Genomic DNA, 225,457 nt, shown 5'->3' with positions numbered 1-225,457 from the left:
CCGGTATCGCGCTTGGACAGCTCGCGAGACAGCTTCACCCGCTGCGCCTCACCACCGGACAGCGTAGTCGCCGACTGCCCTAGCTTGATATACGACAAGCCCACGTCCATCAGGGTCTGGAGTTTGCGTGCCAGGGCCGGCACTGCGTCAAAGAACACCCGCGCCTCCTCGATGGTCATCTCGAGGGTTTCATGGATGTTCTTGCCCTTGTACTTGATCTCCAGGGTTTCGCGGTTGTAACGCTTGCTCTTGCACACATCGCACGGCACGTAGATGTCCGGGAGGAAGTGCATCTCGACCTTGATCAGGCCATCGCCCTGGCACGCCTCGCAGCGCCCGCCCTTGACGTTGAAGGAGAAGCGCCCTGGCCCATAACCCCGCGAGCGGGACTCCGGCACACCGGCGAACAGTTCGCGAATCGGCGTGAACAGCCCGGTATAGGTTGCAGGGTTGGAGCGGGGCGTGCGACCGATCGGGCTCTGGTCGATATCCACCACTTTATCCAGCAGCTCCAGGCCCTTGATGCTGTCATGGGCGGCAGCTTCCAGGGTGGTGGCACCGTTCAGTGCCGTGGCACTGAGGGGGAACAGCGTGTTGTTGATCAGCGTCGACTTGCCAGAGCCGGATACACCGGTCACGCAGGTCAGCAGGCCCAGGGGGATTTCCAGGTCGACATTGCGCAGGTTGTTGCCGCGCGCGCCCTTGAGGTGCAGCGCCTGTTTTTTGTTGCGTGGCGTACGTTTGGCCGGCACTTCGATTTTTACCCGGCCAGACAGGTATTTCCCTGTCAATGAGTCCGGATGGGCCATGACTTCCGCGGGAGTGCCCTGGGCCACAATATGGCCGCCATGCACGCCGGCACCAGGGCCGATATCGACCACATAGTCCGCCAGGCGAATGGCATCCTCATCGTGTTCGACCACGATCACCGTGTTGCCGATGTCCCGCAGGTGCTTGAGCGTGCCCAGCAGACGATCGTTGTCACGCTGGTGCAGGCCGATGGACGGCTCGTCGAGAATGTACAGCACGCCCACCAGGCCGGCGCCGATCTGGCTGGCCAGGCGTATGCGCTGTGCCTCGCCGCCAGACAGGGTGTCGGCACTGCGATCCAGGGACAGGTAATCCAACCCCACATTGACCAGGAACTGCAGACGCTCGCGGATTTCCTTGAGGATCTTGTCGGCAATTTCGCCGCGTCGCCCGGTCAACTTCAATACGCCGAAGTATTCGCAGGCATCGCCGATGGGCAGGTTGGTCACTGCCGGCAGGGTTTTCTCGCCGACCCAGACGTGGCGGGCCTCGCGACGCAAACGGGTGCCGCGGCAATCCGGGCAGGGCTGGGTGCTGAGGAACTTGGCCAGCTCCTCGCGCACACTGGCTGACTCGGTTTCCCGGTAGCGCCGTTCCAGGTTAGGCACGATGCCTTCGAACGGGTGGGAGCGCTTGACGATGTCGCCACGATCATTCAGGTACTTGAAGTCGACGTTCTGCGAGCCGCTGCCGTGCAGGATGACTTTTTGTTGCTCGGCCGGCAGCTCGTTGAAAGGCACTTCCAGGCTGAATTTATAGTGGGCAGCCAACGACCCGAGCATCTGGAAGTAGTACACATTGCGCCGGTCCCAACCACGTATCGCGCCCTCCGCCAGCGTCAGGTCGCCATTGACCAGGCGCTTGATATCGAAGAACTGCTTGACCCCCAGCCCATCACAGGTCGGGCAGGCGCCAGCCGGGTTGTTGAAGGAGAACAGCTTGGGTTCCAGCTCACTGATGGCGTGGCCGCAGATCGGGCAGGCGAAGCGCGCGGAGAAGATGATTTCTTCGCCCGGCTCGTCGTCCATCGGCGCCACCAGGGCAATACCGTCTGCCAGCTTCAGCGCGGTCTCGAACGACTCCGCCAGGCGTTGCTGCAAATCGGCACGCACCTTGAAACGGTCGACCACCACATCAATGGTGTGCTTCTTCTGTTTATCCAGCTTCGGCGCTTCATCCAGCTCATACAGCTTGCCGTTGATCCGGGCGCGGACAAAGCCCTGGGCGCGCAGCTCTTCGAAGACCGACAGGTGCTCGCCCTTGCGCTCACGAATCACCGGCGCCAGCAGCATCAGCTTGGCGCCTTCCGGCTGGGCCAGCACCAGGTCGACCATCTGGCTGACGGTCTGGGCTTCCAGCGGGATATCGTGATCCGGGCAGCGCGGAATACCGACGCGTGCATACAGCAAGCGCAGGTAATCGTAGATTTCGGTAATGGTGCCCACGGTGGAACGCGGGTTGTGGGAGGTCGACTTCTGTTCGATGGAAATGGCTGGCGACAGGCCTTCGATGGTGTCGACATCAGGCTTTTCCATCATCGACAGGAACTGCCGGGCATAGGCCGACAGCGACTCCACATAACGACGCTGGCCTTCGGCATACAGCGTGTCGAACGCCAGCGATGATTTGCCGGACCCGGACAAGCCGGTGATGACAATCAGTTTGTCCCGGGGCAGGGTCAGGTCGATGTTCTTCAGGTTGTGGGTTCTAGCCCCACGAATCAGGATCTTGTCCAAGATGGCCTCGCACGGCGGGCGTATAAATAATGCAGGAGTATACGGTTAAAGACTGGATGAATATACACTGTCAGTTTGCCCATTTCAGCCTTACATGAAAGCTGCGCGGCAAAGCGCCGCATATACCCTCTCAAACGATGGGACTGGTAGAATCGCCGCCGGTTCACACGAGGTTTTTCCATGCACGATCCCCACAGCGAACGCATGAGTAGCGGCGAGACCCGAGCAGCAAGCGGTCTGGCCCTGGTGTTCGCCTTCCGTATGCTGGGCATGTTTATGGTGTTGCCGGTACTGGCGACCTATGGCATGGACCTCGCAGGCGCGACCCCGGCCCTGATCGGCCTGGCGATTGGCGCCTATGGCCTGACCCAGGCGATTTTCCAGATTCCGTTCGGGATCATTTCCGACCGCATTGGCCGCCGACCGGTGATCTACCTGGGGCTGATCATCTTTGCCCTCGGCAGTGTGCTGGCGGCCAATGCCGATTCGATCTGGGGCGTGATCGCCGGACGTATCCTGCAGGGCGCCGGGGCGATTTCTGCGGCGGTGATGGCGCTGCTGTCGGACCTGACCCGCGAACAACATCGCACCAAGGCCATGGCCATGATCGGCATGACCATCGGCCTGTCGTTTGCCGTTGCCATGGTGGTGGGCCCCTTGCTGACCCGCGCCTTTGGCTTGCACGGCCTGTTCCTGGCCACTGGCGGCATGGCCCTGTTGGGTATCGTGATCGTGGCCTTTATGGTGCCGCGCTCCACCGGGCCGCTGCAGCACCGTGAATCGGGCGTGGCGAAGCAGGCGCTGCTACCGACCCTCAAGCACCCGGATCTGCTGCGCCTGGATTTAGGTATCTTCGTATTGCACGCGATGTTGATGTGCAGCTTCGTCGCCTTGCCCCTGGCGCTGGTGGAAAAGGCCGGGTTGCCCAAGGAGGAGCACTGGTGGGTGTACCTGACCGCATTGCTGATTTCGTTCTTCGCCATGATCCCGTTCATCATCTATGGCGAGAAGAAACGCAAAATGAAACGAGTTTTGCTCGGCGCCGTCGCGACATTGATGCTCACTGAACTATTCTTCTGGCAGTTCGGCGACAGCCTACGGGCACTGGTAATCGGCACGGTGGTGTTTTTCACCGCGTTCAACCTGCTGGAGGCGTCACTGCCTTCGCTGATCAGTAAAGTGTCACCGGCAGGCGGCAAAGGCACGGCAATGGGGGTGTATTCCACCAGCCAGTTCCTCGGTTCGGCGCTGGGCGGCATCATGGGCGGCTGGATGTTCCAGCATGGCGGTTTGTCGGTTGTGTTCCTCGGATGCGCCGGGCTGGCTGCACTTTGGCTGGTCTTTGCTGTTACCATGCGCGAACCTCCCTACGTCACAAGTCTGCGTTTGCCGCTATCGCCCGAGGCGATCCGTGAAAGCGGTCTGGTAGAGCGCCTGAAGGCCGTCGTAGGGGTAACAGATGCAGTCGTGGTCGCGGAAGAAGCGGCCATTTACATCAAATTGGACACCGAACTATTGGATCGCGCGACGCTCGAGCAACTGGTCAACCCAGTGCCGACAGCGCGCCCAGCCTAGGAGAACGTTATGGCCCGTGGGGTTAACAAAGTCATATTGGTCGGTACATGCGGCCAGGATCCCGAAGTTCGCTACTTGCCTAACGGTAACGCCGTGACCAACCTGAGTCTGGCGACCAGCGAACAGTGGACCGACAAGCAGACCGGCCAGAAGGTCGAGAAAACCGAATGGCACCGTGTGTCGATGTTCGGCAAGGTTGCAGAGATCGCCGGTGAATACCTGCGCAAGGGTTCGCAGGTCTACATCGAAGGCAAACTGCAGACCCGCGAGTGGGAAAAAGACGGCATCAAGCGTTACACCACAGAAATCGTGGTCGACATGCAAGGCACCATGCAACTGCTGGGCGGCCGTCCACAGGGCGACCAACAGGGCCAGGGCGGCATGTCCAACTCGGCACCGCGTCCACAGCAGTCCCGTCCGCAGCCAAGCCAGCAGCCACAGCGTGAGTCGCGTCCAGCGCCACAGCAGGCGGCACCACAGCCAGCCGCTGACTTCGACAGTTTTGATGATGATATTCCGTTCTAAGGCCACCTTGGCCCGGACTATCCCGTAACACCAGGAACCCCCGCTGGCATTTGCCTCGGGGGTTTCTTGTTTTTAGGTAGGGAAACTCCCCGGCTCTGGCATTTGTCCCTAGGCGTCACAAGATTTAGGCTGTAGCGCACTCCCTTACCCAAGAAGGAAGCCCCGATGACCTGGTCTGCCCGGCAGTATTCGATGTTTGAACAACAGCGCACCCGTCCCGTCCGGGATCTGGTTGCCGCCATTCCCGCAGGCGACGTACGAACTGCAGTCGACCTGGGGTGTGGCCCCGGCAACTCCACCGAGGTGTTGGCCCAGCGTTTCCCCCAGGCGACGATTACTGGCTTGGACAGCTCGCAGGACATGCTGGTCAGCGCCCGTGAGCGGTTGCCGGCACTCAACTTTGAATTGGCCGATATCGGCGCCTGGAAGCCAGCGCAACAGTTTGATGTGATCCTCGCCAACGCCTCGCTGCAGTGGGTACCGGACCACGCCACCCTCTATCCGCACCTGGTGGCGCAATTGACGCCGGGCGGGACGCTGGCGGTGCAAACCCCGGACAACCTCAACGAGCCCGCCCACCGCCTGGCCCGTGAAGTGGCAGCGCAAGGGCCGTGGGCGGACAAGATCGGTGCGGTCAAGCACAACGAGCGCCACGGGGCACGTGATTACTACGAGATGCTGAACAAGCATTGCAGCACCGTCGATGTATGGCACACCACCTATTACCATCCGCTCAGCGGCCATGAGGCGGTGGTGGAATGGTTCAAGGGCACGGGCCTGCGGCCATTTCTGGCGCCGCTGGATGAGGCCGAGCAAGGTGCTTTTCTCGACGTCTATCTGGCGCGTATCCGCGAGGCTTACCCGGCCCTGGCCGATGGCACGGTGTTGCTGCCATTTCCACGGCTGTTCGTCCTCGCGACACGCTGACAGTCAGCCTTCAGGCCTTCAGGAACTCGTCCGCCGACACCACGCTGGCGTAGGCAAATGCCAGTGACGCCATGTAGGCATCATGCACCTGCGCCGCCGGAACGGTCTTGCCATTGAATTCCTGATCGCGGGTAGCACAGGCGTCGTGGACCACCGTCACGTTGTAGCCATAGTCCGCCGCTGCGCGAACCACGGCGTCGATGCACATGTGGCTCATGCTACCGACGACCACCAGGTCGGTGATGCTGTGTTGTTCGAGCAACTCGCGCAGGTTGGTTTGGCGAAAAGCGTTTACGAAGTGCTTGAGCACCACCGGCTCGTCGTTTTCGTTCTGCACCTTGGCATGTATATGGGCGCCTTCAGAGCCTGGGGTGAAGAAGGGCGCATCTGCCGAGGTGAACTCATGGCGCACGTGGATCACTGCATCGCCGGCCTGACGAAATGCGTGGAGCACCTGTTGCGCCTTGTCGGCCGCCGCTTCCACACCGGCTAATGGCCACTTGCCTTGGGGGAAGTAGTCGTTCTGGATATCAATTAGGATAAGTGCTTGCTTGGCCATGTGTGTTTTCTCGTGAGGGGTTGATGCGCCCAGTATCGTAGCTGGCGCATGGCGCGGGGATTGGCTCTACCGACAATAACAGGGGGAAAACTGACAATGGCTGTGGAACGCGCGATCGTCGAGCTCGGCGTGCTGATCTACCGTGGCGCGCAGATGGCTGCAGTACACGGTTTGACCGACCTGTTCGGCGTCGCCAATCGTATCGCCGCCGAGCATCAGAGCCAGCAGCTACCCTTGCTGCGTGTCAGCCACTGGCAGGTTAATGCAGAGGGTACGCCGGTTCGGGCATTTGACGGCCAGCCGGGCCCCGATCAACCGTTGATGGCCGTGCTGGTGCCGCCGTCGATTGGCGAATTTTGCGAAGAACAAGCGCCGCCCGCGCTGTTGCACTGGCTGCGCCAGCAACATGCGGCAGGCACCGTGCTGGGAGGTGTGTGCATCGGTTCGATCATGCTGGCGCGCAGCGGCTTGCTCGATGGGCGTAGCGCCACTGCCCACTGGTCTTCGGCCAGCGCCTTCGCCAGTCGTTTTCCTGCGGTGCGCCTGGAGGCCGACAAGCCTATCGTCGACGATGGCGACCTGATTACCACTGCCGGGCTGATGGCCTGGTCCGAACTGGGCCTACGCCTGGTCGACCGCCTCATGGGTCCGAGCATCGCCGCCGACACCGCGCGCTTTCTGGTGATTGAGCACAGTGACAGCGCCAGCCAGTGCGGCAGCAATTTTGCGCCGATCCTCGGCCATGGCGACGCGGCCATTCTCAAGGTCCAGCACGCGTTACAGGCCAGTGGCGCGGTGGATGTCTCCCTCGCGGCGATGGCTCAGGCCGCCGGCCTGGAAGAGCGCACTTTCCTGCGCCGGTTTCGCACTGCCACCGGCCTGAAACCCACCGAGTACTGTCAGCACCTGCGGGTGGGCAAGGCGCGACAGATGCTGGAGTTCACCACTACCACCATTGATCAGATTGCCTGGACTGTGGGCTATCAGGACCCCAGCGCCTTTCGCGGGATCTTCAAAAAAATCACCGGCCTTGCGCCCAGTGATTACCGCAACCGATTCGGCGTCAGGGCCCCGACCTGAATCCCGAACACGCCAACCCCCTATGTGTGAGCGGGCTTGCCCTAATGCCGATCAGTTAAGCGAACGCAATGCTCAAAGCAGTGAGGATCAAATGTGGGAGCGGGCTTGTCGGATCGCCGCATCGCCGCGAAGACGTCGGCCCAGCCAACATTGATGTTGACTGACCCACTGCTTTCGCGAGCAAGCCCGCTCCCACAGGGGATCTGCGCTTAGCTGACTGGCATTAGGGCTTGCCCGCGATAGCGGTGGACCAGTCAGAGAGGCACTCACTGATAGACCGCTATCGCGGACAAGCCCATATTTTTAATCGCCCCGCGCCCTGGATCGTGCAGAACGCCGGACCCTCCTCGGCCCGTCGTGCAGAATGATGCAGGCCAAATGCTACTGCTGCCCCCTAACCACTTGATCCGCCAACCCTTTGCCACGACTGCGCCTTGGCCTGATCCCTGCAACCCTTGCACTACACACCTGCAAGCCTTGCCCAAGGGGGACGCATGACCCCGACCAACCGCAAAAAAGCCGTGGTGGCGCACTCGGTCCGGCCCGATGCACCGTTGCACGAAGTGGAAACCAACCGCGCCCTGGCCCGTTGGCTGGCGCAGATCCTCGGGCTCGACTACGGCGCCAGCTACAGCGCCGACCTGCATTCCCCCGCCGATCTTTACCTGCTGCCAACCCAGACCCTGATAGGCGCGGCCCAGGCACTGAGCCTGGGCGTGAAGGGGCCGGAGGACTTGTGGGGCGGTTATGTGGACCACGATTTTATCTGCACCAAAGCCATCACCCATGGCCTGCACGCCCCTGATGCAGTGGCCCCCGAGGGCTGGTCGCCGCTGTTTGCCGAGCGGGTACGCGGGGTGGTCCTCGATGGCTTGAGCGTGTTTGCCATGGAGGATGCCCGCATCGCCGCCACACAGTTGCTGGACAGTGGGACGATTCGCCTGAAGCCGGTGCATGCCTGTGCCGGTCGTGGTCAGGAGGTGATCGAAAGCCTCAAGCAATTGGAGCTGATCCTCGCCCGCCCGGACATGCCAGAGCTGTTCGCTCAAGGCGTAGTACTGGAGCAGGATTTACAGGAGGTCGTCACCCACAGTGTCGGCCAGAGCTTTATTGGCGGTCGTGTATTCAGTTACTGCGGCGAGCAATACCTGACCCAAGACGGGCAGGGCGAAGCGGTCTATGGCGGCTCCAACCTGCTGGTGGTGCCGGGGTATTACGACGCGTTGCTGGCCCTGGCGCTGGACGATGACGTGCGCCTGGCCATCGAGCAGGCACAAGTGTTCGATAACGCCGCTGATGAAGCCTATCCTGGGTTTTATGCCTCGCGGCGCAATTACGATATCGCCCAGGGCCTGGACAGCCAAGGCACGCGCCGCAGCGGGGTGCTGGAGCAGTCCTGGCGCATGGGCGGTGCCAGTAGCGCCGAGGTCGCGGCGCTGCAGAGTTTTATCAATGATCCCGGCCTGCGCGCGATTCGTGTGTCGTCCGTGGAGACCTATATCGACCAGCCACTGCCCGCCCATGCGATCGAGATCTATCGCGGCCCGGCAGAGCAAGGCGACTTTCTTCTCAAGTACGTAACGGTCCAACCTTATGACGGCTAGAAGCGAAACCATCACCATTGATATCGACGACGAACAGATGAGCGGGACCTTCCTCAGCCCCAAATCAAAAGTGCCAGGTGTGTTGTTTGTGCATGGCTGGGGCGGTAGCCAGGAACGGGACCTGGAACGGGCCAAAGGTATCGCCGGCCTGGGCTGCGTGTGCCTGACCTTTGATCTGCGCGGGCACGCGGGCAACGGCATCCCCTTGTCGCGGGTCACCCGCGAAGACAACCTGCGGGACTTGCTGGCGGCCTATGATCGATTGCTGGCGCACCCGGCCATCGACACCTCGGCGGTAGCGGTGGTGGGCACCAGTTATGGCGGCTACCTGGCGGCGATCCTCACGTCATTGCGCCCGGTGCGCTGGCTGGCGCTGCGGGTACCTGCGCTGTACCGCGACCAGGAATGGCACACGCCCAAGCGCGACCTGGATAAAGTCGACTTGATGGATTACCGCAGCACCCTGGTACACGCCCAGAGCAATCGCGCATTGCATGCGTGTGCGGCGTTTACCGGTGATGTGTTGATTGTCGAATCGGAAACCGATGACCACGTGCCCCACGCCACCATCATGAGCTACCGGGCTGCGTGCCAGCAGACCCATTCGCTGACCCACCGGATCATCGACGGTGGCGATCACTCCTTGAGCGACCCGGTGTCCCAGCAGGCCTACACCTCGATCCTGGTGGACTGGATCACCGAGATGGTGGTGGGCGAGCGCTTGAGTATTATCCAATCCTGATGACGGGTTTCACGCGGGTGTTTTCTTCACCCGCAAGGCCTTGGCCTTCGCCTCCACCGTGAGGTACATCAGCAGCGCTACCAGCAGCGGCAAAATAAAATAGATCGCCCGGTAGGCAATCAACCCGGCGAGCAGGCTGCCCCGCGACGCTTCATGTTGCAGCAGCGCGATAAACACCGCTTCCAGCACGCCAAGGCCGGCCGGAATATGCGTCAGCACCCCGGCGATCGCGCTAATCAGCAACACCCCCAGCACCAGCGGGTAGTCCAGCTTCGCCGGCAGCAAGGTGAAAATCACGGCCGCCATCAGCGACCAGTTCAACGCGCCGAGCGCCAGTTGCAGACACGCCATGCGCAGCGACGGCAGGTTGATCTCGATCCCGCGAATCGACCAGGCGCGCTTCTTCGAGAACTGACACGCAGCCAGATAGCCGAGGCTCGCAACGATCAGCAACACGCCAACCCCTTGCAGCGCGCCACTACTGAGCTTCCAGCCCGGCGGCATCGTCACCAGGCCGCTGCTGAACACCACGCCGGCCAGGGCCATATAGCCAAACCAATTGGTGGCCAAGCTCAAGCCGAGGATTTTGGCGATATTGCCGTTGCTCACCCCCAGCCGCGAATACAGCCGATAGCGCATGGCAATCCCGCCGACCCAGGCGCTGAGGTTGAGGTTGAACGCATAGCTGATGATGCCCACCGGCAGGATCTGTTTCCAGCGCAAGGGCTGGCGGATGTAGGTGCGGCCGATCAGGTCAAAGCACGCATACACCAGGAAACTGCACAGGGTCAGCCCGGCGGCGATCCACAAGGTGCGCAGCTTGAAGTCGCCGAGGGTGTCGAACACCTCGCTCCAGTCGATACGCCGGGCGAGCAGGGTGAAGAGCACGATCAGCAGCAGAAAGAACGCGATGGTCAGCGGTTTCTTCCAGCGCTTGAAACCGCGGGGGCTGGCATCAGCCGTGTGGGCTTGGCTCATGGTCCTGGCTCCGGTCATGGACAAAGGGTTTCAAGCGCGGTTTATGGGCAGGCAACCAGCCGGTCCAGGCCGGGAAATGCCGCAGCACATGGAACACCACAAACCCCACGGTCACCCGCCATAACCAGCCGCGTGGGGTACGGTTTTCCGGCATGGTCTTGCAGTGGTTGCGGCTCAAGTCTTCCAGGCGCTCGAACAACTGTTGATTGAACCCCCGGTCATGAATCAGCACGTTGGCTTCCAGGTTCAACGACAGGCTCAACGGGTCGAGGTTGCTCGAGCCCACGGTGCTCCAGGCTTCGTCCACCAGGGCTACCTTGCCGTGCAACGGGCGCTGGCAATATTCGTGGATCACCACGCCTTCCTTGAGCAGGTAGTCGTAGAGCATGCGAGCCGCCAGCTTGGCCAGCAGCACATCGGGCTGGCCCTGCATGATCAGTTGCACCTGCACCCCACGCCGCGCGGCATTGCGCAGTTCGCGCAGCAGACGATAACCGGGGAAGAAATAGGCATTGGCGATCACCACGCGCTGGCGGGCGTGGTGCAGGGCGTGCAGGTAGGCTTCTTCGATATCGGAGCGGTGTTGCAGGTTGTCGCGGTAGATCAGGCGTACCAGGCCATCACCTTCCTCTGTAGCCCAGGCAGGCCGTTGCTGACGTCGCCAGCCACGCCGCGTACGCACCGGGCGCCCGCTTTGTGCCAGGGCAAAGTGATGCAAGTCGGCCACGGCCGGCCCGATCACCTGCACCGCATAATCCTGCTTGGCCTCGGGCCCGAAGTCCGCCAGGTGGTCGGCGGAAAAATTGATCCCGCCGATAAACCCCACCGTGGCATCTACCACCACGATCTTGCGGTGCAAGCGGCGAAACCAGTTGGTGCGAAACCCCAGGGTCTTGGGCGCCGGGTCAAACATCTGCACCGTGACCCCGGCCTGGGCCAGTTCGCCGAGAAACCCCGGGCTCAGTTCGCCACAGCCAAAACCATCAAGGCTGACCACCACCTTCACCCCACGCTGCGCGGCCTCGATCAGAATCCCGTGCAGTTCATGACCGACCTTGTCCTCGAACAGAATAAAGGTCTCCAGGAGGATTTCCTGGCGGGCCTGGCGCAGGGCCTCGAACACCTTGGGGAAGTACGCCTCACCGTTTTCCAGCAACTCCACTTGGTTGCCGGGCTGCCAGGCGTAGTCCAGATCCCTGGCCCTGGTGTCATCTGGTGGCTGATCGGTGGCGATGTGTTCCACGGCGCCGTTCATAACTCAATCTCCACCGACAGCGGCGCGTGATCCGACAGGTGCGACCAGGGGCGAGTTGTCAGCACTTGCGGCTGATGGACCTTGAGGTTGCGCACATAAATGCGGTCCAGTGCCAGCAGTGGCAGGCGCGCCGGAAACGTACGGGCCGGTTTGCCGTGGGCTTGCACGAACACTTCCTGCAGGCCGCTGTGGCTCAGGTCGGCCTGCTGACGCCAGTCATTGAAGTCGCCGGCGACGATCAACGGTGCTTCGCGGGGGATCTCGGCGACCCGCTGCGCCAGCAGTTTCAGCTGCTGTTGGCGGTGAACCTCGCGCAGCCCCAGGTGTACGCAAATGGCATGCACCTCCCGGCCGGTGCCGGGCAGGCGCAACACACAATGCAACAGCCCGCGGCTTTCGTGACCGCTCTGGGAGATGTCGAGGTTGTCATAGCGAATGATCTGGAATTTCGACAGCAATGCATTGCCGTGGTCGCCATGGGGGTACACCGCGTTGCGCCCGTAGGCGAACTGCGGCCAGATACTGTCGGCGAGAAACTCGTACTGCGGCATGCTTGGCCAGTTGCTGTAGCGCCGCGGGTGGTGCTCATGGGTGCCATGCACCTCCTGCAGGAACACCACATCGGCAGCCACGCCGCGCACCGCCTCGCGCAATTCCGGCAGGATGAAGCGTCGATTGAGGGCAGTGAAGCCCTTATGAGTATTGACCGTCAGCACCTTGAAGCGGGTGATGGCAGCGCTGGGCGTGACAGGCACCCATTCTGGAATCACAGCCATGGTGGCTCCCGTGGGTTGGCGAGGCAGTGGCCTCCGTTCGTTAATGGCTGACTGTGGTGTTCGAAGGAAAGTTTCGACGGTCCTACAAACGGCACATCCATGGCGTGAACGGCGCTGCGCAGGATTTTCATGGCCCACTGCGCAGGATTGGTTACAAGCCAAACCGAACTTGCCCGGCATATATCCGTCAGTTCCTTACAGACCCTTCTGAAAGGAGCCCGGAGTTTTGCTGAATTTTAAGACTGCACTGCTACTCGGCGCGCTGCTGATGGGTGGCAATGGCGCGCTATTGGCCGCCGACCCCGCCCCCGAGCCGCAAGCACCGGCCAAGCCGGAACTGCTGGTCGAGGGCGGCCTGTTGGGGGCGATCAGTTCCAGCATTGATGACGTCCAGGAAAAGCTCGACCTCAACCAGAACCTGGTGGCTGCCTGGCGCCTGCGGGCCGATCGGGCCGCCGCTGAGGTAGGGCGTCTGGTCGACCAGACGTCGGAACGCTCGCCGTGGAGCGTGGCCAGGGACTTCCTGATGTTGTCCGGCGTGTGGATCGGCGCCTTCGCCCTTCTGACCCTGGCAGGACGCTGGTTGGTCGCCCGCTTGAGTCGACAGCGCTTTATCCAGCCGCGTCAGCGCCTCCAGGCGTTATTGGGCTATGTGATTCCCTACACGGTTCCGGCGCTGATCTGCCTGCCGCTGACTCTGTACTTTAGTCATTTCCTGCAAGCTTCCGTGGGCCGCGCGCTGGCGCTGTGTTTTGCCTACGCCACCAGTAGCGGTATTTTCTCCACTTCCGTTTTGCTGTGCGTAATCGTCATGTTCAACGTCGGACACAAGCGCCCAGCGGTACGCATAATTCGTCAGTACTGCCCCGCGCCACTGTTTCTGATCGGCTTCCTGGCCGCCCTCAGCGATGCCCTGACCAGCCCGCAGATCGCCCGCCAGTTGGGCGGCAATATCACCAGCAGCATCGCGGTGTTTACCGGCTTGGTGGCGTCGGTGATTTTTGGCCTGATGGTGGTGCGCCTCCGCCGGCCCGTGGCGCACCTGATCCGCAATCGGCCGTTGGCCCAGCGTTTGAAGCAGCCGGCGTTGCAGGAGTCGCTGCGGATTTTTTCCGGGTTGTGGTTCTGGCCGATCCTGCTGATGGTGCTGGTCTCGGCGATCAACCTGATCGGCGCTGGTGAAGACAGCCAGAAAGCCCTGCGTTGCGCACTGTTCACCACTGTTTTGCTGATTGGCACAGTGTTTCTCAGCACCGTGTTGCAGCATTTGTTCAAGTCCCGCAGCTCGGCGACGATCCAGCGCAGCAGTGCCTACAAGGAACGCTTCCTCAGCTTGCTGCACGCACTGTTGCGCATGGTGATGGCCATCGCGTTTATCGAGATCCTCGGGCGCATCTGGGGCGTGTCGCTGTTCGAGTTTGCTCAACGCAACGCCGTGGGCCGGGCGATCAGCGACTCCCTGAGCAGCATCGGCCTGATCCTGTTGATGACCTGGTTGTTCTGGGTGGTGCTCGACACCGCTATCCAGGAAGCACTGAAGCCACCAGCCAGCAAACGCTCCAGCCGCCAACCGAGCACGCGGGTCAAGACCATCCTGCCGCTGTTGCGCAATGCGGTGAAGATCATCCTGGTGGTGATTTGCGCCATCACCACCATGGCCAACCTGGGGATCAACGTCGCGCCCCTGCTGGCCGGTGCCGGAGTGGTCGGGCTGGCCATCGGTTTTGGCTCCCAGCAACTGGTGCAGGATGTGATCACCGGGTTGTTCATCATCATCGAAGACACCTTGTCCATCGGCGACTGGGTAGTGCTCGACTCCGGCCACGCCGGTACGGTGGAGGGCCTGACCATCCGCACCCTGCGCCTGCGCGACGGCAAGGGCTTTGTGCATTCGGTGCCGTTTGGCCAGATCAAGGCGGTCACCAACCAGTCGCGGCAATTTGCCTATGCGTTCTTCTCGGTGCAGTTCACCTATGACACCGACGTGGACGAGGCCGTGGAACTGATCCGCGAAGCCGGGCAGTCGATTCGCGACGATGTGTTCCTCAAGTACAACCTGCAAGGCCCGCTGGAAGTGTTTGGGGTCGATAAGATGGACCTCAATGGCGTGGTCCTGACGGCGCAGTTCCGTACGGTGTCCGGTGGGCAGTACGCGGTCAGTCGCGCTTTCAACCAGCGTCTGAAAAAGCTTGTGGATAACTGCCCCGCGGTACACTTCGCGCAAACTTATCCACAGCCGGTGCTTTTGCCGCAGCGTGTGGCGCAGATTGAGGAGGAGGGCGCGCTGCCCAAAGCCACTTAGTAAGTGACGGTTGCGCTACAAACCCGCAAAATGCAACGATTCTGGCAAACACCTACGGCATGGCGTCACCGCCTGTCGATACTAGCCATCGTTCCAAACAGACCGGGCCTGCTCAATCTATGCGAATGCGCCTTATGTTACTGGGCGGCGGGAATGCTCTCGGGCAAGCGCTGATTCGCCTCGGTGCGGAGGAAGATATCGGTTTCCTCGCCCCGCGCCCGCCCCAAGACGGCTGGGATGCCGCCAGCCTTACCCAGTTGCTCGACGACACCCGTCCCGATGCCTTGATAAACCTCGCCTATTATTTCGACTGGTTCCAGGCCGAGAGCGTGAACGAGGTTCGCCTGGCCGGGCAGGAATCCGCCGTCGAGCGCCTGGCGGAATTGTGCCAGCACCACAGCATCACGCTGCTGCAACCTTCCAGCTATCGGGTGTTTGATGGCTCGCGCGCCACCGCCTACAGCGAAAAAGACGAGCCGGTGCCCCTGGGCCTGCGTGGCCAGGCGCTATGGCGCATTGAACAGAGTGTGCGCGCTACCTGCCCGCAGCATGTGCTGCTGCGTTTTGGCTGGTTGCTCGATGACAGCGTCGACGGCACGCTGGGACGTTTTCTGGCGCGTGCCGAGAAAACCGAGGAGTTGTTGCTGGCCGACGATCGACGGGGCAACCCGACACCGGTGGACGATGCGGCGCGGGTGATTATCTCGGTGCTCAAGCAACTCGATTGTGCGGCACCGTTGTGGGGCACCTACCACTATGCGGGGCAAGAGGCGACCACGCCTGTGGCCCTTGGCCAGGCGATCCTCAGCGAAGCGCGTAACTTCCATGCGCTGGCGGTCGAAGCGCCGACGGCCCAAGCCCATGCCGCGCGGCCGGATGCCGCCGACGAACCGCAACATGCGGTGCTGGCCTGCAAGAAGATCCTGCATACATTCGGCATCAAGCCACGGGCGTGGCGTGCGGGACTGCCGGCGTTGCTCGATCGCTTCTACCGGCATCACTAGCTGACTGAACACAAAAAAATGTGGGAGCCCGGCTTGTGTAGGAGCTGGCTTGCCTGCGATGCAGACACCCCGGTCTATCAAAGACACTGAGGTGATGCTGTCGCAGGCAAGCCAGCTCCCATACAAGCCAGCTCCCACATTGTTGTTTGGCGTTTGTTACGTCGGGTTTAGAACTTGTAGCCGATACCGACCATGTAGACCATCGGATCCACGTCCACATTGACCTTGGCGCGGGTACCCGCTGGCAGAGCACTGTTCTCTACGGTGGCCTTGGTGCTGATGTCGATATAGCGCACCTGACCGTTGATCATCCACTTGTCGTTGATCATGTAGTCCATGCCGACCTGCGCGGCCCAACCCCAGGAGTTCTCGGCCTTGAAGTTGTTGAAACCTTGGCCCTGGGCGCTGCTGCCAACGTGTTCGTCATAGATCCAGGTGTAGTTGATACCGGCACCGACGTAAGGCTGGAACGCCGACTTGCTGTCCAGCGGGTAGTACACCACGCTCAGGGTTGGTGGCAGGTGCTTGAGGGTACCGAGCTTGCCGTTGGCAGCGTCGAGGCCGGTGTTCTTGATCTTCACATCATGCTCGAACGGGGTGGCGGCCAGCAGCTCGATACCGACGTGGTTGGTCAGCATGTAGGCGAAGTTCAGACCCAACTGCGTGTCGCTGCTCATGGTCGCCTTGCCACCCAGGTTGGTGCCGGCCAATGGGCCCTGGTCAACCTTGACGCTGCCGCTGTCGGCCTTTGGGTTAACGGTGATAGCACCGGCGCGAACGAGGATGTCGCCAGCCTCGTGGGCGTGGGCGATAGGGGCGGCGAGTGCAAGCGCGAAGAGGGAAGCGCTGAGCAGTGACTTGTGCATGAGTGGCTCCAAAGGACGTTTTTAGTTGGCTGTGTCCAATGGTAAAGATCGTTGCGGCCGGGCCTTTGACTCAGCTCAATGAAACGGCGATCAGCCAAATACACCGCGCCCACATTGCAATAGCGGTGCTATTGAGGGCGGGGTTTAGTTCGGCAACTCGTAGATGTAGATCTTCTCGGCGTCCATCTGATAGCCAGCATCCGCCAGTTCGCTGGTAGACGGCTTGACCTGCATCTGGCCTTCGATCCAGTACGGCTGGTACAACTCTTCCAGCTTCACGCCGATCTCACTGCGCACATGCACGATCTGGTTCGACGGCGGGGGCGGCACGTGGATGCAGGCGCCGAAGTACGGCACCAGCAGAAACTCAGTGGTGCGGCCTTCCTCGCTGACCTCCAGCGGCACGATGTAGCCCGGCAGGCGGATATGCTGGCCGTTGAGGGTGGCTACCACCGGCGCGTTGGGCAAATCCTGTTTGGCCGCTGGCGCAGCTTCCGCCGCCAGGGCGTCGGCCATGTTCGACAGGTTGTGCAGCGGTGTCATGTTCGGCACTTCCACCGGGGCATCCGGCGGAATCATTTCTTGCCATGACAAGTCTCGGGGCGCCTCGGCCCAGGCGGGCAGGGCCACCATCAGTAACAGCGCAAGCAGGGCACGGCGCATCAAAGCCTTCCTTATAAACGGATCGACAGACCATCGGCCAACGATTGGCGATAGGCGCGCCAGGCCGGCACGCTGCCCATCAGCAGGGCGGCGACCAGAATACCGGCGAGCAGCGTCCATTCATACGGGCTGGGCAGCGCGAGCGGCAGATCCAGGCCGTAATTGGCCTGCAAATAGCCACGGGACGCGGCGATGCACACATACAGCAGGCCAACCCCCGCGACCACCCCGGCCAGTGCCAGGGCGAAGGCCTCGAAAATCAGCAGGCTCGCAATGTGCCACGGCCGTGCGCCCACCGAGCGCAGGATCGCCATTTCCCGGCGGCGCTCATTGAGGCTGGTGAGGATCGCGGTGAGCATGCCGATCAATCCGGTCAGCACCACAAACAGCGAGATCACGAACAGCGCCTTTTCTGCGGTGCCCATCATGCTCCACAACTCTTGCAAGGCCACGCCGGGGAGGATCGCCAGCATCGGCTCGCCGCGAAATTCGTTGATCTGCCGTTGCAGGGCAAAGGTCGAGATCTTGTTATTCAAACCCAGCATAAACGCGGTAATGGCTTGCGGCGTGAGGTCCATATTGCGCGCCTGGTCGGCACTGATCCGGCCTTTGCCCTGGGCGGGCACGCCGTTGTGCCAGTCGATATGGATCGCTTCCATGCCGCCCAGGCTAATGTGCAGCGTGCGGTCCACCGGGGTGCCGGTGCGTTGCAGGATACCGACCACGGTGAAGGGTTTGTCATCGTGCTTGACCAGGCTGACCACTGCCACGCCGTGGGCCAGTACCAGCTTGTCGCCGAGCTTGTAATGCAGGGCGTCGGCCACTTCGGCGCCGAGCACCACTTCAAACGGGTCGGTATCAAACGCGCGGCCACTGGCCAGTTGCAGGTTTTGTTTGCGGCCGTACTGGTAGTGTTCGAAGTAGGCTTGGGTGGTGCCCATCACCCGGTAACCGCGATGGGAGTCGCCCAGGGACATGGGGATCGCCCATTTCACCTGCGGGCTGGCGGCAAAGTGCTCGAAGCTGTCCCAGCGGATGTTGTTAGTCGCGTTGCCAATGCGAAACACCGAATACAGCAGCAGGTTGACCGAGCCGGAGCGGGCGCCGACGATCAGGTCGGTACCGCTGATGGTGCTGGCAAAGCTGGCGCGGGCCTCGGTACGCACACGCTCTACCGCCAACAGCAGGCACACCGACAGGGCGATGGCGAATGCCGTCAGGATCGCGGTAAAGCGGCGGTTTGCCAGGCTGGCCATGGCTAGACGGAACAAATACATCTCAAACCTCGAGCGGCGTGGCGGCGCGATTAAGCTCGGCCAACGACAGGTTGCGGTCAAACAGCGAAGCCAGGCTCTGGTCATGGCTGACGAACAACAGGCTGGCGCCCGCTTCGCGGCATTCGGCGAACAACAATTGAAGAAAGGCTTCCCGGGCGTCGTGGTCCAGGGCCGAGGTCGGTTCGTCGGCGATCACCAGTTCCGGCTGGCCGATCAATGCCCGGGCGGCGGCCACCCGTTGTTGCTGGCCGATCGACAGCGCATCGGCGCGTCGCCCAAGCAAATCAGGGTCCTTGAGGCCCAGGTGTGCGAGCAAGGTAGCGGCGGCCTGGTCGACACTGCCGTGGCGCTGGATCGCCCGCTGTGCGCGTAGCTTGGAGAAATGGCAGGGCAGTTCGACGTTCTCGCGGACCGAGAGAAACGGCAGCAGGTTGAACTGCTGGAAGATATAGCCGGTGTGGTCGACCCGAAACCGATCGCGGGCGCCGGCCGACAAGTCGGTCAACTCCTGGCCCAGCAGGCGAATGCTGCCGCGATTGGGGATCTGCACTCCACCCAGCAGGCCGAGCAAGGTGGTTTTGCCACTGCCGCTGGGGCCTTTCAGAAACAGGGTTTCCCCTGGCTCCAGGCGAAATGCCGGGATGTCCAGCAACTGGGGGTGACCGGGCCAGTTAAAGCCCAGGTCGGACAGTTCGATCAGTGCTTGGGTCATGGGAACTCAGTATCACCTGCAGAGCGCGGTCAACTGTGGAGGCAGGCAAGCCCGCTCCTACATCAACCGTGTGGAGTCAGAATTTCAGGGTCGCGGCCTGAGGCGTCGCTTCAACACCCTGCTGGCCGCTCGGGCCGATCAGTTGTACCTGAATTTTCTGGGTGGCGGGGAAGGTCTTGAAGATGTTCGTCAGGTCGAGGTTTTTCAGCGCCGCGGGGCTGGCGCAGGTGAACTGGTAGTGGGCGTGGATTTCGCTGTGATCATGATCATGGGCGGCCGCGCCTTTGCCATCAGTGGCGTGGTCATGATCATCTTCTGGCTTGTCGCCAAACAGCGGGCTTTCCAGCTCCTGGCTACTGACCACGCAACCGGCGGCCTTGGGCAGGCTGAACAGCACCAGTGGTTGTTCCAACTGCTTGCGGGCGGCGGCGAGCTTGGCTTTGTCGGCGTCGGTGGTGGCCAGGTGCTCGAAGCCCACCAGATTCATCGCCGGGCTTTCCAGCTCCAGTTCCAGCGCCTTGCCGTCCAGCACCGCGTTCAGGCGGCCAACACCGTGCTCGTGGGCGTCCAGGCTGCCATGTTCATGGTCATGATCGTGGTTATGTTCGTCAGCGGCCTGGGCGGCCAGTGGCAACAGGGCAAACGGCAAAGCGAGCAACAGGCGGCGCATAGCGAGACTCCAGGGCGTGAATGAAGATTTTGTTATGTGATCTTATAACAAAAGAGTCGAGAGTTTGACCGCCTGCTTGGCGTTGCGCAAGGCACATGGGAGCATGCTCGTCAGAAAAGTGCTGGAGGACGAGCAATGATGCGAATTCGTGGAACCATCGGCGAGCTGCCTGTGGATTTGACCCTGGAACTGGACGACAGCGATTGGGCGCGGCTGGGCATGCACCTGCAGACGGCCACGCCGGTGACGGGCGAAGTACCGGCTGCCCCGGCGCCGGTCAACCAGGACGAGAGCCTGTGGCAGGCCGCCCAGGACCTGCTGCGTGAGGCCGGGCAACTCAGCGGGTTGGAGTTGTCGGATCGCCTCGAAGGGCTGGCCGGCAGCGCCCCGGCGGGCAAGCGCCTGTTGGTGCGCCTGCGCCATAGCGCCAAGGTGAAGGTGTCCAGCGGCGGGGATACGCCGCAGTACAGTTGGATCGCTGATTAGTACAGCGCGGCGAACAACTTGCGGCGATACACCGTGACCAGCGGGTGGTCGTTGCCCAGCAACTCGAACACTTGCAGCAGCGTCTTGTGCGGCAGGCCTTCGTTGTAGCTGCGGTTGCGGATAAACAACTTGAGCAAGCCTTCCAGCGCCGCGTCGTATTGCTGGCGAGCCAATTGCTGCACGGCCAGTTGATACGCCGCTTCATCGTCCTGCGGGTTTTGCGCCAGGCGGGCCTTGAGGTCAGCGGTATCCGGCAGGTCGGCAGCCTGGCGCAGGAACGTGATCTGCGCCTTGGCGCCGGCGAGGGCGGCCTTGTGAGCATCGCTCTTGACCGCATCCAGCACGGCCTGCGCCTCGCCCAGTTCACCGCGTTCGGCCAGGCAGCGGGCGTAGAGGATCAGCGCGGCGGCGTTGGTGTTGTCTTCACCGAGCAAGGCCACCAGCACCGCCTCGGCCTCACTGATGCGGCCTTCGGCAAACAGCGCCTGGGCCTGTTCCAGCGGGTCCGCCTCAGCCGGTGGCGGCATCTGCACATGGGGCTCCAGCAGCGCGCGAATCTCAGACTCCGGCTTCGCCCCGGCAAACCCATCCACCGGCTGGCCGTCCTTGAACAGCACCACGGTCGGCAGGCTGCGAATGCCAAAGCGCGCGACAACATCCTGCTCGGCTTCGCAATCGACCTTGGCCAGCAGCAACTCGCCCTGATAACTCTCGGCAATCTGCGCCAGCAGCGGCATCAACGCCTTGCACGGCGCACACCACTCGGCCCAGAAATCCACCAGCACGGGTTTGTGGAACGAATTTTCGATGACAGCCTGGTCGAAGGTGGCGGTGGTGACATCGAAAATGTACGGCGTGGGCTCACTCATGGAGGTTCTCAATGACGCGTGGGATGGGGCAACTATAAAGACTGGCGGGCTCTATCGGAAGCAGCGCAAGGATCAAGCACGAGATACGTGCCAAAAAGGGTCCTGATACCAGTCACGAGGGAACCCCATCGCTTTTAGGTTGAGGTGGGGGAAGTCGCTGATCAGGTGATAAAGGTGCTGGTCCCAGTGAGTGTGGGGGCTTATCTGATGCATCAAATGGTTAAGCATGCAAAGTGTCGAAAAAATGCGGGTATGGGGCCCTGGCTGGAGCAGATGGTTTGGCCACGGGAAGTTGGCTTTCCTGGGTAATTCAGGACGAATACCCAGTTGCCGATTCCACATTCTTGAGTGATGGGCGCACATGTTTCGCACAGTGGTCAAGGTGTGAAGCCAGGACTGCAGCAGTGGCGCGGGGAGCCCCAGTCGCCTGGCAACGGCTTTTTTATCCGCGTCCTTGGCCAGGCCCTTGTAGAGATGGGAGAGGTCGCCCAGCGTCAACTCTTCCAGCATGGCCCAACCCGGCATGAGAGAGGGGTGGTCATAGGTATTTGGATAGTGGCGCGCGTAGCTTTCTTTGGCTCTTTGACGCTTGAGATGGTCTTTTCGATTGTCGTCTGTGTGTAGTCGGTCGACGCGCAAACATTCGCGTTCATAGTCACGGGTCGCCACAGACTGTCTGGTGTGTAGCGTTGCAAGCAGGCGCTGGTGGTCAAATGTCGGGTGAAAAGCCTGGCTGTCGATGTACCAATGGCTGCCGTAGGTGGGGCCCATGTGATTACTGATGACTGCACGGGAGGCGATCTCGACCCGCTCAATGGCATCCATGGTCAATAGGCGCAGGCGACGGTCAAAATCGTAGAGTCGTGCCAACTGGTGAAAATGGGTGCCGGCATGGAAGTGGTGGTCGATATCTTCCGACTGTTGGAAAGGCCGCATATAGGGGCTTAATCGAAAGAAACTGACCGATTGCAGGAAGCGCCGGGCGCCTGTTTCATCTTCAATGATCAAGCCCCGAGACTTGAGCAGCTCCAACTGGGCCGGGACATCAAGGGCTGGTTTGTCGAACGCCCTCATGCTGGAAAACCAGCAGGCATAAAAAACCCGCACAATTTGTGCTTGGTTGCTGGCGCAACCAGAGGCATGGCGGGTGTATTGCCAAGCAGATTATGCAACTGCCCAGGTTTTTGCAACGCCCTTGGAGGGGCGCTGAGCGGCGAAAAAACGGGGAAATGCATGCAGGTCGATCGTCCAGGCCGCGTGCGGGAGAACGCTATTTTCCATGTCCTGCCGGGCGCTGTCTTAGCCACTCTATTGCTGAAAATTTGTAACTGAGAGGCCTAGCGTCGTGAATGGTACAGACTCACCCTGCGAAACTCCCAAGGCTCCGCCAGGTCCGGCAGGGTCAGCGCCTCGAGGATGCCCAGCCGCTGATAATCCGCATGCTGGAAATCCCGTACCCGCGAGTCGGCGACCAGCGCTTCGCGCCCGCGGGTGAGGAATTGATCCAGCAGCGGCAGGTTCGCCCGGTCGTACAGCACGTCGGCCACCAGGATCAGGTCGAAACGATCGGCTTCGGCAAAGAAGTCCGCCGAATAGCCCAAGGTCACGCCATTGAGTTCAGCATTCGCACGGCAGGCGCCGAGCGCCAGTGGGTCCAGGTCACAGGCCACCACTTCCAGGGCACCGGCTTTCACTGCGGCAATTCCCGCCACGCCGGAGCCGGCGCCAAAATCCAGGACGCGCTTGCCCGCCACCCACTCGGGGTTGGCGGCCAGGTAGCGGGCCAATGCCAGGCCGCTGGCCCAGCAGAAGCTCCAGTAGGGCGGCTCATGCAGGATGCGCCGGGTTTCCTCGGGGCTGAAGGCGCGGTCCATGTTGTCGGCGTCCAGCAGCCACAACGACAGGTCGGTGCCGGGCAACGGGCAGGGCAGCAGTTGCGCGTCGCCGATCAGTTCGCTCAAGGCCCGTTGCAGGTGCAGCGGTGGCGTCATGGGGCGCGCACGAGTTGCAGGGGCCCGGTGGTCTGGGTGATGGCTTGCTCGATACGCACCGCCGGCAGGTGCAGGATCAACTGCCCGGACTGGCTGGCGCGGCCACGCAGTTCAACGCGGGCGCCGGCGGGAAACGCTTGCGGGTTGAAGCGCAGGCGGAAGGCCAATGGTTTGTTGTTGCCAATCAGCACGCTGCTGGCCAGCAGTTGTTGCGGGCGGCTGCGCTCGTCGATCACCAGCAGTGCCAGCTCCACTTCAGCGCCGGCGGGCACACCCGTGAGGGTGCCGCTCACTTCACGCTGGTAGGCCGGCAATGGCCCCAGCGGTTCCTGGCCGGGGATTTTTTTCTCTTGCTGCGGCGTGGGTTGCGGGGCGGCTGGTTTTGGCGCTTCGCTGCTGCAGGCGACCAGAAAACTGAACATTGTGAGTAAAACCAGCGGTCGTAACGGCATGTACGGCTCCAAAAAGGGCAAAAATCCGTGAACTGAACATAAGAAACATAATAGTCAGCCTATATACCGTAAAGGCTATGGCTTGTCTTGCCACGGGGATGCGCTACCATGGCCCTCCCTTTTTTTGTTGCCTGCCACCATGCACTGTCCCTTCTGCGGTGCCAACGACACCAAGGTCATCGACTCGCGTCTGGTCGCCGAGGGCGACCAAGTGCGTCGCCGGCGCGAATGCCTGGCCTGCGGTGAGCGTTTCACCACCTTTGAAACCGCCGAACTGGTACTGCCCCGTCTGATCAAGTCTGACGGCAGCCGCCAGCCCTTCGACGAAGATAAACTGCGCGCCGGTATGCAGCGCGCCCTGGAAAAACGCCCGGTCAGTGTCGAGCGGCTGGAAGCGGCGCTGGCGCATATCAAGCACAAGCTGCGGGCGACCGGTGAGCGCGAGGTCAAGAGCCTGGTGGTTGGAGAACTGGTAATGGGCGAGCTGCAAAAGCTCGACGAAGTTGCCTACATTCGTTTCGCCTCGGTGTATCGACGCTTCCAGGATCTCAATGAGTTCCGTGAAGAGATCGACCGCCTGGCCCGTGAGCCGGTCAAAGAATGAACCCTCCTTCTGCAGAACAGGCCGTGCTCGACGCCCATTACATGGCCCGTGCCCTCGAACTGGCGCGCAAGGGCCTGTACACCACCCATCCCAACCCTCGGGTCGGCTGCGTGATTGTGCGCGACGGGCAGATTGTCGGTGAAGGCTGGCATGAACGCACCGGCGAACCCCATGCCGAGCCCAACGCCTTGCGCGCCGCAGGCGATAAAGCCCGTGGCGCCACGGTATATGTGACGCTCGAGCCGTGCAGCCATTATGGCCACACGCCGCCCTGCGCCGATGCGCTGGTGACCGCTGGCGTGGCGCGGGTGGTCGCGGGTATGCAGGATCCGAATCCGGAAGTGGCTGGGCGTGGCATGCAGCGTCTGGCCCAGGCCGGCATCGAGGTGCTCAGCGGCGTACTGGAAAGCCAGGCACGCGCCCTGAACCCCGGCTTCCTCAAGCGCATGGAGCATGGCCTGCCGTTTGTGCGGGTCAAGCTGGCGATGAGCCTGGACGGGCGCACCGCGATGGCCAGTGGCGAGAGCCAGTGGATCACCGGCCCCGCCGCCCGCGCCGCCGTGCAGCGCCTGCGGGCCGAGGCCAGTGTGGTGCTGACCGGCGCCGATACTGTGCTGGCCGATGGCGCGCGCCTGACCGTGCGTGCCGCCGAACTGGGCCTGGATCCGCAAACCACCGCCCTGGCCATGTCGCGCCCACCGTTGCGCGTGCTGATCGACGGCCGCCTGCGGGTGCCGCTCAACGCGCCGTTCTTCAAGGCCGGGCCGGCCCTGGTCATCACCTGTGTGACTGCGGAAAACCAGTTTCCCCGTGGCCCCGAATGCCTGGTGGTGCCGGGTGTCGACGGCCAGGTCGACCTGCGCTCGGCGCTGGTGGCACTGGCGGCCCGTGGCGTCAACGAGGTGCTGGTGGAAGCCGGGCCAAGCCTGGCCGGCGCGTTTGCCCAGCAAGGCCTGGTGGACGAGTACGTGATTTTCGTCGCCGGTAAATTCCTCGGTTCCGCCGCCCGCCCCTTGCTGGACTGGCCGCTTGAGAAACTGGCCGACGCTCCCCAACTCAAGATCATTGAAATGCGCGCTGTAGGCGACGACTGGCGAGTCACTGCCATTCCGCTCCCCCCAGCGAGCGTATAATTGCGACCGGTCGCCCCGGCGCCCGCACTGTTTTCCAGGAGAAGGCCATGTTCACCGGCATTATCGAATCCATCGGCAGCATCCGCGCCATGACCCCCAAAGGTGGCGACGTGCGCCTGCTGGTTGAAACCGGCAAGCTGGACCTCGGCGACGTCAAGCTGGGCGACAGCATCGCCGTCAGCGGCGTATGCCTGACGGTCGTCGAACTGCCGGGCAATGGCTTTGCCGCCGATGTCAGCCGGGAAACCCTGGACTGCACCGCGATGAATGACCTCAAGGCCGGCAGCCCGGTCAACCTGGAGAAAGCCCTGACCCCGACCACCCGTCTGGGCGGCCACCTGGTCAGCGGCCATGTCGACGGCGTCGGCGAAGTGGTGGCACGCAGCGAAAACGCGCGGGCCGTGGAATTCCGCATCCGTGCGCCGAAAGAACTGGCCAAGTACATCGCCCACAAAGGCTCGATCACCGTCGATGGCACCAGCCTGACCGTGAACGCCGTAAATGGCGCCGAATTCGAACTGACCATCATTCCCCACACCCTTAGCGAAACCATCATGGCCTCGTACCAGCCGGGTCGCCGGGTGAACCTGGAAGTGGACTTGCTTGCCCGTTACCTGGAGCGCCTGCTGCTGGGCGAAAAGGCCGCAGAGCCTGCAGCCGGTAACATCACCGAAAGTTTTCTGGCCGCTAACGGCTACCTGAAATCCTGACCAAGGGGGTGCCGCGTGGCGCTCAATAGCATCGAAGAACTGGTTGACGATATCCGCCAAGGCAAGATGGTCATCCTGATGGATGACGAAGACCGCGAGAACGAAGGCGACCTGATCATGGCCGCCGAGTTGTGCCAACCTGAGCACATCAACTTCATGGCCAAGCACGCCCGTGGCCTGATCTGCATGCCCATGAGCCGCGAGCGCTGCGAACTGCTCAAGCTGCCGCTGATGTCGCCGCGCAATGGCTCGGGGTTTGGCACCAAGTTCACCGTCTCGATTGAAGCGACCACCGGCGTGACCACCGGCATCTCTGCCGCTGACCGCGCCCGCACCGTGCAGGCCGCTGCCGCGAAAGATGCCAAGGCCGAAGACATTGTCAGCCCCGGCCATATCTTCCCGCTGATGGCCCAGCCGGGTGGCACCCTGGCCCGTGCCGGCCACACCGAAGCCGCCTGCGATCTGGCGCGCATGGCCGGGTTCGAGCCGAGCGGGGTGATCTGCGAAGTGATGAACGACGACGGCACCATGGCCCGTCGCGCTGAACTGGAAGCCTTTGCCGCCGAACACAACATCAAGATCGGCACCATCGCCGACCTGATTCACTACCGGATGATCCACGAACGTACCGTTCAGCGGATTGCCGAGCAGCCGCTGGACAGCGAACTGGGGCATTTCAACCTGGTGACCTATCGTGATTCGGTGGAAGGCGACGTGCATATGGCCCTGACCCTGGGCAACATCTGCGCTGAAGAGCCGACCCTGGTGCGGGTGCACAACATGGACCCGTTGCGCGACCTGTTGATGGTCAAGCAGCCGGGCCGGTGGAGCCTGCGAGCCGCCATGGCTGCGGTTTCCGCGGCGGGCAGCGGTGTCGTGCTGTTGCTGGGCAATCCGGTGGATGGTGATGTGCTGCTGGCGCATATCCGCGAAAGCGCTGACCAGGTGCCGGTGAAAAAACCGACCACCTACAGCATCGTCGGCGCCGGCTCGCAGATCCTGCGTGACCTGGGCGTGCGTAAAATGCGCCTGATGAGCGCGCCCATGAAATTTAATGCGATATCCGGTTTCGACCTGGAAGTAGTAGAATACGTGCCCTCCGAATAAAGGCCGGCGATTATCGCTCCTTGTTCGCGGTTCAAATATCACTAAGGGGCGCGTCATATACGCGTCCCGGCTCTTTAAGAGATTTGTCGAATGACCCTGAAGACCATCGAAGGTACCTTCATCGCCCCCAAAGGCCGCTACGCCCTGGTGGTTGGCCGCTTCAACAGCTTCGTGGTTGAAAGCCTGGTAAGCGGTGCCGTGGACGCCCTGGTTCGCCACGGTGTGAGCGAAAGCGATATCACGATTATCCGTGCCCCTGGCGCCTTCGAAATTCCACTGGTTGCGCAGAAAGTTGCCCAACAAGGCGAATACGCAGCAATCATCGCCCTGGGCGCGGTCATTCGTGGCGGCACCCCGCACTTCGAATACGTGGCTGGCGAGTGCACCAAGGGCCTGGCCCAGGTGTCCATGGAGTTCGGCGTGCCAGTGGCCTTCGGCGTACTGACTGTTGATTCCATCGAGCAAGCCATCGAGCGTTCCGGTACCAAGGCCGGTAACAAAGGCGCTGAAGCTGCCCTGTCTGCCCTGGAAATGGTCAGCCTGCTGTCGCAGTTGGAGGCCAAGTGATTTCCGACGAGAGCGATCGTTTCAACCCGCGCGACCCCCGTCCTGCAGACGCTGGCAAGCCATCGAAGAACGAAAAGCGCCGTGCTGCCCGTCAGTTGGCGACCCAGGCGCTGTATCAGCGTCAGATGGCGGGTACGTCGTTGAACGAAATCGAAGCACAGTTTCGCGTCGACAACGATTTTACCTTCGCCGACCTGCCGTACTTCCACGACATCCTGCACGGCGTGCATGCCAACCTGACCGAGATCGACACGGCCCTGGCACCTTGCCTGGACCTGACCCTCGAAGAGCTGGACCCGGTTGAACTGTGCGTGATGCGCCTGTCCACCTGGGAACTGCTCAAGCGCGTTGACGTGCCGTACCGCGTAGTGATCAACGAAGGTATCGAACTGGCGAAAGTCTACGGTTCGACCGACGGTCACAAGTTCGTCAACGGCGTGCTCGACAAGCTGGCCCCGCGCCTGCGTGAAGCCGAAGTGAAGGCGTACAAGCGCTAACCTGCGCTTGACTCCCTGATGGGCGAGTTCGAGCTGATCCGCACCTACTTCGCCGCCGCGCCCTGTGCGCAAGGCGGCGAGGGCATTGCCCTGGGGATCGGCGACGACTGCGCCTTGCTGGCAGTTCCCCCCGGGGAACAGCTGGCGATTTCAACCGATACCCTGGTGGCCGGCGTGCACTTTGCCGACCCCTGCGACCCGTTTTTGCTCGGCCAGCGTTCGCTGGCGGTGGCAGTCAGCGATTTGGCGGCCATGGGCGCCCATCCCCTCGCATTTACCCTTGCGCTCACTACACCGACGGTCGCGGCCGATTGGTTGCAGCGCTATGCCCAGGGTTTGAATGCCATGGCCCAGCGCTGTGGTGTGGGCCTGGTGGGCGGCGATACCACCCGTGGGCCGCTGAGCCTGACCGTCACCGTGTTCGGCCGTGTCCCGGCGGGGCTGGCGTTGACCCGCAGTGGCGCGCAGCCCGGCGACCTGCTGTGTGTCGGCGGCGAGCTGGGCAATGCGGCCGGGGCCTTGCCGTTGGTGTTGGGGCAGCGTAGCGCTGCTGCGCAGATCGCCGAGCCGCTGCTGGGCCATTACTGGTCGCCGCAGCCGCAACTGGCCCTGGGCATGGCGTTGCGTGGCAAGGCTACGTCTGCGTTGGATATTTCCGACGGTCTGCTGGCAGATTGTGGGCATATCGCCAAGGCTTCAGCCGTAAGCCTGGTGATCGAGCGGCACCGTTTGCCGCTGTCGGCGGCGTTGCTGGCCTTTCTGGGGGATGATCAAGCACGCTCCGCAGCCTTGAGCGGTGGCGACGATTACGTCCTGGCGTTCACCTTGCCGCCCGCTGAGCTGGCGCCATTGCTGGCCGACGGTTGGCCGGTGCATATTGTCGGGCGCGTAGAGGCGGGGGCCGGCGTGCGACTGCTGGATGCCGGTGGCCATGACATCACCCCGGCCGTGCGCGGTTATCAACATTTTCGCGAGACGCCGTGACCCGCCGGGCTGCGCTACCCTTTACCGCGTTGTAGAAACGATCGCTTTACCATGGAGGGCGTCATCATGGGGCTACGACGCTGGTTGCTGATTCTGCTGTGTGTGGTCGCGTCTCCCGTGTGGGCCGATGACACCCCCGAAGTGCCCGGCCAGATCCGTCTGGCCAGTGAAACCTGGAATGACTACACCAACGCCGATGGCAGCGGCCTGGCCTGGGATGTGTTGCGAGAAGTCTTCGAGCCGGCCGGGGTCAAGGTCAAGATCCGCAGCGTGCCCTACACCCGTTCGGTCGGTCTGGCCCGGCGGGGCGAAGTGGATGCCTGGGTCGGCTCCTATCATGATGAGACCGAGGGCGTGCTGTACGCCCGCTGGCACTACGACTCCGACCACATCTACGCCCTGGGCCTGGCGGGTAGCCCGGCGCCGACCCTGGTGACCCTGGGCTCTTACCGCCTGACCTGGGTACGTGGCTACAAGTACGAGGAATACCTGCCCAATATTCATCGTTTCAACCAGATCGAACGACGTAGCGGGATTTTGCCGATGCTCCAGCATGGGCGGGCCGACTTCTACATTGATGCCCTGGCCGAACTGCAGTACATCCTCGGCCAGGCTGACGACCCATCGGCGTTCAAACTCACGCACATTGCCGAATTGCCGTTGTTCCTGGGGTTTACCGACAGTGAGCGAGGGCGGTCATTGCGGGGGGTATTTGACCGGCGCATGGAGTTGTTGGTGAAAAGCGGCGAGTTGAAACCGATTTTCCAGCGCTGGAACCAACCGTATCCGTTTTGACGCCCATAGAACCAAGGCAAAGGCCAATCGAACCTATTGATCTTTATCAGCGATAATTCAGCTTAAGCGTCTGTAGGAACGTGCTGTTACAATGCCCGCCTCTGTGAAATCTGAAATCAGGAGCACACGGTGCCCGTCGTTTTCGTCGCTGCTTCCAAGCTGCCTACCCCTTTTGCCACGTTCACCATGCATGGCTTTCTTGAAAAAGCCTCCGGGCGCGAGCACGTCGTGCTCAGCCTGGGCGATGTGGCCGATGGCGCCCCGGTCCTGGGCCGCTTGCACTCTGAGTGCCTGACCGGTGACGCACTGTTCAGCCAGCGCTGCGACTGCGGCTCGCAACTGGAAGCCGCCATGCAAGCCATTGCCCGTGAAGGCCGTGGCGTGCTGCTGTATCTGCGTCAGGAAGGCCGTGGCATTGGCCTGCTGAACAAGATCCGCGCCTACGAACTGCAAGACGGTGGCGCCGATACCGTCGAGGCCAACGAGCGCCTGGGTTTCGCCGCCGATCAGCGCGACTACGCCATCTGCCTGCCGATGCTTGAGCATTTGGGCATCCAGTCCCTGCGCCTGATGACCAACAACCCGCGCAAGGTCAAGGCCTTGACCGAGATGGGCATTACCGTCGCCGAGCGTGTGCCGCTGCACACCGGGCATAACCCGCACAACAAACTCTACCTGGCGACCAAGGCCAGCAAGCTCGACCATATGATGGGCAACGAGCATCAGGGCGAGGCAGACCGGGCGTGACGCGCGGTCAGGTCAAGCGGCGCCTGTCCTTCAGTTGGTGGCAGTACCTGGCGCTGGCGTTGTTGCCGTTGTTCGTGATCAATCTGGTATTTGGCCAGGGCGAGCCGTTGTTGCCGGTGCTGGCAATGCCATTCTTTATCGCCGGCGTTGCCTCGATGTTTGCCAGCCTGCGTTACTTCCATGCCTATAAACATGCACTGATCGCCACCTCCAAGGCCCTCGATACGCCTGAAGAGCCGGCCGCGTGGATCACCCTCGCGGCCCGTCGGCGTACGGCGCTGCTGGTCGCGGCGTTTCCCGCCTGGATCGGTGCACTGGCAGTGTTCGTCGGCCTGGAAGCGGTGCCGCTGTTCCTGCTGGCATTGTCGACCCTGGTGCTGTTCTACCTCTATCGCATCCCGCGTCAACTCGGCTGATGCGCCTCTGGCTGGCGGGTCTGCTGCTGGCCGCCAGTGCGTCGGCGATGGCGGTCGAGCGGGTGGTCAGCCTTGCACCTTCCTTATCTGAAATCGTCGTTGAACTGGGCGCCAGCGATCTGCTGGTGGGCGTACTCGACGGCGGTGAACGGCCTGACGCGCTGCGTAGCCTGCCCTCGGTGGGGCGTTATGGGCAGTTGGATCTGGAACGACTGCTCAGCCTGCAGCCTGACTTGCTGCTGCTCTGGCCCGGCAGCGTCGGCCCGGCCCAGCGCGAGCAGCTCAAGCGTTTGAACATCCCTGTTTACGTCGCCGAACCCCATAGCCTTGAACAACTGAGCAGCCAGGTCGAAGCCATCGCCCGACAGCTAGGCCGCGCTGATGAAGGTCGCCAATTGGCTGCCCGCTTGCGTCAACGCTTGGCCGAGTTGCGCCAGCGCTATCAGCGCAGCCAACCGTTGCGGGTGTTCTACCAGGTGTGGAACCAGCCGCTGTACACCGTGGGCGGTGGGCAGATCATCAGCGATGCGCTTAGCGTGTGTGGTGCGCGCAATGTGTTTGATGACCTCAAGCTGCCAGCCCCGCAGGTCAGTATCGAATCGGTGTTGCAGCGTGATCCCGAAGTGATCCTCGCGGCGGATCAAGCGCAACTGGACGATTGGAAGGCCTGGCCCCAGGTGGCGGCGGTGGCTCAGGGGCGTTTGCTGATCGTGCCGGACAAAGGCCTGGAACGGCCCAGTGGGCAGATGGTGGAGGCGGTGGGCCGGCTGTGTCAGGTGATTGCGCCGAACCGTTGAGGGCGCTATCGCAGGCAAGCCAGCTCCCACATTTGACTGTATTCACACATCAAAAGGTGGGCGCTCGGCAGTGCAGAATATTTTGGCCACACCACAGAACACATGTGGGAGCTGGCTTGCCTGCGATGGCGTCGGCCCGGACAACCTCAGAGCTGCGGCGTCCACGTCACCCCAAGCATCCACGTCCGGCCTTCTTCGCGGTACGGCTGGTTGTTCTCGAAGTTTGGATCGTCATAGCTGTACCAGGCCCGCGTATAGCGGCGATCCAGCAGGTTATCGACCTTCAGCGACAGCGCCACTTCCCGATTCAGCGCCCAACCGCTGCGCAACCCCAGCAGGTAATAGCCCGAGAGGCGGTGCTTGTTGTCTTCGGCATCGTAGCTGCTGCTGATGGCCTGCCAACTGGCGCCCAGGCTCAATTGTTCGAACTGCCGATCCAGGTCCAGGTTCAGGGTGCGCCGGGCACGGCGTGCCAGGGTGTGGCCGCTGTTGCGGTCGCGTGGGTCGATGATCGACAGGCCGAGGTTGCCTTGCCAGCCGAACAGTTCTTGCTTGAGTGCGGCTTCGAAGCCGTTGATGCGGGCGGTGGCGACATTGTGCGGACCCGAATTGTCGTAGATGATCGCGTTCTTGATATCAGTCCGATATAGCGAGGCTTCTAACCGGCTGACGTCGCTGAGTTGGCTACGCCACTGCACCTCGTAGCTTTTTGAGGTTTCAGGTTTAAGGTCTGGATTGCTGCTTATAAACCCGTTTTCGTTCGGGTAGTACAGATCATTAAACGTCGGCGCACGAAAGCCTTCGCTGTAACTTAGCAACACGTCGTTTTCACTGTTAACTGGCAAGGTCAGCGTACCGCTCCAACTGTTCTGCCCGCCAAATTGCTGGTTTTGGTCGCGGCGCAGCCCCAGTTCGGTGGAAAACCACTCGCCCTTGAAACGATGCTGGATAAACGCGGCGCGGTTCCAGCGGCTGTTTTCGCTGAGCGTGGTGCTGCCGTGAAAACGGTCTTCATACCAATCACCGCCCAGGATCAGGCTGTTTTGCTGATCGAGCGTCAGGTCGTTCTGCCAGTTGATCGAGTCGCGATAGGTGTTGAACACACTGAAGTCAGTGCTGAGCTTGTCGCGTTTGGTGTCGCGGTTTTCGCTGTGGCCCAGCTCCACGCGGGTCTGCCAGGCCTCGTTGAGTTGGGCGTCGATGTACGCGCTGGCGCTGCTGACGGTGTAGTCGGTATAGGGCTTCTGGCCGACACTTTGCCCGGTAGCGAAATCATAGCGACCAAAGCTGTTGTCATATTCCGACTTGCCCCGGCTATCCAGCAGGTTGAAACCCACCTCCAGCTCATCGCTGAACTCATGGCTCAGGTTCAAGTTCAGCGACTTATTGCGATAGGCATCATGGTCGCGGTCGCTGGGGAAGGAGGTGTGGCTCCAGTCGATACCGGCGGTGTCATCCAGGCTCGCGCCCAGGTTAAAGCGCGTGCGTTCATCGCCGCCCGACAGGCCCAGGCTGCGTTCCCAGGTGTTGTGGCTGCCAAAGCCCAGCTTCAAGCGCGGCTGCAGGCCTGGCCCGGCATTGCGGCGGGTAAATACCTGGATCACCCCGCCAATCGCATCGCTGCCGTAAATCACCGAGCGCGACCCGCGCAGCACTTCCACCCGCTCAATCTGATCAATATTCAGGTATTGCAGGCCGCTGTCGCCGGAAGTGCTATTGGCAATCCGCTGGCCATCCACCAGTACCAGGCTTTGCGCGGACTTGGTGCCGCGTATGAAAATCCCTGGCAAGCTGCCCCGGCCACCGGTGCGCGCCACTTGCACGCCGGGCACGCGGCTGAGCAGGTCGGTCAGGCTGGAGGGTTGCAGGCGGTCGATATCGTCCCGGGTGAACACGGTGTTGGCAGCACTGCTGTCATTGCGTGCCTGCACCTGGCGGTTGGCGCTGATCACCACATCGGGGAGCTTCAGGGCAGCGTCGCGGGTGTCGGCGAGCAGGTCCACAGTGGGCAAGAGCAGGAGTGGCAGGGCAAGTCGAAGGTGTTTCATGGGCCGTCCATGGATTCCAAGGCAATACAAAACAAATGTGGGAGCTGGCTGGCCTGCGATTGCGTCGCCCCGGTCTCTCTGAAAGACCGAGGTGTTTGCATCGCAGGCCAGCCAGCTCCCACAGTTTGGTCCGGTTTACAGGCCGAGCAAAGCCATGCGATGGCGAACCGCAGCCTCGATCCCCGCTTCATCCAGCCCACACTCAGCCAGCATCTGCGCGGGTTTGGCGTGCTCCACATAAATGTCCGGCAAGCCCAGGTGCAGCACCGACTTGAGGATGTTCTCCCGCGCCAGGAATTCGCTGACGGCCGCACCGGCGCCGCCCATGATGGCGTTTTCTTCAACGGTCACCAGCAATTCATGGCTGCCGGCGATCTCGCGCACCAGGGTTTCGTCGAGGGGTTTGACAAAGCGCATGTCGATCACGGTGGCGTCGATTTTCTCCGCCACTTTCAGGGCTTCGGCCAGTTGCACGCCAAACACCAGGAACGCGGTCTTGCTACCCTGGCGCCGCACGATGCCCTTGCCGATCTCGATCGGTTCCAGGTCTTTCTCGATCACCGCATTCGGGCCGTTGCCACGGGGGTAACGTACCGCTGCCGGGCCGTTGTACAGGTGGCCGGTGCTGAGCATCTTGCGCAGCTCGTTCTCGTCGCTCGGGGTCATCACCAGCATGCCGGGGATGCAGCGCAAGTACGACAGATCGTAGCTGCCGGCGTGGGTCGGGCCGTCTTCGCCCACCAAGCCGGCGCGGTCGATGGCGAACAGCACGTCGAGGTTCTGCACCGCTACATCGTGAATAAGCTGGTCATAACCGCGTTGCAGGAAGGTCGAGTAGATCGCCACCACCGGTTTGGCGCCTTCGCAGGCCATGCCGGCGGCAAAGGTCACCGCATGTTGCTCGGCAATCGCCACATCGAAGTAACGCAGCGGGAAACGCTCGCTGAACGCCACCAGGTCCGAGCCTTCCTTCATCGCTGGGGTAATGCCCACCAGGCGCGGGTCGGCGGCGGCCATGTCGCACAGCCATTCGCCAAATACACCGGAGTACTTCGGCCCGCTGGCCTTTTTTGGCGCCGCCACGGGCGCGTCCAGCGGTTCGAGCTTGGTGATGGCGTGGTAACCAATCGGGTCGACTTCCGCCGGGGCGAAGCCTTTGCCTTTCTTGGTGACGATATGCAGGAACTGCGGGCCCTTGAGGTCGCGCATATTGCGCAGGGTGGCGATCAGGGTCGGCAGGTCGTGGCCGTCGATCGGGCCGATATAGTTCCAGCCCAGCTCTTCGAACAGGGTGCCGGGGACCAGCATGCCCTTGGCGTATTCTTCGGTGCGGCGGGCAATTTCCCACGCGCCGGGCAGGCGTGACAGCACTTTTTTGCTGCCTTCGCGCATGCTGGCATAGGTGCGGCTGGACAGAATTTTTGCCAGGTAATTGGACAAGCCACCGACATTGCGCGAGATCGACATGTCGTTGTCGTTGAGGATCACCAGCATATTGGCGTCCACTTCCGGCGCATGGTTCAACGCTTCAAACGCCATGCCGGCTGTCAGCGCGCCATCACCGATCACGGCAATCGCCTTGCGATCACTGTTTTGCAGACGGGCGGCAATCGCCATGCCCAGGGCTGCACTGATCGAGGTGCTGGAGTGGCCGACGCCAAAGGTGTCGTATTCGCTCTCGGAGCGGCGCGGGAAGGCGGCGATGCCGTCCTTCTGGCGCAAGGTAGCCATGCGCTCGCGGCGTCCGGTGAGGATTTTGTGCGGATACGCCTGGTGACCCACGTCCCACACCAGCCGGTCGTCCGGGGTGTCGAATACGTAATGCAGCGCGATGGTCAGCTCGATGACGCCCAGGCCTGCACCAAAATGCCCACCGGTCTGGCCGACCGTGTAGAGCAATTCCAGGCGCAACTCATCGGCCAGGGTTTCCAGCTCGGCTTCACCCAGACGGCGCAAGCCGGCCGGCGTGTTGGCACGGTCCAGCAGCGGCGTGGTCGGGCGCTTGCGGGGAATCTCTTGAAACGTCGTGGGCATCAGGCGAATCGTTATAGGTATAGAAGAGGCGGCAGTTTACCTCAAGCATCGCAAACTGCCCACGCAGAGCACCGAACTTGGCCGATATGCGGCGGTAATCGCCGCCGTAATCAGTGGCGGCGTTCGACGATATACCGCGCCAGGTCACGCAGCGGCTCGGCTGCCGCGTCGAATGGTCGCAGGGCGGCCAGGGCCTGGTCGCGCAGCTCCAGGGCATAGGCCTTGGCGGCATCCAGCCCTAACAGCGACGGATAAGTCGGCTTGTCACGGGCAATATCGGCGCCCTGGCGCTTGCCGAGGGTCGCGGTATCGCTTTCCACGTCGAGAATATCGTCCTGCACCTGGAACGCCAGGCCGATGGCCCGGGCATAGATCTGCAAAGCGGCCAACTGCGCCGCTTCGGCGCGACCACTGGCCAGGGCGCCGAGGTGCACGGCAGCCTCGATCAGCGCCCCGGTCTTGTGCCGGTGCATATATTCCAGGGCTTGCTGGTCCAGCTTGAGGCCGACCGAGCCGAGGTCAATTGCCTGGCCCCCGACCATACCGGCCGGGCCTGCGGCGGCGGCCAACGCAGTGACCATGCGCAGGCGGATCTCGGCATTCACGCCGCTCAAACGCGGGTCGAGCAGGGCGCTGAACGCCAGGCTTTGCAGGCCGTCACCGGCGAGGATCGCACAGGCTTCGTCAAAAGCCTTATGGGTAGTGGGCTGGCCGCGACGCAGATCGTCATCGTCCATGGCTGGCAAATCGTCATGCACCAGCGAATAGGCATGAATCAATTCCACCGCACACGCCGCGCCATTGGCTTGCGCGGCGTCCACGCCCAGCGCTTCACAGGCCGCATAGGCGAGCAAAGGCCGTACGCGCTTGCCGCCGTTCATCACGCTATAACGCATGGCCTCATACAGCCTGGCCAACTCCGGGCTTGGCGCCACAAACAGCGGTTCCAGCGCAGCATTGACCCGGGCCTGACTGCTGGCCTGATAAACGTCGATCATTGCGCTTGTTCCGCGTCGAAAGGTTCTTCGGCCAACTCCCCATCCCGTTCCAGCAACACCTGGACCTTCTGCTCCGCCTGCGCCAGAGCGCTCTGGCAATCGCGGGTCAGGCCAATACCTTGCTCAAACGCCGTCAACGAGTCTTCCAGCGACAACTCGCCGTTCTCCAGACGCTCGACCAGGGTTTGCAGATCGGCGAGGGATTGTTCGAAATCGAGTGCAACTTTTTTGCGGGCCATGGCGGCTATTCCGGTTGACGGTAAACGGGCGCGACACTAGCAGATAGGGGGGGGAGGGGCAAATGAGGGGCGCTTGAGCGCACCGGGGTTTTTCAGTCATACAGCCAAGGCTTCAGCTCCTAAGCAGCTCAATGAAATGGTCAGGAAGATGCTGGATGAGCATAAGGACGTGGCCAAACCCGGCGACTTCGAGCTCGATGACATCATGCTGCTGCTGCGTGAAGCCAATGGGTTTGCCCAGCAATGGGTTGACAGCATGACGCGGGAAATCGTGGCAGAAGAGCGCGCCCTGCAAAACAAATGGGGCGATCTGCTGAACTAGCCGTTGCGCGCAGTGCCGGTTTCCACCAGACGTGCAAACTGGCATTGACCCTGGGCCTGCTCCAGGCTGCCCTCAAACGCCACCAGCCCTGCATGCACCTGTTGCAGGGCTTGGATCTGCGTCATCAACTCGAGCTTCTTTTGCGCGATCGCCTGGTTGGCGCGCTGCCACGGCAGCTCATCGCCACGGTGCCCGTGGAGAATTCCCTGCAACTCCTTGAGCTTGAAGCCCAACTGCTGCGCGCACTTGATAAACGTCAGCAGCTCAACGCTCTGCGCCGAGTAAACCCGATACCGCCCCTCGCGTTGCGGCGGTGGCAGCAAGCCGATGTCCTCATAGTGACGAATCGCCTTGATCGTCGTGCCTGACAACTGCGCGGCTTTACCGATGTACATGCAGATCCTTTCCTAAAAGAGTGTGCCAGCCTTTTTCAGCCACTTGTCGCGCTGCGCCGCAGTACAGCCCAGCAGTGGGCCGAACATCAACGTCTTGATCGGCTTGATGCCACAAAACTCAAGGGTGGTCTTGCGCATTTGGTGCAGGCCGGGCATGCGGTAGAACCAGCGGTAATACCACGGTGGCGTATCCATGGTCACCAGCAGGTGGGCGGTGCGGCCCTTCAAGAGCTTGTCGGGGAATGCTTTGCCCTTGCGGTATTTGAAGGCGAAGCCGGCAAGGAAGATCCTATCGATAAACCCCTTCAACAATGCCGGAACACCGCCCCACCAGATGGGGAACACGAACGTCAGATGAGTGGCCCAGAGAATGTCGGATTGGGCGCCGAGCAAGTCGGGCTCCAGGGGTTGGGCCTGGTGATAGGCATGGTGCAGGATCGGGTCGAACGTCAGCTCGCCCAGGCGCAGGAGACGTACCTCATGACCGGCGTTTCTGGCCGATTGCAGGTAGGTCTCGGCGAGGGCCGAACAGAAGCTGGTGCTGGAGGAGTGGCCGAGGATGACCAGGATGCGCTGAACCACGGGAAAGCCCTTGGAGAAATGATGCTCAGCGTAGGGTCTGCCGTATAGGGGAGAGTCAAGGGACGTGACAAAAAAGCCTGCCGTTCAAGGCAGGCTTGGCGCTGTTGCTCACATCAGTCCGGGAGGCTGGAAAGTGGCGACAGAATATCGCTCCACACCTTGTCTCGCAGATCGGGCAGTTGGCTCTTCTCCAACTCGGTCAGCCCGTAGCCATCCGGGTTCTCCAGCACATCGAAGAATTTGACGATGCGGCAGTTGAAACGCTTGTCATCCAATCTTTCGTTAACGATGTAGATAGGCAGTGCCTTGACGTTGAACAGGCGAGTAACACCCAGGAATTTCCCGATGCTGAATTTGAGGGTGTAGGCCAGTTTTGAGTTACGGCTTTCGGGGTGATAACTGACGAAGTCGCCGAACGCGTAGATCACCAGCGCATCCTGCTTGTCAGGGCGCGGGATAAGTTCTGCGGGCTGGCTGACATGCGCATGGTTGCCAAGGATCGTGTCTACACCGCAGGCAATCACCTTGCGTGCGGCTTCCACGATATTGAGGTGGGGGTACATCTCGAACTCCCAGCCCCAGTGGCAGTAGGCGATGATCCAGTCCGCGCCCTTGGCTTTGGCGCGGGCGACCTGTTTTTCGATCAGTGAGTAGTCGGGCGCCGGGTTTACATCGTTGAAGCGCACCACGTTGGCCAGGTACGTCTTGTCAGGCGATGGGTCGCGGCCATTGAGGTCAAAGGTGTAGGCCAGCAAGGCAACCTTGATGCCGTTTTTCTCCACCACTACCACGTCATCCTGCTCGGCCTGGCTGGCGGCAGTGCCGGCATAGTAGGCGCCGGAGCGCTTCAGTACATCGAGGGTGGCGAGTACGCCTTGTTCATCCCAGTCCATGGCGTGGTTGGTCGCGGTACTGAAGAAGTTGATTTTCGCCTCGTCACGGAACTTGCGGAACATCGCCTCGGATGTATTCATCTGGGCCGGTTGCCCTTTGGCCTGATAGCGTCCCGGTTTTCTGTGACAGTCAACGGTCGATTCCAGATTGGCGCTGACGATGTCTGCGCTGCTGTAGAAATCCGCGATGTCGTCGAACAGGTGCGGGGTGTTTTCCGGGGTCAGGACATCGACCGCCAGCAGGTCTCCGGCACATGAAACCGAGACCGAACGCAAAGGCGGGTAGCCGAAGCCTGGGTCTATCGGCGATTGATTCAGGTTGAAGAAGTTGAACGCCTGCGACTCAAACAGCTCCTCCAGCCCGGAGCCTTTCTCGGCCACTTCAAGTTGATTGAACCAGTAGCGGTAAAGCCATTTGAGTTTTTGGAAGGGCTTGCCCGAGATGTCGTACACCCCGGTTTCTGGCTGTGGGTAGTGGAATTGCTCATAAAAGATGTAGCTGGCCAGAAGTACCGCGAGTCGGGTCAGGGCGCGCAGATCAATGTGCTTGAGAGCCGGCGGGATGATCCCGAACGGCGGGCCTTCGATGATTTCATCGAAGGTGATGCCCGCGCTCAACTTGGCAGGATCGGCCAACACGGGCTGGATCGCGGCAAACACCTTTTGCGGGCCTTCCTGTGCCACCCAGCCGAACAGCAGCCGGGCGCACTCCTGCTCCTCGGGGCTGAGCGTCTCGGTCATCTTCAGTTCGCCAGTGGCTACGCGGCTGAGTGTGGTGACGACCTCATCCTGATGCCGGTCGAGACGGGCCTGGACCTTTTGCATGACCTCTTTTAACGCTTGCACCAAATATGCACTCATCATGAACATCCTCTGTGGTTTGAGTGGGTACCCCACCGATAGTGGGCATTTTTGTCATTCAAGGCGCGTGGCAAGACCGCGCAGGGTCAGCGCGGTCACTTCTCGGGCTTGTTCCAGGACCTGGCGCTTCCAGAGTTCGGTATCGATGTAGAAGGCATCGCGCAACTGGCGCTTGATCTGCACTCGTCGGGCTTGTGCCGTATCCGGATGGGCGTGCAGCCAGTGATCGGCACGTAGCGCTTCAAGCACTCGTGGCCCTGGCTGGGTGCCGTATTCCAGGGTCAAGCCGTTGTATTGCGCGTGCGGGCATTCCTCCATCACGGCCAGATCCAGGGTGCCATTGAGCATGGCTGACGAGGAGGTTCCGTCTGCGCTGGCCGTGACCTGCGCGCCCCACCAGCTGCGTGCCCGCGCAATATCGTTGGGGTGGTTGAGCCCTTTATAGATCCGCTCCCCCACGCCACACGGGCCTAGCCCGGTGTGCACATCGATCCAGCCGATGCGCCGGCAGTGGTTGCCCAGGCGACGGATAATCTGGCGTAGTTGCAGGTTGCTCCAGGCGGGGGCCGCGCCTGCGTAAAACAGGCCTTCAGGGTGGCTGTGTTGGCCCCGAGTAATGGCTGACTGCAGGGCTTTGGTGCCATGCCGCAGCGCATATCCGGCCAGGCTCAACGTGCTGAGCAGGGTGGGTGGTTGCCGGCGGGGAACCAGCAGCGGGGCGAGGGCGCGGTAGTCCGGGTTGTCGGGCAGCGGTTGGTTGAAGTCAATGAAGTTACGATTGAGGTCGATATTATCTTCGTTGACCCGGCGCAGCCAGGAGAAGCCGTAGGGGTTGACCGCATGCAGGTACAGCACCGCCAGGTCCTGGCGCTGGCAGTGCTCACCCCACTCGCGGTTGCGCAGGTGATCAACCTGTACGGCCGAGCCGCAGAAGCCCTCCACACCATGTACGCCGCTGCTCAGGACCAGCAGGTTGGTGGCCTTTGGTGAGCCGGCAAATACCACATCCAGGGCCAGTTCCTCGCCATCAATACCCGGTAGTGGGTGAGGATGAGATTGAGCCTCCAGACCTGCATTTGCAGAGGCCTGGAGGAATTTTTGCCGAGCTTCGGCGTAGCTTTGTGAAAAGCAGGATAAGTCCATCAGGTGTTCCCTATTGGCAGTCGTGCTGGGCGCCGCGCGTAGCGCTCAAGGTGGTGGGCAATCACTGCGCGGTTTATGCCGGGCTGGTGGCCTCAAAAGCTGCGCTGGGAGTGCTGGCAAGGAGCTCACGACGACTGCGCTCCGGGTCGATCAGTACCAGGCCCAGCAGGCTGAACACCAGCAGGGCAATGCCGAACAGGCCGATAGCCAGCTCGAAGCCGGTCACCAGGTCGCCGTTCTGCCAGCCAATGGCCTGGCCGACCAGCACTGGCGCGAGCATGCCGGCAGTGGTCAGCAGCGCAATATGGATCGCCAGCATGCTCCCGCGCTGGCGGGCCGGGGCGATGTGGGCAACGATGCTGAAGCCGAAGGCCGACAGCAGGTTGAGGAGGATGCTGCCGAGCAGGAAAAACCCCAGGGTCACAGTCAGGCTGGTGCTGGTAAAACCCATCAGGATGTAGGTGACGGCGGCGACCAGGCACGCCAGCAGCGGCGGCACAACCATCGCCTTGCGGAGGCTGGCGCCGCGTTTCATCGCGCGTTGCGCCAGGCTGGAAACCAGCAAGTTGATAAAGATCACCCCCAGCGTGGTGGTCAGCACCAGGTACCCCGATTGCATCGGGGTCATGCCCAGGCCCCTTTGCAGGTAGGTGGGCAGCCAGCTGTAGAGCAAGGCATTGGGCAGGTAGCTGCAGAACGCGACCAGGGTAATGCAGACAAACGTGCGGTTGAGCAGCAGGCGCTTGTAGGGCAGCGTGGGCAGCAGGTCGCCCTGGGTGTCCCGTGTATCATCATGCTGGCCTTCACGGCCATAACGTTGCCACAGCAGCAGCCACACCAGGCCGACACCGGCCAGCAGCACATAGCCCGTGCGCCAGCCGTACTGCTCGATCAGCTTGGGCAGGGCGACCGCACCGGCAATCGCGCCGAGCATGATTGCGACCTGGATCAGCGCTGCTGGCAGCACCCGCTCGCGGCTGGTGTACCACTTGAAGCAGGCGTGCTGGGTCACCGCCGTGCCCGGGCCGCAACCGGCACCGAGCAGGATGCGGCTGGCCAGCAGGGTGAAGAAACTGGTGGACAGGGCCGCGAGCAATTGGGCAGTCATCCATACCAGGGCCATGCCGGAGAGAATCCAGCGACTCGGCATACGGTTGGCGAGAAAACCCACCAGTACCCCAGAGATCGAATAGAGAAAAAAGAACGCGCTGCTGATAAAACCGAACTGTGCTGGCGTGAGCTTTAACTCATCAATGATCTGCGGGCCGGCGAAGGCAAAAATGGTCTTGTCCAGCACGCTGATAATCACCACTGTCATCAGTAGGGCAACGACGAGCGGGCGTCGGCTATCGGTAAATGAACTCATGGTTATGGCCTTGTTTTAAGGGGGGTTGCTAGAAGCGAATACCGACACTGGCCTCTAACAGGCTTCGATCTGCCACCAGGTTGTAATCGCCGCCACCGGTGTTCAGGTAGCTGAGATCGAAGGTGTAAGTGTTTTTGTAATCACCGTTCACACTGAGTATTTGCGCGTAGCGGCCTTCGGAAAATACCCCGTCATAAGCGTGCCCCTCGATGTCATAGACGAGTGTCAGCGAAGGCGTCAGGTCCAGCCCGGGCAACACATTCCTGTAGTTGATTTCCCCTTTGATACGGGTACCCCAGGCAAACGGCGTGATAAATCCGTCATCCGCACATCTGGCCGCCGGACCTGTGCACTTCGCCGCTTTGCCGTAGGGCGCGCTGCCAAAACCGGGGCGTCCGTACCGGATCTGGTCGGTGTCGGGCAGGTCATGTACATATTTCAACCCGGCTTCTGCCGATAGCTTCATCGCGCCGCCCAGCACTTGGCCAAAAGGGTGGCTGGCGCCGAGATTCAATTGGCTGACGTGGAAGCGGTCGTAGCCGCTTGCCAGGTAGCCCGTCGGGGTTTTGGACAGGTAGCCCATCGGCCCGCTGCCGGCGAGCAGCCCGGCAATAAAGTCAGCGCCGTTCCAGGCAATCGGTTGATTGGGACGGTAACTGTATTCGGCATAAATCCCGGTGCCGCCCGGTAGCCGTGTCTTGAAGTTGAGGGCGTACAGGCGAATGCGGGTTGGGTAGGCGCGTTGATAATAAGCCGCCACTCCAGTGGGTGTTGCCAGCCCCATGTTCGCGGCCGGTGGTGTCAGTACGCCGGGGCCGGTACGCATTACTTGTGTCAGCGCTTCCCGGCTGCTGTAGTCGGCGAAATACAAGCCGAACAACCCGACGTCCTTCCATAAATACTGCAGGCTGGCGCCGTATTGATTGTTGCCTGGGCGATGGTCCGGGCCGCGGGCAACGTGATCTAAGGGGTTGTTGAGGGCCTGGCCGTCAGTGGTAGAGATCGGTCGGCCTGCTATCGCGCTCATCACGCTGCCGTTAAGGATAAATTGGTTGCAGCCGGGTTGGGCGTAGTCGCTGGTCGACAGAAATGTGCCACAGCCAGAGTACGCACTGGGGCGCAATTCAAACTGATTGAACGCATCCACCGACAGGTTCTCGGTCAGGGCCAGCTTGGCGTACAGGGTCGGCATCGGCACGGTGCGGGCTTCGGCAATCGAGGTGGCGCGGCGTGCGGCGGCCCAGTCAAACGCGTTCACTGCCTGCAAGCCACCGCTGATGGTGGTGGGCGTGACCCAAGGGATCGCCTGGTCGCCCAGGCGCACGAGCAAGTCATGCCCGGCGGGCTGGAAATTGCCGTAGACATAGGCGTCGTTGAACACCGCATTGGAGAAGCGCGCCAGGGAATCGAACCCCGAATCACTGAGTGGTTCTCCCGAGCGATAGCCGTTGGGGACGCTACCATGCCCGACGTCCTGGTGTTTCTGGGTGTAGTCGTACCAACCCTTTGCGCTGACGAAAACCCCGAGGTTACGGTGGCTGAGGTCCGCTTGCAGGTAGGCTTCGGCCGACGTGGAAACCGCGTCGCCGCGCTTGTAGTTGAGGTTGCCGTCGTTGAACAGGTTCATACCGTATTCGGCACTGGTCAGGCGGGGGCTCGGGTCGTCCATGCGTCGCACTGTGCCCAGGGCCAAGGCGCCTTTTACCAGCAGGCGGGTGTCTTCATGTTGCCATTGCATGCCATTCCCCAGCCCTGAATTGAGGTCACTGAACACCAGTTCTCCTGCGGTGACGGGAGTGCCGATGCCAGCACTGAGCAAGGCCGTGGCCAACCCTGCCACCACAGGCTTGCCGGTGTTTCTTATTGTTGTTTTCACTGACTGATACCCTTGTTTTTTTGTTACGCAGCTCAGGTGTTTTTCAGTCTATCGTCGAAGCGGTCTCGGTAATACGGCGAATACCGACAGTGATAAAGCCAATGTCGCCATTAGAAATCCCGGGCAATTGACTGTTAAAAGCCAAGTGATAAGGCGGTTCAACCCTGTTTTTAAAGGAGCATGATGTAGGCCGGGCGACCGGTCGGGAGACAGCGTGAAAAGGCAGGGCTAATATCGCCAACAATAAATCCAATATCGCCAGGTAAGCCCATGAATGTCCGCGTCGATTTACTGCATGGCCCGCACAGTCTCACTGGCACGCTATTTAGCGTGATCGACATGCTGCGCACCTTTAACAGCCTCTGGCAGTTGCGCAACCCGGATAAGCGCGGCGCGTTTTTTCACTGGCGCCTGATCGATGCGGCGGGCAATGAGCTGCCGCTTCCTGACTGGCTGTCGGAAATGCGCCCGCCCAACGCAGGCCGCAAAACCCTGCGGCCCTCGCAGACAGCCCTGTTTGTTCCCGGCGTGCATATGAAAAGCGTGCCGGACCTGAACCATGTTCTCGATCAATGCACCGCCGAGCTGAACTGCATCGCGCGCTACCACGCCCAAGGGCGCGTGGTTGCTGCCAGTTTCAATGGCGCGGTTATGCTCGCGCGTGCAGGTGTCCTGGATGGCCGGCGCGCGACGGTCACCTGGATGATTGCCAATTGGTTCGCGTGCGCTTTTACGAAGGTGCAATTGGCGATGGAAGGCCCGGTGGTGGTCGACGGCCCGGTGTTCACCGCTGGAGCCCCAGCGGCGGTCTGCGACCTGATGGTGGAGTTGATCCGGCACTTCGCCGGCGAAGAAATGGCCCAGGTCGCGACCAATGGCCTGCTTTATCACCCGATGCGCTTTGAACACTCAAGCCTGAATTTCCCCGGCATCTCGGTAAAAACCCGCGACAGTGTGGTGTTCCGCGCCAAGCAGTGGCTGCAACAGCATATTCAGACGCCCTACAGCCTGGACGAGGTTGCCCAGGCCGCGACCGCCAGCCCGCGGACCTTGCTGCGTCACTTCAAAGAGGTGGAGGGCATGACCCCCCTGGATTATCTGCATCGCCTGCGGGTTGAGCGCGCCAAGCAGTTACTGGAAGTGACCCTGATCGACCTGACGGAGGTCATGGAGTACTGCGGTTATCAAGACGCCAGTGCATTTCGGCGCCTGTTTTTGCGCAGTACGGGGATGACGCCTTCGGAGTATCGGCGGCGCTACACCATGCGCATCTCCAGTCGGCGCTGGCGGGCGGATGAGGCAGGGGAGGATTTGATTGAGGGGTTGGGGCTGGAGCGCCTGTGATGTTCGGCCTCAACTGCCCCGATGGGTCTGCCGATACTCGCCCGGCGGCACACCGGTGCGGCTCTTGAAGGTGCGGTGGAACGAGCGGGGTTCGGTGAAGCCCAGGTATTGGGCGATGTCCTGGATCGGCAGGTCGCTGTGCAGCAGGTAGTGCTCGGCCAGTTCCTGGCGCAGGTCGTCGAGGATCTGCTGGTAGGACGTGCCGGCCTGCTGCAGTTGGCGTTGCAGGGTGCGCACCGACATGGCGAACTGTTCGGCCACCTGTTCTTTGCGCGGCAGGCCTTCCTTGAGCAACTGGCGCAGGGCGTTTTTCACCCGCAGCGCCAGGCTTGAATCGTCCAGCGAGGCCATCAGGGCCAGGGCATGTTCTTCCAGGGTGCGCAGCAACTGCGCATCGGCCTGGCGCAGGGGCGTTTGCAGGTAGCTCAAGGGCGCCACCAGGGCCGAGCAGGGTTGCTCGAACAGCACCGGGCAACCGAAGAAGTCCTCGTATTGGCTGAGCTGCGCGCCGTCCGGCAACGGGTGTTCGAGCAACACCTGGCTTGGCGACAGTTCGGTGTCGGCGATCCAGCGGGCATACACCAGCCAGGACGCCAGCACGTTCTCCACCATATGCCGGCGGATGCGCGGCTGCTGGTGGCGGCAGTTCCAGATCAGGCGGACTTGGTCATGGACCATTTCGGCGCGGCTGGTGCCCATGTCGCCCACCAGTTTTTCGAACGGCATGATGCGGTTCATTGCCTCGCCCAGGGTCGCGCAGTTCATGGTGATGTAGCCGAGCACGCTCCACGAGTTGGGCAACACGAAGCGCGCTGAATTGAGCCCGAACAGCAGGTCCCCGGAATGTTCGCAGAAATACTCCAGCAGGCGTTCGTGGGCTTCCACAGGCAGGCGCAGGCTGTTGTCGTCCAGTTGGCCGGCAGTGATCCCGGCCGCCTCCAGTGCGGGGGCGGTTGCCACGCCGAGCTGTTCGGCATGGCGCAGGTACTTCAGCAGAGGAGGGACGGAGGTAGAGCCGAGTGTCTGCATGATCGGGTTCCTGGCGGGGTGTTGCCGGCGGCAGTGCCTTGCGCGCGTCGATGGCACGCAAGGTAATTTGAAATCGTGACTAAAGTAAATGCTCCCGTGGATACATCCGGTAATACAGCGAGTGACCCAATTGGCTACTCCATCTGTCCCGATGCGACCGTGACAGCCAGCGCCGGCTGTTTAGTATGGGAGCACTGAAAATCACAAGATCTGCTGGGAGAAACAGGCATGCGACGCTGGAACGGCTGGGGCGAAGAAACCACGCAGATGGAGATGCCCGCCCATGGCGCAGCGTTTCTGCGCGAGCGATTGGGCGACGGGCACACCCTGCCTGACGCCAGCCTGGACAGTGCCCTGGCCGCAGTGCCCGCGTCGCGGCTGGCGCCCCACGCGCTTTACAGCATCGAGCCCCGGGACCGCCTGATGCATGCCCGCGGTCAGAGCCTGCCGGACTGGCTGGCCCTGCGTGAAGGTGCCCTGGGTCGGTACCCGGATGCTGTGGCCCTGCCGGAAACTGTCGAGCAGATCCGCCAGCTGCTGGCCCTGGCCGACAGTGCCGACCTGTGCCTGATTCCCTATGGCGGTGGCACGTCCGTGGCCGGACATATCAACCCGCCGGCCTCCACGCGCCCGGTGCTGACGGTGTCCCTGGCCCACATGAACCGCCTGCTCGACCTCGACGAACAAAGCCTGATCGCCACGTTCGGCCCCGGTGCCAGTGGCCCCCAGGTGGAGAGCCAGTTGCGTGCCAAAGGCTACACCTTGGGGCACTTCCCGCAGTCCTGGGAGTTGTCGACCCTGGGCGGCTGGGTGGCCAGCCGCTCGAGCGGCCAGCAATCGCTGCGCTACGGGCGGATCGAGCAACTGTTCGCCGGCGGCACCCTGGAAACGTTCGCCGGGCCCCTGGAAATCCCGAGCTTCCCGGCCTCGGCCGCCGGCCCTGACCTGCGGGAAGTGGTGTTGGGCAGCGAAGGGCGCTTCGGCATCATTTCCACGGTCAAGGTCCGGGTCAGCGCGCTGCCCGAGGACGAGCGCTTCTATGGCGTGTTCCTGCCCGACTGGCCCCAGGCCCTGCAGGCGATCCGCCGACTGGTGCAGGCACGGGTGCCGCTGTCGATGCTGCGTCTGTCGAATGCCATGGAAACCCAGACCCAACTGGCGCTGGCTGGCCATCCCCATCAAATCGCCTGGCTGGAGCGCTACCTGGCACTGCGCGGGGCTGGCGAGGGCAAATGCCTGCTGACTTTCGGCGTCACCGGCAATCGTCGGCAGAATGCGCTGTCGTTGCGCCAGGCGCGCCAGCACCTCAAGGCTTTTGGCGGGGTGTTCACCGGCACCCTGCTGGGCAAGAAATGGCAACAGAACCGCTTTCGCTTCCCCTACCTGCGGGAGAATCTCTGGAATGCCGGCTACGTGGTCGACACCCTGGAGACTGCGACCGACTGGTGCCATGTCGACGCCTTGTTGCACGCGATCGAGGCCAGCCTGCGTGACTGCCTGGCGGCCGAGGGCGAGCGGGTCCATGTGTTTACCCACCTGTCCCATGTCTATGGCGAAGGTTCGAGCATTTACACCAGCTACGTGTTCCGCCCGGCGGCGGACTACCCGGCCACCCTGGAGCGCTGGAAGGCCCTGAAGCAGGCGGCCAGCCGCACCATCGTCGACAACCACGGCACCATCAGCCACCAGCATGGCGTGGGCAAGGACCACGCGCCCTACCTGCCGAGGGAGAAGGGCGAACTGGCGATGGCTGCGCTGCACAGCCTGAGCCGGCATTTCGATCCGGCCGGGCGTCTGAACCCCGGCACCCTGCTGGAAGACTAGGCCCATGAGCGATGAGTGGAATGCCCAGTGGCGCGCGGCCGTGCTGCCGCAACTGGCGAATGAAACCTGGGACTTGATCGTGATTGGCGGCGGTATCAGCGGCGCCGGGATCCTGCGCGAGGCGGCTCGGCGCGGTTGGCGCTGCCTGCTGTTGGAGCAACGGGATTTTGCCTGGGGCACCTCCAGCCGCTCGTCGAAAATGGTCCATGGCGGCCTGCGCTACATCGCCAAGGGCCAGTGGCGCCTGGCCCGTGATTCGGTACGCGAGCGCCAGCGCCTGATGGGCGAAGCACCGGGGTTGGTGGAGCCAATGAGTTTCCTGATGCCGCACTATCGCGGCGGGTTCCCCGGACCGCGGGTCTTCGGCGGCTTGCTGCGCCTGTATGACGCCCTGGCCGGTTGTCGCAGCCGCCAGTTTCATAAACCTGCGCAACTGCGCTACCTGGCGCCGGGGTTGATGGAGCCGGGGCTGCTGGGGGCTTCGCAGTTTCGCGATGCGCTGACCGACGATGCGCGCCTGGTCATGCGTGTGTTGGCCGAGGCCCGCGCCGATGGCGCCTGGGCGCTGAACGGCCTGCGGGTGCGCCAGTTGCTGCGCGAGGGCGGGCGGGTGTGTGGGGTCGAGGTCGAGGACACGCAAGGCGCTGCCGTTATGCAAGTGCGTTGCGCGGTGCTGGCAGTGGCCACCGGCGCCTGGGCTGAACGCCTGCAACCGGATGGTGGGCAGCGGCAGTTGCGGCCCTTGCGAGGCAGCCACTTGTTGTTGCCGGGCTGGCGCTTGCCGGTGGCCCACGCCTTCAGTTTCATGCATCGGCGCGACGGTCGCCCGGTATTCGTCTTTCCCTGGGAAGGGGCCACTGTGGTGGGCACCACCGACCTGGATCATCGCGAGGACCTGGACCTCGGGGCGAGCATTACCCGCGAAGAACTCGACTACCTGCTGGAGGCCTGCGCCCAGCCATTTCCCCAGGCCGAGGTAACGGCGGCGGACGTGCTGTGCACCTGGTCCGGGGTGCGTCCGGTAGTGGGCGCCGCTGACTCCCAGGCCAAGCCCTCCAATGAAACCCGCGAGCATGTGCTGTGGCAGGAGCCGGGCTGCGTGACGTTGGCGGGGGGCAAGCTGACCACCTTCAGGCCCCAGGCCATCGAGGTGTTGCGGGCCTGTGCCGGGATGCTCGGGAAGACCCTGGAGGATGACGGCGCGCCAGTGTTCCAGGCCGTGCCACTGCAGGCGATTCCTGGGCTGAGCGCCGCCGGCCTGAGGCGTCTGGCCGGGCGCCATGGCCGTGACCTGCCACGTTTGGCCCGGCTGATACGCAGCCTGGGCAGCGAGTGTGTCGGCGCCAGCGATACCTTGTGGGCGGAGCTGGCGTTTGCCGCCGAGGCCGAGATGGTCCTGCACCTGGACGACCTGTTGTTGCGGCGCACCCGTCTGGGGTTGTTACTGCCCGACGGCGCCGCTCACTACCTGCCAGACATCCGCCGGCTATGTCAGCCGCGCCTGGGCTGGGACGACACGCGCTGGGAACAGGAACAGCCGCGCTACCTGCAACTCTGGCAACGCCATCACAGCGTCCCGTCCGCCTCGATCTGAAGAGCGCGTCATGAATAAAGAGAGCTTCGTGGATAACAATTCCCCCGACAAACACTATGTGCTGGCGATCGACAACGGCACCCAGAGTGTCCGCGCGCTGTTGTTCGACTTGCAGGGCAATCTGCTGGGCAAAGGCAAGGTCGAGTTGCAGGCCTACTACTCCACGCAGCCCGGCTGGGCCGAGCAGGATCCGGATTACTACTGGCGCAAACTGGGCGAAGCCTGCCAGCAGTTGTGGGCGCAGACCGGCATCGACCGCAGCCTGATCCGTGGCGTGTCCCTGACCACCCAGCGCGGCACCTTGATCAATGTCGATGCCCAGGGCCAGGCCTTGCGCCCGGCGATCCTCTGGCTCGACCAGCGTCAGTGCGAGCCCGAGGGCGGGATCAAGGGCCCGTGGGGCTGGCTGTTCAAGTTGATCGGCGCCGAGGCCACGGTGGACTATTTTCGCGCCCAGGCCGAGGCCAACTGGATCGCCCAGCATCAGCCGGATATCTGGGCAGCCACCGACAAGTTCCTGCTGCTCTCGGGCTTTCTCAGCCATCGCCTGACCGGGCGTTTTGTCGACTCGGTGGGGTGCTGCGTGGGCTACTTGCCCTTCGACTTCAAGCACCTGCGCTGGGCCGCGCCCCGGGACTGGAAATGGCAGGCCCTGGCGGTGCGTGCGCAGCAGTTGCCGCGCCTGTATAAGCCAGGAGAAGAACTGGGCCGCATCACCGCCGAGGCCAGCCGCCACACCGGGATCCCCGAGGGCCTGCCACTGATTGCCGCCGGCTCCGACAAGGCCTGCGAGGTGCTCGGTTCCGGCGTGGTGGAGGCGACGACCGCGTGCCTGTCCTACGGCACCACGGCGACCATCACCACTACCCGCTCGCGCTACCTGGAGATAGTGCCGCTGATCCCGCCGTATCCGGCGGCGATCCCCGATCACTACAACTGCGAAGTGATGATCTATCGCGGCTACTGGATGGTCAGCTGGTTCAAGAACGAGTTCGGCCTGCGGGAAATGCAGCAGGCCCGGGAGCAGGGCCTGGAACCGGAGCAACTGTTCGATGCGCTGGTCAACGCGGTGCCGCCCGGCTCCATGGGCCTGACCCTGCAACCCTACTGGTCGCCGGGCATCCGCGAGCCGGGTGTAGAGGCCAAGGGCGCGATGATCGGCTTTGGCGACGTGCACACCCGTGCCCATATCTACCGGGCGATCCTCGAGGGGCTGGCCTATGCCTTGCGCCAGGGCAAGGAGCGTATCGAGCGCCGGTCGAAACTGTCGATCAAGCGCTTGCGCGTGGCCGGTGGCGGTTCCCAGAGCGACGCGGCGATGCAACTGACCGCCGATATCTTCGGCCTGCCCGCCGAGCGTCCGCATGTCTACGAGGCGTCCGGGCTGGGGGCGGCGATTGCCTGTGCGGTGGGGCTTGGGCTGTACCCGGACTTCGATACCGCCATCGCCGCCATGACCCGCACCGCCGAGGTGTTCATGCCCCAGCCCGAGGCGCAACAGATGTACGACCGCTTGTACCGCGAGGTCTACCTGCACATGTATCGCCAGCTCAAGCCGCTGTACCAGAGCATCCGCGAGATTACCGGCTACCCGGCGTAGGCCCAGGCTGTATGGCGCTATTGGAGAGTCGTTTTGGCAAGATCGGACAGTGTCGGGGGATACCCGGATTGTTAGGCTGAACGCATCTACAAAAAGAGCGTAAAGCCATGAAGTTGCCGTCGTTGCTGCTGTGCCTGGGGCTGTGCAGTCTGTCGCCTGGGGCCGGTGCATGGTCCAATCACAGCGTGGGCAGCTACCTGGCCCTGCGGGATTTGCCCGCGTTGCGCGAGGCGCCCGAGATGGCGGTCGAGTCCCTTGAGCAGTTTGTGTCCGAGCAGTACCCAGGGCTGGTGGCCTTGCTGGACGAGCAGGAAAACTTCGCCCGCAAGCACTTTCCCGACTACCCGCCGCGCCCCGACAACCTGCGTCTGGCGCCGCAGCCTGGGGCCGATCTGCGCCGGGACTTGCTCATGGCCCTGCGGGTCAACCCACAGATCCACCTGGCCCAGGTGATCCAGCCCATGCCCGGCGAGGACCTGGCTGGGCGCCCGCAGCTCAAGGCCACCGAAGTGATGGTCGAACAGACCCTCTCGCCGTGGAATCGCCAGCGCTTTATCCAACTGCAGCCGGGGCAGACGGTCGCGCCGCTGGCCGTGCTGGCAACCGCCGCGGACGAGCCGGACTACGGCCACGATATCAACCTGTTCAGCGATAACCCAGGGGCGGTCGGCGCACTCTATGGCTTCGGTGTGCAGTCGTTTGGCGACGCGCGCTTCCAGTACAGCTCCCAGGCGCCGTTTCATATGGGCTTCTTTCACGAGAGCGCGGTGGTCTATGTCGCCGCGCCTTTCCTGTTGCGCAACTGGCCGGACTGGCGGGCCTACCAGTACTTCGGTCTGGCGCGTTTTGCCTTCGCCAATGGCCATCCCTACTGGGGCTATCGCTTCCTCGGATGGGGCATGCACTACCTGCAGGACCTGACCCAGCCGTATCACGCCACCACTCTGCCGGGCGATGACTTGACCAGCATGCTGCTGATGGAAGGCAAGGCCCTGGCCGGCTACGACAGCGACAAGCGGGCGGCGATCGAACGTGTCGCCACGCGCCACAACGAGGTGGAGCGCTACCAGTTCGCCTGGCTGCGCCACCTGCTGCTGACGGGGGCGGATAACCCGATGCTGACGGCCTATGCCGACGCCACTCAGGACGCCGATTACCCGGCTTACTCGACGGACTACCTGCGCCAAGTGGTCAGTGCCCAGGCGGATGCCCAGGCCGTGGCGTTCGACGAGGCCATCGGCCAGTGGCTGACCACGCCCGGGGCGACCCAGAGCTTCAGTGCCGGCAACCAGTTGCCCGCCGAACGCTACGACCATGCCCGGCTCAACGAACAGTTGGTGCAGTTGCTACGCCACTTTGGCGCCCACAGTCGCAACTACGTCAGGGCTGGTCTCGACCGCCCGGCGCCGGCGCAGTAACAACAGACAACGCAGTGCAATAACAACAAAAAAGGTTGCAGGGGAGAGACGGTAATGAGCACCACAGTGCGCGCGCAAGGCTCGGGATCCGAGGGTAAATGGTCCATCACATCCACTGGGGCGGGCGTCGGCCTGGTAGGTCTGTTGCAACTGTGCAGCGGCGGGACCGTGCAGGCCATGGAGTTCAGCGTGCTGGACAACCAGGTCACCGGCTCGTTCGACAGCACCCTGTCTTATGGGCGTCTGTGGCGGGTGCAGGGGCGTGACAAGGGCAACGACGACGTCAACACCAACGACGGCAATCGCAACTTCGATACCGGGCTGGTTTCCGAGGTGTACAAGATCACTTCGGAGCTGGAAGCCAACTATCAGAACTACGGGCTGTTCGTGCGTGGCACGGGGTTCTATGACACCCAGATCATGGACAAGCGCAACGACTACTACCGCAACAACAGCCCGTCGCAACCCAGCCAGAGCCATCCCCAGGATGACCACTTCACCGACCAGACCCGCGACATTGCCGGTAGCCGTGTGGAGATTCTCGACTCCTACATCTATGGCAACTGGGACGTTGGCCAGATGCCTCTGACCGCGCGCCTGGGGCGCCAGGTGTTCAACTGGGGCGAGGGCATTTTCTATCGCGGCGGGGTCAATACCACCAACCCGGTGGACGCGGCCAAGTACCGCCTGCCGGGCGCCGAGGTCAAGGAAGTGCTGATGCCGGTGGAAGCCATCAGCTTCAATATTGGCTTGAGCGACAACCTGTCGATGGAGAGCTTCTATCAGTGGAACTGGAAGGAGACCCGCATCGACCCGGTCGGCACCTTCTATTCCCAGAGCGACCTGTTCGCCGATGGCGGCCGCACGGGGTACAACAACTTCACCGGCAGCGCCCTCGACACCCCGACGCCCATCGGCGGCAACGTCATCGGGTTATACGACGCCCTGGGCAACAACCCGATGTTCGGCGGCATGCTGCGCAGTACCGGGCTGTATGCCAACGGCATGACCCCGGCCTACGGCAACACCCTCAAGGTGGCGTCCATCGGCAAGGACTACAACGCGCGCAACGATGGCCAGTACGGCTTTGCCTTCCGCTACATCGCCGAGGAACTCAACAGCACCGAGTTCGGCCTGTACCTGGTCAACTACCACGCCAAGGAGCCGACCATCGCCGCAGACCTGGCGGGTTACAAGGGCATCGACATGGCGGCGCTGACCAGCATGCTGTCGTCGGTGGCCGGCAGCCAGGCCGCGGCCTTGGCCAATGGCCTGGCGACGGTGGATGTAATGGGCAATATCCAGGCGCACCGGCGTTATGCCGAAGACATCCGCATGTATGGCTTCAGCTTCAACACCACCCTGGGCAAGGCCTCGGTGTTTGGCGAGCTGGCCTACCGGCCGAACCTGCCGATTGGTATCGCCGCGACCAACGACCTGATCGGCGACCTGGCCAATGGCGCCGGCGCGGCGGCGGGCGGGCAGTTCATCAATGTCGGCGGGCAGATGGTCAACCTCAACAGCCAGATCGACAACTCCGAGCGCGTCGAGGCCTTCAACACCTCGCTGGGCAGCATCTACAACTTCGGCCCGGGCCTGAGCTTCGACTCGCTGTTCGGCGTGTTCGAACTGGCCTCCGAGCACCTGCGCGGCAGCAGCCTGAAGTACCAGGCCTACGATGGCAGCACCCGCTACTACGCGGGCAGCGGCAACACCTCTTATGTGTCTGGTGGTGAGCGTGATGACCAGGTCAGCCGTGATTCCTACAGCTATACGGTGATGTTCAACGGCACCTGGAACGACGTGTTCGCCGGGGTCAACCTGTCGCCCTACGCGGTCTACAAGGACGACTTCAAGGGCAACTCCTATCAGGCCGGCAACTACATCGAGGGACGCAAGGCTTACACCCTGGGGCTCAAGGCCAACTACCAGAACAAGCTGGAAGCCGAGCTGCAATACACCGAGTTCTTTGGTGGCGGCCAGAACAACGTGATCCGCGACCGCGACAACATCGGTTTCAACCTCAAGTACTTCCTGTAAGCCGCTGCCGTGCTGCGGCGCGAGGGCGGCTGCCCGCCCTCGTTTTTTTGGAGATTCGCCATGTTCCACACACCTCGAATACTCACCGCCAGCCTGGCCCTGGCCCTCGGCCTGGCCGCCGGCAACGCGCTTGCTGCGCTCTCGCCCCAGGATGCACAACAGCTCAAGGCCCAGCTCACACCGCTCGGCGCCGAGCGCGCGGGCAATGCCGCCGGCACCATCCCGACCTGGGAAGGTGGGATCACCCAGGCCCCCAAGGGCTATGAAAAGGGTAAACACCATGTCGACCCTTTTGCCGGCGACAAGCCGCTGTTCACCATCACCAAGGCTAACCTGGAACAGTACAAGGCCAACCTGACGGCGGGCGAGATCGCCTTGTTCAACAGCTACCCCGACACCTTCCAGATGCCCATCTACCCAAGCCGGCGTTCTGGCTCGGCGCCCCAGTGGGTGTATGACAACACCTTCAAGAACGCCACCAGCGCCAAGCTGCTGGACGGCGGCACCGGCTTCGCCGACGCCTTTGGCGGCGTGCCATTCCCCATTCCGCAAAACGGTGTGGAAGCACTGTGGAACCACATCACCCGCTATCGCGGCACCTACGTGGTCCGCCGTGCTTCGGAAGCGCCCGTGCAGCGCAATGGCAGCTTCGCCCTGGTCACGTCGCAGCAGGAAGGGTTGTTTAACTATTACCGGCAGGGCGGGCAGTACGCCGACCTGAAGAACATCCTGTTCTACTACCTGACCTTCGTAAAAAGCCCGGCCCGCCTGGCCGGTGGCGCGACCCTGGTGCACGAGACCCTCGACCAGATCAAAGACGCGCGCCAAGCCTGGATCTACGACGCCGGCCAACGCCGCGTACGCCGCGCGCCGAACCTGGCCTACGACACACCGATCTCATCCTCCGATGGCCTGCGCACGGCGGACGACACCGACATGTTCAACGGCTCGCCGGATCGTTATGACTGGAAACTGCTGGGCAAGAAGGAAATCTACATCCCCTACAACAACTACAAAGTCGCCAGCGCCGACGTGAAATACGCCGACCTGCTCAAGGTCGGACACCTCAACCCGCAATACACGCGCTACGAGCTGCACCGTGTGTGGGTTGTCGAAGGCACCCTGAAACCGACGGCGCGTCACCTGTACTCCAAACGCGTGCTGTACCTCGATGAAGACAGCTGGGGCGCAGCGGTGGTTGATCAGTACGACGGCCGCGGTGAACTGTGGCGGGTGTCGATGGCCTACCTGAAGAACTTCTACGACCTGCCCACGACCTGGAGCGCATTGGATGTGTTCCATGACCTGCAGGCACGGCGTTATTACGTGCAGAACCTGGATAACGAAGAACCGCAGACGGTGGATTTTGGCCAGGCGATTCCTGAGGATTCTTACTTTATGCCGTCGGCGTTGCGCTTGCGGGGCACGCGGTAGGTCTATCGGGATTTGAGAGAGCTGCGCAGGCGAGCGCAGCTCTGTGAGGGACCGTCCAGGCCGGGGCTATTCGAACAGCGCTGGATCTACTTTCTTGCACCGAGCCTGTTCCAGGTGTTTGCGCATTTGGTCGGCTGCTGCAAGGCGGTCTCCTCGTTCGAGGCAATCGAGAATGGCCAGATGCTCCTGGGCCTGGCCTTTGCGTGGCGCTCGCGTGCTGGCTTGGCGGTATTCCACAAGCCTACGCAATTGGTTTAAACGGCGGACCGTTTGTTGCAGGAAGCGATTGCCGGAACACCCCGCCAGCGTCTCGTGAAACTGGGCGTTCGCTTCGAACAACTCCTGAGGCGTCATGCTCAAGTACCCACCGCCGGCAATGAACTCTTGCTGCTTGCGACAGGCCGCCAGCGTTTCACCATCGATCAGGAATGCGGGGGAGAGCAGGCCGGATGGCTCGATGGTCGCGCGCAAGGCATAGCTTTCTTCATACGCCTCCACTGAGTCGATCATGGGGAGAAAACGCCATCCTTGGCCGGCACGCTGTTCAATCCATCCTTCCTGTTGGATGCGTGATAGAACGGCCCTCAGCGCCGCCCGTGACACATCGAACTGACGCATGAATTCAATCTCGGTGAACAGCTCTGGGAGCTGCCTGCCCAGACGCAATTCGGCAAATTTCAGGTACAGCGGATCGTCACTGCCTTCCATGACTTGCGAGGCCAGATCGACGAGATCCTCGCTGGACCTGGCCAGGAAAAAGCCGCGATTGCGGTCGTAAGTGAGCATGCCTTTTTCGACCAAATGGCCCATCGCAAACTTTACCGGCGTGCGCGAGACGTTCAGCGCCGCCGCCAACTGCGACTCAACCAGGTGATGTCCGATAGCAAAGCGTTCACGACGCACGAGAGAAACAATGTCACGCGCAATGCGTGCTTGCAGCGGGCTTAGGGGCATCGGATCGAGACCAAGTAGAGCTGACCATGGAAGCCCCATTCTAGCGTGCCGGTAAGCTTAACCACACCGTAGAAATCGTGGGCGTGGGTGGGCGCCCGATTTGACCGGTACGATGAAGCGGATAAAGCCTGGATTGATCTATATCGCGATAAAGTTCAATATGCGCCTCACAAAAACATTGCCCGTGCAGCCTGTGAGGATTAGCCAATGCCTATGTCAAAGCGTCGAACCGTTAGCGCCAACGGAGTCGAGTACCGTGTCAGCGATATCCGTGGGGTTGTAACTGATCTGGGGGGTGATTACGCAACGCTGCCCTACAGCTTGCGAATCCTGGCCGAGAACGTTTTGCGTGGCGAGACTGATCCTGAAGCCGCACTGAAAGTGATTTGTGCACGCTCCAAAGAATTCGACATTCCGTTTCGACCGGCCAGGGTTGTGCTGCAGGATTTGTTGGGCACGCCGGCACTGGTCGACCTTGCCGGGTTGAGAGATGCCGTCGCCGAGAAAGGTGGCAACCCGCGCCTGGTGAACCCTGTCACCCCCACTCACCTTGTTGTGGATCACTCACTCAATGTCGAGCGTTGGGGCGATGCCAGCGCGCAGGCCGATAACGAGGCCATCGAGCGCGTACGCAATGCCGAGCGTTTCCAGTTCCTGGACTGGTGCAACAAGGCGTTCAGCAATCTTTCGATCATTCCCTCGGGCAAAGGCATCCTGCACCAGATCAACCTTGAGCGCCTGACCACCGTCGTGGGTACTCAGCGCCGTGGCAATGAGCTGTGGGCTTTCCCGGATACGCTGGTAGGTACCGACAGCCATACAACGATGATTAACGCCATTGGCGTATTGGGCTGGGGGGTTGGGGGGATCGAAGCCGAAGCTGCGATGCTGGGCAAATCGCTGATGCTGCGATTGCCGGACATTGTCGGGGTACGCCTGGAGGGCAACTTGCCTGGGGGCTATCTTGCGACGGACATCGCGCTGGCGTTGACTGAGCAACTTCGTAAAGCGGGGGTTATCGGTGCTTTCCTGGAGTTCTTCGGCCCGGGTGTCGCGCAACTGTCGCTGGCAGACCGGGGAACCTTATCGAACATGGCGCCGGAATTCGGTGCGACAGCGGCAATGTTCGCAATTGATGATCGCACGCTTCACTACCTTCGTATGACCGGGCGTGGCGGTGAGATTTCCGGCCTCACCGAGGCGTATGCGCGTGCACAGGGTCTGTGGCATGACAGTCTCGCGGGCGTTGAATACAACCGGGTCGTGACCCTTGATCTCAGCACCGTCGCGCGCTCGATTGCCGGGCCGAAGCAGCCTCACCAGCGTATTGTGCTGGGGCAAAAGGCGCCTGCTACCCAACTGCCTGGCGGCCTGGATAATGGCTCTGTGGTGCTCGCCGCCATCACCAGTTGCACCAATACGTCCAACCCCCGTGGAGTGATTGCTGCTGGGCTGGTTGCACGTAACGCCCGCAAGCGTGGATTGAAAAGAGCGCCTTGGGTTAAGACGTCCTTCGCCCCGGGTTCGAGGGTGGTGTCGGACTATCTTGAGCGGTCTGGCTTGAATGAGGACCTGGATGCGTTAGGTTTCAACCTGGTCGGCTATGGCTGCACGACCTGCAACGGTATGTCCGGCCCGTTGCTCAGTACCGAAATCGAAGACGAAATTCGGGCTCGCAAGCTGGAAACCGTGGCCGCTACTTCCGGCAATCGTAACTTTGAAGGGCGTGTTCACCCGTTGGCCCGCGAAGTCTTCATCATGTCTGCGCCGCTGATCGTTGCGTACGCGATTGCAGGTACCTACCTGATCGACCCGGAAAAAGATGCATTGGGTCTCGACGACGATGGCGTGCCGGTCTATCTCCACGAACTGTGGCCGAGCGATGAGGAACTGACGCAAATCGAAGCCGATAATCTGACTGCCGATTTGTTCGACAAGGCCTATGAAGATGTTCCCCGTGAAGCGGGCTTGATTGCCAGCGATCTGCGCGCCGGCGTTAGCGATCAGTATCCCTGGCAGGCCAACAGCACCTACATCCGCAAACCTCCCTACTGGAGTGATGCGGTGAGTGCGACAGACACCACCCAGGACCTCAGCAACATGCGTGTGCTGGCCATGCTCTCGGACAACATCACCACCGATCACATCTCGCCCTCTGGCGCGATTCTTCCAGAAAGCGATGCGGGTCAATACTTGCAGTCCCACGGCATCGCGGTACAGGACTTCAACTCATATGGCACTCGCCGTGGCAACCATGAGGCCGCGCAGCGTGCGACCTTCGCAAGCCCCCGCCTGAAAAACGAACTGCTTGAAGATGGCCGTGAAGGCCCGTGGACATTGCTTCTGCCCGAGAAAAAAGTCACCACGATTTTCCAGGCCGCGCAGATTTACGCACAGCGCAAGCAGCCGCTGATCGTTGTGGCCGGCAAAGAGTACGGCAGCGGTTCTTCCCGTGACTGGGCGGCAAAGGGCCCGCGCCTGTTAGGCGTGCGGGTGGTCGTGGCCGAAAGCTTCGAACGCATTCACCGCACCAACCTGGCGGGTCTCGGCATTTTGCCTTTGCAGTTTGAAGACGGTGTTTCTCGCCAGAGCCTGGGCTTGAACGGACGCGAATTATTCAGCGTTGAAGGCATCACCCAAGACTTCCAGCCGGGCGCAAAAATCACTCTCCTGATCGAGCGTGAGAATGGCGAGAAAGAGCGGGTGTCGGTCTTGAGCCGCCTGGACACCTTCGAAGACGTTCGCTACTTGCGCTGCGGTGGTTTGCTGCCGCAGCTGCTGATCGAAAGTATGCAGAGCGCCTCCCTCAACTGATGCAACGCTGATTCGCTGGAGTAAAACTAGAATGACCCAAAGACGTATTCCTGCCGTTTACATGCGTGGTGGCTCGAGCAAGGGCGTTTTCTTTCTTGAGGAGCACCTGCCGCCCGCAGGTGCTGAGCGGGATGCCATCCTTCTGCGGGTGATCGGCAGCCCCGATGTGTATGGCAAGCAGATAGATGGCATGGGCGGCGCCACTTCCAGTACCAGTAAGGTGGTGATCATCGGTCAATCCAGGCGTGACGACTGTGATGTCGACTATCTGTTTGGTGCACCCGCCATCGAGACGGCGGTCATCGACTGGTCTGGTAACTGTGGAAATCTGAGTGCGGCGGTTGGCCCCTACGCGATATCCCAAGGTCTCGTCGAGGCACCGCTTGATGGCATGGCCGTTGTTCGTATCTGGCAGGCCAACATCCAGAAAAGAATCATTGCTTATGTTCCGATGCGCGACGGCGAAGTCCAGGAAGAGGGCGACTTCATGCTCGACGGCGTGGCATTTCCGGCAGCGGAAGTCGTTCTGGAGTTTCTCAACCCCGGTGGTGCAGACGGCAGCCTTCTTCCAACGGGGAATGCCGTCGACGAACTGCAAGTACCTGGCCTCGGTAAACTTGCAGTGACATTGCTGAATGCCGGCAATCCGACAATCTTTATAGACGCGCAGCAGGTGGGCTTGAAGGGAACCGAGACACAAGACCAGGTCAACGGTGATACGCAGTTACTTGCCCGGCTGGAGACCATTCGCGCGCATTGCACTGTAGCCATGGGCTTGGCCGCGAGTGCTGACGAAGCAACACGGTGGCGTCCTCATACGCCGAAGCTTTGCCTGGTTGCCAGGCCGCAACCCTACAAAGCCGCCGGGGGTAAGCAGGTTGAGCCTGAGGACATCGATGTGATTGCGCGAATACTTTCAATGGGCAAGCTTCACCATGCGATCACTGGCACAGGAGCGGTTGCCGTGGCAGTTGCCGCAGCGCTTGATGGCACCTTGGTCAATCGCATCGTCGGCAATACCGGCGATCGCCAGGTGCGCATGGGGCATACCGCCGGCAGCGTCGCGGTCGGCGCGAAAACCGTCCTGGAAGATGGCGCCTGGCTGGTTGAAAAAGCAGTGATGAGCCGGAGTGCACGCCGACTGATGGAAGGCTGGGTATGCCTCCCCGAACTCCTTGTTGACCCTATGCATCGACGTGCTCAGCCATGTTCCATGGCGGCTAAGGCGAGCAACCATGAACGTTGATATGGCTGCAGTACGAAATGATTTAGCGCCAAGTGGTGAACTGCAAGTGGCGATCAACTTGGGTAATCCCGTTTTGGCCCAGCGCGATGCGGTCACTGGCCGATTGGGAGGCGTCTCGGTTGCACTCGCGAACGAGTTGGCGAAGGAGTTGGGGATTGCAGTCAACCTGATGCCATACGACGCGGCTGGGAAAGTGTTCGCGGTCTTGGAGGAGGGGATTTGGGATTTGGCGTTTCTGGCTATCGAGCCTGTACGAGCGCAAAAGATCTGCTTCTCCAGTCCCTATGTGAGCATCGATGGCACCTACCTCGTTCATGCAGCAAGCCCTTTCGAACGTGCATCTGATTTGGATATGCAAGGCCACAGAATTTCTGTCGGCCGAGGTGCTGCGTATGACCTGTACCTGTCACGCACCCTGCAACATGCTGAGCTTGTTCGAGCGGACACCTCTGCAAGTGCCGTCGACCTCTTTTTACAGCGGGGGCTGGAAGCAGCGGCCGGGGTCAGACAGCCTTTGGAGCGGTTTGCAAACTCAACCACAGGGGTCAGGGTACTGAAAGACAACTTCACGGAAATTCGCCAGGCGATGGCTGTTCCGAAGGCACGCAGAATTGCGGCTGAATACATCGAAGACTTCATCTGCCGTCTCGTGAGGCGTGGTTTTGTGGCCAAGTTGTTAGCTGATAGTGGGCAAGGCGATGTACGTGTTGTGGTGCCGACTATTTGAACTGTGGCTAGTTAGCGAGTGCATCTTTGTTGGCGCCAAGGGGGTGGGCAAATCGAGGTTTGGGGGGGAGGCTGAATGTCTCGGAGGAGGGGATAGGTTTATTTTGGGCAATTAAAAAGCCGGCTTGTGGCCGGCTTCTCGGGGACTGGTTAAGTCTATTTTTGGTAAACCTCACCAGCCTTCAATCGTTCACTCAAGCGCTCGCCCAAGTGATAGAGGGGGGGCATCAGCGGGAACTCCTCCGCATCGCCGGGCAGGGTGTGCTGGCTTCACGCCAACCCCTGCCAAATGTGCCGCGCATGATACTCACATTCCCCGCAGTTTCCCAGCGTCTAGTCTGATTTAGAGCCGTCGTAGCCTATCAAGTGTTCGTCCAGCGGGACCGGTGGGCGGCGGTTGTTGAGGGTGGACCACCAGAATACCCAGCCCAGGATGTGTACGTTTTGCTCGAAGCGCTGGTCGTAGGTCAGGAATTCGTCGGGGTGTTCGCTGTTGTTGTGGCTGCGCATGCGCAGGCCGCCGCCGGGGCGGTTGTAGAGGTATTTGATGCGCAGCATGCCGTGGTGTTCGAGGGCGTAGATTTCGCCGTCGATGATTTGGGTGCGGCCGCGGTCGATGGCGAGGATGGCGCCATCTTGGATGATGTCGATCATGCTGTTGCCGACCATGTAGGCCCCCAGGGCGCGGTCGGCGGTGACGTTGAGTTGTTCCAGGGTGCGCAGGGAGAGGCGCAGGCTTTCCTGGGAGTTGAATGAGGCGTGGAGGGGGATCTCCACGTCGATCTTTTCCGGGCCGCTGTTGGGGCCGCAGAGGTAATGGCCGCAGTCTTCACGGGCGGCAGCGCTGTTTCCGTGGTTGGGGCCTTCCAGCTGGAGGTTGGTCGGCGGGTGTTTAGGGCCTTCGCCGGTACGTAGCCAGCGGCTGGTGACACACAGCAGTTCTGCTATTTCGTCGAGCCGGGCCAAGGGCACGCCGCGCTTGAACCAGTTGTTCACATGCTGGGGCGTGACGTCGCGATTCTTGGCGAAGTCGGATGCGGAAAGATGAACTTCCCGAAGTAACATTCTTAAGCGATCACCTGATGTATTCATAAACGCAGAGTTTACTGTCCGGAAAACAAGATCAAATAAACCATGCGTTGAGTTGGTGTATGTAGGTGTTTCCTTATTGCAAGTAAAATCTTGGCCAGATTCTGTCTAGTTAAACGTTAGTTGTTGTTTTGTTTATTTAATTGAACTTGTTGTTTATTTTTTCCCACAAAAAAGCCCCGAGTGATCGGGGCTTTTTTAGATTGCCGTGGCAATGAGTAGCGGTATCAGCCTTTGTAGGCAGCTACCGACTTCATGATCTCGGCACGGGCGGCGTCTGCGTTGCCCCAACCGTCGATCTTCACCCATTTGCCTTTTTCGAGGTCTTTGTAGTTCTCGAAGAAGTGCTTGATCTGCTCCAGCAACAGCGGCGGCAGGTCGGTGTATTCCTTCACATCGACGTACAGTTGGGACAGCTTGTCGTGTGGCACTGCGATGACTTTGGCATCGCCGCCGCCGTCGTCGGTCATGTTCAGGATGCCAACCGGGCGGGCGCGGATGACCGAGCCTGGGGTGACCGGGTAAGGGGTCACGACCAGCACGTCGAGGGGGTCGCCGTCGTCAGCCAGGGTGTTGGGGATAAAACCGTAGTTGGCCGGGTAGAACATCGGGGTGGCCATGAAACGGTCAACGAACAGGCAGTCGCTGTCTTTGTCGATTTCGTACTTGATCGGCGCATGGTTGGCCGGAATCTCGATGGCGACGTAGATGTCGTTCGGCAGGTCTTTGCCAGCCGGAATCTTGCTGTAGCTCATTGGGCGTTGCCCCCGTAGTTGGCCAAGTAAATTGGCCGGATTGGCCTAAAAGTGGCGGCGATTATAGGCATATTCCTGCGCCGATGCCACGCGCCAGACGTCGTACGGTACTTAGCCTTCAGTCTGATAGCGCGGGTCGCTGGCTTGCAGATGTTTCAGGCGTGCCAGTGGATCCTGGCGGTAAAACTGGCTCAGTTGCCCGTAGACCTGTGGATAACTGTCCACCAGCAAATCCGGGGCGCTGAAAAAATATTCGCTGGTGACCGCAAAAAACTCTGCCGGGTTTTCCGCGGCGTACGGGTCGATGGCAGTTTCGGCGTCGGGGTTGTGGTCGAGCTGGCGGTTGAGGTCATCAAACGCGCTCTGCATCACGCTGGCCCACTCCTGGACGCGCATGTCGCTGTGCAGCGGCGGCAGGCCGTTGGCGTCGCCATTGAGCATGTCGAGCTTATGCGCCAGTTCGTGGATCACCAGGTTGTAGCCTTCCCAGTTGCCGCTGGCCAGTACGCCCGGCCAGGCGAGGATCACCGGGCCTTGCTGCCAGGCTTCGCCGCTGTGCTCGCCATCCCATTCATGTTCCACGCCGCTGGCGTCGCGATGGCGCTGGGGGCTGCGAAAGTCATCGGGGTAGAGAATGATTTCATGGAAGCCCTGGTACCACTCCAACTCGCCCAGGTTCATCAGCGGCAGTTGGGCCTGGGCGGCGAGCAGCAGGCGTTGTTCCTGGTGCAGATCGACGCCGGGCAGGGCAGTCAGGTGTTTTTCGGCGAGGAACAGCACGCTGGCCTCACGTAACCATTGGTCCTGTTCGGCGCTGATGCCGTCGAGGAAGGTCAGGTGATGGCGCACCCGTTGCCACGTTTCATCGGCAACCGGGTGCTTGGCCAGGAGGCGCCGGCGACGCCAGGCGCTGAGGGACCACATGGCCGATCAGTGCGGCTTGGCTTCGGAGGAGGTGCGGCCAAAGCGGCTGCGGGCCACGCCAATGATCATCGGCACCAGCGACAGCAGAATGATGAACACCACCAGCAGCGACAGGTTTTTCTTGATGAACGGTACGTTACCGAAGAAGTAGCCGAGGGTGACCAGGCCACCGACCCAGAGGATGGTGCCCAGCACGCTGAAGCCGAAAAAGCGCGGATACGGCATTTTGGCGACACCGGCGACGAACGGCGCGAAGGTGCGCAGGATCGGCAGGAAGCGCGCCAGGGTCACGGTTTTGCCGCCGTGCTTGTCGTAGAAGTCGTGGGTCTTTTGCAGGTAGTCGCGGCGGAAGATTTTCGAATTGGGGTTGCTGAACAAGCGTTCCCCGGCGGTGCGGCCGATCACATAGTTGGTGCTGTCACCGAGGATCGCCGCCAGCATCAGCAGGCCGCCCAGCAGGACCGGGTCCATGCCGCCACCGGCAGCGACGGCGCCGGCAATAAACAGCAGGGAATCGCCGGGCAGGAACGGCATGACCACCAGGCCGGTTTCGCAAAAAATCACCAGGAACAGGATGGCGTAGATCCACGGACCGTAATTGGTTACCAGCAAGTCGAGGTACACGTCGAGATGCAGGATAAGGTCGAGCGGGTTGAAATCCATGGATGGCACCTGTGTGAATGGCCCGACTCAGCGGGCCCGTGCGGAGGCTTCGGGCAATAAGGCTACGTGTGTATGCCGTTTTTCCTACAACCCTAAAACGTCGGCATTATACGGACTGAGTGATGAAAAGCGTGCTGGTTTTGTAGCGGGGGATGTCGCGGCTATTCTGGCTAGCACTGATCCAAATGTGGGAGCGGGCTTGCTCGCGATAACGGTGGGTCAGTTAAAAATACATCAACTGAACCACCGCTATCGCGAGCAAGCCCGCACACATTTTTTGGGTGTTTGGGTGAATGGCTTCAGTCTTCGCTGATCGGCAATGTGTAGTTCTTGAACTCGGTATCTTCGCGAAAGCCCATGGATTCATAGGTCTTCTGCGCCACCGCGTTATTACTGCTGGTGGACACGCGCAAACGCACGGCATTGGTTTCCTTGGCCATTTTTTTCGCGGCGCGCATCAGGTTGTCGGCCACCAGTTGGCGGCGGGCGTCCTCGGCGACGTAGATGTCATTGAGGATCCACACCCGTTTCAACGACAGCGAAGAAAAGCTCGGATACAGCTGGCAGAAGCCCAGCAGCTTGCTGTCGTCGTCATCCGGCAGCGCCAGGTAGATTACCGACTCCTTGCGCCGCAGACGCTTCTCCAGAAACGCCCGGGAGGAGTCCGGAAAGGGCAGCGCGCCATAGAACTCGCGGTATTTGACGAATAATGGGGTCAACAGGTCCAGGTGTTCCAGAGTCGCTTGAGTAATCCGCATGCTAGGCCTCAACTTCTATAGGAATACAACGGCAAACGGTCCATTACTCGGGCGCCCGCTGCTTGATGCTGCCTAAAGCGGTGAAAAATCGCAATCGTGCCGGCATCAGTCCTTGGTTGGGCTGAGCAGGAAATTGCCTTTCATCAGGTCCGGATCATCCGATTCCAGGGTCTGAACCTGCGCCTCATCCTTGAGATTGACCCCCGACAACTGCCGCCGACAGGCCTCGCGCATCAGGTACAGCAGGCGGTGCGCGGCCATGCCGTAGCTCAGACCCTCCAGGCGCACATTGGAAATACAGTTGCGGTAGGCGTCGGTCAGGCCGACCTTGGGGTTATAGGTGAAGTACAGCCCCAGGCTGTCCGGCGAGCTGAGCCCTGGCCGCTCGCCGATCAGGATCACCACCATTTTTGCCCCAAGTAACTGGCCGATCTCATCGGCCACCGCCACCCGGCCTTGTTCCACCAGGATCACCGGCGACAAGGACCAGCCTTCGGCGTGGGTCTGTTCTTCCATGCGTGTGAGAAACGGCACGGTGTGTTTATGCACCGCCAGCGCCGATAAACCATCGGCCACTACCACCGCCAGGTCCACACCGCCCGGGTTGGCCTGGGCGTAGTCGCGCAGGGTCTGGGCCGACTCATCGCTCAGGCGCCGCCCCAGGTCCGGGCGTTGCAGGTAGCTGTGGCGGTCGGGCGCGGCGCTGTGCAGCAACAGGCTATCGCGGCCGCGCTCGGCCATCTGGCTGCTCAGGCCGGTATGGTCAAACGGTAGGTGTACCGCGTCGCGGGCCTGGGCATGGGCGAACTGGAAGTCCAGTTGCGCGCCGGTGGGAATACTGGTGCCGGTGCGGCCCAGGGCGATTCGCGCCGGGGTCAGGCGCCGCAGCTCCAGCCAGGGGTTATCGCTTTCAGGTGTGTCGATTTGCACTGGAGGCTCCTTCATCCCAATTGCGCCAAGGCGTGGCGGAAGGCTGGTGGCAGGTTGTTACCAAACCGCACCTTGCCATCGGCTTGCGTGAAGATGCCCATTTTCGCCAGCCACTGCTCAAACTCCGGCGCGGGCTTTAAACCCAGGGTTTGCCTGGCGTACAGCGCGTCGTGGAAGGATGTGGTCTGGTAGTTGAGCATGATGTCGTCGGAACCCGGGATGCCCATGATGAAGTTGATCCCGGCTACGCCCAGCAAGGTCAGCAGGGTGTCCATATCGTCCTGGTCGGCTTCGGCATGGTTGGTGTAGCAGATGTCGCAACCCATGGGCACGCCGAGCAGCTTGCCGCAGAAATGGTCTTCGAGGCCGGCGCGGATGATTTGCTTGCCGTTGTACAGGTACTCGGGGCCGATAAAACCGACCACTGTGTTGACCAAAAATGGCTTGAAGTGCCGCGCCACTGCATAGGCACGGGTTTCGCAGGTTTGTTGATCAATCCCGAAATGCGCGTTGGCCGACAGGGCGCTGCCCTGGCCCGTCTCGAAATACATCAGGTTTTGCCCCAGGGTCCCGCGATTCAGGCTCAGGCCTGCGTCGTAGCCTTCCTGCAGCACATTCAGGTTGATCCCGAAGCTGGCGTTGGCCGCCTCGGTGCCGGCGATCGACTGGAACACCAGGTCCAGCGGCACGCCGCGGTTGATCGCTTCGATGGAGGTGGTGACGTGGGTCAGCACACAGGCCTGGGTCGGGATCTCGTAGCGCTGGATGATCGCGTCGAGCATTTCCAGCATGGCGCAAATCGAGGCGATGCTGTCGGTGGCCGGGTTGATGCCGATCATGGCGTCGCCGTTGCCGTACAGCAGCCCATCGAGGATGCTCGCGGCGATGCCCGCCGGCTCATCCGTCGGATGGTTAGGTTGCAGGCGCGTGGACAAGCGCCCGCGCAGGCCCATGGTGCCGCGAAACTGGGTGACGACGCGGATCTTCTGCGCTACCAGCACCAGGTCCTGCACACGCATGATCTTCGACACGGCGGCGGCCATTTCCGGGGTCAACCCCGGCGCCAGTGCACGCAGGCTGTGTTCGTCGGCCGCGTCACTGAGTAGCCAGTCCCGCAGGCCGCCGACGGTCAGGTGGCTGACCACGGCAAAGGCCTGCTGGTCGTGGGTGTCGATGATCAGCCGGGTGACTTCGTCGCTTTCGTAGGGGATCAGCGCCTCTTCCAGGAAGTGCTTCAACGGGATATTGGCCAGGGCCATTTGCGCCGCCACACGTTCGCCGTCGTTCTGTGCGGCGACGCCGGCGAGAAAATCCCCGGAGCGGGCGGGACTGGCCTTGGCCATCACGTCCTTGAGGCTGTCGAAACGGTAGGTCAATGCACCGACCGAGTGGGAAAAACTTGCCATACAGACTCTCCATGACGACGCGGGCGGTGGCCCGCGCCGTGGTTTACGGCGTTAGTGCAAGGCGGCCTCTGCGGCCTGGATCGCCGCGAACTCTTCTTCCGGCGTGCCTGCTACCAAGTGATGCCGACTGTAGAAAGCGAAGTAAGCAATTAATACTCCATAGATGATCGCCGCGCCAATCACCACGCGCGGATCCACCAGGAAGCCCGCCACCACGGCGATGCAGGCCAGTATCAGGGCCAGGCCCGAGGTGAAGATGCCGCCCGGCGTGCGGTATGGGCGCTCCATTTTGGGGCGACGGATGCGCAGGGTGATGTGCGCGGCCATCATCAGCACGTAGGAAATGGTCGCGCCAAACACCGCCACTAGGATCAGCAGGTCGCCCTGGCCGGTCAGTGACAGGCCAAAACCGATGATCCCGGGAATGACCAGGGCCAGCACCGGTGCCTTGCTTTTATTGGTTTGCGACAGTTTGCGCGGCAGGTAGCCAGCGCGGGACAGGGCGAAAATCTGCCGGGAGTAGGCATAGATGATCGAGAAGAAGCTCGCGATCAGTCCGGCCAGGCCCACCAGGTTGACGAAGCTGCCCATCCAGGTCGAGCCACCGTAGGCCAGGGCCAGGGATTCCACCAACGGGTTGCCGGACTTGATCAGCGCCAGGGTGCCGGCGCCGCCGGGGGCAATCACCAGGATCAGCAGGGCAAAGCTGGTGAGCACCACAATCGCGCCGATCAGGCCGCGGGGCAGGTCGCGCTTGGGGTTCTTGGTTTCTTCGGCGGCCAGGGGCACGCCTTCGACGGCGAGGAAGAACCAGATCGCATAAGGAATCGCGGCCCACACGCCGACATAGCCGAACGGCAGGAAACTGCTGGCGCCCTTGGCTTCGGTCACGGGAATGTCCAGCAGATTGGCGACGTTGAAGTGCGGCACCATCGCCACCAGGAACACGCCCAGGGCAATTGCGGCGACGGCGGTAATCACAAACATCAACTTCAGCGCTTCACCGACGCCAAAGATATGGATGCCGATAAAGATGATGTAGAACGCCAGGTAGATCATCCAGCCGCCAATGCCGAACAGTGATTCGCAATAGGCACCGATAAACACCGCGATGGCGGCGGGGGCGATGGCGTATTCGATCAGGATCGCCGTGCCGGTGAGAAATCCTCCCCAGGGGCCGAAGGCGCTGCGGGCAAAACCATAGCCGCCACCGGCGGTAGGGATCATGGAGGACAGTTCGGCCAGGGAGAAACACATGCACAAGTACATGGTGGCCATCAGGAGTGTGGCGAGGAACATCCCGCCCCAGCCGCCTTGGGCCAGGCCGAAGTTCCAGCCGGCGTAGTCGCCGGAAATGACATAGGCAACGCCGAGGCCGACTAATAGCACCCAGCCGGCGGCGCCTTTTTTCAATTCTCGTTGTTGGAAGTATTCGGAGCCGACTTTTTCGAAGTCGACGGAGGATCCTGTCGGTTCGCTAGGCATGGGAAAGTACCTTGTTTTTATTGTTTTAACTCGGCGGATGTCTGCCGAATGCACGTCGCAACTATTGATGAAGATCCAAGTGTGGGAGCGAGCAAGCCCGCTCCCACATTTAATTGCATTTCAAGTGTGGGAGCGGGGGAGGGTTAGAAGAAACCCAGTGGGTTGATGTCGTAGCTCACCAGCAGGTTCTTGGTCTGCTGATAGTGATCCAACATCATCTTGTGCGTCTCACGGCCCACACCGGACTTCTTGTAACCACCAAACGCGGCATGCGCCGGGTACAGGTGGTAGCAGTTGGTCCACACACGCCCGGCCTTGATCGCCCGGCCCATGCGGTAGGCGCGGTTGATGTCGCGGGTCCACAAGCCGGCACCCAGGCCAAACTCGGTGTCGTTGGCGATCGCCAGGGCTTCGGCTTCGTCCTTGAAGGTGGTGATGCTCACCACCGGGCCAAAGATTTCTTCCTGGAACACACGCATCTTGTTGGTGCCCTTGAGCAGGGTCGGCTGGATGTAATAGCCGGTTGCCAGGTCGCCGGTCAGTTTCTCCACTTTGCCGCCCGTCAGCAGCTCGGCGCCTTCGCCCTTGGCGATTTCCAGGTACGACAGGATCTTGTCGAACTGTTGCTCGGACGCCTGGGCACCCACCATGGTGTCGGTGTCCAGTGGGTCGCCACGCTTGATCGACTCGACCTTCTTCATCACCACCTTCATGAAGTCGTCGTAGATCGACTCTTCCACCAGCGCGCGGGATGGGCAGGTGCACACTTCGCCCTGGTTGAAGAACGCCAGCACCAGGCCTTCGGCGGCCTTTTCGATAAATTGCGGTTCGGCTTTCATGATGTCGGCGAAGAAGATGTTCGGCGACTTGCCGCCCAGCTCAACGGTGGACGGAATAATGTTTTCGGCCGCGCAATGCATGATGTGCGAACCCACCGGCGTGGAGCCGGTAAAGGCGATCTTGGCGATGCGCTTGCTGGTCGCCAGGGCTTCGCCCGCTTCCTTGCCGAAACCGTGCACCACGTTCAGCACGCCCGGTGGCAGCAGGTCGCCGATCACTTCCATCAGCACGTTGATGCCCAGCGGGGTCTGCTCGGCAGGCTTGAGTACCACGCAGTTACCGGCGGCCAGGGCGGGTGCGAGTTTCCAGGCGGCCATCAGCAGTGGGAAGTTCCACGGGATAATCTGCCCGACCACACCCAGGGGTTCGTGGAAGTGATAGGCGGCGGTGTGTTCGTTGATCTCGGCGCTGCTGCCTTCCTGGGCGCGGATGCAGCCGGCGAAGTAGCGGAAGTGGTCAGCGGCCAGGGGGATATCGGCGTTGAGGGTTTCGCGTACGGCCTTGCCGTTGTCCCAGGTTTCGGTGATGGCCAGCAGTTCGAGGTTCTGTTCGATGCGGTCGGCGATTTTCAGCAGCACCAGCGAGCGGTCCTGGGCCGAGGTCTTGCCCCAGGCATCAGCGGCGGCGTGGGCGGCGTCCAGTGCCTTGTCGATATCTTTGGCAGTGGAGCGTGGGAATTCGGCGATGGGCTTGCCGTTTACCGGCGAAGTATTGGTGAAGTAGTTGCCATCTATCGGGGCCACAAATTCGCCGCCGATGTAGTTACCGTACCTGGCCTTGAACGAAACGATAGCGCCTTCAGTACCGGGGTGTGCATAACGCATGGTGGGTATCTCCTGACTTCTTATGTTTATTGGAGTGCAGCGTGGCTGCGCTTGATAAAGCGTAGAGCAAAGGTCGGGCCAGTGCCTTCCAGGCCAGGTAAATCAAGGCTTTAGGGTTTGTTGCAAGGCGTTGCTGTGACAGCTTTGGGACAGTCGGGGTGACAGTTTGTACCGCCGGCGATACAACCTGTGACCCATGGGTCGCCCCGGGATTGCAATGCGCCAAGGCGTGGAGGATGCTGGGCGTCCCGGTCCGCGGTGTGTCCCACGCAACAGGAGAACAATAAGAAGATGCAAAACGATCATTTCAGCCGCCATGCCCGGCAAGTCCTGACGGTCACCCGTGGGCAAGACCCGCTGCACGGTCCCGGCAGCGATCCCTCGATTGCCCGTTCCTGGCTGCGCTGCCTGGAGGACTATCACCTCGACCCGGCACTGACCATTGCCCCCACGGTGCTGGAGCATGATCGCCTGCTGGAAAGCCGCGAGCGCCTGCAGCAGGTGCTGCACATCGCCGGCACTGAAATGAACAATTTGCATCAACAGCTTTCCGGCGCCGGGCACGCGGTGCTGTTGACCGATGCGCGTGGGGTGATCCTCAACTGCGTCACCGCGCCTAGCGAGCGCAAGGTGTTCGAGCATGCCGGCCTATGGCTCGGCGCTGACTGGAGCGAGGCCTGCGAAGGCACCAACGGCATCGGCACCTGCCTGGTGGAGCGCCAGGCCCTGACTATTCATCGCGACGAACACTTTCGTGGGCGCCACACCGGCCTGACCTGTTCCGCCAGCCCGGTATTCGACCCCCATGGCGACCTGCTGGCAGTGTTGGACGTGTCCTCGGCCCGTGAGGCGGTATCGCGTCAGAGCCAGTTCCATACCATGGCGCTGGTCAATCTGTCGGCGAAGATGATCGAGAGCTGCTACTTCCTGCGCCACTTTGAAAACCACTGGTTGCTGCGTTTCCACCTGCAGGCCGAATCCGTGGGCCTGTTCAGCGAAGGGCTGCTGGCGTTCGACGGTGAAGGGCGGATCTGTGCGCTCAACCAAAGCGCGCAGAACCTGCTGGGGCTGCCACGCGGGCGTTTGCTGGGCCTGCCGGTGGAGATGTTTTTCGACTGCCGCCTGGATGACTTGCTCGGCCGCGCCAGTGCCAACGCCAGCGCCAGTTGGCCCCTGCGCACCCGCGATGGGCGCAGCCTGTTCGCGGTGTTGCGCGGCGAGGCCCGGCGGGCGCCCGGCCCACGGGTTCCGGCGCCGGCCAAGGTCGAGCGGCCGCGCGTGCCGGGCATCTGCCTGGGCGATGAGGCGCTGCAGAATGACTTTCGCAAGGCCCTGCGGGTCTTTGAGCGCGACGTGCCGCTGCTGATCAATGGCGAAACCGGCTCCGGCAAGGAGGCATTCGCCAAAGCCGTGCACCATGCCAGCCAGCGTGCCGACAAACCCTTCGTCGCCCTGAACTGCGCGGCCATCCCAGAGAGCCTGATCGAGAGCGAATTGTTCGGTTATCGCGGTGGCAGTTTCACCGGCTCCCGCAAGGAAGGCATGCGCGGCAAGCTGCAACAGGCCGATGGCGGCACCTTGTTCCTCGATGAAATCGGCGACATGCCGCTGGCGTTGCAGACCCGGTTGCTAAGAGTGTTGGAAGACCGGCTGGTGGTGCCCATTGGGGGGGAGCCGCAAGCGGTGGACGTGCGGGTGATCAGCGCGACGCACCGCAACTTGCAGGAACGTGTGTGTGACGCCAGTTTCCGCGAGGACTTGTATTACCGGCTCAATGGCCTGGAAATCGCCTTGCCGCCGTTGCGCGAGCGCAGTGACAAGTCGCAGTTGCTGGACTTTCTCCTGGCGCAGGAAGCGCAGGGGCAGACAATCGTACTTGATGACGATGCGCGTCAGGCACTGTTGGACTTCTCGTGGCCGGGTAACGTGCGACAGATGCGCACGGTGTTGCGTACGTTGGCTGCACTCTGCGAGGGCGCACGGGTCGGATTGAGCGATTTGCCTGCGATAATTGGCCGGGTGCCTGTCCAGGCGCGAACTGTCGTCAAGCAGCCGTTGGAAGATGCCGAGCGGCTGGCATTGCTGAACATGCTGGAGCAGCAGCGCTGGCATATGACCCTTGCTGCAGAGCAGTTGGGCATTAGCCGCAATACGCTGTACCGCAAGCTGCGCAAGCATGGAATTGCGTTGCGTTCTGCGGGCTGAGCGAGGGTAAAGACCGCTCCTGTGCTTTGACGCCTGTGCTGATCAACTCGCCCTCATGATCTCTGTTCAATGGGCATGGGTGTAATAGGGGTTAATATATTTGTTGTGAAGTTGTGTGTGTTTGCTAGCGTGCTGGTTGCGACTTGGTGGGGTGATTATTTAATGCATTTATTGTTTTTAGGTGTTTGCATGATTCGTCGGTGTGAAAAGTGTTGCGGTTGAAGTGTGATGCTATTGGTTGTAATGGTTCATTTAATTTGTGTGTTGTGTGGAACTGAAGTCTGCCTATCTCATACTCAAGTGGAAAGGATGGTTCATCGTTTATGATGCTTTGACACTAGGGATGAATAAAATTGATAGTAATCACGTCGTTGACGTGTTTTTTACTATATAGGTGGCAATATGAATATTTCAGGTTTTCCTGTTTCGGTTCCGTTGCACGTGAATGATCCCGTGGATGGCTTGCCCCGGCAACAGGCATCAGCCGTTACGAAAAGTGCGTCCTACTTTGATGAAACGGCGCAAACTCCGGACACCCAGGCGTCCAGCGAGGCGAACAGTACGGGTGAAAATTCGGGTGAAGGCGCTGTGCGAGTCAGACGCGGGTTTGGATCCCCTCGCCTTCCTCGACCGTTTTCCAGCGCAGGATCAAAGGCCCTTAAAGTCCCCTCTAACGGGATCGCCGGTAAATTTGTACAGACAGCGTCAGTAAAGCCCAATGTGGCTCCCCGTCCGACTGCAGGGGCCTCGAACAGCAAGGGGATAGCTAACTTCAGGGACATTGTGTTCAAAACGCAGCACCCTGGCGCCTCACTGCCCGTTGGGCCCAAGCCCGTGGTTGCGCAACCCAAGACATTTGGCGATGTTGCCACCAATCTGATTGCGGCTGATCGCCTGGTCAAGGCCGGTGTGTTTAAAACCGATACACCTTTGAAAACTGTAGCTCGCGATGCTTTTGTGAATGCGTCTGTAAATGGCCTGGTTAGTACTCCGTTGAGTATTGGTACTTATGCCGGATCGGTTTGGAGCGGTGAAACCATCAAGGGTAGCTTTAGCGCCACTACCCCATTATTGCCCCCGGCCCACCAGCCGGCTCCGAGTCAGCAATCCAATGGCGTTACGCCAGCGGCAGGCGGTACAGGAGAGCAAGACGCCACAATGATTAAGTTGCGGTTGGATAATGCCGAGACAAAGTTGCTGTACGCGGTTAACACTATTCAACTGCTGGCTGAGGGAGGGGATGGTGAGGCTCTTACGAAAGATCCGAACTGGCCAACCGAGACAAATGCGCGTATCAAAAAACTTGAGGAGCTGTACAGCGCAGCAGAGAAAAATATGGAGCTGACGGCTGCGGAAAACGGTTTTATTTTCAAGCCTTATAAAGAAGAATCAGTGGTCGAGCCTAAAACTGTTACCAGTCGCCTGGATGTACTTGATAAAAGGAACGAGACAATCAATAACTTCATTGCAAGGATGGTTGCCATTCGGGAAGTGGAAACAAAAGGCAAGAAAGAGATAGTTTGATAGTAGTCTGTCTGCTTTTGGTTCGGTGGTTTGAGTTCGGTTGTATGTTTTACTAAGTAGCAGCTGTCAGGCCCGGTATTTTGCGGGAGTTCTTAAATGCCGGGCTTGATTCCAGTGTACTGAATTGCAAAAAAGAGTAGAAAATTCCCTGGGCTGTTTATCAGTGAGCGCCACGCTCAGTGGCGGAAAAGATCGCACGCTAATCGCTAAAAGAGTGCGAATTTTCCCACCCTACGCTAACCTGCCTCGATGTTTTACGAGGTCGACTATGCACATTCATATTCTCGGTATTTGCGGCACCTTCATGGGCTCAATGGCGGTCCTGGCCAAAGAGCTGGGGCATCACGTCACCGGCTCCGATGCCAACGTCTATCCGCCCATGAGCACGCAGTTGCAGGCCCAGGGCATTGAGCTGACCCAGGGTTACGACCCGGCGCAATTCGATCCGGTCCCGGACCTGGTGGTGATCGGCAATGCCATGTCCCGTGGCAACCCTGCCGTGGAGTACGTGCTGAACAAAGGCCTGCCCTATGTGTCCGGCCCGCAATGGCTGGCCGATCACGTGCTGCAGGGTCGTTGGGTGCTGGCGGTAGCCGGTACCCATGGCAAGACCACCACCAGCAGCATGCTGGCCTGGGTGTTGGAACATGCAGGCATGAGCCCCGGCTTCCTGATCGGCGGCGTGCCACAGAATTTCTCGGTGTCGGCGCGTTTGGGCGATACACCGTTTTTTGTGATCGAGGCCGATGAATACGACAGCGCCTTCTTCGACAAGCGCTCCAAGTTCGTTCACTACCGCCCGCGCACGGCGATTTTGAACAACCTGGAGTTCGATCATGCGGACATCTTCCCTGATCTGCCGGCCATCGAGCGGCAATTCCACCATCTGGTACGCACCATTCCCAGCGAAGGCCTGGTGATTCACCCCACCACCGAGCCGGCTTTGCAGCGCGTGATCGAGATGGGCTGCTGGACGCCGGTACAAACCACTGGCGCCGGCGGGCAATGGCAGGTCAAGTTGTTGAGCGAGGATGGCAGCCAATTCGAAGTGCTGTTTGAGGGCGAGGCCCAAGGCATCGTCGATTGGGACATGACCGGCCAGCATAACGTCGCCAACGCCCTGGTGACCCTGGCTGCAGCCCGGCATGTCGGCGTGGTACCGGCCATGGGCATTGCCGCGCTGAGCGCGTTCAAGAGCGTCAAGCGGCGTATGGAAAAGGTCGCCGAAGTGAACGGGATTACCATCTACGACGACTTCGCCCACCACCCCACGGCGATCGCCACCACCCTCGACGGCCTGCGCAAGCGCGTTGGCGATGCGCCGGTGATTGCGATTATCGAGCCGCGGTCCAACTCCATGAAGCTGGGCGCGCACCGTGATGGCCTGCCGGAAAGCGTCAACGATGCCGACCAGGTGGTGTGGTACGCGCCGGCCAACCTGGGTTGGGACCTGGCCGCCGTGGCCAGGCTTTGCACGGTGCCGTCGATTGTCAGCGACTCCCTGGAAGGCATCATCGAACGGGTCAAAAGCCAGGCCAAGCCCGGTACCCACGTGGTGATCATGAGCAATGGCGGCTTTGGCGGCCTGCACGGCAAACTCGCCGAGGCGCTGCAATGAGCGGGCCGGAGCGCATCACGCTGGCGATGACCGGCGCGTCCGGCGCGCCCTATGGCTTGCGTTTGCTCGATTGCCTGGTGCGCGAAGACCGCGAGGTGCATTTCCTGATTTCCAAGGCTGCGCAATTGGTGATGGCCACCGAGACTGACGTCTCGCTGCCGCCCAAGGTGCAGATGATGCAGGCCTTCCTGACCGAATACACCGGTGCGGCGGCGGGGCAGATCAAGGTCTATGGCAAGGAAGACTGGATGTCGCCCGTGGCCTCCGGCTCCGGTGCGCCGGCGGCAATGGTGGTGGTGCCGTGTTCCACCGGCACCCTGTCGGCGATCGCCACCGGTGCCTGCAACAATCTGATCGAGCGCGCGGCGGACGTGACCTTGAAGGAGCGCCGCCAGTTGATCCTGGTGCCGCGCGAGGCGCCGTATTCGAGCATTCACCTGGAGCACATGCTCAAACTGTCGAATATGGGCGTGACCATCCTGCCGGCGTCGCCGGGCTTTTATCACCAGCCGCAGACCATTGATGACCTGGTGGATTTCGTGGTGGCACGGATTCTCAACTTGCTGAACATCCCCCAGGACATGTTGCCGCGCTGGGGTGAGCATCATTTGAGCAGCGATGAATAAAGCCCTGCTGATCGTGCTGGCCCTGCAACTGGCAGGCTGCGCCACCGTACGCACCCTGGATGCGGCGAAACCCGGTGCGCCGGTGGTGTATGCGGGCACGCGCCTGGATCTGTATGCGCTGCAGGGTGGCTGCTGTGCCATGGACCGTTTTGGCGCCGAAGCGCCGAGCTACCCGGGCCTCGACCTGCCGGCCAGCGCGCTGCTCGACACGCTGCTGTTGCCGCTGTCGGCGTTGACGGTATTGGGGGTTGGGTTTAATGCGACGGGTGGGTTGTAGCCTGTAGCGATGGTTGTGGTCTGGGCGGGCCCCATCGCAGCCAAGCCAGCTCCCCCATTTGATCGGTGAGTGCATTCATGTGGGAGCCGGGCTTGCCCGCGATGAGGCCCGCCCGGTCACCGCAGATTCACTTGCCGAGCTTACGCAACTCATCCGACTCGACAATCCGCACCCCGTCCTGCTCCTCCAGTGCCAGGCGCCACATGGCCCGGGCCAGCTCACACACTTCGATGCCACGATACTTGCCGGGAATCAGCCGCGACAACGGCCCTGCGAGTTTCTCCGCCAGGCGTGTCTCCAGGCGCTCGCCCAGTAGCAGCGAGGGCCGCACGATGGTCAGTTGCGGCCAACCCTGAGCCTGCAAGGCCTGCTCCATCTCACCCTTGACCCGGTTATAGAACACCGAGGATTTGGGGTCGGCGCCTATCGCGCTGATCACGATCAGGTGTCGTGCGCCCATCTCCCGGGCGCGCTTGCCGAACGCCACCACCAGGTCCAGGTCTACGGCGCGGAACGCCTGCTCGGAACCTGCCTGCTTAAGCGTGGTGCCCAGGCAGCAGAAGGCCAGGTCGACCCGGCCGCTCAGTTGTGGCAGCAATGTGCTGGGGTCGCCGACCGGGTTTTCCAGGTGCGGATGTTCGGCCAGTGGCCGGCGGCTGGGCGCCAATACGCGGGTGACGGTAGGCTCGTTGAGCAGGCGGTCCAGCAGATGTTCCCCGGTCAAGCCCGAGGCTCCGGCAAGCAATATATGCTGAGGCGTCAAGTACATAGTGTTTCCCCCCTTGATACAGTTTCAGCTTAGTTGCTCTTTGCTTCCTTGCTATTGATAGAGACGCTTTCCAGCGCCTTTCGTGCCTGCTGTTTACGTAATTGTTGCCAACGGGCGATCACGCTCTTGGGGGCCCAGATCTGTGGTTCGGAGGCTTCGAAGTTGTCCGCTATTTCCCGTTCGGTCACATGCCGTTGGGCCAGCTTGAAGGCGTGCTGCAAATCGTCGGTCTGGGTCAGGGCCTGGGCGAACAGGGCGTCGCCAAAGTAGGTGAAGTCGGCTTCTTCCGAGCAGCCAAACGACACGCGGTCGGCGCGGGAGGCGGTCATGATCAGGGTGTGTTCATCCTTGAGCGCCGGGATGAAACCGCCGGAGTAGCAGGCGGAAATCACGATGACCTTGTCGCGGTTTTTCAGCGGCGCCATCACCGCCGCCAGTTCGTCGCTCGGCAGGTCGGCCAGCTCCATGCGCGGTTGGTCGAGCACCAGTTGGTGTTCGTGGGTGCCGTGGCTGGTCAGGTAGATAAACACCAGGTCTTCAGGTCCGGTGCGCTCGGCCAGGGTCTGCACGGCGCGGCGCAGGCTTTCGCGGGTCGCCATCGGGCGGTCGGCGATATGGTCGCGGTGGTTGACCAGGCGGATCTGCCCGCGGGCGCCGAAGCGGCTGCTCAGTAGGTTGCTGACGTAGTCGGCCTCGCGCAGGAATACGCTTTGCTTGCCGTCACCGGCCACCACCAGGCTGTACAGCTCGACAGCTGGGGTGGATGCCGGCACGGCGGCGAGGGCGTCGTCGAGCAAGCGGCCCTGGGCCAGTACCCCGACTTCCAGGGTGTCGGGCAACAGCTTGCCGTCGGCATCGCGTACGCGCAGGCCGTTGGCCCAAGTCCCGGCTTGCACCGTGCCATCGGTGAGTACCAGGGTGCCTTGGCCGTGATAGCTGTCGTTGTCGAAGCCGCCGATGTAGAAGCTGCCATCGCTGAGGTTCAGGCGCCCCTCACCGGTAAAGCGCCAGTCGCTGAAGTACCCGATGTAATGGCTGCCGTCCACGCCGGTCAGCTCACCCTTGCCGCTCAGGGCGCCTTCGCGGAACTCACCGGTCCACACGTCGCCGTCGGCGTTTTCGTAACGACCCTTGCCGTTGAGTTGGTTCTGCTTGAAGTGGCCGACGTACATGTCGCCTTCGGCGCTGTTGAAGGTACCGTTGCCTTCCAGTTGGCCATTGACGAAACGGCCGCTGAACTGGTTGCCGCTGTCGTCGTTGCGCTGGCCTTCGCCGTTGGGCTTGCCGTGGGCAAATTGGCCCTGGTACTGGCTGCCGTCGGGCAGTTCCAGGCGGCCGAGGCCGGAGTATTGGTCGTCTTTGAATTCGCCGCGATAGGTCATTTGCCCCTCTTTGAGGGTGCCTTCGCCGTTGCGCCGGCCTTGCTTGAAGCCGCCAACGTAGGTGTTGGCCGCCGTGGTCAGGGTGCCCTGGCCATCGAACAGGCCCTGCTGGAACTGGCCTTTATAGACCTCGCCATTGCTGCCATGCCATTCGCCCTGGCCGTGCCATTGGCCTTTGTCGAATTGCCCGGCGTACCAACTGCCGTTGGGGTAGTCCACCCGGCCCTGGCCTTGCAGCAGCCCATCGACTACATCCCCGCGATAACGCCCACCGTCCGGCAGCCGGGCATCGGGCGGCAACAGGGATTCGCCGTCGCCGCAAGCGGTGAGCAACAAGGCGAGAGCAAGGGGGACGAGTGGGCGCATAGCGGGATCCGGGTAATTGAGCGCCGAGTATGCCGCAGCGGGGGAAGCTATACCTAGTGGTCTGTGTGCGAATAAGGACTTGTCGGCGATGGCGCGGCTGCTGGCGCTATCGCCGGCAGGCCGGCTCCTACAGGTGTGTCAGACGAAGCACAGTGACAGCGACTCGGCGATGTAGGCCGGTTTTTCCTGGCCGTCGATTTCCAGGGTGCAGCTGGCCTTGAGCAGCCACTGGCCAGGCTTTTTCTCGGTGGCGTCGGTGAGGGTCACCGCCAGGCGTACCTTGGAGTTGACTTTCACCGGCTGGATAAAGCGCACGCTGTCCAGGCCGTAGTTGACCGCCATCTTCAAACCCTCGGGCATGATCAGGATGTCTTCGATCAATTTGGGGATCAGCGACAGCGACAGAAAGCCATGGGCGATGGTGCTGCCAAACGGAGTCTGGGCGGCTTTTACCGGGTCGACGTGGATGAACTGAAAATCGCCGGTCGCTTCCGCGAACAGGTTGATACGCTCCTGGTCGATGGTGAGCCATGCGGAACGTCCCAGTTCCTTGCCGACATATTCATTGAGTTGCGCTACGGGTACAAAGGGCATTGCGACTCTCCTTGGTTCATCTATCTCTCCCTGGCGGCACGGGCACGCTGGCGCCGGCAGGGGGTTGTTGTTTTAGGTGGTTTGCAGAGAACCAATGTAGATCATCATGGGCAAATGGCCCGGTCAACCCACCATGCTTTTGGCGAATGCCTGTTCATAGGAGCGGCGTGCTTATAATGCCCACGGGCTTTTGGGGGAGAAAAACCCATGTTGTTACGCGGTTTGACATGGCTGGTGTTGTTTCAATTGCTGGGCACGGCAATCAATCACTTGTTCCTGCCGGTTTTGCCGGGGCCGATTGTCGGCCTGCTGTTGCTGCTGGCGTATCTGGTGTGGCGCGGCGAGGTCGGTGAGCCACTGAGCCTGGCGGCCGGCAGCCTGTTGCGTTACCTGCCGTTGCTGCTGGTGCCGCCGGCAGTGGGAGTGATGGTGTATGCCAAGGACATTGCCGCCGACTTCTGGGCCATCGTCGGGGCGCTGGTGTTGTCGCTGGTGATCGCCATGGCCTTTGTCGGCGTGCTCATGCAAAAGCTGGTCAAGCGCCAGGCACAGCGGGAGGAGGGGCAATGACCTTCGATTGGCAGGGCGCGTGGGCTGCGGTGATCCACCATCCCTTGTTTGGCATCGGCATTACCCTGGGCGCCTATCAACTGGTGCTGGCGGGGTTCGAGAAAACCCGCTGGATCTTCCTGCAACCGGTGCTGGTCTCGATGTTGCTGGTGATCGGCGTGCTCCTGGGGTGCGGCCTGACCTATGTCGAATACCGCAAAAGTACCGAGATCATGAGCATCCTGCTGGGCCCGGCCACCGTGGCACTGGCGGTGCCGCTGTACCTGAACCTGCGACGGATTCGCCAGTTGTTTTGGCCGATTTTTACTACGCTGGTGGTGGGGGGCGTGTTTGCCACTGGCCTGTGCGTTTGGCTGGGTTGGTGGTTTGGCGCCGAACACATGGTGCTGATGACCATGGCGCCCAAGTCGGTGACCTCGCCCATCGCCATGCTGGTGGCCGAGCAGATCGGCGGCGTCGCGGCACTGGCGGCGGTGTTCGTGCTGATCACCGGGGTGATCGGGGCGATGATCGGGCCGGCCTTTCTGTCGTACCTGGGCGTGCACACCCCGGAGGCGCGGGGCATGGCCCTGGGCATGACCGCCCACGCGGTCGGCACCTCGGTGGCCTTGCAGGAAAGCGAGGAGTGCGGCGCCTTTGCGGCATTGGCGATGAGTTTGATGGGCGTGGCCACGGCAGTATTCCTGCCATTGGCCGTGTCTTTGGCGATTTAAGTCGGGTTTAAGGAACGCTTTATGAGTCTGGCGCTGTTCCCTCTCAATACTGTGCTGTTTCCAGGCTGCACCCTCGACCTGCAGCTGTTCGAGGCGCGCTACCTGGACATGATCAGTCGCTGTATGAAAAAGGGCGAAGGCTTTGGTGTGGTGTGCATCCTCGATGGCCAGGAAGTCGGCCTCGCGCCGGACGGCTATGCATTGATGGGGTGCGAAGCGCTGATTCGGGATTTCAAGCAGCAGGACAATGGCCTGCTGGGGATCCGTGTCGAGGGTGGGCGCAGGTTTCGGGTGCGGGAGGCGCAGGTCCAGCGCGATCAACTACTGGTCGCCGATGTCGAGTGGCTGCAAGAGCAGCCCGAGCGCCCGTTGGATGAGGAAGACGCCGACCTGTTGGCCCTGCTGCAGGCATTGGCCGAGCATCCGATGGTCGCCTCACTGGATATGGGGGCCGACGTGCACGGGCAGCAGGAACTGGGTAACCGCCTGGCCTACCTGTTGCCGTTTACCGACGCCGACAAGATCGAGCTGCTGCAGCTCGACGATCCGGTGCTGCGCCTGGATGCGATTCAGGTGCTGCTGGATGAATTGCAAGGCGAGCTGTTCGCTTGAGTGCCGTTATCTCGGAATAATCCGTGACCGCTTCGGATTTTTCATCGTTGCCGCGTGCCCATCGCCTGAAATAGTGGAGGCTCCGCCACCACTATCAGGGAATGAACATGATTCGATTATCGCCATCGGAGCAACTGGTCTGGGACGCATTTTTTGTCAGCGTAACCGCGCAAGTGATTCAGCAGGCCCGCGATCGCGGCCCCGAATACATTGCCGAGCGGGCTGCCGAAATTGCCGATGAAATGTTGCTGGAGCGCCGGGAGCGCTGCGCCGAACGGCGTCACGCTCCCGTGGACTGGGTCGGCCCGGCCTAGCTCAGTAAGCGTAGCGCAGCAGGGCATGGGAGGTGCCGGTCAGGGCAAAGAACCCCAGGACCGCCACGCAACCCGGCACGATCAACCACCACACCTTCGGCGCCATGGGCGGCAGCAGGCTGTGGCGCTGGCTCAAGGTCAGGCTGAAGGCGCAGACCGTCATGGCCAGCAAGGTGCCGGCGAGGATATCGCTCGGCCAGTGGGCCCCCAGATATACCCGCGACAACGCAATGGCAGCGGCCGGAATGGCGCCCAATAGCAGCCATGCCAGGCGCATGCGGGTCGGTTGGCCGCGACCGGCCAGCACCGCCAGCGCGAGGAAGAACGCAAACGAGCCAGAGGCGTGACCGCTGGGCATGCTGAAGCTGGTCAGCGGGTCGACGAGGATTTCTGGCCGGCCGCGGGCAAAGAACAGCTTGCTCCCGGTGTTGATCAGCGCGGCCCCGAGCAGGGTGGCACCGACGAAAATCGCCTGGCGCCATTGTCGCGCCAGCAGCAGCAGGCCGGTCAGCACCGCGCTGGCGACGAACATCTTCTTGAACTCGCCCAACTGGGTGGTCATCACCATGATCCGGTCCATCGCCGGGCCTCGGTGTTCCTGGACCAGGGCCATCAAACCCTGGTCAAAATGGTTCAGGTACGGATAACCGATAAACATCGCGATCAACAACGCCAGGCTGGCGCAGCCCATCCACAACGTGGCCCGGCGATGGCTGCGCAGGGTGCTGTTGAGGGCGATGCCGAACAACACGGCCAGGCACGCGGCAACCACCCCGGCCTCGGGCCAGAACCCTTCGGGCAGCGGCAACCGAAACGCCGCGCCGGCGGCCCAGCCCGGCAACAGATAGGCGATTGACCAGCCGGTGGCGGCCAGCACGCTAACGGCGGCGAAGCGCGGGAACGGCATATCACACATCCCGGCGACCATGGGCAGCATGGGGCGCAATGGGCCGATGAAGCGTCCTACCAGCAGGCTGACGATGCCGTACTTCTGGAAGTAGGCCTCGGCCCCGTCCATCCACTCGGGATGATGGCGCAAGCCGGGCAGGCGCCGGATGTTCTGGTGGAAATGCCGGCCCAGGTAGTAGGAAATCCCGTCGCCCAAGAGCCCGCCGAGCAAGCCCAGCAGCAGGGTTTCACTCAGGGACAGCGCGCCGCTGCCGGCCAGTGCGGCAATTGCAAACAGCAGCACCGTGCCTGGCACGATAATCCCGGCGATGGCCAGGCACTCCACAAAGGCGACGATAAACACCGCCGCGGCCAGCCATTGCGGGTTAAGGGTCAGCCAGCCAGTAATGCCATCGAGCCATGGGCCCATACAATCCTCTCCATCAGTGGTGATGTCCCTCTGTAGGAGCGAGCTTGTGTGGGAGCGGGCTTGCTCGCGATGCAGGCGACTCGGTATGACTGACAGACCGAGGTGATGCTATCGCGAGCAAGCCCGCTCCCCCATAAGCCCATTCCTGCAGGGCATATTTCAAATCAAAACGTAATCGCGGCCTTCGACCTGGCCGCGTCGCAACGGGTTCCGTGTGCAATAGGGCGCATAGCCGCCATCGACAAAGCGATACATCAGGTGTTCATCGCGCCCGCCGGGAATGCCCAGGCGGGTGGTCTGGATAATCTGCGTGGGGGCCAGGCCCACATCCTCGACGTACAGCCGCTCCTGGTCGAAGCGCTTGGCGTCCCACATTGGCACCTTTAAATCCAGGGCCTTGCACAGCAGGGTTTGCCCGGCGCAAAGCTTCTGGGCCGGGCGCGGACGGCCGCTGGCGTCGGGGTTGTTGAGGAGCATTTGCGCCAGGCTGGCAGGCCCTGATACCTCATCCACCCAGGGGTAGGCTGACTTGATCAGCACGGCATTGCCTGGCCCCTGGGCACTGAAGTTCAGGGAGTCACCGCCACGGGCGTAGTACATATAGATGTGGCCGCCATCCAGAAACAAAGCCTTACGCTTTTCTGTGTAACCGAGGGACGCATGGCTGCCTTTTTCGGCCAAATAATAGGCTTCGGTTTCAATAATTCGCGCCGACAGCCACAACTCGCCGACCCGATGGCGGATGACTTTGCCCAGCAAATCTTTCGCGAGCGTTTGCGCGTCGCGGTCGAAAAAGCCATCAGGCAGGGGGGTGGCGGGGAGCTTTGGGTGAGAACTGGACATGACGATGGACGGTTGCGCAGGCCAAATGTGACAGGATGATATCAACTTCAGCCTTAATCACCGCTGAACGTCGAGTTTTTACAGTTCATTTCGACCATCCGCCCCTCACCGCTGTCCGTAGGACGGCGCGACAGCTATAATCTGCCGCTTTCCTCTTTGCCAAGATCCCACCAGACCATGACTGAGTCCGTTCTTGACTACATGACCCGCCTGGGTCGCGCTGCCCGTCAGGCCTCGCGGTTGATCGCCCGTGCGAGCACCGCGCAGAAGAACCGTGCCCTGCTGGCAGCCGCCGATGCTCTGGATGCCTCGCGCTCCGAGTTGACCGCTGCCAACGAGCTGGACCTGGCCAATGGCCGGGCCAATGGTCTGGAGCCGGCATTGCTGGATCGCCTGGCGCTGACGCCGGCCCGTATCGACGACATGATCGAAGGCTTGCGCCAGGTGGCCAAGCTGCCGGACCCCATCGGTGAGATCCGCGACATGCGCTACCTGCCGTCAGGTATCCAGGTCGGCAAGATGCGCGTGCCCCTGGGCGTGATCGGCATCATCTATGAGTCGCGGCCCAACGTGACCATCGACGCCGCGAGCCTGTGCCTGAAGTCCGGCAACGCCACCATCCTGCGCGGCGGCTCCGAAGCGATCCATTCCAACCGCGCCATCGCCGCCTGCATCCAGCAAGGCCTGGCCGTGGCCGAGTTGCCGGCTGAAGTGGTGCAAGTGGTGGAAACCACCGACCGCGCCGCCGTCGGGGCGCTGATCACCATGCCGGAGTTTGTCGACGTAATTGTTCCACGCGGCGGCAAGGGCCTGATCGAACGTGTCAGCCGCGATGCCAAGGTGCCAGTTATCAAGCACCTGGATGGTGTCTGCCATGTGTTTATCGACGTGGCGGCCGATCTCGACAAGGCGATCCGCATTGCCGATAACGCCAAGACCCACCGCTACGCGCCGTGCAACACCATGGAAACCCTGTTGGTCCACGCCGGCATTGCCGAGCGCGTGTTGCCGCCGCTGGCTGCAATCTACCGTGACAAAGGAGTGGAGTTGCGGGGTTGCGAGCGTACCCGGGCATTGCTGGGCAGCGACGTGATCGAAGCCACCGAGCAGGACTGGTACACCGAATACACGGCGCCGATCCTGTCGATTCGTATCGTCGATGACCTGGACCAGGCCATCGAGCACATCAATACCTACGGCTCCAAGCATACCGATGCCATTGTTTCCGAGCATTTCAGCGATGCCCGGCGTTTCCTCACCGAAGTAGACTCTGCTTCGGTGATGATCAACGCCTCGACGCGTTTTGCCGACGGCTTCGAGTACGGCCTGGGGGCGGAGATCGGGATTTCCACGGACAAGCTGCATGCCCGTGGCCCGGTGGGCCTGGAAGGCCTGACCAGCGAGAAGTACGTGGTCTTTGGCGATGGTCATGTGCGCACTTGATGGGTAAACGCATCGGGCTGCTCGGCGGTACCTTCGACCCCGTGCACATCGGCCATTTGCGCAGCGCCCTGGAAGTGGCGGATACCCTCGGGCTGCAAGAGCTGCGGCTGATCCCCAATGCCAGGCCGCCGCACCGGGACACACCGCAGGTCAGCGCGCAGGAGCGCCTGGCGATGGTGCAGTGTGCGGTGGCCGGGATTGCCCCGTTGGTGGTGGACGACCGCGAGCTCAAACGCGATAAACCGTCCTACACTATCGACACCCTGGAACAGACGCGGGCCGAGTTGGCCGCCGATGACCAGTTGTTTCTGCTTTTGGGCTGGGACGCATTTTGCGGACTGCCCACTTGGCATCGCTGGGAAGAGTTGCTCCAGCATTGCCACATCCTGGTTTTGCAACGCCCGGATGCCGACAGCGAACCGCCGGATGCCTTGCGCAACCTGCTGGCAGCGCGGTCGGTAAGTGACCCACAGGCCCTGACCGGGCCGAGCGGGAATATTGCATTCGTCTGGCAGACCCCGCTTGCGGTGTCCGCCACCCAGATCCGTCAACTGCTGGCCAGCGGTAAGTCGGTACGTTTCCTGGTGCCTGACGCGGTCCTGGCCTACATCGATGCGCACGGGCTTTACCGTGCGTCGAACTGAAAAGGCGCGCTTGAAGGCACGAATAGTCGTGTATTGAAGCGCCCGAACTAATGAGCAAAACGAGTTTTATATGACGAACAAAGACGTAAGCAAAGTTAAGCGCAAAGGCACGTTCAAGAGCGCACCGTTGCCAGTGGAAGCCCTGCTGGTCCCGGCCCCTGAAGGCGAAGCGCTGGTCGCGCTGGCCGTAGCCGCCCTGGAAGACGTGAAGGCCCAGGACATCCAGGTCCTGGACGTGCGCGACAAGCAAAGCATCACCGACTTCATGATCATCGCCACCGGTACCTCCAACCGCCAGATCGGCGCGATGCTGGACAAGGTTCGCGAAGCCGTCAAAGCCCAGGGCGTCAAGCCACTGGGTGAAGAAGGCAAGGGCGATAGCGACTGGGTGCTGGCTGACCTGGACACCGTGATCGTACACATGATGACCAGCAACGCTCGCCAGTTCTACGACCTGGAGCGTCTGTGGAAAGGCGCCGAGCAGAGCCGTGCTGCCGATGGCAAGCACCACAGCCCTGAAGTCGGTCACGCGCACTTCGACAAGCTCAACAAAGACCAGGAATAAGGAACGGCTGTGCGCCTGCGTCTGATCGCTGTCGGTTCACGCATGCCCAAGTGGGTGGAAGAAGGCTGGCATGAATATGCCAAGCGTCTGCCATCCGAATTGGCGCTGGAACTGGTGGAAATACCCCTCAACACCCGGGGCAAGAACGCCGATGTGGCGCGCTTTATCCGTCAGGAAGGCGAGGCGATGCTGGCCAAGGTCGGTGCCAACGAGCGCATCGTCACCCTTGAGGTGCACGGCAAACCCTGGAGCACCGAGCAGTTGGCGGTGGAACTGGATCGCTGGCGCCTGGATTCGCGCACGGTCAACTTCATGGTCGGCGGCCCCGAGGGGCTGGCGCCGGAAGTCTGTGCACGGGCCGATCAGCGCTGGTCGCTGTCGCCCCTGACGTTGCCCCATCCGCTGGTGCGGATTCTGATTGGTGAACAGCTGTATCGCGCCTGGACAGTCCTGTCCGGGCACCCTTACCACAAATAGTCTGCGCCCTGCCTGATGACCCAGCCGATCCGCATCAAGGACCACGAGAAAGACGCACGTCTTGTACGCGCGCGCGTGATCTTTGGCGCGATCGCGGTGGTGGCGTTGATGTGCGTGTTGATCGCCCGCCTGTATTACCTGCAGGTGATCCAGTACGAGTATCACTCCACGTTGTCGGAAAACAACCGGGTGCATGTGCAGCCGATCCCGCCAACCCGTGGCCTGATTTTCGACCGCAATGGCGTGGTGATTGCCGATAACCGGCCCAGTTTCAGCCTGAGCATGACCCGCGAACGGTCCGGTGACTGGCAGCAGATCCTTGATGTGATTGTCGAGGTGCTGCAACTGACGCCGGAAGACCGGGCGATCTTCGAGAAGCGCATGAAGCAGGGGCGGCGCCCGTTTGAACCGGTGCCGATCCTGTTTGAGCTGACTGAAGAGCAGATCGCCAGGATCGCCGTGAACCAGTTCCGCCTGCCGGGGGTGGAGGTGGTGGCGCAACTGGTGCGGCATTACCCGCAGGGGGCGCACTTTGCCCACTCGGTCGGTTATATGGGGCGGATCAACGAAAAAGAGCTGAAAACCCTCGATCCGGTCAATTACAGCGGCACCCACCATATCGGCAAGACCGGTATCGAGCGCTTCTACGAGCCGGAGCTGCACGGCCAGGTGGGTTACGAGGAAGTCGAGACCAACGCACGTGGCCGGGTGCTGCGGGTGCTCAAGCGCACCGACCCGATTCCCGGCAAGGACATTGTCCTGAGCCTGGATATCAAGCTGCAGGAGGCCGCGGAAATGGCCCTCGGCGGGCGTCGTGGTGCGGTGGTCGCGCTGGACCCGAACACCGGCGAGGTCCTGGCCATGGTCAGCCAGCCGAGTTTCGACCCCAACCTGTTTGTCACCGGGATCAGCTTCAAGGCCTATGCCGAGTTGCGTGATTCCATCGACCGGCCGTTGTTCAACCGGGTGCTGCGCGGTCTGTATCCACCGGGTTCGACCATCAAGCCGGCGGTGGCGATTGCCGGCCTGGATGCCGGTGTCGTGACTGCTTCCAGCCGGGTCTACGATCCGGGTTACTACATGTTGCCCAACTACGATCACAAATACCGTAACTGGAACCGTACCGGCGACGGCTATGTGGACCTGGATACGGCGATCATGCGTTCCAACGACACCTACTTCTATGACCTGGCCCACAAGCTGGGGATTGATCGTTTATCGACCTACATGGGCAAGTTCGGCCTCGGTCAGAAAGTGTCCCTGGATATGTTTGAAGAATCCCCAGGCCTGATGCCGTCCCGCGAGTGGAAGCGCGCCACCCGGCGCCAGGCCTGGTTCCCCGGTGAGACGCTGATCCTGGGGATCGGCCAGGGCTATATGCAGGCCACGCCCTTGCAACTGGCCCAGGCCACGGCGCTGGTGGCCAGCAAAGGCAAGTGGGTTCGTCCGCACCTGGCCAAGACCATCGAGGGTGAACAGCCGGTGGATGAAAACCCGATCCCGGACATCGTCCTGCGCGACCCGTCCGACTGGGCCAAGGTCAACCACGGCATGCAACAAGTGATGCACGGCGCGCGAGGCACGGCGCGCAAGGCGGCCATTGGCGCGCAGTATCGGATTGCCGGCAAGAGCGGGACCGCCCAGGTGGTCGCAATCAAGCAGGGCGAGAAATACGACCGCTCCAAAGTCCAGGAACGCCATCGCGACCACGCCTTGTTCGTCGGTTTCGCCCCGGCCGACAACCCGAAAATCACCGTGGCGGTGATGGTCGAGAACGGCGAGTCCGGTTCCGGCGTGGCCGCCCCGGTGGTGCGCCAGATCATGGACGCCTGGTTGCTGGACCAGGACGGCAAGCTCAAGCCTGAGTTTGCCAACCCTTCAAGCGCGGAGGCTACGGCCCGTGAAGAGTAATTTCGACCGCATTCTCTCCAGTGAGGATGTGATGCGCCGCCGCGCCACCTTGTTGCAGCGCATGCACATTGATGGCCCGTTGCTGATCCTGCTGCTGACCCTGGCAGCCGGTAGCCTGTTCGTGCTGTATTCGGCCAGTGGCAAGAACTGGGACCTGCTGATCAAGCAGGCGTCCTCGTTTGGCCTGGGCCTGTTGTCGATGGTGGTTATCGCCCAGCTGGAGCCGCGCTTCATGGCGCGCTGGGTGCCGCTGGGGTATGTCGCCGGGGTGCTGCTGCTGGTGGTGGTGGACGTCATGGGTCACAACGCCATGGGCGCCACCCGTTGGATCAATATCCCGGGGGTGATTCGCTTCCAACCGTCGGAATTCATGAAGATCCTCATGCCGGCCACCATCGCCTGGTACCTGGCCAAGCGCACCTTGCCGCCGCAGCTCAAGCATGTGGGGATCAGCCTGATCCTGATCGGCATTCCATTCATTCTGATCGTGCGCCAGCCGGACCTCGGCACCGGCCTGCTGATTCTTGCTGGCGGTGCATTCGTGTTGTTCATGGGCGGTCTGCGCTGGCGCTGGATCGTCAGTGTGCTGGTGGCGGCTGTGCCGGTGGCTGTCGCCATGTGGTTCTTCTTCATGCACGACTATCAGAAGCAGCGAGTCCTGACCTTCCTCGACCCCGAGAGCGATCCGCTGGGCACCGGCTGGAACATCATCCAGTCCAAGGCGGCCATCGGTTCCGGCGGCGTGTTTGGCAAGGGTTGGTTGCTGGGCACCCAGTCGCACCTGGACTTCCTGCCGGAAAGCCACACTGACTTTATTATCGCGGTGATGGGCGAGGAGTTCGGCCTGGTGGGCATCTGCGCACTGTTGCTGATCTACTTGCTGTTGATCGGGCGTGGCCTGGTGATTACCGCGCAAGCGCAGACGTTGTTCGGCAAATTGCTTGCCGGTGCGCTGACAATGACTTTTTTTGTTTACGTTTTCGTCAACATCGGTATGGTCAGTGGCCTGCTGCCGGTGGTTGGGGTGCCGTTGCCGTTCATTAGCTACGGCGGAACTTCGTTGGTGACATTACTGTCAGCGTTTGGGGTCTTGATGTCGATCCATACCCATCGCAAGTGGATCGCACAGGTTTGAATAAGGTGAAGATGTCAATGCAAGCAATGCGCGGCTGGGCTGCTCGGTATGCGTCCTGTCTGGGCTTGGTGGGCGCCTTTGGCGCTGCACAGCCAGCCCTGGCCGGCGATTACGACGGCTCGCCCCAGGTCGCCGAGTTTGTCGGTGAGATGACGCGTGACTATGGTTTCGCCGGCGAACAACTGATGGGCGTGTTCCGCGAGGCCCAGCGCAAGCAGTCGATCCTCGACGCGATCTCTCGCCCCGCCGAGCGCGTCAAACAGTGGAAGGACTATCGCCCGATGTTCCTCACCGACGCCCGGGTGGCGCGGGGTGTGGACTTCTGGCGCCAGCACGAGGCCGTATTGGCCCGTGCCGAGCAGGAATATGGCGTGCCGGCCCAGGTGATCGTGTCGATCATCGGCGTTGAAACCTTTTACGGGCGCAATACCGGCAGCTACCGGGTGATCGACGCCTTGTCGACCCTGGGCTTCGATTACCCGCCCCGTGCCGAATTCTTCCGCAAGGAACTGCGCGAGTTCCTGCTGCTGGCCCGTGAAGAGCAGGTCGACCCATTGACCCTCAAAGGCTCCTACGCCGGGGCCATGGGCCTGCCACAGTTCATGCCGAGCAGCTTTCGCGCCTACGCCGTGGATTTTGACGGTGATGGCCATATCAACATCTGGAGCAACCCCGATGATGCCATCGGCAGCGTTGCCAGCTACTTCAAACGTCACGGCTGGGTGGCTGGCGAGCCGGTGGTGATTCGCGCCGATGTCACGGGCGATCGCGCCGATGAAGGCCTGACCCAGGGCATCGAGCCGGTGAAAACCGTCGGGGAGTTGCGGGCGTTGGGCTGGTCAAGTCATGATGCGCTGCGCGATGATATGCCGGTTACCGCCTTCCGCCTGGAGGGCGCAGACGGCCCGGAATACTGGATGGGCCTGAAGAATTTTTACGCAATCACGCGTTATAACCGCAGTGTGATGTACGCCATGGCCGTACATCAGCTGTCAGACATGCTGGTTCAAGCACGGGGCGTCAAGTAATGCGGGTATCGCCGATCAATAAACCGCTCAAGCTGGTGGCGCTTGCCGCATTGTCCTTGCTGGTTGTCAGTTGCTCCACCAGCCGTGCGCCGGTGCAGAAGGCCGGTGGCCCGGTAGTCCGCGCGCAGCCGGGGCTGGATATCAACCGGGCTCACAAGGACGGCGCGCCGTGGTGGGACGTCGACGTCTCGCGCATCCCGGATGCCACGCCGACCCTGCATACCGGCAACTATAAAGCCAACCCCTACACGGTACTGGGCAAGACCTACTTCCCGCTGCAGGAATCCAAGAACTATGTGCAGTCGGGCACCGCGTCCTGGTACGGCACCAAGTTCCACGGGCAGAACACCGCCAACGGCGAAGTGTATGACCTGTACGGCATGAGCGCGGCCCACAAGACCTTGCCGCTGCCGGCCTATGTACGGGTGACCAACCTGGACAACAACCGCGTGGTAATTCTGCGGGTCAACGACCGTGGGCCGTTCTACTCCGACCGAATCATCGACTTGTCCTACGCAGCCGCGAAAAAACTCGGCTATGCCGAATCCGGCACGGCGCGGGTCAAGGTCGAAGGCATCGATCCGGCCCAGTACTGGGCCCAGCGCGGCAAGCCAGCGCCATTGATGCTCAATGAACCACAAAGCGCCCAACCGCAGATCACCGCTTCGGCGGGCAAGGTCGAGCAGTGGACGCCGCCGCCCCAGCAGCACGCCGCGCCAGTCGTGGCCGTGCCACAGGCGGCGCCGGGCAATGCAGCGGGCGGGCAGTACCTGCAAGTCGGTGCTTTCGCCAACCCGGATGCGGCAGAACTGTTAAGGTCCAAGCTCAGCGGGATGGTCAGCGCGCCAGTCTTTATCAGCTCTATCGTGCGTAACCAGCAGACCCTGCACCGGGTACGCCTGGGCCCCATCGGCTCGGCGGGCGAGATTGCCCAGGTACAGAACAGCGTGCGATTGGCCAACCTGGGTCAGCCCAGCGTGGTCGGCGCCGAATAAGCAGTAGCGGATCGAGGGTGCTGGCACGCTTGCGCGCCGGGGCCCTGGTTGCAGGCTCTTCGAATAATAAAAACCCGAAGGCAAGGGTTGAGCTGGCAACTGAATACGCGACAGCCTGGTGACGGGCTGTCTGAATGTTTTGCCCGCGAGGGCAAGTTTCCATAAGCAATTTCGAGAGACGGATGAACATCACCACCTTAGCCAAACGCCTGTGCCTGCTTGTCCCGCTGATCATTGCGCCCGCTGCCTGGGCCGTCGAAATGATGCCAGCGCCACCGCAACTGGCTGCCAAGTCCTACGTGCTCATGGATGCCGCCAGCGGCAACGTGCTGGTCGAAAACAACGGTGACCAGCGCCTGCCGCCGGCCAGCCTGACCAAGCTGATGACCGCCTATATCGCGACCCTGGAAATCCGTCGCGGCCAGATCGGTGAAAACGATCCGGTGACCGTCAGCGAAAACGCCTGGCGCACCGGCGGTTCGCGGATGTTCATCAAGGTCGGCTCCCAGGTCACTGTCAGCGACCTGCTGCACGGCATCATCATCCAGTCCGGTAACGACGCCAGCGTCGCCCTGGCCGAACACATTGCCGGCAGCGAAGATGCATTTGCCGACATGATGAACAAAACCGTGACTGACCTGGGCATGACCAACAGTCACTTCATGAACCCGACCGGCCTGCCAAACCCAGACCACTACTCGTCGGCCCATGACATGGCGATCCTGGCGCGCGCGATCATTCGTGTCGACCCGGTGCACTACGCCATCTACTCCCAGAAAGAATTCTTCTGGAACAACATCAAGCAGCCTAACCGCAACCTGTTGCTGTGGCGCGACAAGACCGTCGACGGCCTGAAAACCGGGCATACCGACGAAGCCGGCTACTGCATGGTGTCCTCGGCTGTGCGTGACGGCCAACGTCTGATCGCCGTGGTGTTCGGCACCAACAGCGAACAGGCCCGTGCGGCGGAAACCCAGAAGCTGCTGACCTATGGCTTCCGTTTCTTCGAAACCCAGACCTTCTACCAGAAGGGTGCCGAACTGGCCCAGGCTCCTGTGTGGAAAGGCACCGAGCGTCAAGTCAAGGCCGGCCTGGCTGATGACCTGACCCTGACCATGCCTAAAGGCCAGCTGAAGAAGCTGGCTGCCAGCATGACCATGAACCCACAACTGACCGCGCCAATCGCCAAGGGCGATGTGATCGGTAAAGTCGAAGTGAAGCTGGACGACAAAGTCGTACACAGCGCCGATCTGATCGCACTCGACGCCGTTGAGGAAGGTGGTATCTTCCGCCGCGTGTGGGATAGCATCCGTCTATTCTTCTACGGCTTGTTCAACTGATTGTGTGCACCCGCAAGGCCCCGCGTTGATCCGACGCGGGGCTTTGCCCGTCGCCACGGCTTACCGCTTACGAGGCCGTTTCGCCATGACCGATAAAGAAGTAAAGGCGCCAAAGATCGAATTCCCGGTGACGGACTATCCCGTCAAGGTGATCAGCGATACCGGTGTGGGCAACAAAGATAAGATCCTCGAGATCATGCGTAAACACGCAACGATCAACGACAACCGTGTGGATGAGCGCTTGAGCACCAACGGTAAGTACACCACGATTCAGTTGCACATCGTTGCGACCGGTCAAGACCAGCTTTACGACATCAACAGCGAACTGCGAGCCACCGGTTTCGTACATATGGTGTTGTGATGTCGCAGGTCCTGGGCTTTCGCGAGCTCGGCCAGATGGCGTACGAGCCGGTCTGGCACGCCATGCAGCGCTTTACCAATGAGCGCGGCAGCTCGGCTCCCGACGAAATCTGGCTGGTGGAACACCCGCCGGTATTCACCCAGGGCCAGGCTGGCAAGGCTGAGCATCTACTACTTCCGGGTGATATTCCGGTGGTGCAGGTCGACCGAGGTGGTCAAGTGACTTACCATGGGCCCGGACAACTGGTGGCTTATTTGCTGCTGGATGTGCGCAAGCTGGGTTACGGCGTGCGTGAGCTGGTCAGTCGCATGGAAAACTGCCTGATCGAGCTGCTGGCCAGTTATGGCGTGACAGCCGTGGCCAAGCCCGATGCTCCAGGTGTGTATGTCGACGGCGCGAAAATCGCCTCCCTGGGCCTGCGCATCCGCCATGGCTGTTCCTTTCATGGCCTGGCCCTGAACGTGGACATGGACCTGGCGCCGTTTCGCCGGATCAATCCCTGTGGTTACGCCGGTTTGGCCATGACCCAGTTGAGCGATCACGCAACACCCCTAGAATTTGCCGAGGTAAGTGCCCGGCTGCGCGCGCAGCTCGTCAAACACCTCGACTATGCTGAGCAGACGACCCTGACGGGCGGAATCGACTGATATGACTACTGATGTTGTGCAAACCATGATCCCGACGCTGGACATTACCGAGCGTCCGGCCCCGGCTCCGCGTGCCAAGGTGGAAGCCGGCGTCAAGCTGCGCGGCGCCGAGAAGGTTGCACGCATCCCGGTGAAGATCATTCCGACCACCGAACTGCCGAAAAAGCCCGACTGGATCCGCGTGCGCATCCCGGTCTCGCCGGAAGTCGACCGTATCAAGGCGCTGCTGCGTAAGCACAAGCTGCACAGTGTGTGCGAAGAAGCCTCGTGCCCGAACCTGGGCGAGTGCTTCTCCGGCGGCACCGCGACCTTCATGATCATGGGTGACATCTGCACCCGTCGTTGCCCGTTCTGCGACGTTGGCCATGGCCGGCCGAAGCCACTGGACGTCAACGAGCCGGAAAGCCTGGCCATCGCCATCGCCGACTTGAAACTCAAGTACGTGGTGATCACCTCGGTAGACCGCGATGACCTGCGCGACGGCGGTGCCCAGCACTTTGCCGACTGCATCCGCGAAATCCGCAAACTGTCGCCGAACGTGATGCTCGAGACCCTGGTCCCGGACTACCGTGGCCGTATGGACGTCGCCCTGGAAATTACCGCCGCCGAGCCGCCAGATGTGTTCAACCACAACCTGGAAACCGTGCCGCGCCTGTACAAGGCTGCGCGTCCGGGTTCGGACTACCAGTGGTCGCTGACCCTGCTGCAGAAATTCAAGCAGATGATGCCGCACATCCCGACCAAGTCCGGGCTGATGCTGGGCTTGGGCGAAACCGACGAAGAAGTCATCGAAGTCATGAAGCGCATGCGCGAACACGACATCGACATGCTGACCCTCGGCCAGTACCTGCAACCATCGCGCAGCCACTTGCCGGTGCAGCGTTTCGTGCACCCGGACACCTTTGCCTGGTTTGCCGAAGAAGGCTACAAGATGGGCTTCAAGAACGTCGCGTCGGGCCCGCTGGTACGTTCGTCGTACCACGCCGACGAACAGGCCAAGCTGGTCAAGGCTAGCCTGGTTTCCTAAACCTTGGCGCCGATCCATTTGTGTGGATGGGCGTGTAGGGGGGGCTGGCTTGTGTGGGAGCGGGCTTGCCCGCGATAGCATCGCCTCGGTGCAACTGATACACCGAGGCGTGTGCATCGCGGGCAAGCCCGCTCCCACAGTTCGTTGTGCTGTACAGAATAGGGAGAACCAAGGATGACTAACCCGCTTGCCACCGCCGTACCCGCCCTGCGCGCCGAAGGTGTGATCGGCCTCATTGCCCCCGCTGGCCCCGCCGCGCTGGATGTTGAAAAGGCCGGGCAATGGATGCGCGCCCGTGGCTACGAGCTGCGGATTTTTTCGGGGGTGTATGAGCGCGATGGTTATCTGGCCGGCAGCGATAAAGTACGCCTGCGCGACCTGCACGCGGCCTTCGCCGATCCCGAGATCGACGCCGTCTTCTGCCTGCGCGGGGGCTACGGTACCCCACGCTTGCTCGATAGCGTGGATTTCGAGCTGCTGGCAGCCAATCCCAAGCCCTTCGTCGGCTACAGCGATATCACCGCGCTGCACTTGGCGATCAGCCGCTACGCCGGCTTCGTGACCTTCCACGGCCCGATGCTCAATGCCGACCTGCTCGGTGACAAGCAACAGCCCACGGAGTCATCACTGTTCAGCCTGCTGCGCGGCCAGCTGGGCGCTGGCAGTGTGCTGGCGCACCCAGTGGCGTACCCGCTGACCACCATTGAGCCTGGCATCGCCTGTGGGCGCTTGCTGGGGGGCAACCTGTCGATGATCGCGGCGGTGATGGGCACGCCCTTCGAGCTTGATGCCGAGGGCATCATCCTGTTTATCGAGGACGTCAACGAGCCAATCTATCGCATCGACCGCCTGCTGACGCACTTGCGCCTGGCGGGTAAGCTGGCGCAGGTGCGCGGTGTGCTGGTGGGGGATGTGGCGGGAGTGGATAACGTCGCGCTGGAGCGGCTGTTGAAACAGACCTTCCAACCGTTCTGTATTCCGGTCCTGTCCGGCTGGCGCAGCGGCCATTGCGACCCCAATCTGACCTTGCCGATGGGCGCCTTGGTGCGCCTGGATGCGGGGGAACAGCGGCTGGTGCTGGAGCAGGATGTGGTGTCTAGGCTCTGAGTGTTTTGCCGCCTGTCGGCACGCTATCGCGAGCAAGCTGGCTCCCACAGGGAATTGCATTCCAAATGTGGGAGCGGCAGTCGCCCTACACCGATCTAGCGGCTACGCAACGACTCCAACAACTTCACCGTCGGATACCCATCCGCCGGCCAGCCCAACGACTGCTGCGCCGCACGAATCGCCTTGCGCGTATTGGCGCCGATAATCCCGTCCGGGTTGCCGGCCTCATAGCCATTGGCGCTCAACACCGTCTGCAACTCGATGCGCTGGGAGCGGGTCAGTGGTAGTTCATCCGTTGGCCAATCGCCGCGAATCACCCCACCGCCGCCAAAACGCTCGGACAACAGGCCGACCGCCAGGGCGTAGGACGACGAGTTGTTGTACTTGAGGATTGCGCGGAAGTTATCCAGCACCAGGAACGCCGGGCCACGATGGCCGGCCGGCAGCAGCAGGGCGGCCGACAGCGTTTCTACGTTGGGCGGCACGCTGGCGCCGGCCGGCACCTGCAGGCCCAGCTTCAACCATTCGCCGACCGGCTTGCGCACCACGCCATCAGCCAGGGCGTAATCGAAGTTTGTCGGCAATTGCTGCACCTCAAAGCCCCACGGCTGGCCTTTCTGCCAGCCCGAGCTTTGCAGGTAGTGCGCAGTGGAGGCGAGGGCGTCGGCCGAGCTGTTCCAGATGTCGCGGCGACCGTCGCCGTCGAAGTCCACGGCGTGGGTGTTGTAGGTGGTCGGTATGAACTGGGTCTGGCCCATGGCGCCGGCCCACGAACCGCGCATCTGTTCGGCTGGAATGTCACCGTGCTGGATGATTTGCAGCGCGGCCAGCAACTGCGCCTGGGCGAATGCCGGCCGGCGGCCTTCATAGGCCAGGGTCGCCAGGGAGCGGATCACCGAGTTATTGCCCTGGAACGAACCGAAGTTACTTTCCATGCCCCACACCGAGACCAGCACCTGGCGATCAACGCCGTAGCGCTGTTCGATGCTTTGCAGGATATCGGCGTGCTTGATCAGCAAGGCCTGGCCATTGCGTACGCGCAGCGCCGACAAGGCACCGTTGAGGTATTCCCACACCGGGCGGGAAAACTCCGGCTGGCTGCGGTCGGCGCGGATGACCGCCATGTCGGGGGTGACGTTGGCGAAGGCGGTGTCGAATACCGTCGGGGTGATACCGGCCTTCAGGGCCTCGACGCGAAAACCTGCCTGCCATTCGGCGAAGGTCTGGGTCGGTTGGATATCGAGATTGGTCACGGCCAGGGGCGCAACTACGGCGGGGGCGGCAACCGGTGCGGTCTGGAGCGTGGGCAGGGGCTGAGCGTCGGCGGCGGTGGGTTTTTCGGCGCAGGCGACTAACAGGATCAGGCTGGAGGCAGCAATCAATTGGCGAAGGTGCCAACGACGGGAAAGACTAGAGGGCATGCACAGGTCCAGGAAATACGAATCAGGTGCAGACCTTATCATGCCGGAGGGGCGCTTGCCTTCAGGCAGCCAGAAAGTAAGAAGCCTCCCAGCTATTAGACTGGAAGGCTTCGCGGCGGTAGCTGCCTTTGCCTTTGCCGGCGCGTTCCTGGCGACTGCGGAACAACGGCTGGGCGATGATGGATTTGGCCTTGTTGGGGCCATGCTTGGATGGCTTTTTGCTCATGATCGGGACTCTCCGATGGGGTGGGGGATGCGGTGCAAATCATCTGCCGAAGTTTGCCGGCTGTCCAGCCCGGCGCGATGTAGGAAATATCAAAAACCTGAATACGGCGACGATCAAAATTGTAGGAGCTGGCTTGCCTGCGATGGCATCACCACCGCGTGACTGACACACCGAGGCGCCTGCATCGCAGGCAAGCCAGCTCCTACATTGGTTTTGTGGTGGTTGGGCGAGCGTGCTATTCGGCGGGCAGTGCCAGGCGCTGGCCGGACATCAGCAGCGACAAACGGCTCAAGCTCATCCACGGCGACCCTGCGGCCTGGCCCTTGATCTGCGCGTCGATGCGTTGGGCTTCGAGCAACAATTGCGCCCAGCGTTGCGCCGAGTGCCGTTGCAGGGCCTTGCTCATCAGGGGCTTGCGCTTGTCCCACACCGGCGGGCGGGCCTGGCTGAAGGCCTTGTCCAGAGGGGTGCCCTGGCTGTACTGCAGGGCGATATTGGCCAGCAAGCGCAGTTCCCGGGCCAGGGCCCAGAGAATCACCGGCGGCTCGACCCCTTCACCGCGCAGCCCTTCGAGCATGCGCAAGGCGTGAGCCGCATCCCCATTGAGGATTGCGTCCACCAGCCCGAATACGTCAAAGCGTGCGCTGTCGGCCACCGCGCCCTGCACGGTCTCGACGGTGATCTGGCCACCTTCGGCCATCAGCTTGAGCTTTTCGATTTCCTGGGCCGCCGCCAATAGGTTGCCTTCAACCCGGGCCGCGATCAGCTCGACCGCGTCCTGGCTGGCAGACAATCCGGCTTGCGACAGGCGTTGGCGAATCCATTGCGGCAACTGACTGCTGTCCACCGGCCAGATCTGGATGAACTGGGTCTGTGCCCCTTCCACCAGCGCCTTGCCCCATTTGGTTTTCTGCGCGCTGCCATCGAGCTTGGGCAGGCTGATCAGCAACAGCGTGTCCTCAGCGGGGCGGGCGCAGTATTCCATCAGGGCCGCCGCGCCTTTGTCGCCGGGCTTGCCCGAGGGCAGGCGCAGTTCCAGCAGGCGTTTTTCGGCAAACAGCGACATGCTGGCCCCGGCCTGGAGCAGGGTGCCCCAGTCGAAGCTGGCGTCGGCGCTGAACACCTGGCGTTCATCAAAGCCTTGCTGGCGCGCAGCCTGGCGAATGGTGTCGGCGGCTTCCTGGCACAACAGCGGATCATCGCCACTGACGATGTACACAGGCGCGAGGTTGCCTTGCAGGTGTTTGGCGAGTTGGGCGGGGGCGAGTTTCATAGGCTGGATGGACGGGGCGCATGACGCGCCCCGTCTGGTTTACTCGGCAGGCACTTCAACAGGCGATTGCTTGGGAATGCTGTTTTCATAGTCCTGCGCGGCTTTCAGCGCCTCGGCATCCGCCTTGGCCTTGGCGTCGGCAGTCTGCTGCAGGGCATCGAGCTGGGCCGGGCTGATCATCTGCAGGCGCAGGACCATACGCTGGACCAGGTCACGGCGCATTTCATTGCGCACCTGATTGACCTCAGTGTCGGAACCGACCAGGTTGTTGCCGTCGTGCGTCACGACCTTCTGCACTTGCAGTTTGTCGCTGATCAGCGGCAACTGGTCGTGGCCCTGGATCTGGAACATGAGCACGCTGCTCAACTCGATGTCCGAAGACCGGCCGGCACTGGCGTAGCTGAGGTTACGCTGGGTCTCTTTCTCGTCGATCAGCACCAGCTTGTAAGCCGCGCCGTTATAGACTTTGACGCCGCTGTTTTCCAGAGTTTGGCGCAGCTGGGTCACGGTTTCGCCATAGGCGTTGCGCGCGCTGACATCCAATTCCTTGATCGCCAGTTCCGTGGTGCCGGTGCCGCGCAGCTGGAAGCCGCATGCGCTCAGCAGTACGGCAAGGCCCATAACCAGCAAGTTGCGTTTGATCATTTTATTGCTCCCCTTGAAACCATGTGGGCCTTATCGAGGCCCTGGAGGTTTTGTTCGGCGCCAGGGCTCTTGCCCTGGCGCCCGATCCGATTAGCTAGCGACGATATTGACCAGTTTACCGGGCACTACGATCACTTTGCGGATCGTCAGGCCTTCGGTGAAGCGCAGCACGTTCTCATTGCAGCGCGCGGCGGCTTCGACTTCTTCGCGGCTGGCGCTGGCAGGCATGTCGATCTGGCCGCGCAGTTTACCGTTGACCTGAATCACCAGTTGCAGCGTGTCCTGGACCAGGGCGCTGTCATCCGCGACCGGCCATGCAGCATCGATCACCGCGCCGCTGTGGCCCAACTGGCTCCACAGGTCGTGGCTGATGTGCGGGGTGATCGGCGCCAGCAGCAGGACGACTGCTTCCAGGCCTTCCTGCACCAGTGCACGGTCCTGTTCGGTAGCCTGCGGGGCTTTTTCCAGCACGTTCATCAGCGTCATCACCTGGGCGATGGCGGTGTTGAATTTATGGTGCTGGCCCACGTCCTGGCTGGCTTGCTTGATGGCCAGGTGGGTGCTGCGGCGAATGAGTTTCTGCTCGTCGCTCAACGACGCCACGTCCAGTTTGCCCGGCAAGCCCTGGCTGATATGGCCATGGGCCAGGCGCCAGACGCGCTTGAGGAAGCGGTGCGAACCTTCGACGCCAGAGTCCGACCATTCGGCGCTCATATCGGGCGGCGAGGCGAACATCATGAACAGGCGGCAGGTGTCGGCGCCGAACTGGTCGATCATCGACTGCGGGTCGACGCCGTTGTTCTTCGACTTGGCCATCTTCTCGGTACCGCCGATTTCTACCGGCAGGCCGTCGGATTTCAACTTGGCACTGATCACCTTGGCTTTGCTGTCACGCTCCAACTCGACGTCCGCCGGGTTGAACCAGGTGTAGGCGCCATTGGCTTCGCGGCGATAGTAAGTCTCGGCGATCACCATGCCCTGGGTCAGCAGGTTCTTGAACGGCTCGTCAGAGCTGACCAGGCCTTCGTCACGCATCAGCTTGTGGAAGAAGCGCGCGTACAGCAGGTGCAGGATCGCGTGTTCGATACCACCGATGTACTGATCCACCGGCAACCAGTGGTCGGCTGCGGATTTTTCCACCAGGCCGCCTTCATAGTGCGGCGAGGCGTAGCGGGCGTAGTACCACGAGGACTCGACGAAGGTGTCCATGGTGTCGGTTTCACGCTTGGCAGGCTGGCCGCATTTCGGGCAGCTGCACTCGTAGAACTCGGGCATGCGCGCCAGTGGCGAACCGGCGCCGTCCGGCACCACGTCTTCGGGCAGGACGACCGGCAGTTGGTCTTCCGGTACCGGCACGTCACCGCAGGTTTCGCAGTGGATGATCGGGATCGGGCAGCCCCAGTAGCGCTGGCGGCTGATGCCCCAGTCGCGCAGGCGGAACTGGGTACGCGAGGCGCCGAGGTTTTTCTTGATCAGGGCGACTTCAATGGCGTCGAAAGCGCCTACGAAGTCCAGGCCGTCGAACTCGCCGGAGTTGATCAGGGTACCGTGTTCGCCGTAGGCGTCTTGCCATGGGGCCGGGTTGGTATCACCGGAACTGGTACGCACCACAGACTTGATCGGCAGGTTGTACTTGGTGGCGAATTCGAAATCGCGCTCGTCGTGAGCGGGCACTGCCATTACTGCACCATCGCCGTAGTGCATCAGCACATAGTTGGCGACCCAAACCGGCAGTTTTTCACCGGTCAGTGGGTGCTCGACGAACAGCCCGGTCGGCAGGCCTTTTTTCTCCTGGGTGGCGACGTCGGCTTCAGCCACGCTGCCGCCTTTGCATTCGGCGATAAAGGCCTGCAGCTCAGGGTTGTTCTGTGCAGCTTGGGTGGCCAGCGGGTGTTCGGCGGCCACGGCGACGTAGGTCGCGCCCATCAGGGTGTCCGGACGGGTGGTGAAAACTTTCAGAGCGCCCGTTTCACCGATGGAATCGACGTTGTACGGGAACTGCACTTCCATGCCCTTGGACTTGCCGATCCAGTTGCGCTGCATGGTCTTGACCTGTTCAGGCCAGCCCGGCAGGTCGTCGAGGCTCGACAAGAGTTCATCGGCGTAGGCGGTGATCTTGAAGTAGTACATCGGGATTTCGCGCTTTTCGATCAGCGCGCCGGAACGCCAGCCACGGCCGTCGATCACTTGCTCGTTGGCGAGGACGGTCTGGTCGATCGGGTCCCAGTTCACGGTGCCGCTTTTTTTGTAGATCACGCCTTTTTCGAACAGGCGGGTGAACAGCCATTGTTCCCAGCGGTAGTAGTCCGGCTTGCAGGTGGTCACTTCGCGGGACCAGTCCACGGCCAGGCCCAGGCTGCGCAGCTGGGTCTTCATGTAGGCGATGTTCTCGTAGGTCCACTTGGCGGGCGCTACGTTGTTTTTCATCGCGGCGTTTTCTGCAGGCATGCCGAAGGCGTCCCAACCCATAGGTTGCAGGACGTTTTTGCCGAGCATGCGCTGGTAGCGGGAAATCACGTCGCCGATGGTGTAGTTACGCACGTGCCCCATGTGTAGTTTGCCGCTGGGGTAAGGGAACATGGATAGGCAGTAGTAAGTCTCCTTGCCTGGCTGTTCACTGACTTCAAAGGACTTTTGCTCGTCCCAGAAAGTTTGGGCGGCATTTTCTATTTCACGGGGCTGATATTGTTCGTGCATGGCTACTTTTGAACTGAATAGGGGTGGCCTAATCCTCTTCGGTGCATTGTCCGGGTTGAGCGACACCAAAAAGCGGCGCGTCCGTGCCCAAACCCTGCGGGAAGTGGAGTTACAGGAAGCGCCGTAGCATACATGACCCCACTCTATCGAGGGAAACCCTGATTGCGCCGCGCAGGCCGTTGGTCGCGGCGCGCGGTTGGTTGCGTCAGCGCAGCTACGCTGTTTATTGGGGAGTGAGACTTATCTTTAATGAGGTGAGGGGATGGTTGATTCGCAGCGAATGAGAACGAAACCGGAAGTGTATGAAGGACTGATCGACCGCTTGGGTCGAGCACTGGACGCAGCAAGAACCGCAGGCCGATTGCGTGACGAACGGCCTGATGAGCTGGAACTGCGAGGCTTGAGCCCTGCAGAGTTTGAAGTGATCAAGGCCTACCTGGACTTGAACGCGCGCCCTATCCCGCAATGGGTGGCTCCTGTGCCAGCCAGGGAAGCGGTGCGATCGTCCAAGGTGGTATGGCTCAAGGACTTGTCCGCCGGCCGCAGCCCGGAAAAGCTGCGGTCTGTGCGATTCAAGTAACCTGATCAGCGTTATCCACCGCTGGTAAAGATTGTCGCTAAACCCCGTTACACCTTAGGCTTCGGGCATCTTTGGAGATGCTCGATGCCTATTCGTTATTTCATCAAACAATTATTGCTGCCGCCCGGCATTCTCTTGCTGCTGCTGGCCCTTGCCTGGTGGTTTCGCCGCACCCGTCCACGCTTGGCCGGCGTGTGCTTTGCCCTCGGGTTTGGCGGGATGTGGCTGATCAGCTTGCCGGTGATGGTGGAGTGGGGCGCACGCGCCTTGGAAACCGAGCCGCCATTGGCCGTGGAAGACTGGGCCAGCCTGGCAGAACGGGCCGATGCCATTGTGGTGCTGGGCTCGGGCCGCGAGCGCGGTGATCCGGCCTGGGGCGCCGATCAGCCGACCGGTATCGGCCTGGAGCGCCAGCGCTACGCGGCGCGATTGGCCAAGGCGTCCGGGCTGCCGGTGCTGACCAGCGGTGGCCTGCACTACGGCACGCCGCCCAGCGAGGCGCAGTTGATGGCAGTGTCGATGCAGCAAGACTTTGGCGTGGCCGTGCGCTGGAAGGAAGAGCGCAGCCGCACCACCTGGGAAAATGCGCAGATGAGTGCCGAGATCCTGTTGCCCCAGGGCGTCAAGCGCGTGGTAGTCGTGACCCAGGCCTGGCATATGCCGCGTTCGGTGTGGAGCTTCGAGAAGGCCGGCTTTACCGTGGTGCCGGCGCCGGTCGGCTTCCTGGGGGTGGACAATGCCCGGCCGCTGGGTGGCTGGATGCCGGAATTCAAGTCGATCTGGCAGAGCGGGCAGTTGATCAATGAGGCGGTGGGGCAGGTAGGTTACCGCCTGTTCTATCGTTAACGCCGCAAATCAACATGTGGGGCTTGTGTGGGAGCGGGCTTGCCCGCGATGGCGGTGGGTCAGTCACTAAAAATGCTGACTGATACACCTCCATCGCGGGCAAGCCCGCTCCCACAAAAGCCCGCTGCCACATTGGGTCTTGGGTGTCTGTCAGACGGTCTTGGCCATGCGCCCGGCCAGCAGGGCCCAGCCAAACAGCCCCAGGCACAGGATGATCAGCGGCCACGAACGCCATTGCAGGTACGGCGTCAGGTTGTGCATCGGTACGACCTCGCCGTAGAGAATGCCGCGCTCGAACTGCGGGATCTGCTCGGTAATCTGCCCGAATGGATTGATCAGGCCGGTCACGCCGTTGTTGGTGGCACGGATCATCCAGCGGCCGGCTTCCAGGGCGCGCATCTGGGCCATTTGCAGGTGCTGCAAGGGGCCGATGGAGGTGCCGAACCAGGTGTCATTGCTGATGGTCAGCAGTAAGTCGCTGCGGGCGGCGAGGCCGGCGGCGAACTCCGGATAGACCACTTCGTAGCAGATATACGGCGCGATCTGATAACCCTTGGCTTGCAGCATGGCCTGGTCCTCAGGCCCGCGGGCGAAGTCCGACATCGGCAGGTCGAAGAACGCGATCAGCCCGCGCAATACATCCTGCAGCGGCACGTACTCGCCAAAGGGCACCAGCTTCTGCTTCAAATAGGTGCCATCGCCTTGACCGACCACGGTGATACCATTGAAGTAGCGCTTCTCATGGCGTACTTCCTGGCGGATCGGCACGCCGGTGATCATCGCCGCGTTCCGGTCGGCAGCGAATTTGCCCATCATCCCCAGGTAGCCCTCGACGGACTCCTTGAGCACCGGCACGGCGGTTTCCGGCCAGATCAGCAGGTCCACGCGCTTGGAGGCAAAACTCATGTCGCGGTACAGCGCCAGTTGCGCGTTGAGCTGCGCCGGGTCCCACTTCATGCTCTGCTCGACATTGCCCTGGATCGCCGCGACGGTCAGCGGTTCACCGGCGGGGCTGGTCCAGGCGTAGTGCTTGAGCCCCAGGCCAATGGCCCAGGGCGCAACCAGCAGCACCAGGCCTGCGCCGATAAACGCGTTGCGCCTGGCTGCCAGCAAACGCGGCAGGTTGACGAGCAGTGCCGCGCTCAAGGCCAGGGCAAACGAAATCAGCCACACCCCGCCCAGCGGTGCAAGCCCGGCCAGCGGGCCGTCGAGTTGACTGTAACCGGAGTACAACCAAGGGAAACCGGTGAGGAACCAGCCGCGAAACGCTTCCTGGCCCACCCATAGCGCGGCAAACGCCAGGGCATCGGCCAGCGGCGCTTCGTTACGGCGCAGCCAGCGCGCCCAGAGCCAGGCGGGCAGGGCAAAGAACAGCGCAATCGCGGCGGTGAACGCGAGCATCAACAGCCCGGCCAGTAGCACCGACGCGCCGCCAAAGTGATGGATGCTGTAGTAGATCCAACTGGTGCCCGCGCCAAACAGGCCAAAGCCGAAACACCAGCCACGCCCGAAGGCCTGGCGGGGTGTCAGTTGGCGCATCCCGGCATAGAACACCCCGACCGCCACCAGCGCCAGCGGCCAGATATCGAACGGCGCCAGCGCCAGGGTGGTGATAGCACCGGCCACCACGGCCAGCAGGTTACCGGGCCAGCCGGGTGCGGTGAGACGGCGCATATCAGTCCTTAGCGGGCAATAGGTGTCAGGCGGATCAGGTGGATGCGACGGCTATCGGCATTCAGGATGCGGAAGCGATAGGCGCCGATCTCGGTGGTTTCGTTACGCTTGGGCAAGTGACCAAACGCACTCATCACCAGGCCACCGACAGTGTCGAACTCATCGTCGGAGAATTCGCTGTCGAAGAACTCGTTGAAGTTCTCGATCGGCGTCAGCGCCTTGACCAGGAAGTCACCGCTGGGCAGCGGCTTGATGTAGCTGTCTTCTTCAACGTCGTGTTCGTCTTCGATATCGCCGACGATCTGTTCCAGCACGTCTTCGATGGTCACCAGGCCGGCGACACCGCCGTATTCGTCAATGACGATGGCCATGTGATTGTGGTTGGCGCGGAACTCGCGCAGCAGCACATTCAGGCGCTTGGACTCAGGCACAAAGGTCGCAGGACGCAGCAGGTCCTTGATGTTGAAGCTGTCGCCGTTCTCCTTGAGGATCAGCGGCAGCAGGTCCTTGGCCAGCAGGACACCCATGACGTCGTCATGGCTCTCGCCGATCACCGGGTAGCGCGAGTGCGCCGAGTCGATCACGGCCGGGAGGAATTCCCGTGGGGTCTGGGTCGCCTTGATGCTGATCATCTGCGAGCGCGGGACCATGATGTCCCGAACCTGCAGGTCAGCCACCTGGATGGCGCCTTCGACGATGGCCAGCGCTTCGCTGTCCAGCAACTTGTTCTGATGGGCCTCGCGCAGCAGCTCCAGCAGCTCCTGGCGGTTTTTCGGCTCGTGGGCAAAAGCCTGGGTCAGTTTACCCAGCCATGACTTTTGCCCGTTGCTCGATCGGTCTTCGCTCATAGCGATTACTCTAAATCCTTGATTGTTTCAGTTGAGTGTCGATTAGTGTTCGTCGTCTGCATAGGGGTCAGGATGACCCAACTCTGCAAGCAACGTTCGTTCCAGTGCTTCCATTTCTTCGGCTTCTTCATCATCTATATGGTCGTAACCCAACAGATGCAAGCAGCCGTGCATGACCAAGTGGGCCCAGTGGGCCTCCAGGGCCTTGCCTTGTTCCTTTGCCTCGCGCTCCACCACTGCGACGCAGATCACCAGGTCACCCAGCAGCGGGATATCCAGCAGTTCATCCGGCACATCGGCGGGGAACGACAGCACATTGGTCGCGTAGTCTTTCTGGCGCCAGGTGTGATTCAGCTCGCGGCCTTCAGGTTCGTCCACCAGACGGATGGTCAGTTCCGAGTCGGCGCTGCGCTGGCGCAGGGCCAGTGTGCACCATTGGCGGAACTGTTCTTCGCTGGGGGCTGGCGCTTCAGTGGCCAGTTGCAGATCAAGCTCAAGCATCGCGGCGGTTGTCCTTCGACAGCCCGTCGTCGCGGTGTTCGAAGCGCTCGTAGGCCTCGACAATGCGCTGCACCAGCGGGTGACGCACCACATCCTTGGGCATGAAGTGGGTAAAGCTGATCCCCGGCACGTCCTTGAGCACCTCGATCACCTGGCCCAGGCCCGACTTGGTGCCCTTGGGCAGGTCGACCTGGGTGATATCGCCGGTGATCACGGCGGTGGAGCCGAAACCGATACGGGTCAGGAACATCTTCATCTGCTCGACCGTGGTGTTCTGGCTTTCGTCGAGGATGATGAAGCTGTTGTTCAACGTGCGACCGCGCATATAGGCCAGCGGGGCGATCTCGATCACCTGGCGCTCGATCAGCTTGGCCACGTATTCGAAGCCGAGCATTTCATACAGTGCGTCGTACAGCGGGCGCAGGTACGGGTCGATCTTCTGGGCCAGGTCGCCGGGCAGAAAGCCCAGTTTCTCGCCAGCTTCCACCGCCGGGCGCACCAACAAGATGCGTCGCACCTGTTCGCGCTCCAGGGCGTCTACCGCACAGGCCACGGCCAGGTAGGTCTTGCCGGTACCGGCCGGGCCGATGCCGAAGTTGATGTCGTTGCCGAGGATTTCTTTGACATAGCGCTGCTGATTCAAGCCGCGCGGGCGAATCATGCCTTTTTTGGTACGCAGCGCCACGCTGGCTTCGGCCACCGGGTTATTGGCCAGGTCTTCCACGGCGGATTCCTGCAGGTACAGGTGCACGGTTTCCGGCGACAGCTCGCTACCCTTGGTTTCGCGGTAGAGGCGACGCAGCAGGTTTTCTGCAGACGTGGTGTGCTGGGGTTCGCCAATCAGCTCGAATTGATTGCCGCGGTTGCGGATCTCGATGCTCAGGCGTTGTTCGATCAGGCGCAGGTGCTCGTCGAACTGTCCGCACAGATTGGCGAAACGACGAGCCTCAAACGGCTCGAGGAGGAAACGATGGGGTTCTGCTATGGGTGCGTTCAAGGTTGCTTTTAGCCGCCCTTTGGCTGTTTAGGTGAAATAGAGGATAACGCCAGCCGCCGGTGTGCGAAAGCACTTAAGTTATCGGAATGCTGCGCGGTTCCCATGTGGGAGCGGGCTTGCTCGCGAAGGCGGTGTGTCAGTCAATGCATCTGTCACTGATCCACTGCCTTCGCGAGCAAGCCCGCTCCCACATTTTGATCTCCACCAGTCAGGAGTATTGATGGGTTACTGGATCAGTGAGCCGCGCAGCGAGTGCGGTTGCGCCGCGTCGATGTGCACGTCGGCGAACTGGCCGATCAGCGTCGGGTTGTCGCAACGGAAATTGACGATCCGGTTGTTCTCGGTACGTCCCTGCAACTCGCCCGGGTCTTTCTTCGAGTAATCGGTGACCAGGATGCGCTGGGTCGAGCCGACCATTTGTCGGCTGATCTCGAAACCTTGCTGGTTGAGGCGATGCTGCAAGGCGTTGAGGCGCTCCTTTTTCAGCTCCTCCGGGGTTTCGTCGACCAGGTCGGCAGCCGGTGTGCCGGGGCGCTGGCTGTAGACGAAGGAGTAGGAGAAGTCGAAACCGACGTCTTCAATCAGCTTCATGGTCTGCTGGAAGTCCTTCTCGGTCTCGCCAGGGAAACCAACGATAAAGTCCGAACTGATGCAGATGCCCGGCACGGCGGCGCGCAGTTTGCGCAGCTTGGACTTGTACTCCAGGGCCGTGTGGTTGCGCTTCATCGCCGAGAGGATGCGGTCCGAGCCCGATTGCACCGGCAAATGCAGGTGCTTGACCAGCTCCGGCACTTCGGCGTGGGCCTGGATCAGGCTGTCGGAGAACTCCAGCGGGTGCGAGGTGGTGTAGCGAATCCGCTCGATACCGTCTACCGCCGCGACCACGCGAATCAGCTCGGCCAGGTCCGCCAGGCGCCCATCGTGGGTCTGGCCGCGATAGCCGTTGACGTTCTGCCCCAGCAGGGTCACTTCACGCACGCCGTTTTCGGCCAGGTGGATGATTTCCGCCAGCACATCGTCGAACGGTCGGCTGACTTCTTCGCCCCGGGTATAAGGCACCACGCAGAAGGTGCAGTACTTGCTGCAACCTTCCATCACCGACACATAGGCGCTCGGGCCGTCGATGCGTGGCTCGGGCAGGTGGTCGAACTTTTCGATTTCCGGAAACGAGACGTCCACCTGCGGCAACTTGGTGATACGCGCAGCGTCGATCATTTCCGGCAGGCGGTGCAGGGTCTGCGGGCCGAAGACCACGTCGACATAGGGTGCGCGGTCGCGAATGGCCGCGCCTTCCTGGCTGGCCACGCAACCGCCGACGGCGATCACCATGTCCGGGTTGGCCAGTTTCAGTTCACGCCAGCGGCCCAGCTGCGAGTAGACCCGGTCCTGGGCCCGTTCGCGGATCGAGCAGGTATTGAGCAGGATCACGTCGGCATCTTCGGCGCGAGCCGTGACTTCCAGGGCCTGATGTTCACCCAGCAGATCGACCATGCGCGAGCTGTCGTACTCGTTCATCTGGCAACCGTGGGTTTCGATGTAAAGCTTCTTGGCCATGGGAATCGTCAACTGGTGGTAAAGAACCGCGCATTATAGGGGGCATGCCCATTGGTTCCTAGCACTGTGCATCGGGTGCCATGCTATAGTTCGCGCCCTCATTTATATCCGCCGATGTGCTGCCCGCCCCCCATGACCAAACGTGAAGCTCCAATCTACAAGGTGATTTTCCTTAACCAGGGCCAGGTGTTCGAAATGTACGCCAAACAGATCTATCAAAGTGATCTGTGGGGCTTCCTGGAAGTGGAAGAGTTCGTCTTTGGCGAGCGCACGCAGCTGGTCGTCGATCCGGGCGAGGAAAAGCTCAAGGCCCAGTTCGAAGGCGTGGTGCGCAGTTTTGTGCCGATGCATTCGATTGTACGCATCGACGAAGTCGAGCGCCTGGGCACGCCCAAGATCAGCGAGGCGCGGGGTGTGAGCAATGTCATGCCGTTTCCGATGCCGATGCCTGAGAAGTAGGCTTTTAGACCGCGTCGCGCCCATCGCAGGCAAGCCAGCTCCCACATTTGAATGTGTTCACAAATCAAAATGTGGGAGCTGGCTTGCCTGCGATGACGTCAGAAGGGTTTAGATAACCTCAAGGCAGCGGCGAAAAGGGCGAACGCCCATCCGCACTCTGCAATTCCTGCAGGTAATTGCGGAAAATCTGCCCCAGCACCTGGGTCGCCACTTCCAGCTCATCGCGCTGCATGTGCTCGGCCACTTCGTCAGCGGTGTCGAGCGCATCTTCGGCGCCGTTGACCGCCGCCATCTTCAGCACGATATACGCCTGCACGTTGTTGGCCGGCACGCCTTCGCCATGGAAGAACATGCTGCCCAGCTTGAATTGCGCCTGGGCATGACCCTGCAGCGAGGCTTTTTCGAAGAAGCTCAAGGCTTTGTTCAGGTCGCGGGCAGAGTTTTTTTCGTCGTAGAAGAATTCGCCCAACTCGTATTGCGCCTGCGCATCCCCGCCATCGGCCAGGGTTTGGCAGGCGCTCAGCGCCTCGGCCTGGCTGTCGGACTGAGTATTGAGGGTGCAACGACCCATCGCTGGGATCAACAACGAGTTGCCGCCCGCTTGTGCATGTGCAAGCAGCGGTTGAAGGAGCAACAGGCAGCCCAGAACCAGGGTGCGGCCGGTGCGTTTCATGGGAATCGACTTACCTCTGACGGGGCGCGTGGAGCCACGTGGGGATCCAATAAGCGCGCATTATGAAATAAGCAGGCCTCTGCTTACAAAGTCTTTACTCGTTTTTCTGCTGCGTGGGCAAGTTATCTGCCGGATTGCAGGTGTTTTCTCGAAAAAACGAGGAAATTTCTGTAAGCAAGGTAACAAATCTGACGCCGCCAGGGGCGACGTCAGGTTATGGCTGTCTTACTTCAGTGCGGCGAAGGCGCGCTCGGCAGCATCCAGGGTCAGTTTCAGCTCGGCGTCGCCATGGGCGATGGAGGTGAAGCCGGCTTCAAAGGCACTTGGTGCCAGGTACACGCCACCTTCGAGCATCAGGTGGAAGAAACGCTTGAATAGGTTGGCATCGCTGCCCATCACATCGTCAAAGGTCACGATGTCGTCGGCACCGCTGAAATACAGGCCGAACATGCCACCGGCCTGGGTCGTGACGAACGGGATACCCGCTGCATCGGCGCGTTGTTGCAGGCCGTCCAGCAAACGCGTGGTGTAGGCGCTCAGCTCGGCATGGAAGCCAGGGCGGCTGATCAGGCGCAGGGTGGTCAGGCCGGCGGCCATGGCCAGCGGGTTACCGGAGAGGGTGCCGGCCTGGTAGACCGGGCCCAGCGGCGCGATGTGCTGCATGATCTCGCGCTTGCCGCCGAAGCAGCCTACCGGCATGCCGCCGCCGATGATTTTGCCGAAGGTGCTCAGGTCCGGCGTTACGCCGTAGTGAGCCTGGGCGCCGCCGAGGGCAACGCGAAAGCCGGTCATCACTTCGTCGAAGATCAATACCACACCGTGTTTATCGCACTGCTCACGCAAGCCTTCGAGGAAACCCGGGGCCGGCGGTACACAGTTCATGTTGCCCGCCACCGGCTCGACGATGATGCACGCCACCTCCTGGCCGACTTCGCTGAGCATTTGCTCGACGGCGCCGATGTCGTTGAACGGCAAGGTCAGGGTGTGCTTGGCAAACGCAGCTGGCACGCCAGCCGAACTCGGAACGCCCTGGGTCAGCAGGCCGGAGCCGGCCTTGACCAGCAGGCTGTCGGAGTGGCCGTGGTAGCAGCCTTCGAACTTGATGATGCTGTCGCGGCCGGTGAACCCACGGGCCAGGCGAATCGCGCTCATGGTCGCTTCGGTGCCGGAGCTGACCATGCGCACCATCTCCATCGACGGTACGATCGAGCACACCAGGTCGGCCATTTCGGTTTCCATGGCGGTGGGCGCGCCGTAGGACAGGCCGTGTTCCAACTGCTTGCGTACTGCGTCCAGCACGTCGGGGTGGCTGTGGCCGAGGATCATCGGGCCCCACGAACCCACGTAGTCCACATAGCGCTTGTCATCTTCGTCGGTGACGTAGGCGCCTTCGGCGTGCTTGAAGAACAACGGCGTGCCGCCGACGCTCTTGAACGCACGCACGGGGGAGTTCACACCGCCGGGGATGTGTTTCTGGGCATTGGCAAACAACGTTTCGGAACGAGACATGGGCAGGCTCTCTGAATTCAGGATTTGAGGAGTTCGTTGAAGGCGCGGGCGCGGCGCGTCACGTCCTGGGGGCTGTCGGCACCGAACAGGCCGTGGACCACTGCCAGCAGGTCGGCACCGTGCTCCACCAGGGGCGCGGCGTTTTCCAGGGTGATGCCGCCGATCACGCAGATCGGCACCTGCAGGCGCGCGCGGGCCTGGGCCAGCATTTCAACGGTGGCTGCGGGTGCACCGGGTTTGGTCGTGGAGTTGAAGAAGCGGCCAAAGGCAACATAGCTGGCACCTTCGCGCGCAGCCTGTTCGGCCAGTTCGATCTGGCTGTGGCAGGTGGAGCCGATAATGGCATTGCGCCCGAGTAACGCTCGGGCCGGGGTCAGCGGGCCGTCGGTCTGCCCCAGGTGAACGCCGACGCCCAGGCGCGCGGCCAGTTCGGCATCGTCATTGATGATCAGGTGGGTCTTGTAGCGCGAGCACAGTTCACGCAGAGCCTCGGCTTCGCGCAGGCGACGGGCCTCGTCGCTGCTCTTGTCGCGGTATTGCAGCAAGGTCACGCCGCCTTCCAGCGCGGCCTCGACGTAGGACAGGAACTTACCGGCCAATAGTTGGCTGTCGGTAATGGCGTACAGGCCACGTAGTTTCATCGAGTAGGCCCCTTGATATTACGAACAGAAATCCAATGGCAGGCGACGCGGCACAAATTGCCCCTGGCCCAGTTGTTCGGCGTCCCGCAGGGTGCGCCAGGTGTAATTGAGTGCCGACTCCACGGCGCTGGCCAGGCCTTGACCCTGGGCCAGGCGGCCGGCCAGGGCGCTGGCCAGAGTGCAACCGGAGCCGTGATAGCTGCCGGGCAGGCGCTGACAGGTAAACGTGTGGCGTGTGCCGTCGCGGCTGTAGAGGCGATTGTGCACCTCATGCTCGTCGCCATGGCCGCCGGTGATTAACAGGTGCTTGATAAACGGCAGCAGTTTCTCGGCGCATTCATCCGCCGTGCCGTTGGGCAGTTCGGCGAGGATGCGCGCCTCAGGCAGGTTGGGCGTGGCAATCAGCGACAAGGGCAACAGCCGCTCGCGCATCGCATAGCCGACCTCGTCCTTGCCCAGGCTACCGCCGCCGCCGGCGCGTAGCACCGGGTCGCAGACCACCGGCAGGTGCGGGTGCTGCTGGAGCAGTTCGACCACGGTATCGACCATCACCGTGGACCCGAGCATGCCCAGCTTGACCGCCGCGACTTCGGAGTCACCGAGCACGGCGTTGGCCTGGGCCAATACCCACTCGCGGTCGAGCACGCGGAAATCGCTGACATTCACGGTGTTCTGCACGGTCAGCGCGGTCACGGCCGGGGCCGCATGACAGCCTTGGGCGAGCAGGGCTTCGATATCTGCCTGCAAGCCGGCGCCACCACTGGGATCATGGCCGGAGAGACAGAGGACAACGGGGCGAGAGCTGTAGATATTCATGGTGCGCGAGCTTACCACCAAACGCTTTTTGCGTGGCTGTCGGGCAGTGCTGGTATTTGACGCCGAAACACACTGGTAAATGGCTATAGGCCATCATCCATTTCTAGCAATTAGTGCGCTGAAAGGCCCGGTCTAGAGCCTTTCAAAAAATTATTTCAATGGTGTCTTTTGGCCTTTACCGGCTATGCTAGAGTGGATCCAAACAACTTAAATGTATCGCCGGTGTACGTCATCTCAAAAGGAATGGGGGGCTTTTGACATAACCGGACAGGCCACGCTGGGGCTCTATGCGCTATTTGCTGATGTTTCTCTTGTGCGGGCTGCCGATGCTGGCCGGCGCCGTCGAGTTCAATGAAACCACCCGAAGTCTTCCCCTGGGCCGGGTCATGCAAGTACTCGAAGATCCAAGCGGCAATCTCACCATCGCCGAGGCCCGTTCAGCGGCACTCGCCAGTCGCTACACCCCGCACGATAAAGACACCCTGAATGCCGGCTACTCGCGCTCCGCGTTCTGGCTCAAGGTCGACCTGCATTACCTGCCCAAGGATCCCGACGCCCTGCGCACCTGGCTGCTGGAGCTGGCCTATCCGCCCCTTGATCATCTTGAGTTGTACCTGCCCGAGGGTGACGGCGACTATCGCCTGGCCGGGCGCACCGGGGATGCATTGCCCTTTGCCAGCCGTGAGATTCGCCAGAACAATTACCTGTTCACCGTCGACTTCAGTGCGGGCGAGCAGAAAACCCTCTATCTGCGCCTGCAAAGCGAGGGTTCGATCCAGGCGCCGCTGACCCTGTGGTCGAGCACCGCCTACCTGGAAGATCAGCCGCTGCGCCTGTATGTGCTGGGCCTGATCTACGGTGTGCTGCTGGGCATGCTGGTGTACAACCTGTTTATCTACCTCAGCGTGCGCGATACCAGTTACCTCTATTACATCCTCTATATCGCCTCGTTCGGTATGTACCAGCTCTCGGTGAATGGCGCGGCCGTGGAGTATTTCTGGCCCGACAACCCCTGGTGGGCGAATGCGGCGACGCCGTTCCTGATCGGCGCCTCCGCGTTGTTCGGCAGCCTGTTTGCCCGCAGCTTCCTGCACACTGCCCTCTACAGCCGCTGGCTGGACCGGGTGCTGCTGGTGCTGGTGGGGACGGGGGCGGTGGTGATGGTGTTGTCGCTGATGACCAGCTACGCCCTGGCCCTGCGCCTGGCGACCGCGCTAGCCCTGGTTTTCACCGTGACCATCTTTGTCGCCGGGATCAAGGCCTGGTGCTGTGGCCAGCGTGTGGCGCGGTATTTCATCATCGCCTGGTCGGCGTTCCTGATCGGCGGGGTGATCAACACGCTGATGGTGCTGGGCTACCTGCCCAATGTGTTTCTCACCATGTACTCCAGCCAGATCGGCTCGGCCATTGAAGTCGCCCTGTTGTCCCTGGCCCTAGCCGACCGGATCAACGCGATGCGCGAACAGCAGGCGCAAATCCTGTTTGATGCCAGCCAGAAACTGGAAGTGCTCAACCAGCAACTGGCCCACAGCAACCAGTTGAAAGACGAATTCCTCGCGACCCTGACCCATGAACTGCGCACCCCGATGAACGGGGTGATTGGGTCGTTGGAACTGATGCAGACCGAGCCTCTGGCCGGCGACCTGGCGCAGTACCAGCAAACCGCCGCCGGCTCTGCGCGGGACATGATGCGCATGGTCAATGGCATCCTCACCCTCACCGAGTTGCAAGCCGGTCGCCTCAGTGTGCAACCGCAGGTGTTCAGCCTGCGCGGGGTACTCGATACCTTGCGTCAGCAGTTCCTGGGCAATGCCCAGAGCAAGGGGTTGGCGTTCTCCATCGACGTGGCGAGTGAGTTGCCGGATCGCCTGGACGGCGATGCAGGCAAATTGATGCAGTGCCTGGAATGCCTGCTGGATAACGCCTTCAAGTTCACCCACGACGGTGCGGTGCGCGTGCGCGTAGTGGGCCTGCCCCAGGCGGATGGCCATTTGCATCTGACGTTTATCGTTAGCGACTCCGGGATTGGCTTTGCGCAACTGGATGAGGCGACCCTGTATCAGCGCTTCTTCCAGGTGGACGGCTCGACCACCCGCGAATATGGCGGCCTGGGCATTGGCCTGGCGATCTGCCGGCAGTTGATCGAGTTGCTCGGCGGGCGCCTGACCCATCATTCCGAACCGCGTAAGGGCAGCCGATTCCAGCTGGAGGTGGCCGTTATCGCGGTGCCGCCGGAGCCGGCCCGGGCCGTGGACCTGCACCGCGCGCCACAAGACTGCACGGTATTGCTGGTGGAGGACAACTGCGTCACCCAGTTGGTCTTGCGTGGCATGTTGCTCAAGCTCGGTTACCGGGTGAAAGTCGCGGACAGTGGCCCCACGGCCCTGGCGATGCTGCAGGAGGGGGCGTTTGATGCGGTGTTGCTGGATGTGCCCGAAGATGGCTTCTCCCTGTGCTGCCAGATCCGGGCCTTGCCAGGGTGCGGCGAGCTGCCGGTGATCGCCCTGAGCGACGCCCTGCAAGGCAGCGCCCGCCAGCATTGTCACGGCGTCGGCCCGACCGAGCAGTTGCTCAAGCCGGTGCGTTTCGAGCTGTTGCAAGCCGTGTTGCAGCGCCGCCTGCTGTGCCCGCTAGAGGGTGAAAGCGCCGGCAGTTAGGCGCTTATGCCACTTTTTTAAGCGCAGTGACGATGCTTAACTGAATTCAAGGCCTCAATCAACGCGGCCTTTTATCAGGAGGCCCGTCATGAATCTGCACCAGTTCGCCGAAACCCACGACGTTACCAACCAGCCACCGTCACTCGATGGCGCCAATTTGTATCGCCTCGACCTGCCCTTGCAGGAGTGGTCGCGGCGCTTTGGGGCAGGCTGGGCAGAGGCTCGCATCGACGCCTACGGCGCCTTGGCGGGTGGACCGCTGATGGCGGCGGGGTTCCTGGCGAATCAGAACAAGCCGGTGTTCAACAGCCATGATCGCTATGGTCACCGCATTGATCTGGTGGAGTTTCATCCGGCCTATCACGAACTGATGCGCACCGCCGTCGAGCATGGCCTGCCTTCGCTGCCCTGGGCCCATCCCCAGGCGGGTGCCCATGTCGCCCGCGCGGCCATGACCTACCTGCATAGCCAGGCCGAAGCTGGCACGGGGTGCCCGCTGACCATGACCTTCGCCTGCGTGCCGGCCCTGCGCCTGCAGCCGGATCTGGCTGACACCTGGCTGCCGAAAATCCTCAACACTGAATACGACCCGCGCAATGTCGGCATCGCCCATAAAACCGGCGCAACCATCGGCATGGCCATGACCGAGAAACAGGGCGGCACCGATGTCCGGGCCAATACCACCCGCGCCTGCCCCTTGGGCGCCGGCGGCCCAGGCCAACCCTATGAGCTGGTGGGCCATAAGTGGTTCTGTTCGGCGCCGATGTGCGACGCCTTCCTGACCCTGGCCCAGACTGACAAGGGTTTGACCTGTTTCCTACTGCCCCGGCAGCGCCCGGACGATACGCGTAACCAGTTCTATATCCAGCGCCTGAAAAACAAGCTCGGCAACTGCTCCAACGCCTCCAGCGAAGTCGAATTCCGCGGCGCCCTGGCGTGGATGGTCGGCGAAGAAGGCCGTGGCGTACCGACCATTATCGAGATGGTGGCCATGACCCGTTTCGACTGCATGGTTGGCTCCAGTTCCTTGATGCGTCAGGCGCTGACCCAGGCCAGCCATCATTGCGCCCATCGTTTGGTTGGTGGCCGCGTGCTCAGTGAACAGCCGTTGATGCAGAACGTGCTGGCGGACCTGGCCCTGGAAAGCGAAGCGGCCCTGGCCTTGAGCCTGCGCATGGGCCGGGCGCTGGACCATCTGGCCGATGAGCAGGAAGCCAAGTTCGCGCGGCTGGTGACGGCGGTGGGCAAGTATTGGATCTGCAAGCGTGCGCCGGCGATGATCAACGAAGCCGCCGAATGCATGGGCGGCGCCGGCTATGTCGAGGACAGCATCCTGCCGCGCCTGTACCGTGAGGCGCCGGTCAATTCGACGTGGGAAGGTTCCGGCAACGTGCAATGCCTGGACGTGCTGCGGGCCTTGTCGAAAGAGCCCGGTGTGCTGGAGACATTGTTTGTCGAACTGGGCGATGGGCATGGCGATAAACGCCTGGCCCGACATATCGAGCAATTGAAGTCGGCGTTTATGGACACCCAGGATATCCAGTACCGGGCGCGGCAGTTGACCGAGGATATTGCTGTGGCCCTGCAGGCAAAATTGCTGCTGGAGGCGGGCAATGCCAGTGTCAGCGATGGGTTTATAGCCAGCCGCTTGGGCGAATCGTCGGGGCGGGTATATGGCACCTTGCCACGAGGTGTGGATGTGCAGGCCATCGTCGCCCGCTCAACTCCGTCTCTCTGAATAAACCCGGTAAAAAATGTGGGAGCTGGCTTGCCTGCGATAGCGGTGGGTCAGCTACCTCTATATTGGCTGATCCGCCGCCATCGCAGGCAAGCCAGCTCCCACAGCGGTTGCATTGATCTTCAGTGGGCATTCCAATTCAGAGTTTGCGTCTGGCAGCGATGCAGGCAAGATGACCTCCTGCATGTAAGAAAACAGGAAGCCTACCGTGACCGAAGCTTTTGTTGTCGTTCAAACCGCCGAAGAGGCCGTGGACCGGCTGGCGGCTCTGCATGAGCGTGCTACCGGCGCGCTCAACCAGGCCCTCAAGCAATACCTCAAGGATCGCGTCGAGCCCGACGCCGCACAGCGTGCTTTGTTTCGCTATCCGGAACTGCGCCTGACCTACCACTGCCACGGCGAAGTCCCACAGACCACCCGCGCGTATGCCAAGGTGCAGTTGCCGGGCACTTACAGCGTCACCGTCACCCATCCGTCAGCGTTTCGCAAATACCTGCTGGAACAACTGGTGCCGCTGATGCACGACTTCACCGTGACGGTGGAAGTGGGCGTCAGCCAGCAGAACATCCCTTATCCGTACGTGGTCGAGCAGGGTGATGAACTGGCCGGCTCCGGCGTAACGGCCGCGACCCTGGCACGGGTGTTCCCCAGCACCGACCTGTCTGCCGCCACCGATGGCATCGCCGATGGCCTTTATGACTGGGAAAACACCGACCCACTGCCCCTGGCACTGTTCGATGCGGCCCGCGTGGACTTTTCCCTGCGTCGCCTGGTGCACTACACCGGCAGCGACTGGCGCCATGTGCAGCCGTGGATTCTGCTGACCAACTACCACCGCTACGTCGACCAGTTCATCGTCCATGGCCTGGAACAGTTGCGCAGCGACCCACGCTTTATCCGCATGGTGTTGCCGGGCAATGTGATCATCGAAAAAGGCATGGACCATGGCGAAGCGTCTGCCATTGCCGCAGGCGTGGTCTGGCACCGTTATCAGATGCCGGCCTACCACTTGCAGGCCAGTGACGGCCACGGCGTGACCCTGGTCAACATCGGTGTCGGCCCGTCCAACGCCAAGAACATCACCGACCACCTGGCGGTGCTGCGTCCCCATTGCTGGCTGATGATTGGCCACTGTGGTGGCCTGCGCCAATCCCAGACCATCGGTGACTATGTGCTGGCCCACGCTTATATGCGGCGCGACGGCATTCTCGACCGCGTGGTGCCGCCGAACATTCCGATCCCAGCCCTGGCCGAAGTGCAGATGGCATTGCAACAAGCGGCGGCTAACGTCACGGGCGAGAAGGGCGAGCAACTGAAAAAGCGCCTGCGCACCGGTACCGTGTTGACCTACGACGATCGCAACTGGGAACTGCGCTGGGCCCAGGAGCGGCCGCTGATCAACCTGTCCCGCGCCGTGGCCGTGGATATGGAGAGCGGCACCATCGCCGCGCAAGGCTACCGTTTGCGGGTGCCTTACGGCACATTGCTGTGCGTGTCGGATAAGCCGTTGCACAGTGAAATCAAGTTGCCAGGTTCGGCCAACGCGTTCTATGAACGGGCTGTGAGCCAGCACTTGAAGATCGGTATCGAGGCGGTGGACTTGTTGCGCACCGAGCTCAACTCGTTGCACTCGCGCAAACTGCGCAGCTTTGACGAGCCGCCGTTCCGCTAAATAGCGGGGTGGTTATTTAACGGTCAGGCCACTAGCATGGTCGGTCCTGACCGTTAGATGTTCCATTGCCATGTCCCGTCCTGCCCGCCCTGACTCGCGCCGCCCTGGCGTGAAACCTCCCCATGCCGCTGCTCGCCGTGTCGCCAAGGCACCGCCGGCCGAGCCGAAGCTGATCCTGTTCAATAAACCTTTTGATGTGCTGACCCAGTTCAGTGACGAAGGCGGTCGCGCCACGCTCAAGGATTTTATTGATATCCCGGGCATCTACCCGGCTGGACGCCTGGACCGGGACAGTGAAGGCCTGTTGCTGCTGACCAACGATGGCCAGTTACAGGCGCGGATTGCCGACCCCAAGCACAAACTGGCGAAAACCTATTGGGTGCAGGTGGAGGGCGAGCCCACCGAGGAGCATCTGCAACGTCTGCGCACCGGTGTGGAGTTGAACGATGGCATGACCTTGCCGGCTGAAGCCCGGCGACTGGACGAGCCGGTACTCTGGCCCCGCAACCCGCCGGTACGTTTTCGTAAAAACATCCCGACCTATTGGCTGGAGCTGGTGATTCGCGAGGGGCGCAACCGTCAGGTACGACGCATGACCGCCGCCGTAGGCTTGCCGACCTTGCGTCTGGTGCGGGTGAAAATCGGCGACTGGTCGATTGAAGGCCTGGGCCAAGGCCAGTACCGCGAAGTGCCGGCGCGCTTATAAAGCCCCGGACTCGATCAGGCCGATCACCACGCTCTTGATGATAAACGCGGCCACGCCCAGGCCCAGCACGAAGAACAGAATCAGCGAGCCAAAGCGCCCGGCCTTGGATTTCTTCGCCAGGTCCCAGACGATAAAGCCCATGAAAATGATCAGGATGGTGACCAGGCCGGTCATCATCCATTCTTCAAACAGCACGGGGTCAATCGAATTCATTGGGCAGTTTCCGACAAAGGCAGGCGCGGAGTATAAGGCAAGGGGGCAGGTTCAAAGTTGACCTGCGTCGGTGCGTCGCACCCTGATGTCATTGCCTGAACATGGGCAAAAAGTGGCAGCTGGCTTGCCTGCGATAGCGGTGTGCCTGCAAGACCGCTATCGCGGGCAAGCCCGCTCCCACATGGGATGGGTGGGGCGTCTTAGGTCCGCAGGTGAGTCAACGGCAACTCCGTGCTGTTGAGCACCTGGTTCAGCACAAAGCTGGAGCGCACGCTGGTCACGCCCTCAATCCGGGTCAGGTGCCCCAGCAGCAGTTTTTGATAGTGATCCATATCCGGCACCACCACCTTCAGCTGATAGTCGGCATCCATCCCGGTGACCAGGCTGCATTCCAGCACTTGCGGCAAGGTGCGGATCGCCGCTTCAAAGTTCTCGAAACGTTCGGGCGTGTGTCGGTCCATGCCGATCAACACGTAGGCCGTGAGGCTCAGGCCCAGCATCTTGCGGTCGAGCAGGGCGACCTGGCGTGAGATGTAGCCGTCGTCCTCCAATTGCTTGACCCGGCGTGAGCAGGGTGACGGTGACAGGCCGATCCGCTCGGCCAGCTCCTGGTTGGAGATCCTCGCGTCGCGCTGTAATTCCGCCAAAATACTCAGGTCGTATCGGTCAAGTTTGCTCATGGGGCTGGCCTTTGTCGTAACTATTGCTGCGAATTATCTATCCAGGGTTAAAAATTGCGCAAGCACTGTTTATTGACGCAATCTTCGCAATCATCTGTCGGGCCCTCACGCCTATGATTACCAACAGAATCACTGCCCGGACATAGAGTCCACAGCAGCCCGCCCAATCAGGCCGGCTGCGGCCCGCCAACCCCACCGGGTTGTGCCGGCCCCCGGGCTGCACACTGTCCACAAGACGGCGTGAGGTGAGCCAACGTCATAAGCGTTGAGCCAGGACGAAGTTCTCAAGGGGCGACCGACGGGTCGCCCCTTTTCTTTTGCCGGCGAAAATTGTGCTGGTGACTGATAACCTGTCGCAGAACCGGGCCCGGCTTTTCCAGTCTCATGCACAGGCCCTAATCCGCAGTGAGGAATAGCATGAAGCGCATCTGGCGTTTGGCAGGTGTAGGTGTGTTGATGGTCACCTTGGGCACGCAGGTGATGGCCGACGAACGAGACAACGCACCCCGCCAGGGGCAAGGCCCGCAGGGCGGTGGTGGACCGCGTGAGCGGGGGCCGGAACACAGCCAGCCGCGCCCGCAAAACCAACCGGTAGAGCGCGCCGGCCAGAACGGCCAGTGGCAGGCTCGCCCTCAAGGTAATGAAGCGCCGCGCCCGGCACCGCAGGCGGGGAGCAATCTGCCGATCCAGGGCCGGCCCGATTCCGTGGGCCAGACCCAGGAGCCGCGCCAGGGCAACTACCGTGACATTCCCCGGCGCAATGATGGCAACCAGCATTGGCAAACCGGTGGCCCTGGCTCGCGGCCTGGCTACAACGGCCACCCCAATGATAACCGCTGGCCAGGCCGCCCCGACGGCCATGGCAACGGCTGGGGCCCCGGCCCGCAGTATCGGCCCGGCTACACGGTGGACCGCTTCCCCGACCGCAATTACCGTGTGCCCTATCGCGGCCAGGATTACTTTTTCTCGGGCGGCTATTGGTACCGGCCCCAGGGCCCGCGCTATGTTGTGGTCACGCCGCCCTATGGGATCCGCGTGCATTACCTGCCGGACTATGCGCGTGAAGTGTGGGTCGGCAGTGCGCTGTTTTTTCTCGCCGCTGGCGCCTATTACAGCTACGAGACCAGCACCCAGCAGTACGTGGTGGTGCAACCGCCGGTGGCCATGCCGCCGCAGCCGACGCCCCAGGGCAACGGGTATGACGTAGTGGCCTATCCCGCCAATGGCCAATCTCCCGCCCAGGTGCAGCAGGACGGTTACGATTGCTATCGCTGGGCGGTGCAGCAAAGTGGCTTCGACCCCCAGACCGTCACCTACGCGCCTGCGCCGGCGGTGGTGCAAACCTACCGCCAGGCCCAGGGCAACTGCCTGAGCAGTCGCGGGTACCAGGTGACCTACTAGGCCTTGCTGCCCGTGACCACTTCCTGCGGGTCGGCGTGCACCAGCACCTCGGCCCGTGGGTAGGCCTGATGGATGGCATCGGCGGCCTGGTCGCTGATGCCATGGGCTACCGACAAGCTCAACTCCCCCGGCAACTCCAGATGCAACTGCACAAACCAGTGGTTGCCGGAAATCCGCGTGCGCAAATCATGGGCACCCAGTACGCCGGGCACGCTACAGGCCAGTTCCAGCATGTGCTGGCTGACGTCTGCCGGCAGTTCTTCGTCCATCAGCACGGCAAAGCTTTCCCGGGCGATCTGGATCGCGCTCCACAAAATGTACAGGGCGATCGCCAGGCCAAACCAGGCATCGACCTGATGCCAGCCGAAGGCCGCCAGCACCAGCGCCAATAGAATGCTGCCATTGAGCAGCAAGTCGGAACGGTAGTGCAGCGAGTCGGCGCGCACCGCGTTCGAGCCGGTTTCGCGGATCACCCGGTGTTGCACGGCCAGCAGCGCCACGGTCAGCACCAGCGACATCACAATCACTGCAATACTCAGCCAGGGCGCGCCTACGGGTTCCGGGTGCTGCAGGCGTTGGTACGCCTGGAAGGCGATCAATACCGCGCTGCCGGCGATAAACAGCGCCTGGGCCATGCCCGCCAGGGATTCCGCCTTGCCATGGCCGTAGCGGTGATCATCATCCGCCGGGCGCAGCGCGTAATGCACCGCCAGCAGGTTGAGCAGTGACGTCACGCCGTCGAGCAGCGAATCGGTCAGCCCGGCCAACATGCTCACCGAACCACTGAACCACCAGGCGATGGCTTTGCCGATAATCAGAATACTGGCCACGCCGACCGAGGCGCGGGTGGCCAGGCGCAATAGCCGGGCGTGTTCGGTGCTGGTGTTCATGGGGCAATCAGGTCCTTACGCAGCAGGTTGCAGGCCCAGGGACGCGAGTTGTTGCACGCTGCCCTTGAACTGGATCAGGCGCGGGTCGTCCAGCGGCAGGTTGCGGCCGGTTTCGTGCTCGATGATGGTTTGCAGCTTGGTGTTATCCACCTTGCCGTCGGCGCCGATGGCTTCTTGCAGTTTTTCGGGGGCCACTTGTGCGGTTTTGCCGGGCTCGAAGTAAATCGCGCCGGTGGCGAAGTCCACGCCAAAGGCGATCAGGCCGGGGATCACATAAAACAGCAGGCCGACCGCGTCGAGCACGGCAATTGCCGGGTCGATCTTGCCGTCGATCTGGCCACGGCGATCAGGATAGAAAATCGAACCGCAGGCCGTCAGTTGGCTCAACAGGGTGACGGCCAGAACACCGCCGATGACACGGGAAGCAATACGCATGAGACTCTCCTGAACACTTGTAGGGTGTGACTATAAAGCAGATCTACCAGGTGCCCCCCTCTAATGTGGGAGCCTTTCCAAAGGGACATGGCCGCGCCTGAGAGACCACCGATATCCAGCCGTTCGCCGTTATACTCGCCGCTCTGCTTTGGAGCCAGTATGAATTCGTTGCCAATCGATGATGTTTTACCCGCCTTGCGTGAAGCCTTGGCGACGCGCCATGAAGCCGTGCTCGAAGCACCGCCCGGCGCCGGTAAGACCACGCGGGTGCCGTTGGCGCTGTTGCACGAAACCTGGCTGGCCGGGCAAACCATCCTGATGCTTGAACCCCGCCGGCTCGCCGCCCGCGCCGCAGCCGAACGCCTGGCCAGTGAGCTGGGGGAAAAGGTCGGGGAAACCGTCGGCTACCGGATCCGCCTGGACAGCAAGGTCGGCCCCAACACTCGTATTGAAGTGGTCACCGAAGGCATCCTCACCCGGCGCCTGCAGGATGACCCGGCACTGGATGGCGTGGGCCTGCTGATCTTCGACGAATTCCACGAGCGTAGCCTCGACGCCGACCTGGCGCTGGCCCTGAGCCTCAATGGCCGCGAGCTGTTTCGCGATGAACAACCGCTGAAAATCCTGCTGATGTCCGCCACCCTTGAAGGCGAACGGCTGTCAGGGCTGCTCGACGACGCGCCGATTCTGCGCAGTGAAGGGCGCATGTACCCGGTGCAGATGCGCTGGGGGCGGCCGTTCCAGCCTGGGGAATTTATCGAGCCGCGGTTGGTGCAGACCATTCTTGAAGCCCTGCACGACGAAACCGGCAGCGTGCTGGTGTTTCTGCCGGGGCAGGCGGAGATTCGCCGGGTTCATCAACAGTTGGCGGATGCCCTCGGTGAGCGCGGCGATGTGCTGCTGTGCCCGCTGCATGGCGAGCTTGACCTGGCAGCGCAGCGAGCGGCCATCGACCCGGCGCCGGCGGGCAAGCGCAAGGTGGTACTGGCCACTAACATCGCCGAGACCAGCCTGACCATCAATGGCGTGCGGGTGGTGATCGACGCCGGGCTGGCGCGGGTTCCGCGTTTCGACCCCGGCAGCGGCATGAGCCGTCTCGACACCCAGCGCATCTCCCGCGCCAGCGCCACCCAGCGTGCCGGCCGGGCCGGGCGGCTGGAGCCGGGCGTGTGCTATCGGTTGTGGTCCGAGGACCAGCATGAAGGGCTGGCGGCCTATGGCAGCGCGGAAATTCTCTCGGCAGACCTGGCTGGCCTGGCCCTGCAACTGGCGCGCTGGGGCGTGACGCCAACACAATTGGTGTGGCTCGATGTGCCACCCACTGCCGCTTATGCCCAGGCCCAGGACTTGCTCGAACGCCTGGGGGCGCTCAAGGACGCGACCTTGACCCCCCACGGACAGAAAATGGCCAGCCTGCCGGCGCACCCGCGTATCGCCCATTTGTTGTTGCGCGGCCAGGACCTGGGGCTGGCGAACATGGCGTGTGATGTTGCCGCGCTGCTGGGCGAGCGCGACATCTTGCGCGGTGCCGGTGCGGATGTGCACAGTCGTCTGGCCTTGTTGTCCGGAGAGGAACGCGCCCGTGGCACTCAAGGCGGCGTACAGCGGGCCCGGCAATTGGCCCGGCAATATCGCGGCTATCTAAGAGGCAAGGCCGAACAGCCGGTGGCTGATCCCGATCACCCGCGTTGGCTGGGGGCGCTGCTGGCGCTGGCCTACCCGGACCGGGTGGCCCAACAACGCCGTGCGGGCGGTGCCGAATATCGTCTGGCCAACGGGCGCGCCGCGCTGTTTGCCGAAGCCGACAGCCTGATGAAGCAGCCGTGGCTGGTCATCGCCGACCTGGGCAGCCGCCAGGGCCAGCGTGAAGAGCGGATTTACCTGGCTGCAGACTTCGACCCGACGCTGTTCGACTCGGTATTGGCCGAACAGGTGCGCTGTTTCGACCAGCTGGATTGGGACGAGCGCGAAGGCGTGTTGCGTGCCGAACGCCAGCGCAAGGTCGGTGAACTGGTACTCAGTCGCGAGCCGCTGACCGGCCTGGACGAGTCCGCCCGCAGCCAGGCGCTGGTCAACCTGGTGCGGCGCAAAGGCCTGGAACTGCTGCCCTGGACCCCGGAGCTGCGCCAGTGGCAGGCCCGTGTCATGCTGCTGCGCCAACTGGACTCCGGCAAGCCCGGCGAATGGCCCGACGTCAGCGACAGCGCGTTGCTCGCCAGCCTGGAACATTGGCTGATGCCGTACCTGGGCAAGGTCTCGCGCTTGAGCCATTTCGCCAACCTGGATCTTTCCAGCTTCCTGCATAACCTGCTGCCCTGGCCGCTGCCCCAGCGCCTGGATGAACTGGCGCCCCATCATTTGAAGGTGCCTTCGGGCTCATCGGTGCGCCTGGACTATAGCGAGCATCCGCCGATTCTCGCGGTGCGCCTGCAGGAACTGTTTGGCCTGGCCGATACCCCGCGCATCGCCGGTGGACGGCAGGTGGTGAAGTTGCACTTGTTATCGCCAGCGCGGCGTCCGGTGCAGGTGACCCAGGATCTGGCGAACTTCTGGCGCAGTACCTACGCCGAGGTGAAGAAGGATCTGAAGGGGCGGTATCCCAAGCATTACTGGCCCGATGACCCGTTGGTGGCAGAAGCGACCGCGCGGATCAAGCCGCGCAAGTAATCATGCTTAATATCTGAATGTAGGAGCTGGCCTGCGATAGCGATCTGTCCGCCAGAACCTGGCCAACTGACCCAGCGCTATCGCAGGCAAGCCAGCTCCTACACCAACCCTATTCCACATCGGGTCGTGTGCTGTGGGCTATTGCGCGGCGGGCAGCAGGAACCGTGCAATCACCGGCAAATGATTGGAAATACGCAATGTATCGTCCTGCCGCACCCGCGCTTCAACCTTCTTCAACCTCGGGCTATAGAACAGATAATCCACCGTACGGTCCGGCCCATCGAGGCCCGGGTCATTGGGGAAGTGGGTCAGCCACTGGGCGCGGTCGATCCCGCTGGATTGACTGTTGCTGGGGACCATCGGGTATTTGTCCCACAACAGATGCAGCTCACTGTCCGGCGAATACTGCCCGCGTCTGTCGGCGTCCAGGCGCAGGAACTGCCCCAGGGGCAACAGATTGAAATCCCCGCCAATCAGCCACGGCGTGCCCCGGCTTTCGAACTTATCCAGCAGCTTGATGGTCGCCTCGACCTGCTCGCGCACCGCGCTGTGGCCGGGGGCGGCGTTGTCCAGGCGGGTGTTGAGCACCGCCAGTTGGCCCCCGTCGCTCAACGGCAGGTAACTGAGCAGCAGCGCGGGCTTGGGTTGAAACTGACGGCTGATCAGGTTGGCCGGGGCCACCGGCAGTTGCAGGCGTTCGGCATGTTCGATCTGGTAGCGGCTGAGGGTCACCAGCTTGCGGCCGACACTGCCGAAGATATGCCGGTCGGGCACAAAGTCGGCTTTCCAGTCGAAGGCCTCGACGCTGCACGGGTAGAGGTCCACCAGCCGCTCCTGAAGCAGCGCCAGTTGGTCCTGGTAGTGGGATGGCTTGGCGCCTTCGTCCAGTTCCTGCAGCAACAGTACGTCCGGTTGCTCGTCACGGATCACCCGCGCCACTTCGTCCAGGCTGGAGGCCATGTCTTCAGGGGTGGGGCGCTCGTCCGGGCCACTGCCGTCGGGGGTGTCGTACCAGAACACATAGTTCTTGCCCGCCAGGTATTGCACGTTCCAGGTCATCACCTTGAGTGCCTGGCCGGGCAGCAGCGTCGGCGCACGCGGGGCCACGCAGCTGACGGGTAGGGTCTGTTTGTCGGCGGGGCGCCAGGTCAGGCTGTAGATCAGGGCCGTCAGCAAGCCTGCGAGGATCAGCAGGCCTACCAGGGTTTTACGCAGTAAACGGGTCATCGGCTCGCCTTATGGCGCTGCGGGACAGGCCCCGAGCATACCCGACCGGTGGCCGGGAGCCCAGGGAGCACGTTAGCGAGCGTCGGCATCACCGGCGATCAGCATGAACAGGCGGAACAGCACTACGCTGGTAAACAGCTGCAAGAAGCTATGGGCACTGTCGATCAGCACCGCCAGCAGCGGGTTCTGCGGGTCGGGCCAGGCTGCGACGCTGGCACCCTTGAGCAGCCACAGTGGGGTCATCACGCACAACAGGCAGACCAGGATGCGCAGAAAATGCCCACGGGTCAGACGGAAACTTTCCTTCATCGCCGCCAGCGCGGGCATCCCGCGCAGCACCAGCAAGTACTCGGCGAAGGCCAGGGTGACCATCAGCCACAGCCCCGGCAGGAAATACAACGACAGCCCCAGCAGAATCAGCAGGGTGCTCATGGCCGTCAGCAACGCGTAGCGTGGCCACAAGGTCAGCGCCATGGCCAGCACGGCGGCGGTGCGCGGCGACTCGCCACGGCTGCGGGCGTCGAGAAACAGGATCAGGGCGGCGGTGTACAGCGGATACACCAGCAAACCCACGATCATGCTGTAGCCGGTAAACGCCTCCGGGCCCAGGGTGCGATCGAGCACTTGTTGCAGCACGGCCTCGAGGATCACCAAGGGCAGGCACAACTGCACGATGGCGCCCAGGTTGCGCTGGAAAAAGTAGAAAGAGTCGCGCAGAACGGTCAACGGATTCATCAAAGTCATCACAGGCGGAAAAAGCAGCGGACACTTTAACCGATCACCGACAAACGTAAACCTTGGGTAAAGATCATTGAAACGCCGCAGGCCAGCCCCATTACTGGTGGCGTACCTTGCCCATTGCGGGCGGGACGCAGATTTTTACCGGCAATCTAACGAGGTCGCCATGAACAGCGAAGAGCAAACCCTGATCGACGGACTGTTTTCACGGTTGCAGCAAGCCGAAACGGACTCAGCCCCCCGCGACGCCCAGGCAGAAGCGCGGATCAAGGAGCACATCACTCGCCAACCGGCCGCCGGGTATTTCATGACTCAGGCGATTCTGGTGCAGGAAGCCGCGATCAAAAGCCTGGATGCGCAGAACAAGCAGCAGGCGCAACAGATCCAGCAATTGCAGGATGAACTGCAACGGGCCAAGACAACGCAGCCGGCCACCAGCGGTGGTGGGTTCCTGTCGAGCATCTTTGGCGGCAGCTCCCGCGAGCCGCAGCCTGCGCCGAGCGCGCCGGCCTCTGGCGCGGGTGGTTGGCGCGAGCCGACTCGGCCCGGCTTCAGCGCGCCGACGCCGCAACAGAGCTTTGGCACCCCACAACAGAACTATCAGCAACCCCAGCAGGCGGCGCCCGCAGGTGGTGGTTTTCTCGGTGGCGCCCTGAAAACCGCCGCCGGGGTGGCCGGGGGGGTGATGCTGGCCCAAGGCATCAGCAGCCTGTTCAGCCACAACCAGCAGACGCAGGTGGTGGAAGAGATCGTTCGCGAAGAGCCGGCACCTGCCAGTGACAACGGCGGCTGGGGCAATGACGAGCAGCGTTTCGCTGACAATGACAGCGCCGACAGCGGTTATGCCGACGATTCTTCCTTCTTTGGCGACGACGACTCCTTCGTCTGACACCCACTGAACCGGGGCGCGCTGTCGCCCCGGTCTGATTTTTCTCGGAAACCTCCTCTTGGCTGGCATACTGACGACCTTTGCGGGCCATCACGTCCGCCAGTGCGATGAGGATATACGGTGAAAAAAATTGCAGTGTTCGCCGATGTGCAGAACCTCTATTACACCGTGCGCCAGGCCTATGGTTGCCACTTCAACTACGCCGCCCTGTGGGCCGATATCAGCCAGCGCGGGCAGATCGTCGAGGCGTACGCCTATGCCATCGACCGTGGCGACAGCAAGCAGCAGCAATTCCAGCAGATCCTGCGCAACCTGGGCTTTACCGTGAAGCTCAAGCCGTACATCCAGCGCAGCGATGGCTCGGCCAAGGGCGACTGGGACGTGGGCATCACCATCGACATCATGGACGCCGCCGCCCATGTCGACGAAGTGGTGCTGGCCTCGGGTGATGGAGATTTCGATATGTTGCTCGACCGCATCATCCATAAACATGGCGTCGAAGCCGTGGCCTACGGCGTGCCGGGGCTGACGGCCAATTCGTTGATCCGCGCGGCCAGCCGCTACGTGCCTATCGAAGGCGCGTTGTTGCTCAAATAGATTTTCAGATGGGGTTGGAACAGGTTTGGAACGTATAGCGGTCATCGACTTTGAAACCACCGGCATCTCGCCGAGCAGCAGTTGCCGGGCCACGGAAATCGCCGTGGTCATCCTGGAGCAGGGCCAGATCGTGGACCGCTACCAGAGCCTGATGAACGCCGGTGTGCGCGTGCCGGGGTTTATCGAGCAACTGACCGGCATCAGCAATGCCATGCTGCGCAGCGCGCCGCCGGCCGAGCGGGTGATGAACGAGGTCAATGAATTTGTCGGCACCACGCCGCTACTGGCGCACAACGCCGCGTTCGACCAGAAGTTCTGGGACTTCGAACTGGGCCTGATCCGCCGCACCCGCCTGCAAAAATTCGCCTGCTCGCTGCTCCTGGCCCGCCGGCTGATGCCCACGGCGCCCAACCACAAACTCGGCACCCTGACGTCCTATGCGCAATTGCCCCACACCGGCAAGGCTCACCGGGCGATGGCGGATGCGGAAATGGCGGCCAACCTCACCGCCCACCTGGCCCAGGAACTGCGCCGCACCCACGGCTTGCGCGAGTTGACCCATGATCTGCTGTGCAGCCTGCAAAAAGTGCCGGCAGCGAAGATCAATGACCATCTGAAGAAACATCGCGGGTTCTGATCCCGATTCTCAGAACGATAAAGAGCAAAATGTGGGCGTCGGGTGTGGGTAGGCCAGTTGGTGTATTCGTGGCTGATACACCGCTATCGCAGGCAAGCCAGCTCCCACATGGGATCGCATCCAGTCCGGGCAATCGGGTCAACTGTGGGGGCCGGGTGTGCTCGCGATGGTGGTGTGTCAGTTGAGATATTTTGGCCTGATACACCGCTATCGCAGGCAAGCCAGCTCCCACATGGGATCGCATCCAGTCCGGGCAATCGGGTTAGCTGTGGGGCCGGGTGTGCTCGCGATGGTGATGCGTCAGTTGAGATATTTTGGCCTGATACACCGCTATCGCAGGCAAGCCAGCTCCCACATGGGATCGCATCCAGCCCGGGCAATCGGGTTAGCTGTGGGGCCGGGTGTGCTCGCGATGGTGGTGTGTCAGTTGAGATATTTTGGCCTGATACACCGCTATCGCAGGCAAGCCAGCTCCCACATGGGATCGCATCCAGCCCGGGCAATCGGGTCAACTGTGGGAGCCGGGCTTGCCCGCGATAGCGCTCGTTCAGGCGCTGCCATTCTTTCCCTCCAAATACCCCAACGGCAACCGCCGCTCTACGGCGCTCGACAAGATGATCGAGGTTTTGCTGAACCCGAATTTCGCCACCCGGTTGATCAGGCTTTCCAGTTCCGGCATCGAACCCACCGCCGCCTGCATGATCACGCAGGGGTCGCCGGTGACCCGATGGCATTCGGTCAGTTCGGGGATTTCTGCCAGCGCGTCGTAGACTTTCTGGCTGCCGTTTTTGGTCAAGCGCAGTTCAATCGTGCACTGGATCGGCAGGCCGATCTTGGACAGGTCGACCTTGGCCTGGTAACCGGTGATCACTCCGCTGGCCTCCAGCTTGGCCACGCGTTCAGCCACGGCGGGGGCGGAGAGGTTTACGGTGCGGGCCAGTTGCGCGTAAGTGGCGCGACCATCCTTGAGCAGGGCGCTGAGGAGCATGCGATCGTATTTGTCCATGAATAAGGCTCTGGCAATGGCGGGCTTTCGAATACAAGGCTTATAGCCCTGATAACCATGATTTGAAAAGTGTATGGGCGCTTTAAACAGGTTTTGTAACTTATGTTTACTGGTGTGGATTTCTAAAATAACGATCCCTTGTCCTGCTGCAGAGCTGCCCATGCCTGGCCCACGTCGTTTTCCCTTACCGTTGATCGCAGCTTTTTTTGCGCTGTATGTGATTTGGGGGTCTACTTACCTGGTGATCCGTATTGGCGTGGAGTACTGGCCGCCGCTGATGTTGGCGGGTATTCGCTTCTGTACTGCAGGGGCGCTGATGTATGGCTACCTGCGCTGGCGCGGGGTGCCGGCACCGACCTGGGCGCAGTGGAAGGCCGCGGGCATGATCGGCATCTTGCTGCTGACCTTCGGTAATGGCGCAGTGAGTGTGGCTGAACACAGCGGCGTGACTTCCGGTGTCGCTGCGCTGGCCGTGGCGACGGTGCCGTTGTTTACCTTGCTCTGTGGATATTTCTGGGGCGCGCGTAATACCCGTCTGGAGTGGGCCGGGGTGATTCTGGGGATGATCGGCATTGCCATGCTCAATATGGGCTCCAACCTGCAATCGAGCCCGTTGGGCGCTGGGCTGCTGTTGTTTGCCGCCGCTTCCTGGGCTTTTGGTTCGGTATGGAGCCGGCACTTGCCGTTGCCCCAGGGCGCCATGGCCAGCGCCGCCGAAATGCTGATCGCCGGGGTGGTGCTGCTGATCGGAAGTGCACTCAAGGGCGAGCACCTGCAAGCGATGCCCCCGGTGGAAGGCTGGCTGGCCCTGGCTTATCTGACCGTATTTGGCTCGATCATCGCCTTCAACGCTTATATGTACCTGCTCAAGCACGTGCGTCCGGCAGCGGCCACCAGCTATGCCTACGTCAACCCGGCGGTGGCGGTGTTGCTGGGCATCGTGTTTGTCGGCGAGACCATTGGCCTGGAAGAAGCCCTGGCGATGTTGGTGATTATCAGCGCCGTGTTGTTGATCAGCCTGCCCCAGTGGCGCAAGCCGAAGCCGGAAATAAGGTAAACTGCCGCGCATTACGCCCTTGCGCTGAATTTTTCCTACGGTAAACACATGACTTTCGCCACACTTGGCCTGATCGAACCCTTGCTGCGCGCCCTTGAGGCGCTTGGCTACCAGACCCCGACGCCGGTGCAGGCGCAAGCCATTCCTGCGGTGCTGGCCGGTCGCGACCTGATGGCTGCGGCCCAGACCGGCACCGGCAAGACTGCCGGCTTCGCCGTGCCGCTCCTGCAACTGTTGACCATGGAAGGGCCAAAAGTCACCGCCAACTCGGTGCGTGCGCTGATCCTGTGCCCGACCCGCGAGCTGGCCGAGCAGGTTCACGCCAGCGTCGCCCAGTACGCCGAGCACCTGCCGTTGACCACCTACGCGGTGTATGGCGGCGTCAGCATCAACCCGCAAATGATGAAGCTGCGCAAGGGGGTCGACGTGCTGGTGGCCACCCCTGGTCGCCTGATCGACCTGTTCCGCCAGAACGCGCTGAAACTCAATCAGCTGCAAACCCTGGTGCTGGATGAAGCCGACCGCATGCTCGACCTGGGTTTTTCCGAAGAGCTGGCGAACATTTACCGCATGCTGCCGAAAAAGCGTCAGACCCTGCTGTTTTCTGCGACCTTCTCCGATGACATCCGCCTGCTGGCCGGGCAGATGCTTATTGACCCGCTGAGCATCGAAGTCAGCCCGCGCAACGTCGCTGCCAACACCGTCAAGCAATGGGTGGTGCCGGTGGACAAGAAGCGCAAGGCGGAGCTGTTTGTGCATCTGATGCGCAAGGGCAAGTGGAAGCAGGTGCTGGTGTTCGCCAAGACCCGCAACGGTGTGGATGCATTGGTAGACAAGCTACAAGGCCTGGGGATCAATGCCGACGGTATCCACGGCGACAAGCCACAAGCCACGCGCCAGCGGGCACTGGACCGTTTCAAGGCCAGCGAGGTGCAGATCCTGGTGGCCACTGATGTGGCGGCCCGTGGCCTGGATATCGAAGATTTGCCGATGGTGGTCAACTTTGACCTGCCCATCGTCGCCGAGGACTACATCCACCGTATCGGCCGTACTGGCCGGGCCGGCAACACCGGCGAGGCGATTTCCCTGGTCTGTGCCGACGAAGTGAACATGCTCTCGGCCATCGAGATGCTGACCCGCCAGACCCTGACCCGCAAAATGGAACAGGACTTCGAACCGGAGCACCGCGTGCCCGACACCGATGCTAGCGGGCAGGTGGTGAAGAAGCCGAAAAAACCGAAGAAGCCTAAGACGTCTGGTGGTGGCGGTAAGCGCAACCTGGGCAAGTGGGTGGAAAGCGGGGAAGTGGCGGCGGAGCCGTCGATCAAGCCGGTGCGCAAGGTGCCTGTGTTTAATACCGGGCCGCGTAAGAAGAAGTAACTTCTTTGGCGTCTGTCAGGGCCTCATCGCAGGCAAGCAGCTCCCACATTTGAATGTGTTCACAGATCAAAATGTGGGAGCTGGCTTGCCTGCGAAGGCGGACCTGAGCTGCCCGCAACTATCGGCGCTGGAGCCACTCCAGCATGCCACGCCCCGCCATCCGCCCACTGGCAAAACACCCCGTCAGTAAATACCCACCTGTCGGTGCCTCCCAGTCCAGCATCTCCCCGGCACAAAATACCCCCGGTAGCTGCGTGAGCATCAAGCGCTCATCCAGCGCTTCAAACGGTACGCCGCCGGCGGTGCTGATGGCTTCATCCATCGGCCGGGTTTTTACCAGCGTCAGTGGCAGTGCCTTGATATCCACAGCCAACTGCGCCGGATCATTGAAGTGACCTGTGGGCGCCAACTCGCGTAACAGCGCAGCCTTTACCCCATCCAGGCCCAACTGGCTGTGCAAATGCTTGCTCATCGAGCGTGAGCCACGGGGCTTGGCCAATGCGGCCTGCACCTTGTCCAGCGGCTTGCCCGGCAGCAGGTCGATGTGCACGGTGGCTGAACCGTCGCGGTGGATCGCTTCGCGAATCGGCGCCGACAGCGCGTAGATCAGACTGCCTTCGATACCGGTCGCGGTGATCACGCATTCGCCCAGGCGGGGTTTGTCATCCGCCAACCCTATGGCGACGTTTTTCAGCGGCGCGCCGGCGAATTTGCTCACCATTAATTCGCTCCAGGCTGACACCTCGAAGCCGCAGTTGCTGGGCTGCAGCGGGGTGCAGGGCACGCCTTGGTGTTCCAGCAATTTGAGCCAGGCGCCGTCCGAGCCCAGGCGCGACCAACTGCCACCACCGAGGGCCAGCAGTACGGCATCGTTGTGGACAGTCTTCTCGCCCTCCGGGCTGTGGATAATTAAACCGCCGTGGGCATTCCAGCCCAGCCAGCGATGCCGGGTGTGGATAACTACCCCCTGGTCGCGCAGGCGCTTGAGCCAGGCGCGCAGCAGGGGGGCGGCTTTCATGTCGGTAGGAAACACACGGCCGGAGCTGCCGACAAAGGTTTCGATGCCCAAGCCATGAATCCACTCGCACAACGCCTCGGCACCAAACTGGCGCAGCAAGGGGGCAATGTCCGACGCGCGTTCGGCGTAGCGTGAAAGAAATGCCGGGTAGGCTTCGGAGTGGGTGATATTCATGCCGCCCACGCCCGCCAGCAGGAACTTGCGCCCCACCGATGGCATGCCGTCATACAGGTCCACCCGGACCCCGGCCTGGCTCAGGACTTCGGCAGCCATCAGCCCGGCGGGGCCGCCGCCGATGATCGTGACGTGAAAAGGCTGGGCTGGGATCTGAGGCATGGGGGTGACTGCGGTTCGGCGAAGTAGGGCGAGCATTCTACCCGAGGACCGCGAAACTGCCTGATCAAAAAACGTACACCTTCCTACATGCTATGTGGTGCCTGCCTTACAGGTGGTTACGCTCAAGTTATCCACAGGCCGTTCCACAGGCATTGTGGGTAACGCCCAGGTTTCAATGACAACCTGATGACGTCCACACCCGTTGCGCACTGTGGTGCAGGATGCCGTGGCGCCGGGCCAGGGCGTGGCGGTCCTTGCTGTAGCCGCCACCGATCACGCCCACCACCGGGATATCGCGGCCCAGGCAATGGCGCATCACGCTTTCGTCACGGGCGGCGACGCCTGCGTCTGTCAGCTTGAGGTAGCCGAGGGCGTCGTCCTTATGCACATCGACGCCCGCGTCATACAGCACCAGGTCGGGCTGATACAGCGGCAGCAGGTAGTTGAGGGCATCGTCCACCACCGTGAGGTAGTCGGCGTCGCCCATGCCCATGGGCAGCGGGATATCCCAGTCGCTGGCGGCCTTGCGCGCTGGGAAGTTCTTTTCGCAGTGCAGAGACACGGTAATGGCGTCCGGTGTGTCATGGAGGATGCGCGCGGTGCCGTCGCCTTGGTGCACGTCACAGTCGAAGATCAGCACCCGATTGACTCGCCCACTGGCCAGTAGGAAATGGCTGATCACCGCCAGGTCATTGAAGATGCAAAAGCCCGCCGGGTAATCGTAATGGGCGTGGTGGGTGCCGCCCGCCAGGTGGCAGGCCAGGCCATGTTCCAGGGCCTGCTCGGCCGCCAGCAACGAGCCACCGACCGCGCGCACGGTGCGTCGGGCCAGGGCTTCGCTCCAGGGCAGGCCCAGGCGCCGCTGGTCTTCGCGGGACAACTCACCGCTCATATAACGTTCGATATAGCCAGGGTCATGGGCCAGGGCGAGCACTTGGGCCGGGCACAATTCGGGGCGCAGCAGTTGGCTGTCCTGGGTCAGGCCGCTGTCGACCAGGTGATCGCGCAGCAGCCGGAATTTATCCATGGGGAAGCGATGATCCGCCGGGAACTCGGGGCTGTAGTCGTCGTGGTAGATCAATGGCAAAGGCATGGCAATTTCTGACAGGAACCAGCGACGGATCTTAACAGCGCTGTACACTCACGCACATGGCAAGGGAGGGGAACGATGGAGCCGATACTGCAGTTGGAAAGCGCGCGCCTGGTGTTGCGCCAATGGCGCGACAGCGATTTGCCGGAGTTTGCCCGGATGTGCGCCGACCCGCAGGTGATGCGCTATTTCCCGGCACCCCTGGACCGCCTGGAAAGCGCGGCATTGATCGGGCGAATACGTGGGCATTTTGCCGAGTATGGGTTTGGTGCGTGGGCCCTGGAGCGTAAGGACAGCGGCGAATTTATCGGCCTGACGGGGTTGATGAATGTCGGCTTTGAAGCCGACTTCACCCCGGCGGTGGAGATTGGCTGGCGCCTGGCCCGCGAGCACTGGGGCCTGGGTTTTGCCAGTGAAGCGGCCTGGACTGCATTGCGTTGTGGTTTTGACCGTTTGCAGTTGGAAGAGATAGTGGCCTTCACCACCGAGGCCAACCTGCCGTCGCAGAAAGTCATGCAGGCCATCGGTATGCATTACGATCCGGCGGCAGATTTTCAGCACCCCAGGCTCGCGGCGGACGATCCGCTGCGCCATCATGTGTTGTACCGCATCACTCGCGCCCAATGGTTGGATACGCTGCACGGATAGGCAGGCCGCCCGATGTTATTACCCGCCGCAGCCAAGACTGCGCGGTTTTGCTTTGTGTGAGGAGAGTTTGAATGAGCCAAGTGTTGGAAGATCTGGTCGACTTGCTGACCCTGGAACCGATTGAAGAAAACCTCTTCCGCGGCCGCAGCCAGGACTTGGGCTTTCGCCAACTGTTCGGCGGTCAGGTCTTGGGCCAGTCGCTGTCGGCAGCCAGCCAGACCGTCGAAGAAGCGCGGCATGTGCATTCGTTGCACGGCTATTTCCTGCGCCCTGGCGACGCTGGGCTGCCAGTGGTCTATCAAGTGGACCGGGTGCGCGATGGTGGCAGCTTCAGCACGCGCCGGGTGACGGCGATCCAGAAGGGCAACCCGATCTTCACCTGCAGCGCCTCGTTCCAGTACGACGAAGAAGGCTTCGAGCACCAGACCACCATGCCGGTGGTGGTGGGCCCGGAGAACCTGCCGTCGGAGCTGGAACTGACCCGGCAGCGTGCGCACCTGATCCCCGAGACCATGCGCGAAAAACTGCTGTGCCCCAAGCCGATTGAAGTGCGCCCGGTGACCGAAAAAGATCCGTACAACCCGCAGCCGTCCGACCCGGTCAAGTATGTGTGGTTTCGCGCCGATGGCGCCCTGGCCGATTTGCCGGCGCTGCATAAATATCTGCTGGCCTACGCCTCGGACTTCGGCCTGCTGACCACCTCGTTGCTGCCCCATGGCAAGACCGTGTGGCAGAAGGACATGCAAGTGGCCAGCCTTGACCATGCGCTGTGGTTCCACGCCGACCTGCGGGCCGATGACTGGTTGCTGTACGCCATGGACAGCCCATGGGCCGGCAATTCCCGCGGGTTCTCCCGTGGCAGCGTGTATAACCGCGCGGGCCAACTGGTGGCCTCGGTGACCCAGGAAGGCCTGATTCGCCATCGCAAGGATTGGGCATGAGCCTCACGGACGTAAAACACTGGGTGTTCGACATGGACGGCACCCTCACGGTGGCCGTGCATGATTTTGCGGCGATCCGCGTGGCCCTGGATATTCCGCCTGCCGATGACATTCTCACCCACCTGGCTGCGTTGCCAGCAGCGGAGGCGGCGGCCAAGCATGCCTGGTTGCTGGAGCATGAGCGCGAACTGGCGCTGGGCTCGGTAGCGGCCACGGGCGCGGTGGAGTTGGTGCGCGACCTGGCAGCACGGGGCTGTCGCCTGGGGATCCTGACGCGCAACGCCCAGGAGCTGGCGCACATCACCTTGAAAGCCATCGGCCTGGCGGACTGTTTTGCCGTGGAAGATGTGCTGGGCCGCGACGACGCCCCGCCCAAGCCTGATCCCGGTGGCCTGTTGAAACTGGCCCAGGCCTGGGATGTGGCGCCGGCCGAGATGGTCATGGTGGGCGACTATCGCTTCGACCTGGATTGCGGCCGGGCGGCGGGGACGCGGACGGTGCTGGTCAACCTGCCCGAAAACCCATGGCCGGAACTGGCAGATTGGCATGCGCAAGACTGCGCGGCATTGCGCCAGATGATCTAGCCCCGACACCACACATCACCGGTAGGAGCTGGCTTGGGTTTTCCCTGGGGGATTAGTGGAACAAGGCCTTCTGCCCCAGCGGCGAGGTAAACATCTTGTCGCCGTCATGCCCAACCCCAGGCACTTCAACCAACCTCTGGCTCAACTGCGGATGCCGCTGCTTGAGGTAGTCAAAGTAGTTGTGCCCGCGAATCAGCCGATACGCGCCTTGGGTCTCGGCCGCGCAGCTCTTGTCCAGGGCCGGGTGGTTGGGGTCGGTGTCCTGCTGGCCCAGCAGGTAGGTGATATCCCGCGCGGCGTAGGCTTTTTCCAGTTGCTGGGGGCTTTGGCCGTTGGCGTAGGCCGGCAGTTTTTGCATGCCGTACTTCCAGTCATTGAACTGCGGGCAACTGCCCGGCGCTAACTGCACTGGGCGCTGCGGGCTGAAGTAGGCGTAGGACGATGGGTTGGCGATCACATAGCGCAGGCTGATGCCTGCGGCTTGCAGGGCCGGGTGATCATGGCCGGTCAGGGCAAAGCGCTGTACCACCTGGCCGCCACCGGAATGCCCGGCGACCACTATTTCCTTGAGGGCCGGGAACAGTTGGCGGTTGCCCAGGTGCTTGATGATCTGGTCCAGGGCGCCGTAGGAACTGATCTGGCCATGACCGATTGACGAATCGCCCGCCATCCATCCATTGCCGTGCCAGCGCAGTACGCTGTCGCCCAGGTGATGGCGCTGGATATCGGCATCGTTGAGAAACTGCGGTGCGATCACCAGGGTGTTGGCGCCTTGCCCCGCGTGGGCGGCGGCGTCTTCGGCGCTTTTGAAGTAGGTTTGGGCGTTGCGCAGGCGCCCATGCACGATGATCAGCGCCCGAGTGATCTGCGGTAGCGGCTGGCGCCAGTCCTGGCTAAGGCCCAGGCTCAGGTCGCCGGCTTGCAGGGAGAAACGCTCGGGGCTGACGACCTTGACCGCCTGCCCGGCGGCGAAGGGGGTGGTGGCGCAACCGATCATCAACCCCAGCAGCCATCCGGCTCGTTTACTCATTTACAGACTTTTGGCCGAAAAGGTGTCGCATTGGCTGATCTGGCCCTGGGCAAACCCGGTCTTGAACCAGCGAACCCGCTGTTGCGACGTGCCGTGGGTGAACGAGTCGGGAACCACACGGCCCTGGCCCTGTTGCTGCAATCGGTCGTCGCCGATGGCGTTGGCGGCGTTCAGCGCTTCTTCGATATCGCCCGGTTCCAGCCAGTTCAGGCGCTTTTGCGCGCGGTTGGCCCAGACCCCGGCGAAACAGTCGGCTTGCAGTTCCTGGCGGACCAGCAGGCCACCATCGCCCTGCATCTGCCGGCCTTGCTGGCGTGCGACCTGGATTTTCGAGGAAATGCCCAGCAGGGTTTGCACGTGGTGGCCGACTTCGTGGGCGATCACATAGGCCTGGGCAAAGTCGCCGGCCGCCTGGAAGCGCTGGGACATTTCGCGGAAGAAATCCAGGTCCAGGTAGACCTGCTGGTCGGCCGGGCAATAGAACGGGCCGCTGGCGGAGGTCGCGCCACCGCAGGCGGAATTCACCCGGCCACGGAACAGGATCAGCTTGGGGTTCTTGTAAGTCAGGCCGTTTTCCTGGAACACCTGGCCAAAGGTGTCTTCGGTGTCGCCCAGCACGGCGCGTACGAAATCCGCCTGCTCATCATTGGCGGGCGGCGCCTGGCGTGTTTGCGGGCTGACCGAAGGGGCCTGTTCGGTCATCTGGCCGCTCAGTTGCCCGAGGATCTGCATCGGGTCCTGGCCGGTGAGCAGGCCGATGCCGACGATCAGCACAATGGCGGTCAGGCTCAGGCCCTTGCCACCCCCAAAACGCATGCCGCCGCCACCGCCGCCGCCGTCATTGCGCGCGTCGACCACGTTGTCGCTGCGTCGACCCTTTTTCCATAGCATGGGGCAATCCTCTTGATGATCGTGTTGTTAGCGCCGTGATTGAGTATGGCCGTTATTCGCGGCAATACCCTTCGCCCGTATTGACCACCAGGCAATCTTTTTTATCAGCCAGCCATTTCAAACCGGTGGCGGCGCCGTCGCCGGCACGCAGCATTTGCGGGCCGTCCGGGCGGTTGAAGGTGATGCCGTCTTCGCTGGCCTGGCCCTTGAAGGTGCCGGAGGCGTCGGCATCGAGGCCGTACTGCATGCTCAGCAGGTAATGCCCGCGGCCGATGCTGTCGTCCTTGCTGACGGTCAGGTGCAGGCCTTCGACGCCGATCCACTTGCCGACCCATTTGTCGGTGGGCAGGGTCTCCGGGACCAGGGTCGCTTGTACGGAAGGCGGCGCCGGCTTGGGCGGCTCGGGCGTTTTATCGCAGGCACTGAGCAGGGCAAGGGTCGAGAGAATAAACAGTGTTTTTTTCATAATGGATTGGCCTTGATTAAAAAAAGCGCAATGGCTGGCTGGCGTGCAGCGTTGGACTGGGTTTAGGCGATTTAGTGCGCTGATCGCCCGCTGTTTGGTTATGCTCTTGAGACCGATGCACCACCCGCTCTAGATTAGCGCGTTGAGTGCCACTGCTTGCGGCGGTCATTTCAGCCTGTCACGCACGAGAATTCAATGACCCTCAGCACTCCTCTTTCCGGCGTCAACCATCCCTTCAAGGGCATCGTGCTGATTGTGCTGGCGACGTTTCTGTTTTCCAGCCATGACGCGTTGTCCAAGTACCTCGCCGGCTTTTACCCCATCGTGATGGTGGTATGGGCCCGGTACATGGTGCATACGCTGCTGATGGCGGGGATTTTCCTGCCGCAATCGGGCTTGCGTGTACTGCGCAGCAAGCGCCCGTTGTTGCAGGTGGCCAGGGCGTTGTGCCTGCTGGGCACCAGCCTGTTCTTTACCGCTGCCCTGCATTACATCCCGCTGGCCGAAGCCACCGCAGTGAACTTCCTCGCGCCGATCCTGGTGACGGCCCTGTCGGTGCCGCTGCTGGGCGAGCATGTGACGCGGGGCCAGTGGCTGGCGGTGATCTGCGGGTTTGTCGGGGTGATCATTATTGTGCACCCGGGCGGTGAGTTGTTCACCCCGGCGGTGTTGTTGCCATTGGTCTCGGCGTTGTTCTTCTGTTTCTACCAACTGCTGACCCGCATCCTCAGCCAGTACGACAGCCCGACCACCAGCAACTTCTTCGCCGGCCTGTGCAACACCCTGGTGATGAGCGCGCTGGTGCCGTTCTTCTGGCAGGTACCGACCCTGGGCCATGGCCTGTTGATGCTGGCACTGGGCACCTGTGGGATGACCGCGCACTTGATGCTGACCCAGGCCTTCCGCTTCGCCGCGCCGGCGTTACTCGCACCGTTCGGCTATTGCCAGATCGTGTTTGCGGGGCTGTTGGGCTGGCTGGTGTTCAATCACACCCCGGACCTGACCACGGTGGTCGGGATCGGGGTGATCTGCCTGAGTGGCTTGGCCGCTGCCTGGCAGCAGCGGCGGCGTTGAGTCACACCGCGACGGTGGGGATCTTGCGCGGCGCCATGAAGTACATCCAGGTCAGGGCGATGAAGTACATCGCCGGGATCAGGGTGAACAGCACGGTGTAGTTGTTATTGGTCACGGTCAGGATATGGCCGACGATCTGCGTCATAAACATCCCGCCGATCGCCGCGCACATCCCGCCAAAGCCAAATACCGTGCTCATCATGTGCTTGGGGGTGTAGTCCATCACCAGGCTCCAGATATTGGCGGTCCAGGCCTGGTGCGCGCCGATGGCCAGGGAGATGGCAAACACTGCGACCCACAGCTGGCTGGAGCCGGCGGCCATGATCACGCCGACGATGCAGCAGGCAAACAGCAGCATCGACAGCAGGCGCGCCTTGATCGGCTGCATGCCGCGTCCGATCAGGAACGAGGACAGAATCCCGCCGCCCACACTGCCGAAGTCTGCCGTCAGGTAAATGATGATCAGCGGGATGCCCATCTGGGTCACGTTGATCCCCAGGCTGTATTGCTGGTTGAGAAACGGCGGCAGCCAGTAGAGGTAGAACCAGAACACCGGGGCGGTCAGGGCGTAGGCAATGGCGAAGGCCCAGGTGCCACGCATGCGCAGGATACGGCTGAAGGGCACGCGGGGTTGTTCGGGCTCGACTTCCTGTTGCACGTAGTCCAGTTCCGACTGTTTTACGCTCGGATGGTCTTCGGGGTTGTAGTACTTCAGGCCCCAGAACACCAGCCAGATCCCACCCAGGGCAGCCATGCATAAAAATGCAGCCTGCCAGCCCCACACATGCAGCACCAGTGGCAACAGCATTGGCGTGAGCATGGCGCCGACGTTGGTGCCGGCGTTGAAGATCCCGGTAGCCACCGCGCGCTCGCCGGCGGGGAACCACAGGCGGGTGGTCTTGACGCAGGCGGGGTAGTTGGCCGCTTCGGTGAGGCCGAGGATAAAGCGGCAGACCATAAAGCCCACCGCCGAAGTCGCCAGGCCGTGGGCGCCGGTGGCGATGCTCCACAGCAGCACCGCGCAGAAGAACACACGCTTGACGCCGACGCGGTCGATCAGCCGGCCTTGCAGCACAAAACCAATGGCATAACCGACCTGGAACCAGAAGTTGATGTTGGCGTAGTCCATCGCCGTCCAGCTCATCTCTTTGGCCAGGATCGGTTGCATCACGCCCAGAGCGGCGCGGTCGATGTAGTTCAAGGTGGTGGCGAAAAACACCAGGGCCAGCATGCCCCAGCGGGTTTTGCCGACGGCGAGGGCGCCGCGAATCTTGTCGCCAATGGCCGCTTGCGGGTTGCCGGGGCGCGGGGCCACGGCGGAATTTTGCGAAGGCATGAGATGTACCCGTTTTTTGAAATTTTTATGGTGTGTTCTGGGTCTTGATCACAGGTTTGCGCCTTAAAAAAAGCGGCCCTGGATGCGCATTCGATGGTGCGCAGTGGCTAAAAAATCGTCAATTCGCCAATCGCCATTGTGTTCGATAATCGCCCGAAAAACTAACTGATTGGTACATTTTGAATTGCTGCTTTATCGCGCGCGGCCAATAATTTGCCGCAAACAAGACCACCCTTCATTGCCGGGAGTCACCCCATGCAACGTTCCATCGCCACTGTTTCCCTGAGCGGCACCCTGCCGGAAAAGCTCGAAGCCATTGCTGCGGCCGGGTTCGATGGGGTGGAAATCTTCGAGAACGACTTGCTGTATTACGACGGCAGCCCGCGTGAAGTGCGGCAGATGTGTGCCGATCTGGGCATTGCCATCACGTTGTTCCAGCCGTTTCGTGATTTTGAAGGATGTCGCCGCGACCGCCTGGCGCGCAACCTGGAACGGGCCGAACGCAAATTCGACCTGATGCAGGAACTGGGCACCGACCTGGTGCTGGTGTGCAGCAATGCTTCTGCCGACTCCACGGGCGAACATTCGATCCTGCGCGATGACCTCAGCCTGTTGGCCGAACACGCTGGGCGCCGTGGCTTGCGCATTGGCTATGAAGCCCTGGCCTGGGGCCGGCACGTCAACACCTGGCAACAGGTCTGGCAACTGGTGCGCGAGATTGACCACCCCAGCCTCGGGGTGTTGCTGGACAGTTTTCATACCTTGTCGCTCAAGGGCGATCCGACGGCTATCGCCCAGATCCCTGGCGACAAGATCTTCTTTGTGCAAATGGCCGACGCGCCGCTGCTGGCCATGGACGTGCTGGAGTGGAGCCGGCACTTTCGCTGCTTCCCCGGCCAGGGCGAGTTCGACCTGCCGGGTTTTCTCGCGCCGATCATCCAGAGTGGCTACACCGGGCCGCTGTCCCTGGAGATTTTCAACGATGGCTTTCGCGCCGCGCCCACCCGGGCCAACGCGGCGGATGGTTTGCGCTCGTTGCTGTACCTGGAAGAGAAGACCCGCCAACGCCTGCAGCAACAGGCCGCGCCGCTGGATATCCTGTTTGAGACCCCGGCTGCCAGCGAGTACGACGGCATCGAATTCCTCGAGTTTGCGGTGGATGAAAACCTCGGCGCCCGCCTGACCCAATGGCTGCAACGCCTGGGCTTCGTCAAGGCCGGGCAGCACCGTTCCAAGAGCGTGAGCCTGCTGCGCCAGGGCGATATCAACCTGATCCTCAACTGCGAGCCGTACTCCTTTGCCCACAACTTTTTCGAGGCCCATGGCCCGTCGTTGTGCGCCACGGCGATTCGCGTCAAGGACAGCGCCAAGGCCCTGGAACGGGCGGTGGCCTACAAGGGCCAACCCTATCGCGGGCTGGTCGGGCCCAATGAGCTGGAGCTGGCGGCGGTACGCGCGCCGGATGGCAGCCTGATCTACTTGGTGGACCAGCACGCCGGCGGGATCTACCACACTGATTTCAACCTGCAGGCCGCCAGCACCGGCGGCGGCGGGCTGCTGCGCATCGACCATATGGCCATGGCCCTGCCGGCCGACAGCCTCGACAGTTGGGTGCTGTTCTACAAGAGCCTGCTGGATTTCGAGGCCGACGATGAGGTGGTGTTGCCGGACCCCTACGGCCTGGTCAAGAGCCGGGCGCTGCGCAGTCGTTGCAGTTCGATCCGCTTGCCGCTGAATATTTCCGAGAACCGCAACACGGCGATTTCCCACGCGTTATCCAGCTACCGTGGCTCCGGCGTGCATCACATTGCCTTTGATTGCGCGGATATTTTCGCCGAGGTCAGCCGGGCCAAGGAGGCGGGCGTGCCGCTGCTGGATATCCCGCTCAATTACTACGATGACCTGGCGGCGCGTTTTGATTTCGACGATCAGTTCCTCAGCGAGCTGGCGTACTACAACGTGTTGTACGACCGTGATGCCCAGGGCGGTGAGCTGTTTCACGTGTACACCGAACCCTTTGAAGGGCGGTTTTTCTTCGAGATTATCCAGCGCAAGAACGGTTACGCCGGCTATGGCGCCGCGAATGTGGCGGTACGCCTGGCGGCGATGGCCAAGTCTCGCAGTGGGGCAGTGCGCCAGGCCAGGCTGTAGGGCGTTGACGCTTCCTTCGTACGGCGTGGCAGCCCATAATCACGGCCTGCATAAATGGCCGTGAGCGCACCATGACCCCGACCTCCGAACTGCCCGACGTCTCCCTGGCGCCGCGCAAGAGCCGCAAGAACAACCCGGAAAAGACCCGCGAGAACATTCTGCAAGAAGCCATTGTCGAGTTCGTGCAGCAAGGGCTTTCGGGGGCGCGGGTGGACGCCATCGCTGAGCGCATCCACACCTCCAAGCGCATGATCTATTACTACTTCGGCAGTAAGGAACAGCTGTACGTCGAGGTCCTGGAAAAGCTCTACGGGGATATCCGCAACACCGAAACCCGGATGAACCTCACTGAACTGGAACCCCGTGAAGCAATCCGGCGCCTGGTGGAATTCACCTTCGACCACCACGACCAGAATGTGGATTTTGTGCGGATTGTCAGCATCGAGAACATTCACAACGCCGAGTATGTGAAACAGTCGGACGCGATCAAGGCGATGAACAGCAATATCCTTGAAGCACTGGGCGCGACCTTGCGCCGGGGCGCGGAGCTGGGGGTGTTCCGCGCTGGGCTGGAGCCGCTGGATGTGCATTTGCTGATCAACTCGTTCAGCTTTTACCGGGTATCCAACCGGCATACCTTCAGTGAGATTTTTCAGATCGAATTGTCGGATGAAGCAATCAAGCAGCGGCATCGGGCGATGATCTGCGAGTCGGTGCTGCGTTACCTGCAGGCCTGATCCACCGCCGAATTCAATTGTGTGGGAGCAGGCAAGCCAGCTCCCACATTAGGATCCGGTTTCTACAGTGAAGTATTCATGCTCTGGAAATGAGCGAGCATCCTTTGTGCATCTGCTTTCTCACCACTGAACAACTCAAACGCCTTCACCGCCTGGAACACCGCCATATTCCCCCCATCCAGGGTGCGGCAACCCAGCGCCCGGGCGTTGCGTAGCAGCTCGGTTTCCAGCGGGAAATAGACGATCTCCGCGACCCACAAATCCGCGCGCAACAATGCTGCTGGCACGGGCATGCCCGGTAACTTGGCCATGCCCATGGGCGTGGTGTTGACCAGGCCATCAGCCGCCGCCATCGCGTGACCCAGGTCGCTGCCGGCACACGCTCGGTCAGGGCCAAAGTGTTGGTTGAGGTTGGCGGCCAGGCTTTGGGCGCGGTCGTGATCCATATCGAAAATACTCAACTGGCCGACACCTTCGGCCAACAGCGCGTGGGCCACCGCCGCGCCTGCGCCACCGGCGCCCATCTGCACCACGCGTTGGCGCGCAGCGTCATGCAGGCCACGGCGAAACCCTTCGGCAAAACCCAGGCAGTCGGTGTTGTGACCGATGCGCTTGCCATCGCGCCAGACCACGGTGTTGACCGCGCCGATGCCCCGGGCTTCGGGCGACAGCTCATCGAGCAACGGCAGGATCGCTTGCTTGCATGGGTAGGTGATGTTCAATCCGGTGAAGTTCATCTGTTCGGCGGCCTTGAGCAGATCGGGCAGGGCGCTGCTGTCCAGTTGCAGCGGGTCCAGGTCGATCAGGCGATACAAGTAGCGCAGCCCCTGGGCATCGCCTTCCTGCTCATGCAGGGCCGGCGTGCGGGACGCCTGGATGCCGGCGCCGATCAGCCCGGCAAGAATGCGCGGTTTCATTTGAGCTCCCGGCTGAAATGCTCGAGGGCCAGGTGATAACCGTGGCTGCCAAACCCGGCGAGCACGGCCTTGGCAATGGGCGAGACGAAAGAGTGATGACGGAACGGTTCGCGGGCATGCACGTTGGACAAATGCACTTCGATCACCGGCAGCTCACTGGCCACCAGGGCGTCGCGAATGGCCACCGAGGTATGGGTCCAGGCCGCCGGGTTGATCACAATGCCCGCACAACGAGCGCGGGCGCCATGGATCCAGTCCAGCAACTCGCCTTCGTGGTTGGTCTGGCGAAACTCCAGTTTCAGCCCGAACTGTTCGGCGCTACGCCCGCATAGGGCGGCGACGTCAGCCAGGGTCTCGTGGCCATAGGTGGCCGGTTCGCGGGTGCCGAGCAGGTTCAGGTTGGGGCCGTTGAGGACCAGCACAATAGGCGGCATGGGGGTGTCTCCACTGTTGTTTTTATGGATGGAGACAAAATGTACTGAATGGTTAATTTGGTCAATTGGCCAAGCGCTGTGCTGCAGATAACCGTTCGATTATCGAACGGTGAATGCAGTCTGTCGGGACTGACCAAGAGTTGATGTCAATTGGAAACCATTCTCGACAAAACTTAAGATGCCCGCCTGTTTGCTTTACATCCCCCGGGCTCCGCAGCACCGCGCTCAAGGGCCAGGTCACTGACCGGTCGCCCCCATGGCGGCAACTCGACAGAGCGGGTGTTTCCCAGCCCGTATCCCAAGGCTGAAGAGTCGCGGGATTGGGAGATGGGCGTCAATGTGTTCAAGGAGGGGCTGTTTTTCAACGACGACCGCCTGGGCATCTGCGGTTACAACCCGGCATTTGAAGCGGTGCCAGTCGTTACTAGTCTGTGAGGCAGCTCTGGCAATTTGAAGAGGCCGGCTGTCGGCTGGGGCTGGATAAAGCGTTGGTCGGCGACAAATAACCTAACGGATGGGTTACGATGAAAGTAGGCACTTACAAGGGATATGTGATTGCAGTGTTGCTCAGGGATGAGCATTGCCCGCCGCACGTACATGTCATGGGCAAGGACTGGGATGCGCGTTTTCGCTTCAGTTTCCTGGATGGGGACGTGGCGTTGTGGGATGTGGATCCCGAGCGGCGGCGACCACCCACTCGCATTCTGGAAGGCATTCGCCAGACCTTGATGCAGCCGCATTATCTGGCGCGGGCACAAAGGATCTGGTGGGAGAAGCTGCAAACGGTCTGCCTGGAGAACCATTCCTGGGATTGGGAGGCCGACGAGGTCGTGCCGGGGTTGGTCATCCGGCGAGGTGTCTACGTGATCGCCAGGGCCCGGCACGATGTGGCGGGGCGGCGAACCATCTTGAACCTGGTGAGGGCGCCAGGATCCGTGGAGATTGAGTTATGAAAACTGTAAAAGCCAAAGTCCGGCCTGATGCACCGATCACTGAGGCCGATGTTGATAAGGCCGTGGCCCGTGGGCGCAAGCTCAAGCGGGTGTACGCCAATGCCAGCTCCGTGCGCTACCAGGACGACTGCATTTCCATCGGCTTCGGCGACGGCAGCCGCATCCTGTTGCCGGTGGCCGGTCTCTCTGAATTCGAAGGTTTTTCTGCGCAGGACTTCCAGGCGCTGGAGGTCGGTTTTGGCGGCAAGGCACTGTGCTGTGAAGCTCGTGATCTGCATGTTTCCATCACTGGCCTGGTCGCTACGAGTCAGCCCCTGATGGACCTGGCGGCGAGCATGGTGGCATCGCGCAACGGCCGTAAAACCAGCGCCGCCAAGTCCGCAGCCGCCCGTGCTAATGGCAAGAAGGGCGGGCGGCCACGCAAGGAGGAATGATGCACAGCCGGGGGAGTGGGCTTATGTGGGAGCGGGCAAGCCCACTCCCACATTTTTCTAGGTGTGCCGGGGCCGAGGGTTAGCGCCGGGTCAGCAGCACGCCTGATTCCATATGGTGGGTCCACGGGAACTGGTCAAACATTGCACACTGGGTAATGCGGTGCGTGTCGTGCAGTTGCGCGATGTTCGCCGCCAGCGTCTCCGGGTTGCAGGAGATGTACAGGATGTTCTCGAAGCGCCGGGTCAATTCGCAGGTGTCCGGGTCCATGCCTGCGCGGGGCGGGTCGACGAAGACGCTGCCGAACGCGTAGCTCTTGAGGTCGATACCGTGCAGGCGTCGGAACGGCCGCACTTCGTTCAGGGCTTGGGTCAGTTCTTCAGCGGACAGGCGCACCAGGGTGACGTTATCCACCGCGTTTTCATCGAGGTTGCTCAGGGCGGCGTTGACCGAGGTCTTGCTGATCTCGGTGGCCAGCACTTTGCGCACGCGGGTGGCCAGGGGCAGGGTGAAGTTGCCGTTGCCGCAATACAGCTCCAGCAGGTCATCGCTGCGATCGCCGAGGGCCCCATAGGCCCAGTTGAGCATCTTCTGGTTCACCGTGCCGTTGGGCTGGGTGAAGGCACCTTCGGGCTGGCGATAGCTGAAGGTGCGACCGCCGACATCGAGTTTCTCGACCACGTAGTCGTGGCCGATCACATCGCGCTTGCCCTTGGAGCGGCCGATGATGCTGACGTTCAGGTCGGCAGCCAGTTTGTTGGCCGCCGTGTGCCAATGCTCGTCCAGCGGGCGGTGATAGCACAGCGTGATCATCGCGTCGCCGGCCAGGGTGGTGAGGAACTCCACCTGGAACAGTTTGTGGCTCAGGGCAGCGCTGGCTTGCCAGGCGGCCTTGAGTTGCGGCATCAACTGGTTGATCCGCAAGCTGGCGATGGGGAATTCTTCGATCAGGATCGGCGTGCGCTTGTCATCCTGGGAGAACATCGCGTAATGGCGCTGACCCCCTTCGCGCCACAGGCGAAACTCGGCGCGCAGGCGGAAGTTCTGCAGGGGCGAATCGAACACCTGCGGCTCGGGCGCGTCGAACGGCGCGAGCAGGTCACGCAAGCGCGTGACCTTTTCTTGCAGTTGCAGGGCGTAACTTGCTGCGTCAAAAGTCATGCGGGGAACCAGCCTAGCTTGATCACGAACAGAATCGACAGGATCACCAGCGCTGGGTTGAGTTCACGGTAGCGGCCCGTAAGCAGCTTGATACCGGTCCAGGCGATGAAGCCGAAGGCGATGCCGTTGGCGATGGAGTAAGTGAAGGGCATCGCCAGGGCGGTGATTACCACGGGCGCTGCAACGGTGATGTCGTCCCAGTCGATTTCCGCCAGGCCCGAGGTCATCAGCACCGCGACAAACAGCAGCGCGGGGGCGGTGGCAAACGCCGGGACGCTGGCCGCCAGCGGCGAGAAGAACAGTGCCAGCAGGAACAGGATTGCCACGACGATGGCGGTCAGCCCGGTGCGGCCACCTGCACTCACGCCAGCAGCCGACTCGATGTAGCTGGTGGTGGTCGAGGTACCCAGCAGCGAGCCGGCCATGGCCGCGGTACTGTCGGCGATCAGGGCGCGGCCCATTTTCGGCATGTGACCGTCCTTGCCCATCAGGCCGGCGCGCTTGGCAACGCCGATCAGGGTGCCGGAGTTGTCGAACAGGTCCACGAACAGGAAGGCGAAGATCACGCTGATCAAGCCCACGTCCAGGGCGCCGGCGATATCCAGTTGCAGGAAGGTCGGGGCCAGGGAAGGTGGCATTGATACCACGCCGCCAAAGGGGGTGACGCCCAGCGCGATGGCGGCGATGGTCACCGCGAGGATGCCGATCAGCACTGCACCGCGCACTTTTAGCGCTTCCAGGGCCACGATCAGGAAGAAACCCAGGGTAGCGAGGATCGGTGCCGGCTTCGCCAGGTCGCCCATGCCCAGCATGGTCGCCGGGTTGCTGACCACGATCCCGGCGTTATGCAGGGCGATCAGCGCCAGGAACAGGCCGATACCGGCAGCAATCGCCGAACGCAGGGGCAGGGGGATGGCATTGATGATCCATTCGCGGATGCGGAAGATCGACAGCAGGAAAAACAGCACGGCAGAGATAAATACCGCACCCAGCGCCACTTGCCAGGTATGGCCCAGGTGCAGGACCACGGTGTAGGTAAAGAAGGCGTTCAGGCCCATGCCCGGTGCCAGGGCAATCGGGTAGTTGGCGATCAGACCCATGATCGTCGAGCCGATGGCCGCTGCCAGGCAGGTGGCGACAAACAGCGCGCCCTTGTCCATGCCGGTCTCGCCGAGAATGCTCGGGTTGACGAACAGGATGTAGGCCATGGCCAGGAATGTCGTGATACCGGCCAGAATCTCGGTACGCACGTTAGTGTTGTGTGCCTTGAGTTGAAACAGCTTTTCCAGCATGCCTGCTCCCTGTGGCGCATTCGGCGCCGTGATTTGTTGACCTCAAAGTCAAAGCACAAACTGCGCCAAGCGCCGCGTGTTTTCTACAGAGGATCGGAAAAAGCGGCGCATCATACCAGCAGGTCGACGACCTGTGGCGCCCGGCCTCGGTTTTGTTGAGTGTGGCCTTGAGGCATACTCCGTCGACGTTCAGTCCAGGGTCATCCAGAGCATGAAAAAAGCCATCGCGTGGAGTCTAGCTCCGTTCGCCTGTCTCGGCCTGTGGCTGGCGGCGGCACCGGCGTGGGGCGCGCCTGCACCGGCCTTGAGCGAAGTGCGGGTGTTCCAGGTGCAGTCCCAGGGCTGCAGCGAGTCCATCGCCGAGGGCGCCGACCGTACCCGGCAGTGCCAGCACCGGGGGGCGACGCGGGTCTCGGTGATGGAAGTGGGGCTGGGCAATAATTCCATCGCGACCTTTGATGGGGCGCGGCTTGCGGGACAAAAGACGGCGATTTGCCAGGTCGGCTCCGTCAGCCAGGCCTGCAATGGCGCTGGTACATTGATGGGCTACATCTATGTATTTGACGTGGATATCCGCGCCGCAGGCTGGTTCGAGTACAGCAACACGTCGATCAACGCGCCCCGCAATACCCTGGTGACTCAGTTACGCATCCAGTGATGGCTCCTGCAGGTTCAGGGCGCTTCGGCCGGCACATGCATGCGGTCCCGATTGGCCAGGGTCGGGAACAGCTTGATCCACACCCCGGTCACCACCAGCGTCCCGACCCCGCCCAGCACCACGGCGGGTACCGTGCCCAGCCAGTGGGCCGTGACGCCGGACTCAAATTCGCCCAACTGATTGGACGCGCCAATAAACAGCCCATTGACCGCGCTGACCCGCCCGCGCATTTCATCGGGGGTTTCCAGCTGTACGAATGAGGCACGGATCACCATGCTGATCATGTCCGCCGCCCCCAGCACCACCAGCACCGCCAGGGAGAACCAGAACGAGGTGGACAGGCCAAAGGCAATGGTCGCCACGCCAAACACGCCGACCGCGGTAAACATCACCCGGCCCACACGCCGGTCCACGGCAAACCGTGCCAGCCACAATGACATCAACAGCGCGCCGACTGCCGGAGCCGAGCGCAGCAGCCCCAGGCCCCAGGGGCCGGTCAACAGGATGTCCTTGGCAAACACCGGCAGCAACGCCGTGGCGCCGCCCAACAACACGGCAAACAGGTCCAGGGAAATTGCCCCGAGGATGTCCGGCCGGCTGCGGATAAAACGAATCCCGGCGAGCAGCGAGTCGAGGGTGGCCTTGCCCTTGTTCAGCGGGGTCTGCCGCGCGGGGAGGTTGAGGGTCAGCATGCAGGCAATCAGATACAGCAGCACCGTCGGGCCATACACCCAGGCGCTGCCGAAGGCATAAAGCAGGCCGCCCAGGGCCGGCGCGACGATGGTTGCCGATTGCTGGGCCGACTGCGCCGCCGCCACTGCCCGAGGGAACAGGGCGCTGGGCACGATGCTCGGCAGCAGGGCCTGGGTAGTGGGCATTTCGAAGGAGCGGGCAGAGCCCAGCAGGAAGGCGAGGATAAAAATCATCTCGCGGGTGACATTGTCCGTCAGGCTGCCAATCACCAGCGCCAGAGCAATCAATGCTTGCAACGTCTGGCAAATGGCAGCGACTTTGCGCCGTTCATAACGGTCCGCCACATGCCCGGTGTGCAGCATAAACAGCACCCGCGGCAAAAATTCCACCAGACCCACCAGCCCCAGGTCCAGCACATTGCCAGTCAGTTGGTAGAGGTTCCAGCCGATGGCCACGGTGAGCATCTGGAAGCCGCTGGCGGTAAAAATCCGCGCCAGCCAGAACGCGATGAAAGGGCGGTGATGACGTAACAGCAGCGGGGTTTCACTGGGCATCGGCAAGGACTGGACTGAACCTGGGAAGCGCCGAGATTAGCATCAAGCTGTAACAAATAGTTGCTGGAAAAGAAATATCCTTAGCAAGACATCTATTTCGCTGAGTCAACCTGTCACGCGGCAAAAGACCACACAGTCCAACCTGGAAAATGGGACTACTCTTTCATCGATGCTTGATCCAGATCAATGCTGATTGCAGCGCTGGTGTGGCGGCCAACAGGCCAGAATCCCTACGTGGTTGGTAAAAAAAGAACGAATTGCAATTCGCCACACTCCATATCCGTGGGGGCAGTGGGTGCAGGCCCCCAGCCAGCAGCCGGTATTACCTGACAGAGGAAGACTTATGTTCGGTTTGGAGGCGCTAGATCTCGCCCGAATTCAATTCGCATTCACCATCTCGTTCCATATCCTGTTCCCGGCCATCACCATTGGCCTGGCCAGTTACCTTGCGGTGCTGGAAGGTCTGTGGCTCAAGACCCACAACGATACCTACCGTGACCTCTACCATTTCTGGTCGAAGATCTTTGCCGTCAACTTCGGCATGGGGGTGGTCTCGGGCCTGGTCATGGCCTATCAGTTCGGTACCAACTGGAGTCGTTTCTCGGACTTCGCCGGCTCCGTCACGGGGCCCTTGCTGACCTATGAAGTACTCACCGCGTTCTTCCTCGAAGCCGGCTTTCTTGGGGTGATGCTGTTCGGCTGGAACAAGGTCGGGCGCAAGCTGCACTTCTTTGCCACGGTGATGGTGGCCGTCGGTACGTTGATCTCGACCTTCTGGATCCTGGCCTCCAACAGTTGGATGCAGACCCCCCAAGGTTTTGAAATCGTCAATGGTCAGGTGATTCCAACCGACTGGATGGCGGTGATTTTCAACCCTTCGTTCCCCTATCGCCTGGCCCACATGGCCACGGCAGCGTTTGTCGCCACCGCGTTCTTCGTCGGCTCTTCGGCGGCCTGGCACCTGCTGCGGGGCAAGGACAACCCGGCGATCCGCACCATGTTGTCGATGGCGATGTGGATGGCCTTGATCGTTGCGCCGATCCAGGCGGTGATCGGTGACTTCCACGGCCTCAACACCCTCAAGCACCAGCCGGCGAAAATTGCGGCGATTGAAGGGCACTGGGAAAACGTCGGTAACGAGCCGACCCCGCTGATCCTCTTCGGCTGGCCGGACATGAAGGAAGAGCGCACCAAGTACAAAGTGGAAATCCCCTACCTGGGCAGCCTGATCCTTACCCACTCCCTGGACAAGCAAGTGCCGGCCCTCAAGGAGTTCCCGCCTGAGGATCGCGCCAACTCGACCATCGTGTTCTGGTCGTTCCGCATCATGGTCGGCCTGGGCCTGTTGATGATCTTCACCGGCCTGTTCAGCCTCTGGCTGCGCAAGGGCGACAGGCTGTACACCAACAAACCGTTCCTGTACCTGGCGCTGTGGATGGGCCCGTCGGGGTTGATTGCGATCCTGGCCGGCTGGTTCACCACCGAAATCGGGCGCCAGCCCTGGGTGGTCTACGGCTTGATGCGCACGGCGGACGCCTCTTCCAACCACAGCTTTGTGCAGATGAGCATCACCCTGGCCCTGTTTGTGGTGGTGTATTTCGCTCTGTTCGGTGCCGGCCTGGGCTACATGATGCGCCTGGTGCGCAAAGGCCCGGTCACCCACGAAAGCACCGAACCTGCCCACGGCGGCCCCGGGCAGCAACGCACCCCGGCGCGCCCATTGTCGGCGGCCGATGACAGCGGCGACGCCGATCACGGCGACACTCTGAACAAGGGGAATTGAGTCATGGGTATTGATCTTCCGCTGATCTGGGCCGTGATCATCATCTTCGGCATCATGATGTACGTGGTCATGGACGGTTTTGACCTGGGGATCGGCATTCTCTTCCCGTTTATCCCGGGCAAGACCGACCGTGACGTAATGATGAACACCGTCGCCCCGGTGTGGGACGGCAACGAGACCTGGCTGGTGCTGGGGGGCGCGGCGTTGTTCGGCGCGTTCCCGCTGGCCTACTCGGTGGTGCTCTCGGCGCTGTACCTGCCGCTGATCCTGATGCTGATCGGGCTGATCTTCCGTGGTGTGGCTTTTGAGTTCCGTTTCAAGGCCAAGGATGACAAACGCCACCTATGGGACAAGGCGTTTATCGGCGGCTCGCTGGCGGCGACTTTCTTTCAGGGCGTGGCACTGGGGGCATTCATTGAAGGCATTCCGGTGGTTGACCGCCAGTTCGCCGGCGGCTCATTGGACTGGCTCTCGCCGTTTGCCCTGTTCTGCGGCGTGGCCCTGATCGTGGCGTATGCGCTGCTGGGCTGCACCTGGCTGATCATGAAGACCGAAGGCAAGTTGCAGGAGCAGATGCACAACCTGGCGCGGCCCCTGGCGTTCGTGGTGTTGGCGGTGATTGGCATTGTCAGCATCTGGACGCCCCTGGCCCACCCGGACATCGCCTCGCGCTGGTTCACCCTGCCGAACCTGTTCTGGTTCCTGCCGGTGCCGATCCTGGTGTTGGTGACCATGTATGCGCTGGTGCGTGCCGTGGCCCGCAACGCCCATTACGCGCCGTTCCTGTTGACGCTGGTGTTGATCTTCCTGGGCTACAGCGGCCTGGGCATCAGCCTGTGGCCGAACATCATCCCGCCGTCGGTCTCGATCTGGGAGGCTGCCGCGCCGCCACAGAGCCAGGGCTTTATGCTGGTGGGCACGCTGTTCATCATCCCGTTCATCCTGGGTTACACCTTCTGGAGCTACTACGTGTTCCGCGGCAAGGTGACCCATGAAGACGGCTATCACTAGGAGGCTTGGACCATGACCGGTAAACCTTCACTGGACGAGATCGAACAGGCCGAGAAAAAGCCGCTGTGGCAGCGCCTGGGCTGGCTGGCGATGATCTGGACCGGCAGCGTCCTGGCCCTGTTCGTGGTGGCCAGCCTGATGCGCATGTTCATGAACGCCGCGGGCCTGAGCACCCACTGACATCCCGCACCTTTATGACCCTCCTCACGGAGGGTTTTTTTTGCCTGGGTTTACTTGCGTGCCTTGAGGATCACGAACTTGGGCGTCGCCGCGACCTGCTCCACACCACGGAACAGCCGCGCCAGCTTGCTGTGATAACCCAGGTGACGGTTGCCGACGATATACAAGGCGCCGCCCACCACCAGTGCCTCGCGGGCCTGCTGGAACATGCGCCAGGCGAGGAAGTCCCCCACCACCTGTTGCTGGTGGAACGGTGGGTTGCACAGCACCACGTCCAACGATTGCGGCTCCTGGTCCGCCAGGCCGTCGCCGGGGCGAATCGTCACTGGCCGCTCACCCAGCGCCGCGCGCCAGTTCTCGGCGGCCGATTGCACAGCCATATAGGATTCGTCCACCAAGGTGTACTGCGCCTCGGGGTTTTGCAGGGCACTGGCGATGGCCAGGACCCCATTGCCGCAACCCAGGTCCGCCACGCGGGCGCTGCCCAGGTTGGATGGCAGGTGCGGCAGAAAGGCACGGGTGCCGATGTCCAGGCCTTCACGGCAGAACACATTGGCGTGGTTGAGCAGCTCGATGGCCGGCGCGTCCAGGCGATAACGCGTGGGGTAGGGCGAGACCACCCGGGGCCGATCAGCCAGGGTGGCAATCAGCAACCGGGCCTTTTTCACTGCCAGCGACGCGTGCATCGGCCCGATGTAGCGCTCCAGCAGTTCACCGGCGGCGCGGGGCAGATGCTTGACCATGGCGCCTGCGATCACTTCGGCGCCGGGCGCCAGTTGGCCTTGCAGGCGGATCAGTTGTTCTTCCAGCAGCGCCAGGGTTTTCGGCACCCGGATCAGCACGCGGTCGAAGGGCCCGCTCGGCACCTGGCTGGCAGGCACGAACGACACGGCATCGAAGGTCTTGTGGTTGCGCACCAGGTTTTTTTGCAACGCCTGGGTGCCTAGAAACGAATCACCACTGGTGGTGACACGCATCTGCCCTTCAAGGCTGGCCGCCAGCGCGCCAAAGCTGTCATTGAGCACCAGCACGCGGGTGCTGCTGGCCGGTTGCTGCTCGGCCAGGTAGGCGAGCAGATACTCGTCAGCCGCATCGAAGGCTTGCAGCGGTTCGTTTGGCTGCTCGGGCTGGCGGATCAGGTCGAGTTGGGCGAAGGGGCTATCGAGCAGGGGCATGGCGGGGGAAACTCTGGATAATCGACGGGTGTTCCAGGCTAGGCGAGGAACCTTCTGAGTGGACTGCGACGCGGGCTTTGACGAGCGGCGTCATCACTCAGAACTGGCCGTAAATGTTACGTTTTTTTCTCCGGGATTACATTCGGTGTTTTCAAGAGGATTTGAGCCGGTTGCGCTTAAAAAAGACCGTTTCTCACGGCGCTGATTACGGCGGCGATTTTATTGCTGACCCCCAGCTTCCTCATCGCACTGCTGATGTGAAAACCGACGGTACGTTCCGATAGGCAGAGAATTGTGGCGATATCAGCCGCAGTTTTGCCCAGTGCCGACCATTGCAGGATCTCTGTCTCGCGGCTGGTGAGTTTGGTGGGGCACTGGAAAGTCGGCCCCAGGCTGTAGGTTTGCGCCGCCACGGCATGCAAGGCATGGCATATCCACAGAACCTGGCCCGCTTTTTCATAGAGCTCATGGGCCTGCACCGGCCCCTTGCGTCGTCCCAGGTTGATCATACTGAAGAAGCCCCGGAAATCGTGCACCGACTGGGCCCAGCCGAAATTCAGGCCTTGGGCTTGTACGTGAGCCCACATGTCAGGTACTGCGGAAAAGGTTTTCTCTTCCCATACAAGCGGCAGCACATCGCGCTTACAGTGAACAACCAAAGGGTCGATTTCAAAGTAGTTTTCTGTTTTGTAGATTTTGTTCCATTCATCCGGATAGTTGTTGAGATGGATACTTCTGTTAGGGCGGTAGAGAGCATTGGAGCCCATGATAAAACCGCAATATTCAAAACCTAGCTCATAGGTAATGTTCAGAGCGGCTTCAAACATCGTCGTTACCTCATCTTCACCTTCAAGTTTGGGTAATCGTGTGTTTCGCCAGTTGACCATCGGTAACACTCCCTGAGTTTCACGCTGATTGTTTGCGACGCACGTCCTCATAGCGTCACCGAATCGAGTGTAGGACAGCATGCAAAACTGGGGTGGGAATTTTCGCACTTAGCAGGGCGTTTCTTATTGTTAATAATCTTCCTCGCGCCTTGTAAGACGTGGCGGGTGGTGGCCGTGATTCAGATTTAATACTTATTTTTCATTGGCTTGCCGAAAAGCCTGGTGGCGTGGCACCGATGATTGTTAGTGGGAAGCAGCGCCTGTGGGGAGAAGGTAATAGCTAAATGTTTTTAGTTGAAATCATATTGCTATTGCTCTGTTTTTTCATAATCAAGCGTAGGGCGTTCGGCTTTTCTGCGCGGATAAATCACCTGGATGGATGTCACTACAAACCAGCGGTGTTTCCAGGCTCCGCTTTGGGCCACACTAGGGGTTACCTGTAGACCGGAGCCCCCCATGACGGCCAGTGCGGAAAAATTCACACGCCAGACCTTGCTTGATGTGCAGTCGTTGACCCCCAGCCTGTTTACCCTGCGGACCACTCGCGACGCGGGTTTTCGCTTTGTCGCCGGGCAGTTTGTGCGCCTGGGTGTGACCAAGCCCGATGGAAGCCTGGTGTGGCGTGCCTATTCGGTGGTGTCGTCGCCCTTCGACGAGTTCCTCGAGTTTTTCTCGATTGTGGTGCCGGGCGGTGAGTTCACCAGTGAGTTGAGCCGCCTGCGGGTGGGTGATGAGCTGCTGGTGGAGCGACAGGCCACGGGTTTCTTGACCCTGAACCGCTTTGTCGATGGCCGCGACTTGTGGCTGCTGGGCACGGGCACCGGGATTGCGCCGTTTCTGTCGATCCTGCAGGACTTTGAAGTCTGGGAAAAATTCGAGCGCATCATCCTGGTCTATAGCGCCAGGGAAGCCAGGGAGCTGGCTTACCAGACCCTTATCAAGGAACTGGCTGAGCGTGAGTACCTGAGCGAACACGCCCATAAACTCACCTACCTGCCCATCGTCACCCGGGAGCAGCACCCAGGGGCATTGAATGGGCGTATCACCACCCTGATCGAAAATGGCGAATTGGAACGCGCGGCGGGCGTGGCGCTGACACCGGAACATTCGCGGGTGATGATTTGCGGCAACCCGCAGATGATTGATGACACCCGGCAATTGCTCAAGCAACGCGATATGCAGTTAAGCCTGACGCGTCGGCCAGGGCAGGTGGCGGTAGAAAACTACTGGTAAAAAAAGGCGCCCGGTGAGAGGCGCCTTTTTAGTAGCTGACAGGTATTGCGGATCGGCTACAGCGGCTTGTTGTTCTGGGCCTTGAGCAGATCGCGGATCTCCCCCAGCAATTCCTCTTCCTTGGTGGGCACCGGTGGCAGGCTTGGCGCAGCCGCTTCTTCACGCTTGAGGCGGTTGATGGCCTTGACGCCCATGAAGATCGCGAACGCGACGATCACGAAGTCGATGATGCTCTGGATGAATTTGCCGTAGGCCAGGACCACCGCCGGAATATCGCCCTGGGCCGCCTTGAGCGTTACTGCCAGATCACCGAAGTCCACACCGCCGATCAGCAGACCGATAGGCGGCATCACCACGTCGCCTACAAAGGACGAAACAATTTTGCCGAAGGCGGCGCCGATGATAATACCGACCGCCATGTCGACCACATTACCTTTGACCGCGAAGGCCTTGAACTCACTGATCACGCCCATAGGTTATTCCTTGTTACAGTTGAGAGGAGAGGAACTCAGTGTAAATCAGTCTGCAAGAGCTTGCTCGACACAACGGTTAACACTGTTCGTTGTAATCGACACATTAAAACGCAAATAGTTTGCAAAGTGCCATCAGTCGCGCGCGAAATACCCGTTATTTCAGGGCCTTACCACACTATTTTTTTAATCGTGATGGTGTGGGTTTTCTATTTATCTTCTGGCGTCAGCATCACTAGCCTCTGGCAAGCACCCATAAAAGTGCATTAAAAAAACCAGAGGATTGCATGATGAAAAACCTTATTAGTCGCAGGTCTATTGCTGCGCGCAATGTGCTTTTGATTGCCAGTACCAGCCTGTTGTCGTTAGCCGTCAGTGCCGCCAACCTGACCCGCGATAATGGTGCAGCGGTGGGCGATAACCAGAACTCGCAGACCGCCGGCGCAAACGGCCCGGTCTTGCTGCAGGATGTGCAACTGATCCAGAAACTGCAGCGTTTTGATCGTGAGCGTATCCCCGAGCGCGTGGTGCATGCCCGCGGCACCGGCGCCCACGGCACCTTCACCGTCACCGACAACCTCAGCGACCTGACCAAGGCCAAAGTGTTTGCCGCCGGTGAGGCCACGCCGGTGTTTGTGCGTTTCTCTGCCGTCGTCCATGGCAACCACTCCCCGGAAACCCTGCGCGACCCGCGCGGCTTCGCCACCAAGTTCTATACCGCCGAAGGTAACTGGGACCTGGTCGGCAATAACTTCCCGACGTTCTTTATCCGCGATGCCATCAAGTTCCCGGACATGGTGCATGCCTTCAAGCCCGACCCGCGCACTAACCTGGATGACGACTCCCGTCGTTTCGACTTCTTCTCCCATGTTCCAGAGTCCACCCGCACGCTCACCGAGTTGTACTCGGACTCCGGTACACCGGCCAGTTACCGGGAGATGGACGGCAATGGCGTACATGCCTACAAGTTGATCAATGCCAAGGGTGAAGTGCACTACGTCAAGTTTCACTGGAAGAGCTTGCAAGGCATCAAGAACCTGGACCCCAAGGAGGTCGTGCAAGTGCAAGGGCGTGATTACAGCCATATGACCAACGACTTGGTTACTCACATCAACAAGGGCGACTTCCCCAAGTGGGACCTGTATGTGCAAGTGCTCAAGCCTGAGGAACTGGCCAAGTTTGATTTCGACCCCCTGGATGCCACCAAGATCTGGCCCGATGTTCCCGAGCGCAAAGTCGGGCAAATGGTGCTGAACCGTAATCCGGCCAATGTCTTCCAGGAAACCGAGCAAGTGGCCATGGCCCCGGCCAACCTGGTACCAGGTATCGAACCGTCGGAGGACCGCTTGTTACAAGGTCGGGTGTTCTCCTATGCCGATACGCAAATGTACCGTCTGGGCGCCAATGCCCTGCAACTGCCGATCAACGCTCCACGGGTCAGCGTCAATAACGGCAACCAGGATGGTGCGATGAACTTTGGCAAGACCAGCACGGGCGTGAACTACCAGCCAAGCCGCCTGATGCCGCGGGAAGAGCCGCAAAGTGCGCGTTACAGCCAGATGCCCCTGGCCGGCAGCACCCAGCAGGCGAAAATCCAGCGCGAGCAGAACTTCAAGCAGGCGGGCGACTTGTATCGTTCCTACAGCAAGAAAGAGCGCCAGGACTTGATCGAAAACTTCGGTGGCTCCCTGGCAACCACGGATGACGTCAGCAAGCACATCATCCTGTCATTCCTCTACAAGGCCGACCCGGAGTACGGCACGGGCGTGGCCAAAGTGGCCAAGGGCGATCTGGCGCGGGTCAAGGCACTGGCTGAAAAGCTGACTGACTAATCCACCCCTCCTGTAGGAACGAGCTTGTCGCCGCCAGTTCAAGCTCGCTCCTACAGGGACCTGCAGAGGATGTTGATGATGCGTAGCTTTATAGGGGCACTACTGGCCTGCTGGTCCTTGAGTGTGTTCGCCGACCCGCTGGCCCTCAAGGCGCAGTTACAGGATTACTACTTCGACGCTGCCCGACGTGGCGACGTGGAAATGCTCAAGACTTTTATCGAATCCGGCTATTCCCTGAATACCGTCGATGACAAGGGCTACACCGCGCTGATCCTCAGCGCCTATCACGGGCACGAACCGGCCGTGGAGCAACTGCTGGCAGCCGGTGCCGATGCCTGTGTGCAGGATAAACGCGGCAATACGGCGCTGATGGGCGCTATCTTCAAGGGCGAGTTGCGCATTGCCCGGCGTTTGCTGGGCACCGCCTGCAACCCCGACCAACGCAACGGCGCCGGACAGACGGCGGCCATGTATGCCGGGCTGTTCAAGCGCGTCGAACTGCTCGATGCGCTCAAGGCCCAGGGCGCCGACCTGAATGCCGAAGACCCGCTGGGCAACAGCGCTACACGATTGGCCAACGGTGAAATCCGTACCGCAGCGCCACGCTGAGCTATCATCGCGGTTTTTCGGTTGGAGGTTCTCAGATGGCAAAGGCCAAGCGCATGTACGGCTGCACAGAGTGCGGCGCGACCTTTCCCAAATGGGCGGGCCAGTGTGGCGAGTGTGGGGCGTGGAACACCCTCACGGAAACCATGATTGAAAGCGGTGGCGCCGCAGCTCCCAGCGGGCGCTCCGGCTGGACCGGGCAACAAGCCCAGATCAAGACCCTGGCGGAAGTCAGCGTCGAGGAAATCCCGCGCTTTTCCACGGCGTCCGGCGAGCTCGACCGGGTACTCGGTGGCGGCCTGGTGGACGGCTCGGTGGTGCTGATCGGCGGCGATCCGGGCATCGGCAAGTCGACCATCCTCTTGCAGACCCTGTGCAGCATCGCCAGCCGCATGCCAGCCCTGTACGTCACCGGCGAAGAATCCCAGCAACAGGTGGCCATGCGCGCCCGCCGCCTGGGCTTGCCCCAGGACCAATTGCGGGTCATGACCGAGACCTGTATCGAAAGCATTATCGCCACCGCCCGCGTGGAAAAACCCAAGGTGATGGTGATCGACTCGATCCAGACGATCTTCACCGAACAACTGCAATCGGCACCGGGAGGGGTGTCCCAGGTGCGGGAAAGTGCGGCGTTGCTGGTGCGCTACGCGAAACAGAGCGGCACGGCGATTTTTCTGGTGGGCCATGTCACCAAGGAAGGCGCACTGGCCGGCCCGCGCGTGCTGGAGCATATGGTGGATACGGTGCTGTATTTCGAGGGCGAGTCCGATGGGCGCCTGCGCCTGTTGCGGGCGGTGAAAAACCGTTTTGGCGCGGTCAACGAGCTGGGGGTGTTCGCCATGACGGACCGGGGGCTGAAAGAAGTCTCCAACCCTTCGGCGATCTTTCTGACCCGCGCCCAGGAAGAAGTACCGGGCAGCGTGGTGATGGCAACGTGGGAAGGTACCCGGCCAATGCTGGTGGAAGTCCAGGCTTTGGTGGACGACAGCCATCTGGCCAACCCGCGCCGCGTGACCCTGGGCCTGGATCAGAACCGCCTGGCGATGCTACTGGCGGTGCTGCATCGCCATGGCGGGATTCCGACCCATGACCAGGACGTGTTCCTCAACGTGGTCGGCGGCGTCAAGGTGCTGGAAACCGCGTCTGACCTGGCCTTGATGGCGGCGGTCATGTCGAGCCTGCGCAATCGGCCGTTGCCCCATGACCTGTTGGTATTTGGTGAAGTGGGCCTGTCGGGCGAGGTACGCCCGGTGCCCAGCGGCCAGGAGCGCCTCAAGGAAGCCGCCAAGCATGGTTTCAAGCGTGCCATCGTGCCCAAGGGCAACGCGCCGAAGGAGGCGCCGCCCGGGTTGCAGGTGATTGCGGTGACGCGGCTGGAACAGGCACTGGATGCCTTGTTCGAATAACCCGAAATACCACAGAACCCTGTAGGAGATGGCTTGCTTGCAATGGTGTCGAATCAGTCGCTGCGTCCCTGACTGACACGCCGCCATCGCAGGCAAGCCAGCTCCTACATTGATGTGTGCACATCGTCAGATGTTCAGCAGCTCGCCCAGCTCCCGATGCAGCTCCTCCTCATCCCCCAGGTTCAGCTCGATCAACCTGCGCAAATGGCTGATCGAGTCCAGGTCGATATATTCGCAGACGAACCCCAGTTGCCCCTTTTCGTCATGGCTCAGCCGCACTTGCATGCTCACGTCGGTGTCGGCGTCCAGGTGAATGTCCACATCAAAGGGCTCGTCACCCTTGCCCAGCCATGGCGCAGGCTTTTGCACCAGCAACCCTTTGAGCGATAAATCCACCAGTTGCACCGGCCATTGCTGGCCGTTTTGCTTAAGTTCGGTCTTGGCATTGAAGGCAATCCGCCGAAAACGGCGTCGATCTGACGGCTGGTCGCTCATGGTGAAACCCTCTGTTGGTCCAGGGATTGTAGCCTTGCGCCATTATCGGGCGTTTATTTCTGTTTTTTTCGCCCCGGCAAGGCTCTAGACCAACGTAGGGGGCTGGTCTTTAGGGCACAGCGCGCTAAACTCGGACTGGCTGTCTTTCTGTCCACCCTGGCTGGAATATAAAAATGAAAAATAATAATAGCCTGCTCCGCCATCTACCCTGGCTGTTGCTGGCAATCGTAGGAGCGTGCGCCCTGGGCGTAGTGGCTTTGCGGCGCGGCGAGGCAATCAACGCCTTGTGGATTGTAGTCGCGGCAGTCGCCATTTATCTGGTGGCTTATCGTTACTACAGCCTGTTCATCGCAAATAACGTGATGCAACTCGATCCACGGCGGGCCACCCCCGCAGTGATCAACAACGACGGTCTGGACTATGTGCCGACCAACAAACATATTCTCTTCGGTCACCACTTTGCCGCCATTGCCGGCGCGGGGCCTCTGGTCGGCCCGGTACTGGCTGCACAGATGGGCTACCTGCCCGGTACCCTGTGGCTGATTGCCGGCGTGGTGCTGGCGGGTGCGGTGCAGGACTTCATGATCCTGTTCCTGTCCACCCGTCGCAACGGCCGCTCCCTGGGGGACATGGTTCGCGAAGAAATGGGCCGCATTCCCGGGACTATCGCGCTGTTTGGCTGCTTCCTGATCATGATCATCATCCTCGCGGTGCTGTCGCTGATCGTGGTCAAGGCCCTGGCCGAAAGCCCGTGGGGCATCTTCACGGTGATGGCGACCATCCCGATCGCGATGTTCATGGGCGTGTACATGCGCTACATCCGTCCGGGCCGCATCGGCGAAATTTCGATCATTGGCGTGCTGTTGCTGCTGGGTTCGATCTGGCTCGGCGGGCAGATTGCCGCTGATCCGGTATGGGCCAAGGCCTTCACCTTCACCGGGATCCAGATCACCTGGATGCTGGTTGGCTACGGATTCGTGGCCGCGGTACTGCCGGTGTGGCTGATCCTGGCCCCGCGCGACTACCTGTCTACCTTCCTGAAAATCGGCACCATTATCGCCCTGGCGATTGGCATCCTGGTCACCATGCCTGACCTGAAAATGCCGGCGCTGACCCAGTTTATCGACGGCACTGGCCCGGTGTGGAAGGGCGGCCTGTTCCCGTTCCTGTTCATCACCATCGCCTGTGGCGCGGTATCGGGTTTCCACGCGCTGATTTCCTCGGGCACCACGCCCAAGCTGTTGGCCAATGAAGCCCACTCGCGCTACATCGGTTATGGCGGCATGTTGATGGAGTCGTTCGTCGCCATCATGGCCATGGTTGCCGCTTCGGTGATCGAGCCAGGCGTGTACTTCGCCATGAACAGCCCTGCGGCGATTGTCGGCACTGATGTGGTGACAGTTGCGCAAACCGTCAGCAGTTGGGGCTTTGCGATTACCCCGGAAGCGCTGCAAGCGGTGGCCAATGACATCGGTGAAACCACCATCCTGGCCCGTGCCGGCGGTGCGCCGACCCTGGCGGTCGGCATCGCGCAAATCCTGCACAGTGTGTTGCCGGGTGAAAACACCATGGCGTTCTGGTACCACTTTGCAATCCTGTTCGAAGCGCTGTTCATCCTGACCGCTGTGGACGCCGGTACCCGTGCCGGGCGCTTCATGCTCCAGGATCTGCTCGGTTCCTTCGTGCCGGCGCTCAAGCGTACCGAGTCCTGGACGGCCAACCTGATCGCCACTGCAGGCTGTGTGGCGATGTGGGGCTACTTGCTGTACCAGGGCGTGATTGACCCGCTGGGTGGTATCAACACGTTGTGGCCGCTGTTCGGCATCTCCAACCAGATGCTGGCCGGTATCGCGCTGATGCTCGCCACCGTTGTGCTGATCAAAATGAAGCGCCAGCGCTACATCTGGGTGACCCTGCTGCCGGCTGTCTGGCTGCTGATCTGCACCACCACCGCAGGCTTCATCAAGCTGTTCGACGCCAACCCGGCGATCGGCTTCCTGTCGCTGGCCAAGAAGTACAGCGATGCGCTGGCCAATGGGCAGATCCTGGCCCCGGCCAAGAGTATCGACCAGATGCAGCACGTGATCTGGAACGCCTACACCAACGCGACGTTGACGGTGTTGTTCCTGTTCGTGGTCTTCAGCATCCTGTTCTATGCCATCAAGGTCGGCGTGGCCGCCTGGGGCACCAAGGAACGTACGGATAAAGAAGCACCATTCCAAGCCATGCCGGACGCGTGATAGAGGGTTGCAGACATGTTCAATGACATCGGTCGCCTCGGTAAATACCTCGGTCAGGCTGCACGCCTGATGGTCGGCATGCCCGACTACGACACCTACGTCGAGCATATGCAAACCAAGCACCCGGACAAGCCGTTGATGGACTACAAGGCGTTCTTCCGGGAGCGCCAGGAAGCCCGTTACGGCGGCAAGGGCGGGCCCAAGTGCTGTTGATCCAATAGGGTTGGGCCTATGTGATCCCCTGTGGGGGCGGGCTTGTGTGGGAGCGGGCTTGCTCGCGATAGCATCACCTCGGTATACCAGATAGACCGAGTTGCCTGCATCGCGAGCAAGCCCGTTCCCACACAAGCCCGCTCCCACATTTGTTTTGTGTTTCCTCAAGGAGAATATTTTGTCCTCTCCCATCCCCGTCACCGTCCTCAGCGGCTTCCTCGGCGCTGGCAAGACCACCTTGTTGCGCCATCTGCTCAAGGCCGAGCACGGCTTGAAAATCGCCGTGATCGAAAACGAATTCAGTGACGCCGGCATCGACACCCAGCTACTGGGCGATGAGCCGGTCCAGGTCATGACCCTGTCCAACGGTTGCGTGTGCTGCACCATCCACACCGACCTGACCAAAGCCCTGTACCTGCTGCTCGAACGCCTGGACAGCGGCGAGATCGCCTTCGACCGTCTGGTGATCGAGTGCACCGGTCTGGCTGACCCGGCGCCGGTGGCCCAGACCTTTTTTATCGACGAGGAATTGCGCGAGCGCTATCTCCTCGACGGCATCATCACCCTGGTGGACGCGGCCCACGCCGAGCACCACCTGACCCAGACCATCGCCCAGGCCCAGATCGGCTTTGCCGACCGCCTGCTGATAAGCAAGCGCGACCTGGTGGACGACGCCAGCTTCGAGGCGCTCAGTCAGCGCCTGACCCGCATCAACCGTCGTGCGCCGATTCGTGTGGTGGAACATGGCAAGATCGGCCTGGCTGAGCTGCTGGACGTGCGCGGCTTTAACCTCAACGCCGGCATGACCCTGCGCCCGGTCAGCCAGGCGCCGTCCATCGACCGTATCTCCAGCCTGGTGTTGCGCACCGACCAGCCGCTGGATATCGACCGGCTCAGTGAGTTCATGAACGAACTGTTGGAAGAACACGGCAAACAACTGCTGCGCTACAAGGGCGTGCTGAACATCGCCGGGGAAGATCGGCGCATGGTGTTCCAGGGCGTGCTCAAGCTCTACGGGTTCGATTGGGACACCGAATGGGCCGAGGGTGAGGCGCGGGAGAGTGTGATTGTGTTTATTGCCGATGAGTTGCCGGAAGACAAGATCCGCGAAGGCTTCCAGCGGGTCTACCAACCCTGACTTGAAACGCGGTCAACAGGCATAAAAAAGCCCGGCTCAAGAGCCGGGCTTCTTATTCAAGCAACTGTAATCAAGCGCCGTATACCGGCAGCTTCTTGCAGATGGCCTTGACCTTCTCACGTACCGCGTCAATCACGGCTTCGTTGGAAAGGTCAGCCAGGATGTCGCAGATCCAGCCAGCCAGTTCCTTGCACTCTGCTTCCTTGAAGCCACGAGTGGTCACGGCCGGGGTGCCGAAGCGCAGGCCCGAGGTGACGAACGGCGAACGTGGGTCGTTCGGTACCGAGTTTTTGTTCACGGTGATGAAGGCTTTGCCCAGGGCAGCGTCAGCATCTTTACCGGAGATGTCCTGCTTGATCAGCGACAGCAGGAACAGGTGGTTTTCAGTACCGCCGGACACCACGTCAAAACCGCGCTCGATGAACACAGTGGCCATGGCCTGGGCGTTTTTCACCACTTGTTGCTGGTAAGTCTTGAACTCAGGCTGCAAGGCTTCCTTGAAGCAGATCGCTTTAGCGGCGATCACGTGCTCCAGCGGGCCACCTTGGGCGCCTGGGAATACGGCGGAGTTCAGCTTTTTCTCGATATCGGCGTTGGCGCGCGCCAGGATCAGGCCGCCACGTGGACCGCGCAGGGTCTTGTGGGTCGTGGTGGTCACGACGTCAGCGTAAGGCACTGGGTTCGGGTAGACGCCAGCGGCGACCAGACCGGCCACGTGGGCCATGTCGACGAACAGGTAGGCGCCCACTTTGTCAGCGATTTCACGGAAGCGTGGGAAGTCGAGGATCTGCGAGTAGGCAGAGAAACCGGCCACGATCATTTTTGGCTTGTGCTCGACGGCCAGGCGCTCGACTTCGTCGTAGTCGATCAGGCCGTTGCCGTCGATGCCGTACTGGACAGCGTTGTACAGCTTGCCGGAGGAGGAAACGCTGGCGCCGTGGGTCAGGTGACCGCCGTGGGCCAGGCTCATGCCCAGGATGGTGTCGCCGCCTTGCAGCAGGGCCAGGTACACGGCCGCGTTGGCTTGGGAGCCGGCGTGTGGCTGGACGTTGGCGTAATCGGCGCCGAACAGTTCCTTGGCGCGGTCGATAGCTAGTTGCTCGACGATATCGACGAATTCGCAACCGCCGTAGTAACGCTTGCCCGGATAACCTTCGGCGTACTTGTTGGTCAGAACCGAACCTTGAGCCTCCATCACGGCAGGGCTGGTGTAGTTTTCCGAAGCGATCAGCTCAATGTGCTCTTCCTGGCGCTGAGCTTCTTGCTCCATGGCGGCAAAGAGATCGGCGTCGTACTTGGCAATAGTCAAATCACGGCTGAACATGGCGGTCCTCAAGGATCGGGGGCAGAAAAGAGGGGCATTCTAACCCAATGGGTTTTAGATGGCATATGAAAGGACATCATGTCGCGGACAAGTGGCGTTCATCCAGAGATGGATGGCGTATTTGATGGCCCCTTCGCGAGCAAGCCCGCTCCCACATTTGAATGTGTTCGCAAATCAAGATGTGGGAGCGGGATTGCCCGCGATGAGGCCATCAGCCCCACCGCAAAACCTCAGTCAAACATGAAAAGAGCGTCGTTACTGAACTGCGCCTCAAACCGATTGGCCGGCATCGGCCGCCCGAACAGGTAGCCCTGCACCTCGTCGCAGCCATGCTCGCGCAGGAAGTCCAGTTGCTCATGGGTTTCCACGCCTTCGGCGATCACCGCCAGGTTCAGGCTGTGGGCCATGGCGATGATTGCCCGGGCGATCTGCGCATCCTGTTCGCCGGACGGCAGGCCGTCGACGAAAGTGCGGTCGATCTTCAGCACGTCGATGGGGAATTGCTTGAGGTAATTGAGCGATGAGTAGCCGGTGCCGAAGTCGTCCACAGCGATGCTCAGGCCGAGGTTTTTCAGGCTGGCAAGGATCTGCAGGGCCTCGTTGACCTCGCGCATCAGGATGCTTTCGGTCAACTCCAGCTCCAGGCACGCCGGCGGCAGGCCGGTTTCCTTGAGGATGGTGGCGATCCGCGTGCCCAACTGCCCGTCGGAGAACTGCCGCGCCGAAATATTCACCGAGACCTTGGGCACTCGCACCTTGTTCTGGTGCCAGGTCTTGAGTTGGCGGCACGCCTCGTCGATCACCCAGTCGCCCACGTCCACCACCAGGCCCAGCTCTTCCAGGACCGGGATGAAATCCCCCGGCGGCACCAGGCCACGGCGTGGGTGACGCCAGCGCAGCAGGGCTTCGGCGCCAGTCAAACGTTTGCCATCGCCACTGAACTGCGGCTGGTAATAGAGCACGAATTCGTTCTGGTCCAGGGCATGGCGCAGGTCGCTTTCCAGTTCCAGGCGCTCCAGGGCGCTGGCGTTCATGTCGGCCTGGTAGAACTGGAAGTTGTTCTTGCCGCGTTCCTTGGCGTGGTACATCGCCGTGTCGGCGTTTTTCATCAACTGGCTCAGTTCGTTGCCGTCCTGAGGGCTCAGGGCGATACCGATACTGGCGGTGACAAAAAACTCGCGGCCTTCCAGCACAAACGGCTTCACCAGGCTGGCGAGGATCTGTTCGGCCACATGAATCGCCCGGTTCAGCGCCATTTCGCGGCTGACCCGGGGTTGCAGGAGCAAGGTGAACTCGTCACCGCCCATACGCGCCACCGTGTCGTCCTCGGCCACACAGCCAAGCAGGCGGGTCGCCATTTCCTTGAGCATGCGATCGCCGGCGGCGTGGCCCAGGGAGTCATTGATCGGTTTGAAGCGGTCGAGGTCGAGGAACATCAGCACCACCCACGACTTTTGTCGTTCGGCCGACTGCAACGCGGTGTGCAGGCGGTCCTGGAACAGCGTGCGGTTGGGCAGGTGGGTCAGGGCGTCGTAGTAGGCCAGGCGGTGGATGCGTTGTTCGCTGGCCTTGCGCTCGCTGATGTCGCTGAAGAAGCACACATAGCTGGCCAGGTCGCCCTCGTCATCGAGCACGGCGGTAATACCGACCCAGGCAGGGTAGTGCTCGCCGCTGCGGCGCTTGAGCCACACTTCGCCTTCCCAGGTGCTGTGCTGGTGCAGTTGCTTGAGCACATAGCGCAGGTGGGCTTCCTGCTGTTCGTCGACGGTGAGCATGTTCGGCAGTTGGTCGAGCACATCGGCCACGGCATAACCGCTGACCCGGCTGAAGGCTTCGTTGGCCTGCACGATATAACCGGCCGGGTCGGTGATCAGGATCGCCGAGGTGGAGTGCTCGAATACCGTGGCCGCCATGCGCAGGTCTTTCTCGGCGCGGCGTTGCTGGCTGATATCGCGGCCCACGCCGAGAATGCCTTCGAACGCACCGTGCTCGTCCCACACCAGTACCAGGCGCAGTTCGATCGGCACCTTGCGCCCGTCGGCCCGCAGGCAATCGAACAGGAACAGTTGGGTCTGCACATCGTCGCGCAACAGGGCCAGGGCTTCGGGCTGGTCGAGGGCGCGGCTGACCCGCTCCACCAGGGTGTAGATGCCGGTCAGTTGCTGCGGGTTGGCGATGGTCGATTGCCAGCCGTTCTTGAAGATCCAGTCGACTTCATAGCCCAGCACCGCATTTACCGACGGGCTGACGTAGTTGAGGGCCAGCTTGCTGTCGGTGGAGAAAATCACGTCGCTGATGCTTTCGGCCAGCATGCGGTAGCGCTGCTCGCTGTCGCGCAGGGATTCGCTGGCCTCGATCTGGTCGGTAATGTCTTTGGCCACCCCGATAATCCGCGTGACCTGGTCGGTCTTGTCCCGTGCCAGGGCCTGTTCGCGGATCTCGAAGCGCCGCCATTGGTTGTTGCGGTGGCGAAAGCGCAACTGGCATTGCAACTGCGCCAGGTACCCGGCGGCGCGTTGTTGCTGGCGCAGGTCGTGATAGCTCTCGGCGTCTTCGGGGTGCAGCAGGATCTCCCAGAAGTACTCGCCCATCTGCTGCAGTTCGTGTTTGTTGTAGCCCAGGGTGTGGCCCAGGTGGTGGTTGCTGAAGATCATGCGCTGGCTGATCACATCCTGCACATACAGGTGGTCCGGCACGGTACGCACCACGTCCGACCAGAACGCTTCGCGCTCCACCAGCGACAGTTCCACCAGTTTGCGGCTGGTGATATCACTGATGCTGAGGATCACCGCCTTATAGTCGTGCTGTTCTTCCGGCAGGCGCATGACCAGCCACAGGTACTGGTCGTTGCCCTCGATGTCGCTAAGTTGAATCTCCAGCTCCAGCTGTTTGTGCTGGGTCAGCACCGCTTCAAGCACTGCGTAGCCGATGGCGCTGGTGTTCAGCGGGCAACCGTCGATCAAGCGTTCCCAGGCCTGTTCGCAGGACGCCACGTTCAGCAGGCGCACGGCGACCTGGTTGACCTCGGTGATGCGCAGTTCCTTGAGCAATTGCTGGCGTTGCTCGGGGCTGTTGTGCAGCCACTCCTGCAATTGCTCGCGCGTGTGCAACTGGGCTTTGTCGAAGAAACTGCGCAGGCCCGACAGGTCGAGCACGCACAAGGCCACACCGGTGCCGTCGAAAATATCCTGATAGCGGCGCCGGCCTTCATTGACCTGGCGCTGGCGCCGCCGCATGTTCAGCAGCACCAGCACCGGGATCAGCGAAAAGGCCAGGCCCAGCAGGCACTTGCCGATAAACGCCGGCAGCAGTTGCTCCAGCACAGCGGCGCGATCAAACAGCCCGCGCAGTTGCCAGTCGCTTTTGCTCAAAGGGGTGACCAGTACGGTTTTATTCAGCTCTTCGGGGGTCAGCCCGGCCGACCACTGGCTGGGCATGCCGCTGTCACGGCTGACAACCCGGTGGTTCACCTGGTTTTCAATTGCCCACATCGGGCGTGAGCCCTGGCCGTCCTGGCGCGTCAGGTTGGCCAGGTAATTGGGAGCCAGGCGCAGCACCCAGTACATCTTGGCGCCGCCGCTGGGCTGGTGCAGCAGCAGGTAGATGATGGAGCCGTCGCCGTTATTGCTCAAATAATAGGACTGCGCATGGCTGCGCTTGACCAGTTCTTCGAGCCAGGCACTGTCCTGGCTGTTATCGGCGGAGTCACTGAGGATCGCGCCGCTGGGGGCGAGCAGGGCAACGCTGCGCAGTTCCGGCAACGAGCGTTGCAAGCTGCGCATCAGGGCCTGGTGTTGTTCTTCATTGCGTGGCGGTTCGACGATCGGCAGCAGGTTGAGGGCGATTTGCGCGCTCAGGGCCATGTTCAGGCTGATCTGTTCGGCCAGGTCGGCGCTGTAGTTGATGGTGTATTGCTGTTGGTCTTTCTGGTTCTGCTGCAATTGATCCAGCAGTTGCCAGAACAATAGTGCGAGCAGCAACAGGACCAGCGTCGCCAATGCGCCCTTGAGGGGGCCGTGCAGGGGGGCGCCCGGCGCAATATGGGCTGCGCGCAACGGGCTCGGCTTTGTTACGTTGGTCAAGCTGTGATCCTGCGGTTTGGCTGGATTGGCGCGCGACGTGCACTATAAGCCGGACGCCCGAAGGGCGGCTAGCATGCCTTGAGTTGTGGCAAAGTGCCAGCCCCGCCTGGCAGGACTACAGCGCCGGGCCAGTACTGATCAAGCCATCCGCCAGTTTGAATAGAATGGCCAGTGCAAAGCAACTAATAACCACAGAAGCGGTGCGGTTTATGTTCTGCGGCGTCAGCCAGGCATGCCCGCTGCGTTTGATGCGTGCGCCGAACAGCACCCAGGCGCAGCCCACTGGGATCACCACTGCGGTGAATTGCATGACGAACTGCCCATATAAGGCCAGATCGGCAAAGGTCTGCACCGGCACGATGAACGAAACCACCAGCAAACCCTTGGGGTTGATCAGCGTCAGTAAAAAGAAGTGCCACCTCGACACCCGCGCTCCGGGCAGCAGGGACAGGTCGACGGCGGGCTCGCGCCACAGGTCGTATGAGGTCTTGACCAGGTAACAAATAGAGACGAACTGCATCACCTTCAGGCACCAGGGCGCATTGGCGCCAATATGGCTGAGGGCGTAGCCCCAAAAAGAGATCTGCAGCAGGTAGGCCAGGCACTCCAGCAGGCTCAGGGTCCAGGCCCGCCTGAAACCCGAGAGCACGCCCGAGCGCAATAGCAGGGTATTGGTCGGCCCCGGCATCAAGAGCAATAGCCCAAGTGCAGACATGACGTTAAGCATCGAAGCTGTCTCCCGGGACAGTCAGGGGGTAAGGCGTGGTCCAGAATGCAGGTGGCATGTGTCTTCTTCATCAGGGGGATGTTGCCGGGTATTGTGTTCCATCTGGCCCACAGCAGGAAAAAGCGCGGCTCAAAAGCGCCTGTCAATCTGCCCGCCGTCGCTGACTTAGGTTAACCTTGATCATTCGATGTGCTACGTACAGCGCCATGACGCTACGCAGGCCCTGTTCTCATCTTTTTACGAGGTCCACATTTTGGCTCAATACGTTTTCACCATGCATCGGTTGGGCAAAGTTGTTCCACCGAAGCGGGAAATCCTGAAAAACATTTCGCTGTCCTTCTTCCCGGGCGCCAAGATCGGCGTACTCGGCCTTAACGGTTCGGGTAAGTCCACGCTGCTGAAAATCATGGCCGGCGTCGACACCGAGTTCGAAGGCGAAGCCCGCCCAATGCCCGAACTGAACATCGGTTACCTGCCGCAAGAGCCGATCCTGGACCCGTCCAAGACCGTGCGTGAAGTGGTCGAGGAAGCCGTCAGCGTGATCAAGGACGCCCAGGCCCGCCTGGACGAAGTCTACGCGGCCTACGCCGAGCCGGATGCCGACTTCGACAAACTGGCCGCCGAACAGGCCAAGCTCGAAGCCATCCTGCAGGCTGGCGACGGTCACAACCTGGAGCGCCAGCTGGAAGTCGCCGCCGATGCGCTGCGCCTGCCGGCCTGGGACGCCAAGGTCGAGCACCTGTCCGGTGGTGAAAAGCGCCGCGTGGCCCTGTGCCGCCTGCTGCTGTCGGCCCCCGACATGCTGCTGCTCGACGAACCAACCAACCACCTGGACGCTGACTCCGTGGCCTGGCTGGAACACTTCCTCCATGACTTCCCGGGCACCGTGGTCGCGATCACGCACGACCGGTACTTCCTGGACAACGTCGCGGGCTGGATCCTGGAACTCGACCGTGGCGCCGGTATCCCTTACGAGGGTAACTACTCTGGCTGGCTGGAAGCCAAGTCCGACCGTCTGGCGGCCGAATCCAAGCAGCAGTCGGCCCATGAAAAGGCCATGAAGGACGAACTGGAGTGGGTGCGCAAAGGCGCCAAGGCTCGTCAGTCGAAATCCAAGGCCCGTCTGCAACGCTTCGAGGAAATGCAGTCCCAGGAGTTCCAGAAGCGCAGCGAGACCAACGAAATCTACATCCCGGCCGGTCCGCGCCTGGGTGACAAGGTCATCGAATTCAAGAACGTCTGCAAAGGCTATGGCGATCGCGTGCTGATCGACAACCTGTCGTTCTCCATGCCTAAAGGCGCCATTGTCGGCGTGATCGGGGGTAACGGTGCGGGTAAATCCACGCTGTTCCGCATGCTGATGGGCAAGGAACAACCGGATTCGGGCACCATCGAAGTCGGCGAAACCGTGCAGTTGGCCTGCGTGGACCAGAGCCGTGAAGACCTCGACGGCAGCAAAACGGTGTTCCAGCAGATTTCCGACGGTTCCGACCAGATCCGTATCGGCAACTATGAAATCCCGTCGCGCACCTACGTTGGCCGCTTCAACTTCAAGGGTGGCGACCAGCAGAAATTCGTCAAGGACCTGTCCGGTGGTGAGCGCGGGCGCTTGCACCTGGCCCTGACCCTGAAGGAGGGCGGCAACGTCCTGCTGCTCGACGAACCGTCCAACGACCTCGACGTTGAAACCCTGCGCTCCCTGGAAGAAGCCCTGCTGGACTTCCCGGGCGCCGCGATTGTGATCTCTCACGATCGGTGGTTCCTGGACCGCGTGGCAACGCACATCCTGGCGTACGAAGACGACTCGCAAGCGGTGTTCTTCGAAGGCAACTACACCGAGTACGAAGCCGATCGCAAGAAGCGCCTGGGCGAAGCGGCTGCCCAGCCGCATCGTGTACGGCACAAAAAACTGGCCTGATTCGGGTTGGTTTGAACAAAACGGAGCCTTCGGGCTCCGTTTTTTTTTGGCGCAATTGAGGTGGCCTGAGGTGCCTGCATTAGCGGTTTAACTATTGGTGCATAGCTCGCGGTGAAATCCCTGTTAAGGGGCAGAAAATCAGGGTTATTTATATCTATTGCACCATTTAAATTCACAAAAGCGACATTTTGCCCTGTCGCGGTGCGACATGAATTGATAAAGTCCAGGGCAAATCGCCATTAATGACAATAAATCTGCCGAGACTTTTCATGATTGAATCCGTCGAATCCTTCCTTGCCCGCCTCAAAAAACGCGACCCGGACCAGCCGGAATTCCACCAGGCTGTGGAAGAAGTCCTACGCAGCCTGTGGCCGTTTCTTGAGGCCAATCCCCACTACCTGACTTCGGGCATTCTGGAGCGCATCTGCGAGCCGGAACGCGCGATTACCTTCCGGGTCTCGTGGGTTGATGACCAGGGCAAGGTCCAGGTCAATCGCGGCTTCCGTATCCAGATGAACAGCGCCATCGGCCCTTACAAAGGCGGCCTGCGCTTCCACCCCTCGGTCAACCTGGGGGTGCTGAAATTCCTCGCCTTCGAGCAGACCTTCAAAAACTCCCTGACCTCGCTGCCCATGGGCGGCGGCAAGGGCGGCTCGGACTTTGACCCCAAGGGCAAGAGCGACGCCGAAGTCATGCGGTTCTGCCAGTCGTTCATGAGTGAGCTGTACCGTCATATCGGTGCAGACGTGGACGTCCCTGCCGGCGATATCGGCGTGGGCGCCCGGGAAATCGGTTTCCTGTTTGGCCAGTACAAGCGCCTGAGCAACCAATTCACCTCGGTGTTCACCGGCAAGGGCATGAGCTACGGCGGCAGCCTGATCCGCCCGGAAGCCACCGGCTTTGGTTGCGTGTACTTCGCCGAAGAGATGCTCAAGCGCCAGGGCCAGCGGGTTGAAGGCAAGCGCGTGGCAGTCTCTGGCTCCGGCAACGTGGCGCAATACGCGGCACGCAAAGTCATGGACCTGGGCGGCAAGGTGATCTCCCTGTCCGACTCCGAAGGCACCCTGTACTGCGAGACTGGTTTGACCGAGGAACAATGGTCGGCGCTGCTGGAGCTGAAAAACGTGCAGCGCGGGCGCATCAGCGAGTTGGCCTCGCGTTTTGGCCTGGAATTCCGCGCCGGCAAGACCCCATGGGAACTGGCATGCGACATCGCCCTGCCCTGTGCGACCCAGAACGAACTGGACGCCGAAGCCGCCAGCGCTCTGCTGCGTAATGGCTGCATCTGCGTGGCCGAAGGCGCCAATATGCCGACGACCCTGGAGGCTGTGGATATCTTTATCGACGCCGGTATCCTGTTTGCGCCGGGCAAGGCATCGAATGCCGGCGGCGTGGCAGTGAGTGGCCTGGAAATGTCCCAAAATGCCATGCGCCTGCTGTGGACCGCCGGTGAAGTGGACAGCAAGCTGCATAACATCATGCAGTCGATCCACCATGCCTGTGTGCACTACGGCGAAGAAAACGGCCGGATCAACTACGTGAAAGGCGCGAACATCGCCGGTTTTGTGAAAGTGGCGGATGCAATGCTGGCGCAGGGCATCGTCTAGGCTGCGACCTGAGCGCCACCGAGAATCAATTGTGGGGGCTTGCAGCTCCCACATTCGTTCTGGGTGGTGTCACTGGCTGCGATACGCCCGTGCGGCGTCGCGGTCCTTCTCCTGCTGCCAGGCGCGCTCGCGCTCGTCCCAATGGCGTTCCCTATACTCATCGCGGTCTTCGCTCTCACGCATGGCCTTGCACTGGCGAAAGCCATCTTCCCAACCTTCGGCGTAGGCGCGGTCTTTCAAATAGCGCGGGACGTCCTTGCGAAACGTCCCGGTGATCACCCCGGCCGCCTGGCGCCCACTGCTACAGCCATCGTCAAACCCGTCGGCGAAGGGCGGTGGATAACCCTTGGCCAGCAACTCATCGCGGGTGGACTGGCAGCCTGAAAGCGCCATCACCACCCCCAGCATTACGGCGAACCGCCACATCTCATACTCCCAGGCCGTTAAGCGGCTGATAAGGGAAGTCTAGAAGGGGATTCGTCGGGGAGATGTGAAAAGCGGGTGAGTAATGTGTTTGGGCGGCTTACTCCCTGTGGCGAGCGGGCTTGCCCCGCGTTGGGCAGCGAAGCTGCCCCCAAACCAGGCGCCACGGAGTGTCAGGTGAACCGTATGCTTCTGTGCTGGGGCTGCTGCGCAGCCCAACGCGGGGCAAGCCCGCTCGCCACAGGGGGGGCTCAGGTCATCTTATCGTTAGTCGTAGTACCCTACCGTTTTCTTCAGATGGTCTGAGTATTCGTAAATCTCATCAATGGATGAAATTGCGTGTCGGGTTTCGTTCTTTTCCTCATCAAAAATACCGATGTACTTCTGGCTGCGGTTAAAGTGAAGTCGGCAAATGGGCTTGCGATTATTATCGTCGAGCAAAATCCCGAAGTAGCTTTGTGTATCTCGTTGAACGATCCGCTTGGCATCGACCACCGAGCGCACGACAGCTCTTACGATGTGATATCCCTCTAGTTCTTCAAGTGTCGTTAGAACTTTTTCCTCTGACTCGTCACGTTCAGTCGTGACTGTATTGGCACTGGCAGAGACGGGTAGAGAGGTGATGGTCGGCTGGATAGCGCCACTCATGGCTGATTTGAGTCGATCATTGATTTGGTCGTTGAGAAACTGGCTCAAGGCTTTGCGGGTCAGCTCATAGAACTGCTCACGGATTTTTTGTGTAATGACGCCTTCGTACACCCGAGATGCGAAAACTTTGACGAAGTCATCCTCGGGTTTAGTGAGCTGTGATGCGATGACTTTTTTGATTTGACTGACGTATTTCAGCTCACCAGCTGCATTGATGATTGAGTCGACGTCAAAGGCAGATTTCGTCAGTTTGGTCAGTTCTGGAACCGAGTATTCATCAATATCCAGAAGGTCTAGTTCAAGAAACGGCTTTTCATCCATTTTGTTAGGCGCATCCAGATCCGTAAAAAACTTATAGACCTGACCGTTGGTGAGAATCGAGATTCTTGCACTCGTAACGTGGAAGTAGCGAAACAACTGCGATGCATGGTTGAGGTTCAGTGGCTCACCGATTTTTTTGCACTCTATGAGAATTTGAACCTCGCCGTCCTTCATGATTGCGTAATCAATTTTTTCCCCCTTTTTTGTTCCGATATCGCAGACAAATTCGGGAGTCACTTCCTGGGGGTCGAACACGTCGTAACCCAATACCGTGTTGATAAATGGCATTACAAACGCATTTTTTGTGGCTTCTTCTGTTTGAATGGCTGGACCTTGCAAGCGAATTTTTGCTGCCAGACTGGTGAGCTTTTCGAAAAATTCCATATAAGCCTCTTACCTATTCAGATCCGTGTATAGACATGGTGGCAATTTGATTGCTGTCCGATACTAGACACAAAACTCGATAAAGAGAATTGAGCAAGAGCAACTTTGTGGTAACTAAGGAAAAGCTAAAATTCCCCTAGAATTTTTCTCTCAGTTATCAATGAGTTGGGGAAGGACGAAAAGTATGATTGTGTTTGCAGCGAGAACCGTTCGCGGGAGGGAGGAGTTTGTTCGACAATTAGCCCGAAAGACATGGGGGAGGTTGTGGCGAGCGGGCTCGCCACAGGGGCTTATGTCGTGGGTTGCGCGAGAGCGGCGTGTTCGGCCAGTTCCTGCTGGATGAATGCGCCAATCATCGCGCGGTACACCTGCTCAGTGACGTCGGGGTTGGCGTCCAGGGTCTGCGCTAAATCGCGAACCTTGCTGATGACCTGTTCGACGCGCTGAGGGGCCTTGACCCCATCGCTGTCTTTTTTGAAACCGGCGGCCTGGGACACGAAGCTGCCGCGTTCGGCCAGCAGGGCGACGATCTGTCGATCAAGACGGTCGATGTTTTCCCGGACTTGTTCAAGGGTGGTGCAGGTAACGGCCATGTCGTAAAAACTCCTTAAGGTGCGGGATAAACGCGGGCCCAATGTGGGAGCGGGCTTGCCCTCGATGGCGGTGGATCAGTCATATCCACAGCGACTGACATACCCCTTTCGCGGGCAAGCTCGCTCCCACATTGGATCTTCAATACGCGTTGGGGCCGGTCAGTAGTGATACCACTTCACTTCAAGCATCACTTCGTTCACCGGCGTTGCCAAGTGGCTGAACTCCCGTTGTGCACTCAGGCGCACACCCAGGTTGCGTGATACTTCCCATTGCTGATTCAGGCTGATACTACGCCTTACCTCGCCATTGGTGAAAAAGTCGCCCTTGGCCTCCAGGCTCAGGTTGCCTAGTGGGTTTTTCCACAGCAGGCCGGTATTAAAGCCGGCCGCAGGGGAGATGAATTCGCTGAAGTCGTTGTTATGTTCCACACGTACGGTGCCGAGGGCGAAGCCGAGCATGTCGTCGTGCAGTTGCCAGGTGCCGCCGGCGCCGCCGTTGACATGGCTGACCAGGGTTTCGTCGTCATGTTTGCCCGGTACCCGTTCCAGGCCGCCGGTGACCTGCCAGGACAACGGCTGCAGCAGCTCATTGCGCGGAGTCAGGGAGCGGATGGTCGCCAGGTCCAATTGCTGCAATTGCCAGTTGTTGCCTTCGTACTGGCGCAGTTTCATTTGCAGGATCTCGATCTGCGCGCCCAGGGGGAAGCCTTCGGCGTTGTCGTTGAGGTCGTGGTAGGCCATGCGCAGGCCGTACTCAGCAAAGGCCTTGTCGCCACGGGTGCCGATACCGGCCTGCCAGGTGCGCGACTCATGGCCGTTCTCCGGCAGGCCGGGGCGCTCGATCTGCAGGTCGGGCGCCGGGTTCTGGTTGATCGCCCGCAACAACTCGAAGCTGCGCTGGGAGCGTTCGCTGTCGCGCTCCAGGCCGTTGGCGCGGTAGCGGCCCAGGCGGTAGGCGGCGTCGATGATCAGGGCCTGGCGGTCTTTGCCGAGGGCTTTGAATGTCGGGTCTTGCAGCTGCTTCTGGTCATCGCTGATCTTTAGCACCCATTGCTGCTCGTCACTGTCCAGGGGCTTGGCACGCTCCAGCAATTCGCGTTCGCGGGACGGACGGTAGTCGATCTTTTCCACCAGGCCCGCGTCCTTCACCGCTTTCACGGTGTCGGTGGGGATGGCGGTCAGCGGGAACTGTTCGGTCAGGCGCAGGCCGGGGCGGGCCACTTGCAGCAATTCCAGCAGGCGGTACGAGCAGTTTTCATCGAAGAAGAAGTAGTCGAACTGGATCTGCTTGAGTTCCCACACATGCTCGACCATGCGCTCGGTCTCGACCTGGGTCAGGTTCAGGCGGTATTCCCACAGGTCGCGGTTCTCCAGGCTACGGTATTCCGAGAGTTTTTCCTGGTAGGGCACCAGGGCGAACAGGCCGGGATAACCACCCATCAGGCCTTTCCAGGCGTAGAGGATGCTGTTGTCCGAACCTTCAATGTAGGCGCCGAAGTTGATCGCGTAGCTGAGCAATGCGGTCTTGTTGCTTTGCACGTCAGCCTGGTCGATACGCAGCAAGGTATGGCCGAACATCGACGACGGGCTGTTGAGGTAGGCCGCGGGGAAGATCATCACCGCGCTGTGGGGCGCGACATCCTTGAACCATTGCTTGAATTCGACGCAGTCCACGGCGGGCAGGTCGGTCAGGTGCAACTGGTCCTTGAGCCAGCGGGTGCGGGCCGGATACACGCATTGAGCATGTTTTTCGCCGAGGCTGGCCGGTGCGTAGAGCGCGTCGACGGTGGCCTTGAGTTCGGCGTCCGGGTGGTGCGCGCCGTCTTTGGCGAGGAAGAATTTCGCGTCGCTGACATAGCTGCGCCAGCCTTTGAGCTTGCCGGCTTCGTAGTGCCCCAGCGAGAGCCAGAACGGATCATTGGCCAGGTGCTGCAAACGTTGATCATCAAGGTGCGGCGCCGCATATAGCGGGGCGCAGGCGAAGAGTGCCAGGCTGGCAAGGCGTTTGAGCATAGGGGCAACTTAAGTCGGAATAAATAAAGACCCAAGAAAGGGGCAGGTCCAAAAAATAAAACCCGCGCCGGGTAAGGGCGCGGGCAGGTCGAGCTTAAGCCTGGGTGGCGTATTTCGCCAGGCGGGCATCGCCTTTGAGGATTGCCAGGGTGTTGGAATGCACGTCTTCTGCGGTCACGTCAGCCTTGCTGAAGATCTGCTGGAAGTGCTCGTGAGTCACAGCGGCGAAGTGATCACGATCTTCTGGAGCAACGCCCAGGACCACGGCATAGGTGGTCAGAGCTTCGCCATTGCCTTTGGCCATGTCTTCGGACAGCTCGTTCATCATGCCATTCATGGCAATCCACGATTTGCCGCCGTAAGTCAGCGCGCTGTTGGTGCTGCAACCGTTGGTGCCCGAGGTCATGCCGAAGGTGGCGTTACCGGAGGTGCCGTTGGTGGTGGAAGCGAGGAAGTGAGCCGGCGTGCCGCGCTGGCCTTCGAACAACATGTTGCCCCAACCACAGTTCGGGCCACCTGGCGCTTCGGCCATTGCATTGAGGGAGACAACGGTGAAGAGAGTACCGAGAAGGATCCGTTTCATAGCTTTGTTCTCTTAGTGTGCAAACCAATGGACAAGGGTTCAGGCGCCGCAAAGCACCCTAGGGGCCAGTTATTAGTCCAACCCGCGCAGTTTGGAGTTTAGGCATGTTCCAAGGGTTCCGTGGTTTTTTGTAAAACAATCAATGCAGACTGGTTTTTTTGCAGGCGGCATCCCGTGTCTATGCTTTACCTCAGTCGTGCCTTGCCAGCCGGCTACGCACGGCGCCAGAATGCCGCCATTGCCCCGCCTGATGTAAGGAAGCCCGATGCCTGATCCTGTTGCTGCCAGCTTGCGTCTAGCGCCCGAAGCGCTGACCCGTCCTTTCTCCGCTGAACAGTTCAGCTTCTCGACCACCAATGATTTGGAGCCCTTTCGCGGTGTGCTTGGCCAGGAACGCGCGGTTGAAGCCTTGCAGTTCGGTGTGGCCATGCCGCGCCCCGGTTACAACGTATTTGTCATGGGCGAGCCCGGTACCGGCCGTTTCTCGTTCGTCAAACGCTACCTCAAGGCCGAAGGCAAGCGCCTGCAGACCCCGGCAGACTGGGTCTACGTCAATAACTTCGACGAGCCTCGCGAGCCCCGCGCCCTGGAGTTGCCTGCGGGCGGTGCGGCGCCCTTTATCGCCGATATCAGTGGCCTGATCGACAACCTTGTCGCCACCTTTCCGGCAGTGTTCGAGCACCCAACGTATCAACAGCGCAAAAGTGCCATCGACCGTGCCTTCAACCAGCGCTACGACCGTGCCCTGGATGTGATCGAGCGCCTGGCCCTGGAAAAGGACGTGGCGCTGTACCGTGACAGCACCAATATCGCGTTTACCCCGATGCTCGATGGCAAGGCCCTGGACGAGGCCGAGTTCTCGCAGTTGCCGGAAGCCGACCGCGAGCGTTTCCACACGGATATTTCCGCGTTGGAAGAGCGCCTCAACGAAGAACTCGCCAGCTTGCCGCAGTGGAAGCGCGAGTCCAACAACCAGATGCGCCATTTCAACGAAGAGACCATCACCCTGGCCTTGCAGCCGTTGCTGGCGCCGTTGTCGGAAAAGTACGCCGAGAACGCCGGGGTGTGCGGCTACCTGCAAGCCATGCAGGTCTACCTGCTCAAGACCGTGGTCGAGCTGCTGGTGGATGACGCGAAAACCGACGCCCAGGCGCGCAAGTTGCTCGAAGAGCAGTACTGCCCGAGCCTGGTGGTAGGCCATCCGCTCAATGGTGGGGCGCCGGTGGTGTTCGAGCCGCACCCGACCTACGACAACCTGTTTGGCCGTATCGAATACAGCACTGACCAGGGCGCGCTTTACACCACCTATCGCCAGCTGCGCCCGGGGGCGTTGCACCGCGCCAACGGTGGTTTCCTGATCCTCGAAGCCGAGAAGATGCTCAGCGAGCCATTTGTCTGGGATGCGCTCAAGCGAGCCCTGCAATCGCGCAAGCTGAAGATGGAGTCGCCCCTGGGCGAGTTGGGCCGCCTGGCCACTGTGACCCTCAACCCACAAGTGATCCCGTTGCAGGTCAAGGTCATCATCATCGGCGCCCGTTCGCTGTACTACACCCTGCAAGATCTGGATCCGGACTTCCAGGAGATGTTCCGGGTGCTGGTGGATTTCGATGAAGATATCCCGATGGTCGATGAGAGCCTGGAGCAATTCGCCCAGTTGCTCAAAACCCGCACCTCGGAAGAAGGCATGGCGCCGCTGACCTCGGATGCCGTGGCGCGGCTGGCGACCTACAGCGCCCGCCTGGCGGAGCACCAGGCGCGCCTGTCGGCGCGGATCGGCGACCTGTTCCAACTGGTCAGCGAGGCGGACTTCATCCGTCATCTGGCGGGCGACGAACGCACCGACGCCGGGCATATCGAGCGTGCACTGAAAGCCAAGGCCACGCGCACCGGGCGGGTCTCGGCGCGGATTCTCGACGACATGCTCGCCGGGGTCATCCTCATCGACACGGCGGGTGCCGCAGTGGGCAAATGCAACGGGCTGACCGTGCTGGAGGTCGGTGATTCGGCGTTCGGTGTGCCTGCGCGGATTTCCGCCACGGTGTACCCCGGCGGCAGCGGCATCGTCGATATCGAGCGCGAGGTCAACCTCGGCCAGCCGATCCACTCCAAGGGCGTGATGATCCTCACCGGTTACCTGGGCAGCCGTTATGCCCAGGAATTCCCCCTGGCGATCTCCGCAAGTATCGCCCTGGAGCAATCCTACGGTTATGTCGATGGCGACAGCGCCTCGTTGGGCGAGGCCTGCACGCTGATTTCGGCACTGTCGAAGACGCCGCTCAAGCAGTGCTTTGCCATCACCGGCTCGATCAACCAGTTCGGCGAAGTGCAGGCGGTGGGTGGGGTCAACGAGAAGATCGAAGGTTTCTTCCGCCTGTGCGAGGCCCGTGGTTTGACCGGGGAGCAGGGTGCGATCATTCCCCAGGCCAACGTCGCGACGTTGATGCTCGACGAGAAGGTCTTGCAGGCGGTAAGGCAAGGGCAGTTCCACGTGTATGCCGTGCGCCAGGCCGACGAAGCCTTGAGCCTGTTGGTGGGCGAGCCTGCCGGTGAGCCGGATGCCGAAGGGCAATTCCCCGAGGGCAGCGTCAATGCCCGCGTGGTTGAGCGTCTGCGGGCCATTGCCGAGATGATCAGCGAAGAAGACCTCAAGGAGGCGGAAAAGGAGCTGGCGCAGCAGGCGTTGGCCGCAGCCAAGCCAAGCTGAGGTTTCCACTGTAGGTGCGCGAGCTCGCTCGCCCCTACAGAAGCGTGTCATGATTTTGACTGGGTTTTTCGGGACCAACCGCCGTTGGTCCCTACGGCCTTGGTTTGTACCGGTTTTCTTCTATTCTCAGCTCTAGGGATAGCTACAGGGGTCATGGGATAGAGACAGCCTTGTGTCTGGAGGCTGAACACCGGATCTACCGAGGGTCGCCGCCATGCCGCGCAGCCTTTGCCTCACTCGCCAGTGCCTGGGCCTGGTCACCCGAATTGAATGTTCCATTCGCCCTCTTGCGGGGGATACCGGGATGTGGACGTTGCTGTTTGCCGCAGGAATGACCGGCGAGCAGCCCTCGACCATCAAGTCCCAGGGGCCCTTCCCTGGGCCGTTCGTCGCAGAAAATATGCTGGAATCCATCGTGCAAAGCCTGACCCTGCACGGCTATGAACTGGCCGACGATCCGCAGATATGGTGCCTGCACCTGCAGGCACACCTGCGCCAGCTCAATGGCGGGCGGGTTCATGCGGTTCACCTCTAGCCCACGGCTTATTTGGTCTCGGGCTTGTCCAGCTTGACCTCAAAGCCGTATTGCAGCGTGTTCAGCGCAGTGCGCTGGTAGGTTTCAAGCACGGTCGGCTGGCCATAAAAGTAATGCACGTCAAACAGTGCGGTGCCGTATTCCTCGGCGCGGTGGCTGACGCCTAGGATTTCCTTCAGGTAGTTGCCGCTGGCGTCCTTGGCAAAGAACCGCCAGCTGTCGGAAGGGAACAGCGCCTGGTCGACGATCAGGGCGTTATCTTTCAGCAACAGGCCCTTGGGCAAGTGCGTGGTGTCGAGGGTGTTTTTTTCGATCGTGGCCAGGAACAGCGGGATGGATCCCACCGCATAGGCCGGGGTTTCCGGGAATAAATTGAGATCGTAGGTGATGGCGCCGCGCCATGGGTCGACTTCAAAGGCTTCGGTGGGCAACTCGATGGGTTCCCCGCGGTTGCCTTCATCATCTGCGGTAAAGAACGTCAGCGGGGCGTCGCTGCTGGTGCGTGTCGAGCCGACCAGGTCGTCATTGAAGGTGAAAGGGTGGTCGAAGGTGATGTGGGCGGCGCTGGCGTCCTCTACTGACTGGCTGATGGTGATGCTGCTTTTGAGCTGGTCTTCGGAGAGCGTGGCACTTTTGAGCCAGTCCGCAGCTTGGTCGTCATACACGGTGACCGGCATGGGCAGGCCCTGGACGGTCTTTTCCAGGCTGTTCTTGTCGAAGCGCCGTACAGGCAGCTCCAGATCCTTATGGGTGACTGTCGCGTCGGAGAAATCCAGCACGTTGACCTGCAGCGTATCGATCACCCCGTTGAAGTAGACCTTGGCGTAGTGGCTGGCCTGCTTTTGTTCAAAGGCTTTTTGCGCGTCTTCCAACTGTTTCTCAAAGGCCTCGGACCAGGTGTTCTGCTTGCGCATCTGTGCCAGTTGCTGCTCGTAGAAGGCGACCTGGGAGGCACTTTCGTTGATCGAGCCGGAGCGGGAAAGAAACTGCCCCGTGGTGTCCCGGGCCTGGACCAGCAGCGGGTTGGGTGATTCATCCGCCACTTGTGGCGCCAGGGGGCTGGTGTTGCTCAGCTCGATCTCTGCGTAGTTGTTTTCCAGGGCCAGCAGGGTCAGCGTGATGTTTTCCTGAGTGCGTTTCTGGCCCACGTCCTGGCGGGTCAGGTCGAAGGCCAGGACTTTACTCGGGGCAATCACCTCGACCTGGCCTTTGAGCATGACGGGCTGCGGCTGGCTCTTGTTGTCCGTCTCGATACCTTCGATGAACGGATAGGTCACGGTCAGGTCGTCCGGGTTGGTCAGGTTGGAGCTGCTGGGGCTCAACTGAATACCGGGGTCGGTTTCCGACCATTCCGGCTGGAACGGGATGACCTTGTTGTTGCTCAGGGTCACCGACTGCCATTCCAGGCCATGGGGGAAGGGGAATTGGTCCGGCATATTGAAACTGAACGGGAACACCGGTTGCAGATCGGTCAGGTAGTCCGAGTGCGAGTTCTTGCGCAGGACAAACAGCCCGTTGATGTAGGTATCTACCAGGGCTTGCGGGGTAGGGTAGTGGGCAAGCACGGCCAGGGCGTTTTCCCCGTACTCGGTCTCGACAGGCTTGGTGTCGAGCTTGATGCGCGCCCGCTCCAGTAGCAGCAGCGAGCCGCCCAGTTCGCCTACGGCCTCTTTGAGGCGGGGATCCTGGATGGTGTCCAGGGACTGTTCGAACTGGGCGGTTTTTTCTTCGAGAGTGGCTTGCTTGTGCTCGTCGCTGGGGGAGCAGCCGCTGGCCGCCAGCAATGCCACACACAGGCCAAGACTGGCCAAGGGAGATCGCACATCCATTATTTGAGATTCCTGTCCGGCAGCATCGAGCCACGTTGATGGGGCCGACACTAGCAGAAAAATTGTCTTACAGAAGCGCTACAGGTCAGTTTCCGGGTGGTTATGGCGCGATGTGCGCGGCTGATATACTCGCCGCCATTTCTAGCCAAGCTGTGTGAGATTCCATGGAACGCTTTATCGAAAATGCAATGTACGCCTCCCGCTGGCTGCTGGCGCCGATCTATTTCGGCTTGTCCCTCGGGCTGCTGGCGTTGGCGCTGAAATTCTTCCAGGAAGTGATCCATCTGCTGCCCAATGTCTTTGCGATGGCCGAGTCGGAGCTGATCCTGGTGCTGCTGTCGTTGATCGACATGGCCCTGGTGGGTGGCTTGCTGGTGATGGTGATGATTTCCGGCTACGAGAATTTCGTCTCGCAACTGGATATCGACGACAACAAGGAAAAGCTCAACTGGCTGGGCACCATGGACTCTTCGTCGCTGAAGATGAAAGTGGCGGCCTCCATCGTGGCGATTTCCTCGATCCACCTGCTGCGTATCTTCATGGATGCCAAGAATGTCGATCCACAGCACCTGATGTGGTACGTGATCATTCACATGACCTTCGTGATCTCGGCGTTTGCCATGGGCTACCTGGATAAACTCACCAAGCATTGATCCGCGCCGGGCGCCTGTTTGCCTGGGATTTTGGGCTGATCAAGCGTAGGGCGAGTGTGCTAGTCTGCTCGCCCTTTTAGTTTGGATGACACGCAAGAAACTGCGCTTTTGCAGGATCTTGGGGTTGTCCTACAGCGGAGCCTTTCCATGTCCGAAGTCAATCTGTCCACCGACGAAACCCGCGTCAGCTACGGCATTGGCCGTCAGTTGGGTGACCAACTGCGCGACAACCCGCCACCGGGCGTCAGCCTGGACGCGATCCTGGCCGGCCTGACCGACGCGTTCGGCGGTAAGCCAAGCCGTGTTGACCAGGAACAAATGGCTGCCAGCTTCAAAGTGATCCGCGACATCATGCAAGCCGAAGCAGCCGCCAAGGCTGAAGCGGCCGCGGGTGCTGGCCTGGCTTTCCTGGCTGAAAACGCCAAGCGTGACGGCATCACCACCCTGGCTTCCGGCCTGCAATTTGAAGTGCTGACCGCTGGTGACGGCGCCAAGCCGACCCGTGAAGACCAGGTGCGTACCCACTACCATGGCACCCTGATCGACGGCACTGTGTTCGACAGTTCCTACGAGCGTGGTCAGCCGGCAGAATTCCCGGTCGGCGGCGTGATCGCTGGCTGGACCGAAGCCCTGCAACTGATGAATGCCGGCAGCAAATGGCGCCTGTACGTGCCGAGCGAACTGGCTTACGGCGCACAAGGCGTTGGCAGCATCCCGCCGCACAGCGTTCTGGTATTTGACGTCGAGCTGCTCGACGTTCTGTAAGACCCGCTGCAGGTTACGCCTGGCTCTCTATAGGGCCGGGCTTGTGTGGGGGGCTGGCTTGCCTGCATCGCGAGCAAGCCAGTTCCCACATAAAGCGGGTGGTGGCTCATGGGTGAAACTTGCCATTGAGCTCCGTCACCGGGCGCAACGCTCGGGCATAGCAGAACAGAAACAGATTCCTCACCACCTCCTTCAGCACTCCAGGCTCACTGGAACTCAGGCCGTTGACGTCCAGGTCGCCCTGGTCCTGCAGTTCATTCAGCGCTTCTTCTTCCAGCACCGCACACACTTCGCCGGTTTCCCGATGAAGGATCCGCAGGTAAGGGTGCGGACGGTCCAGCCAGGCATCAATCAAATAAGTCATGGGTCGCATCTCCTTGAAGGGTTTCAATGAGAATAATTCTTATTCGTAGAATAGCAAGTGCCTATTGGCAATTTCCTGGTTTTTCGGAGTGGACATTGTGCAAGGTCAACAGGGCTGGCCTTTTGCTACTGGGGAGGTCATGGGGGGAGGGTGAAACGCCATCCCGCGTCAGGCGCGGGATGGGGGGCAGGCCGGTCAGACCTTGCGGACGAACTCGGACTTGAGCTTCATCGGGCCGATACCGTCGATCTTGCAGTCGATATCGTGGTCGCCATCGCACAGGCGGATGTTCTTGACCTTGGTGCCGACCTTGACCACCAGCGAGGTGCCCTTGACCTTGAGGTCCTTGATCACGGTGATGGTGTCGCCGTCTTGCAGGACGTTACCAACAGAGTCTTTTTTTACGGTCTCATCGCTGGTTGTTTCGGCTTCACCACCGGCGGACCACTCATGGGCGCATTCCGGGCAGATCAGCTGGGCGCCGTCTTCGTAGGTGTATTCGGAATTGCATTTTGGGCAGGGTGGCAACGTGCTCACTAAAGCTCCTTGAAAGTCAGGATGGCTAAAAGTCGCACATTATATAGGGTTTTGTCGGGGGGAGGGGCGATGCGGTCTAAATGTGGAAGCTGGCTTGCCTGCGATGCAGACACCTCGGTCTATCAGCTGTAGCGAGGTGATGCTATCGCAGGTAAGCCGGCTCCCACAGAGCGTTAGTGAGTACGGGCTACCGCAAACTCACTCAGCTCCACCAGGGCATCCCGGTATTCGCTGGCTGGAAGGGCTTCCAGGCATTTGATGGCGCGGGCCACGTAGTCACGGGCCAGTTGTGCGGTGTAGTCGAGCGAGCCCGAGGCTTCCACGGCAGCGCGGATGCTTTCCAGGTCTTCGATGCCGCCTTTCTGGATCGCCTTGCGCACCAGTGCCGCTTGTTCCGGGGTGCCTTCGCGCATGGTGTAGATCAGCGGCAGGGTCGGCTTGCCTTCGGCCAGGTCGTCACCGACGTTCTTGCCCAGGGTTTCTGCGTCGCCGCGATAATCGAGCAGGTCATCCACCAACTGGAAGGCCACGCCCAGATGATCGCCAAAGGTGCGCAGGGCTTCGGCCTGTTCGGCGGTCGCCTCGCACAGGGCGGCGGCGCTGTGGGTCGAGGCTTCGAAGAGCATCGCGGTCTTGCCGCGAATCACTTCCATGTAGGTTTCTTCGGTGGTGCTGGCGTCGCGTACCTTGGACAGTTGCAGCACTTCGCCTTCGGCGATGATGCGCGTGGCCTGGGACAGGATCTTCATCACCGGCATCGAGCCCAGCTCGACCATCATTTCGAACGAGCGCGAATACAGGAAGTCACCCACCAGCACGCTGGGCGCGTTGCCCCACATGGCATTGGCGGTCTCGCGACCCCGGCGCATGCCAGACATGTCGACCACGTCGTCGTGCAGCAGGGTGGCGGTGTGCAGGAACTCGATAGTGGCGGCCAGCAGGCGCAGGTCATCGCCTTCGCGGCCCAGGGCCTTGCCACACAGCAGCACTAATAAAGGACGCAGGCGTTTACCGCCGGCCGAAGTAATGTAGTCGCCAATTTTGGAGACCAGCGGCACTTTAGAAGTCAGCTGCTTCTTGATGATGCCGTCGACGGCGCTAAAATCGTCCGCCACCGCGCGGTAGAAAGCTTGGGGTTGCATCAGCGACAGTCGCTCCAGAAGGGTTGCGCGGCATGCTAGGACCCGCGCCCCTGGGTGTCAAGGCGCGATAGACGGCTACTTGCAAGCCTTCCACAGCTTGCGTACAATCGCGCACCCTGAACTTCCTGGGCAGCACCTGCCTTACGCAATTGCATTCGGGACGTCCATCCCATGCAGCCATGCCAGCCAATACCTCTTCTTATAAAGCGCTGGGTGAGCAGGATTATCGGAGAAATACCATGTCGTACGCAGTAATTGTTACTGGTGGCAAGCAATACAAGGTCGCCCCAGGTGAATACCTGAAGATCGAAAAACTGGAAATCGCTACCGGCGAATCCGTTACTTTTGATCGCGTTCTGTTGGTCGCCAATGGCGATGACGTGAACATCGGCGCTCCAGTTGTTGCTGGCGCTACCGTTGTGGCTGAAGTGATCTCCCAAGGTCGTCACGATAAAGTCCGCATCATCAAGTTCCGTCGTCGTAAGCACCACATGAAGCGTATGGGCCACCGCCAGTGGTACACCGAGATCAAAATCACCGGTATTCAGGCTTAATTTCAGCCTAATTCCTCACTAGGAGAATTGACTCATGGCACACAAAAAAGCTGGTGGTAGTACCCGTAACGGTCGCGACTCAGAAGCCAAACGCCTTGGCGTTAAGATGTATGGCGGCCAGAAAATCATTCCGGGCAACATCATCGTGCGTCAGCGCGGCACCCAATTCCACGCCGGTTACGGTGTAGGCATGGGTAAAGATCACACCCTCTTCGCGAAAATCGAAGGCGTGATCAAGTTTGAAGTAAAAGGCGCGTTCAACCGCCGTTACGTGAGCGTTGTCTCGGCTTAATTGCGAGCTCGCTGGAAAAGCCCTGTCTTGCGACGGGGCTTTTTCGTTTGTGGGGTGAGTCTCTTGCAAAGCTGTTTGTGGTGGGCGAAGGCAGCGGGATTTGCGGTCGCTGATTGAGGTTGCTGCGCTCATTTTTGCAAGAGTCTTATGTCTTGGTTTCTTAAGCTCGTCCGTGCGGCGAGAGGCGTTTTGTTATGAAGTTCGTTGATGAAGTTTCGATCCGAGTAAAAGCTGGCGACGGCGGCAATGGTTGCATGAGTTTCCGTCGCGAAAAGTTCATCGAAAACGGTGGCCCGAACGGCGGCGACGGTGGTGATGGCGGTTCCATCTACATGATGGCCGACGAAAACCTCAATACCCTGGTGGACTACCGTTACACCCGGCACTTCGATGCCGAGCGCGGCTCCAACGGCGGCAGCACTGACTGCACCGGTAAAAAGGGTGAGGATCTGGTGCTGCGTGTACCGGTCGGCACCACGATCATCGACTCTGCCACCCAGGAAGTGATTGGCGACCTGACCAAGGCCGGCCAGAAATTGATGGTTGTGCAGGGTGGTTGGCACGGTCTGGGTAACACCCGATTCAAGTCCAGTACCAACCGTGCGCCGCGCCAGACCACGCCGGGCAAGCCGGGCGAGCAGCGTGACCTGAAGCTGGAAATGAAAGTGCTGGCGGATGTGGGCCTGCTGGGTCTGCCAAACGCGGGCAAAAGTACCTTCATTCGCTCGGTGTCGGCCGCTAAGCCGAAAGTTGCGGATTACCCGTTCACCACTCTGGTGCCAAACCTGGGTGTGGTCAGCGTCGATCGCTGGAAGAGCTTCGTGATCGCGGATATTCCGGGCCTGATCGAAGGTGCTTCCGATGGCGCGGGTCTGGGGATTCGCTTCCTCAAGCACTTGTCCCGTACCCGTCTGTTGCTGCACCTCGTCGACATGGCGCCGCTGGATGAAACCAGTGCGCCGGACGCGGCTGAAGTGATCGTCAACGAATTGACCAAGTTCAGTCCGTCCCTGGCTGAGCGTGACCGTTGGCTGGTGCTGAACAAGTGCGACCAGATCCTCGAGGAAGAGCACGAAGAGCGGGTCAAGGAAATTGTTGACCGCCTGCAGTGGGAAGGTCCGGTCTACGTGATCTCCGCCATTGCCAAAGAAGGCACTGAGCGTTTGACCCGCGACATCATGCGTTACCTGGAAGATCGTGCTGATCGCCTGGCTGCCGACCCGGCCTACAAGGCTGAATTGGCTGACCTCGACCAGCGTATCGAAGACGAGGCGCGTGCCCAGTTGCAGGCGCTGGATGACCAGCGTGCCCTGCGTCGCAGTGGCGTCAAGTCGGTCCATGACATCGGTGATGATGATTGGGACGAGGAAGATGTGGATGATGAAGATGGTCCAGAAATCATTTACGTGCGTGACTGATCTGTTGCGATAAACTTAAGCGCCGCTCAATCGAGCGGCGTTTTAGTATCTGGAAATCGGTAGTCACGAATAACGTTATGGGCCGCGCTGGGTCGCGTGGCCCTCAATCTAAGGTTGAAGATGATGCGGAGCAAAGTGACGGGTGCGCAACGCTGGGTCGTAAAGATCGGGAGTGCGCTGCTGACGGCGGATGGCAAGGGGCTGGATCGCGCAGCCATGAGCGTCTGGGTTGAACAGATGGTGGCCTTGCATGAGGCAGGTGTCGAGTTGGTGCTGGTGTCGTCCGGGGCGGTTGCCGCCGGGATGAGCCGCCTTGGCTGGACCGCGCGACCCAGCGCGATGCATGAGTTGCAGGCCGCTGCTGCGATTGGTCAGATGGGGTTGGTGCAGGCCTGGGAATCCAGTTTTGCCGAGCACGGCCGCCATACCGCGCAGATTCTGCTGACCCATGACGATCTGTCCGACCGCAAGCGCTACCTCAATGCCCGTAGCACCTTGCGTGCCCTGGTCGAGCTCAAGGTGATCCCGGTGATCAACGAGAACGACACCGTGGTGACCGACGAAATCCGCTTTGGCGATAACGACACCCTGGCGGCCCTGGTGGCCAACCTGGTGGAGGCTGACCTGCTGGTGATCCTCACGGATCGCGATGGCATGTTTGATGCCGATCCGCGCAACAATCCTGACGCTCAGCTGATTTACGAAGCGCGGGCCGATGATCCGGCGCTCGATGCGGTAGCGGGCAGTGTCGGTGGTGCGTTGGGGCGTGGTGGCATGCAGACCAAGCTGCGCGCGGCGCGCCTGGCGGCCCGTTCGGGTGCCCATACCATCATCGTCGGCGGGCGCCTGGAGCGCGTGCTGGATCGCCTCAAGGCAGGCGAGCGCATCGGCACATTGCTGTCGCCCGAGCGTGGCATGCTGGCGGCGCGTAAGCAGTGGCTGGCTGGCCATCTGCAGACCCGTGGCACCCTGGTGCTGGATGCGGGTGCGGTGTCGGCGCTGTCCCAGGGCAACAAGAGCTTGTTGCCGGTAGGCGTCAAGCTGGTCCAGGGTAGCTTCCGTCGCGGTGAAATGGTGGTGTGTGTCGCGCCGGACGGTCGTGAGATTGCCCGTGGGCTGGCCAACTACAGTGCCCTTGAGGCGCAGAAAATCATTGGGCAGTCGTCTGAGTCGATTGTCGGTCTGTTGGGTTACATGGCTGAGCCGGAACTGGTTCACCGCGATAACCTGATTCTGGTCTAAAGGGAAAATTGCGATGCGCGTAATGAAGGGGTTGCTGGGGCTGCTGATGGTGATGCCGCTGCTGGCTTTGGCCGAAGAGATTGGCCAGGTGTCGACCGTGTTCAAGTTTGTCGGCCCCAATGATCGGATCGTGGTCGAGGCTTTTGATGATCCCAAGGTAGATGGCGTGACTTGCTACCTGTCTCGCGCCAAGACGGGTGGGGTGAAGGGTGGTCTGGGCTTGGCCGAGGATCGTGCCGAGGCATCCATTGCCTGTCGTCAGGTGGGGCCGATTCGCTTCAAGGGCGAGCTCAAGGATGGCGATGAAGTGTTCAAGGAGCGTACCTCGCTGGTGTTCAAGACCATGCAGGTGGTGCGCTTCCTCGACAAGAAGCGCAATACCCTGGTGTACCTGGTCTACAGCGACCGTCTGATCGAAGGCAGCCCGCAGAATGCGGTGACGGCGATTCCGATCCTGCCGTGGCCTGGCGCGCAATAAGCCTGGCAGCTCCGCTCTGCTTTATGTGGGGGCTGGCTTGCCTGCGATAGCGGTTTAACAGTCGACTTCAATGTTGGATGTTATGTACCTGTCGCAGGCAAGCCGGCTCCCACATTTGTTTTTGGGAGGCGGCATAAATCGTAGGCAATAAAAAACCGACCCTGGGGTCGGTTTTTTAACAAGCTTATCGCTTAGGCTGCAGCAGCAAGGTTCAGAGCCTTGATGTGGCCATTCAGACGACCTTTATGGCGAGCAGCTTTGTTCTTGTGGATGATGCCTTTATCGGCCATACGGTCGATAACTGGCACGGCCAGAACGTAAGCAGCTTGAGCTTTTTCAGCGTCTTTTGCGTCAATGGCCTTAACTACATTCTTGATGTAGGTACGAACCATGGAACGCAGGCTGGCGTTGTGGCTGCGACGCTTCTCAGCCTGTTTTGCACGTTTTTTGGCGGAAGGTGTGTTGGCCACCGTCGAGCTCCTCGAAAGACTTTTTAGGAAATAGCAAACAAAATAGGCCGCGAATCATGCCGATGAGTTGAAGTCTTGTCAAGGGCGGCTGATGCGAACTGCTGAGTGGTCGATCTGAAGAGGCGGGTGATTTATTTCCGGCGCTTGACCTGTAAACTCGCGAGCTTTGGCTCTGTGCTGTTGCAGGCGCGCAGTATCGCATAAGTAGGCGCTTTGTTCGCCTGCTCTTTATCTATAGGCAAAAACTCTTTCAATGAATCTGCTCAAGTCGTTGGCCGCCGTCAGCTCGATCACCATGATTTCCCGGGTTCTGGGGTTTGTGCGTGACACCCTCATCGCACGTATTTTTGGCGCGAGCATGGCCACGGATGCCTTCTTTATCGCGTTCAAACTGCCTAACCTGCTGCGGCGGATCTTCGCCGAGGGCGCGTTTTCCCAGGCGTTCGTGCCGATCCTGGCGGAATACAAGACCCAGCAGGGCGAGGAGGCCACCCGCACCTTTATCGCCTATGTCTCGGGCCTGCTGACCCTGGTGCTGATGCTGGTGACCGTCGCCGGGATGCTCGCTGCGCCCTGGATTATCTGGGCCACGGCGCCCGGGTTTGCCAACACTCCGGAAAAATTCGCCCTGACCAGTGATCTGTTGCGGGTGACCTTTCCTTATATATTGCTGATTTCCCTGTCTTCCCTGGCGGGCGCGATCCTCAATACCTGGAACCGGTTCTCGGTGCCGGCGTTTGTGCCGACCCTGCTTAACGTCAGCATGATCATCTTTGCCCTGTTCCTCACGCCGTACTTCGATCCGCCGGTGATGGCGCTCGGCTGGGCGGTGCTGGCCGGTGGCCTGGCGCAACTGTTGTATCAACTGCCGCACCTGAAAAAGATTGGCATGCTTGTGCTGCCGCGCCTGAACCTCAAGGACACGGGCGTGTGGCGGGTGATGAAAAACATGCTGCCGGCGATTCTCGGGGTATCGGTCAGCCAGATTTCCCTGATTATCAACACCGCATTCGCTTCGTTGCTGGTCTCCGGTTCCGTGTCGTGGATGTATTACGCCGACCGCCTGATGGAATTGCCCTCCGGTGTGCTGGGCGTGGCGCTGGGCACCATTTTGCTGCCGACCCTGGCCCGCACCTATGCCAGCAAGGACCGCCACGAATACTCGCGTATTCTCGATTGGGGCCTGCGCCTGTGCTTTGTGCTGGTGCTGCCATGCTCCCTGGCCCTGGGGATCCTGGCCGAGCCGCTGACCGTTTCGCTGTTCCAGTACGGCCAGTTCAGCGCGTTCGACGCCTTGATGACCCAGCGTGCATTGGTCGCCTATTCGGTGGGGTTGCTGGGGATTATCGTGATCAAGGTCCTCGCGCCGGGCTTTTACGCCCAGCAAAACATCCGGACCCCGGTGAAAATTGCGATTTTCACCCTGGTGGTCACCCAGCTGTTCAACCTGATCTTCATCGGGCCGCTGGCTCACGCGGGCCTGGCCCTGGCGATCAGTGCCGGGGCGTGCATCAATGCCGGCCTGTTGTTCTATCAATTGCGCAAACAAAAAATGTATCAACCGCAGCCAGGCTGGGGCATGTTCGCCCTCAAATTGCTGGTGGCGGTGGCGGTGATGTCGGCGGTATTGCTGGGGTTGATGCACTGGATGCCGGCGTGGGGCGAGGGGCAGATGCTTGAGCGATTCCTGCGCCTGGGCCTGCTGGTGGTGGCCGGGGTGATCGCCTACTTTGGCATGTTGCTGCTGCTGGGCTTCCGCCTGCGGGATTTCAATCGCAAGGCGCTGAATTGATCGCAATCAACAATAAGCCGGCTGTTTTTTCGATTCGGATCATTTGGCCTGTGCTGTTGCCTGTCGTCCGGGGCCGGGTGTGGTTATAATCGACCACTTTATGAGCAAGAAGCGCGTTATGCAGCTGGTTCGAGGTCTCCACAACCTGCGCCCCGAGCATCGGGGCTGCGTCGCCACTATTGGCAACTTTGACGGTGTTCACCGTGGCCACCAGGCGATCCTGGCGCGGCTGCGCGAGCGCGCAGTCGAGTTGGGCGTGCCCAGCTGCGTGGTGATTTTCGAGCCGCAGCCCCGTGAGTTCTTCACTCCCGAGACGGCTCCAGCCCGTTTGGCCCGCTTGCGGGACAAACTGCAACTGCTGGCCGAAGAGGGCGTGGACCGGGTTCTGTGCCTGGCCTTCAACCAGCGTTTGCGCAGTCTCAGCGCCACCGAGTTCGTCGACCGTATCCTCGTCGATGGCTTGGGCGTGCAGCATCTGGAGGTCGGCGACGACTTCCGCTTCGGTTGCGACCGGGTAGGGGATTTCGATTTCCTGCAGCAGGCCGGCGTGACCCAGGGGTTTACCGTCGAAGCCGCGCAAACCGTCGAACTGGACGGCCTGCGCGTGAGCAGCACCCAGGTGCGAAATGCCTTGGCCGCTGCCGACTTCGCCTTGGCCGAGCGTTTGCTCGGTCGCCCGTTCCGGATTGCCGGGCGGGTCCTGCACGGCCAGAAGCTGGCGCGCCAACTGGGCACGCCAACCGCCAACGTGCAACTCAAGCGCCGTCGCGTGCCACTGACCGGGGTGTACCTGGTGAGTGTCGATATTGACGGTCAACCCTGGCCCGGAGTCGCCAATATAGGCGTCAGGCCAACGGTTGCAGGTGATGGCAAGGCCCACCTGGAAGTTCACCTTTTGGATTTTGCCGGGGATTTGTATGACCGGCGTTTGACGGTGGTTTTCCACCAAAAGCTGCGTGAAGAGCAGCGATTCGCCTCCCTGGAGGCGCTGAAAACGGCGATCAATGCGGATGTCGCCGCCGCCCGTGCACTAGCCGCACCTAGCGCCCATCGCTAATGAAGAGCCTTAAATGACCGACTATAAAGCCACGCTAAACCTTCCGGACACCGCCTTCCCAATGAAGGCCGGCCTGCCACAGCGCGAACCGCAGATCCTGCAGCGCTGGGACAGTATTGGCCTGTACGGAAAGTTGCGCGAGATTGGCAAGGATCGTCCGAAATTCGTCCTGCACGACGGCCCTCCTTATGCCAACGGCACGATTCACATCGGTCATGCGCTGAACAAGATTCTCAAGGACATGATCATCCGCTCGAAAACCCTTTCGGGCTTCGACGCGCCTTATGTCCCGGGTTGGGACTGCCACGGCCTGCCGATTGAACACAAAGTCGAAGTGACCCACGGCAAGAACCTGGGCGCCGACAAGACCCGCGAGCTGTGCCGCGCCTACGCCACCGAGCAGATCGAAGGGCAGAAGTCCGAATTCATCCGCCTGGGTGTGCTGGGCGACTGGGACAACCCGTACAAGACCATGAACTTCAAGAACGAGGCCGGGGAAATCCGTGCCTTGGCCGAGATCGTCAAGGGCGGCTTCGTGTTCAAGGGCCTCAAGCCCGTGAACTGGTGCTTTGACTGCGGCTCGGCCCTGGCCGAAGCGGAAGTCGAGTACGAAGACAAGAAGTCCTCGACCATCGACGTCGCGTTCCCGATTGCCGACGACGCCAAGCTGGCCGAGGCCTTTGGCCTGGCAGGCCTGGCCAAGCCCGCCGCCATCGTGATCTGGACCACCACCCCGTGGACCATCCCGGCCAACCAGGCGCTGAACGTGCACCCGGAATTCACCTACGCCCTGGTGGACGTCGGTGACCGCCTGCTGGTGCTGGCCGAGGAAATGGTCGAGGCCTGCCTGACTCGCTACGAGTTGCAAGGTTCGGTGATCGCCACGACCACGGGCTCCGCGCTGGAGCTGATCAACTTCCGTCACCCGTTCTACGACCGTCTGTCGCCGGTGTACCTGGCTGACTACGTCGAACTGGGCTCGGGTACCGGGGTGGTTCACTCCGCGCCGGCCTACGGTGTGGACGACTTCGTGACCTGCAAAGCCTATGGCATGGTCAACGATGACATCCTCAACCCGGTGCAGAGCAATGGCGTATACGTGCCGTCGCTGGAGTTCTTCGGTGGCCAGTTCATCTTCAAGGCCAACCAGCCGATCATCGACAAATTGTCGGAAGTCGGTGCGCTGCTGCACACCGAAACCATCAAGCACAGTTACATGCACTGCTGGCGCCACAAGACCCCGCTGATCTACCGCGCCACCGCGCAGTGGTTCATCGGCATGGACAAAGAGCCTGTCGCCGGCGAAACCCTGCGCAAGCGTGCGATCAAAGCCATCGAAGACACCAAGTTCGTCCCGGCCTGGGGCCAGGCGCGCCTGCACTCGATGATCGCCAACCGTCCCGACTGGTGCATCTCCCGCCAGCGTAACTGGGGCGTGCCGATCCCGTTCTTCCTCAACAAGGAAAGCGGCGAACTGCACCCACGCACCGTCGAACTGATGGAAGTGGTGGCCCAGCGTGTGGAGCAGGAAGGTATCGAAGCCTGGTTCAAGCTGGACGCTGCCGAGCTGCTTGGTGACGAAGCGCCGCTGTACGACAAGATCAGCGACACCCTCGACGTGTGGTTCGACTCGGGTACCACCCACTGGCACGTGCTGCGCGGCTCGCACCTGATGGGTCACGAGACCGGCCCGCGCGCCGACCTGTATCTGGAAGGCTCGGACCAACACCGTGGCTGGTTCCACTCGTCCCTGCTGACCGGTTGCGCCATCGACGATCACGCCCCGTACCGCGAGCTGCTGACCCACGGGTTCACCGTCGACGAGAACGGTCGCAAGATGTCCAAGTCCCTGGGCAACGTGATTGCGCCGCAGAAGGTCAACGACACCCTGGGCGCCGACATCATGCGTCTGTGGGTAGCTTCCACCGACTATTCGGGTGAAATGGCCGTTTCGGAGCAGATCCTGCAACGCAGCGCCGATGCCTACCGCCGTATCCGCAATACCGCACGCTTCATGTTGTCGAACCTGACCGGCTTCAACCCGGCCACCGACATCCTGCCGGCCGAGGAAATGCTCGCCCTGGACCGTTGGGCTGTGGACCGTACCCTGTTGCTGCAACGTGAGTTGCAGGAGCACTACGGCGAATACCGCTTCTGGAACGTCTACTCGAAGATCCACAACTTCTGCGTGCAGGAGCTGGGTGGTTTCTACCTCGACATCATCAAGGACCGCCAGTACACCACCGGCGCCAACAGCAAGGCCCGCCGCTCGGCGCAGACCGCGCTGTACCACATCTCCGAAGCGCTGGTGCGCTGGATCGCGCCGATCCTGGCCTTCACTGCCGACGAGCTGTGGGAATACCTGCCGGGCGAGCGTAACGAGTCCGTAATGCTCAACACCTGGTACGAAGGCCTGACCGAATTGCCGGCCGACTTCGAACTGGGCCGCGAGTATTGGGAAGGTGTGATGGCCGTCAAGGTTGCGGTGAACAAGGAACTGGAAGTCCAGCGTGCGGCCAAGGCCGTCGGTGGCAACCTGCAGGCCGAAGTCACCCTGTTTGCCGAGGAAGGCCTGACCGCCGACCTGGGCAAATTGAGCAACGAACTGCGCTTCGTGCTGATCACCTCGACAGCCAGCCTGGCACCCTTCGCCCAGGCCCCGGCTGATGCGGTCGCGACCGAAGTCCCGGGCCTCAAGCTCAAGGTCGTCAAGTCCGCCTTCGCCAAGTGCGCCCGTTGCTGGCACTGCCGTGAAGACGTTGGCGTGAACCCGGAGCATCCGGAAATCTGCGGTCGTTGCGTCGACAACATCAGCGGTGCCGGTGAGGTTCGCCACTATGCCTAAATCCAGCCGTTTCGGACGTCTGGGTTGGCTCGTACTGAGCTTGCTGGTCCTGGTCATCGACCAGGTCAGCAAGGCTCACTTCGAGGGCACCCTGGAAATGTTCCAGCAGATCGTGGTGATTCCTGACTACTTCAGCTGGACCCTGGCCTATAACACCGGTGCCGCTTTCAGCTTCCTCGCTGACGGTGGTGGCTGGCAGCGTTGGCTGTTCGCCCTGATCGCTGTGGTGGTCAGTGCGGTGCTGGTGGTCTGGCTCAAGCGCCTGGGCCGCAATGACACCTGGCTGGCTATCGCCTTGGCACTGGTGCTGGGCGGTGCGCTGGGCAATCTGTACGACCGCATCGCCTTGGGCCATGTGATCGACTTCATTCTGGTGCATTGGCAGAACCGCCATTACTTCCCGGCGTTCAACTTTGCCGACAGCGCCATCTGCGTTGGCGCAATCATGCTGGCGCTGGATATGTTCAAGGGCAACAAGCCCGGAGAAGCCGTAAATGACTGAACAAGTATTGGCCGAACAACGCATTGGCCAGAACACGGAAGTCACCTTGCATTTCGCACTGCGCCTGGAGAATGGCGACACGGTCGACAGCACGTTCGATAAAGCCCCGGCGACCTTCAAGGTCGGCGATGGCAACCTGCTGCCGGGTTTTGAGACGGCACTGTTCGGCTTCAAGGCCGGTGACAAGCGCAATCTGCAGATCCCGCCGGAAAACGCCTTTGGCCAGCCCAACCCGCAGAACGTACAAATCATCCCGCGTTCGCAGTTCCAGGACATGGAGCTGTCGGAAGGCTTGCTGGTGATCTTCAACGATGCGGCGAATACCGAACTGCCCGGTGTGGTCAAAACCTTCGATGACACTCAGGTGACCATCGACTTCAATCACCCGTTGGCCGGCAAGACCTTGACCTTTGATGTTGAAATCATCGACGTTAAAGCGCTCTAACTGACGAAACCGGTTCCTGTAGGCGCTGGCTGGCCTGCGATAGCAACGCCTCGGTGTACCAGTTGCACCGAGGCGTTGCTATCGCAGGCAGACCAGCTCCCACAAAGACACGAGGCCCAGCATGCAAATCAAACTCGCCAACCCCCGTGGCTTCTGCGCCGGGGTGGACCGGGCGATCGAAATCGTCAATCGCGCCCTGGAAGTCTTCGGCCCGCCGATCTACGTGCGCCATGAAGTGGTCCATAACAAGTTCGTGGTCGAAGACCTGCGCGCCCGTGGCGCCATTTTTGTCGAAGAACTGGATCAGGTGCCGGACGACGTCATCGTTATCTTCAGCGCCCATGGCGTTTCCCAGGCAGTGCGCACCGAAGCCGCAGGCCGTGGCCTGAAAGTCTTCGATGCGACCTGCCCGCTGGTGACCAAGGTGCATATCGAAGTGGCGCGCTATAGCCGCGACGGCCGTGAGTGCATCCTGATCGGCCACGCCGGTCACCCCGAAGTCGAAGGCACCATGGGTCAGTACGACGCCCGCAATGGCGGCGCGATCTACCTGGTGGAAGACGAAAAAGACGTCGCCGAGTTGCAAGTGCATAACCCTGAGAAGTTGGCATTCGTGACCCAGACCACCTTGTCGATGGATGACACCAGCCGGGTCATCGACGCCCTGCGTACCCGTTTCCCTGCCATCGGTGGGCCGCGCAAGGACGACATCTGCTATGCCACGCAAAACCGCCAGGACGCCGTCAAGCAACTGGCCGACGAGTGTGACGTGGTGCTGGTCGTCGGTAGCCCTAACAGCTCCAACTCCAATCGTCTGCGTGAACTGGCCGAACGCATGGCTACCCCGGCGTACCTGATTGACGGTGCCGAAGACCTGCAGCGCAGTTGGTTCGACGGTGTCGAGCGCATTGGCATCACTGCGGGCGCCTCGGCGCCGGAAGTCCTGGTACGTGGCGTGATCCAGCAGTTGCAGGCGTGGGGCGCGACAGGTGCCGACGAGTTGTCAGGGCGCGAAGAGAACATCACTTTCTCCATGCCCAAGGAGCTGCGGGTTCGTTCGCTGCTCTGAGCCCCAGATCATCGTAGCCCCGGCACAAGGCCTGCTCGGCCTTGTCGCTGCGCAGGCTGATGCGGCCGGTGGGCGCCAGCACCACTTGATGCAGGCTCAGCGGCTGGTCCGTTGAGCACACATGCACGGTGCCGGCGCGAAACCCACCCGCAGACAGCAGGGGTTCGCCCAAACCGCTGAAGCGAATCTGCGTGCGCACCGGGGTATTGCCCACAATGGGGATCCGCCCATTGTCCTGGCGTTCCAGCAGTACCGGGTTGTCGTCGTCCAGATGACCGCGGCCATTCATGTCCACCACCACCCTCCAGCCCCGACTCCAGTCATCATCCAGCGCGTGGATGATCACCGTTCGATTGCGCGCAATGGCCTGGGTGCGGGCGTAGCGCAAGCCAGACGCCAGTGTCTGCGCGGCGCTCAGTCGCGTTTGTGAGTCCAGCAGGCTCTTGAAGCCGGGTACCGCCAATTGCGCCAGGATGCCGCTGACGATCAAGCCGAGCAGCAATTCGATCAATGTGAAGCCGCGTTGTTTCATACCTCGTCCCTCCGTGGACCGTGTGCCTGAACTAGTTATAGCGGCACCGCGTGCGGGGGCAGTGATGGCCTTCCTGTCCAAAGTATTTCCCTTTATTCCGAGGGGCAGCGCGACGACAACAGCGGCGCTAGTCTTGGGCAATGCACGGCTATCTCGGCCGTCTGGATGACCCTCGACAAGGATGACGACGGCTATGCGAGCTTGCCTGGTAACGTCTTGTACACCCCCGACCGACACGCAACAGATCGGTATGAGCCTGATCGAAGTGCTGGTTTCGCTGTTGATTCTCGGCGTTGGCCTGCTGGGGGCCGGGCTGATCCAGCTGAATGCGCTCAAGTACACCGACAGTTCCAGGATGATCAGCCAGGCGAGCTTTGTTGCCTACGACATGCTCGACCGGATTCGCGCCAATGCCGCCGCCGACTATTCCTGGGGAGGCGACGATATCTCGCTCGCCAACACCTTGGCCGCGAGTGTCCGGGACCTGGACTTGCACGACTTCGAGGCCAATATCCGCCACTTGGCCGGTGATACCGCCAAAGGTTCGATTGCGATCAGCCAGCGCGAAGTCACCATCAGCATCAGTTGGGACGACTCACGCGCAGCCCATGCCGGCGGCGCCCGGGAAACATTCACCCTGACCAGTCGCGTCGCGGTCGATCCGAGGCCTGCGCGATGAGGCGCTCCAGTACGGGTTTTGGCCTGGTCGAGGCATTGCTGGCGGCGACCCTGGGGTTGGTGGTGGTCCTGGCAGCCGTCCAGGTAACGCTGGCCGCCCGAAGCACCGCAGCCAGCCAGCATGCCTCGGCGTTGTTGCAGGATGATGGGCGATTTGTCCTGGGCAAGATGATTCAGGAGATTCGCCTGGCGGGGATGTTCGGTTGCCTGTCCCTTCCCGCGATTGTTCAGGCGCCGGCTGACTTTTCCACGCCGATCAGTGTGGCGGTCAGCGGTGCCTCAACCAGCCTGACCCTGGTCACTGGCGATGTCGGCGGTCAGGGCAGTCGGCCCGACTGGACCGTGCTCAGTAATTGTGTCGACAGCGCCCAGGCCTACTCGGGGGTACCGCCCAAGCCTGGTCCTGGGCAGATTGCTTTCCCGGTTCGCAAACTGACCTACACCTTTGAGTCAGGGCAGTTGAAGCTCAGCACTCCGACAACGCCGGCCAAGGCGGTGCTGGTGGATAACGTGGGGGCGTTTGAGTTGAGTTTCGGGGTGGCCAGCCGGCCAGGGTCCAGTGTCGTGAGCCGCTATGACAGCCATCCCGGCGACGAGTCGCTGATCCGCAGTGTGCGGGTGATGTTGACGCTGCGCGATCCGCTTGGTCGCGTGCGGGACCAGGTCTACAGCGTCGTCGCTGCCGTGCGTAATCGTCTTGAATAGCGAGTGCCGGGTACCGGCCCCTGGGCAGCGCGGCATGGTGCTGTTGATCAGCCTGGTATTGCTGCTGTTGTTGACGGTTATCGGCCTGGCTTCGATGCAGGGCGCGACGTCGCAGGAACAGCTCGCCGGCAGCCTCAGGCATCGCAACCAATCGTTCCAGGCGGCCGAAAGCGGGCTCAGGCGCGGTGAGTCGGCTGTACAGGCGCGCGGGTTCGGTTTGCCGGCCTGTCAGTCGCTGGTGACCTGTGCCCCGCCGAACGAGGCGTATGCCATCAGCCAGCCAGGCGTCGATCCAGTCTCGGCTATCACCTGGGTCGGCATGAAAGCGGGTGTGTACGGTATTCAGAACCTCGGCCCCGCTAGCGGGTTGGCACATTTGCCGCCCGACACCCCGGCGACGTTGTATCGGGTTACGGCAGTGGGGATCAGTGGCCAATCGCGCACCGTTCTGGAAAGCGTCTATGCGCGGGTAGCCGCGGATGCTGATGCCAGTGAGCGATTCCGGCGAATTCTATGGCGACAACTCCAGTAGGTGATCATGACGATGAGCGGCAATTGCAAGGGGTTCACTTTGATCGAGTTATTGATCGCGCTGGCGATCATTGCCACCTTGGCGGCGGTGATCTATCCGGGGTACGCCGCCCACGTGAAAAAGGCTTACCGCACAGAAATCGTCGGGCTGCTCACGGAGCAAGCCCAGCATCTGGAGCGCTATTACGTGAGAAATGGCACTTTTATTGATGCCAGCGGCGTCAGCACCGGCAATGATCGCTATAGAATTACGGTGATGCTGAACCCCCAGGATTTCACCCTGACCGCGACGCCTTTTGCTGACGCGATGCTGGGTGATCCTTGTGGTGAGTTCAGTTTGACCAGCACTGGCGCGCGGGCCAATCCCGGCGCCGCACCCGGCACCACGCGTCAGGAGTGCTGGGGGCGATGACGCTGGTGGGCGACGGGGTGCCTGGAGCACTCCTTTCTTTTTATGAGCTGGATCGAACAATGACCAAGCAACAGCAAGTCGTGGTTGTGGGTGGTGGTGTTATCGGGCTGTTGACGGCGTTCAACCTGGCAACCCAAGGGCTGGCGGTGGTGGTGCTTGACCGTTCGTCGGTTGGGCAGGAGTCTTCCTGGGCCGGTGGCGGGATTGTTTCGCCGTTATACCCCTGGCGCTACAGCCCGGCCGTCACGGCGCTGGCCCATTGGTCCCAGGATTTTTACCCGCAATTGGCCCTGCGCCTGTTTGCGGCTACCGGCGTGGATCCCGAGGTTCATACCACGGGCCTGTATTGGCTGGACCTCGATGACGAGGCCGACGCCCTGGCCTGGGCTGCGCGGGAAGGTCGGCCCTTGAGCAAGGTGGATGTGTCGGCCGCCCGTGACGCGGTGCCGGTATTGGGCGCGGGGTTCGCCGAGGCTATCTATATGGCGAACGTGGCCAATGTACGCAATCCACGCTTGATCAAGTCCCTGAAGGCGGCGTTGCTGGCATTGCCGGGTGTGACCCTGCATGAGCAGTGCGCGGTACAGGGCTTTATCCAGGAGGGCGGCAGCATTGTCGGGGTCAATACTGCGCAGGGCGAGGTGCGAGGCGACCAGGTAGTGCTCGCGGCCGGTGCCTGGAGTGGTGAGCTGCTCGCCAGCCTGGGGCTGACGCTGCCGGTGGAGCCGGTCAAGGGCCAGATGATTTTGTACAAGTGTGCTTCGGACTTTCTGTCCTGCATGGTCCTGGCGAAGGGGCGCTATGCGATTCCCCGCCGGGACGGACATATCCTGATTGGCAGCACGCTGGAGCATGAAGGTTTCGACAAGACACCGACCGAATCGGCTCTGGACAGCCTCAAAGCCTCGGCTGTGGAACTGATTCCGGCCCTGGCGGATGCCGAGGTGGTGGGGCATTGGGCCGGTTTGCGGCCTGGTTCGCCGGAGGGCATTCCCTATATCGGTAAGGTGCCAGGGTTTGAAGGGCTGTGGCTCAACTGCGGGCATTACCGCAATGGCCTGGTATTGGCGCCTGCGTCTTGCCAGTTGTTTGCTGACTTGCTGCTGGGGCATGAGCCGGTGATCGACCCGGCCCCTTACGCGCCCACTGGTCGGATATAAACCGGGTCTCCTACCGTTCCAGAGGACTCAGCGCTCGATAGACTTCGGACCCTGCTCCAGATGCGCCTGGGTGCAGTACCAGTCCTGGCGCTGGCTCAGTGCCCGGTCTTGCGGCAGGTGCACGCCACAGTGTGCACAGCGAACCATCGGCGCGGCGCCTTGTTCGCCGGGCTGTTGCTGCGTCGAAGCGGGGCGCTTGAACTTGCGCCAGAACCATACCGCAGCAGCAATCAGGGCAATCCAGAACAGTAAACGAACCATGGCAGGCAGCTTCTCAACAGGGAATCCGGCAGTTTAGCCAAGGATGTTAGCGGCGCACAGGGTAATAAAGTCGCGCCATGAAAAAAGGAGCCCCGAGGGGCTCCTTCTTGCGCTGCCAAGACGGGTTTCAGTCAAAGACACCGAACGTCATGTAGCTGAACCACGAGCGATCCTGGTTGTTGCCCAGGGCTTCTGGTGCTTCTTCCTCGATCACGTCGCCGTTCTCGTCATGGGGCTTGAGCTCCGACGGAATGGCGTCCTTGGCATCCTGGTACTGCTTGAGGATGTCCTGGTTGGCGCGGGTTTCGCCCGGCGGCAGCGGTGGACGGGACTCGATCATGCCCAGGGTGTACTTGCTCAACCACGAGCGGTTGTCCGCTTCGGCAACCTGCGGCACAAACTGGCCGTCTTGCAGGCTAGGGTGGTCCGGGTAGTTGAGTTTCAGGGTCTCCAGGCTGGTAGCGGCCAGGGTATCGAGGTGCAGGCGCTGGTAAGCCTCGGTCATCACTGCCAGGCCGTCACCCACGGAAGGGGTTTCCTGGAAGTTCTCCACCACATAGCGACCACGGTTGGCGGCGGCGACATAGGCCTGGCGCGTCAAGTAGTAGTGGGCTACGTGGATTTCGTAGGAAGCCAGCAGGTTGCGCAGGTAGATCATGCGCTGCTTGGCGTCCGGCGCGTAGCGGCTGTTGGGGAAGCGGCTGGTCAGCTGGGCGAACTCGTTATAGGAGTCGCGCGCGGCACCTGGGTCACGCTTGGTCATGTCCAGCGGCAGGAAGCGCGCCAGCAGGCCAACGTCCTGGTCAAACGAGGTCAGGCCCTTGAGGTAGTAGGCGTAGTCCACGTTCGGATGCTGCGGGTGCAGGCGGATAAAACGCTCGGCAGCGGACTTGGCAGCTTCCGGCTCGGCGTTCTTGTAGTTCGCATAGATCAGTTCGAGCTGGGCCTGGTCGGCATAGCGGCCAAACGGATAACGCGACTCCAGGGCCTTGAGTTTGGCCGTGGCGCTTGTGTAGCTATTGTTGTCCAGGTCGGCCTGAGCCTGCTGGTACAGCTCGACTTCACTGAGGTTTTCGTCGACGACGTCCTTTGTTGACGAGCAAGCAGCAGTCATGGCGAGGATGGCGATCAGCAGCAGGTGTTTCACTTGCATGGCGGCTTGCGTCCCTATGACGGCCGCTGTCTTGGGCGGGGCCGTCCTGTTATGATGAGCGCCCCGATGAAAGCCTCGGGGCAAAAGACGCCGTATTTAACCACAAGCGCGCAGCCGAAACCAAAGGCTGTGCCACGCCTAGTCTGAGCATGTCCGATAAAATTGAACTTCGCGCAGAGGTGCCGTCCGAATTGGGCGGCCAACGCCTCGATCAAGTCGCCGCACAACTATTCGCTGAGCACTCGCGCTCGCGCCTTTCCGCCTGGATCAAAGACGGCCGCCTGACTGTGGATGGAGCGGTTATCCGCCCGCGAGACATAGTGCATGGCGGTTCGGTTCTTGAGCTGACTGCCGAGCAGGAAGCCCAGGGAGAATGGATCGCCCAGGACATCGAGCTGGATATCGTCTATGAAGACGACGACATCCTGGTGATCAACAAACCCGCAGGCCTGGTGGTTCACCCGGCGGCCGGGCACGCTGATGGCACCTTGCTCAATGCCTTGTTGCACCATGTGCCGGACATCATCAATGTCCCGCGCTGCGGCATCGTCCACCGCCTGGACAAGGACACCACTGGTCTGATGGTCGTGGCCAAGACCATTCAGGCGCAGACGCAGTTGGTCACACAATTGCAGAGCCGCAGTGTCAGCCGCATCTATGAGTGCATCGTGATTGGTGTGGTCGTGGCCGGTGGCAAGATCAACGCGCCTATCGGTCGTCACGGCCAGCAGCGCCAGCGCATGGCGGTGATGGAGGGCGGCAAGCAGGCCGTCAGCCACTACCGCGTGCTGGAGCGTTTCCGTTCCCACACCCATGTGCGGGTCAAGCTGGAAACCGGCCGTACCCACCAGATTCGGGTACATATGGCGCATATCAACTTCCCGTTGGTCGGCGATCCGGCCTACGGTGGTCGCTTCCGTATTCCGCCGGCCGCCAGTGTGACCATGGTCGAGTCGCTGAAGTCGTTCCCGCGCCAGGCGCTGCATGCACGCTTCCTGGAACTGGATCATCCGACGAGCGGTGAGCGGATGAGCTGGGAATCGCCTCTGCCCGACGATTTTGTCTGGTTGCTGTCGTTGCTCAAGCAGGACCGCGAGGCCTTTGTCGGATGAATGACTGGCTGATTCCTGACTGGCCTGCGCCGGCCGGGGTCAAAGCCTGCGTCACCACCCGTACGGGCGGCGTCAGTCTGGCGCCGTTCGACAGCCTCAACTTAGGCGATCATGTCGAGGACAGCCCCGAAGCTGTGCTTGAGAATCGCCGTCGTCTCACCGCCGCATTTGCTATCCAGCCCGCCTGGTTGCGCCAGGTTCATGGTGTGGTCGTGGTCGAGGCCGATCCGGGACGGATTGCCGAGGCCGACGGCAGTTGGACCGGTACGCCCGGCATCGCCTGCACGGCGATGACCGCCGATTGCCTGCCGGCCTTGTTTTGCAATAAGTCCGGAACTCGTGTTGCTGCCGCCCATGCCGGTTGGCGTGGCCTGGCGGCGGGTGTGCTGGAAGCGGCCGCCGACAGCCTGGATGCTGCGCCTGCCGACGTACTGGTGTGGTTGGGCCCGGCGATTGGCCCAAAGGCCTTTGAAGTCGGCCCGGAAGTGCGTGAAGCCTTTATGCAGCAACACCCGCAAACCGCGCAGGCTTTCGTTCCCAGCCACAACCCTGGCAAGTTCCTGGCTGATATCTACCAGCTGGCGCGCCTGCGCCTGGCTGCGCGTGGGATCACCGCTGTCTACGGTGGCGGTTTGTGCACCGTGACCGACCCGCGCTTCTTTTCTTACCGGCGCAGCCCGCGTACCGGTCGATTTGCCTCCCTGATCTGGCTCGAACGCTAGACTCTCCTGATCCATATCAAGCATTGCCGGCTTGAATGTTCCAGAATCCCCCCCATCTATAGGGGTATCTGGCAGGTTTCTTCATTCAGGATGCGTTTCTCGCGAGCAAGCTCGCTCGCACATAGCTCCGGCCTGCTCAAAAGGAAGGTGACTAATGCGTATTGATCGTTTAACCAGCAAATTACAATTGGCGTTATCGGATTCCCAATCCCTGGCCGTTGGCCTCGACCATCCGGCCATCGAGCCCGCGCACTTGATGCAGGCACTCCTCGAACAGCAGGGTGGTTCTATCAAGCCCCTGTTGATGCAGGTAGGCTTCGACGTCAACAGCCTGCGCAAGGAGTTGAGCAAAGAGCTCGACCAACTGCCGAAAATCCAGAATCCGACGGGTGACGTGAATATGTCCCAGGATCTGGCGCGCCTGCTTAACCAGGCCGATCGCCTGGCCCAGCAGAAAGGCGACCAGTTCATCTCCAGCGAACTGGTGCTGCTCGCCGCCATGGATGAAAACAGCAAGCTCGGCAAGTTGTTGCTGGGCCAGGGCGTGAGCAAAAAGGCCCTGGAAAATGCCATCAACAACCTGCGCGGCGGCGACGCGGTGAATGACCCCAATCATGAGGAGTCGCGCCAGGCCCTGGACAAATACACCGTCGACCTGACCAAGCGCGCCGAAGACGGCAAGCTGGACCCGGTAATCGGGCGTGACGACGAGATTCGTCGCACCATCCAGGTCCTGCAGCGCCGCACCAAGAACAACCCGGTGCTGATCGGTGAGCCTGGGGTGGGTAAAACCGCCATCGCCGAGGGCCTGGCCCAGCGCATCATTAATGGTGAAGTGCCGGACGGCCTCAAGGGCAAGCGCTTGCTGTCCCTGGACATGGGGGCCTTGATTGCCGGTGCCAAATTCCGTGGTGAGTTTGAGGAGCGCCTGAAATCCCTGCTTAACGAGCTGTCGAAGCAGGAAGGGCAGATCATTCTGTTTATCGACGAACTGCACACCATGGTCGGCGCCGGTAAAGGTGAAGGCTCGATGGACGCAGGCAACATGCTCAAGCCTGCACTGGCTCGGGGTGAGTTGCATTGCGTGGGTGCTACCACGCTCAACGAGTACCGCCAGTACATTGAAAAGGACGCGGCCCTTGAGCGTCGTTTCCAGAAAGTCCTGGTGGAAGAACCGAGCGAAGAAGACACCATCGCGATCCTGCGTGGCCTGAAAGAGCGTTATGAGGTCCACCACCGCGTGGCAATCACTGATGGCGCGATCATTGCGGCGGCCAAGTTGAGCCATCGCTATATCACTGATCGTCAGTTGCCGGACAAGGCCATCGACTTGATCGACGAAGCGGCCAGCCGGATTCGCATGGAGATCGACTCCAAGCCTGAAGTACTGGATCGCCTGGAGCGCCGCCTGATTCAACTGAAAGTCGAATCCCAGGCGCTGAAAAAAGAAGACGATGACGCGGCGAAGAAACGCCTGGAAAAACTCCAGGAGGAAATCGGCCGTCTGGAGCGTGAGTATTCGGACCTGGAAGAAATCTGGACCTCGGAAAAAGCCGAAGTGCAGGGTTCCGCACAGATCCAGCAGAAGATCGAGCAATCGCGCCAGGAACTGGAAGCTGCCCGCCGTAAAGGCGACCTGAACCGCATGGCCGAGTTGCAGTACGGGGTGATCCCGGACCTGGAACGCAGCCTGCAAATGGTCGACCAGCATGGCCACAGCGAAAACCAGTTGCTGCGCAGCAAGGTGACCGAGGAAGAAATTGCCGAGGTTGTGTCCAAGTGGACCGGCATTCCTGTGTCGAAAATGCTGGAAGGCGAGCGTGACAAACTGTTGCGTATGGAAAGCCTGTTGCACCAACGCGTGATTGGCCAGGAAGAGGCCGTGGTGGCAGTGTCCAACGCGGTGCGGCGTTCCCGCGCCGGTTTGTCCGACCCGAACCGTCCGAGCGGCTCGTTCATGTTCCTCGGCCCGACCGGTGTGGGTAAGACCGAGCTGTGCAAGGCCCTGGCCGAGTTCCTCTTTGATACAGAAGAGGCGATGGTGCGCATTGATATGTCCGAGTTCATGGAGAAACATTCCGTGGCTCGTTTGATCGGGGCGCCACCAGGCTATGTGGGCTACGAGGAAGGCGGCTACCTGACCGAAGCGGTACGGCGCAAGCCTTACTCGGTAATCCTCCTGGATGAGGTCGAGAAGGCCCACCCGGATGTGTTCAACGTGTTGCTGCAGGTGTTGGAAGATGGCCGGCTGACGGACAGTCACGGACGTACCGTGGACTTCCGTAATACGGTGATCGTGATGACCTCCAACCTGGGCTCGGTACAGATCCAGGAGATGGTCGGTGATCGTGAAGGCCAGCGTGCTGCGGTAATGGATGCGCTGACCAGTCACTTCCGCCCGGAATTTATCAATCGGGTCGATGAGGTAGTGATCTTCGAGCCTTTGGCGCGGGATCAGATCGCCGGTATCACCGAGATCCAACTGGGCCGCCTGCGCAGCCGTCTGGCTGAGCGCGAGCTGATGCTGGAACTGAGCAGCGAGGCCTTGGACAAGTTGATCGCCGTCGGCTACGACCCGGTGTATGGCGCGCGGCCGTTGAAGCGTGCGATCCAGCGCTGGATCGAGAACCCGTTGGCCCAACTGATCCTGTCGGGCAGCTTTATCCCGGGGACCAGCGTCAAGGCCACCGTGGAAAACGACGAAATCGTCTTCCACTAAGCCCGAATTGGGTGGTTATGAGCAGAGGCCCCGCATTGCGGGGCCTTTTTTTTCGATAGGGCGTTGAACTGTAAGGCAAAGGCTTGTAAAGTGCGCCCCGCAGCAACGTCAGCCCACGGGTTTCTTCTCCCCAAGGAGAAATCAGAAAGAAGCGCAAATCATTGTCTTAAAAGCAATTTAAAGGGTTGACAGGGGTTTTTAAGATTGTAGAATAGCGCGCCTCAGAGACACGAACGTAGCGATACGGACAAGTCGAAGAGAAGGTAACAAGCAGCACCGTAGTACTTTGAAATATGTAGTTCCGTGATAGCTCAGTCGGTAGAGCAAATGACTGTTAATCATTGGGTCCCAGGTTCGAGTCCTGGTCACGGAGCCAATTTCAAACCGGGGTATAGCGCAGTCCGGTAGCGCGCCTGCTTTGGGAGCAGGATGTCAGGAGTTCGAATCCCCTTACCCCGACCATATTTGGGTCGTTAGCTCAGTTGGTAGAGCAGTTGGCTTTTAACCAATTGGTCGTAGGTTCGAATCCCACACGACCCACCATTTTTGAGACCAGTTAACGCTGGAATCGAATCTTAAGATCAGAGGCCAAAAGCCCTGATCGAAGAAGGCGACTTGAAAAGGTCGCCTTTTTTTTACCGGGGTATAGCGCAGTCCGGTAGCGCGCCTGCTTTGGGAGCAGGATGTCAGGAGTTCGAATCCCCTTACCCCGACCATATTAAAAATCCTCGTATCGAAAGATACGGGGATTTTTTTTGCCTGCGCAAAACCTGAAGGTGCATGGTGATCAAAGGTGGGAGCTGTCTCGCCCTGCGAGGGCGGCGTCACTGCCAGCCTTTATGTCGCCTGGCACACCGCTATCGCAGCCTCGCAGGGCAAGACAGCTCCCACAGGGGAGGGCAGGGCGCGCATGCATATAAAATCGCCTCGCTTACGCCCCGTCCTGAACCGTATTGTCAGTGAAGTTTGAGCCGCGGCTCGGTGCCCCGTCCGATTTTGCTGCCCAGCATCAACATCATCGTGCGGAAGAACCCGTACAACGCCATCTGGTGCATGCGGTACAGCGACACATAGAACATCCGCGCCAGCCAGCCTTCGAGCATCACACTGCCGGTCAGGTTGCCCATCAAGTTACCCACAGCCGAAAAACGCGACAGCGAGATCAGGGAGCCGTAATCGGTGTACTTGTAGCTGGGCAGCACCTTGCCGTCGATGCGCAACTTCAGCGATTTAGCCAGCAGCGACGCCTGCTGGTGCGCCGCTTGCGCCCGTGGCGGAACGTTGCGGTCGGTGCCCGGTTGCGGGCAGGCCGCGCAGTCACCGAAGGCGAAGATATTCTCGTCACGGGTAGTCTGCAGGGTTGGCAGCACCTGCAGCTGGTTGATGCGATTGGTCTCCAGGCCGTCGATGTCCTTGAGGAAACCTGGCGCGCGAATCCCCGCCGCCCAGACCTTGAGGCTGGCAGGGATCACCTGGCCACTGCTGGTAATCAGGCTGTCGGCGGTGACTTCACTCACAGCCGAGTTAGTCATGACCGTCACCCCAAGCTTTTCCAGGGTTTTATGCACAGGCCCGCTGATTCGCTCTGGCAGGGCCGGCAATACCCGGGGCCCGGCTTCGATCAGGGTGATGTACATGTTTTCCGGCTTGATCCGGTCCAGGCCATAGGCCGCCAGTTCGTGGGCCGCATTGTGCAGCTCGGCGGCCAGTTCGACGCCGGTGGCGCCAGCGCCAACGATTGCCACGCTGATCTGTTCCACCACATCGGTTTGCCCGGCATGGGCGCGCAGGTAGTGGTTGAGCAATTGCTGGTGGAAACGTTCGGCCTGCTTGCGGGTATCGAGGAACAGGCAGTGCTGGGCCGCGCCTTCGGTACCGAAGTCATTGGTGGTGCTGCCGACGGCAATCACCAGGGTGTCGTAACCCAGCACGCGCGCAGGCACCAGTTCCCGGCCTTCTTCATCGAGGGTCGCGGCCAGCTGGATTTTCTTCTGTTCACGATCGAGCCCGCTCATGCGCCCCAGCTGGAACTCGAAGTGGTTCCATTTTGCCTGGGCAACATAATTGAGTTCGTCTTCAGAGGAGTTCAGCGAGCCGGCGGCCACCTCGTGCAGCAGGGGTTTCCAGATATGGGTCAGGTTGGTATCCACCAGCGTGACACTGGCGGTACCGCGCTTGCCCAGAGTCTTACCCAGGCGGGTAGCCAACTCCAGGCCGCCGGCGCCGCCGCCGACGATAATAATACGATGGGTCATGGGGGTATCTCGCAAGGCTAAAAGAAATCGGTGCAGTTACCCGAGCGAGCGCCAGGCAGCTCATAGCGTCAGGTAACTCAAAAGGCGGCTCAGGACGCCCAGGCCAATCACCACAACCAGTACCACCCCAAGGAGCAGCCACGGCCGGAAAGGCTTGCGCTCAACCTGGTGCTGGGACAGTTGCAGGTACTCTTCGACATGTTGTTGGTCGTCAGGGTTCAGGCGGCTGGTCATAAAGGCCTCGTCAGGGAGACGTTGCAAAAGGGCACCACGTTACAGGCTGATACCCACATCGAACACTATGCTGCGCCCCAGGTTGTTGCGCAAGAAATCCGGTGCGTCGGGATGGGCGAACAGCACCCGCGCAAAGGTCGGGCCGACCAACGACAGCGAGCGCCAGCCCTGGCGCAGGTATTCGGTGGGCGGCGGGAAATGGCTGTTGAGGTCCAGCACTTCGCGCTTGAGGCTGGCGAAGGCGATGATATCCAGCTCCCCCAGGTCCATGCCGCGCTCCTTGTAGTTATGGGCTTTCTTGCGCAGGGTCGGGGCCAGGCGCAGCAGGAACTCATGGGCGGGAATGCGTCTGGGCTTGGCCTCGCGCCGCACCAGTTGGCTCAGGGAAAAAGCGCTGCGCCGACGCACCAGTTCGTCGCGCCACTCGTCATTCAGGCGCCGGCCTTCATCGAGGACAAAAAACACTTCGAAGCTGGCATCGCGAAACAGTACGTCCGGCGGCTCCTGACCGGCGGCATGAAACTCTTCGGCGCGGTAGGGCACATTCAGGCCTTGTAGCAGGCGCTGGCAGACCCAACGCTCACGCTCCCATTTGCGGGCATTGGACAGGAACGCGTTGGCTTGTTCGGCCGCTATGGTGAGCAGGCGCAAATAATCTGAGTCATCCATGCTTGCAGCTTAGCGTTCAAATGATGACTGCAGGAAGTCCCGTGTGAAAAGGCTCGGTGTAGACTGGCGGTTCTGTCGACGGTTTTGCACAAGGAGTTCGCGGTGAAGTTTTTGCTTACGGTGTTGCTCAGCCTTTTGCCCCTGTGGGCCCAGGCGGTTGAACTCGGGGAGCGGCTGGCGCCGTGGACCCTGCTCGATCAATTCGACCAGGCCTATACCCTGGATAACCAGGCGAAGGTCTTGCTGGTTGCGCGCAGCATGGATGCCGCCAAGTTGGTGGATGCGGCCTTGCAGGGTCAGCCCAAGGGGTATCTGGAGGCGCGCCATGTGGTGTTTGTCGCTGATATCCAGCGTATGCCGAGGCTGATCGCCAAGCTCTTTGCCGTCCCGGCGATGCAAGCCTACAACTACCGGGTGATGCTTGACCGTGATGCGCGGATCGCTCCGCGTTATCCGGCGCCTGTGGATAAAGTGCTGTGGTTGCAACTCGAAGACGGCAAGCTGGTTGCGCGCCATGAATACGCGACTGCCGCCGAGCTGCGCCAGGCCCTGGAGCAGGTGCAGCCGTGATCAGTGCCGCCGTGCTGGCGCCGCAAACCCTGTGGCTGGGCTGGCTGCTGTATGCGCCGGTAATTGTCTGGGCGATCCTGCGCTCGTCCTGGGTCGAACTGTTTGCCGACCGGCGCCGCCAGCACCTGTTGTTTGGCACGGTGTTCGCGCTGTTCATGCTGTGGCTGGTGCGTCGGGACTTCGATACCGGGGTGTCCTACCACTTTATCGGCATGACCGCCGTGACCCTGCTGCTCGACTGGCCCTTGGCGATTGTCGGTGGGCTGGCGGCACAGTTGGGCCTGGTGCTGCTCGGGCGCCAGGACTTGGCGGCGGTCGGGGTCAATGGCGCGCTGCTGGTCCTGCTACCGGTGTTGGTGACAGAGACGTGCGCGCTGCTGGTGGAGCGGGCGCAGCCGCGCAATCCTTTTGTGTATATCTTTTGTTCGGGTTTTTTTGCCGCTGCTCTGTCGGCGTTGTTGTGCCTATTGGCGGGCCTGGGCCTGCTGTGGCTGGACGGCCGCTTCGCCATGCCGGAGTGGATCGAGGATTTTATCGGTTACCTGTGGCTGATCATCTTTCCCGAAGCCTTTATCAACGGCACCGTGATCAGTGCGCTGGTGGTGTTTTGCCCGGAGTGGCTTGAGACGTTCAACCGCACGCGCTACCTCTCGGCGCCCTGGAAAGACGACAATTCGCGCCCTTGATCCAAATCAAGGGTGCCACGCAAAAGTGGTCGCATGCTCTGCGAAACTTCCAGGAGCACGATCATGAGTGTGTACGAGTGGGCACGGCAGGAGTTGCGCAGAAGCCAGGACGCAGCACAGGAAATCGGTTTTGACCCGGGTCTGAGCCTGCGCGCCTTGCTCAGCGCGGTGGTGCAGCAGAGCAAAGGCGTGCGCAGTGCCGAAGACCTGGCCGACGAGTTGCAATTTCTCGCGGAAAACCTCGACGACCAGCAGGATTACGGCTTTATGCGGCCTTAGTGGGCGCGCGGTGGCAGGTCTTCGGAGAACAATTCGTCTTCGGCGTCCGGGCTGACTGGAATCTTGTGTTCTTCCGCAGCCCAGGCGCCCAGGTCGATCAGTTTGCAGCGATCCGAGCAGAATGGCCGGTTGAGGTTGGTCGCTTTCCATTCCACGGGGGCGCCGCAGGTTGGGCATTCGACGGTCAAGGGTTGGCTCATGTTCGGCCTCCACGCAAAGTAAGGTAAAAGTGGTGCAGTCGCTCGACCTCGGCCTTTAGCCAGGCCAGGTCCTGATCATTGACCAGTACATCGTCGGCTTGGCGCAAACGGTCTTCCCGTGAGGCCTGGGCCTTGAGAATCGCCTGCACCTGTTCTTCGCTGATGCCATCGCGCAGCAGGGTACGCTGAATCTGCGTTGCTTGCGGCACATCGATCACCAGGATGCGCTGGGTCATGGTTTGCTGGCCCGACTCGATCAACAACGGCGACACCAGGATCGCATAGGGTGAGCGGGCGCGGGCCAGATGGCTACGGATCTCGTCGGCAATCAACGGATGCAGCAGGGCCTCAAGCCACAGGCGTTCTTGCGGCGCCTCGAAAATGCGCTTGCGCAAGGCTGCGCGATCCAGTTGGCCATCGGGCAGCAGGATCTCGCCGCCGAAGTGCTCGGCAATCTTCGCCAGCGCCGGGCGGCCGGGTTCCACCACCCAGCGCGAGGCATGGTCGGCGTCGATAAGGTCCACGCCAAGGTCGATAAAGTGCTGGGCCGCAGCGCTTTTACCGCTGCCGATGCCGCCCGTCAGGCCAAGAATCCAGGGTGTTGCGACAGAAGTGGTCATCTGAAACCGACAGACTGCAAATAGAAGTCGGTTATTTGACCACCCCAGAGCAATGCAATCCAGCCGGCAATCGCCAGATAGGGACCAAAAGGCAAGGGCACTGACGTCTGCGCGTTGCGTATGCGCAAGACAATCACCCCTGCGATCGCACCCACCAGCGATGCCAGCAACAGCGTCAGCGGCAGGATCTGCCAACCGCCCCAGGCACCGAGCAGGGCCAGCAGCTTGAAGTCGCCATAGCCCATGCCGTCCTTGCCGGTGCACAACTTGAACAGCCAGAACACCGACCACAGGCTCAGGTAACCGGCAACCGCGCCCAGCAGGGCATCGGGCAGGGTCGTGTACAACTCGAAATAATTGAGGATCAACCCCAGCCACAGCAGTGGCAGCACCAGCACATCCGGCAGCAGTTGGTGATCGGCGTCGATCAGGCTCATGGCCAGCAAGCCCCAGCTCAAGAACAGCACGCCAGCGGCTGGCCAGCCGAAGCCGTAATGCCAGGCAATAAATGCCGAAAGCAGCCCGCACGCCAGTTCGGTCAGCGGGTAGCGTGGGCTGATGGAACCGTGGCACTGCGCGCAGCGCCCCCGCAGCAGCAAGTAGCTGAGCACCGGGATGTTTTGCCACGGGCGAATCGGCTGTGAGCAGTGCGGGCAGCAGGAGTTGGGGTGCAACAGGTTATAGGTCGGGCCGCCGGGTTCCGGGGGCAGGCCGAGTATTTCATGGGCCTGGGCGCGCCAGTCGCGCTCGAGCATTTTTGGCAGGCGCCAGACCAGCACGTTGAGGAAGCTGCCGACGATCAGCCCCAGCACCAGTGAAGCCCAGACGAACAGCCAGGGATGGAGGATCAGGAGGAGGTCCAGGGCCATGTTCAAAACGCCGTGCCGAGCTGGAAGATCGGCAGGTACATGGCGATCACCAGCGCCCCGACAATGCTGCCGAGCACCACCATGATCAGCGGTTCCATCAGGCTGGTCAGGTTGTCCACCAGGTTGTCGACGTCCGTTTCATAATGGTCGGCGACCTTCTCCAGCATGCTGTCCAGTGCGCCCGATTCTTCGCCGATGGCTGTCATCTGGATCGCCATGCCAGGGAACAGGCCGCTGGCGGTCATGGTTCGATTCAATTGCATTCCTATTGCTACGTCCTGGCGCATACGCGTGACTGCTTGTTTGAAGCGTTCGTTGCCGGCGGCTCCCGCCACTGAATCCAACGCCTGTGCCAGCGGTACGCCGGCGGCAAAGGTGGTGGCGAGGGTGCGAGCGTAGCGGGCGACAGCGGTTTTTTTCAGCAGTGTGCCTGCCAATGGCACTTTCAACAAACCAGCGTCCAGCCACAGGCGAAAACCACTGTGTCGACGATAGCTGCGACGTATGCCCCAAGTAGTCACCACCACGGCCAGCAACAGCATCCACCACGCGCTTTGCATGAATTCGGACAGCACAATAACCAGCAGGGTAAAGCGCGGCAGCGGCGTGTCGATGCCGGCGAACAGGCTTTCGAACTGGGGCACGACGTGGATCAGCAAGATACTGCTGACCAGGGTGGCCACGAGCAGGACCACCAGTGGATAGGTCATGGCTTTCTTGATCCGGGCCTTGAGGCGTTGGCTTTTTTCCAGGTGGGTGGCGACCCGCTCCAGCAGGGTTTCCAGGGTGCCGGCCTGTTCGCCGGCCGCGATCAGGCTGCAATACAGGGCGTTGAAGCACTGCGGTTGTTTCAATAACGCGCCGGTCAGGCTGTTGCCGGCGGCAATCTCCTGCTTCAATCCCTGGACCATTGTGCGCATGGCCCGGTTTTCAAAGCCTTCGCCGATCATGTCGAAGGCTTGCAGCAGGGGGATTCCCGCCTTCAGCAGGGTCGCCAGTTGGCGGGTGAACAGCGCAACATCGGCTGGGGTGATGGGGTTGCGCAGGCCAGACAGGAGGCTGGAGCGCATCTGGACCCGAACCGGATTGATCCCTTGTCGGCGCAATTGGGCCTTGATCACGGCCGGGCTATGCCCGCGGGTTTCGCCGGACACTTTGCGGCCATTGCGCAGGGTGCCTTCCCAGGCGTAGGTGGCGGTGGGGGCCGGGTTTACGGTGACATCATTCATGGGGTGCTACGGCTCATCGACAGGTGACGATTTACAGCTTAGTCAGGGCTGTGTGTCCGTCAGGCGATTGGGCAAGGGAAAAATGTCAGATTGTGCGTCTTGTGAGGGCCTGGCCCGGCGCGGATGAGTACACTGGCGCGGTTGTTGAGGGCAGGGCGCAGGAGGTGCCTTGCGATGGGTTTTATTCTGGAGAGTGAATGTGATGCGTCAGAACGGCTTTACTTTGATCGAGCTGTTGATCGTCGTGGCGATCATCGGCATCTTGGCCACGATTGGCCTGCCCATGTATACCAAGCACCAGGCCAAGGCCAAGTTCACTGCGGGGTTGGCGGAAGTCTCGGCGTTGAAGGCGGGCTTCGAAGACACCTTCAACCAGGGCACGGCACCCACGCTGGCGCTGATCGGCGGCACCAGCCCGACCGCCAATTGCGTGATCAGCGTGGCGGGCGATGTGGCTGCGGGGACGGGTTCGATTGCCTGTGAGATCCTCGATGCGCCTGCGCCTGTCCAGGGCAAGCTCATTACCCTGGCGCGCAGTGCCAGTGACGGTTGGAAGTGCACCACCAACGCTGACGAGCAGTACGTTGCAAAGGGTTGCACGGCTGGCAACTGAGTCCGGGCCACCTAAATCAGTGATGGGGGCCTGGCGTGACGGGCTCCCAGGCACTTCACAGGGAAGTAAGGGGTGCCCATGACGTTATCCGTGCAACAGCGAGGAAGCGTGTTTTTGGTGATGGCGCTGAGCCTTTTGCTGCTGGGCATCACCCTGTCCTTCAGTGGTCATGACTGGCAGCGTGTGCTGCAGGTCGGCGTGGCTGTGTGTGCGTTGCTCTATGGCCTGGCGACTCCCGCCGGGCGCCTGGTCGACAGACCCACCGCTATCGGCCTGGGGCTGGTGTTCGGCCTGGGCCTGATCTCTTCGTTGTTGGCCCACCAGCCTCTCTGGGCGTTGACCGAGTGGGCGCTGATGATCACCTGCGGGGTGATTGCCGCAGCTTTTGCCCGCTTGCGACGCAATGGCGATCAAACCCTGGATCAGGTGCTGATCCTGTTTGTGTTGCTGCTGTGCCTGATCAAGAGCCTGCAATATGGGTACGCGGGCGTCCTGGCGTTTACCAGTGGCGAACCGACACTGGACACCGACCTGCTGCTTTCCGGGTTCTCCAACAAGCGTTTCTACGGCCAGTTCCAGACGTTTACCTTGCCCTTGCTGGCGTTGCCGCTGCTGCTCACGGGCACCTCGCGGTTGGCGCGTGGGCTGGTGTTCGCCCTGTTGTGTGCATGGTGGTTGATTGCAATCAGTGGCGGCACCCGTGGCACCTGGCTGGGCTTCGGCGTTGCGGCACTGGTCCTGGCTTTTCTGGGGGCGGCGGGGCGTCGCTGGTTGACCTGGCAGCTGGCTGCGCTGTGTGGCGGGCTGGTTTTATACGGGTTGTTGTTCACGGTGTT

The 225,457-nt window shown here is 61.3% G+C and carries 215 protein-coding genes, 4 tRNA genes and 1 pseudogene (2 of these 220 running past the window's edge); 121 read left to right on the top strand and 99 right to left on the bottom strand.

Translation table 11 applies throughout. The features are described from left to right. A protein-coding gene (gene uvrA, locus HBR93_RS03655) for an excinuclease ABC subunit UvrA (RefSeq protein WP_029299403.1) crosses the window boundary here: on the bottom strand, positions 1-2,546 show its 5' portion. Its footprint begins 289 nt before the window's first position; the window shows 2,546 of its 2,835 coding nt (coding positions 1-2,546); the start codon lies at positions 2,544-2,546; the stop codon falls past the left edge of the window. A 180-nt stretch (positions 2,547-2,726) separates the two neighbouring features. On the opposite strand from uvrA, the gene HBR93_RS03650 reads away from it, so the two are divergent. The 3 genes from HBR93_RS03650 (at position 2,727) to tam (ending at position 5,573) form a co-directional block, all read left to right on the top strand. Continuing rightward, complete coding sequence (locus HBR93_RS03650) at positions 2,727-4,121, top strand: MFS transporter (protein ID WP_057960763.1); 1,395 nt, start codon at positions 2,727-2,729, stop codon at positions 4,119-4,121. A gap of 9 nt (positions 4,122-4,130) precedes the next feature. Next, positions 4,131-4,646, top strand: a complete 516-nt coding sequence (locus HBR93_RS03645; RefSeq protein ID WP_017849542.1) for a single-stranded DNA-binding protein — start codon at positions 4,131-4,133, stop codon at positions 4,644-4,646. A gap of 165 nt (positions 4,647-4,811) precedes the next feature. Continuing rightward, the gene (tam, locus tag HBR93_RS03640) at positions 4,812-5,573 is read left to right on the top strand and encodes a trans-aconitate 2-methyltransferase (protein ID WP_169959838.1); all 762 of its coding nucleotides are present in this window, start codon (positions 4,812-4,814) and stop codon (positions 5,571-5,573) included. Positions 5,574-5,583: 10 nt separating this feature from the next. Here the strand turns inward: tam and HBR93_RS03635 are convergent, their stop codons facing one another. Next, a complete protein-coding gene (locus HBR93_RS03635; protein ID WP_169959837.1) occupies positions 5,584-6,132 on the bottom strand; it encodes a cysteine hydrolase family protein in 549 nt (182 codons plus the stop codon). 96 nt (positions 6,133-6,228) lie between these two features. Here HBR93_RS03635 and HBR93_RS03630 point away from each other — a divergent pair, with 96 nt between their 5' ends. The 3 genes from HBR93_RS03630 to HBR93_RS03620 all read left to right on the top strand — a co-directional run bounded on the left by HBR93_RS03630 (position 6,229) and on the right by HBR93_RS03620 (position 9,558). Beyond that, positions 6,229-7,212 carry a GlxA family transcriptional regulator gene (locus HBR93_RS03630; protein WP_169959836.1) on the top strand — a complete coding sequence of 328 codons (984 nt, stop codon included), beginning with the start codon at positions 6,229-6,231 and terminating at the stop codon, positions 7,210-7,212. Positions 7,213-7,706: 494 nt separating this feature from the next. Then, the gene (locus HBR93_RS03625) at positions 7,707-8,816 is read left to right on the top strand and encodes a DUF3182 family protein (RefSeq protein ID WP_169959835.1); all 1,110 of its coding nucleotides are present in this window, start codon (positions 7,707-7,709) and stop codon (positions 8,814-8,816) included. Continuing rightward, positions 8,806-9,558 (top strand): alpha/beta fold hydrolase, encoded by a 753-nt coding sequence (locus tag HBR93_RS03620; protein WP_057960758.1) that lies wholly within the window; start codon positions 8,806-8,808, stop codon positions 9,556-9,558. Before HBR93_RS03625 ends, HBR93_RS03620 begins: the two co-directional genes overlap by 11 nt. Before the next feature lie 9 nt (positions 9,559-9,567). Here HBR93_RS03620 and HBR93_RS03615 read toward each other — a convergent pair whose 3' ends face one another. Genes HBR93_RS03615 through HBR93_RS03605 form a run of 3 tightly spaced genes read right to left on the bottom strand, consistent with a single transcriptional unit; the run spans position 9,568 to position 12,567 of the window. After that, entirely contained in the window at positions 9,568-10,536 is a 969-nt protein-coding gene (locus HBR93_RS03615; protein WP_057960757.1) for a lysylphosphatidylglycerol synthase domain-containing protein, read from the bottom strand. Continuing rightward, positions 10,514-11,791, bottom strand: a complete 1,278-nt coding sequence (clsB, locus tag HBR93_RS03610) for a cardiolipin synthase ClsB (RefSeq protein WP_169959834.1) — start codon at positions 11,789-11,791, stop codon at positions 10,514-10,516. The genes HBR93_RS03615 and clsB overlap by 23 nt, the downstream gene beginning before the upstream one ends. Further along, complete coding sequence (locus HBR93_RS03605; protein ID WP_169959833.1) at positions 11,788-12,567, bottom strand: endonuclease/exonuclease/phosphatase family protein; 780 nt, start codon at positions 12,565-12,567, stop codon at positions 11,788-11,790. Before HBR93_RS03605 ends, clsB begins: the two co-directional genes overlap by 4 nt. 226 nt (positions 12,568-12,793) lie before the next feature. Between HBR93_RS03605 and HBR93_RS03600 the strand changes: the two genes are divergently transcribed. Then, entirely contained in the window at positions 12,794-14,869 is a 2,076-nt protein-coding gene (locus HBR93_RS03600; RefSeq protein ID WP_169959832.1) for a mechanosensitive ion channel domain-containing protein, read from the top strand. Positions 14,870-14,988: 119 nt separating this feature from the next. Further along, positions 14,989-15,873, top strand: coding sequence for a sugar nucleotide-binding protein (locus HBR93_RS03595; RefSeq protein ID WP_081044312.1), 885 nt, complete (start codon positions 14,989-14,991; stop codon positions 15,871-15,873). Positions 15,874-16,040: 167 nt separating this feature from the next. Here HBR93_RS03595 and HBR93_RS03590 read toward each other — a convergent pair whose 3' ends face one another. The 5 genes from HBR93_RS03590 to HBR93_RS03570 form a co-directional block, all read right to left on the bottom strand. Beyond that, positions 16,041-16,739 (bottom strand): OmpW family outer membrane protein, encoded by a 699-nt coding sequence (locus HBR93_RS03590; protein ID WP_169959831.1) that lies wholly within the window; start codon positions 16,737-16,739, stop codon positions 16,041-16,043. 144 nt (positions 16,740-16,883) lie between these two features. Next, complete coding sequence (locus HBR93_RS03585) at positions 16,884-17,402, bottom strand: DUF3299 domain-containing protein (RefSeq protein WP_057438962.1); 519 nt, start codon at positions 17,400-17,402, stop codon at positions 16,884-16,886. An 11-nt stretch (positions 17,403-17,413) separates the two neighbouring features. Continuing rightward, positions 17,414-18,679, bottom strand: a complete 1,266-nt coding sequence (locus HBR93_RS03580) for an ABC transporter permease (protein WP_057960753.1) — start codon at positions 18,677-18,679, stop codon at positions 17,414-17,416. A gap of 1 nt (position 18,680) precedes the next feature. Continuing rightward, positions 18,681-19,391 (bottom strand): ABC transporter ATP-binding protein, encoded by a 711-nt coding sequence (locus HBR93_RS03575; protein ID WP_115129108.1) that lies wholly within the window; start codon positions 19,389-19,391, stop codon positions 18,681-18,683. A 76-nt stretch (positions 19,392-19,467) separates the two neighbouring features. Then, positions 19,468-20,061: a DUF2796 domain-containing protein gene (locus tag HBR93_RS03570; RefSeq protein ID WP_169959830.1), complete on the bottom strand. Its 594-nt coding sequence runs from the start codon at positions 20,059-20,061 to the stop codon at positions 19,468-19,470. Positions 20,062-20,196: 135 nt separating this feature from the next. On the opposite strand from HBR93_RS03570, the gene HBR93_RS03565 reads away from it, so the two are divergent. Further along, on the top strand, positions 20,197-20,547 hold the full coding sequence (locus tag HBR93_RS03565) for a hypothetical protein (RefSeq protein WP_115129107.1): 351 nt from the start codon (positions 20,197-20,199) through the stop codon (positions 20,545-20,547). Here the strand turns inward: HBR93_RS03565 and trxA are convergent. The 4 genes from trxA to HBR93_RS03545 all read right to left on the bottom strand — a co-directional run bounded on the left by trxA (position 20,544) and on the right by HBR93_RS03545 (position 23,859). Continuing rightward, complete coding sequence (trxA, locus tag HBR93_RS03560) at positions 20,544-21,416, bottom strand: thioredoxin (protein ID WP_057960749.1); 873 nt, start codon at positions 21,414-21,416, stop codon at positions 20,544-20,546. The genes HBR93_RS03565 and trxA overlap by 4 nt on opposite strands. A gap of 72 nt (positions 21,417-21,488) precedes the next feature. Beyond that, positions 21,489-22,490, bottom strand: coding sequence for an Abi family protein (locus HBR93_RS03555; RefSeq protein WP_057960748.1), 1,002 nt, complete (start codon positions 22,488-22,490; stop codon positions 21,489-21,491). 263 nt (positions 22,491-22,753) lie between these two features. Beyond that, positions 22,754-23,407, bottom strand: a complete 654-nt coding sequence (locus HBR93_RS03550; RefSeq protein WP_057960747.1) for a 50S ribosomal protein L11 methyltransferase — start codon at positions 23,405-23,407, stop codon at positions 22,754-22,756. Further along, positions 23,404-23,859 (bottom strand): YbaY family lipoprotein, encoded by a 456-nt coding sequence (locus HBR93_RS03545; RefSeq protein WP_057438965.1) that lies wholly within the window; start codon positions 23,857-23,859, stop codon positions 23,404-23,406. Before HBR93_RS03545 ends, HBR93_RS03550 begins: the two co-directional genes overlap by 4 nt. A gap of 139 nt (positions 23,860-23,998) precedes the next feature. Between HBR93_RS03545 and nrdR the strand changes: the two genes are divergently transcribed. The 11 genes from nrdR (at position 23,999) to HBR93_RS03490 (ending at position 32,216) form a co-directional block, all read left to right on the top strand. Beyond that, on the top strand, positions 23,999-24,463 hold the full coding sequence (nrdR, locus tag HBR93_RS03540; RefSeq protein WP_057439031.1) for a transcriptional regulator NrdR: 465 nt from the start codon (positions 23,999-24,001) through the stop codon (positions 24,461-24,463). After that, complete coding sequence (gene ribD, locus HBR93_RS03535; protein ID WP_057960745.1) at positions 24,460-25,596, top strand: bifunctional diaminohydroxyphosphoribosylaminopyrimidine deaminase/5-amino-6-(5-phosphoribosylamino)uracil reductase RibD; 1,137 nt, start codon at positions 24,460-24,462, stop codon at positions 25,594-25,596. Before nrdR ends, ribD begins: the two co-directional genes overlap by 4 nt. Before the next feature lie 47 nt (positions 25,597-25,643). Then, positions 25,644-26,306, top strand: coding sequence for a riboflavin synthase (locus HBR93_RS03530; protein WP_120734218.1), 663 nt, complete (start codon positions 25,644-25,646; stop codon positions 26,304-26,306). A gap of 15 nt (positions 26,307-26,321) precedes the next feature. After that, positions 26,322-27,413 (top strand): bifunctional 3,4-dihydroxy-2-butanone-4-phosphate synthase/GTP cyclohydrolase II, encoded by a 1,092-nt coding sequence (gene ribBA / locus HBR93_RS03525; RefSeq protein ID WP_057438968.1) that lies wholly within the window; start codon positions 26,322-26,324, stop codon positions 27,411-27,413. A gap of 90 nt (positions 27,414-27,503) precedes the next feature. Continuing rightward, positions 27,504-27,980: a 6,7-dimethyl-8-ribityllumazine synthase gene (gene ribE, locus HBR93_RS03520; protein WP_003176356.1), complete on the top strand. Its 477-nt coding sequence runs from the start codon at positions 27,504-27,506 to the stop codon at positions 27,978-27,980. Beyond that, complete coding sequence (nusB, locus tag HBR93_RS03515) at positions 27,977-28,477, top strand: transcription antitermination factor NusB (protein WP_057438970.1); 501 nt, start codon at positions 27,977-27,979, stop codon at positions 28,475-28,477. The genes ribE and nusB overlap by 4 nt, the downstream gene beginning before the upstream one ends. 18 nt (positions 28,478-28,495) lie before the next feature. Continuing rightward, positions 28,496-29,461, top strand: coding sequence for a thiamine-phosphate kinase (thiL, locus tag HBR93_RS03510; protein WP_057438971.1), 966 nt, complete (start codon positions 28,496-28,498; stop codon positions 29,459-29,461). A 66-nt stretch (positions 29,462-29,527) separates the two neighbouring features. After that, positions 29,528-30,256 carry a transporter substrate-binding domain-containing protein gene (locus HBR93_RS03505; RefSeq protein ID WP_057438972.1) on the top strand — a complete coding sequence of 243 codons (729 nt, stop codon included), beginning with the start codon at positions 29,528-29,530 and terminating at the stop codon, positions 30,254-30,256. Between the two features lie 129 nt (positions 30,257-30,385). Further along, complete coding sequence (ribA, locus tag HBR93_RS03500; protein WP_057438973.1) at positions 30,386-31,003, top strand: GTP cyclohydrolase II; 618 nt, start codon at positions 30,386-30,388, stop codon at positions 31,001-31,003. Then, complete coding sequence (locus HBR93_RS03495) at positions 31,000-31,419, top strand: nuclear FMR1 interacting 1 family protein (protein WP_057960742.1); 420 nt, start codon at positions 31,000-31,002, stop codon at positions 31,417-31,419. The genes ribA and HBR93_RS03495 overlap by 4 nt, the downstream gene beginning before the upstream one ends. Further along, on the top strand, positions 31,419-32,216 hold the full coding sequence (locus HBR93_RS03490; RefSeq protein WP_057439032.1) for a cobalamin-binding protein: 798 nt from the start codon (positions 31,419-31,421) through the stop codon (positions 32,214-32,216). Before HBR93_RS03495 ends, HBR93_RS03490 begins: the two co-directional genes overlap by 1 nt. Before the next feature lie 146 nt (positions 32,217-32,362). Here HBR93_RS03490 and HBR93_RS03485 read toward each other — a convergent pair whose 3' ends face one another. The 4 genes from HBR93_RS03485 to HBR93_RS03470 all read right to left on the bottom strand — a co-directional run bounded on the left by HBR93_RS03485 (position 32,363) and on the right by HBR93_RS03470 (position 37,535). After that, a complete protein-coding gene (locus HBR93_RS03485) occupies positions 32,363-34,264 on the bottom strand; it encodes a TonB-dependent receptor (RefSeq protein WP_169959829.1) in 1,902 nt (633 codons plus the stop codon). 135 nt (positions 34,265-34,399) lie between these two features. Further along, entirely contained in the window at positions 34,400-36,298 is a 1,899-nt protein-coding gene (dxs, locus tag HBR93_RS03480) for a 1-deoxy-D-xylulose-5-phosphate synthase (RefSeq protein WP_115129102.1), read from the bottom strand. A gap of 110 nt (positions 36,299-36,408) precedes the next feature. Next, complete coding sequence (gene ispA / locus HBR93_RS03475) at positions 36,409-37,296, bottom strand: (2E,6E)-farnesyl diphosphate synthase (protein ID WP_057444863.1); 888 nt, start codon at positions 37,294-37,296, stop codon at positions 36,409-36,411. Further along, positions 37,293-37,535, bottom strand: a complete 243-nt coding sequence (locus HBR93_RS03470) for an exodeoxyribonuclease VII small subunit (protein WP_029299452.1) — start codon at positions 37,533-37,535, stop codon at positions 37,293-37,295. The genes ispA and HBR93_RS03470 overlap by 4 nt, the downstream gene beginning before the upstream one ends. Before the next feature lie 148 nt (positions 37,536-37,683). Here HBR93_RS03470 and HBR93_RS03465 point away from each other — a divergent pair, with 148 nt between their 5' ends. Next, positions 37,684-37,857: a hypothetical protein gene (locus HBR93_RS03465; RefSeq protein ID WP_169959828.1), complete on the top strand. Its 174-nt coding sequence runs from the start codon at positions 37,684-37,686 to the stop codon at positions 37,855-37,857. Here HBR93_RS03465 and HBR93_RS03460 read toward each other — a convergent pair. The 6 genes and pseudogenes from HBR93_RS03460 to HBR93_RS03435 form a co-directional block, all read right to left on the bottom strand. Then, positions 37,854-38,252: a MerR family transcriptional regulator gene (locus HBR93_RS03460; protein ID WP_057438975.1), complete on the bottom strand. Its 399-nt coding sequence runs from the start codon at positions 38,250-38,252 to the stop codon at positions 37,854-37,856. The genes HBR93_RS03465 and HBR93_RS03460 overlap by 4 nt on opposite strands. Beyond that, positions 38,239-38,834, bottom strand: a pseudogene (locus HBR93_RS03455) (NAD(P)H-dependent oxidoreductase). The gene HBR93_RS03460 and the pseudogene HBR93_RS03455 overlap by 14 nt, the downstream one beginning before the upstream one ends. Before the next feature lie 113 nt (positions 38,835-38,947). Further along, complete coding sequence (locus tag HBR93_RS03450; protein ID WP_169959827.1) at positions 38,948-40,588, bottom strand: CapA family protein; 1,641 nt, start codon at positions 40,586-40,588, stop codon at positions 38,948-38,950. A gap of 54 nt (positions 40,589-40,642) precedes the next feature. After that, entirely contained in the window at positions 40,643-41,731 is a 1,089-nt protein-coding gene (locus HBR93_RS03445) for a M14 family metallopeptidase (RefSeq protein ID WP_169959826.1), read from the bottom strand. Positions 41,732-41,804: 73 nt separating this feature from the next. Further along, positions 41,805-43,097, bottom strand: a complete 1,293-nt coding sequence (locus tag HBR93_RS03440; protein WP_169959825.1) for an MFS transporter — start codon at positions 43,095-43,097, stop codon at positions 41,805-41,807. A gap of 28 nt (positions 43,098-43,125) precedes the next feature. Further along, entirely contained in the window at positions 43,126-44,973 is a 1,848-nt protein-coding gene (locus HBR93_RS03435) for a DUF1302 family protein (protein WP_273865961.1), read from the bottom strand. Positions 44,974-45,243: 270 nt separating this feature from the next. Here HBR93_RS03435 and HBR93_RS03430 point away from each other — a divergent pair, with 270 nt between their 5' ends. Next, positions 45,244-46,317, top strand: coding sequence for a helix-turn-helix domain-containing protein (locus tag HBR93_RS03430; protein WP_169959824.1), 1,074 nt, complete (start codon positions 45,244-45,246; stop codon positions 46,315-46,317). A gap of 9 nt (positions 46,318-46,326) precedes the next feature. Here the strand turns inward: HBR93_RS03430 and HBR93_RS03425 are convergent, their stop codons facing one another. Then, positions 46,327-47,346, bottom strand: coding sequence for an AraC family transcriptional regulator (locus HBR93_RS03425; protein WP_115129096.1), 1,020 nt, complete (start codon positions 47,344-47,346; stop codon positions 46,327-46,329). A 228-nt stretch (positions 47,347-47,574) separates the two neighbouring features. Here HBR93_RS03425 and HBR93_RS03420 point away from each other — a divergent pair, with 228 nt between their 5' ends. From HBR93_RS03420 to HBR93_RS03395, 6 genes are all read left to right on the top strand, one after another. Further along, positions 47,575-49,170 carry an FAD-binding oxidoreductase gene (locus tag HBR93_RS03420; protein WP_120734210.1) on the top strand — a complete coding sequence of 532 codons (1,596 nt, stop codon included), beginning with the start codon at positions 47,575-47,577 and terminating at the stop codon, positions 49,168-49,170. Between the two features lie 4 nt (positions 49,171-49,174). After that, positions 49,175-50,764, top strand: coding sequence for a glycerol-3-phosphate dehydrogenase/oxidase (locus HBR93_RS03415; RefSeq protein ID WP_169959823.1), 1,590 nt, complete (start codon positions 49,175-49,177; stop codon positions 50,762-50,764). Positions 50,765-50,774: 10 nt separating this feature from the next. Continuing rightward, complete coding sequence (locus HBR93_RS03410) at positions 50,775-52,364, top strand: FGGY-family carbohydrate kinase (protein ID WP_057438979.1); 1,590 nt, start codon at positions 50,775-50,777, stop codon at positions 52,362-52,364. Between the two features lie 107 nt (positions 52,365-52,471). Further along, entirely contained in the window at positions 52,472-53,782 is a 1,311-nt protein-coding gene (locus tag HBR93_RS03405) for a phospholipase (protein WP_169959822.1), read from the top strand. A gap of 54 nt (positions 53,783-53,836) precedes the next feature. Continuing rightward, on the top strand, positions 53,837-55,822 hold the full coding sequence (locus tag HBR93_RS03400) for a DUF1302 domain-containing protein (protein ID WP_081044311.1): 1,986 nt from the start codon (positions 53,837-53,839) through the stop codon (positions 55,820-55,822). A 60-nt stretch (positions 55,823-55,882) separates the two neighbouring features. Then, complete coding sequence (locus HBR93_RS03395; RefSeq protein WP_115129093.1) at positions 55,883-57,256, top strand: DUF1329 domain-containing protein; 1,374 nt, start codon at positions 55,883-55,885, stop codon at positions 57,254-57,256. Positions 57,257-57,322: 66 nt separating this feature from the next. On the opposite strand, the gene HBR93_RS03390 is transcribed toward HBR93_RS03395, so the two are convergent. Next, positions 57,323-58,210: a GntR family transcriptional regulator gene (locus tag HBR93_RS03390; protein ID WP_169959821.1), complete on the bottom strand. Its 888-nt coding sequence runs from the start codon at positions 58,208-58,210 to the stop codon at positions 57,323-57,325. A gap of 213 nt (positions 58,211-58,423) precedes the next feature. On the opposite strand from HBR93_RS03390, the gene HBR93_RS03385 reads away from it, so the two are divergent. From HBR93_RS03385 to HBR93_RS03375, 3 genes are read left to right on the top strand one after another with little or no spacing between them, the layout of a single operon-like run. Next, entirely contained in the window at positions 58,424-61,024 is a 2,601-nt protein-coding gene (locus HBR93_RS03385) for an aconitate hydratase (protein WP_262377243.1), read from the top strand. Positions 61,025-61,055: 31 nt separating this feature from the next. Further along, positions 61,056-62,270 carry a 2-methylaconitate cis-trans isomerase PrpF gene (gene prpF / locus HBR93_RS03380; RefSeq protein ID WP_169959819.1) on the top strand — a complete coding sequence of 405 codons (1,215 nt, stop codon included), beginning with the start codon at positions 61,056-61,058 and terminating at the stop codon, positions 62,268-62,270. Next, a complete protein-coding gene (locus HBR93_RS03375; protein ID WP_169959818.1) occupies positions 62,260-62,997 on the top strand; it encodes a transporter substrate-binding domain-containing protein in 738 nt (245 codons plus the stop codon). The genes prpF and HBR93_RS03375 overlap by 11 nt, the downstream gene beginning before the upstream one ends. A 332-nt stretch (positions 62,998-63,329) precedes the next feature. Here the strand turns inward: HBR93_RS03375 and HBR93_RS03370 are convergent, their stop codons facing one another. From HBR93_RS03370 to HBR93_RS03330, 9 genes are all read right to left on the bottom strand, one after another. Further along, entirely contained in the window at positions 63,330-64,088 is a 759-nt protein-coding gene (locus tag HBR93_RS03370; protein WP_115129089.1) for an XRE family transcriptional regulator, read from the bottom strand. Positions 64,089-64,312: 224 nt separating this feature from the next. After that, the gene (gene ppa, locus HBR93_RS03365; RefSeq protein WP_003176323.1) at positions 64,313-64,840 is read right to left on the bottom strand and encodes an inorganic diphosphatase; all 528 of its coding nucleotides are present in this window, start codon (positions 64,838-64,840) and stop codon (positions 64,313-64,315) included. Positions 64,841-64,951: 111 nt separating this feature from the next. Continuing rightward, positions 64,952-65,764, bottom strand: a complete 813-nt coding sequence (locus HBR93_RS03360) for a zinc-dependent peptidase (RefSeq protein ID WP_057438989.1) — start codon at positions 65,762-65,764, stop codon at positions 64,952-64,954. A gap of 6 nt (positions 65,765-65,770) precedes the next feature. After that, positions 65,771-66,427: a DedA family protein gene (locus tag HBR93_RS03355; protein ID WP_038443607.1), complete on the bottom strand. Its 657-nt coding sequence runs from the start codon at positions 66,425-66,427 to the stop codon at positions 65,771-65,773. A gap of 299 nt (positions 66,428-66,726) precedes the next feature. Beyond that, on the bottom strand, positions 66,727-67,185 hold the full coding sequence (locus HBR93_RS03350) for a GNAT family N-acetyltransferase (RefSeq protein ID WP_057438990.1): 459 nt from the start codon (positions 67,183-67,185) through the stop codon (positions 66,727-66,729). A 105-nt stretch (positions 67,186-67,290) separates the two neighbouring features. Beyond that, entirely contained in the window at positions 67,291-68,130 is an 840-nt protein-coding gene (gene eutC, locus HBR93_RS03345; protein ID WP_057438991.1) for an ethanolamine ammonia-lyase subunit EutC, read from the bottom strand. After that, positions 68,127-69,521, bottom strand: a complete 1,395-nt coding sequence (locus tag HBR93_RS03340; RefSeq protein WP_057960716.1) for an ethanolamine ammonia-lyase subunit EutB — start codon at positions 69,519-69,521, stop codon at positions 68,127-68,129. Before HBR93_RS03340 ends, eutC begins: the two co-directional genes overlap by 4 nt. A gap of 51 nt (positions 69,522-69,572) precedes the next feature. After that, positions 69,573-71,006, bottom strand: a complete 1,434-nt coding sequence (gene eat / locus HBR93_RS03335; RefSeq protein ID WP_057438992.1) for an ethanolamine permease — start codon at positions 71,004-71,006, stop codon at positions 69,573-69,575. A 143-nt stretch (positions 71,007-71,149) separates the two neighbouring features. Beyond that, positions 71,150-72,670 carry an aldehyde dehydrogenase family protein gene (locus HBR93_RS03330; RefSeq protein WP_169959817.1) on the bottom strand — a complete coding sequence of 507 codons (1,521 nt, stop codon included), beginning with the start codon at positions 72,668-72,670 and terminating at the stop codon, positions 71,150-71,152. Between the two features lie 291 nt (positions 72,671-72,961). On the opposite strand from HBR93_RS03330, the gene HBR93_RS03325 reads away from it, so the two are divergent. The 5 genes from HBR93_RS03325 to HBR93_RS03305 all read left to right on the top strand — a co-directional run bounded on the left by HBR93_RS03325 (position 72,962) and on the right by HBR93_RS03305 (position 78,920). Next, the gene (locus tag HBR93_RS03325; protein ID WP_169959816.1) at positions 72,962-74,875 is read left to right on the top strand and encodes a sigma-54-dependent Fis family transcriptional regulator; all 1,914 of its coding nucleotides are present in this window, start codon (positions 72,962-72,964) and stop codon (positions 74,873-74,875) included. 402 nt (positions 74,876-75,277) lie between these two features. Then, positions 75,278-76,399 (top strand): hypothetical protein, encoded by a 1,122-nt coding sequence (locus HBR93_RS03320; protein WP_169959815.1) that lies wholly within the window; start codon positions 75,278-75,280, stop codon positions 76,397-76,399. Positions 76,400-76,667: 268 nt separating this feature from the next. Then, positions 76,668-78,017, top strand: a complete 1,350-nt coding sequence (mpl, locus tag HBR93_RS03315; RefSeq protein ID WP_057960713.1) for a UDP-N-acetylmuramate:L-alanyl-gamma-D-glutamyl-meso-diaminopimelate ligase — start codon at positions 76,668-76,670, stop codon at positions 78,015-78,017. Beyond that, positions 78,014-78,643: a flavin prenyltransferase UbiX gene (gene ubiX, locus HBR93_RS03310; protein ID WP_038443595.1), complete on the top strand. Its 630-nt coding sequence runs from the start codon at positions 78,014-78,016 to the stop codon at positions 78,641-78,643. Before mpl ends, ubiX begins: the two co-directional genes overlap by 4 nt. After that, a complete protein-coding gene (locus HBR93_RS03305; protein ID WP_115129085.1) occupies positions 78,636-78,920 on the top strand; it encodes a YceK/YidQ family lipoprotein in 285 nt (94 codons plus the stop codon). The genes ubiX and HBR93_RS03305 overlap by 8 nt, the downstream gene beginning before the upstream one ends. Positions 78,921-79,047: 127 nt before the next feature. Here HBR93_RS03305 and HBR93_RS03300 read toward each other — a convergent pair whose 3' ends face one another. The 3 genes from HBR93_RS03300 to HBR93_RS03290 all read right to left on the bottom strand — a co-directional run bounded on the left by HBR93_RS03300 (position 79,048) and on the right by HBR93_RS03290 (position 82,031). Next, the gene (locus HBR93_RS03300; RefSeq protein WP_115129084.1) at positions 79,048-79,689 is read right to left on the bottom strand and encodes an oxidoreductase; all 642 of its coding nucleotides are present in this window, start codon (positions 79,687-79,689) and stop codon (positions 79,048-79,050) included. Between the two features lie 29 nt (positions 79,690-79,718). Beyond that, on the bottom strand, positions 79,719-81,437 hold the full coding sequence (locus HBR93_RS03295; RefSeq protein ID WP_115129083.1) for a C13 family peptidase: 1,719 nt from the start codon (positions 81,435-81,437) through the stop codon (positions 79,719-79,721). A 138-nt stretch (positions 81,438-81,575) separates the two neighbouring features. Further along, the gene (locus HBR93_RS03290; protein WP_057438998.1) at positions 81,576-82,031 is read right to left on the bottom strand and encodes a MaoC family dehydratase; all 456 of its coding nucleotides are present in this window, start codon (positions 82,029-82,031) and stop codon (positions 81,576-81,578) included. Between the two features lie 207 nt (positions 82,032-82,238). Between HBR93_RS03290 and HBR93_RS03285 the strand changes: the two genes are divergently transcribed. The 4 genes from HBR93_RS03285 (at position 82,239) to HBR93_RS03270 (ending at position 84,240) form a co-directional block, all read left to right on the top strand. Beyond that, positions 82,239-82,601: a CidA/LrgA family protein gene (locus tag HBR93_RS03285; RefSeq protein ID WP_057438999.1), complete on the top strand. Its 363-nt coding sequence runs from the start codon at positions 82,239-82,241 to the stop codon at positions 82,599-82,601. Further along, positions 82,598-83,314, top strand: coding sequence for an LrgB family protein (locus HBR93_RS03280; RefSeq protein WP_169959814.1), 717 nt, complete (start codon positions 82,598-82,600; stop codon positions 83,312-83,314). The genes HBR93_RS03285 and HBR93_RS03280 overlap by 4 nt, the downstream gene beginning before the upstream one ends. 21 nt (positions 83,315-83,335) lie before the next feature. After that, on the top strand, positions 83,336-83,926 hold the full coding sequence (locus HBR93_RS03275; RefSeq protein WP_057439001.1) for an LON peptidase substrate-binding domain-containing protein: 591 nt from the start codon (positions 83,336-83,338) through the stop codon (positions 83,924-83,926). Positions 83,927-84,033: 107 nt separating this feature from the next. Then, positions 84,034-84,240 (top strand): hypothetical protein, encoded by a 207-nt coding sequence (locus HBR93_RS03270; protein WP_057439037.1) that lies wholly within the window; start codon positions 84,034-84,036, stop codon positions 84,238-84,240. A gap of 1 nt (position 84,241) precedes the next feature. On the opposite strand, the gene HBR93_RS03265 is transcribed toward HBR93_RS03270, so the two are convergent. Next, positions 84,242-85,558 (bottom strand): bifunctional DedA family/phosphatase PAP2 family protein, encoded by a 1,317-nt coding sequence (locus HBR93_RS03265; RefSeq protein WP_169959813.1) that lies wholly within the window; start codon positions 85,556-85,558, stop codon positions 84,242-84,244. Between the two features lie 159 nt (positions 85,559-85,717). Further along, the gene (locus HBR93_RS03260; RefSeq protein WP_169959812.1) at positions 85,718-86,401 is read right to left on the bottom strand and encodes a DNA-3-methyladenine glycosylase; all 684 of its coding nucleotides are present in this window, start codon (positions 86,399-86,401) and stop codon (positions 85,718-85,720) included. Between the two features lie 177 nt (positions 86,402-86,578). Between HBR93_RS03260 and HBR93_RS03255 the strand changes: the two genes are divergently transcribed. The 13 genes from HBR93_RS03255 (at position 86,579) to HBR93_RS03195 (ending at position 99,081) form a co-directional block, all read left to right on the top strand. Next, entirely contained in the window at positions 86,579-87,844 is a 1,266-nt protein-coding gene (locus HBR93_RS03255; RefSeq protein WP_057960706.1) for a glutamate-5-semialdehyde dehydrogenase, read from the top strand. Beyond that, on the top strand, positions 87,844-88,488 hold the full coding sequence (gene nadD / locus HBR93_RS03250) for a nicotinate-nucleotide adenylyltransferase (protein ID WP_057439003.1): 645 nt from the start codon (positions 87,844-87,846) through the stop codon (positions 88,486-88,488). Before HBR93_RS03255 ends, nadD begins: the two co-directional genes overlap by 1 nt. 70 nt (positions 88,489-88,558) lie before the next feature. Further along, a complete protein-coding gene (gene rsfS / locus HBR93_RS03245; RefSeq protein WP_032861691.1) occupies positions 88,559-89,053 on the top strand; it encodes a ribosome silencing factor in 495 nt (164 codons plus the stop codon). A 9-nt stretch (positions 89,054-89,062) separates the two neighbouring features. Continuing rightward, on the top strand, positions 89,063-89,530 hold the full coding sequence (gene rlmH, locus HBR93_RS03240; RefSeq protein ID WP_029292262.1) for a 23S rRNA (pseudouridine(1915)-N(3))-methyltransferase RlmH: 468 nt from the start codon (positions 89,063-89,065) through the stop codon (positions 89,528-89,530). A gap of 15 nt (positions 89,531-89,545) precedes the next feature. Then, entirely contained in the window at positions 89,546-91,441 is a 1,896-nt protein-coding gene (gene mrdA, locus HBR93_RS03235) for a penicillin-binding protein 2 (protein ID WP_169959811.1), read from the top strand. Positions 91,442-91,472: 31 nt separating this feature from the next. Continuing rightward, positions 91,473-92,576 carry a rod shape-determining protein RodA gene (gene rodA, locus HBR93_RS03230; protein WP_050492738.1) on the top strand — a complete coding sequence of 368 codons (1,104 nt, stop codon included), beginning with the start codon at positions 91,473-91,475 and terminating at the stop codon, positions 92,574-92,576. A 17-nt stretch (positions 92,577-92,593) separates the two neighbouring features. Next, positions 92,594-93,604, top strand: a complete 1,011-nt coding sequence (gene mltB / locus HBR93_RS03225) for a lytic murein transglycosylase B (protein ID WP_115129077.1) — start codon at positions 92,594-92,596, stop codon at positions 93,602-93,604. Continuing rightward, the gene (locus tag HBR93_RS03220; RefSeq protein ID WP_115129076.1) at positions 93,604-94,599 is read left to right on the top strand and encodes a septal ring lytic transglycosylase RlpA family protein; all 996 of its coding nucleotides are present in this window, start codon (positions 93,604-93,606) and stop codon (positions 94,597-94,599) included. The genes mltB and HBR93_RS03220 overlap by 1 nt, the downstream gene beginning before the upstream one ends. A gap of 182 nt (positions 94,600-94,781) precedes the next feature. Continuing rightward, entirely contained in the window at positions 94,782-95,939 is a 1,158-nt protein-coding gene (locus HBR93_RS03215) for a D-alanyl-D-alanine carboxypeptidase family protein (RefSeq protein ID WP_029292257.1), read from the top strand. 85 nt (positions 95,940-96,024) lie between these two features. Continuing rightward, positions 96,025-96,300 (top strand): DUF493 domain-containing protein, encoded by a 276-nt coding sequence (locus tag HBR93_RS03210; protein WP_029292256.1) that lies wholly within the window; start codon positions 96,025-96,027, stop codon positions 96,298-96,300. Next, complete coding sequence (gene lipB / locus HBR93_RS03205) at positions 96,300-96,947, top strand: lipoyl(octanoyl) transferase LipB (RefSeq protein WP_057960700.1); 648 nt, start codon at positions 96,300-96,302, stop codon at positions 96,945-96,947. Before HBR93_RS03210 ends, lipB begins: the two co-directional genes overlap by 1 nt. Before the next feature lie 25 nt (positions 96,948-96,972). After that, complete coding sequence (gene lipA / locus HBR93_RS03200; protein ID WP_057444888.1) at positions 96,973-97,974, top strand: lipoyl synthase; 1,002 nt, start codon at positions 96,973-96,975, stop codon at positions 97,972-97,974. A gap of 174 nt (positions 97,975-98,148) precedes the next feature. Then, positions 98,149-99,081 (top strand): LD-carboxypeptidase, encoded by a 933-nt coding sequence (locus HBR93_RS03195; protein ID WP_169959810.1) that lies wholly within the window; start codon positions 98,149-98,151, stop codon positions 99,079-99,081. Positions 99,082-99,176: 95 nt separating this feature from the next. Here the strand turns inward: HBR93_RS03195 and HBR93_RS03190 are convergent, their stop codons facing one another. From HBR93_RS03190 to leuS, 5 genes are all read right to left on the bottom strand, one after another. Next, positions 99,177-100,502 (bottom strand): lytic murein transglycosylase, encoded by a 1,326-nt coding sequence (locus HBR93_RS03190; protein ID WP_057439007.1) that lies wholly within the window; start codon positions 100,500-100,502, stop codon positions 99,177-99,179. Between the two features lie 61 nt (positions 100,503-100,563). After that, on the bottom strand, positions 100,564-100,728 hold the full coding sequence (gene arfA, locus HBR93_RS03185; RefSeq protein ID WP_003176285.1) for an alternative ribosome rescue factor ArfA: 165 nt from the start codon (positions 100,726-100,728) through the stop codon (positions 100,564-100,566). 235 nt (positions 100,729-100,963) lie between these two features. Continuing rightward, the gene (gene holA / locus HBR93_RS03180) at positions 100,964-102,001 is read right to left on the bottom strand and encodes a DNA polymerase III subunit delta (protein ID WP_057960696.1); all 1,038 of its coding nucleotides are present in this window, start codon (positions 101,999-102,001) and stop codon (positions 100,964-100,966) included. Between the two features lie 39 nt (positions 102,002-102,040). Next, positions 102,041-102,646 carry an LPS assembly lipoprotein LptE gene (gene lptE / locus HBR93_RS03175; RefSeq protein ID WP_057960695.1) on the bottom strand — a complete coding sequence of 202 codons (606 nt, stop codon included), beginning with the start codon at positions 102,644-102,646 and terminating at the stop codon, positions 102,041-102,043. Between the two features lie 90 nt (positions 102,647-102,736). After that, a complete protein-coding gene (leuS, locus tag HBR93_RS03170; RefSeq protein WP_169959809.1) occupies positions 102,737-105,343 on the bottom strand; it encodes a leucine--tRNA ligase in 2,607 nt (868 codons plus the stop codon). Positions 105,344-105,605: 262 nt separating this feature from the next. On the opposite strand from leuS, the gene HBR93_RS03165 reads away from it, so the two are divergent. Both HBR93_RS03165 and HBR93_RS03160 read left to right on the top strand, forming a co-directional pair. Then, entirely contained in the window at positions 105,606-105,923 is a 318-nt protein-coding gene (locus HBR93_RS03165; protein ID WP_057439011.1) for a hypothetical protein, read from the top strand. Positions 105,924-106,007: 84 nt separating this feature from the next. After that, positions 106,008-106,769 (top strand): YdcF family protein, encoded by a 762-nt coding sequence (locus HBR93_RS03160; protein ID WP_057439012.1) that lies wholly within the window; start codon positions 106,008-106,010, stop codon positions 106,767-106,769. Between the two features lie 150 nt (positions 106,770-106,919). On the opposite strand, the gene lnt is transcribed toward HBR93_RS03160, so the two are convergent. The 5 genes from lnt to miaB form a co-directional block, all read right to left on the bottom strand. Continuing rightward, positions 106,920-108,443, bottom strand: coding sequence for an apolipoprotein N-acyltransferase (gene lnt, locus HBR93_RS03155; protein WP_057960692.1), 1,524 nt, complete (start codon positions 108,441-108,443; stop codon positions 106,920-106,922). Between the two features lie 8 nt (positions 108,444-108,451). Next, positions 108,452-109,291: an HlyC/CorC family transporter gene (locus HBR93_RS03150; RefSeq protein WP_005791724.1), complete on the bottom strand. Its 840-nt coding sequence runs from the start codon at positions 109,289-109,291 to the stop codon at positions 108,452-108,454. 42 nt (positions 109,292-109,333) lie between these two features. After that, complete coding sequence (gene ybeY, locus HBR93_RS03145; protein ID WP_057960691.1) at positions 109,334-109,792, bottom strand: rRNA maturation RNase YbeY; 459 nt, start codon at positions 109,790-109,792, stop codon at positions 109,334-109,336. Next, on the bottom strand, positions 109,785-110,789 hold the full coding sequence (locus HBR93_RS03140; RefSeq protein ID WP_029292238.1) for a PhoH family protein: 1,005 nt from the start codon (positions 110,787-110,789) through the stop codon (positions 109,785-109,787). The genes ybeY and HBR93_RS03140 overlap by 8 nt, the downstream gene beginning before the upstream one ends. A gap of 225 nt (positions 110,790-111,014) precedes the next feature. Continuing rightward, the gene (gene miaB, locus HBR93_RS03135; RefSeq protein WP_057439015.1) at positions 111,015-112,343 is read right to left on the bottom strand and encodes a tRNA (N6-isopentenyl adenosine(37)-C2)-methylthiotransferase MiaB; all 1,329 of its coding nucleotides are present in this window, start codon (positions 112,341-112,343) and stop codon (positions 111,015-111,017) included. Positions 112,344-112,475: 132 nt separating this feature from the next. On the opposite strand from miaB, the gene HBR93_RS03130 reads away from it, so the two are divergent. Further along, on the top strand, positions 112,476-112,802 hold the full coding sequence (locus tag HBR93_RS03130) for a DUF1820 family protein (protein WP_003236992.1): 327 nt from the start codon (positions 112,476-112,478) through the stop codon (positions 112,800-112,802). A gap of 118 nt (positions 112,803-112,920) precedes the next feature. On the opposite strand, the gene HBR93_RS03125 is transcribed toward HBR93_RS03130, so the two are convergent. From HBR93_RS03125 to HBR93_RS03110, 4 genes are all read right to left on the bottom strand, one after another. Then, positions 112,921-113,475, bottom strand: coding sequence for a tetratricopeptide repeat protein (locus HBR93_RS03125; RefSeq protein WP_169959808.1), 555 nt, complete (start codon positions 113,473-113,475; stop codon positions 112,921-112,923). Between the two features lie 225 nt (positions 113,476-113,700). Beyond that, positions 113,701-114,984, bottom strand: coding sequence for a glutamate-1-semialdehyde 2,1-aminomutase (gene hemL, locus HBR93_RS03120; RefSeq protein WP_057439018.1), 1,284 nt, complete (start codon positions 114,982-114,984; stop codon positions 113,701-113,703). A gap of 17 nt (positions 114,985-115,001) precedes the next feature. Next, positions 115,002-115,625 (bottom strand): thiamine phosphate synthase, encoded by a 624-nt coding sequence (gene thiE / locus HBR93_RS03115; RefSeq protein WP_057439019.1) that lies wholly within the window; start codon positions 115,623-115,625, stop codon positions 115,002-115,004. Positions 115,626-115,643: 18 nt separating this feature from the next. Continuing rightward, positions 115,644-116,441, bottom strand: a complete 798-nt coding sequence (locus HBR93_RS03110) for a hydroxymethylpyrimidine/phosphomethylpyrimidine kinase (protein ID WP_057960683.1) — start codon at positions 116,439-116,441, stop codon at positions 115,644-115,646. Between the two features lie 287 nt (positions 116,442-116,728). Between HBR93_RS03110 and HBR93_RS03105 the strand changes: the two genes are divergently transcribed. The 4 genes from HBR93_RS03105 (at position 116,729) to HBR93_RS03090 (ending at position 123,214) form a co-directional block, all read left to right on the top strand. Then, positions 116,729-119,098, top strand: coding sequence for a 7TM diverse intracellular signaling domain-containing protein (locus tag HBR93_RS03105; RefSeq protein WP_120734189.1), 2,370 nt, complete (start codon positions 116,729-116,731; stop codon positions 119,096-119,098). Between the two features lie 88 nt (positions 119,099-119,186). Further along, positions 119,187-120,836 carry an acyl-CoA dehydrogenase family protein gene (locus tag HBR93_RS03100; RefSeq protein WP_169959807.1) on the top strand — a complete coding sequence of 550 codons (1,650 nt, stop codon included), beginning with the start codon at positions 119,187-119,189 and terminating at the stop codon, positions 120,834-120,836. 208 nt (positions 120,837-121,044) lie between these two features. Further along, on the top strand, positions 121,045-122,508 hold the full coding sequence (gene amn / locus HBR93_RS03095; protein ID WP_057960680.1) for an AMP nucleosidase: 1,464 nt from the start codon (positions 121,045-121,047) through the stop codon (positions 122,506-122,508). A 70-nt stretch (positions 122,509-122,578) separates the two neighbouring features. Continuing rightward, positions 122,579-123,214, top strand: coding sequence for a pseudouridine synthase (locus tag HBR93_RS03090; RefSeq protein WP_262377233.1), 636 nt, complete (start codon positions 122,579-122,581; stop codon positions 123,212-123,214). Here the strand turns inward: HBR93_RS03090 and HBR93_RS03085 are convergent. Beyond that, positions 123,209-123,418, bottom strand: a complete 210-nt coding sequence (locus HBR93_RS03085) for a DUF2788 domain-containing protein (RefSeq protein ID WP_057439039.1) — start codon at positions 123,416-123,418, stop codon at positions 123,209-123,211. The two genes, HBR93_RS03090 and HBR93_RS03085, sit on opposite strands and share 6 nt — an antisense overlap. 209 nt (positions 123,419-123,627) lie before the next feature. Beyond that, positions 123,628-124,107: an Lrp/AsnC family transcriptional regulator gene (locus HBR93_RS03080; RefSeq protein ID WP_003176264.1), complete on the bottom strand. Its 480-nt coding sequence runs from the start codon at positions 124,105-124,107 to the stop codon at positions 123,628-123,630. Positions 124,108-124,524: 417 nt separating this feature from the next. Here HBR93_RS03080 and HBR93_RS03075 point away from each other — a divergent pair, with 417 nt between their 5' ends. After that, the gene (locus tag HBR93_RS03075) at positions 124,525-125,508 is read left to right on the top strand and encodes a DUF6515 family protein (protein WP_169959806.1); all 984 of its coding nucleotides are present in this window, start codon (positions 124,525-124,527) and stop codon (positions 125,506-125,508) included. Here HBR93_RS03075 and HBR93_RS03070 read toward each other — a convergent pair. Together HBR93_RS03070 and HBR93_RS03065 are read right to left on the bottom strand one after the other, a co-directional pair. Then, the gene (locus tag HBR93_RS03070) at positions 125,505-126,398 is read right to left on the bottom strand and encodes a cation diffusion facilitator family transporter (RefSeq protein ID WP_057439024.1); all 894 of its coding nucleotides are present in this window, start codon (positions 126,396-126,398) and stop codon (positions 125,505-125,507) included. The two genes, HBR93_RS03075 and HBR93_RS03070, sit on opposite strands and share 4 nt — an antisense overlap. A 15-nt stretch (positions 126,399-126,413) precedes the next feature. Further along, complete coding sequence (locus tag HBR93_RS03065) at positions 126,414-126,833, bottom strand: hypothetical protein (RefSeq protein WP_057439025.1); 420 nt, start codon at positions 126,831-126,833, stop codon at positions 126,414-126,416. Between the two features lie 159 nt (positions 126,834-126,992). Between HBR93_RS03065 and hrpB the strand changes: the two genes are divergently transcribed. Continuing rightward, positions 126,993-129,500, top strand: a complete 2,508-nt coding sequence (gene hrpB, locus HBR93_RS03060) for an ATP-dependent helicase HrpB (RefSeq protein ID WP_115129062.1) — start codon at positions 126,993-126,995, stop codon at positions 129,498-129,500. A 138-nt stretch (positions 129,501-129,638) separates the two neighbouring features. Here the strand turns inward: hrpB and HBR93_RS03055 are convergent, their stop codons facing one another. Beyond that, positions 129,639-130,727, bottom strand: coding sequence for an endonuclease/exonuclease/phosphatase family protein (locus HBR93_RS03055; RefSeq protein WP_115129061.1), 1,089 nt, complete (start codon positions 130,725-130,727; stop codon positions 129,639-129,641). A gap of 72 nt (positions 130,728-130,799) precedes the next feature. After that, positions 130,800-131,462 (bottom strand): YciC family protein, encoded by a 663-nt coding sequence (locus tag HBR93_RS03050; RefSeq protein WP_057441178.1) that lies wholly within the window; start codon positions 131,460-131,462, stop codon positions 130,800-130,802. A 169-nt stretch (positions 131,463-131,631) separates the two neighbouring features. Here HBR93_RS03050 and HBR93_RS03045 point away from each other — a divergent pair, with 169 nt between their 5' ends. From HBR93_RS03045 to HBR93_RS03035, 3 genes are all read left to right on the top strand, one after another. Continuing rightward, positions 131,632-132,354 carry a DUF2076 domain-containing protein gene (locus HBR93_RS03045; protein WP_169959805.1) on the top strand — a complete coding sequence of 241 codons (723 nt, stop codon included), beginning with the start codon at positions 131,632-131,634 and terminating at the stop codon, positions 132,352-132,354. A 120-nt stretch (positions 132,355-132,474) separates the two neighbouring features. Next, positions 132,475-132,951, top strand: a complete 477-nt coding sequence (locus tag HBR93_RS03040) for an NYN domain-containing protein (RefSeq protein WP_032861784.1) — start codon at positions 132,475-132,477, stop codon at positions 132,949-132,951. A 25-nt stretch (positions 132,952-132,976) separates the two neighbouring features. Next, entirely contained in the window at positions 132,977-133,588 is a 612-nt protein-coding gene (locus HBR93_RS03035) for a 3'-5' exonuclease (RefSeq protein ID WP_057441176.1), read from the top strand. Positions 133,589-134,135: 547 nt separating this feature from the next. Here the strand turns inward: HBR93_RS03035 and HBR93_RS03030 are convergent. Further along, complete coding sequence (locus HBR93_RS03030; RefSeq protein ID WP_120734185.1) at positions 134,136-134,594, bottom strand: Lrp/AsnC family transcriptional regulator; 459 nt, start codon at positions 134,592-134,594, stop codon at positions 134,136-134,138. A gap of 160 nt (positions 134,595-134,754) precedes the next feature. On the opposite strand from HBR93_RS03030, the gene yedA reads away from it, so the two are divergent. After that, positions 134,755-135,651: a drug/metabolite exporter YedA gene (yedA, locus tag HBR93_RS03025; protein ID WP_057958360.1), complete on the top strand. Its 897-nt coding sequence runs from the start codon at positions 134,755-134,757 to the stop codon at positions 135,649-135,651. A gap of 48 nt (positions 135,652-135,699) precedes the next feature. Then, positions 135,700-137,031: a DEAD/DEAH box helicase gene (locus HBR93_RS03020; protein ID WP_115129057.1), complete on the top strand. Its 1,332-nt coding sequence runs from the start codon at positions 135,700-135,702 to the stop codon at positions 137,029-137,031. A 118-nt stretch (positions 137,032-137,149) separates the two neighbouring features. Here HBR93_RS03020 and HBR93_RS03015 read toward each other — a convergent pair whose 3' ends face one another. Both HBR93_RS03015 and HBR93_RS03010 read right to left on the bottom strand, forming a co-directional pair. Beyond that, a complete protein-coding gene (locus tag HBR93_RS03015; protein WP_169959804.1) occupies positions 137,150-138,385 on the bottom strand; it encodes a TIGR03862 family flavoprotein in 1,236 nt (411 codons plus the stop codon). A gap of 172 nt (positions 138,386-138,557) precedes the next feature. After that, positions 138,558-139,478 (bottom strand): histone deacetylase, encoded by a 921-nt coding sequence (locus HBR93_RS03010; protein ID WP_057444410.1) that lies wholly within the window; start codon positions 139,476-139,478, stop codon positions 138,558-138,560. A 75-nt stretch (positions 139,479-139,553) separates the two neighbouring features. Between HBR93_RS03010 and HBR93_RS03005 the strand changes: the two genes are divergently transcribed. The 3 genes from HBR93_RS03005 to HBR93_RS02995 all read left to right on the top strand — a co-directional run bounded on the left by HBR93_RS03005 (position 139,554) and on the right by HBR93_RS02995 (position 141,648). Further along, complete coding sequence (locus HBR93_RS03005) at positions 139,554-140,123, top strand: GNAT family N-acetyltransferase (protein WP_169959803.1); 570 nt, start codon at positions 139,554-139,556, stop codon at positions 140,121-140,123. Positions 140,124-140,194: 71 nt separating this feature from the next. Beyond that, the gene (tesB, locus tag HBR93_RS03000; RefSeq protein ID WP_057441166.1) at positions 140,195-141,064 is read left to right on the top strand and encodes an acyl-CoA thioesterase II; all 870 of its coding nucleotides are present in this window, start codon (positions 140,195-140,197) and stop codon (positions 141,062-141,064) included. Continuing rightward, entirely contained in the window at positions 141,061-141,648 is a 588-nt protein-coding gene (locus HBR93_RS02995) for an HAD family hydrolase (RefSeq protein ID WP_057958364.1), read from the top strand. Before tesB ends, HBR93_RS02995 begins: the two co-directional genes overlap by 4 nt. Positions 141,649-141,700: 52 nt before the next feature. Here HBR93_RS02995 and HBR93_RS02990 read toward each other — a convergent pair whose 3' ends face one another. From HBR93_RS02990 to HBR93_RS02980, 3 genes are read right to left on the bottom strand one after another with little or no spacing between them, the layout of a single operon-like run. After that, positions 141,701-142,678, bottom strand: a complete 978-nt coding sequence (locus tag HBR93_RS02990) for an alpha/beta hydrolase (protein WP_169959802.1) — start codon at positions 142,676-142,678, stop codon at positions 141,701-141,703. Further along, positions 142,679-143,569, bottom strand: a complete 891-nt coding sequence (locus tag HBR93_RS02985) for a neutral zinc metallopeptidase (protein WP_057441162.1) — start codon at positions 143,567-143,569, stop codon at positions 142,679-142,681. 52 nt (positions 143,570-143,621) lie between these two features. Then, entirely contained in the window at positions 143,622-144,035 is a 414-nt protein-coding gene (locus tag HBR93_RS02980; protein ID WP_057441161.1) for a hypothetical protein, read from the bottom strand. Between the two features lie 195 nt (positions 144,036-144,230). On the opposite strand from HBR93_RS02980, the gene HBR93_RS02975 reads away from it, so the two are divergent. Beyond that, entirely contained in the window at positions 144,231-145,109 is an 879-nt protein-coding gene (locus HBR93_RS02975) for a DMT family transporter (RefSeq protein ID WP_057441158.1), read from the top strand. Between the two features lies 1 nt (position 145,110). Here HBR93_RS02975 and HBR93_RS02970 read toward each other — a convergent pair whose 3' ends face one another. Continuing rightward, complete coding sequence (locus HBR93_RS02970; protein ID WP_057441156.1) at positions 145,111-146,445, bottom strand: MFS transporter; 1,335 nt, start codon at positions 146,443-146,445, stop codon at positions 145,111-145,113. A 255-nt stretch (positions 146,446-146,700) separates the two neighbouring features. Here HBR93_RS02970 and quiC point away from each other — a divergent pair, with 255 nt between their 5' ends. Both quiC and HBR93_RS02960 read left to right on the top strand, forming a co-directional pair. Next, entirely contained in the window at positions 146,701-148,596 is a 1,896-nt protein-coding gene (gene quiC, locus HBR93_RS02965) for a 3-dehydroshikimate dehydratase QuiC (protein ID WP_115129053.1), read from the top strand. A gap of 71 nt (positions 148,597-148,667) precedes the next feature. Next, positions 148,668-149,333 (top strand): TetR/AcrR family transcriptional regulator, encoded by a 666-nt coding sequence (locus tag HBR93_RS02960; RefSeq protein ID WP_057444392.1) that lies wholly within the window; start codon positions 148,668-148,670, stop codon positions 149,331-149,333. A 62-nt stretch (positions 149,334-149,395) separates the two neighbouring features. Here HBR93_RS02960 and HBR93_RS02955 read toward each other — a convergent pair whose 3' ends face one another. Next, entirely contained in the window at positions 149,396-150,250 is an 855-nt protein-coding gene (locus tag HBR93_RS02955; RefSeq protein ID WP_169959801.1) for a shikimate dehydrogenase, read from the bottom strand. Next, complete coding sequence (aroQ, locus tag HBR93_RS02950) at positions 150,247-150,684, bottom strand: type II 3-dehydroquinate dehydratase (protein ID WP_032861827.1); 438 nt, start codon at positions 150,682-150,684, stop codon at positions 150,247-150,249. The genes HBR93_RS02955 and aroQ overlap by 4 nt, the downstream gene beginning before the upstream one ends. A gap of 279 nt (positions 150,685-150,963) precedes the next feature. Between aroQ and HBR93_RS02945 the strand changes: the two genes are divergently transcribed. The 3 genes from HBR93_RS02945 to HBR93_RS02935 all read left to right on the top strand — a co-directional run bounded on the left by HBR93_RS02945 (position 150,964) and on the right by HBR93_RS02935 (position 152,071). Next, positions 150,964-151,119, top strand: coding sequence for a hypothetical protein (locus HBR93_RS02945; RefSeq protein WP_169959800.1), 156 nt, complete (start codon positions 150,964-150,966; stop codon positions 151,117-151,119). Between the two features lie 89 nt (positions 151,120-151,208). After that, positions 151,209-151,637, top strand: coding sequence for a DUF4160 domain-containing protein (locus tag HBR93_RS02940; RefSeq protein ID WP_115129051.1), 429 nt, complete (start codon positions 151,209-151,211; stop codon positions 151,635-151,637). Next, complete coding sequence (locus tag HBR93_RS02935; RefSeq protein WP_057441148.1) at positions 151,634-152,071, top strand: DUF2442 domain-containing protein; 438 nt, start codon at positions 151,634-151,636, stop codon at positions 152,069-152,071. The genes HBR93_RS02940 and HBR93_RS02935 overlap by 4 nt, the downstream gene beginning before the upstream one ends. Positions 152,072-152,150: 79 nt before the next feature. Here HBR93_RS02935 and trmA read toward each other — a convergent pair whose 3' ends face one another. After that, positions 152,151-153,230 (bottom strand): tRNA (uridine(54)-C5)-methyltransferase TrmA, encoded by a 1,080-nt coding sequence (gene trmA / locus HBR93_RS02930; protein ID WP_128592783.1) that lies wholly within the window; start codon positions 153,228-153,230, stop codon positions 152,151-152,153. Beyond that, positions 153,227-154,522: an NCS2 family permease gene (locus tag HBR93_RS02925; protein WP_032861840.1), complete on the bottom strand. Its 1,296-nt coding sequence runs from the start codon at positions 154,520-154,522 to the stop codon at positions 153,227-153,229. Before HBR93_RS02925 ends, trmA begins: the two co-directional genes overlap by 4 nt. A 211-nt stretch (positions 154,523-154,733) precedes the next feature. Here HBR93_RS02925 and HBR93_RS02920 point away from each other — a divergent pair, with 211 nt between their 5' ends. After that, positions 154,734-155,180: a DUF4879 domain-containing protein gene (locus HBR93_RS02920; RefSeq protein ID WP_057441146.1), complete on the top strand. Its 447-nt coding sequence runs from the start codon at positions 154,734-154,736 to the stop codon at positions 155,178-155,180. Positions 155,181-155,194: 14 nt separating this feature from the next. On the opposite strand, the gene HBR93_RS02915 is transcribed toward HBR93_RS02920, so the two are convergent. Beyond that, a complete protein-coding gene (locus tag HBR93_RS02915; protein WP_169959799.1) occupies positions 155,195-156,427 on the bottom strand; it encodes an MFS transporter in 1,233 nt (410 codons plus the stop codon). A gap of 343 nt (positions 156,428-156,770) precedes the next feature. Between HBR93_RS02915 and HBR93_RS02910 the strand changes: the two genes are divergently transcribed. From HBR93_RS02910 to HBR93_RS02900, 3 genes are read left to right on the top strand one after another with little or no spacing between them, the layout of a single operon-like run. Beyond that, positions 156,771-158,210, top strand: a complete 1,440-nt coding sequence (locus HBR93_RS02910) for a cytochrome ubiquinol oxidase subunit I (RefSeq protein ID WP_057444394.1) — start codon at positions 156,771-156,773, stop codon at positions 158,208-158,210. Positions 158,211-158,213: 3 nt separating this feature from the next. Next, entirely contained in the window at positions 158,214-159,221 is a 1,008-nt protein-coding gene (cydB, locus tag HBR93_RS02905) for a cytochrome d ubiquinol oxidase subunit II (protein WP_057958376.1), read from the top strand. Positions 159,222-159,233: 12 nt separating this feature from the next. Beyond that, on the top strand, positions 159,234-159,401 hold the full coding sequence (locus tag HBR93_RS02900) for a DUF2474 domain-containing protein (protein ID WP_081044180.1): 168 nt from the start codon (positions 159,234-159,236) through the stop codon (positions 159,399-159,401). A 50-nt stretch (positions 159,402-159,451) separates the two neighbouring features. Here HBR93_RS02900 and HBR93_RS02895 read toward each other — a convergent pair whose 3' ends face one another. Both HBR93_RS02895 and HBR93_RS02890 read right to left on the bottom strand, forming a co-directional pair. Continuing rightward, positions 159,452-160,576, bottom strand: coding sequence for a class I SAM-dependent methyltransferase (locus tag HBR93_RS02895; RefSeq protein ID WP_057958377.1), 1,125 nt, complete (start codon positions 160,574-160,576; stop codon positions 159,452-159,454). A 176-nt stretch (positions 160,577-160,752) separates the two neighbouring features. Then, the gene (locus HBR93_RS02890; protein ID WP_057441143.1) at positions 160,753-161,463 is read right to left on the bottom strand and encodes a LuxR family transcriptional regulator; all 711 of its coding nucleotides are present in this window, start codon (positions 161,461-161,463) and stop codon (positions 160,753-160,755) included. A 456-nt stretch (positions 161,464-161,919) separates the two neighbouring features. Between HBR93_RS02890 and HBR93_RS02885 the strand changes: the two genes are divergently transcribed. Continuing rightward, positions 161,920-162,696 (top strand): ferredoxin--NADP reductase, encoded by a 777-nt coding sequence (locus HBR93_RS02885; protein ID WP_057441142.1) that lies wholly within the window; start codon positions 161,920-161,922, stop codon positions 162,694-162,696. Positions 162,697-162,752: 56 nt separating this feature from the next. Here HBR93_RS02885 and mscL read toward each other — a convergent pair whose 3' ends face one another. Continuing rightward, on the bottom strand, positions 162,753-163,169 hold the full coding sequence (gene mscL, locus HBR93_RS02880) for a large-conductance mechanosensitive channel protein MscL (protein WP_057441140.1): 417 nt from the start codon (positions 163,167-163,169) through the stop codon (positions 162,753-162,755). 287 nt (positions 163,170-163,456) lie between these two features. Between mscL and HBR93_RS02875 the strand changes: the two genes are divergently transcribed. The 3 genes from HBR93_RS02875 (at position 163,457) to radA (ending at position 167,010) form a co-directional block, all read left to right on the top strand. Beyond that, positions 163,457-164,998 carry a catalase gene (locus HBR93_RS02875; RefSeq protein ID WP_169959798.1) on the top strand — a complete coding sequence of 514 codons (1,542 nt, stop codon included), beginning with the start codon at positions 163,457-163,459 and terminating at the stop codon, positions 164,996-164,998. Between the two features lie 78 nt (positions 164,999-165,076). Next, positions 165,077-165,607 (top strand): ankyrin repeat domain-containing protein, encoded by a 531-nt coding sequence (locus tag HBR93_RS02870; protein ID WP_169959797.1) that lies wholly within the window; start codon positions 165,077-165,079, stop codon positions 165,605-165,607. A 35-nt stretch (positions 165,608-165,642) separates the two neighbouring features. Beyond that, entirely contained in the window at positions 165,643-167,010 is a 1,368-nt protein-coding gene (gene radA / locus HBR93_RS02865) for a DNA repair protein RadA (RefSeq protein ID WP_057441136.1), read from the top strand. 126 nt (positions 167,011-167,136) lie between these two features. On the opposite strand, the gene HBR93_RS02860 is transcribed toward radA, so the two are convergent. Beyond that, positions 167,137-167,505 (bottom strand): PilZ domain-containing protein, encoded by a 369-nt coding sequence (locus HBR93_RS02860; protein WP_057441134.1) that lies wholly within the window; start codon positions 167,503-167,505, stop codon positions 167,137-167,139. A 173-nt stretch (positions 167,506-167,678) separates the two neighbouring features. Between HBR93_RS02860 and HBR93_RS02855 the strand changes: the two genes are divergently transcribed. From HBR93_RS02855 to yjiA, 3 genes are all read left to right on the top strand, one after another. After that, complete coding sequence (locus HBR93_RS02855; RefSeq protein WP_115129043.1) at positions 167,679-169,745, top strand: carbon starvation CstA family protein; 2,067 nt, start codon at positions 167,679-167,681, stop codon at positions 169,743-169,745. A 15-nt stretch (positions 169,746-169,760) separates the two neighbouring features. After that, positions 169,761-169,958: a YbdD/YjiX family protein gene (locus HBR93_RS02850; protein ID WP_057441132.1), complete on the top strand. Its 198-nt coding sequence runs from the start codon at positions 169,761-169,763 to the stop codon at positions 169,956-169,958. 178 nt (positions 169,959-170,136) lie between these two features. Beyond that, positions 170,137-171,096, top strand: a complete 960-nt coding sequence (yjiA, locus tag HBR93_RS02845) for a GTPase (protein ID WP_169959796.1) — start codon at positions 170,137-170,139, stop codon at positions 171,094-171,096. 70 nt (positions 171,097-171,166) lie between these two features. On the opposite strand, the gene glyA is transcribed toward yjiA, so the two are convergent. The 3 genes from glyA to HBR93_RS02830 all read right to left on the bottom strand — a co-directional run bounded on the left by glyA (position 171,167) and on the right by HBR93_RS02830 (position 177,229). Further along, the gene (gene glyA, locus HBR93_RS02840; protein WP_057441128.1) at positions 171,167-172,420 is read right to left on the bottom strand and encodes a serine hydroxymethyltransferase; all 1,254 of its coding nucleotides are present in this window, start codon (positions 172,418-172,420) and stop codon (positions 171,167-171,169) included. Positions 172,421-172,650: 230 nt separating this feature from the next. Then, a complete protein-coding gene (locus HBR93_RS02835) occupies positions 172,651-176,502 on the bottom strand; it encodes a bifunctional diguanylate cyclase/phosphodiesterase (protein ID WP_169959795.1) in 3,852 nt (1,283 codons plus the stop codon). A gap of 115 nt (positions 176,503-176,617) precedes the next feature. Beyond that, on the bottom strand, positions 176,618-177,229 hold the full coding sequence (locus tag HBR93_RS02830; RefSeq protein WP_169959794.1) for a LysE family transporter: 612 nt from the start codon (positions 177,227-177,229) through the stop codon (positions 176,618-176,620). 253 nt (positions 177,230-177,482) lie between these two features. On the opposite strand from HBR93_RS02830, the gene ettA reads away from it, so the two are divergent. After that, positions 177,483-179,147, top strand: coding sequence for an energy-dependent translational throttle protein EttA (gene ettA, locus HBR93_RS02825; RefSeq protein WP_029292090.1), 1,665 nt, complete (start codon positions 177,483-177,485; stop codon positions 179,145-179,147). Positions 179,148-179,416: 269 nt separating this feature from the next. After that, complete coding sequence (gene gdhA / locus HBR93_RS02820; RefSeq protein ID WP_057441126.1) at positions 179,417-180,754, top strand: NADP-specific glutamate dehydrogenase; 1,338 nt, start codon at positions 179,417-179,419, stop codon at positions 180,752-180,754. Between the two features lie 69 nt (positions 180,755-180,823). Here the strand turns inward: gdhA and HBR93_RS02815 are convergent, their stop codons facing one another. From HBR93_RS02815 to HBR93_RS02795, 5 genes are all read right to left on the bottom strand, one after another. Then, positions 180,824-181,180 carry a hypothetical protein gene (locus tag HBR93_RS02815; RefSeq protein WP_057441124.1) on the bottom strand — a complete coding sequence of 119 codons (357 nt, stop codon included), beginning with the start codon at positions 181,178-181,180 and terminating at the stop codon, positions 180,824-180,826. A 264-nt stretch (positions 181,181-181,444) separates the two neighbouring features. After that, positions 181,445-182,530, bottom strand: a complete 1,086-nt coding sequence (locus HBR93_RS02810; RefSeq protein WP_057958383.1) for a type I restriction endonuclease — start codon at positions 182,528-182,530, stop codon at positions 181,445-181,447. A gap of 290 nt (positions 182,531-182,820) precedes the next feature. After that, positions 182,821-183,123 carry a chorismate mutase gene (locus HBR93_RS02805; protein ID WP_169959793.1) on the bottom strand — a complete coding sequence of 101 codons (303 nt, stop codon included), beginning with the start codon at positions 183,121-183,123 and terminating at the stop codon, positions 182,821-182,823. A 159-nt stretch (positions 183,124-183,282) separates the two neighbouring features. Next, positions 183,283-185,136 (bottom strand): DUF4105 domain-containing protein, encoded by a 1,854-nt coding sequence (locus HBR93_RS02800; RefSeq protein WP_169959792.1) that lies wholly within the window; start codon positions 185,134-185,136, stop codon positions 183,283-183,285. A 94-nt stretch (positions 185,137-185,230) separates the two neighbouring features. Further along, positions 185,231-185,719, bottom strand: coding sequence for a DUF3015 domain-containing protein (locus HBR93_RS02795; RefSeq protein WP_057441118.1), 489 nt, complete (start codon positions 185,717-185,719; stop codon positions 185,231-185,233). Positions 185,720-185,984: 265 nt separating this feature from the next. Between HBR93_RS02795 and HBR93_RS02790 the strand changes: the two genes are divergently transcribed. Further along, positions 185,985-188,423: an ATP-binding protein gene (locus tag HBR93_RS02790; RefSeq protein ID WP_115129040.1), complete on the top strand. Its 2,439-nt coding sequence runs from the start codon at positions 185,985-185,987 to the stop codon at positions 188,421-188,423. A 214-nt stretch (positions 188,424-188,637) separates the two neighbouring features. Continuing rightward, complete coding sequence (locus HBR93_RS02785) at positions 188,638-188,958, top strand: hypothetical protein (protein ID WP_057958387.1); 321 nt, start codon at positions 188,638-188,640, stop codon at positions 188,956-188,958. Between the two features lie 8 nt (positions 188,959-188,966). Here the strand turns inward: HBR93_RS02785 and HBR93_RS02780 are convergent, their stop codons facing one another. Beyond that, positions 188,967-190,787, bottom strand: coding sequence for a hypothetical protein (locus HBR93_RS02780; protein ID WP_169959791.1), 1,821 nt, complete (start codon positions 190,785-190,787; stop codon positions 188,967-188,969). A gap of 164 nt (positions 190,788-190,951) precedes the next feature. Here HBR93_RS02780 and HBR93_RS02775 point away from each other — a divergent pair, with 164 nt between their 5' ends. Together HBR93_RS02775 and HBR93_RS02770 are read left to right on the top strand one after the other, a co-directional pair. Further along, complete coding sequence (locus HBR93_RS02775) at positions 190,952-191,440, top strand: TIGR00645 family protein (RefSeq protein WP_057441112.1); 489 nt, start codon at positions 190,952-190,954, stop codon at positions 191,438-191,440. Positions 191,441-191,587: 147 nt separating this feature from the next. Continuing rightward, positions 191,588-192,205 (top strand): FKBP-type peptidyl-prolyl cis-trans isomerase, encoded by a 618-nt coding sequence (locus HBR93_RS02770; protein ID WP_038443496.1) that lies wholly within the window; start codon positions 191,588-191,590, stop codon positions 192,203-192,205. A 106-nt stretch (positions 192,206-192,311) separates the two neighbouring features. Here the strand turns inward: HBR93_RS02770 and HBR93_RS02765 are convergent, their stop codons facing one another. The 3 genes from HBR93_RS02765 to HBR93_RS02755 form a co-directional block, all read right to left on the bottom strand. Further along, a complete protein-coding gene (locus HBR93_RS02765; protein WP_038443494.1) occupies positions 192,312-192,569 on the bottom strand; it encodes a hypothetical protein in 258 nt (85 codons plus the stop codon). Between the two features lie 195 nt (positions 192,570-192,764). Beyond that, a complete protein-coding gene (locus HBR93_RS02760) occupies positions 192,765-193,106 on the bottom strand; it encodes a zinc ribbon domain-containing protein YjdM (protein ID WP_115129038.1) in 342 nt (113 codons plus the stop codon). 173 nt (positions 193,107-193,279) lie between these two features. Then, complete coding sequence (locus HBR93_RS02755) at positions 193,280-194,248, bottom strand: polyprenyl synthetase family protein (RefSeq protein ID WP_032861875.1); 969 nt, start codon at positions 194,246-194,248, stop codon at positions 193,280-193,282. 239 nt (positions 194,249-194,487) lie between these two features. On the opposite strand from HBR93_RS02755, the gene rplU reads away from it, so the two are divergent. From rplU to HBR93_RS02730, 5 genes are all read left to right on the top strand, one after another. Next, complete coding sequence (gene rplU, locus HBR93_RS02750; protein WP_003176051.1) at positions 194,488-194,802, top strand: 50S ribosomal protein L21; 315 nt, start codon at positions 194,488-194,490, stop codon at positions 194,800-194,802. Positions 194,803-194,836: 34 nt separating this feature from the next. Next, entirely contained in the window at positions 194,837-195,094 is a 258-nt protein-coding gene (gene rpmA, locus HBR93_RS02745; RefSeq protein WP_029292052.1) for a 50S ribosomal protein L27, read from the top strand. Positions 195,095-195,288: 194 nt separating this feature from the next. Further along, positions 195,289-196,512: an Obg family GTPase CgtA gene (gene cgtA / locus HBR93_RS02740; RefSeq protein ID WP_057441108.1), complete on the top strand. Its 1,224-nt coding sequence runs from the start codon at positions 195,289-195,291 to the stop codon at positions 196,510-196,512. A 123-nt stretch (positions 196,513-196,635) separates the two neighbouring features. Continuing rightward, the gene (gene proB, locus HBR93_RS02735) at positions 196,636-197,754 is read left to right on the top strand and encodes a glutamate 5-kinase (protein WP_057441105.1); all 1,119 of its coding nucleotides are present in this window, start codon (positions 196,636-196,638) and stop codon (positions 197,752-197,754) included. Between the two features lie 13 nt (positions 197,755-197,767). Beyond that, complete coding sequence (locus HBR93_RS02730; RefSeq protein WP_169959790.1) at positions 197,768-198,232, top strand: CreA family protein; 465 nt, start codon at positions 197,768-197,770, stop codon at positions 198,230-198,232. A 191-nt stretch (positions 198,233-198,423) separates the two neighbouring features. Here HBR93_RS02730 and rpsT read toward each other — a convergent pair whose 3' ends face one another. Further along, positions 198,424-198,702, bottom strand: a complete 279-nt coding sequence (rpsT, locus tag HBR93_RS02725; protein ID WP_003215870.1) for a 30S ribosomal protein S20 — start codon at positions 198,700-198,702, stop codon at positions 198,424-198,426. 253 nt (positions 198,703-198,955) lie between these two features. Between rpsT and murJ the strand changes: the two genes are divergently transcribed. The 6 genes from murJ to ispH all read left to right on the top strand — a co-directional run bounded on the left by murJ (position 198,956) and on the right by ispH (position 206,412). Continuing rightward, positions 198,956-200,494, top strand: coding sequence for a murein biosynthesis integral membrane protein MurJ (gene murJ, locus HBR93_RS02720; protein ID WP_115129037.1), 1,539 nt, complete (start codon positions 198,956-198,958; stop codon positions 200,492-200,494). A 118-nt stretch (positions 200,495-200,612) separates the two neighbouring features. Further along, positions 200,613-201,551 carry a bifunctional riboflavin kinase/FAD synthetase gene (ribF, locus tag HBR93_RS02715; RefSeq protein WP_057441100.1) on the top strand — a complete coding sequence of 313 codons (939 nt, stop codon included), beginning with the start codon at positions 200,613-200,615 and terminating at the stop codon, positions 201,549-201,551. Between the two features lie 13 nt (positions 201,552-201,564). Continuing rightward, positions 201,565-204,396, top strand: a complete 2,832-nt coding sequence (gene ileS / locus HBR93_RS02710; protein ID WP_169959789.1) for an isoleucine--tRNA ligase — start codon at positions 201,565-201,567, stop codon at positions 204,394-204,396. Then, complete coding sequence (lspA, locus tag HBR93_RS02705; protein ID WP_057958393.1) at positions 204,389-204,898, top strand: signal peptidase II; 510 nt, start codon at positions 204,389-204,391, stop codon at positions 204,896-204,898. The genes ileS and lspA overlap by 8 nt, the downstream gene beginning before the upstream one ends. A gap of 7 nt (positions 204,899-204,905) precedes the next feature. After that, a complete protein-coding gene (fkpB, locus tag HBR93_RS02700; protein ID WP_169959852.1) occupies positions 204,906-205,343 on the top strand; it encodes an FKBP-type peptidyl-prolyl cis-trans isomerase in 438 nt (145 codons plus the stop codon). A gap of 121 nt (positions 205,344-205,464) precedes the next feature. After that, positions 205,465-206,412, top strand: a complete 948-nt coding sequence (ispH, locus tag HBR93_RS02695) for a 4-hydroxy-3-methylbut-2-enyl diphosphate reductase (RefSeq protein WP_057441092.1) — start codon at positions 205,465-205,467, stop codon at positions 206,410-206,412. Here the strand turns inward: ispH and HBR93_RS02690 are convergent. Further along, positions 206,366-206,944 (bottom strand): GspH/FimT family pseudopilin, encoded by a 579-nt coding sequence (locus tag HBR93_RS02690; RefSeq protein ID WP_057444403.1) that lies wholly within the window; start codon positions 206,942-206,944, stop codon positions 206,366-206,368. The genes ispH and HBR93_RS02690 overlap by 47 nt on opposite strands. 250 nt (positions 206,945-207,194) lie before the next feature. Between HBR93_RS02690 and pilV the strand changes: the two genes are divergently transcribed. The 5 genes from pilV to thiO are packed head-to-tail and all read left to right on the top strand — an operon-like array spanning position 207,195 to position 210,430. Next, positions 207,195-207,623: a type IV pilus modification protein PilV gene (pilV, locus tag HBR93_RS02685; protein ID WP_262377198.1), complete on the top strand. Its 429-nt coding sequence runs from the start codon at positions 207,195-207,197 to the stop codon at positions 207,621-207,623. Then, entirely contained in the window at positions 207,620-208,327 is a 708-nt protein-coding gene (locus HBR93_RS02680; RefSeq protein WP_057958395.1) for a hypothetical protein, read from the top strand. Before pilV ends, HBR93_RS02680 begins: the two co-directional genes overlap by 4 nt. A 34-nt stretch (positions 208,328-208,361) precedes the next feature. Beyond that, complete coding sequence (locus HBR93_RS02675) at positions 208,362-208,859, top strand: PilX N-terminal domain-containing pilus assembly protein (protein WP_169959851.1); 498 nt, start codon at positions 208,362-208,364, stop codon at positions 208,857-208,859. Between the two features lie 12 nt (positions 208,860-208,871). Further along, positions 208,872-209,270 (top strand): type IV pilin protein, encoded by a 399-nt coding sequence (locus tag HBR93_RS02670; RefSeq protein WP_115129030.1) that lies wholly within the window; start codon positions 208,872-208,874, stop codon positions 209,268-209,270. 59 nt (positions 209,271-209,329) lie between these two features. Further along, positions 209,330-210,430, top strand: coding sequence for a glycine oxidase ThiO (gene thiO, locus HBR93_RS02665; protein ID WP_169959787.1), 1,101 nt, complete (start codon positions 209,330-209,332; stop codon positions 210,428-210,430). Between the two features lie 27 nt (positions 210,431-210,457). On the opposite strand, the gene HBR93_RS02660 is transcribed toward thiO, so the two are convergent. Together HBR93_RS02660 and HBR93_RS02655 are read right to left on the bottom strand one after the other, a co-directional pair. Next, positions 210,458-210,691 carry a PP0621 family protein gene (locus HBR93_RS02660; protein ID WP_057441079.1) on the bottom strand — a complete coding sequence of 78 codons (234 nt, stop codon included), beginning with the start codon at positions 210,689-210,691 and terminating at the stop codon, positions 210,458-210,460. A 127-nt stretch (positions 210,692-210,818) separates the two neighbouring features. After that, positions 210,819-211,844, bottom strand: coding sequence for an outer membrane protein assembly factor BamD (locus tag HBR93_RS02655; protein ID WP_057441077.1), 1,026 nt, complete (start codon positions 211,842-211,844; stop codon positions 210,819-210,821). A 149-nt stretch (positions 211,845-211,993) separates the two neighbouring features. Between HBR93_RS02655 and rluD the strand changes: the two genes are divergently transcribed. The 7 genes from rluD to HBR93_RS02620 all read left to right on the top strand — a co-directional run bounded on the left by rluD (position 211,994) and on the right by HBR93_RS02620 (position 217,113). Continuing rightward, positions 211,994-212,956 carry a 23S rRNA pseudouridine(1911/1915/1917) synthase RluD gene (rluD, locus tag HBR93_RS02650; protein ID WP_029292014.1) on the top strand — a complete coding sequence of 321 codons (963 nt, stop codon included), beginning with the start codon at positions 211,994-211,996 and terminating at the stop codon, positions 212,954-212,956. After that, the gene (pgeF, locus tag HBR93_RS02645) at positions 212,953-213,678 is read left to right on the top strand and encodes a peptidoglycan editing factor PgeF (RefSeq protein ID WP_169959786.1); all 726 of its coding nucleotides are present in this window, start codon (positions 212,953-212,955) and stop codon (positions 213,676-213,678) included. The genes rluD and pgeF overlap by 4 nt, the downstream gene beginning before the upstream one ends. A 154-nt stretch (positions 213,679-213,832) precedes the next feature. Further along, positions 213,833-216,397 carry an ATP-dependent chaperone ClpB gene (gene clpB, locus HBR93_RS02640; protein ID WP_057441075.1) on the top strand — a complete coding sequence of 855 codons (2,565 nt, stop codon included), beginning with the start codon at positions 213,833-213,835 and terminating at the stop codon, positions 216,395-216,397. 300 nt (positions 216,398-216,697) lie between these two features. Beyond that, positions 216,698-216,773 (top strand) — tRNA-Asn (locus HBR93_RS02635). Between the two features lie 9 nt (positions 216,774-216,782). Continuing rightward, positions 216,783-216,859, top strand: a tRNA-Pro gene (locus HBR93_RS02630). Positions 216,860-216,864: 5 nt separating this feature from the next. Next, positions 216,865-216,940: transfer RNA gene (locus HBR93_RS02625), tRNA-Lys, on the top strand. Positions 216,941-217,036: 96 nt separating this feature from the next. Beyond that, positions 217,037-217,113 (top strand) — tRNA-Pro (locus tag HBR93_RS02620). A gap of 240 nt (positions 217,114-217,353) precedes the next feature. Here the strand turns inward: HBR93_RS02620 and HBR93_RS02615 are convergent. The 3 genes from HBR93_RS02615 to HBR93_RS02605 are packed head-to-tail and all read right to left on the bottom strand — an operon-like array spanning position 217,354 to position 219,555. Further along, positions 217,354-218,652, bottom strand: coding sequence for an NAD(P)/FAD-dependent oxidoreductase (locus HBR93_RS02615; RefSeq protein WP_169959785.1), 1,299 nt, complete (start codon positions 218,650-218,652; stop codon positions 217,354-217,356). A gap of 60 nt (positions 218,653-218,712) precedes the next feature. Then, on the bottom strand, positions 218,713-218,886 hold the full coding sequence (locus HBR93_RS02610; protein ID WP_057441071.1) for a DUF3094 family protein: 174 nt from the start codon (positions 218,884-218,886) through the stop codon (positions 218,713-218,715). Between the two features lie 39 nt (positions 218,887-218,925). Continuing rightward, complete coding sequence (locus HBR93_RS02605) at positions 218,926-219,555, bottom strand: DUF1780 domain-containing protein (RefSeq protein ID WP_057441069.1); 630 nt, start codon at positions 219,553-219,555, stop codon at positions 218,926-218,928. Positions 219,556-219,657: 102 nt separating this feature from the next. Between HBR93_RS02605 and HBR93_RS02600 the strand changes: the two genes are divergently transcribed. The 3 genes from HBR93_RS02600 to HBR93_RS02590 all read left to right on the top strand — a co-directional run bounded on the left by HBR93_RS02600 (position 219,658) and on the right by HBR93_RS02590 (position 221,090). Further along, a complete protein-coding gene (locus HBR93_RS02600; protein ID WP_169959784.1) occupies positions 219,658-220,125 on the top strand; it encodes an FAD/FMN-containing dehydrogenase in 468 nt (155 codons plus the stop codon). Beyond that, entirely contained in the window at positions 220,122-220,811 is a 690-nt protein-coding gene (locus HBR93_RS02595) for an energy-coupling factor ABC transporter permease (RefSeq protein ID WP_057441064.1), read from the top strand. Before HBR93_RS02600 ends, HBR93_RS02595 begins: the two co-directional genes overlap by 4 nt. Positions 220,812-220,874: 63 nt before the next feature. Continuing rightward, positions 220,875-221,090, top strand: coding sequence for a hypothetical protein (locus tag HBR93_RS02590; RefSeq protein WP_057441062.1), 216 nt, complete (start codon positions 220,875-220,877; stop codon positions 221,088-221,090). Here the strand turns inward: HBR93_RS02590 and yacG are convergent. The 4 genes from yacG to HBR93_RS02570 are packed head-to-tail and all read right to left on the bottom strand — an operon-like array spanning position 221,087 to position 224,008. After that, positions 221,087-221,290: a DNA gyrase inhibitor YacG gene (yacG, locus tag HBR93_RS02585; RefSeq protein ID WP_032861907.1), complete on the bottom strand. Its 204-nt coding sequence runs from the start codon at positions 221,288-221,290 to the stop codon at positions 221,087-221,089. The genes HBR93_RS02590 and yacG overlap by 4 nt on opposite strands. Continuing rightward, positions 221,287-221,910, bottom strand: a complete 624-nt coding sequence (coaE, locus tag HBR93_RS02580) for a dephospho-CoA kinase (protein ID WP_169959783.1) — start codon at positions 221,908-221,910, stop codon at positions 221,287-221,289. Before coaE ends, yacG begins: the two co-directional genes overlap by 4 nt. Then, complete coding sequence (locus HBR93_RS02575) at positions 221,907-222,773, bottom strand: A24 family peptidase (protein ID WP_269835876.1); 867 nt, start codon at positions 222,771-222,773, stop codon at positions 221,907-221,909. The genes coaE and HBR93_RS02575 overlap by 4 nt, the downstream gene beginning before the upstream one ends. An 8-nt stretch (positions 222,774-222,781) precedes the next feature. After that, positions 222,782-224,008: a type II secretion system F family protein gene (locus HBR93_RS02570; RefSeq protein ID WP_169959781.1), complete on the bottom strand. Its 1,227-nt coding sequence runs from the start codon at positions 224,006-224,008 to the stop codon at positions 222,782-222,784. A 202-nt stretch (positions 224,009-224,210) separates the two neighbouring features. On the opposite strand from HBR93_RS02570, the gene HBR93_RS02565 reads away from it, so the two are divergent. Further along, positions 224,211-224,621, top strand: a complete 411-nt coding sequence (locus HBR93_RS02565) for a pilin (RefSeq protein ID WP_120734164.1) — start codon at positions 224,211-224,213, stop codon at positions 224,619-224,621. Between the two features lie 78 nt (positions 224,622-224,699). Next, positions 224,700-225,457, top strand: the 5' portion of a protein-coding gene (locus tag HBR93_RS02560; protein WP_169959780.1) for an O-antigen ligase family protein. 649 nt of this gene lie beyond the right edge of the window; the window shows 758 of its 1,407 coding nt (coding positions 1-758); its start codon is at positions 224,700-224,702; the stop codon falls past the right edge of the window.

The sequence above is a fragment of the Pseudomonas sp. WS 5411 genome, assembly GCF_012985595.1.
GTDB classification, from domain to species: Bacteria; Pseudomonadota; Gammaproteobacteria; order Pseudomonadales; family Pseudomonadaceae; genus Aquipseudomonas; species Aquipseudomonas shahriarae.
The sequence above is the reverse complement of the archived record's forward strand: the minus strand, read 5'-3'. Positions and strand labels throughout refer to the sequence as shown.

Excerpts from the sequence above, each read along its gene's own strand:
- HBR93_RS02775 (WP_057441112.1), top strand. The coding sequence starts at position 190,952 with ATGGAACGCTTTATCGAAAATGCAATGTACGCCTCCCGCTGGCTGCTG.
- HBR93_RS02795 (WP_057441118.1), bottom strand. The coding sequence starts at position 185,719 with ATGAAACGGATCCTTCTCGGTACTCTCTTCACCGTTGTCTCCCTCAAT.
- HBR93_RS03045 (WP_169959805.1), top strand. The coding sequence starts at position 131,632 with ATGAACAGCGAAGAGCAAACCCTGATCGACGGACTGTTTTCACGGTTG.
- HBR93_RS02765 (WP_038443494.1), bottom strand. The coding sequence starts at position 192,569 with ATGACTTATTTGATTGATGCCTGGCTGGACCGTCCGCACCCTTACCTG.
- HBR93_RS03390 (WP_169959821.1), bottom strand. The coding sequence starts at position 58,210 with ATGCCCCTAAGCCCGCTGCAAGCACGCATTGCGCGTGACATTGTTTCT.
- HBR93_RS03105 (WP_120734189.1), top strand. The coding sequence starts at position 116,729 with ATGCGCTATTTGCTGATGTTTCTCTTGTGCGGGCTGCCGATGCTGGCC.
- trmA (WP_128592783.1), bottom strand. The coding sequence starts at position 153,230 with ATGACTTTTGACGCAGCAAGTTACGCCCTGCAACTGCAAGAAAAGGTC.
- HBR93_RS03075 (WP_169959806.1), top strand. The coding sequence starts at position 124,525 with ATGAAGCGCATCTGGCGTTTGGCAGGTGTAGGTGTGTTGATGGTCACC.
- lipB (WP_057960700.1), top strand. The coding sequence starts at position 96,300 with ATGTCGCAGGTCCTGGGCTTTCGCGAGCTCGGCCAGATGGCGTACGAG.
- HBR93_RS02810 (WP_057958383.1), bottom strand. The coding sequence starts at position 182,530 with ATGGAATTTTTCGAAAAGCTCACCAGTCTGGCAGCAAAAATTCGCTTG.
- HBR93_RS03625 (WP_169959835.1), top strand. The coding sequence starts at position 7,707 with ATGACCCCGACCAACCGCAAAAAAGCCGTGGTGGCGCACTCGGTCCGG.
- HBR93_RS03400 (WP_081044311.1), top strand. The coding sequence starts at position 53,837 with ATGAGCACCACAGTGCGCGCGCAAGGCTCGGGATCCGAGGGTAAATGG.
- HBR93_RS03410 (WP_057438979.1), top strand. The coding sequence starts at position 50,775 with ATGAATAAAGAGAGCTTCGTGGATAACAATTCCCCCGACAAACACTAT.
- HBR93_RS03565 (WP_115129107.1), top strand. The coding sequence starts at position 20,197 with ATGATGCGAATTCGTGGAACCATCGGCGAGCTGCCTGTGGATTTGACC.
- HBR93_RS03290 (WP_057438998.1), bottom strand. The coding sequence starts at position 82,031 with ATGCCCTTTGTACCCGTAGCGCAACTCAATGAATATGTCGGCAAGGAA.
- HBR93_RS03370 (WP_115129089.1), bottom strand. The coding sequence starts at position 64,088 with ATGAATACATCAGGTGATCGCTTAAGAATGTTACTTCGGGAAGTTCAT.
- rluD (WP_029292014.1), top strand. The coding sequence starts at position 211,994 with ATGTCCGATAAAATTGAACTTCGCGCAGAGGTGCCGTCCGAATTGGGC.
- tam (WP_169959838.1), top strand. The coding sequence starts at position 4,812 with ATGACCTGGTCTGCCCGGCAGTATTCGATGTTTGAACAACAGCGCACC.
- lnt (WP_057960692.1), bottom strand. The coding sequence starts at position 108,443 with ATGCGCCGTCTCACCGCACCCGGCTGGCCCGGTAACCTGCTGGCCGTG.
- pgeF (WP_169959786.1), top strand. The coding sequence starts at position 212,953 with ATGAATGACTGGCTGATTCCTGACTGGCCTGCGCCGGCCGGGGTCAAA.
- ubiX (WP_038443595.1), top strand. The coding sequence starts at position 78,014 with ATGAGCGGGCCGGAGCGCATCACGCTGGCGATGACCGGCGCGTCCGGC.
- HBR93_RS03270 (WP_057439037.1), top strand. The coding sequence starts at position 84,034 with ATGATTCGATTATCGCCATCGGAGCAACTGGTCTGGGACGCATTTTTT.
- HBR93_RS03425 (WP_115129096.1), bottom strand. The coding sequence starts at position 47,346 with ATGCAGACACTCGGCTCTACCTCCGTCCCTCCTCTGCTGAAGTACCTG.
- HBR93_RS03395 (WP_115129093.1), top strand. The coding sequence starts at position 55,883 with ATGTTCCACACACCTCGAATACTCACCGCCAGCCTGGCCCTGGCCCTC.
- HBR93_RS02770 (WP_038443496.1), top strand. The coding sequence starts at position 191,588 with ATGTCCGAAGTCAATCTGTCCACCGACGAAACCCGCGTCAGCTACGGC.
- HBR93_RS02660 (WP_057441079.1), bottom strand. The coding sequence starts at position 210,691 with ATGGTTCGTTTACTGTTCTGGATTGCCCTGATTGCTGCTGCGGTATGG.
- HBR93_RS02900 (WP_081044180.1), top strand. The coding sequence starts at position 159,234 with ATGACCGGTAAACCTTCACTGGACGAGATCGAACAGGCCGAGAAAAAG.
- HBR93_RS03490 (WP_057439032.1), top strand. The coding sequence starts at position 31,419 with ATGCGCCTCTGGCTGGCGGGTCTGCTGCTGGCCGCCAGTGCGTCGGCG.
- HBR93_RS02850 (WP_057441132.1), top strand. The coding sequence starts at position 169,761 with ATGTTCAATGACATCGGTCGCCTCGGTAAATACCTCGGTCAGGCTGCA.
- cydB (WP_057958376.1), top strand. The coding sequence starts at position 158,214 with ATGGGTATTGATCTTCCGCTGATCTGGGCCGTGATCATCATCTTCGGC.
- HBR93_RS02570 (WP_169959781.1), bottom strand. The coding sequence starts at position 224,008 with ATGAATGATGTCACCGTAAACCCGGCCCCCACCGCCACCTACGCCTGG.
- HBR93_RS02800 (WP_169959792.1), bottom strand. The coding sequence starts at position 185,136 with ATGCTCAAACGCCTTGCCAGCCTGGCACTCTTCGCCTGCGCCCCGCTA.
- lptE (WP_057960695.1), bottom strand. The coding sequence starts at position 102,646 with ATGATCAAACGCAACTTGCTGGTTATGGGCCTTGCCGTACTGCTGAGC.
- HBR93_RS03360 (WP_057438989.1), bottom strand. The coding sequence starts at position 65,764 with ATGTGGTCCCTCAGCGCCTGGCGTCGCCGGCGCCTCCTGGCCAAGCAC.
- tesB (WP_057441166.1), top strand. The coding sequence starts at position 140,195 with ATGAGCCAAGTGTTGGAAGATCTGGTCGACTTGCTGACCCTGGAACCG.
- ppa (WP_003176323.1), bottom strand. The coding sequence starts at position 64,840 with ATGAGCTACAGCAAGATTCCGGCTGGCAAAGACCTGCCGAACGACATC.
- HBR93_RS03260 (WP_169959812.1), bottom strand. The coding sequence starts at position 86,401 with ATGTCCAGTTCTCACCCAAAGCTCCCCGCCACCCCCCTGCCTGATGGC.
- holA (WP_057960696.1), bottom strand. The coding sequence starts at position 102,001 with ATGAAACTCGCCCCCGCCCAACTCGCCAAACACCTGCAAGGCAACCTC.
- HBR93_RS03015 (WP_169959804.1), bottom strand. The coding sequence starts at position 138,385 with ATGCCTCAGATCCCAGCCCAGCCTTTTCACGTCACGATCATCGGCGGC.
- HBR93_RS02980 (WP_057441161.1), bottom strand. The coding sequence starts at position 144,035 with ATGAAAAAAACACTGTTTATTCTCTCGACCCTTGCCCTGCTCAGTGCC.
- HBR93_RS03030 (WP_120734185.1), bottom strand. The coding sequence starts at position 134,594 with ATGGACAAATACGATCGCATGCTCCTCAGCGCCCTGCTCAAGGATGGT.
- prpF (WP_169959819.1), top strand. The coding sequence starts at position 61,056 with ATGACCCAAAGACGTATTCCTGCCGTTTACATGCGTGGTGGCTCGAGC.
- trxA (WP_057960749.1), bottom strand. The coding sequence starts at position 21,416 with ATGAGTGAGCCCACGCCGTACATTTTCGATGTCACCACCGCCACCTTC.
- lspA (WP_057958393.1), top strand. The coding sequence starts at position 204,389 with ATGCCTAAATCCAGCCGTTTCGGACGTCTGGGTTGGCTCGTACTGAGC.
- eutC (WP_057438991.1), bottom strand. The coding sequence starts at position 68,130 with ATGAAGGAGCCTCCAGTGCAAATCGACACACCTGAAAGCGATAACCCC.
- HBR93_RS03470 (WP_029299452.1), bottom strand. The coding sequence starts at position 37,535 with ATGGCCCGCAAAAAAGTTGCACTCGATTTCGAACAATCCCTCGCCGAT.
- HBR93_RS02935 (WP_057441148.1), top strand. The coding sequence starts at position 151,634 with ATGAAAACTGTAAAAGCCAAAGTCCGGCCTGATGCACCGATCACTGAG.
- HBR93_RS02730 (WP_169959790.1), top strand. The coding sequence starts at position 197,768 with ATGCGCGTAATGAAGGGGTTGCTGGGGCTGCTGATGGTGATGCCGCTG.
- HBR93_RS03650 (WP_057960763.1), top strand. The coding sequence starts at position 2,727 with ATGCACGATCCCCACAGCGAACGCATGAGTAGCGGCGAGACCCGAGCA.
- HBR93_RS03160 (WP_057439012.1), top strand. The coding sequence starts at position 106,008 with ATGCCTATTCGTTATTTCATCAAACAATTATTGCTGCCGCCCGGCATT.
- HBR93_RS02755 (WP_032861875.1), bottom strand. The coding sequence starts at position 194,248 with ATGCAACCCCAAGCTTTCTACCGCGCGGTGGCGGACGATTTTAGCGCC.
- aroQ (WP_032861827.1), bottom strand. The coding sequence starts at position 150,684 with ATGCCGCCTATTGTGCTGGTCCTCAACGGCCCCAACCTGAACCTGCTC.
- HBR93_RS03080 (WP_003176264.1), bottom strand. The coding sequence starts at position 124,107 with ATGAGCAAACTTGACCGATACGACCTGAGTATTTTGGCGGAATTACAG.
- HBR93_RS03580 (WP_057960753.1), bottom strand. The coding sequence starts at position 18,679 with ATGTATTTGTTCCGTCTAGCCATGGCCAGCCTGGCAAACCGCCGCTTT.
- HBR93_RS03110 (WP_057960683.1), bottom strand. The coding sequence starts at position 116,441 with ATGAATATCTACAGCTCTCGCCCCGTTGTCCTCTGTCTCTCCGGCCAT.
- HBR93_RS02960 (WP_057444392.1), top strand. The coding sequence starts at position 148,668 with ATGACCCCGACCTCCGAACTGCCCGACGTCTCCCTGGCGCCGCGCAAG.
- ribF (WP_057441100.1), top strand. The coding sequence starts at position 200,613 with ATGCAGCTGGTTCGAGGTCTCCACAACCTGCGCCCCGAGCATCGGGGC.
- HBR93_RS03090 (WP_262377233.1), top strand. The coding sequence starts at position 122,579 with ATGTCCCGTCCTGCCCGCCCTGACTCGCGCCGCCCTGGCGTGAAACCT.
- dxs (WP_115129102.1), bottom strand. The coding sequence starts at position 36,298 with ATGCCCACGACGTTTCAAGAGATTCCCCGCAAGCGCCCGACCACGCCG.
- glyA (WP_057441128.1), bottom strand. The coding sequence starts at position 172,420 with ATGTTCAGCCGTGATTTGACTATTGCCAAGTACGACGCCGATCTCTTT.
- HBR93_RS03590 (WP_169959831.1), bottom strand. The coding sequence starts at position 16,739 with ATGCACAAGTCACTGCTCAGCGCTTCCCTCTTCGCGCTTGCACTCGCC.
- ileS (WP_169959789.1), top strand. The coding sequence starts at position 201,565 with ATGACCGACTATAAAGCCACGCTAAACCTTCCGGACACCGCCTTCCCA.
- HBR93_RS03530 (WP_120734218.1), top strand. The coding sequence starts at position 25,644 with ATGTTCACCGGCATTATCGAATCCATCGGCAGCATCCGCGCCATGACC.
- HBR93_RS03210 (WP_029292256.1), top strand. The coding sequence starts at position 96,025 with ATGACCGATAAAGAAGTAAAGGCGCCAAAGATCGAATTCCCGGTGACG.
- HBR93_RS03615 (WP_057960757.1), bottom strand. The coding sequence starts at position 10,536 with ATGAGCCAAGCCCACACGGCTGATGCCAGCCCCCGCGGTTTCAAGCGC.
- cgtA (WP_057441108.1), top strand. The coding sequence starts at position 195,289 with ATGAAGTTCGTTGATGAAGTTTCGATCCGAGTAAAAGCTGGCGACGGC.
- HBR93_RS02895 (WP_057958377.1), bottom strand. The coding sequence starts at position 160,576 with ATGCCCCTGCTCGATAGCCCCTTCGCCCAACTCGACCTGATCCGCCAG.
- HBR93_RS03255 (WP_057960706.1), top strand. The coding sequence starts at position 86,579 with ATGACTGAGTCCGTTCTTGACTACATGACCCGCCTGGGTCGCGCTGCC.
- HBR93_RS02955 (WP_169959801.1), bottom strand. The coding sequence starts at position 150,250 with ATGAAACCGCGCATTCTTGCCGGGCTGATCGGCGCCGGCATCCAGGCG.
- HBR93_RS03465 (WP_169959828.1), top strand. The coding sequence starts at position 37,684 with ATGCTGGATGAGCATAAGGACGTGGCCAAACCCGGCGACTTCGAGCTC.
- HBR93_RS03585 (WP_057438962.1), bottom strand. The coding sequence starts at position 17,402 with ATGCGCCGTGCCCTGCTTGCGCTGTTACTGATGGTGGCCCTGCCCGCC.
- HBR93_RS03645 (WP_017849542.1), top strand. The coding sequence starts at position 4,131 with ATGGCCCGTGGGGTTAACAAAGTCATATTGGTCGGTACATGCGGCCAG.
- HBR93_RS03020 (WP_115129057.1), top strand. The coding sequence starts at position 135,700 with ATGACTTTCGCCACACTTGGCCTGATCGAACCCTTGCTGCGCGCCCTT.
- HBR93_RS03055 (WP_115129061.1), bottom strand. The coding sequence starts at position 130,727 with ATGACCCGTTTACTGCGTAAAACCCTGGTAGGCCTGCTGATCCTCGCA.
- HBR93_RS03420 (WP_120734210.1), top strand. The coding sequence starts at position 47,575 with ATGCGACGCTGGAACGGCTGGGGCGAAGAAACCACGCAGATGGAGATG.
- HBR93_RS03595 (WP_081044312.1), top strand. The coding sequence starts at position 14,989 with ATGCGAATGCGCCTTATGTTACTGGGCGGCGGGAATGCTCTCGGGCAA.
- mrdA (WP_169959811.1), top strand. The coding sequence starts at position 89,546 with ATGACCCAGCCGATCCGCATCAAGGACCACGAGAAAGACGCACGTCTT.
- arfA (WP_003176285.1), bottom strand. The coding sequence starts at position 100,728 with ATGAGCAAAAAGCCATCCAAGCATGGCCCCAACAAGGCCAAATCCATC.
- nrdR (WP_057439031.1), top strand. The coding sequence starts at position 23,999 with ATGCACTGTCCCTTCTGCGGTGCCAACGACACCAAGGTCATCGACTCG.
- HBR93_RS02855 (WP_115129043.1), top strand. The coding sequence starts at position 167,679 with ATGAAAAATAATAATAGCCTGCTCCGCCATCTACCCTGGCTGTTGCTG.
- thiO (WP_169959787.1), top strand. The coding sequence starts at position 209,330 with ATGACCAAGCAACAGCAAGTCGTGGTTGTGGGTGGTGGTGTTATCGGG.
- HBR93_RS03555 (WP_057960748.1), bottom strand. The coding sequence starts at position 22,490 with ATGAGGGCGTTCGACAAACCAGCCCTTGATGTCCCGGCCCAGTTGGAG.
- HBR93_RS02920 (WP_057441146.1), top strand. The coding sequence starts at position 154,734 with ATGAAAAAAGCCATCGCGTGGAGTCTAGCTCCGTTCGCCTGTCTCGGC.
- HBR93_RS02925 (WP_032861840.1), bottom strand. The coding sequence starts at position 154,522 with ATGCTGGAAAAGCTGTTTCAACTCAAGGCACACAACACTAACGTGCGT.
- gdhA (WP_057441126.1), top strand. The coding sequence starts at position 179,417 with ATGATTGAATCCGTCGAATCCTTCCTTGCCCGCCTCAAAAAACGCGAC.
- HBR93_RS02615 (WP_169959785.1), bottom strand. The coding sequence starts at position 218,652 with ATGACCCATCGTATTATTATCGTCGGCGGCGGCGCCGGCGGCCTGGAG.
- HBR93_RS02610 (WP_057441071.1), bottom strand. The coding sequence starts at position 218,886 with ATGACCAGCCGCCTGAACCCTGACGACCAACAACATGTCGAAGAGTAC.
- HBR93_RS03575 (WP_115129108.1), bottom strand. The coding sequence starts at position 19,391 with ATGACCCAAGCACTGATCGAACTGTCCGACCTGGGCTTTAACTGGCCC.
- radA (WP_057441136.1), top strand. The coding sequence starts at position 165,643 with ATGGCAAAGGCCAAGCGCATGTACGGCTGCACAGAGTGCGGCGCGACC.
- HBR93_RS03130 (WP_003236992.1), top strand. The coding sequence starts at position 112,476 with ATGACCAAACGTGAAGCTCCAATCTACAAGGTGATTTTCCTTAACCAG.
- rplU (WP_003176051.1), top strand. The coding sequence starts at position 194,488 with ATGTCGTACGCAGTAATTGTTACTGGTGGCAAGCAATACAAGGTCGCC.
- HBR93_RS03445 (WP_169959826.1), bottom strand. The coding sequence starts at position 41,731 with ATGGACTTATCCTGCTTTTCACAAAGCTACGCCGAAGCTCGGCAAAAA.
- HBR93_RS03630 (WP_169959836.1), top strand. The coding sequence starts at position 6,229 with ATGGCTGTGGAACGCGCGATCGTCGAGCTCGGCGTGCTGATCTACCGT.
- rpmA (WP_029292052.1), top strand. The coding sequence starts at position 194,837 with ATGGCACACAAAAAAGCTGGTGGTAGTACCCGTAACGGTCGCGACTCA.
- HBR93_RS03440 (WP_169959825.1), bottom strand. The coding sequence starts at position 43,097 with ATGAGTTCATTTACCGATAGCCGACGCCCGCTCGTCGTTGCCCTACTG.
- quiC (WP_115129053.1), top strand. The coding sequence starts at position 146,701 with ATGCAACGTTCCATCGCCACTGTTTCCCTGAGCGGCACCCTGCCGGAA.
- proB (WP_057441105.1), top strand. The coding sequence starts at position 196,636 with ATGCGGAGCAAAGTGACGGGTGCGCAACGCTGGGTCGTAAAGATCGGG.
- HBR93_RS02985 (WP_057441162.1), bottom strand. The coding sequence starts at position 143,569 with ATGCTATGGAAAAAGGGTCGACGCAGCGACAACGTGGTCGACGCGCGC.
- yedA (WP_057958360.1), top strand. The coding sequence starts at position 134,755 with ATGCCTGGCCCACGTCGTTTTCCCTTACCGTTGATCGCAGCTTTTTTT.
- lipA (WP_057444888.1), top strand. The coding sequence starts at position 96,973 with ATGATCCCGACGCTGGACATTACCGAGCGTCCGGCCCCGGCTCCGCGT.
- HBR93_RS03125 (WP_169959808.1), bottom strand. The coding sequence starts at position 113,475 with ATGAAACGCACCGGCCGCACCCTGGTTCTGGGCTGCCTGTTGCTCCTT.
- ispA (WP_057444863.1), bottom strand. The coding sequence starts at position 37,296 with ATGATCGACGTTTATCAGGCCAGCAGTCAGGCCCGGGTCAATGCTGCG.
- HBR93_RS02830 (WP_169959794.1), bottom strand. The coding sequence starts at position 177,229 with ATGCTTAACGTCATGTCTGCACTTGGGCTATTGCTCTTGATGCCGGGG.
- HBR93_RS03450 (WP_169959827.1), bottom strand. The coding sequence starts at position 40,588 with ATGAGTGCATATTTGGTGCAAGCGTTAAAAGAGGTCATGCAAAAGGTC.
- HBR93_RS02655 (WP_057441077.1), bottom strand. The coding sequence starts at position 211,844 with ATGCAAGTGAAACACCTGCTGCTGATCGCCATCCTCGCCATGACTGCT.
- hrpB (WP_115129062.1), top strand. The coding sequence starts at position 126,993 with ATGAATTCGTTGCCAATCGATGATGTTTTACCCGCCTTGCGTGAAGCC.
- HBR93_RS03415 (WP_169959823.1), top strand. The coding sequence starts at position 49,175 with ATGAGCGATGAGTGGAATGCCCAGTGGCGCGCGGCCGTGCTGCCGCAA.
- HBR93_RS03165 (WP_057439011.1), top strand. The coding sequence starts at position 105,606 with ATGGTTGATTCGCAGCGAATGAGAACGAAACCGGAAGTGTATGAAGGA.
- HBR93_RS03005 (WP_169959803.1), top strand. The coding sequence starts at position 139,554 with ATGGAGCCGATACTGCAGTTGGAAAGCGCGCGCCTGGTGTTGCGCCAA.
- HBR93_RS03275 (WP_057439001.1), top strand. The coding sequence starts at position 83,336 with ATGAGTCTGGCGCTGTTCCCTCTCAATACTGTGCTGTTTCCAGGCTGC.
- HBR93_RS03460 (WP_057438975.1), bottom strand. The coding sequence starts at position 38,252 with ATGTACATCGGTAAAGCCGCGCAGTTGTCAGGCACGACGATCAAGGCG.
- HBR93_RS03505 (WP_057438972.1), top strand. The coding sequence starts at position 29,528 with ATGGGGCTACGACGCTGGTTGCTGATTCTGCTGTGTGTGGTCGCGTCT.
- HBR93_RS03195 (WP_169959810.1), top strand. The coding sequence starts at position 98,149 with ATGACTAACCCGCTTGCCACCGCCGTACCCGCCCTGCGCGCCGAAGGT.
- nadD (WP_057439003.1), top strand. The coding sequence starts at position 87,844 with ATGGGTAAACGCATCGGGCTGCTCGGCGGTACCTTCGACCCCGTGCAC.
- yacG (WP_032861907.1), bottom strand. The coding sequence starts at position 221,290 with ATGAGCCAACCCTTGACCGTCGAATGCCCAACCTGCGGCGCCCCCGTG.
- HBR93_RS02890 (WP_057441143.1), bottom strand. The coding sequence starts at position 161,463 with ATGGTCAACTGGCGAAACACACGATTACCCAAACTTGAAGGTGAAGAT.
- hemL (WP_057439018.1), bottom strand. The coding sequence starts at position 114,984 with ATGTCTCGTTCCGAAACGTTGTTTGCCAATGCCCAGAAACACATCCCC.
- HBR93_RS03070 (WP_057439024.1), bottom strand. The coding sequence starts at position 126,398 with ATGAACACCAGCACCGAACACGCCCGGCTATTGCGCCTGGCCACCCGC.
- ribD (WP_057960745.1), top strand. The coding sequence starts at position 24,460 with ATGAACCCTCCTTCTGCAGAACAGGCCGTGCTCGACGCCCATTACATG.
- HBR93_RS03605 (WP_169959833.1), bottom strand. The coding sequence starts at position 12,567 with ATGGCTGTGATTCCAGAATGGGTGCCTGTCACGCCCAGCGCTGCCATC.
- HBR93_RS02990 (WP_169959802.1), bottom strand. The coding sequence starts at position 142,678 with ATGAGTAAACGAGCCGGATGGCTGCTGGGGTTGATGATCGGTTGCGCC.
- HBR93_RS03215 (WP_029292257.1), top strand. The coding sequence starts at position 94,782 with ATGAACATCACCACCTTAGCCAAACGCCTGTGCCTGCTTGTCCCGCTG.
- HBR93_RS02680 (WP_057958395.1), top strand. The coding sequence starts at position 207,620 with ATGAGGCGCTCCAGTACGGGTTTTGGCCTGGTCGAGGCATTGCTGGCG.
- HBR93_RS02805 (WP_169959793.1), bottom strand. The coding sequence starts at position 183,123 with ATGGCCGTTACCTGCACCACCCTTGAACAAGTCCGGGAAAACATCGAC.
- HBR93_RS03010 (WP_057444410.1), bottom strand. The coding sequence starts at position 139,478 with ATGCCTTTGCCATTGATCTACCACGACGACTACAGCCCCGAGTTCCCG.
- HBR93_RS02675 (WP_169959851.1), top strand. The coding sequence starts at position 208,362 with ATGGTGCTGTTGATCAGCCTGGTATTGCTGCTGTTGTTGACGGTTATC.
- thiE (WP_057439019.1), bottom strand. The coding sequence starts at position 115,625 with ATGAAACTACGTGGCCTGTACGCCATTACCGACAGCCAACTATTGGCC.
- HBR93_RS03150 (WP_005791724.1), bottom strand. The coding sequence starts at position 109,291 with ATGAGCGAAGACCGATCGAGCAACGGGCAAAAGTCATGGCTGGGTAAA.
- HBR93_RS02565 (WP_120734164.1), top strand. The coding sequence starts at position 224,211 with ATGCGTCAGAACGGCTTTACTTTGATCGAGCTGTTGATCGTCGTGGCG.
- miaB (WP_057439015.1), bottom strand. The coding sequence starts at position 112,343 with ATGGCCAAGAAGCTTTACATCGAAACCCACGGTTGCCAGATGAACGAG.
- HBR93_RS03325 (WP_169959816.1), top strand. The coding sequence starts at position 72,962 with ATGCAAAACGATCATTTCAGCCGCCATGCCCGGCAAGTCCTGACGGTC.
- HBR93_RS03570 (WP_169959830.1), bottom strand. The coding sequence starts at position 20,061 with ATGCGCCGCCTGTTGCTCGCTTTGCCGTTTGCCCTGTTGCCACTGGCC.
- HBR93_RS02940 (WP_115129051.1), top strand. The coding sequence starts at position 151,209 with ATGAAAGTAGGCACTTACAAGGGATATGTGATTGCAGTGTTGCTCAGG.
- eat (WP_057438992.1), bottom strand. The coding sequence starts at position 71,006 with ATGCCTAGCGAACCGACAGGATCCTCCGTCGACTTCGAAAAAGTCGGC.
- HBR93_RS03405 (WP_169959822.1), top strand. The coding sequence starts at position 52,472 with ATGAAGTTGCCGTCGTTGCTGCTGTGCCTGGGGCTGTGCAGTCTGTCG.
- HBR93_RS03050 (WP_057441178.1), bottom strand. The coding sequence starts at position 131,462 with ATGAATCCGTTGACCGTTCTGCGCGACTCTTTCTACTTTTTCCAGCGC.
- HBR93_RS03265 (WP_169959813.1), bottom strand. The coding sequence starts at position 85,558 with ATGGGCCCATGGCTCGATGGCATTACTGGCTGGCTGACCCTTAACCCG.
- clsB (WP_169959834.1), bottom strand. The coding sequence starts at position 11,791 with ATGAACGGCGCCGTGGAACACATCGCCACCGATCAGCCACCAGATGAC.
- HBR93_RS03300 (WP_115129084.1), bottom strand. The coding sequence starts at position 79,689 with ATGTACTTGACGCCTCAGCATATATTGCTTGCCGGAGCCTCGGGCTTG.
- HBR93_RS03430 (WP_169959824.1), top strand. The coding sequence starts at position 45,244 with ATGAATGTCCGCGTCGATTTACTGCATGGCCCGCACAGTCTCACTGGC.
- HBR93_RS03305 (WP_115129085.1), top strand. The coding sequence starts at position 78,636 with ATGAATAAAGCCCTGCTGATCGTGCTGGCCCTGCAACTGGCAGGCTGC.
- HBR93_RS02870 (WP_169959797.1), top strand. The coding sequence starts at position 165,077 with ATGCGTAGCTTTATAGGGGCACTACTGGCCTGCTGGTCCTTGAGTGTG.
- HBR93_RS02910 (WP_057444394.1), top strand. The coding sequence starts at position 156,771 with ATGTTCGGTTTGGAGGCGCTAGATCTCGCCCGAATTCAATTCGCATTC.
- HBR93_RS03485 (WP_169959829.1), bottom strand. The coding sequence starts at position 34,264 with ATGAAACACCTTCGACTTGCCCTGCCACTCCTGCTCTTGCCCACTGTG.
- HBR93_RS02885 (WP_057441142.1), top strand. The coding sequence starts at position 161,920 with ATGACGGCCAGTGCGGAAAAATTCACACGCCAGACCTTGCTTGATGTG.
- ispH (WP_057441092.1), top strand. The coding sequence starts at position 205,465 with ATGCAAATCAAACTCGCCAACCCCCGTGGCTTCTGCGCCGGGGTGGAC.
- HBR93_RS02970 (WP_057441156.1), bottom strand. The coding sequence starts at position 146,445 with ATGCCTTCGCAAAATTCCGCCGTGGCCCCGCGCCCCGGCAACCCGCAA.
- HBR93_RS02975 (WP_057441158.1), top strand. The coding sequence starts at position 144,231 with ATGACCCTCAGCACTCCTCTTTCCGGCGTCAACCATCCCTTCAAGGGC.
- mscL (WP_057441140.1), bottom strand. The coding sequence starts at position 163,169 with ATGGGCGTGATCAGTGAGTTCAAGGCCTTCGCGGTCAAAGGTAATGTG.
- HBR93_RS02785 (WP_057958387.1), top strand. The coding sequence starts at position 188,638 with ATGCCGCGCAGCCTTTGCCTCACTCGCCAGTGCCTGGGCCTGGTCACC.
- HBR93_RS02605 (WP_057441069.1), bottom strand. The coding sequence starts at position 219,555 with ATGGATGACTCAGATTATTTGCGCCTGCTCACCATAGCGGCCGAACAA.
- pilV (WP_262377198.1), top strand. The coding sequence starts at position 207,195 with ATGAGCCTGATCGAAGTGCTGGTTTCGCTGTTGATTCTCGGCGTTGGC.
- ribE (WP_003176356.1), top strand. The coding sequence starts at position 27,504 with ATGACCCTGAAGACCATCGAAGGTACCTTCATCGCCCCCAAAGGCCGC.
- HBR93_RS03330 (WP_169959817.1), bottom strand. The coding sequence starts at position 72,670 with ATGCGTTATGCACACCCCGGTACTGAAGGCGCTATCGTTTCGTTCAAG.
- HBR93_RS02690 (WP_057444403.1), bottom strand. The coding sequence starts at position 206,944 with ATGAAACAACGCGGCTTCACATTGATCGAATTGCTGCTCGGCTTGATC.
- mltB (WP_115129077.1), top strand. The coding sequence starts at position 92,594 with ATGCAAGCAATGCGCGGCTGGGCTGCTCGGTATGCGTCCTGTCTGGGC.
- HBR93_RS03295 (WP_115129083.1), bottom strand. The coding sequence starts at position 81,437 with ATGCGCCCACTCGTCCCCCTTGCTCTCGCCTTGTTGCTCACCGCTTGC.
- HBR93_RS02995 (WP_057958364.1), top strand. The coding sequence starts at position 141,061 with ATGAGCCTCACGGACGTAAAACACTGGGTGTTCGACATGGACGGCACC.
- HBR93_RS03285 (WP_057438999.1), top strand. The coding sequence starts at position 82,239 with ATGTTGTTACGCGGTTTGACATGGCTGGTGTTGTTTCAATTGCTGGGC.
- coaE (WP_169959783.1), bottom strand. The coding sequence starts at position 221,910 with ATGACCACTTCTGTCGCAACACCCTGGATTCTTGGCCTGACGGGCGGC.
- HBR93_RS03385 (WP_262377243.1), top strand. The coding sequence starts at position 58,424 with ATGTCAAAGCGTCGAACCGTTAGCGCCAACGGAGTCGAGTACCGTGTC.
- HBR93_RS02915 (WP_169959799.1), bottom strand. The coding sequence starts at position 156,427 with ATGCCCAGTGAAACCCCGCTGCTGTTACGTCATCACCGCCCTTTCATC.
- HBR93_RS02875 (WP_169959798.1), top strand. The coding sequence starts at position 163,457 with ATGAAAAACCTTATTAGTCGCAGGTCTATTGCTGCGCGCAATGTGCTT.
- HBR93_RS03375 (WP_169959818.1), top strand. The coding sequence starts at position 62,260 with ATGAACGTTGATATGGCTGCAGTACGAAATGATTTAGCGCCAAGTGGT.
- HBR93_RS03620 (WP_057960758.1), top strand. The coding sequence starts at position 8,806 with ATGACGGCTAGAAGCGAAACCATCACCATTGATATCGACGACGAACAG.
- thiL (WP_057438971.1), top strand. The coding sequence starts at position 28,496 with ATGGGCGAGTTCGAGCTGATCCGCACCTACTTCGCCGCCGCGCCCTGT.
- HBR93_RS02790 (WP_115129040.1), top strand. The coding sequence starts at position 185,985 with ATGCCTGATCCTGTTGCTGCCAGCTTGCGTCTAGCGCCCGAAGCGCTG.
- leuS (WP_169959809.1), bottom strand. The coding sequence starts at position 105,343 with ATGCACGAACAATATCAGCCCCGTGAAATAGAAAATGCCGCCCAAACT.
- mpl (WP_057960713.1), top strand. The coding sequence starts at position 76,668 with ATGCACATTCATATTCTCGGTATTTGCGGCACCTTCATGGGCTCAATG.
- HBR93_RS02670 (WP_115129030.1), top strand. The coding sequence starts at position 208,872 with ATGAGCGGCAATTGCAAGGGGTTCACTTTGATCGAGTTATTGATCGCG.
- HBR93_RS02590 (WP_057441062.1), top strand. The coding sequence starts at position 220,875 with ATGAGTGTGTACGAGTGGGCACGGCAGGAGTTGCGCAGAAGCCAGGAC.
- HBR93_RS03065 (WP_057439025.1), bottom strand. The coding sequence starts at position 126,833 with ATGCGTATTGCTTCCCGTGTCATCGGCGGTGTTCTGGCCGTCACCCTG.
- rsfS (WP_032861691.1), top strand. The coding sequence starts at position 88,559 with ATGACGAACAAAGACGTAAGCAAAGTTAAGCGCAAAGGCACGTTCAAG.
- HBR93_RS03350 (WP_057438990.1), bottom strand. The coding sequence starts at position 67,185 with ATGCGGATTACTCAAGCGACTCTGGAACACCTGGACCTGTTGACCCCA.
- HBR93_RS02815 (WP_057441124.1), bottom strand. The coding sequence starts at position 181,180 with ATGTGGCGGTTCGCCGTAATGCTGGGGGTGGTGATGGCGCTTTCAGGC.
- HBR93_RS03545 (WP_057438965.1), bottom strand. The coding sequence starts at position 23,859 with ATGCCGTTACGACCGCTGGTTTTACTCACAATGTTCAGTTTTCTGGTC.
- HBR93_RS03320 (WP_169959815.1), top strand. The coding sequence starts at position 75,278 with ATGAATATTTCAGGTTTTCCTGTTTCGGTTCCGTTGCACGTGAATGAT.
- HBR93_RS03550 (WP_057960747.1), bottom strand. The coding sequence starts at position 23,407 with ATGACGCCACCGCTGCACCTGCAACGGGCCTTGAGCGAACTGATCGGC.
- HBR93_RS03355 (WP_038443607.1), bottom strand. The coding sequence starts at position 66,427 with ATGGATTTCAACCCGCTCGACCTTATCCTGCATCTCGACGTGTACCTC.
- ybeY (WP_057960691.1), bottom strand. The coding sequence starts at position 109,792 with ATGCTTGAGCTTGATCTGCAACTGGCCACTGAAGCGCCAGCCCCCAGC.
- rodA (WP_050492738.1), top strand. The coding sequence starts at position 91,473 with ATGCGCCGCCGCGCCACCTTGTTGCAGCGCATGCACATTGATGGCCCG.
- murJ (WP_115129037.1), top strand. The coding sequence starts at position 198,956 with ATGAATCTGCTCAAGTCGTTGGCCGCCGTCAGCTCGATCACCATGATT.
- HBR93_RS03635 (WP_169959837.1), bottom strand. The coding sequence starts at position 6,132 with ATGGCCAAGCAAGCACTTATCCTAATTGATATCCAGAACGACTACTTC.
- HBR93_RS02780 (WP_169959791.1), bottom strand. The coding sequence starts at position 190,787 with ATGGATGTGCGATCTCCCTTGGCCAGTCTTGGCCTGTGTGTGGCATTG.
- HBR93_RS02860 (WP_057441134.1), bottom strand. The coding sequence starts at position 167,505 with ATGAGCGACCAGCCGTCAGATCGACGCCGTTTTCGGCGGATTGCCTTC.
- HBR93_RS03340 (WP_057960716.1), bottom strand. The coding sequence starts at position 69,521 with ATGGCAAGTTTTTCCCACTCGGTCGGTGCATTGACCTACCGTTTCGAC.
- clpB (WP_057441075.1), top strand. The coding sequence starts at position 213,833 with ATGCGTATTGATCGTTTAACCAGCAAATTACAATTGGCGTTATCGGAT.
- HBR93_RS03280 (WP_169959814.1), top strand. The coding sequence starts at position 82,598 with ATGACCTTCGATTGGCAGGGCGCGTGGGCTGCGGTGATCCACCATCCC.
- HBR93_RS03220 (WP_115129076.1), top strand. The coding sequence starts at position 93,604 with ATGCGGGTATCGCCGATCAATAAACCGCTCAAGCTGGTGGCGCTTGCC.
- HBR93_RS03190 (WP_057439007.1), bottom strand. The coding sequence starts at position 100,502 with ATGCCCTCTAGTCTTTCCCGTCGTTGGCACCTTCGCCAATTGATTGCT.
- HBR93_RS03100 (WP_169959807.1), top strand. The coding sequence starts at position 119,187 with ATGAATCTGCACCAGTTCGCCGAAACCCACGACGTTACCAACCAGCCA.